The organism is Peribacillus sp. SRI_006 (genome assembly GCF_057586375.1).
On the sequence record NZ_JBYCZT010000008.1, the window covers coordinates 1 to 230686 of the forward strand.

At 40.8% G+C, this 230686-nt stretch carries 221 protein-coding genes, 6 pseudogenes and 4 riboswitches (1 of these 231 cut by a window edge); of the genes and pseudogenes, 79 read left to right on the top strand and 148 right to left on the bottom strand.

Annotated features, from left to right (window positions below; translation table 11 throughout):
- Positions 1-404, top strand: a 404-nt coding sequence (locus AC2YHV_RS12700) for a peptidylprolyl isomerase (RefSeq protein ID WP_487373336.1), incomplete at its 5' end; no start/stop codon positions are given.
- A 55-nt stretch (positions 405-459) separates the two neighbouring features.
- Here AC2YHV_RS12700 and AC2YHV_RS12705 read toward each other — a convergent pair.
- The 8 genes from AC2YHV_RS12705 to cysK form a co-directional block, all read right to left on the bottom strand.
- Complete coding sequence (locus tag AC2YHV_RS12705) at positions 460-642, bottom strand: sporulation YhaL family protein (RefSeq protein ID WP_057275795.1); 183 nt, start codon at positions 640-642, stop codon at positions 460-462.
- 99 nt (positions 643-741) lie between these two features.
- Positions 742-1680: a 3'-5' exoribonuclease YhaM gene (yhaM, locus tag AC2YHV_RS12710; protein WP_034314712.1), complete on the bottom strand. Its 939-nt coding sequence runs from the start codon at positions 1678-1680 to the stop codon at positions 742-744.
- Positions 1681-1858: 178 nt separating this feature from the next.
- On the bottom strand, positions 1859-2557 hold the full coding sequence (locus tag AC2YHV_RS12715) for a (2Fe-2S)-binding protein (RefSeq protein ID WP_063577114.1): 699 nt from the start codon (positions 2555-2557) through the stop codon (positions 1859-1861).
- Positions 2550-3374, bottom strand: a complete 825-nt coding sequence (locus AC2YHV_RS12720) for an ABC transporter ATP-binding protein (RefSeq protein WP_063577115.1) — start codon at positions 3372-3374, stop codon at positions 2550-2552. Before AC2YHV_RS12720 ends, AC2YHV_RS12715 begins: the two co-directional genes overlap by 8 nt.
- A 314-nt stretch (positions 3375-3688) precedes the next feature.
- Positions 3689-4102, bottom strand: a complete 414-nt coding sequence (locus tag AC2YHV_RS12725) for a hypothetical protein (RefSeq protein WP_034314717.1) — start codon at positions 4100-4102, stop codon at positions 3689-3691.
- A 35-nt stretch (positions 4103-4137) separates the two neighbouring features.
- Entirely contained in the window at positions 4138-7158 is a 3021-nt protein-coding gene (locus AC2YHV_RS12730) for an ATP-binding protein (protein ID WP_487373337.1), read from the bottom strand.
- Between the two features lie 21 nt (positions 7159-7179).
- The gene (locus AC2YHV_RS12735) at positions 7180-8382 is read right to left on the bottom strand and encodes a metallophosphoesterase family protein (RefSeq protein ID WP_487373437.1); all 1203 of its coding nucleotides are present in this window, start codon (positions 8380-8382) and stop codon (positions 7180-7182) included.
- A 178-nt stretch (positions 8383-8560) separates the two neighbouring features.
- Positions 8561-9484: a cysteine synthase A gene (cysK, locus tag AC2YHV_RS12740; protein WP_034314721.1), complete on the bottom strand. Its 924-nt coding sequence runs from the start codon at positions 9482-9484 to the stop codon at positions 8561-8563.
- A 310-nt stretch (positions 9485-9794) separates the two neighbouring features.
- On the opposite strand from cysK, the gene AC2YHV_RS12745 reads away from it, so the two are divergent.
- Positions 9795-9983 (top strand): YhzD family protein, encoded by a 189-nt coding sequence (locus tag AC2YHV_RS12745; protein WP_048677954.1) that lies wholly within the window; start codon positions 9795-9797, stop codon positions 9981-9983.
- A 99-nt stretch (positions 9984-10082) separates the two neighbouring features.
- On the opposite strand, the gene AC2YHV_RS12750 is transcribed toward AC2YHV_RS12745, so the two are convergent.
- Positions 10083-10880, bottom strand: coding sequence for an enoyl-CoA hydratase (locus AC2YHV_RS12750; RefSeq protein WP_034314728.1), 798 nt, complete (start codon positions 10878-10880; stop codon positions 10083-10085).
- Positions 10881-10973: 93 nt separating this feature from the next.
- Positions 10974-12590 (bottom strand): long-chain fatty acid--CoA ligase, encoded by a 1617-nt coding sequence (locus tag AC2YHV_RS12755; RefSeq protein WP_487373338.1) that lies wholly within the window; start codon positions 12588-12590, stop codon positions 10974-10976.
- A 751-nt stretch (positions 12591-13341) separates the two neighbouring features.
- On the opposite strand from AC2YHV_RS12755, the gene AC2YHV_RS12760 reads away from it, so the two are divergent.
- Positions 13342-14220 carry a dimethylarginine dimethylaminohydrolase family protein gene (locus AC2YHV_RS12760; protein WP_487373339.1) on the top strand — a complete coding sequence of 293 codons (879 nt, stop codon included), beginning with the start codon at positions 13342-13344 and terminating at the stop codon, positions 14218-14220.
- 198 nt (positions 14221-14418) lie between these two features.
- Here AC2YHV_RS12760 and AC2YHV_RS12765 read toward each other — a convergent pair whose 3' ends face one another.
- The 9 genes from AC2YHV_RS12765 to AC2YHV_RS12805 form a co-directional block, all read right to left on the bottom strand.
- Positions 14419-14814, bottom strand: a complete 396-nt coding sequence (locus tag AC2YHV_RS12765; RefSeq protein WP_323597920.1) for a hypothetical protein — start codon at positions 14812-14814, stop codon at positions 14419-14421.
- A 172-nt stretch (positions 14815-14986) separates the two neighbouring features.
- Entirely contained in the window at positions 14987-15631 is a 645-nt protein-coding gene (locus AC2YHV_RS12770) for a HoxN/HupN/NixA family nickel/cobalt transporter (RefSeq protein WP_063577120.1), read from the bottom strand.
- A 21-nt stretch (positions 15632-15652) separates the two neighbouring features.
- On the bottom strand, positions 15653-16468 hold the full coding sequence (locus AC2YHV_RS12775) for an urease accessory protein UreD (RefSeq protein WP_487373340.1): 816 nt from the start codon (positions 16466-16468) through the stop codon (positions 15653-15655).
- Positions 16465-17082, bottom strand: a complete 618-nt coding sequence (ureG, locus tag AC2YHV_RS12780) for an urease accessory protein UreG (protein WP_487373341.1) — start codon at positions 17080-17082, stop codon at positions 16465-16467. Before ureG ends, AC2YHV_RS12775 begins: the two co-directional genes overlap by 4 nt.
- Positions 17083-17130: 48 nt before the next feature.
- A complete protein-coding gene (locus AC2YHV_RS12785) occupies positions 17131-17817 on the bottom strand; it encodes an urease accessory protein UreF (protein ID WP_487373342.1) in 687 nt (228 codons plus the stop codon).
- Positions 17810-18256, bottom strand: coding sequence for an urease accessory protein UreE (gene ureE / locus AC2YHV_RS12790; RefSeq protein ID WP_487373343.1), 447 nt, complete (start codon positions 18254-18256; stop codon positions 17810-17812). The genes AC2YHV_RS12785 and ureE overlap by 8 nt, the downstream gene beginning before the upstream one ends.
- Positions 18257-18265: 9 nt before the next feature.
- The gene (gene ureC / locus AC2YHV_RS12795; RefSeq protein ID WP_487373344.1) at positions 18266-19975 is read right to left on the bottom strand and encodes an urease subunit alpha; all 1710 of its coding nucleotides are present in this window, start codon (positions 19973-19975) and stop codon (positions 18266-18268) included.
- Between the two features lie 4 nt (positions 19976-19979).
- On the bottom strand, positions 19980-20294 hold the full coding sequence (locus AC2YHV_RS12800; protein ID WP_063577125.1) for an urease subunit beta: 315 nt from the start codon (positions 20292-20294) through the stop codon (positions 19980-19982).
- Between the two features lie 13 nt (positions 20295-20307).
- Positions 20308-20610 (bottom strand): urease subunit gamma, encoded by a 303-nt coding sequence (locus AC2YHV_RS12805; RefSeq protein WP_048687392.1) that lies wholly within the window; start codon positions 20608-20610, stop codon positions 20308-20310.
- A gap of 342 nt (positions 20611-20952) precedes the next feature.
- Between AC2YHV_RS12805 and AC2YHV_RS12810 the strand changes: the two genes are divergently transcribed.
- Positions 20953-21405: a DinB family protein gene (locus AC2YHV_RS12810; RefSeq protein WP_034314737.1), complete on the top strand. Its 453-nt coding sequence runs from the start codon at positions 20953-20955 to the stop codon at positions 21403-21405.
- Between the two features lie 193 nt (positions 21406-21598).
- Positions 21599-21775, top strand: a complete 177-nt coding sequence (locus tag AC2YHV_RS12815; RefSeq protein WP_487373345.1) for a hypothetical protein — start codon at positions 21599-21601, stop codon at positions 21773-21775.
- Between the two features lie 111 nt (positions 21776-21886).
- On the opposite strand, the gene AC2YHV_RS12820 is transcribed toward AC2YHV_RS12815, so the two are convergent.
- The 6 genes and pseudogenes from AC2YHV_RS12820 to AC2YHV_RS12845 form a co-directional block, all read right to left on the bottom strand.
- The gene (locus tag AC2YHV_RS12820; RefSeq protein WP_222620128.1) at positions 21887-22159 is read right to left on the bottom strand and encodes a transcriptional regulator SplA domain-containing protein; all 273 of its coding nucleotides are present in this window, start codon (positions 22157-22159) and stop codon (positions 21887-21889) included.
- 114 nt (positions 22160-22273) lie between these two features.
- On the bottom strand, positions 22274-23140 hold the full coding sequence (locus tag AC2YHV_RS12825; RefSeq protein WP_187050591.1) for a Cof-type HAD-IIB family hydrolase: 867 nt from the start codon (positions 23138-23140) through the stop codon (positions 22274-22276).
- 147 nt (positions 23141-23287) lie between these two features.
- Positions 23288-23644: a YlbF/YmcA family competence regulator gene (locus AC2YHV_RS12830; RefSeq protein ID WP_034314741.1), complete on the bottom strand. Its 357-nt coding sequence runs from the start codon at positions 23642-23644 to the stop codon at positions 23288-23290.
- A gap of 73 nt (positions 23645-23717) precedes the next feature.
- Positions 23718-23945 (bottom strand): DUF445 family protein, encoded by a 228-nt coding sequence (locus AC2YHV_RS12835; protein WP_487373346.1) that lies wholly within the window; start codon positions 23943-23945, stop codon positions 23718-23720.
- 73 nt (positions 23946-24018) lie between these two features.
- Positions 24019-24429 (bottom strand): annotated as a pseudogene (locus AC2YHV_RS12840) (hypothetical protein); the annotation flags it as partial.
- A 25-nt stretch (positions 24430-24454) separates the two neighbouring features.
- On the bottom strand, positions 24455-24709 hold the full coding sequence (locus AC2YHV_RS12845) for a DUF445 domain-containing protein (protein ID WP_082854706.1): 255 nt from the start codon (positions 24707-24709) through the stop codon (positions 24455-24457).
- 271 nt (positions 24710-24980) lie between these two features.
- Here AC2YHV_RS12845 and AC2YHV_RS12850 point away from each other — a divergent pair, with 271 nt between their 5' ends.
- The 6 genes from AC2YHV_RS12850 (at position 24981) to AC2YHV_RS12875 (ending at position 30535) form a co-directional block, all read left to right on the top strand.
- Positions 24981-26342: a YheC/YheD family endospore coat-associated protein gene (locus AC2YHV_RS12850; protein WP_487373347.1), complete on the top strand. Its 1362-nt coding sequence runs from the start codon at positions 24981-24983 to the stop codon at positions 26340-26342.
- 16 nt (positions 26343-26358) lie between these two features.
- Positions 26359-27429 (top strand): YheC/YheD family endospore coat-associated protein, encoded by a 1071-nt coding sequence (locus AC2YHV_RS12855; RefSeq protein ID WP_487373348.1) that lies wholly within the window; start codon positions 26359-26361, stop codon positions 27427-27429.
- Positions 27430-27432: 3 nt separating this feature from the next.
- On the top strand, positions 27433-28800 hold the full coding sequence (locus AC2YHV_RS12860; RefSeq protein WP_487373349.1) for a YheC/YheD family endospore coat-associated protein: 1368 nt from the start codon (positions 27433-27435) through the stop codon (positions 28798-28800).
- Positions 28797-29993 (top strand): YheC/YheD family endospore coat-associated protein, encoded by a 1197-nt coding sequence (locus AC2YHV_RS12865; protein ID WP_145504908.1) that lies wholly within the window; start codon positions 28797-28799, stop codon positions 29991-29993. Before AC2YHV_RS12860 ends, AC2YHV_RS12865 begins: the two co-directional genes overlap by 4 nt.
- Positions 29994-30056: 63 nt before the next feature.
- Positions 30057-30260, top strand: coding sequence for a YheE family protein (locus AC2YHV_RS12870; protein WP_057275779.1), 204 nt, complete (start codon positions 30057-30059; stop codon positions 30258-30260).
- Between the two features lie 86 nt (positions 30261-30346).
- Positions 30347-30535 carry a hypothetical protein gene (locus AC2YHV_RS12875; RefSeq protein WP_034314753.1) on the top strand — a complete coding sequence of 63 codons (189 nt, stop codon included), beginning with the start codon at positions 30347-30349 and terminating at the stop codon, positions 30533-30535.
- A gap of 64 nt (positions 30536-30599) precedes the next feature.
- Here AC2YHV_RS12875 and AC2YHV_RS12880 read toward each other — a convergent pair whose 3' ends face one another.
- Positions 30600-31424 (bottom strand): MBL fold metallo-hydrolase, encoded by an 825-nt coding sequence (locus tag AC2YHV_RS12880; protein WP_098865893.1) that lies wholly within the window; start codon positions 31422-31424, stop codon positions 30600-30602.
- Positions 31425-31707: 283 nt separating this feature from the next.
- Positions 31708-31812, top strand: a riboswitch (SAM riboswitch).
- A gap of 69 nt (positions 31813-31881) precedes the next feature.
- Here AC2YHV_RS12880 and AC2YHV_RS12885 point away from each other — a divergent pair.
- The 4 genes from AC2YHV_RS12885 to AC2YHV_RS12900 all read left to right on the top strand — a co-directional run bounded on the left by AC2YHV_RS12885 (position 31882) and on the right by AC2YHV_RS12900 (position 35594).
- Positions 31882-32898: a methionine ABC transporter ATP-binding protein gene (locus tag AC2YHV_RS12885; protein ID WP_098865894.1), complete on the top strand. Its 1017-nt coding sequence runs from the start codon at positions 31882-31884 to the stop codon at positions 32896-32898.
- The gene (locus AC2YHV_RS12890) at positions 32885-33553 is read left to right on the top strand and encodes a methionine ABC transporter permease (protein WP_487373350.1); all 669 of its coding nucleotides are present in this window, start codon (positions 32885-32887) and stop codon (positions 33551-33553) included. The genes AC2YHV_RS12885 and AC2YHV_RS12890 overlap by 14 nt, the downstream gene beginning before the upstream one ends.
- A 56-nt stretch (positions 33554-33609) precedes the next feature.
- Positions 33610-34431: a MetQ/NlpA family ABC transporter substrate-binding protein gene (locus tag AC2YHV_RS12895; RefSeq protein WP_057275775.1), complete on the top strand. Its 822-nt coding sequence runs from the start codon at positions 33610-33612 to the stop codon at positions 34429-34431.
- A gap of 62 nt (positions 34432-34493) precedes the next feature.
- Positions 34494-35594 carry an iron-containing alcohol dehydrogenase family protein gene (locus AC2YHV_RS12900; protein WP_487373351.1) on the top strand — a complete coding sequence of 367 codons (1101 nt, stop codon included), beginning with the start codon at positions 34494-34496 and terminating at the stop codon, positions 35592-35594.
- A 116-nt stretch (positions 35595-35710) separates the two neighbouring features.
- Here the strand turns inward: AC2YHV_RS12900 and AC2YHV_RS12905 are convergent, their stop codons facing one another.
- Entirely contained in the window at positions 35711-36586 is an 876-nt protein-coding gene (locus AC2YHV_RS12905; RefSeq protein ID WP_487373352.1) for a Rossmann-fold NAD(P)-binding domain-containing protein, read from the bottom strand.
- A gap of 341 nt (positions 36587-36927) precedes the next feature.
- Here AC2YHV_RS12905 and AC2YHV_RS12910 point away from each other — a divergent pair, with 341 nt between their 5' ends.
- Complete coding sequence (locus AC2YHV_RS12910) at positions 36928-37812, top strand: PucR family transcriptional regulator (protein ID WP_057275772.1); 885 nt, start codon at positions 36928-36930, stop codon at positions 37810-37812.
- Positions 37813-37925: 113 nt separating this feature from the next.
- Complete coding sequence (locus tag AC2YHV_RS12915) at positions 37926-39071, top strand: ABC transporter ATP-binding protein (RefSeq protein ID WP_098185206.1); 1146 nt, start codon at positions 37926-37928, stop codon at positions 39069-39071.
- A gap of 57 nt (positions 39072-39128) precedes the next feature.
- On the opposite strand, the gene AC2YHV_RS12920 is transcribed toward AC2YHV_RS12915, so the two are convergent.
- Together AC2YHV_RS12920 and fumC are read right to left on the bottom strand one after the other, a co-directional pair.
- Positions 39129-39371 carry a hypothetical protein gene (locus AC2YHV_RS12920; RefSeq protein ID WP_034314767.1) on the bottom strand — a complete coding sequence of 81 codons (243 nt, stop codon included), beginning with the start codon at positions 39369-39371 and terminating at the stop codon, positions 39129-39131.
- Between the two features lie 109 nt (positions 39372-39480).
- Positions 39481-40863, bottom strand: coding sequence for a class II fumarate hydratase (fumC, locus tag AC2YHV_RS12925; RefSeq protein ID WP_487373353.1), 1383 nt, complete (start codon positions 40861-40863; stop codon positions 39481-39483).
- Between the two features lie 326 nt (positions 40864-41189).
- A riboswitch (SAM riboswitch) is annotated at positions 41190-41303 on the top strand.
- A gap of 86 nt (positions 41304-41389) precedes the next feature.
- Between fumC and AC2YHV_RS12930 the strand changes: the two genes are divergently transcribed.
- The gene (locus AC2YHV_RS12930; protein ID WP_145504906.1) at positions 41390-42502 is read left to right on the top strand and encodes a methionine biosynthesis PLP-dependent protein; all 1113 of its coding nucleotides are present in this window, start codon (positions 41390-41392) and stop codon (positions 42500-42502) included.
- Complete coding sequence (gene metC, locus AC2YHV_RS12935) at positions 42499-43680, top strand: cystathionine beta-lyase (protein ID WP_057275770.1); 1182 nt, start codon at positions 42499-42501, stop codon at positions 43678-43680. The genes AC2YHV_RS12930 and metC overlap by 4 nt, the downstream gene beginning before the upstream one ends.
- Positions 43681-43767: 87 nt before the next feature.
- Here the strand turns inward: metC and AC2YHV_RS12940 are convergent, their stop codons facing one another.
- From AC2YHV_RS12940 to AC2YHV_RS12950, 3 genes are all read right to left on the bottom strand, one after another.
- The gene (locus tag AC2YHV_RS12940; RefSeq protein WP_034314776.1) at positions 43768-44016 is read right to left on the bottom strand and encodes a type B 50S ribosomal protein L31; all 249 of its coding nucleotides are present in this window, start codon (positions 44014-44016) and stop codon (positions 43768-43770) included.
- Positions 44017-44152: 136 nt separating this feature from the next.
- Positions 44153-46171 carry an ABC transporter ATP-binding protein gene (locus AC2YHV_RS12945; RefSeq protein WP_487373354.1) on the bottom strand — a complete coding sequence of 673 codons (2019 nt, stop codon included), beginning with the start codon at positions 46169-46171 and terminating at the stop codon, positions 44153-44155.
- On the bottom strand, positions 46168-47919 hold the full coding sequence (locus AC2YHV_RS12950; RefSeq protein ID WP_063577139.1) for an ABC transporter ATP-binding protein: 1752 nt from the start codon (positions 47917-47919) through the stop codon (positions 46168-46170). Before AC2YHV_RS12950 ends, AC2YHV_RS12945 begins: the two co-directional genes overlap by 4 nt.
- 509 nt (positions 47920-48428) lie before the next feature.
- Between AC2YHV_RS12950 and AC2YHV_RS12955 the strand changes: the two genes are divergently transcribed.
- From AC2YHV_RS12955 to AC2YHV_RS12970, 4 genes are all read left to right on the top strand, one after another.
- Complete coding sequence (locus AC2YHV_RS12955; protein WP_156404298.1) at positions 48429-48596, top strand: hypothetical protein; 168 nt, start codon at positions 48429-48431, stop codon at positions 48594-48596.
- Positions 48597-48617: 21 nt separating this feature from the next.
- On the top strand, positions 48618-49799 hold the full coding sequence (locus AC2YHV_RS12960; RefSeq protein WP_487373355.1) for a DUF2515 family protein: 1182 nt from the start codon (positions 48618-48620) through the stop codon (positions 49797-49799).
- Positions 49800-49873: 74 nt separating this feature from the next.
- Entirely contained in the window at positions 49874-50227 is a 354-nt protein-coding gene (locus AC2YHV_RS12965) for a hypothetical protein (RefSeq protein WP_487373356.1), read from the top strand.
- A gap of 343 nt (positions 50228-50570) precedes the next feature.
- Positions 50571-52685, top strand: a complete 2115-nt coding sequence (locus AC2YHV_RS12970; protein ID WP_487373357.1) for a peptidoglycan D,D-transpeptidase FtsI family protein — start codon at positions 50571-50573, stop codon at positions 52683-52685.
- A 53-nt stretch (positions 52686-52738) separates the two neighbouring features.
- On the opposite strand, the gene AC2YHV_RS12975 is transcribed toward AC2YHV_RS12970, so the two are convergent.
- Positions 52739-53206: a CBS domain-containing protein gene (locus AC2YHV_RS12975; RefSeq protein ID WP_053534045.1), complete on the bottom strand. Its 468-nt coding sequence runs from the start codon at positions 53204-53206 to the stop codon at positions 52739-52741.
- Between the two features lie 67 nt (positions 53207-53273).
- Entirely contained in the window at positions 53274-54764 is a 1491-nt protein-coding gene (gene glpK, locus AC2YHV_RS12980; RefSeq protein WP_487373358.1) for a glycerol kinase GlpK, read from the bottom strand.
- A gap of 190 nt (positions 54765-54954) precedes the next feature.
- Between glpK and AC2YHV_RS12985 the strand changes: the two genes are divergently transcribed.
- Together AC2YHV_RS12985 and AC2YHV_RS12990 are read left to right on the top strand one after the other, a co-directional pair.
- Positions 54955-55746: a TIGR00266 family protein gene (locus AC2YHV_RS12985; RefSeq protein ID WP_057275762.1), complete on the top strand. Its 792-nt coding sequence runs from the start codon at positions 54955-54957 to the stop codon at positions 55744-55746.
- A gap of 64 nt (positions 55747-55810) precedes the next feature.
- Positions 55811-56041, top strand: coding sequence for a hypothetical protein (locus AC2YHV_RS12990; protein WP_054397303.1), 231 nt, complete (start codon positions 55811-55813; stop codon positions 56039-56041).
- Position 56042: 1 nt separating this feature from the next.
- Here AC2YHV_RS12990 and AC2YHV_RS12995 read toward each other — a convergent pair whose 3' ends face one another.
- The gene (locus AC2YHV_RS12995; RefSeq protein WP_487373438.1) at positions 56043-56792 is read right to left on the bottom strand and encodes a glucose 1-dehydrogenase; all 750 of its coding nucleotides are present in this window, start codon (positions 56790-56792) and stop codon (positions 56043-56045) included.
- A 240-nt stretch (positions 56793-57032) separates the two neighbouring features.
- Here AC2YHV_RS12995 and AC2YHV_RS13000 point away from each other — a divergent pair, with 240 nt between their 5' ends.
- Positions 57033-57335 (top strand): phasin family protein, encoded by a 303-nt coding sequence (locus tag AC2YHV_RS13000; protein WP_098187558.1) that lies wholly within the window; start codon positions 57033-57035, stop codon positions 57333-57335.
- A 14-nt stretch (positions 57336-57349) separates the two neighbouring features.
- On the top strand, positions 57350-59020 hold the full coding sequence (locus AC2YHV_RS13005) for an ABC1 kinase family protein (protein ID WP_411739622.1): 1671 nt from the start codon (positions 57350-57352) through the stop codon (positions 59018-59020).
- Positions 59021-59059: 39 nt separating this feature from the next.
- On the opposite strand, the pseudogene AC2YHV_RS13010 reads toward AC2YHV_RS13005, so the two are convergent.
- The 3 genes and pseudogenes from AC2YHV_RS13010 to AC2YHV_RS13020 form a co-directional block, all read right to left on the bottom strand.
- Positions 59060-59179 (bottom strand): annotated as a pseudogene (locus AC2YHV_RS13010) (transposase); the annotation flags it as partial.
- Positions 59180-59276: 97 nt separating this feature from the next.
- Positions 59277-60209, bottom strand: coding sequence for a catalase family peroxidase (locus AC2YHV_RS13015; protein WP_487373359.1), 933 nt, complete (start codon positions 60207-60209; stop codon positions 59277-59279).
- 224 nt (positions 60210-60433) lie between these two features.
- Entirely contained in the window at positions 60434-60862 is a 429-nt protein-coding gene (locus AC2YHV_RS13020) for an Lrp/AsnC family transcriptional regulator (RefSeq protein WP_098187564.1), read from the bottom strand.
- A 118-nt stretch (positions 60863-60980) separates the two neighbouring features.
- Between AC2YHV_RS13020 and AC2YHV_RS13025 the strand changes: the two genes are divergently transcribed.
- Positions 60981-61379 (top strand): carboxymuconolactone decarboxylase family protein, encoded by a 399-nt coding sequence (locus AC2YHV_RS13025; protein ID WP_487373360.1) that lies wholly within the window; start codon positions 60981-60983, stop codon positions 61377-61379.
- 114 nt (positions 61380-61493) lie between these two features.
- Here AC2YHV_RS13025 and AC2YHV_RS13030 read toward each other — a convergent pair whose 3' ends face one another.
- Entirely contained in the window at positions 61494-61961 is a 468-nt protein-coding gene (locus AC2YHV_RS13030; protein WP_034314805.1) for an Lrp/AsnC family transcriptional regulator, read from the bottom strand.
- 174 nt (positions 61962-62135) lie between these two features.
- On the opposite strand from AC2YHV_RS13030, the gene hisC reads away from it, so the two are divergent.
- Complete coding sequence (hisC, locus tag AC2YHV_RS13035) at positions 62136-63260, top strand: histidinol-phosphate transaminase (RefSeq protein WP_106026670.1); 1125 nt, start codon at positions 62136-62138, stop codon at positions 63258-63260.
- Positions 63261-63336: 76 nt separating this feature from the next.
- Here hisC and AC2YHV_RS13040 read toward each other — a convergent pair whose 3' ends face one another.
- The 6 genes from AC2YHV_RS13040 to iadA form a co-directional block, all read right to left on the bottom strand.
- Complete coding sequence (locus tag AC2YHV_RS13040; RefSeq protein WP_063577147.1) at positions 63337-64716, bottom strand: amino acid permease; 1380 nt, start codon at positions 64714-64716, stop codon at positions 63337-63339.
- Positions 64717-65065: 349 nt separating this feature from the next.
- On the bottom strand, positions 65066-66490 hold the full coding sequence (gene lpdA / locus AC2YHV_RS13045) for a dihydrolipoyl dehydrogenase (protein ID WP_487373361.1): 1425 nt from the start codon (positions 66488-66490) through the stop codon (positions 65066-65068).
- Positions 66491-67771, bottom strand: coding sequence for a dihydrolipoamide acetyltransferase family protein (locus AC2YHV_RS13050; protein ID WP_487373362.1), 1281 nt, complete (start codon positions 67769-67771; stop codon positions 66491-66493).
- Positions 67772-67804: 33 nt separating this feature from the next.
- On the bottom strand, positions 67805-68788 hold the full coding sequence (locus tag AC2YHV_RS13055) for an alpha-ketoacid dehydrogenase subunit beta (protein WP_057275753.1): 984 nt from the start codon (positions 68786-68788) through the stop codon (positions 67805-67807).
- Positions 68788-69900: a pyruvate dehydrogenase (acetyl-transferring) E1 component subunit alpha gene (gene pdhA, locus AC2YHV_RS13060; protein WP_487373363.1), complete on the bottom strand. Its 1113-nt coding sequence runs from the start codon at positions 69898-69900 to the stop codon at positions 68788-68790. Before pdhA ends, AC2YHV_RS13055 begins: the two co-directional genes overlap by 1 nt.
- A 1278-nt stretch (positions 69901-71178) precedes the next feature.
- Positions 71179-72354: a beta-aspartyl-peptidase gene (iadA, locus tag AC2YHV_RS13065; protein ID WP_487373364.1), complete on the bottom strand. Its 1176-nt coding sequence runs from the start codon at positions 72352-72354 to the stop codon at positions 71179-71181.
- 194 nt (positions 72355-72548) lie between these two features.
- Here iadA and AC2YHV_RS13070 point away from each other — a divergent pair, with 194 nt between their 5' ends.
- Positions 72549-72857, top strand: coding sequence for a hypothetical protein (locus AC2YHV_RS13070; RefSeq protein ID WP_034314818.1), 309 nt, complete (start codon positions 72549-72551; stop codon positions 72855-72857).
- Between the two features lie 188 nt (positions 72858-73045).
- Here AC2YHV_RS13070 and AC2YHV_RS13075 read toward each other — a convergent pair whose 3' ends face one another.
- A complete protein-coding gene (locus AC2YHV_RS13075; RefSeq protein ID WP_487373365.1) occupies positions 73046-75043 on the bottom strand; it encodes a transglycosylase domain-containing protein in 1998 nt (665 codons plus the stop codon).
- Between the two features lie 320 nt (positions 75044-75363).
- On the opposite strand from AC2YHV_RS13075, the gene AC2YHV_RS13080 reads away from it, so the two are divergent.
- From AC2YHV_RS13080 to AC2YHV_RS13095, 4 genes are all read left to right on the top strand, one after another.
- A complete protein-coding gene (locus AC2YHV_RS13080) occupies positions 75364-75888 on the top strand; it encodes a universal stress protein (RefSeq protein WP_487373366.1) in 525 nt (174 codons plus the stop codon).
- A gap of 486 nt (positions 75889-76374) precedes the next feature.
- Positions 76375-77262 carry a cation diffusion facilitator family transporter gene (locus AC2YHV_RS13085; protein WP_487373367.1) on the top strand — a complete coding sequence of 296 codons (888 nt, stop codon included), beginning with the start codon at positions 76375-76377 and terminating at the stop codon, positions 77260-77262.
- 236 nt (positions 77263-77498) lie between these two features.
- On the top strand, positions 77499-78608 hold the full coding sequence (locus AC2YHV_RS13090; RefSeq protein WP_487373368.1) for a histidine kinase N-terminal domain-containing protein: 1110 nt from the start codon (positions 77499-77501) through the stop codon (positions 78606-78608).
- Between the two features lie 274 nt (positions 78609-78882).
- Positions 78883-80208, top strand: coding sequence for a hemolysin family protein (locus AC2YHV_RS13095; protein ID WP_098865916.1), 1326 nt, complete (start codon positions 78883-78885; stop codon positions 80206-80208).
- 57 nt (positions 80209-80265) lie between these two features.
- Here AC2YHV_RS13095 and uptA read toward each other — a convergent pair whose 3' ends face one another.
- The 4 genes from uptA to AC2YHV_RS13115 form a co-directional block, all read right to left on the bottom strand.
- The gene (gene uptA / locus AC2YHV_RS13100; protein ID WP_063592651.1) at positions 80266-80895 is read right to left on the bottom strand and encodes an undecaprenyl phosphate transporter UptA; all 630 of its coding nucleotides are present in this window, start codon (positions 80893-80895) and stop codon (positions 80266-80268) included.
- Positions 80896-81057: 162 nt separating this feature from the next.
- The gene (locus tag AC2YHV_RS13105) at positions 81058-81222 is read right to left on the bottom strand and encodes a hypothetical protein (protein WP_153246081.1); all 165 of its coding nucleotides are present in this window, start codon (positions 81220-81222) and stop codon (positions 81058-81060) included.
- 92 nt (positions 81223-81314) lie between these two features.
- The gene (locus AC2YHV_RS13110; protein WP_487373369.1) at positions 81315-82028 is read right to left on the bottom strand and encodes a FixH family protein; all 714 of its coding nucleotides are present in this window, start codon (positions 82026-82028) and stop codon (positions 81315-81317) included.
- 94 nt (positions 82029-82122) lie between these two features.
- Complete coding sequence (locus AC2YHV_RS13115) at positions 82123-82695, bottom strand: YitT family protein (protein WP_487373370.1); 573 nt, start codon at positions 82693-82695, stop codon at positions 82123-82125.
- Positions 82696-83302: 607 nt separating this feature from the next.
- Here AC2YHV_RS13115 and AC2YHV_RS13120 point away from each other — a divergent pair.
- Positions 83303-84655: a hemolysin family protein gene (locus AC2YHV_RS13120; RefSeq protein WP_187050562.1), complete on the top strand. Its 1353-nt coding sequence runs from the start codon at positions 83303-83305 to the stop codon at positions 84653-84655.
- Positions 84656-85000: 345 nt separating this feature from the next.
- Here the strand turns inward: AC2YHV_RS13120 and ytvI are convergent, their stop codons facing one another.
- Positions 85001-86044 carry a sporulation integral membrane protein YtvI gene (ytvI, locus tag AC2YHV_RS13125; protein WP_082854712.1) on the bottom strand — a complete coding sequence of 348 codons (1044 nt, stop codon included), beginning with the start codon at positions 86042-86044 and terminating at the stop codon, positions 85001-85003.
- Positions 86045-86172: 128 nt separating this feature from the next.
- Between ytvI and AC2YHV_RS13130 the strand changes: the two genes are divergently transcribed.
- Both AC2YHV_RS13130 and AC2YHV_RS13135 read left to right on the top strand, forming a co-directional pair.
- Positions 86173-86376 (top strand): hypothetical protein, encoded by a 204-nt coding sequence (locus AC2YHV_RS13130; protein ID WP_057275739.1) that lies wholly within the window; start codon positions 86173-86175, stop codon positions 86374-86376.
- A 669-nt stretch (positions 86377-87045) separates the two neighbouring features.
- Positions 87046-87465, top strand: coding sequence for a MarR family winged helix-turn-helix transcriptional regulator (locus tag AC2YHV_RS13135; RefSeq protein ID WP_034314851.1), 420 nt, complete (start codon positions 87046-87048; stop codon positions 87463-87465).
- Between the two features lie 65 nt (positions 87466-87530).
- Here AC2YHV_RS13135 and pdxR read toward each other — a convergent pair whose 3' ends face one another.
- Positions 87531-88922 (bottom strand): MocR-like pyridoxine biosynthesis transcription factor PdxR, encoded by a 1392-nt coding sequence (pdxR, locus tag AC2YHV_RS13140; protein ID WP_487373371.1) that lies wholly within the window; start codon positions 88920-88922, stop codon positions 87531-87533.
- A 103-nt stretch (positions 88923-89025) separates the two neighbouring features.
- Here pdxR and AC2YHV_RS13145 point away from each other — a divergent pair, with 103 nt between their 5' ends.
- Positions 89026-89604, top strand: coding sequence for a GNAT family N-acetyltransferase (locus AC2YHV_RS13145; RefSeq protein WP_034314856.1), 579 nt, complete (start codon positions 89026-89028; stop codon positions 89602-89604).
- Positions 89605-89650: 46 nt separating this feature from the next.
- On the opposite strand, the gene AC2YHV_RS13150 is transcribed toward AC2YHV_RS13145, so the two are convergent.
- The 3 genes from AC2YHV_RS13150 to AC2YHV_RS13160 form a co-directional block, all read right to left on the bottom strand.
- The gene (locus AC2YHV_RS13150; protein ID WP_156500373.1) at positions 89651-89794 is read right to left on the bottom strand and encodes a hypothetical protein; all 144 of its coding nucleotides are present in this window, start codon (positions 89792-89794) and stop codon (positions 89651-89653) included.
- A 74-nt stretch (positions 89795-89868) separates the two neighbouring features.
- The gene (locus AC2YHV_RS13155) at positions 89869-90324 is read right to left on the bottom strand and encodes a GNAT family N-acetyltransferase (protein WP_063577832.1); all 456 of its coding nucleotides are present in this window, start codon (positions 90322-90324) and stop codon (positions 89869-89871) included.
- A gap of 17 nt (positions 90325-90341) precedes the next feature.
- A complete protein-coding gene (locus AC2YHV_RS13160) occupies positions 90342-91355 on the bottom strand; it encodes a nitronate monooxygenase (protein WP_400450728.1) in 1014 nt (337 codons plus the stop codon).
- 144 nt (positions 91356-91499) lie between these two features.
- Here AC2YHV_RS13160 and trhO point away from each other — a divergent pair, with 144 nt between their 5' ends.
- On the top strand, positions 91500-92465 hold the full coding sequence (gene trhO / locus AC2YHV_RS13165; RefSeq protein WP_487373372.1) for an oxygen-dependent tRNA uridine(34) hydroxylase TrhO: 966 nt from the start codon (positions 91500-91502) through the stop codon (positions 92463-92465).
- A 303-nt stretch (positions 92466-92768) separates the two neighbouring features.
- Here trhO and AC2YHV_RS13170 read toward each other — a convergent pair whose 3' ends face one another.
- Together AC2YHV_RS13170 and AC2YHV_RS13175 are read right to left on the bottom strand one after the other, a co-directional pair.
- Positions 92769-93401, bottom strand: a complete 633-nt coding sequence (locus AC2YHV_RS13170) for a superoxide dismutase family protein (protein ID WP_057275736.1) — start codon at positions 93399-93401, stop codon at positions 92769-92771.
- A 172-nt stretch (positions 93402-93573) separates the two neighbouring features.
- Positions 93574-94881: a CitMHS family transporter gene (locus AC2YHV_RS13175; protein ID WP_057275735.1), complete on the bottom strand. Its 1308-nt coding sequence runs from the start codon at positions 94879-94881 to the stop codon at positions 93574-93576.
- Positions 94882-95081: 200 nt separating this feature from the next.
- Here AC2YHV_RS13175 and AC2YHV_RS13180 point away from each other — a divergent pair, with 200 nt between their 5' ends.
- The 3 genes from AC2YHV_RS13180 to AC2YHV_RS13190 all read left to right on the top strand — a co-directional run bounded on the left by AC2YHV_RS13180 (position 95082) and on the right by AC2YHV_RS13190 (position 99266).
- Positions 95082-96293: an MFS transporter gene (locus tag AC2YHV_RS13180; RefSeq protein ID WP_053534017.1), complete on the top strand. Its 1212-nt coding sequence runs from the start codon at positions 95082-95084 to the stop codon at positions 96291-96293.
- Between the two features lie 248 nt (positions 96294-96541).
- Positions 96542-96632: riboswitch (cyclic di-GMP riboswitch) on the top strand.
- Positions 96633-97576: 944 nt separating this feature from the next.
- On the top strand, positions 97577-99034 hold the full coding sequence (locus AC2YHV_RS13185) for a SulP family inorganic anion transporter (protein WP_487373373.1): 1458 nt from the start codon (positions 97577-97579) through the stop codon (positions 99032-99034).
- 85 nt (positions 99035-99119) lie between these two features.
- The gene (locus tag AC2YHV_RS13190) at positions 99120-99266 is read left to right on the top strand and encodes a hypothetical protein (protein ID WP_153246080.1); all 147 of its coding nucleotides are present in this window, start codon (positions 99120-99122) and stop codon (positions 99264-99266) included.
- Between the two features lie 97 nt (positions 99267-99363).
- On the opposite strand, the gene AC2YHV_RS13195 is transcribed toward AC2YHV_RS13190, so the two are convergent.
- Entirely contained in the window at positions 99364-100293 is a 930-nt protein-coding gene (locus AC2YHV_RS13195) for a manganese-dependent inorganic pyrophosphatase (protein ID WP_034314865.1), read from the bottom strand.
- A 292-nt stretch (positions 100294-100585) separates the two neighbouring features.
- Positions 100586-100766, top strand: a riboswitch (cobalamin riboswitch).
- Between the two features lie 138 nt (positions 100767-100904).
- On the opposite strand from AC2YHV_RS13195, the gene AC2YHV_RS13200 reads away from it, so the two are divergent.
- The 4 genes from AC2YHV_RS13200 (at position 100905) to AC2YHV_RS13215 (ending at position 104996) form a co-directional block, all read left to right on the top strand.
- A complete protein-coding gene (locus tag AC2YHV_RS13200) occupies positions 100905-103202 on the top strand; it encodes a ribonucleoside-diphosphate reductase subunit alpha (protein WP_082609198.1) in 2298 nt (765 codons plus the stop codon).
- Between the two features lie 45 nt (positions 103203-103247).
- The gene (locus AC2YHV_RS13205) at positions 103248-104300 is read left to right on the top strand and encodes a ribonucleotide-diphosphate reductase subunit beta (RefSeq protein ID WP_034314867.1); all 1053 of its coding nucleotides are present in this window, start codon (positions 103248-103250) and stop codon (positions 104298-104300) included.
- Entirely contained in the window at positions 104272-104709 is a 438-nt protein-coding gene (locus AC2YHV_RS13210) for a flavodoxin domain-containing protein (RefSeq protein ID WP_057275730.1), read from the top strand. The genes AC2YHV_RS13205 and AC2YHV_RS13210 overlap by 29 nt, the downstream gene beginning before the upstream one ends.
- Positions 104710-104828: 119 nt before the next feature.
- Positions 104829-104996: a hypothetical protein gene (locus tag AC2YHV_RS13215; RefSeq protein WP_487373374.1), complete on the top strand. Its 168-nt coding sequence runs from the start codon at positions 104829-104831 to the stop codon at positions 104994-104996.
- A gap of 40 nt (positions 104997-105036) precedes the next feature.
- On the opposite strand, the gene AC2YHV_RS13220 is transcribed toward AC2YHV_RS13215, so the two are convergent.
- Both AC2YHV_RS13220 and AC2YHV_RS13225 read right to left on the bottom strand, forming a co-directional pair.
- Positions 105037-105234: a cold-shock protein gene (locus AC2YHV_RS13220; protein ID WP_028393295.1), complete on the bottom strand. Its 198-nt coding sequence runs from the start codon at positions 105232-105234 to the stop codon at positions 105037-105039.
- A 197-nt stretch (positions 105235-105431) separates the two neighbouring features.
- A complete protein-coding gene (locus AC2YHV_RS13225) occupies positions 105432-105923 on the bottom strand; it encodes a hypothetical protein (protein WP_034314870.1) in 492 nt (163 codons plus the stop codon).
- A gap of 116 nt (positions 105924-106039) precedes the next feature.
- Between AC2YHV_RS13225 and AC2YHV_RS13230 the strand changes: the two genes are divergently transcribed.
- Positions 106040-106519 (top strand): GNAT family N-acetyltransferase, encoded by a 480-nt coding sequence (locus AC2YHV_RS13230; protein WP_487373439.1) that lies wholly within the window; start codon positions 106040-106042, stop codon positions 106517-106519.
- On the opposite strand, the gene modB is transcribed toward AC2YHV_RS13230, so the two are convergent.
- Positions 106481-107134, bottom strand: a complete 654-nt coding sequence (modB, locus tag AC2YHV_RS13235; RefSeq protein WP_048678036.1) for a molybdate ABC transporter permease subunit — start codon at positions 107132-107134, stop codon at positions 106481-106483. The genes AC2YHV_RS13230 and modB overlap by 39 nt on opposite strands.
- 247 nt (positions 107135-107381) lie before the next feature.
- Here modB and spx point away from each other — a divergent pair, with 247 nt between their 5' ends.
- Positions 107382-107777 (top strand): transcriptional regulator Spx, encoded by a 396-nt coding sequence (spx, locus tag AC2YHV_RS13240; RefSeq protein ID WP_034314875.1) that lies wholly within the window; start codon positions 107382-107384, stop codon positions 107775-107777.
- 54 nt (positions 107778-107831) lie between these two features.
- On the opposite strand, the gene AC2YHV_RS13245 is transcribed toward spx, so the two are convergent.
- From AC2YHV_RS13245 to AC2YHV_RS13265, 5 genes are all read right to left on the bottom strand, one after another.
- Positions 107832-109262, bottom strand: a complete 1431-nt coding sequence (locus AC2YHV_RS13245) for a HAMP domain-containing sensor histidine kinase (RefSeq protein WP_223255832.1) — start codon at positions 109260-109262, stop codon at positions 107832-107834.
- Positions 109252-109941: a response regulator transcription factor gene (locus AC2YHV_RS13250; RefSeq protein ID WP_057275726.1), complete on the bottom strand. Its 690-nt coding sequence runs from the start codon at positions 109939-109941 to the stop codon at positions 109252-109254. Before AC2YHV_RS13250 ends, AC2YHV_RS13245 begins: the two co-directional genes overlap by 11 nt.
- A gap of 259 nt (positions 109942-110200) precedes the next feature.
- Positions 110201-111124: a cation diffusion facilitator family transporter gene (locus AC2YHV_RS13255; RefSeq protein ID WP_057275725.1), complete on the bottom strand. Its 924-nt coding sequence runs from the start codon at positions 111122-111124 to the stop codon at positions 110201-110203.
- Between the two features lie 207 nt (positions 111125-111331).
- Positions 111332-111460 (bottom strand): hypothetical protein, encoded by a 129-nt coding sequence (locus AC2YHV_RS13260; protein ID WP_255256801.1) that lies wholly within the window; start codon positions 111458-111460, stop codon positions 111332-111334.
- Between the two features lie 98 nt (positions 111461-111558).
- Complete coding sequence (locus AC2YHV_RS13265) at positions 111559-112302, bottom strand: metallophosphoesterase family protein (RefSeq protein WP_098865927.1); 744 nt, start codon at positions 112300-112302, stop codon at positions 111559-111561.
- Positions 112303-112517: 215 nt separating this feature from the next.
- Here AC2YHV_RS13265 and AC2YHV_RS13270 point away from each other — a divergent pair, with 215 nt between their 5' ends.
- Positions 112518-112652: a YjcZ family sporulation protein gene (locus tag AC2YHV_RS13270; protein ID WP_063577172.1), complete on the top strand. Its 135-nt coding sequence runs from the start codon at positions 112518-112520 to the stop codon at positions 112650-112652.
- Between the two features lie 45 nt (positions 112653-112697).
- Here the strand turns inward: AC2YHV_RS13270 and AC2YHV_RS13275 are convergent, their stop codons facing one another.
- Positions 112698-113309 carry a DedA family protein gene (locus AC2YHV_RS13275; protein ID WP_063577173.1) on the bottom strand — a complete coding sequence of 204 codons (612 nt, stop codon included), beginning with the start codon at positions 113307-113309 and terminating at the stop codon, positions 112698-112700.
- Positions 113310-113664: 355 nt separating this feature from the next.
- Complete coding sequence (locus AC2YHV_RS13280) at positions 113665-114630, bottom strand: NAD(P)H-dependent flavin oxidoreductase (RefSeq protein WP_487373375.1); 966 nt, start codon at positions 114628-114630, stop codon at positions 113665-113667.
- An 82-nt stretch (positions 114631-114712) separates the two neighbouring features.
- Here AC2YHV_RS13280 and AC2YHV_RS13285 point away from each other — a divergent pair, with 82 nt between their 5' ends.
- Positions 114713-115225 (top strand): gamma carbonic anhydrase family protein, encoded by a 513-nt coding sequence (locus AC2YHV_RS13285; RefSeq protein ID WP_487373376.1) that lies wholly within the window; start codon positions 114713-114715, stop codon positions 115223-115225.
- Between the two features lie 63 nt (positions 115226-115288).
- Here the strand turns inward: AC2YHV_RS13285 and paaX are convergent, their stop codons facing one another.
- From paaX to AC2YHV_RS13360, 15 genes are all read right to left on the bottom strand, one after another.
- Positions 115289-116170: a phenylacetic acid degradation operon negative regulatory protein PaaX gene (gene paaX / locus AC2YHV_RS13290; protein ID WP_095391064.1), complete on the bottom strand. Its 882-nt coding sequence runs from the start codon at positions 116168-116170 to the stop codon at positions 115289-115291.
- A gap of 85 nt (positions 116171-116255) precedes the next feature.
- A complete protein-coding gene (locus AC2YHV_RS13295; RefSeq protein WP_487373377.1) occupies positions 116256-117032 on the bottom strand; it encodes an enoyl-CoA hydratase-related protein in 777 nt (258 codons plus the stop codon).
- A 67-nt stretch (positions 117033-117099) separates the two neighbouring features.
- Positions 117100-118308, bottom strand: a complete 1209-nt coding sequence (locus AC2YHV_RS13300) for an acetyl-CoA C-acyltransferase (RefSeq protein WP_034314894.1) — start codon at positions 118306-118308, stop codon at positions 117100-117102.
- Positions 118305-119177, bottom strand: coding sequence for a 3-hydroxyacyl-CoA dehydrogenase (locus AC2YHV_RS13305; RefSeq protein WP_487373378.1), 873 nt, complete (start codon positions 119175-119177; stop codon positions 118305-118307). Before AC2YHV_RS13305 ends, AC2YHV_RS13300 begins: the two co-directional genes overlap by 4 nt.
- 118 nt (positions 119178-119295) lie before the next feature.
- The gene (locus AC2YHV_RS13310; RefSeq protein ID WP_048678761.1) at positions 119296-120816 is read right to left on the bottom strand and encodes an aldehyde dehydrogenase family protein; all 1521 of its coding nucleotides are present in this window, start codon (positions 120814-120816) and stop codon (positions 119296-119298) included.
- Positions 120817-120839: 23 nt separating this feature from the next.
- Entirely contained in the window at positions 120840-121613 is a 774-nt protein-coding gene (locus tag AC2YHV_RS13315) for an enoyl-CoA hydratase-related protein (protein WP_487373379.1), read from the bottom strand.
- 10 nt (positions 121614-121623) lie between these two features.
- Positions 121624-122400: an enoyl-CoA hydratase/isomerase family protein gene (locus tag AC2YHV_RS13320; RefSeq protein WP_278089099.1), complete on the bottom strand. Its 777-nt coding sequence runs from the start codon at positions 122398-122400 to the stop codon at positions 121624-121626.
- Entirely contained in the window at positions 122397-122702 is a 306-nt protein-coding gene (locus tag AC2YHV_RS13325; protein WP_034314904.1) for an EthD family reductase, read from the bottom strand. Before AC2YHV_RS13325 ends, AC2YHV_RS13320 begins: the two co-directional genes overlap by 4 nt.
- Positions 122703-122719: 17 nt before the next feature.
- Positions 122720-123220 (bottom strand): 1,2-phenylacetyl-CoA epoxidase subunit PaaD, encoded by a 501-nt coding sequence (gene paaD, locus AC2YHV_RS13330; RefSeq protein ID WP_487373380.1) that lies wholly within the window; start codon positions 123218-123220, stop codon positions 122720-122722.
- Between the two features lie 24 nt (positions 123221-123244).
- The gene (paaC, locus tag AC2YHV_RS13335; protein WP_063577180.1) at positions 123245-124045 is read right to left on the bottom strand and encodes a 1,2-phenylacetyl-CoA epoxidase subunit PaaC; all 801 of its coding nucleotides are present in this window, start codon (positions 124043-124045) and stop codon (positions 123245-123247) included.
- The gene (gene paaB / locus AC2YHV_RS13340; RefSeq protein WP_034314912.1) at positions 124035-124394 is read right to left on the bottom strand and encodes a 1,2-phenylacetyl-CoA epoxidase subunit PaaB; all 360 of its coding nucleotides are present in this window, start codon (positions 124392-124394) and stop codon (positions 124035-124037) included. The genes paaC and paaB overlap by 11 nt, the downstream gene beginning before the upstream one ends.
- Before the next feature lie 17 nt (positions 124395-124411).
- Positions 124412-125368 carry a 1,2-phenylacetyl-CoA epoxidase subunit PaaA gene (gene paaA, locus AC2YHV_RS13345; protein ID WP_063577181.1) on the bottom strand — a complete coding sequence of 319 codons (957 nt, stop codon included), beginning with the start codon at positions 125366-125368 and terminating at the stop codon, positions 124412-124414.
- A gap of 126 nt (positions 125369-125494) precedes the next feature.
- A complete protein-coding gene (locus AC2YHV_RS13350) occupies positions 125495-125725 on the bottom strand; it encodes a ferredoxin (RefSeq protein WP_487373381.1) in 231 nt (76 codons plus the stop codon).
- Positions 125726-125774: 49 nt separating this feature from the next.
- A complete protein-coding gene (locus AC2YHV_RS13355; protein ID WP_156404294.1) occupies positions 125775-125915 on the bottom strand; it encodes a hypothetical protein in 141 nt (46 codons plus the stop codon).
- 21 nt (positions 125916-125936) lie between these two features.
- Positions 125937-127265: a phenylacetate--CoA ligase family protein gene (locus AC2YHV_RS13360; RefSeq protein WP_106026698.1), complete on the bottom strand. Its 1329-nt coding sequence runs from the start codon at positions 127263-127265 to the stop codon at positions 125937-125939.
- Between the two features lie 376 nt (positions 127266-127641).
- On the opposite strand from AC2YHV_RS13360, the pseudogene AC2YHV_RS13365 reads away from it, so the two are divergent.
- The 3 genes and pseudogenes from AC2YHV_RS13365 to AC2YHV_RS13375 form a co-directional block, all read left to right on the top strand.
- Positions 127642-127863, top strand: a pseudogene (locus tag AC2YHV_RS13365) (DUF485 domain-containing protein); the annotation flags it as partial.
- A pseudogene (locus tag AC2YHV_RS13370) lies at positions 127860-129409 on the top strand (solute symporter family protein). The pseudogenes AC2YHV_RS13365 and AC2YHV_RS13370, both read left to right, overlap by 4 nt.
- A 14-nt stretch (positions 129410-129423) precedes the next feature.
- Entirely contained in the window at positions 129424-129870 is a 447-nt protein-coding gene (locus AC2YHV_RS13375; protein WP_487373382.1) for a PaaI family thioesterase, read from the top strand.
- Positions 129871-130151: 281 nt separating this feature from the next.
- On the opposite strand, the gene AC2YHV_RS13380 is transcribed toward AC2YHV_RS13375, so the two are convergent.
- The 7 genes from AC2YHV_RS13380 to AC2YHV_RS13410 all read right to left on the bottom strand — a co-directional run bounded on the left by AC2YHV_RS13380 (position 130152) and on the right by AC2YHV_RS13410 (position 139826).
- Positions 130152-131414, bottom strand: a complete 1263-nt coding sequence (locus AC2YHV_RS13380) for a pyridoxal-phosphate-dependent aminotransferase family protein (RefSeq protein ID WP_487373383.1) — start codon at positions 131412-131414, stop codon at positions 130152-130154.
- 14 nt (positions 131415-131428) lie between these two features.
- Positions 131429-131695, bottom strand: a complete 267-nt coding sequence (locus AC2YHV_RS13385) for a hypothetical protein (protein ID WP_487373384.1) — start codon at positions 131693-131695, stop codon at positions 131429-131431.
- Positions 131696-132968: 1273 nt separating this feature from the next.
- Positions 132969-135143, bottom strand: a complete 2175-nt coding sequence (locus AC2YHV_RS13390) for a malate synthase G (RefSeq protein WP_487373385.1) — start codon at positions 135141-135143, stop codon at positions 132969-132971.
- A gap of 290 nt (positions 135144-135433) precedes the next feature.
- On the bottom strand, positions 135434-136738 hold the full coding sequence (locus AC2YHV_RS13395) for a uracil/xanthine transporter (RefSeq protein ID WP_098865941.1): 1305 nt from the start codon (positions 136736-136738) through the stop codon (positions 135434-135436).
- A gap of 204 nt (positions 136739-136942) precedes the next feature.
- Positions 136943-137326, bottom strand: coding sequence for a cupin domain-containing protein (locus tag AC2YHV_RS13400; protein ID WP_194719361.1), 384 nt, complete (start codon positions 137324-137326; stop codon positions 136943-136945).
- 128 nt (positions 137327-137454) lie between these two features.
- The gene (gene allE, locus AC2YHV_RS13405) at positions 137455-138219 is read right to left on the bottom strand and encodes a (S)-ureidoglycine aminohydrolase (RefSeq protein ID WP_487373386.1); all 765 of its coding nucleotides are present in this window, start codon (positions 138217-138219) and stop codon (positions 137455-137457) included.
- Between the two features lie 254 nt (positions 138220-138473).
- Positions 138474-139826 carry an allantoinase gene (locus tag AC2YHV_RS13410; RefSeq protein ID WP_034314938.1) on the bottom strand — a complete coding sequence of 451 codons (1353 nt, stop codon included), beginning with the start codon at positions 139824-139826 and terminating at the stop codon, positions 138474-138476.
- A 978-nt stretch (positions 139827-140804) separates the two neighbouring features.
- On the opposite strand from AC2YHV_RS13410, the gene AC2YHV_RS13415 reads away from it, so the two are divergent.
- Positions 140805-142457: a PucR family transcriptional regulator gene (locus AC2YHV_RS13415; RefSeq protein WP_413002225.1), complete on the top strand. Its 1653-nt coding sequence runs from the start codon at positions 140805-140807 to the stop codon at positions 142455-142457.
- Positions 142458-142794: 337 nt separating this feature from the next.
- Here the strand turns inward: AC2YHV_RS13415 and AC2YHV_RS13420 are convergent, their stop codons facing one another.
- The 30 genes and pseudogenes from AC2YHV_RS13420 to AC2YHV_RS13565 form a co-directional block, all read right to left on the bottom strand.
- Positions 142795-144045, bottom strand: a complete 1251-nt coding sequence (locus AC2YHV_RS13420; RefSeq protein WP_440439841.1) for an allantoate amidohydrolase — start codon at positions 144043-144045, stop codon at positions 142795-142797.
- 203 nt (positions 144046-144248) lie between these two features.
- Complete coding sequence (locus AC2YHV_RS13425; protein WP_057275700.1) at positions 144249-145187, bottom strand: sugar phosphate isomerase/epimerase family protein; 939 nt, start codon at positions 145185-145187, stop codon at positions 144249-144251.
- A gap of 143 nt (positions 145188-145330) precedes the next feature.
- The gene (locus AC2YHV_RS13430; RefSeq protein ID WP_057275699.1) at positions 145331-147088 is read right to left on the bottom strand and encodes a thiamine pyrophosphate-binding protein; all 1758 of its coding nucleotides are present in this window, start codon (positions 147086-147088) and stop codon (positions 145331-145333) included.
- The gene (locus AC2YHV_RS13435) at positions 147089-148543 is read right to left on the bottom strand and encodes a four-carbon acid sugar kinase family protein (RefSeq protein WP_487373387.1); all 1455 of its coding nucleotides are present in this window, start codon (positions 148541-148543) and stop codon (positions 147089-147091) included. It abuts the gene before it with no gap.
- A gap of 33 nt (positions 148544-148576) precedes the next feature.
- On the bottom strand, positions 148577-149524 hold the full coding sequence (locus AC2YHV_RS13440) for a transketolase family protein (RefSeq protein WP_034314953.1): 948 nt from the start codon (positions 149522-149524) through the stop codon (positions 148577-148579).
- A 1-nt stretch (position 149525) separates the two neighbouring features.
- A complete protein-coding gene (locus tag AC2YHV_RS13445; protein ID WP_034314956.1) occupies positions 149526-150350 on the bottom strand; it encodes a transketolase in 825 nt (274 codons plus the stop codon).
- A gap of 782 nt (positions 150351-151132) precedes the next feature.
- A complete protein-coding gene (locus tag AC2YHV_RS13450) occupies positions 151133-151888 on the bottom strand; it encodes an IclR family transcriptional regulator (protein ID WP_034314964.1) in 756 nt (251 codons plus the stop codon).
- 167 nt (positions 151889-152055) lie between these two features.
- The gene (allB, locus tag AC2YHV_RS13455) at positions 152056-153438 is read right to left on the bottom strand and encodes an allantoinase AllB (RefSeq protein ID WP_487373388.1); all 1383 of its coding nucleotides are present in this window, start codon (positions 153436-153438) and stop codon (positions 152056-152058) included.
- A 132-nt stretch (positions 153439-153570) separates the two neighbouring features.
- On the bottom strand, positions 153571-154968 hold the full coding sequence (locus AC2YHV_RS13460; protein WP_487373389.1) for an NCS1 family transporter: 1398 nt from the start codon (positions 154966-154968) through the stop codon (positions 153571-153573).
- A gap of 341 nt (positions 154969-155309) precedes the next feature.
- Positions 155310-155975, bottom strand: coding sequence for a GntR family transcriptional regulator (locus tag AC2YHV_RS13465; RefSeq protein WP_230134720.1), 666 nt, complete (start codon positions 155973-155975; stop codon positions 155310-155312).
- Positions 155976-156532: 557 nt separating this feature from the next.
- Positions 156533-157063 (bottom strand): thiol peroxidase, encoded by a 531-nt coding sequence (gene tpx / locus AC2YHV_RS13470; RefSeq protein ID WP_487373390.1) that lies wholly within the window; start codon positions 157061-157063, stop codon positions 156533-156535.
- Between the two features lie 148 nt (positions 157064-157211).
- Complete coding sequence (locus AC2YHV_RS13475) at positions 157212-158129, bottom strand: class II fructose-bisphosphate aldolase (protein WP_411739600.1); 918 nt, start codon at positions 158127-158129, stop codon at positions 157212-157214.
- A gap of 295 nt (positions 158130-158424) precedes the next feature.
- Positions 158425-159729 carry an MFS transporter gene (locus AC2YHV_RS13480; protein ID WP_487373391.1) on the bottom strand — a complete coding sequence of 435 codons (1305 nt, stop codon included), beginning with the start codon at positions 159727-159729 and terminating at the stop codon, positions 158425-158427.
- Positions 159730-160786: 1057 nt separating this feature from the next.
- The gene (locus tag AC2YHV_RS13485) at positions 160787-160927 is read right to left on the bottom strand and encodes a hypothetical protein (RefSeq protein ID WP_153246179.1); all 141 of its coding nucleotides are present in this window, start codon (positions 160925-160927) and stop codon (positions 160787-160789) included.
- Between the two features lie 543 nt (positions 160928-161470).
- Complete coding sequence (locus AC2YHV_RS13490) at positions 161471-162370, bottom strand: carbon-nitrogen hydrolase (RefSeq protein WP_052137514.1); 900 nt, start codon at positions 162368-162370, stop codon at positions 161471-161473.
- 33 nt (positions 162371-162403) lie between these two features.
- The gene (locus AC2YHV_RS13495) at positions 162404-164029 is read right to left on the bottom strand and encodes an amidohydrolase (protein ID WP_487373392.1); all 1626 of its coding nucleotides are present in this window, start codon (positions 164027-164029) and stop codon (positions 162404-162406) included.
- A gap of 27 nt (positions 164030-164056) precedes the next feature.
- Complete coding sequence (locus AC2YHV_RS13500; protein WP_264640423.1) at positions 164057-165412, bottom strand: APC family permease; 1356 nt, start codon at positions 165410-165412, stop codon at positions 164057-164059.
- Between the two features lie 473 nt (positions 165413-165885).
- Positions 165886-166032 (bottom strand): annotated as a pseudogene (locus AC2YHV_RS13505) (FIMAH domain-containing protein); the annotation flags it as partial.
- A gap of 75 nt (positions 166033-166107) precedes the next feature.
- Positions 166108-167838 (bottom strand): amidohydrolase, encoded by a 1731-nt coding sequence (locus tag AC2YHV_RS13510; protein WP_328119294.1) that lies wholly within the window; start codon positions 167836-167838, stop codon positions 166108-166110.
- Between the two features lie 101 nt (positions 167839-167939).
- Entirely contained in the window at positions 167940-169223 is a 1284-nt protein-coding gene (locus AC2YHV_RS13515; RefSeq protein ID WP_187050540.1) for an MFS transporter, read from the bottom strand.
- A 267-nt stretch (positions 169224-169490) separates the two neighbouring features.
- Positions 169491-170804 carry an MFS transporter gene (locus AC2YHV_RS13520; RefSeq protein WP_268564657.1) on the bottom strand — a complete coding sequence of 438 codons (1314 nt, stop codon included), beginning with the start codon at positions 170802-170804 and terminating at the stop codon, positions 169491-169493.
- 322 nt (positions 170805-171126) lie between these two features.
- On the bottom strand, positions 171127-171900 hold the full coding sequence (locus tag AC2YHV_RS13525) for an IclR family transcriptional regulator (RefSeq protein ID WP_487373393.1): 774 nt from the start codon (positions 171898-171900) through the stop codon (positions 171127-171129).
- 91 nt (positions 171901-171991) lie between these two features.
- The gene (locus AC2YHV_RS13530) at positions 171992-172453 is read right to left on the bottom strand and encodes a flavin reductase family protein (RefSeq protein ID WP_268936670.1); all 462 of its coding nucleotides are present in this window, start codon (positions 172451-172453) and stop codon (positions 171992-171994) included.
- Complete coding sequence (locus AC2YHV_RS13535) at positions 172453-173274, bottom strand: FAD synthetase family protein (protein ID WP_106026720.1); 822 nt, start codon at positions 173272-173274, stop codon at positions 172453-172455. The genes AC2YHV_RS13530 and AC2YHV_RS13535 overlap by 1 nt, the downstream gene beginning before the upstream one ends.
- 500 nt (positions 173275-173774) lie before the next feature.
- Positions 173775-174491 (bottom strand): cupin domain-containing protein, encoded by a 717-nt coding sequence (locus tag AC2YHV_RS13540; protein ID WP_105718789.1) that lies wholly within the window; start codon positions 174489-174491, stop codon positions 173775-173777.
- 1 nt (position 174492) lies between these two features.
- Complete coding sequence (locus AC2YHV_RS13545; RefSeq protein WP_194719360.1) at positions 174493-175170, bottom strand: DUF2848 family protein; 678 nt, start codon at positions 175168-175170, stop codon at positions 174493-174495.
- Complete coding sequence (locus AC2YHV_RS13550) at positions 175167-175958, bottom strand: carbon-nitrogen family hydrolase (protein WP_053533966.1); 792 nt, start codon at positions 175956-175958, stop codon at positions 175167-175169. The genes AC2YHV_RS13545 and AC2YHV_RS13550 overlap by 4 nt, the downstream gene beginning before the upstream one ends.
- A 28-nt stretch (positions 175959-175986) precedes the next feature.
- Positions 175987-177453: a 4-hydroxyphenylacetate 3-hydroxylase family protein gene (locus AC2YHV_RS13555; protein ID WP_487373394.1), complete on the bottom strand. Its 1467-nt coding sequence runs from the start codon at positions 177451-177453 to the stop codon at positions 175987-175989.
- A 469-nt stretch (positions 177454-177922) separates the two neighbouring features.
- Positions 177923-178594 (bottom strand): GntR family transcriptional regulator, encoded by a 672-nt coding sequence (locus AC2YHV_RS13560; protein WP_057275683.1) that lies wholly within the window; start codon positions 178592-178594, stop codon positions 177923-177925.
- A gap of 281 nt (positions 178595-178875) precedes the next feature.
- Positions 178876-179238, bottom strand: a complete 363-nt coding sequence (locus AC2YHV_RS13565; protein WP_191929007.1) for a group I truncated hemoglobin — start codon at positions 179236-179238, stop codon at positions 178876-178878.
- A gap of 665 nt (positions 179239-179903) precedes the next feature.
- Here AC2YHV_RS13565 and AC2YHV_RS13570 point away from each other — a divergent pair.
- The 4 genes from AC2YHV_RS13570 to chrA all read left to right on the top strand — a co-directional run bounded on the left by AC2YHV_RS13570 (position 179904) and on the right by chrA (position 183135).
- Complete coding sequence (locus AC2YHV_RS13570; protein WP_057275681.1) at positions 179904-180113, top strand: hypothetical protein; 210 nt, start codon at positions 179904-179906, stop codon at positions 180111-180113.
- Positions 180114-180699: 586 nt separating this feature from the next.
- A complete protein-coding gene (locus tag AC2YHV_RS13575; protein ID WP_487373395.1) occupies positions 180700-181572 on the top strand; it encodes a DMT family transporter in 873 nt (290 codons plus the stop codon).
- A 424-nt stretch (positions 181573-181996) separates the two neighbouring features.
- Positions 181997-182584 carry a chromate efflux transporter ChrB gene (chrB, locus tag AC2YHV_RS13580; RefSeq protein WP_034315014.1) on the top strand — a complete coding sequence of 196 codons (588 nt, stop codon included), beginning with the start codon at positions 181997-181999 and terminating at the stop codon, positions 182582-182584.
- Entirely contained in the window at positions 182584-183135 is a 552-nt protein-coding gene (gene chrA, locus AC2YHV_RS13585; protein ID WP_057275678.1) for a chromate efflux transporter ChrA, read from the top strand. The genes chrB and chrA overlap by 1 nt, the downstream gene beginning before the upstream one ends.
- A 34-nt stretch (positions 183136-183169) precedes the next feature.
- Here chrA and chrS read toward each other — a convergent pair whose 3' ends face one another.
- The 3 genes from chrS to AC2YHV_RS13600 are packed head-to-tail and all read right to left on the bottom strand — an operon-like array spanning position 183170 to position 184144.
- Positions 183170-183646 carry a chromate efflux transcriptional regulator ChrS gene (chrS, locus tag AC2YHV_RS13590; RefSeq protein WP_063577209.1) on the bottom strand — a complete coding sequence of 159 codons (477 nt, stop codon included), beginning with the start codon at positions 183644-183646 and terminating at the stop codon, positions 183170-183172.
- A gap of 25 nt (positions 183647-183671) precedes the next feature.
- Positions 183672-184010: a hypothetical protein gene (locus tag AC2YHV_RS13595; RefSeq protein ID WP_487373396.1), complete on the bottom strand. Its 339-nt coding sequence runs from the start codon at positions 184008-184010 to the stop codon at positions 183672-183674.
- Positions 184011-184021: 11 nt separating this feature from the next.
- A complete protein-coding gene (locus tag AC2YHV_RS13600) occupies positions 184022-184144 on the bottom strand; it encodes a hypothetical protein (RefSeq protein WP_487373397.1) in 123 nt (40 codons plus the stop codon).
- A 506-nt stretch (positions 184145-184650) separates the two neighbouring features.
- On the opposite strand from AC2YHV_RS13600, the gene AC2YHV_RS13605 reads away from it, so the two are divergent.
- The 3 genes from AC2YHV_RS13605 to AC2YHV_RS13615 are packed head-to-tail and all read left to right on the top strand — an operon-like array spanning position 184651 to position 187187.
- The gene (locus AC2YHV_RS13605) at positions 184651-185976 is read left to right on the top strand and encodes a HAMP domain-containing sensor histidine kinase (RefSeq protein WP_487373398.1); all 1326 of its coding nucleotides are present in this window, start codon (positions 184651-184653) and stop codon (positions 185974-185976) included.
- Positions 185954-186631, top strand: a complete 678-nt coding sequence (locus tag AC2YHV_RS13610; RefSeq protein ID WP_487373399.1) for a response regulator transcription factor — start codon at positions 185954-185956, stop codon at positions 186629-186631. The genes AC2YHV_RS13605 and AC2YHV_RS13610 overlap by 23 nt, the downstream gene beginning before the upstream one ends.
- A 1-nt stretch (position 186632) precedes the next feature.
- A complete protein-coding gene (locus tag AC2YHV_RS13615) occupies positions 186633-187187 on the top strand; it encodes a TVP38/TMEM64 family protein (protein WP_487373400.1) in 555 nt (184 codons plus the stop codon).
- An 83-nt stretch (positions 187188-187270) separates the two neighbouring features.
- Here the strand turns inward: AC2YHV_RS13615 and AC2YHV_RS13620 are convergent.
- Positions 187271-187690, bottom strand: a pseudogene (locus tag AC2YHV_RS13620) (HD-GYP domain-containing protein).
- Positions 187691-188384: 694 nt separating this feature from the next.
- Here AC2YHV_RS13620 and AC2YHV_RS13625 point away from each other — a divergent pair.
- Positions 188385-189161, top strand: coding sequence for a SurA N-terminal domain-containing protein (locus AC2YHV_RS13625; RefSeq protein ID WP_487373401.1), 777 nt, complete (start codon positions 188385-188387; stop codon positions 189159-189161).
- Between the two features lie 82 nt (positions 189162-189243).
- On the opposite strand, the gene arsC is transcribed toward AC2YHV_RS13625, so the two are convergent.
- The 3 genes from arsC to AC2YHV_RS13640 are packed head-to-tail and all read right to left on the bottom strand — an operon-like array spanning position 189244 to position 191359.
- Positions 189244-189663: an arsenate reductase (thioredoxin) gene (gene arsC, locus AC2YHV_RS13630; RefSeq protein WP_063596739.1), complete on the bottom strand. Its 420-nt coding sequence runs from the start codon at positions 189661-189663 to the stop codon at positions 189244-189246.
- Between the two features lie 32 nt (positions 189664-189695).
- Positions 189696-190994 carry an arsenic transporter gene (locus AC2YHV_RS13635; RefSeq protein WP_487373402.1) on the bottom strand — a complete coding sequence of 433 codons (1299 nt, stop codon included), beginning with the start codon at positions 190992-190994 and terminating at the stop codon, positions 189696-189698.
- 17 nt (positions 190995-191011) lie between these two features.
- Entirely contained in the window at positions 191012-191359 is a 348-nt protein-coding gene (locus tag AC2YHV_RS13640; RefSeq protein ID WP_487373403.1) for an ArsR/SmtB family transcription factor, read from the bottom strand.
- 683 nt (positions 191360-192042) lie between these two features.
- Here AC2YHV_RS13640 and AC2YHV_RS13645 point away from each other — a divergent pair.
- The 3 genes from AC2YHV_RS13645 (at position 192043) to AC2YHV_RS13655 (ending at position 194357) form a co-directional block, all read left to right on the top strand.
- Positions 192043-192309, top strand: coding sequence for a hypothetical protein (locus tag AC2YHV_RS13645; RefSeq protein ID WP_487373404.1), 267 nt, complete (start codon positions 192043-192045; stop codon positions 192307-192309).
- Between the two features lie 245 nt (positions 192310-192554).
- Positions 192555-193373: a cupin domain-containing protein gene (locus AC2YHV_RS13650; RefSeq protein ID WP_487373405.1), complete on the top strand. Its 819-nt coding sequence runs from the start codon at positions 192555-192557 to the stop codon at positions 193371-193373.
- 273 nt (positions 193374-193646) lie between these two features.
- Positions 193647-194357, top strand: coding sequence for a DUF421 domain-containing protein (locus AC2YHV_RS13655; protein WP_487373406.1), 711 nt, complete (start codon positions 193647-193649; stop codon positions 194355-194357).
- A gap of 239 nt (positions 194358-194596) precedes the next feature.
- On the opposite strand, the gene AC2YHV_RS13660 is transcribed toward AC2YHV_RS13655, so the two are convergent.
- The 13 genes from AC2YHV_RS13660 to AC2YHV_RS13720 form a co-directional block, all read right to left on the bottom strand.
- Positions 194597-195970 carry an NAD(P)-binding domain-containing protein gene (locus tag AC2YHV_RS13660; RefSeq protein WP_487373407.1) on the bottom strand — a complete coding sequence of 458 codons (1374 nt, stop codon included), beginning with the start codon at positions 195968-195970 and terminating at the stop codon, positions 194597-194599.
- 62 nt (positions 195971-196032) lie between these two features.
- Positions 196033-196488 (bottom strand): MarR family winged helix-turn-helix transcriptional regulator, encoded by a 456-nt coding sequence (locus tag AC2YHV_RS13665; RefSeq protein ID WP_328138433.1) that lies wholly within the window; start codon positions 196486-196488, stop codon positions 196033-196035.
- Between the two features lie 71 nt (positions 196489-196559).
- Positions 196560-196757, bottom strand: a complete 198-nt coding sequence (locus tag AC2YHV_RS13670; protein ID WP_487373408.1) for a hypothetical protein — start codon at positions 196755-196757, stop codon at positions 196560-196562.
- 22 nt (positions 196758-196779) lie between these two features.
- The gene (locus AC2YHV_RS13675) at positions 196780-197265 is read right to left on the bottom strand and encodes an arsinothricin resistance N-acetyltransferase ArsN1 family A (RefSeq protein ID WP_487373409.1); all 486 of its coding nucleotides are present in this window, start codon (positions 197263-197265) and stop codon (positions 196780-196782) included.
- A 176-nt stretch (positions 197266-197441) separates the two neighbouring features.
- Positions 197442-198857 (bottom strand): SpoVR family protein, encoded by a 1416-nt coding sequence (locus AC2YHV_RS13680; RefSeq protein WP_063577218.1) that lies wholly within the window; start codon positions 198855-198857, stop codon positions 197442-197444.
- 163 nt (positions 198858-199020) lie between these two features.
- Positions 199021-200100 carry a YkvI family membrane protein gene (locus AC2YHV_RS13685; protein ID WP_487373410.1) on the bottom strand — a complete coding sequence of 360 codons (1080 nt, stop codon included), beginning with the start codon at positions 200098-200100 and terminating at the stop codon, positions 199021-199023.
- Between the two features lie 130 nt (positions 200101-200230).
- Complete coding sequence (menC, locus tag AC2YHV_RS13690) at positions 200231-201343, bottom strand: o-succinylbenzoate synthase (RefSeq protein WP_487373411.1); 1113 nt, start codon at positions 201341-201343, stop codon at positions 200231-200233.
- Between the two features lie 13 nt (positions 201344-201356).
- On the bottom strand, positions 201357-202151 hold the full coding sequence (locus tag AC2YHV_RS13695) for a GNAT family N-acetyltransferase (protein ID WP_487373412.1): 795 nt from the start codon (positions 202149-202151) through the stop codon (positions 201357-201359).
- Positions 202144-203292 (bottom strand): M20 peptidase aminoacylase family protein, encoded by a 1149-nt coding sequence (locus AC2YHV_RS13700; protein ID WP_057275880.1) that lies wholly within the window; start codon positions 203290-203292, stop codon positions 202144-202146. Before AC2YHV_RS13700 ends, AC2YHV_RS13695 begins: the two co-directional genes overlap by 8 nt.
- A 64-nt stretch (positions 203293-203356) precedes the next feature.
- A complete protein-coding gene (locus AC2YHV_RS13705) occupies positions 203357-204199 on the bottom strand; it encodes a MurR/RpiR family transcriptional regulator (RefSeq protein WP_487373413.1) in 843 nt (280 codons plus the stop codon).
- 1004 nt (positions 204200-205203) lie between these two features.
- Positions 205204-206085 (bottom strand): radical SAM/SPASM domain-containing protein, encoded by an 882-nt coding sequence (locus tag AC2YHV_RS13710; RefSeq protein WP_034315057.1) that lies wholly within the window; start codon positions 206083-206085, stop codon positions 205204-205206.
- Between the two features lie 231 nt (positions 206086-206316).
- Positions 206317-206637 carry a DUF3889 domain-containing protein gene (locus AC2YHV_RS13715; protein ID WP_034315058.1) on the bottom strand — a complete coding sequence of 107 codons (321 nt, stop codon included), beginning with the start codon at positions 206635-206637 and terminating at the stop codon, positions 206317-206319.
- Between the two features lie 49 nt (positions 206638-206686).
- A complete protein-coding gene (locus AC2YHV_RS13720; RefSeq protein ID WP_487373414.1) occupies positions 206687-207655 on the bottom strand; it encodes a M14 family zinc carboxypeptidase in 969 nt (322 codons plus the stop codon).
- A 132-nt stretch (positions 207656-207787) separates the two neighbouring features.
- Between AC2YHV_RS13720 and AC2YHV_RS13725 the strand changes: the two genes are divergently transcribed.
- Positions 207788-208030: a YhdB family protein gene (locus AC2YHV_RS13725; RefSeq protein ID WP_048689737.1), complete on the top strand. Its 243-nt coding sequence runs from the start codon at positions 207788-207790 to the stop codon at positions 208028-208030.
- 130 nt (positions 208031-208160) lie between these two features.
- Here AC2YHV_RS13725 and AC2YHV_RS13730 read toward each other — a convergent pair whose 3' ends face one another.
- From AC2YHV_RS13730 to AC2YHV_RS13740, 3 genes are all read right to left on the bottom strand, one after another.
- Positions 208161-208688 carry an NADPH-dependent FMN reductase gene (locus tag AC2YHV_RS13730; protein WP_057275653.1) on the bottom strand — a complete coding sequence of 176 codons (528 nt, stop codon included), beginning with the start codon at positions 208686-208688 and terminating at the stop codon, positions 208161-208163.
- A 156-nt stretch (positions 208689-208844) separates the two neighbouring features.
- Positions 208845-210575 carry a phospho-sugar mutase gene (locus tag AC2YHV_RS13735; protein ID WP_400450908.1) on the bottom strand — a complete coding sequence of 577 codons (1731 nt, stop codon included), beginning with the start codon at positions 210573-210575 and terminating at the stop codon, positions 208845-208847.
- Positions 210576-210730: 155 nt separating this feature from the next.
- Positions 210731-212278, bottom strand: coding sequence for a carbon-nitrogen hydrolase family protein (locus tag AC2YHV_RS13740; RefSeq protein WP_063577224.1), 1548 nt, complete (start codon positions 212276-212278; stop codon positions 210731-210733).
- A 190-nt stretch (positions 212279-212468) separates the two neighbouring features.
- On the opposite strand from AC2YHV_RS13740, the gene AC2YHV_RS13745 reads away from it, so the two are divergent.
- Both AC2YHV_RS13745 and AC2YHV_RS13750 read left to right on the top strand, forming a co-directional pair.
- The gene (locus tag AC2YHV_RS13745; RefSeq protein ID WP_222620111.1) at positions 212469-212768 is read left to right on the top strand and encodes a disulfide oxidoreductase; all 300 of its coding nucleotides are present in this window, start codon (positions 212469-212471) and stop codon (positions 212766-212768) included.
- A gap of 124 nt (positions 212769-212892) precedes the next feature.
- Entirely contained in the window at positions 212893-213363 is a 471-nt protein-coding gene (locus AC2YHV_RS13750; RefSeq protein ID WP_057275651.1) for a thioredoxin family protein, read from the top strand.
- Positions 213364-213430: 67 nt separating this feature from the next.
- On the opposite strand, the gene AC2YHV_RS13755 is transcribed toward AC2YHV_RS13750, so the two are convergent.
- A complete protein-coding gene (locus AC2YHV_RS13755) occupies positions 213431-213838 on the bottom strand; it encodes a DUF5365 family protein (protein ID WP_268564683.1) in 408 nt (135 codons plus the stop codon).
- A gap of 232 nt (positions 213839-214070) precedes the next feature.
- Between AC2YHV_RS13755 and AC2YHV_RS13760 the strand changes: the two genes are divergently transcribed.
- From AC2YHV_RS13760 to AC2YHV_RS13775, 4 genes are all read left to right on the top strand, one after another.
- Complete coding sequence (locus tag AC2YHV_RS13760; RefSeq protein WP_487373415.1) at positions 214071-214982, top strand: RluA family pseudouridine synthase; 912 nt, start codon at positions 214071-214073, stop codon at positions 214980-214982.
- A 1029-nt stretch (positions 214983-216011) separates the two neighbouring features.
- Positions 216012-217220 carry a M20 family metallopeptidase gene (locus AC2YHV_RS13765; protein WP_063591978.1) on the top strand — a complete coding sequence of 403 codons (1209 nt, stop codon included), beginning with the start codon at positions 216012-216014 and terminating at the stop codon, positions 217218-217220.
- A gap of 68 nt (positions 217221-217288) precedes the next feature.
- Positions 217289-218101, top strand: coding sequence for a DUF3100 domain-containing protein (locus AC2YHV_RS13770; protein WP_400450905.1), 813 nt, complete (start codon positions 217289-217291; stop codon positions 218099-218101).
- Between the two features lie 3 nt (positions 218102-218104).
- Positions 218105-218557 (top strand): hypothetical protein, encoded by a 453-nt coding sequence (locus AC2YHV_RS13775; RefSeq protein ID WP_063577227.1) that lies wholly within the window; start codon positions 218105-218107, stop codon positions 218555-218557.
- A gap of 272 nt (positions 218558-218829) precedes the next feature.
- Here AC2YHV_RS13775 and AC2YHV_RS13780 read toward each other — a convergent pair whose 3' ends face one another.
- Both AC2YHV_RS13780 and AC2YHV_RS13785 read right to left on the bottom strand, forming a co-directional pair.
- On the bottom strand, positions 218830-219084 hold the full coding sequence (locus AC2YHV_RS13780) for a GlsB/YeaQ/YmgE family stress response membrane protein (RefSeq protein ID WP_170946860.1): 255 nt from the start codon (positions 219082-219084) through the stop codon (positions 218830-218832).
- Positions 219085-219558: 474 nt separating this feature from the next.
- A complete protein-coding gene (locus AC2YHV_RS13785; protein ID WP_487373416.1) occupies positions 219559-220389 on the bottom strand; it encodes an aldo/keto reductase in 831 nt (276 codons plus the stop codon).
- Positions 220390-220784: 395 nt separating this feature from the next.
- Between AC2YHV_RS13785 and AC2YHV_RS13790 the strand changes: the two genes are divergently transcribed.
- From AC2YHV_RS13790 to ald, 6 genes are all read left to right on the top strand, one after another.
- Positions 220785-221783, top strand: a complete 999-nt coding sequence (locus AC2YHV_RS13790) for an inorganic phosphate transporter (protein ID WP_034315084.1) — start codon at positions 220785-220787, stop codon at positions 221781-221783.
- Between the two features lie 238 nt (positions 221784-222021).
- On the top strand, positions 222022-222642 hold the full coding sequence (locus tag AC2YHV_RS13795) for a DUF47 domain-containing protein (protein ID WP_034315087.1): 621 nt from the start codon (positions 222022-222024) through the stop codon (positions 222640-222642).
- A gap of 15 nt (positions 222643-222657) precedes the next feature.
- Positions 222658-223656 (top strand): anion permease, encoded by a 999-nt coding sequence (locus tag AC2YHV_RS13800; RefSeq protein WP_487373417.1) that lies wholly within the window; start codon positions 222658-222660, stop codon positions 223654-223656.
- A gap of 128 nt (positions 223657-223784) precedes the next feature.
- Positions 223785-225041, top strand: coding sequence for a PucR family transcriptional regulator (locus tag AC2YHV_RS13805; RefSeq protein WP_057275647.1), 1257 nt, complete (start codon positions 223785-223787; stop codon positions 225039-225041).
- Between the two features lie 52 nt (positions 225042-225093).
- Complete coding sequence (locus tag AC2YHV_RS13810) at positions 225094-225915, top strand: EcsC family protein (protein ID WP_487373418.1); 822 nt, start codon at positions 225094-225096, stop codon at positions 225913-225915.
- Between the two features lie 171 nt (positions 225916-226086).
- On the top strand, positions 226087-227220 hold the full coding sequence (gene ald / locus AC2YHV_RS13815; RefSeq protein WP_063577231.1) for an alanine dehydrogenase: 1134 nt from the start codon (positions 226087-226089) through the stop codon (positions 227218-227220).
- A gap of 255 nt (positions 227221-227475) precedes the next feature.
- Here ald and AC2YHV_RS13820 read toward each other — a convergent pair whose 3' ends face one another.
- Both AC2YHV_RS13820 and proC read right to left on the bottom strand, forming a co-directional pair.
- Positions 227476-228843 (bottom strand): FAD-binding oxidoreductase, encoded by a 1368-nt coding sequence (locus AC2YHV_RS13820; RefSeq protein ID WP_487373419.1) that lies wholly within the window; start codon positions 228841-228843, stop codon positions 227476-227478.
- Between the two features lie 82 nt (positions 228844-228925).
- Entirely contained in the window at positions 228926-229732 is an 807-nt protein-coding gene (gene proC, locus AC2YHV_RS13825) for a pyrroline-5-carboxylate reductase (protein ID WP_063577233.1), read from the bottom strand.
- 285 nt (positions 229733-230017) lie between these two features.
- On the opposite strand from proC, the gene AC2YHV_RS13830 reads away from it, so the two are divergent.
- Positions 230018-230686, top strand: the 5' end (the start) of a protein-coding gene (locus AC2YHV_RS13830) for an MDR family MFS transporter (RefSeq protein ID WP_487373420.1). The gene runs 897 nt beyond the window's last position; the window shows 669 of its 1566 coding nt (coding positions 1-669); its start codon is at positions 230018-230020; its stop codon lies beyond the right edge, outside the window.

Below are 230686 nucleotides of genomic sequence, written 5' to 3' on the forward strand. Positions count from 1 at the left end.
TTAAAGCTAAATTGGACAAAGGTGAAGACTTCGCCAAACTTGCCAAAGAATATTCAACGGACACAGGCACAGCTGAAAAAGGCGGGGAGCTAGGCTGGTTCGGACAAGGTGAAATGGTTCCTGCATTTGAAGAGCAAGCTTACAAAATGAAGAAAGATGAAATCAGCAAGCCGATTAAATCCGATTATGGCTACCACATCATCCAACTTCTTGATACAAAAGAAAAAGAATCATACAAAGATATGAAAAAAGATCTTGAATATGATTTGAAAGTCGCTCAAATTGACCAAACTAAAGTTCAGGACATTCTGAATTCAGAAGTCAAAAAAGCGGACGTGAAGATTAAAGATAAAGATTTAAAAGATGCCATCACTTCTGGTGACGCAGCCAAAGCTGAAAAATAATTGAATAGTAAAAAGCGACAGGACTTTACCTGTCGCTTTTTTTTCATCATTCGGGCTATGCTCCCTGATTTATATCCTTTTTACGCCTCTCACGCTCTTCTTCCATGCGGTCAATGTATTTCTGGCCTTCCTTTTCAATCCAAGCATCATCTATGAGGCGTTCCTGCCTAGCTGTCCAAATTGACATGATTGCACTGACAATTATTCCAATAAACACGAACCAAATCCAAATTGGCATGTCCTTTCCCTCCCAAAAAATCTACTATTCATTTACTAGAGAATATGCTCGAAAAAAAAAAATATGCTTCTTTCTCCATCGAGAAAGAAGCATATTTCATTAAAATGTCGGTTTATAGAATGAACGATTATCGAGCGCGAAGACTCTTTCCGTAAATTCACCCGGCTTCACTTTTTCCAAGGCGCGGTCCATCATATTTATCTTGGCATCCATATTATCAATATAATGCAGCACTTCCGCTTCCCTAACCATCGGCGGCTTGGGACTGCCCCACTCAGCTTTACCATGGTGGCTTAATATCAAGTGCTTGAGAATCATGATTTCTTCCGCTTCAATGCCCAATTCCTCTGCAGCTTTACCGACTTCATTCACCATGATGGTGATATGCCCCAACAAGTTCCCTTCCACTGTATAAACAGTCGAAACAGGTCCAGATAGCTCATGCACCTTTCCAAGGTCATGCAGAATGACCCCAGCATACAAAAGATCCTTATTGAGGGAAGGATATAGGGTTGAAATGGCCTTAGCCAGCCCTAGCATCGATACAACGTGATAGGCCAGTCCCGACATATACTCATGATGGTTCTTGGTGGCAGCAGGGAACGTCAGGAATTCATTCTGATATTTTTTTATGAGATGCCTAGTCACCCTTTGGATATTCGGATTCCTCATTTCAAAAATAAATTGAGTGATGGTTTCCATCATTTCTTCCTGACTTAAAGGAGCCGTTTGAATTAAATCGGCTTTCGTGACCCCGTCAGTATCTGAAGTAATTCTAATATTACGGATTTTCAATTGGCTGCGTCCTCGATAATTCTGGACTTCCCCTTGAACTTTCACTGTTGCTTCCGCACAATATGTTTTCTCATCAGCCTCGGAAACATCCCATAGCTTTGCCTCTATCTCGCCGGTTTTATCGCACAAAATCAATGTTAAAAAAGGCTTTCCATTACTTGCCACCGCTTTTGTACTCGTTTTAATGTACATATATATATCTACTACTTCACCAATTCCGTAGTGTATGATCCCATTTCCCATGCGACTGCCTCCGTTCAATTAAATATCAACATTATAACATACCAATCTCGTTAGTGCGTTTAGTTTTCGTTAATAAGTGATAGACATTGGACAGGAAAAACTAAAGCTTTGCCGTCTCTTATCACTCCACAAGAAAACCAGGCTTGACCCCAAGCCTGGCTCTCCAATCAAATCTATTTCAACAGTTTTTGTTCGGACAATACGCGCACTTCTCCTGGCCATCAATTCGGTAATATAAACAGCATGTCACCCGTTTATAAGGGTTCATTGACTCCGGAACACTTTTTTCCCCAATGAATCGTTTAAAGGGGGAACGCGTTTCAATATTCAGCCATACCTCATCTTCAAGAAGGATTTCAATGTCCTTTTCAACTCGCGTCTTTATATCAGTTTGCTTCAATAACTCACTATACATCCATACCGTATAGCTCCAAATATTTTCCCAGAGAACTAGTTTCGATATTTTAGCAGTTCCGGAAAAGAAGCGAATGGCATCAGCACCAAATCTGTTCAGTATGGAATGGAGGGCAGAAGGGCTTTCCTTTTCCGTGACATGGCTCCACCTGTTGGTTTTCAGCAAAAAATTCGGGAGCCAATGCTCATCTTCCGGATCATCCAAAACACCAAAGTCCTGAAGTGTGCCTTCCCAGATAAGCCGATGTTTGCTTAACATGTACAATTGTGCCGTGACAAAAAAAGCATAGCGTCTGAACCACATTGAAATGGCTATCCTTGACGTTTCCGCCCCAGTCCGGGCTTGTGCATACTGAATAAGCTCATCAGCATGATTGAAGGTCTTGGAAACTTGGGCTACATCTCGAAAGGATATCCGGTAACCCTGAAGTTCTTTTTCAATGGCTGGTGTGAGGTTATGCATTGGCCAGCGCTTTTATCTGAGTTTGTGCGTAGCGCCCTTTACCAAACGGGACGCACATGGGACTGCCGAAAATTGGATCAAAGGATATTTGACATTCCATGCTGAATACATGCTGTACCAATTCAGGCGTGATGATATCCTCCGGCCGGCCTTGAGCATGTATCGCCCCATTTTTAAGTGCCACCAGATTATCCGCATAACGGCAAGCTAAATTCAAATCATGAAGCACCATAACGATCGTTCGGTTCTCAAACTCATTCAAGTCGAACAATAAGTCCAAAATCTCGATTTGATGGGTCATATCAAGATATGTAGTCGGTTCATCCAACAAAATGACATCAGTATCCTGAGCAAGCGTCATGGCTATCCATGCCCGTTGCTTCTGCCCTCCCGATAATTCATCGACTGCCTGATCCTTTAAATCGGTCAGATTCGTTGCTTCAATCGCCTTTTGAACTTTATCTTCATCCACGGAACTCCACTGTTTCAACCAACTTTGATAAGGATATCTTCCTTGTTTAACAAGTTGATAGACGGTAAGCCCTTCAGGAGCAACCGGGGATTGCGGAAGAATCGCCATCTTTCTCGCTACATCCTTCGATGGCATGGTTGAGATCGCTTTGCCCTCGAGCAAGACCGAGCCGGATTGAGGTTTTAACAATCGGGCTACAGACCTTAGAAGTGTTGATTTTCCACATCCATTAGCACCGATGAATACGGTGATCTCCCCTTTGGGTATTTCTATATTCATATCATTTATTATTAATTTATCACCATAACCGAGCGATAAAGACTGAGTGTTAATAGCTGGTCGCATTAAAATACTCCCCTTTTAGTCTAATAATACCATTTTAATGAAAATGATTCTCACTGTCAATCTCAAAAAGGAATATAAACCATAAACTCCATGTCCCATTCCTCTTAAATGATTCATTAAAGTGAATGCTCCTTTAAAGATATGAAGCTTCCTTTGGAAACATTAATCTAAAAAAAACAGCACATTATACTTTCATTCATCACTGCCTGTAGCTTCCGAACGATAGTCCATTCTCCCCCCTCTGCGAATCACTATCGGAATTTCCAAACTCCATTTAGCGGAAAATAAAAAAAGCCCTCCATATGGAGAGCCTTTTAACCGACAAGCAGGCGATTTGTACAATGTTCCAGGGATTCATCCCTAATGAAGGTAAATAAATCGTGATCGATAAAAGGAATGATTCCTTCTGCAATATTCCATGCATTGACCTCTATTTGATAAAGGATTTCTGATTTTCCTGTACGGTGCAGCTCCTCACTAAGCACAGCAAGATCGGGGTCTAATGCGTGCCCCATCTCATGTGTGAGAATCACCCATGTATACTCCTCAAGCCTTGCAAGCGAGCCTAGGGAGCGTTCACACTGAATTTCAATATCTCTCTCATATAAAGTGATGCGATGACCTATGGCAGAATATTTTCCCCCAACACATCGTTTACCAGGAAACTCCTTTTCGATGATTAACTCCAAAGAAGAATCATGGCGGCTTACAAACTCATTCCTATTCAATGACTTCACTCTCTTTATTTATAGTTTAAGACCCATTATATTTCGGGGATGATCAAATCATTCATATTTTGGCGCAATACGGGGCTGGATAGACGAATCACTTGATTTTCACTAAAGTGCTCCATTATATATCGGTGGCATGTAAAAAATAAGATTTGCCGCTTTTCCGAAACTTTTTTCAATAACTCAAGCATCCTTTTTGTCCTTTCCGCATCAAAATTGACGAAACTATCATCAATGATGAGAGGGAATGAATCATTTTCAAAAGTATGATCAGCAAGTGCGAGCCTTAAGGAAACATAAATTTGCTCAGCTGTCCCGCGGCTGACCTCTTCAACCCTGAAACTCAAACCATCACTGCGCTGTACCAAAATCCCTTCTCCCGACTGATCAAGGATGATTTTCCGATAGTTTCCATTCGTTAAAAAGGAAAAATGCCGCTCGGCATCAGCGATCACCTTCGGCAGGCGCTCCCTTTTATATCGGTCCAATGTTTTATTCAATAAGCTTTTGGCTATTGCCAATTTCGCCCATTCCTTCGCCTCTTCGTTAAAAGCAGCTTTTTCTTCATGAAAACGATGAAGTAAATCATCATAAATCCCAGAAACTTCAAGCTGTTTTATCTTATGCTTCGCATCCGCCCGCTTCTCTAACAAAAGGGATTTCACCTTTACAGAATCCTTCCGTTTCTGTTCTGAATTCTCAAATGTATAAGTATTGATCCCCTGTTTTAAATAAGATTGGATTTGATCAGGCAGCATTCTGGATTGCCCAATTTGAGTGGTAATCAAATCAAGCTGCTTTTGTAAGGTGATTTTCTTTTCGGACAATGCAGCGACATGCCTGAATTCTTCCTCGTCCTTGACCTTCGCTAACTTAAAAAGCATTTCCATTTCTGCATCAAGATAGCCATTTTCCATCGTCAGCTGCTCGATTTCGTTCGTCAAACGACTTCTTTCCTGCATCCATTGCGTTAACTGAACGGAGAATTCAACCGCTTTATTCAACTCCCGTTTCAATTGGCCAATCGCTTCCCTCCATGTGGATGTTTCAAAATCAAGGCTATTTGCAAAATGAAATAAAGCCTTTGATTTACCCTCAAATTCTGCCTGGAGAAAATCATGCCTCTTGATTGTTTCATATTTCCTATCAACGGCTTCCTTCCATTTCTCAAGAAGTTCAAATACAGATTCAAGATTAATTTCCATTCCAGGATAAGACAGACCCCAACCGCTTAAGATCTTCCTCAATTCTTTATCCAACCGGTCCCTGCTAGCTTCCCAACCGGCATACTCCTGAATCGTCGATTCAAACGCTTCCTCCCTTTCTTCATATTTGAAACTTTCACTTTCAAAGCGCCTTTGGAGACGTTGGTCCAGTTCAAGCAGCCTCCCCATCGACTCTCCTTCACTCCCTTTATTGGTTTCACTCCCAATTGCAGCCCTTTTCCTTTTCATCTCATCCAATTGCCTGATATACCCGGACGATATATCATCACCTTTAAAGAGATACCTGGAAACCGCAAACAGAACAGCTACGGCTAGAAGTATCACCCCCAACAAAATCTGTTCACTGAAATAACTTCCGATTGCACCTAAACATAGTAGCACTATTAAACTGCCATTCATGATATGTGAACGTTTGTGATTATCCGCTTCCTTCTTCCTCTGTAATCCCAATTGCTTTTCAAGTTCAAGTATTTGTTCATCAAGAATAAGGGATTGTGCTGCTTCAAATTCGATGTTATTCTGCTTGTTGTATAAGGACTCCAGCTCGATTCTTTTTTCATCTGGCAGTAACTGGGCCTTAATCTCCTTCAAATGGGCTTCTGTCGTTTCCAGACTTCCCTTTTGCAGTTCATATTTCTCATCGAGCTGTTTTTTATCATTTTGGAGCCGATGCTTTTCCCTTTCGGCCCTTTTCACCTTTTCCTTCATGAATGTACTGATATCCAGTTTTCTTATTTCCTCATCAGAAACATCCAAAAATAATTCCTGCTTCACCTTTTCGATATTCTTTTCTTCCAACAGCCTTTCGTGTTCCGCTTTTCTAATATCCAACTCGAGCTTCTCCAACAATGTTCCTTGATCGATTGCATGTTCAATTTGCTCTTTATGCTCCTTGATGAATGGATTGATTTTGATTTCCGTGAGTTTCCCCTCAAGTTTGTTCATTTTCTCAGTCAATGCAGCAAGTTGGGCTTTCATGGGGATACCAACTGCCTGTAGCTGTTCAAGTCTTTTTAAACCATCAACAGGAAAATTCACATCCGGAATTTTACTTATTTCAGCCTCTAGTTCCCCCTGTTCTTCAACCAAGGGTTTAATTCGCAAAAAAGCACTTACGTTAACAAGATTTTCTTCAATCTCTTGAATATCCACCGTGACTTTAGAGAGCTCCGCCTTAAGTTTTGCTTCTTCCTGAAGTAATGCCGTATATGACTGCTGCTCTTCTTCAGATGCTTTCACCTTTTTCTGCAATTCCTTAAGTTCTTTCATTTTCACATTCAGTAAAGGTTTTTGGCCTGATGGCTTGAACCTTGAATCGAGCTCTTTTTGCAATTTCGTTTCGGCTTCAAGAAGTTTATCATTCCCGATCAGCCCGGCTGAAAGCAGATATTTACTCATCGTACCTTCACTTAGTGTATGTAATCCCTGCAGACCTTGAAGGTCGAAAGAAAAAATGGCTTGGTAATAGTTTTTATCAACGCCATGAAGAATCTCATTCAATTCTTCCTCGCCGCCGACCCTTCCATCCTCGAAGGTCAATTTCACATCACCAGTAGCTTTTCCCTTCACACGTTCAATAACGATTTCCCCGTCTTTTTTTGTTATGAGGCTGAGCCTTCCCCCATATTTGGCATGCATTTTGGGCTCGTAACGCGGTTCGATTTGAACCTTTGTCGGAAAACCAAACAGCATACTATGAATGAAAGACATGAGGGTTGACTTGCCCGATTCATTTTCCCCAAAGAAAATCTGCAGCTGTCCCAATTCAGGAAAACGCTGATTTTCCAGTTTGCCGTAACCATAAACATGGAGGTCTTTAATAATCAATTCCGTTGCTCCTCCCTACACTCATTTATTCGCTTCAAAAACGTGCAAAAGCCATCTTTCCGCTTCATCCAACAGTTCCCTCTGCTCATCCGGCTCTATTGAATCAAGAAACCTTCTTGCTCCCTGATGAATGTATAGCGGGGCAAGAGCAGCCTCCGTATCATCAAATTCAGAAGCAAGCCTGGATACCTCAGCCAGAAATGGCGATATACTTTCATTTGACCTATTCATAGGAATGGACTGGATGAGTTTGATTTTATACACCCAGACAAATGATTCCCCTTGGTCCCCTTCCTGCAAAATCCGGGTCAATTCTTCAAGATATTCCCCGGAAGCTCCTGCTGCATCACCTGCATCCAGCTTCAACTCCAAAAGAAAGCTTCTCCCATCGAAACCCTTCCGTTCAATTACTTCCTTGCATTGCTTGAACAGGGGATCAAATCCACCTTCTGCAGATAATTCAATTGTTTCGCTTTCCCATATCACCTCAGAGGTTTCAATAAAAGAATGGCGCTTCATGTCCCCATCGAATTCTATAAGCATGCACCCTTTGACGCCTGACTCCTTTCTGTTCCTGCCTTGAATATTTCCTGGATATATCACAAGCGGATCTTCCGAAACAACCTGATGTTTATGAATATGGCCTAATGCCCAGTAATCGAAATCTTTGGCAGCAAGTTCCTTCAATGAAAAAGGGGCGTACGGGCTATGTTCGGAATTGCCTTCCAAATTCCCATGAAGCAGACCTATATGATAATCGGCCCCTTCAGCTTTTATGTAGGTTTCGATCATTCTCTCCCTTACTTGACGGCGCGGATAACTGAATCCATAAAGGTGGACAGTCGTCCCATCGATTTTTTCAAATCGTTTCATTTCGGTTTGCCCTGAAAATACGTGGACATTATCCGGCAGCCCCACAGTAATCCATGAGCCGCTAAGGTGATCATGGTTACCATGAATGATATAGGCAGGGATTTGATGTTGCTGGAGTTTTTCCATCTCGGTCCGAAAGCGGACCTGTGTTCGGAGACTCCGATTTTCCCCATCAAATAGATCCCCCGATAACACGATAAAGTCAACCTGACGGGTAATTGCCTCATTAATGATAGTTTGAAAAGCTTTAAACGGGCTTTCTCTTAATTCCTTTAATATAGATGACGGCATATCCTTCAACCCTGAAAAGGGACTATCCAGATGGAGATCTGCCGCATGAATGAACTTCACACCGCTCAAAAGTGTCACCTCGATTTCTTTCAATATTTCATATTCAATTTTAACATGAGCAGAACATACTTTCCCATACATTATTATTTTAATACGTCATCATGCAGTATGGGCAAATTCAACAGGAAAAAGACCGAATGGCGAACATTGTTTCATTCACGGCATTCGGTCTTTTTCATCAATTAAAGATATCCATACTTAAATAGCGTTCACCATTATCCGGTGCAATGCATAATACTCGTTTTCCGCTTCCAAGACGACGGGCTTCCTGCAGGGCAGTCCAGACAGAGGCACCTCCTGAAGGCCCAATCAATATCCCTTCCTTCGAAGCCATATCCTTCATGGTAGAAATCGCATCTTCATCAGCCGCTTGAACGATTTCATCAAATACCTCTGTATTTAAGATGCTAGGGATAAAACCAGGGCTCGTACCCACTAACTTGTGGGGACCAGGCTTTCCTCCGGAAAGAACTGGGGAACCCTTAGGCTCGACAACGACAACCCTTAAATCCGGCAGATGTTCTTTCAAGGCTTCACCTGTACCGGTTATCGTTCCTCCCGTTCCGGCAGTAGCGACAAAAACATCCAGGTCTCCATCCATCTGATCCAGAATCTCGACTGCTGTCGTCACTCTGTGAATATCAGGATTGGCTTGGTTTTCGAATTGCTGCGGAATAAAGCTATTAGGAATCTCTGCTGCGAGCTCCTCAGCTTTACGAATGGCTCCCGGCATCCGCTCTGATGCAGGGGTGAGGACAACTTCCGCTCCGTATGCCTTTAATATATTGATTCTTTCTTTCGACATATTATCCGGCATGACCATAATCGCCCGATATCCCTTAGCCGCGGCATTCATGGCAAGCCCAATACCTGTATTCCCTGATGTTGGTTCTATGATCGTAGCCCCGGCTTGAATGATACCATCCAATTCTGCCTGCCTAATTAAATTGAAGGCAGCCCGATCTTTTACACTGCGGCTCGGATTGAAATACTCAAGTTTCACGAATACCTCAGCGTCATCCTCCGCTGTTAAATGATTAATCCTAACAACAGGTGTATCTCCTATCAATTCAGTGATATTATTAACGATTTTTACCGTCATTCAAAAAAACCCCCTTCGATCCATACACTTCCAACATGCACTTTTACTCAAGTTTATTATATCATTTATGATTTTTCATTTTAAAGAGAGAATTCCTCTAGTATAAATAGGTTTTGTTTTCATTCTTTCCAAGCTTAAAGGAAAAAAAATGAGAAGTTAGTTCGATATAGTTACTTTTTCAAGATATTCAGCTATGTATCAATATTCCTTGTCTTAATAGATTCACTCACATAACAATAGTCAAAATTGACAGAAAATGATAAAATTTTTATAACAGTTGATAACATTTTTGATAAGGGAGTTTTTGAAAATGAGCAGAATATACAAATTAACCGTTTTTGAACCGTCAGGGGAAAAACTATTAGATGAATCATTTACAGCCGAGAATGATGAACAAGCAAAAGAATTGGGACAAAATCTATTGAAGGAAAAAAACTATCAAGATCAAACACATCGCTGTACATCGCCTTCAGGCGCTTTATTGCTTTTTCATCGCTGATTGAAAATGGAAGCGCAATCACGAAAAAATATGATCAAGTTTTCCATACTTTCCTTATATAAAAAAAGGCCGTCACTGGAAAGTGACGGCCTTTCTTATTCATTTTCCAATGAAGTTCGGTTTCCTTTTTTCCACGAACGCTTTTATTCCCTCTTGGTGATCCGCTGTTTGGCGCATTTTCATCTGAGCAGCTTTTTCAATCTCAAGCATCTTAATTAATAGCGGGCGATTTTTTTCACTAAGGATCTTTTTCGTTTTAATCATGGCCTGCACCGGACTTTGCAGCCAAGATTGCACTTTTTTCTCTACCGCATGTTCCAAGGTTCCGTCTGCCACTTCATGAATGAGGCCCTTTTCTTTGGCTTCAAGCGCTGTAAGCACTTTACCTTCCCAGATCAATTCTTTCGCACCCACTTCACCAAGACGGCGTTCAAGGAAGAAGTGTCCACCGCCATCAGGGATTAATCCAATCCCGATGAAATTCATCGCAACCTTACTTTCCGAATCGGCAATAAGATGATCCGTTGCAAGAGCTATACTCAACCCTAGCCCTGCAGCTGCACCATGAATGGCACTGATGGTCAATTTAGGCATGAAGTATAGGGTGGTCACCAATTCACTGATTCCATCCATCAGCTCATCGAAAGCGTTTTCTTTTCCAGGCGAGAGCATCATCTTAATGTCACCACCAGCGGAAAACGCTTTCCCATTCCCTTTTAAAATGACGACGTCCACTTCATCATTCTCGCTCACCTCCTTCAGGGCATTAATGAAATCATGCAGCATTTTCGGATTTAGAGAATTCATTGCCTCTGGACGGTTCATTGCAACAGTGGCCGTCCTGTCCGAATATGTGACTAAAACCGTGCCTGCAGGTGATGTCGATTCAATACTCAATTTATTTCCTCCTCTTTCGTTCTATGAATCTATTATATATTCATCAACCATTTTCAGAATAGGGTGAAAAGTAATAATTAAACAAATATACCATTATTTATTGATATATTTATCCTGAAGCTGATCACGCAATGCCCTTTTCAAAAACTTCCCAACGCCGGTTTTTGGGATTTCATCCAAAAAGACCACTTCATCCGGCAGCCACCATTTTGCAAACTGCGGTTTTAAAAATTCGATGATGTCTTCCTGGGACACTTGTCCCTTGTATGCCTCCTTCAAGACAACACAGGCGATCGGCCGTTCCTGCCACTTTTCGTGAGGCACTGCAATTACCGCCGCCTCAAAGATTCCTTCATGGGCCATTAAGGCATTCTCTATATCAACGGAAGATATCCATTCACCGCCGCTTTTAATCAAATCTTTAGTCCGGTCAACGATTTTCACGAATCCTTCTCCATCAAGCGTGACTACATCTCCTGTATAAAGCCAGCCATCTTTAAACGTATCCCCTGACCTCTCATCCTTAAAATACTCATTGGCAATCCAAGGACCCCTGATCAGCAATTCTCCCATTTCTTTTCCATCAGGCTTCACTTCGCCATCCTTACCGATCACTTTAATTTCTATCATTGGCGAAACAAGGCCCTGCTTGGCCTTCAACTCATAAAGTTCTTCTTCAGGGAGGTCTTCCTGATAGCTTTTGGGTTTCGATATAAATACGAGCGGGCTTGTTTCAGTCATTCCATATGCATGCAGGAATGGTATCCCATACTTTTGTTCAAAGGTTTTAATCATGCTTTTCGGAGCAGCCGACCCTCCGCATAAAACGGCACGAATACTGCTCGTATCATGGCTGCCTTCTTCCAGCTCCTTCAATAAGCCCAGCCATATCGTCGGAACCCCTGCTGCGATAGTAACCTTCTCCGTCTCTATAAGCTCCGCCAAAATCTTTGGGGTGAAATAGGGCCCTGGCAAAACCATCTTCGTTCCAAACCAAACACTGGCAAAAGGCATGCCCCAGGCATTCACGTGAAACATCGGCACGACAGGAAGGGCCACATCACGCTCGCTTATTGCTGTAGAATCGGCAAGCCCCAGTGCAATCGCATGCAGTAAAATTCCGCGATGCGAATAAACCACACCTTTTGGGTTCCCGGTCGTGGCGGACGTATAACATATGCCGGCAGGTGCATTTTCATCCAAGGTTTGGATGAATGGCTGTTTCGGATTTCCTTCGGCTAATAATTTTTCATAATGATAAATAGGTGAAAGGGTCGTTTCAGGCAGCTCATCTTTATCCGTCATAATGATATACCCTTCCACTGTCGTTAACTCATCTTTAATTGCTTCCAAAAGGGGGATGACATCCGGATCTATCAATAATAATCGATCCTCAGCACTATTGACGATATAAGAAACATGTTGAGGGGACAAACGCATATTGATTGTATGTAAGACAGCACCATGACAAGGAATCGCAAAATAAGCTTCTAAATGCCGATGATGATTCCAGGCAAGCGTTCCAATACGGTCACCTGTTTGAATACCGAATTTTTCAAGATTACTGGTCAGCCTTCTTGTACGCTCAGCAATCTCAGCATATGTAAATGTGTGAATGCCACCATCCGTACGCGAAACTACCTCTTTCTTCGGAAAATATTTTTCAGCTCTCTCAATGATTTGAGTCATGATCAATGGAGTATCCATCATTACAATCTCCCCCTTATATTAAAAGCATGCTCATTATATATTCGACCAGAAAAAAAATAATCCTTTTTCCCTAGGTACCTTTTATATTATTTTGAATCTGTCTTTATTTTGATGATATTTTCATATCAGTTTGACGGCAAAAAGCAGATTCAGAAAGGAAGCGGATTTTTGAAATCAACTGGAATGTAATTCAAGAAAAAACGTAGGCTGGACTCATTCCGAAAAAATTTTAGATTAGGTTATTCTTCATATTTTTTTCTGTAATCCTTAATGGATGGAAGAAATTTGCGACACTCCTGCCGAATTACTGGCTGGCCGAGACCCCACAGGCGTTTGCGTCAAGGAGGCTTGGCAGACAGTCAGCGGAAAGGGAGCGGATTTCTGAAATCAACTGGAATGTAATTCAAGAAAAAACGTAGGCTGGACTCATTCCGAAAAAATTTTAGATTAGGTTATTCTTCATATTTTTTTCTGTAATCCTTAATGGATGGAAGAAATTTGCGGCACTCCTGCCGAATTACTGGCTGGCCGAGACCCCACAGGCGATTGCGTCGAGGAGGCTTGGCAGGCAGTCAGCGGAAAGGGAGCGGATTTCAGAAATCAAGCAGAAACATTTATTAAGAGCGGAATCTGAAAAGTTTTTATAAACCATCTAAATCTAGTGGTGCAGTTCCATGACAATTTTTTATGTTTCTTTCTAGAAAAAAGAGGAAATAGTAAAGATACAATTATATTTAGAGGGAGCTCATTTATGGTAAATAAAATAAACGAAGAACTAGAAGCTTATTGTGCGAGTGAATATTCAAAGCTATCACGGGTAATTGTTTGTGAACCTCATTATATGGAGATCAGAGAGATCATTAACGAAACACAAAAAGAGTTTCAAGAAGAAAATATCGATCAAGCACTCGCCTTGGAGCAGCACACACAATTTACAAAGGCTCTAGAACATGAAGGGATTGAAGTCATAAAACTTCCGCCTCAATTTACATATCCGGAACAAGTCTTTACGAGAGATATCGGTTTCACTCTTGGCGAAACCGTTTACGTAGCTGAGTTGGCAACAGGTATCAGGCAGGGTGAAGAACAAATATTGAAATCCTGGCTCGAAAAGAATGGTATTTCATATTTCAACCTCCTCAAAAATCATATTGAGGGTGGGGATGTCCTTATTGACGGAAAAACCATTTATATTGGAATCAGTGAAAGAACGGATGAAACATCCGTCAAGCATCTTCAATCCTTATTACCGGAATACGAGGTCATAGCGGTTCCTTTCATTGAAACATTCCTTCATTTAGACTGTGTTTTCAATATCATATCACCGACAGAGGCGCTTATTTTTCCAGAGTCCTTTACAAAAAAAGAGATGGATTTATTAGCTTCACGTTATGACATGATTGAAGTGACGAAAGAAGAACAATTCACTTTAGGTACCAACGTGCTTTCGATTGGGAATAAAAAATTATTCAGTCTACCCTGTAATAAACAGGTAAATAGTCAGCTTCGTGAACGCGGATATGAAGTCATTGAAGTCGATATAAGCGAAATCATCAAGTCCGGTGGCTCGTTCCGTTGTTGCACCATGCCACTATTGAGGACAACAAAAAAGAGGACTGATTCAGCCTGAGCAGAATGGAAGAAACCGGACTTTTATGGAAGTCCGGTTTCTTTCACCTTATTGTTGTCAAACATTAATTTTCAATGGAATTTGCGACCACCCCTTAAAAAGGCTGGCTGCATATATAACTCTGATGATAGTCGGGCACATGAGAGTTCAAAAAATGCTTGTCCGGAAGTTTTTGAAAGCAAGGATCTCCTCTATACATCAATTAAGCAGTCTTAATATAATTTCAGAATCCTTTCTATTTAACTGTACATACTGGCTATGTTCGTCCTTCGTCAATTCTACAATATTTTCATCCGTATTAACCCAGGCATAATATACGGAAATTTCACCTTCGTTTTTCTGATCATTAAAATAAAAGATGAAGTCCGCCTTAGGATGATCCTTCTCCAGCGCGAATTCTTCCCAATCGGCATTCTTTATTATTTCTTTGGTTTTTTCTGTTTTCCCCAATTCTATCTTTTCTTTATATGCTTCGAATTTGTAGTGTTTACCTTCATATTTTTGAACGGAAATATGTTCTTGCTTTGTTGTGCAACCTGAAGCCAACGTTATTGATAATAAGCAAAGGCCAACAAGGAGCGGTTTCCTTTTCATTACATGTCATCTCCTCATACCCAAATGGATTAATTATCCAATAACTATCATTATACTAGTCCTCGCAAAAGAGTAATAGGATTGTTTGTCTATTTAGTAACAGTAAAAAAACCTCAAGTTTATAACTTGAGGGGTTTTTTTAACCTTTATCCCTTGGGCATATGTCTTGCATTCAACCAAACCATACAGAAAATAGTTCCTCGTTGATGCCAAGATTGTACATATAATAGATTCCGAAAAGCGTGCTTATCACACCTGTCAATCGGATGAGTGAGTGATTGACTTTTTTGGAGGAAGAGCTTGTGACAAAGGGGATGCTTAAAATCGTAGTGAACAGAAGCATGCCCATACAAGTACCTACACCAAATATAATAATGTAGATTGCCCCCTGCCACGCTGCATCTATCGTACTTAAAGTAAGAAGGACCATTGCAGCACTGCCTGCAAGTCCGTGGACAATTCCCACTAACATCGATTTCAGATATGTAGCCCGGCCTGTATGGTCATGCCGCTTCGTTTGCTTCCAAGAAAAAATCGTCGTGATACCTAAATATACCAGCATGATTCCCACAAGAAATTCCAATGACATTGCCCAAGCTTCCGGAATTTCGTTTTTCAAAAGGATTAGGATGACACCGAACACCAAAAGAGTAAGTGTATGACCGATTCCCCAAAATACGCCTGCAAGTGAAGATTTCCATATTTTCTTGCTTTGGCTCGCAATCGTAGAAACGGCAATGATATGATCGGGTTCCAGAGCATGCTTGATGCCTAATACAAATCCAATCGCTAAAACAAGCAATAAACTCATTTCCATAAAACACCGCCTTTCCCTTTACTAATATTTACGATAAAAAACCGGATCCTCCCGAAGGATCCTCCTTCGGAAGAGATCCTCACAAACTGAAAATACCTTTTCTATATGTTGAGTTTGATTTGCCAATACCCGCAGCATCAGACCACGTATTGGCAGCCGGGAAAAACCTATTCTAACTTTGCTTCCTAACGGGGAAAGCATTTCATCGAGTTCGGTAATGAATGCCCCATCCACCTCATGATATATCAATAATAGCGAGCCAAGATGACTATATCCTTCCAATAATAGTACAGAGTCCATCTCGTCTGAAGGATTCAGAAACAAGTGGTCCATTAACAGCCTTTTACCATCTTGAAACACGTTCGTTTTGGAGCGGATCCAATCATATGTGAATGCCCCCTTACTCTTTGACCATCCTGGTGTAAATATATCAGTCATGAACAATCCCGCTCCGCTTTCCATATGTATCGTCGTATCCTGGATATATCGAGCAGATTCATAGGCAATTACGGGGTCCTGCACATAGGTAAGGAAACTTTCCTTTTTCAGTACTAACTCGGTTTTCTGCACTGCCGGCTCATCCATCGTCTTGTATATCTTTGTCGCAGACTGCGTCGTCAATGTTATTGTTGCCCCTTCTTCCAAACAAAAAAGCTGATGGTACTTGTCACCACCTACATAGCCTCCTCCAACATGAATGAGAAAATAGGTAGGTGAAAGTTCATCAAAAAACACAGGACGGGACAATTTGAATGCCCCGTCATAATAAGTATCACTCACTATCGTTCGAGCATTTTTCAGTTCCGCCTTTAAGCGAATGCTGCCTGTCCAACTCACTGCTCAAGACCCACTAGAAACGCCTCTGACTTTATCCAGTTCACGACATCAGTCAAACCCTTTTCTTCTTTTAAGTTAGTAAAAAAGAAAGGTTTATCCCCTCGGGTCGTTAATGTATCCCTCTCCATCACTTCCAGGCTTGCTCCTACATACGGGGCCAAGTCCGTTTTATTAATGATGAATAAATCCGATTTAATCATTCCCTGGCCACCTTTCCGGGGGATTTTCTCCCCTTGCGCGACATCAATGATATAGATTGAAAAGTCAACGAGTTCAGGGCTGAAGGTCGCCGCTAAATTATCACCGCCGCTCTCCACAAAAATCAAATCCAGTTCCGGATGGAGTTCCATCAACTCATCAATGGCTGCAAAATTCATCGAGGCGTCCTCACGTATCGCTGTATGTGGACAGCCGCCAGTTTCCACACCCATGATCCGATTTTCAGGAAGTACGCCATTTTTCATTAAAAACAGCGCATCTTCTTTGGTATATATATCATTCGTTACAACTGCCATGCTGAAGTCATTTTCCATTACCCGTGTCAACTTCTCGACAAGCATTGTTTTTCCGGCACCAACTGGGCCGCCTACTCCTATTTTGACTACTTGTTTCATCTATTATCGATTTACCTCTTTAAGGCAAACCTTTCACCTCTTTTCTGGTTAACTCATAAATAGTCTTACATGTAAATTCTCATGCCTCATTTGGGCGATTTCCAATCCCGGCAGTGTCCGTCCGAGTTCATCCTCCGGAAGTCCTTTAATGAATGCTACGGCTGTCTGGATGACCTCATGTGACCATAATAACAAGGATTGTCCAGCTGTCTGACCCAAAGGGATTCCTCTTACTGCATTTTGGATAAGCGAGGACACAGCTGCATACAAACAGGCATGAATGGCCATTTCTACGGTAAGGTTCAGTTTGGTACACACAAGTGCAAATACAATGGCCGGATGTCCATAGCATTGTTTTCCTTGGATTTTCTTCAAGTATGCCAATAACTCTTCGGATGGATATAAGTTCGAGCATAGTTTAGCCATCTGCTGTCCAATTCTTTTCGAGGCTTCCCTGGATTCCCGGGCGGAACATGCGGCATAAAGCAACTCATCCAGATCCCATATTTCCCCAACCCTTTGACTACTTACGAATTCATATGCAAGCCGGCACCCCAGTCCATCTGTATAGGTTAAAGATTTAGAAATGTATACCTTCAAAAACGCCTTTAAAGAAGTTGCATCATGTACCTTCCCTTCTTGAATGTAAGTCTCCATCCCGAATGAATGGGAGAACGAACCAGAAGGAAAATTGGAATCACAAAGCTGGATCAACGGAAACAAACGTTCAATCATGTGAATGTCCGATATGACGGAATGCCTGCTTCACCTTCCTCTTTTCACGACGAAACGGTATATCAAGTTCCATTAAAAGCTCTTCCACCAGGTAATCATATTGAACAAGCATTTCATCCCCATCAAACTGGGCAGGTAAGTGGCGATTTCCCAATTGATGCGCAATATCGCCCATCTGCCCTAGAGTTGTAGGCAAGATCGTCAAAATATCGTCATCTATCGTATGGATCACGATCATATTATTCTCATCCATATAAAGGATGTCGCCATCCATCAAATCCTTGTTTTCTTTAAGGCGTATCCCAATTTCATTTCCATGATCCGTTTTAACCCTTAGTATCCGTTTTCTTAATGCATCGCTTTCCAGATAAACCTTTTCCATATGTTTCGCTTTTTTTTCAATAAACTCTATATTTCCCAATACTTCTTTAACTATCATGTCATCACCTCAGAATAAAAAGTATCGTTGCGCCATCGGCAGGATTTCCGCTGGCTCGCACGTAATTAAATCACCATCCACCGTCACTTCATATGTTTGCGGATCAACTTCTATGACGGGGGTCTCCCCGTTTAACTTCATATCTTTTTTTGTAAGATTGCGAATATTCGAGACAGTCTTCACTATTTTTTTCAAACCCAGGTCATCATGAATTCCTGCTTCATATGACGCTTTTGATAGGAACGTAATCGACGTACTCTCAACGGCCTTTCCAAAACTTGCAAACATCGGGCGGTATAACACCGGTTGAGGAGTTGGAATCGAAGCATTCGGATCGCCCATCATACTGTGCGCGATCATGCCTCCTTTTAGAATCATGTCCGGTTTAACCCCGAAAAAGGCAGGATCCCATAGCACCAAGTCAGCGAATTTCCCTTCTTCCACAGATCCGACGACATCAGAAATCCCATGTGTAATTGCAGGATTTATCGTATATTTGGCAATATAACGCTTAACGCGAAAATTGTCCCCTGCCCCTGTATCCTCCAGCATTTTGCCACGCTGCTTTTTCATCTTATCAGCCGTCTGCCATGTTCGCAGAATAACTTCTCCTACACGCCCCATCGCTTGGGAATCGGAGCTGATCATGCTAAAGACGCCCAGGTCATGAAGAATGTCTTCAGCTGCAATGGTCTCTTTTCTTATTCGGGAATCAGCAAAAGCGATATCTTCCGGAACGGATGGATCCAAATGATGGCATACCATCAGCATATCCAAATGCTCTTCCAACGTATTGATGGTGTATGGACGGGTAGGGTTCGTCGAGGACGGGAGAATATTCGGATAACTAGCCGCCTTGATGATATCAGGGGCATGCCCCCCGCCCGCTCCTTCGGTATGATATGTATGAATGACACGGCCGTCTATCGCTCTGATCGTATCCTCGACGAAACCACCTTCATTAAGCGTGTCGGAATGAATCGCCACTTGAACATCGTATTCGTCAGCCACCATTAAACTAGTATCGATGGCTGCAGCTGTCGTACCCCAATCTTCATGTAACTTCAGCCCGATGGCACCAGCCTCTATTTGCTCAGCAAGCGGTTCTTTGGCAGAGGAATTGCCTTTACCCAAAAAACCGAGATTCATGGGGAAATGATCTGCTGCTTCGAGCATTTTATGTATATTCCAAGCTCCCGGAGTACACGTCGTGGCGTTCGTTCCCGTTGCAGGTCCGGTTCCCCCACCGATCATTGTCGTGATCCCGCTTGACAGTGCAGTCTCTATTTGCTGCGGGGCAATGAAATGGATGTGAGCATCAATACCACCAGCTGTAACGATCTTTCCTTCAGCTGCAATTATTTCAGTAGCTGCTCCTATCACCATTGTCACCCCATCCATCAATAGGGGATTTCCCGCTTTTCCTATTGCTCCAATATTTCCATCCTTCACGCCAACGTCCGCTTTATAAATGCCTGTATAATCGATGATGATCGCGTTGGTTAAAACAAGATCCATCACCTCATCTCTTGAAGCGGTTGGGTGTTGCCCCATACCATCACGGATCACTTTACCACCGCCAAATTTCACTTCATCCCCATACTTTGTAAAATCCTTTTCCACTTCTATGAAAAGCTCGGTATCTGCCAATCTAATTAAATCCCCTGTTGTGGGACCAAACATGTCGGCATATTGCTTACGTGACATTTCATGACTCATATTTTCACTCCTTATCAAGCGGACCATTCGTTTTATTACTTAATCCATAAACTTCCCTCTTGCCGCTGAATGGGACCAGTTCGATTTCCTTCGCATCGCCCGGCTCAAAACGGACAGCTGTACCAGCAGGAATGTTAAGTCTTTTCCCAAAAGCATTCTCACGAATGAACTCCAGTCCAAGATTCACTTCATAAAAGTGAAAGTGTGAGCCAATCTGTATCGGACGGTCTCCTCTGTTGATGACCGTTATGACCGTTGAGATCTTTCCCTCGTTACATACGACCGGTTCTTTTTTCAAGATATATTCACCTGGTATCATGGCCTCCTCCTCCTTACTGAATCGGATTATGAACAGTCACAAGCTTTGTACCGTCCGGAAACGTTGCCTCAACTTGAATATCATGAATAATCTCAGGAATTCCATCCATAACATCTTCACTTGAAAGAATAGTCCTGCCAAATTGCATCAGTTCCGATACTGATTTCCCATCTCTGGCCCCTTCGACTATTTCATAGGTAATCAAGGCAATGGATTCCGGATAGTTCAATTTCAAGCCGCGATCTTTTCTCCTTCTTGCCAAATCTGCCGCCACTACAACCATTAACTTTTCCTGTTCCCTTGCTGTTAAACGCATACCCTCTCTCCTTTTGCCAAACTATCCCGCCAATCAATTCCAAGTATCCCCATTAAATCGGGTGCACTCTTGCCTCGCTATAAATGCATATACTTACTTTATTCACCGACATCTTGTTTCTCTTTCCGTACTTAACTTTACATTTTAGTGTAAGATTACCTAACATTATTTTAATTATATTAAACTATCTGACAATTACAACCCTTAAAATGAAATAAATTGTAAATTGATAAGCCTTCCCCTTTTGAAAAGACTTATCTAAAATTTGATAATATTGAAATATACTTGCTATAATTTTCATGAGTAGCGGTAAGTAATACAAGATTGAAAGGGGAATGTAAAATGAATTATGTTAAAAATCAACTGACAGCCATGCGCAGCAATCTTTTAAAGGAAATTGAGGGAATCAATCCAGAGTTCATGGATGTACAGCCTGAAGGTTTTAATAATACAATCCATTGGCACATTGGACATGTACTTTCTGCAGCGGAAAAATTTTTATTGAACTCCAGCAGCAATTTGCCAGAGAATTACGGGCAGCTATTCGGATATGGTTCAAAACCTGCCGACTGGACCGGAGATGTACCTACCGTTGAAGTATTGAAGCAACAGTTGCATGAACAACTTGATCGACTTCTTGAAATTCCGGAAGAACGATTGACCGAAAAAACAGCACAGCCTTTCAACGGAATGGAAACAGTGGGAGAATTCATTAATTTTGTAGTCTTGCACGAAACCAATCATATAGGCCAAATTCACGCAATGAAATTATTCATAGAATCCAATAATAACTAAGAGTAAGTAACTGTCACCCTGTTTTTCTTGAAATGGGAGTGCCAGTTCTTTTATTTAGGACGAAAAATTACAGTTTTGGTGCGTTTGCACGTACGTTTGGAGCATATGCTCGTGAGTTTTTAGCTTTTACTCATAAAATTCTAGCGTTACTCGGTAATTCGGAGCTTTAATTCGTGAATTCGGAGCATTACTCGTGAGTTTAGTGCAAATACTCGTGAATTTTATGCTTTTACTCGTGAGTTTGCAGCAAATACTCGTGAATTCGAGCGTTACTCGTGAATTTCGATCTTTTACTCGTGAGTTTAGTGCAAATACTCGTGAATTTTACGCTTTTACTCGTGAGTTTGCAGCAAATACTCGTGAATTTTAAGCTTTTACCCGTGAATTTGGTGCAAATACTCGTGAATAAAATTAAAAAAAGCCCCCGCTTTTTATAGCGTGGGCTTTCGTCTGTTCACCCGTAAAGCTGAGTAAACGCCTCTCAAGTCATCTGGTCCTGGTTATCCATATAATCACTGTATGCTTTTTCCGCTGAGGCTTCCGAAGTGAACAAAGCATCATCATCCTCGATCGTATGAAATGTATCATTCAGAAACAAGGCAACTGCATTGGGATCTTTGGGGTGCGGAACAATTTCCGCTGCCCTGATATTCGAAACTGTAGGGACATGGGGATTATTATAAATCACAAAAACCTCGTCACCGACCTGCACTTCTTTTGCATTGATTACACCCATTGAATTCTTCCTTTCCATTACTGATTTTCCTTTAGTTTATGGAAAGAAACTTATAATTATTTATGATAGATGACAGACCTCGCAAGCGGCGTTATCTGAATGGGGCCCCTTCAACAGAAGGAACCCCGCCATTCACTTAAGCATATTCATTTTTTGTAAAAATTCGATCGGATGCTGTTTCCGGAAAAACTCCCTAAGCATATAGGCAACACCATCTTGATCATTGGAGCGCGTCACCCATTTTGCCACTTTCCGTACTTCCTCATCCGCATTGCCCATGGCAACTCCCAGACCAGAACCGGCAATCATCTCCATATCATCCAATCCATCGCCAATCGAGACGATCTCCGTTCTTTTCACCTTTAAATGGTCCGCTAAATACAATACACCACTCCATTTAGATACACCCTTCGGAACGATTGTCAGTTTATTTCCTGGGTGTAAGACTGCATCTACCTCAGGGAACATTTCCTTTATCAATTTCAACATATCATTTCGAGCATTTTTTTCTGGAAATATAATGTCCATCTTCGTCGGGGCCATCGGCTGATCAATAAGCTCTTCACTGATATCATCCACATAATTTTGAGCATAAATATTTTGGTCATTCAAATACATAACCGATTTACCAAGCAAATTCTCCGGGAGGTTCACCCGATTGCCCAGCGAGTATTTTTCATGAATGAGCAATATTTGGCACGTGGTCTTTTCAAGCATTTGCACGAGCTCTGCAGTCAGTTCTTCTGATATTCTTTTTACCATTATCGGCTTTTCCATGGAAGCTCCGACAAAGGCTCCTTGCTGAGCAACGATCATCGGATTTATTTTGAGGGCTTTGGCCACTTTTTTTGCTGAGTGATAGTTTCTTGACGTCACAAGTGCAACATGGACACCTTTTTGGTGAACATAATCTATTGCTTCTTTAGTCGATTTATTTAAACGGCCATTCGACTGGAGCAATGTCCCGTCGATATTGACCGCAAGTAGTCGATATACCATGCTGATCTCTCCCATCTGTTGTATCCTCTTTCAAAATTTATGACTAAAATTTCGAGAATAGAACAAATAGTGGTTCCCGACCCTTGTACTTGTGTTTTCAGGGAACAAAAAAACCCCCAACCATTAAAGTAGGGAGTCTCCAACTGCTTATTGCTGTTGCTCAGGCAAGCCATATAAATCTTCAAGCGGCTTCATGATAATTTTATTGAGGTCTGCGATGACCATGCTCATCCGTTGTTCTGCTTCCATCAATTGTGAAATGGTTGGGTTTTGTTGGACAAGCTGTACCGTCTTTTGTGCTTGCTCAACCTCTTCCGGTGCAATCTCCTGTCCCATCATTTGCTTTTGCTGCAATGACATTTGCAGATTACGGAAGTTTTCAAACATTCCTTTTGTAGCTTCATCAGAATTCACAAGATCATATAAGCGTTGCAAATCGGCATATTCATTACTTGCCCTAATCGCCTTTTCCATTTCATACGCTGCATCATATACGTTACTCATTTATTTCCCCTCCCGGTAATCATTGTATTCCTACACCTTTTCCACTATAACAAATCCGATTGAGAATTACACGTCATCCTATTAAAACAGTTACGAAACCTTGAAATAAACCGATGATTCCACCAAGCAAAGCCCCAATGCATGTGATCATCGACAATTCCTTCTTAGTGATGGAAACGACCATTTCCTCTAGACAAGACACCGAAAAGGACGAAACCTGTTCTTCCACGATATCGTTCAAATGCAGTTTTTGGAATAGCGGCTGGAAATGATTGATTACGTACTCGGCACCTTTTTCCACTAAAATCGGAACGCCTTTCCACGATGATGTCCGAGAAATCGGCAGTCAATTCTCGAACCGGCTTATTCATGATCGAAGCGACAGGCAGCATTTCAGCCGTTTTTTCGGTAATCCATTGTTTTATCGTTTCTCTCCCGATCATTCCCTCGATTTTCTCTATATCCCATTTCTCGAGATTTCCCCACTCTTTCACCAACATCACTGACAATATATCAATCGTTCTCGATTGTTCAAAAAATTTAATGATTTCCGGCTGAATCTTATCAATTAACTTTTCGTTTCCAATGAACAGCTGAATTAAATTGATCAGCTTGCCCCGTTCCTTGAAAAAATCATCCAACATGTCTTCAAGATGGCGTTTGCCTTCCGCATTATAAAAATATTCTTTTCCCTTTTTCACGATGAAATGTGACAAAGCAGGAATCGATTCGAGGGCTTTTTGCTGAAGGTGCGTGGGGACGATATCTTTCAAGCTCTTGCTCATGTTCTCTTCCGACCATATTTCATATTTACCGAGAATGAATGTTTGTAACCGCTGTTCTAGCGTTAAATGAAGAATTCTTCATTCCCAATTGATCAAGCAATTGAGCAGTACTTTTTTGTGTGGACAATGCTTTCTTTACTTCTGCCTGGACGAAAATTTTCATATTCTGTATAGAGGCATCATTGATGACTTTACTTTGAATGCTCCCTGGTGTGATTAAATGATCGACCACCAATTTGCCTAATTGTTTAGCTAACTCATCCTGCCGCTTCGGAATCAACCCTGTTGCTTCCCAAAAATATGGATTGGCTTATACGGTCTGAATAGCATTCTGATAGCCAATAAATTAGTGAAGCCACCTATTACTGCAACAACGACGACCATAAACAGTATGTTTTACTCAAAACTCACCCATGAAATTACTTCTTTTATTGCTTGAAATAAAGGCTTGATGACACCTTCTAATTAAAAAATCATAGAATGTGTTATCCACATTTGCCCATCATTTAATTATTAAAGGATATCAAACTTAGTGCAAACGGGGAATTATTATGAACCTTGACCATCAGAAAGTTTACATTACGGTAAATCCCGCAGAGACTAGAAAGAAGGCGCTATTGTTTATCGAAGAAAAATTATTTGAGGAATGGGACCTTCAATTTGGAGAACCCGTAACGATAATGGCTGGATGCCGTTCCGTCCCGGTACTTGTCCAGCCATTCCCGTCATCCCAGCCTACATTGAAACTTTCATATGATATGAACCAAATTTTATCCTTACCCGTTTTTTCCGATCCAATCTCCGTCTCATACCATGCGGATGAAAGGTCAATTAAAATAGGCCCATTCTTCGCTTCACTCATGAACCAGACTCCCTTGCAAGACGGGACATTCGGCGAGATGGAAAAATTTTATCAGGAAATGAAATCATATTGTAATCAGCAAGGCATCCCCTTCTATTTAGTTAAACTGCAGTCTCTTCAAGATGGGGTTGTGGAAGGCTACCTGCCAGGGCAAGGTGGCTGGAAAGCCTTGCCCCTCCCCATCCCTGATGTATTTTATAACCGGATACATTCGCGCAAACTTGAGCAATCGCCTTCTTTCAAGCTGTTTAAAACTGAACTGGAGGAACGGTCGATTCCGATGTTCAACGGAAGGTTCCTCTCCAAACATGATGTACACGAACTACTGATCTTAGAGGATGAGCTATTGCCAAATTTGCCAGAGACGATATTGTTTAACGAAAAAGAACCTTTCTTGACATTTATAGAAAAGCATTCGGTAATCTACTTTAAACCCGCATCGGGCAGCCAAGGCAGGAATATTTGCAGATTAACGCAAGTAGCTGGAAAATGGAAAATCGAGCAATCCGGACATCTCCAGAATGTACATTTTGCTGATACGGATGAAAAGTTGTTTGAAACCTTAAAAAATTTTTCCAGAAAACGATCCTTCATTCTTCAAAAAGGGATTTCCCTATTCGAAACCGATCAGAGAAAGGTTGATTTCCGCATACTGCTTCATCGGAACGAACAGCTTGAATGGAAAGTTACATCAATGGTTGCCCGGATTGGGGATCCTGGTACTATTGTTTCCAATCTTGCACAAGGCGGAGTGATGAAAAATGGGCCGGATTTTCTAAAAGAAGCATTTGAACTTCAGGACGCCAGCCGCATATATCAAAAGCTCGTCCGGCTGGCTAAAAACACTGCGGAGACCTTAGTCGAGAACCTTGACGATTCATTCGGTGAGCTAGGGATCGATTTAGCACTGGATACCGATACCCATCCATGGATCATCGAAGTGAATTCAAAACCTTCGAAAAAATTTCAAGGCAACTATGAAACCTTTCGTCCATCAGTAAAATCAATCATAGATTTCATGCTTGCCCTTAACCGCGAAAACCATCCATAAAAGGAGTTGCTAGCACGTGTTAATAGGATTAATGGCCGCGTCGGATACTCATGAAAACAACTACTTCACCGAAATAGCCAAAACCGCTAAATCATTTAATATGAAAGTTTGCAAATTCTCACCGGAAAATATTGATATCGATCTGAAAAAAGTGAGGGGCGAGCGTTTTGATGCCGAGAACGAAACTTGGATCGCCACATCTTTTGATTTACCTGATTTTGTATATGATCGCTGTTTTCACGGTTTAGTCCGTGAGTCAACGGAAACGCGACACAAAATCGAGTGGTTAAAAGATAACTCGAATTTCTTAGGACTGGGCCTTCCTGGTAAGTGGGAAGTGTACCAAATCCTAAAAAACCATCCACACCTACAGGCATTTTTTCCAGAAACCGTACAAGTGACGACACCTGAAGATATTATAGGGCATTTGGAACGCCTGGATAAAATCATCATCAAACCTGAATTCGGTGCAGGCGGTACAGGAATCTATCTCCTTTCAAAAACAGAAGACGGGACTCTGGTTTCCATGACGAAAAAGGGCACCAAATATGACCGCCCATTCTCCTCCAAATCTCAGCTTAACAAATGGCTGCAGCATTTATTAAATCGATACCGTTATCTTTGCCAGCCATATTTAGAACTTTGCACCCAAAATAATGAGCCATTCGATTTACGGATTTTACTTCAAAAAAACGAGAAGAATCAATGGATGGAACGGGGCCGCGGAATTCGTACGGGACAAAAAGACGGAATTACTTCAAATCTTGCCACAGGCGGGGAAGCCATTTCATTGGATACCTTCAACAAAAGAAACCCGGAAACGATTTCGATTGCTGTCGAACAAAAGATTCATCATATCCTTCGCACCCTGCCCGTTGAAACCGAAGCTGTCTTTGAAAGATTATTCGAGTTGGGAATTGATCTAGGCATCGATAAAAAAGGCCAAATATGGATAATGGACATTAACTCGAAGCCTGGAAGGAAAATCATTCAGGCACTACAGCCGGAGACCATGAAAGATATTCATCGAGCACCGTTTCAGTATAGCCAGTATTTAGCCGAACAGCTTCAGAAAGCAGGTGAATAGGAAGTGAGAAAGACTTATCCTGCCGAAATTGCCGCTATCCCTGGCAATGTTCTCTACTACCCTTCAGAGCTTGGAGATTTGGCAGAGATTGAATTAATTTATTTCGGACGGCATTCATGTCCTGCCATCGTCAAACAAAACCCGGCCGTCAATCAAACAATCGTGCTATCGAAAAGTCTCGCGGAAGCTCTACTATTCGATCATACCGATATTCCCCTTCATTTATTCATATACGGCAAGAGCATCCATATCGGACCGCTTGTCGGAATCTTTTCCTCAGGCTTCACGGGCCTTTCAAACAAACCTTTAGGGGAGAGATCTGAATTTTTCGCAAAGCTCCTTTCGCTTAGCAAGACCACAGGCTGTATTCCCTTTGTTTTTGGAGAGAATGTAATCAATTGGGATGAGGAGACAATCAAAGGCTATGTATTTGATAAAGATGACTGGAACATTTATGAATTTCCTTTTCCTAATGTCATCTATGACCGGCTACCAAATCGGTTGACGGAAAACCGTGAAGGACCTAAAGAAGTGAAGCAGAAATTCCAAAAAATATATACCACACCATGGTATAACCCCGGATTTTTCAATAAATGGGATGTAAATGAAAGGTTATGTGCAGATGAGCGGGCACTGCCTTATTTGCCGGAAACGTATCCATTTCAATCCATATCCGTGGTGGAAACCCTTCTTTCCCATTACCGGCAAGTTTATATAAAGCCCATTCACGGCAGCCTCGGTCTAGGGATTCACCAAATTCTTTATGATAAGCATGAGAATGTTTATTATTGCCGCTATACAAACGAAGCAAAAGAAAATAAACTGCAACGGTTTTCAACATTGGAATCCATCGTTAAACACATTTTTCACGACCGCCCGCTCGAGAATCTGATCGTGCAGCAGGGCATCCCATTAATTCGATCTGAAAAACGTCCAGTGGATTTTCGGGTCCATACGAACAAGGACAGTAATGGAAAATGGCAGGTGACCGCGATTGCCGCAAAAATCGCCGGCGCCGGCAGCGTCACGACCCATATTAAAAGCGGGGGTGTCATCAAAACGGTTGCCGAACTGTTTGGAGATGACGATGAGGCGACAGAAGTCGAACGAAAGCTTTCGGAAGCCGCACTGATTTTAAGTGACAGTATAGAAAAGAACTTGGACGGCATCATCGCAGAAATAGGATTCGATTTTGGATTGGATAAAAAAGGGCAGGTTTGGATGTTTGAAGCCAATTCCAAGCCTGGACGTTCCATCTTCTCCCATCCAAAACTCAAGGATTTCGAATTGCTGACTAGAAAGCTAAGCCTTGATTATGCCATTTATCTTACGGAACAGACGATTACAAAATCAATCAGAGTGCCGCAATGAACATTTTTTATGATATCCCCACTGAAAATTGGCACCACACTCATGAGAATGCGGAACTTTTCGCCGGCTCTGCCGAAGAAGAAATCAGCTATAAAAAGAACCATTCGAATCAACCTCTAATTCCAATCACAATATTTCCGGGTAACCGGATGCTTACCGTCGGAATTTTAACTGTTTCCAATCCCAAAAAGGAATCAGGTTTGGGTGGAAACCTGACCCTTTTTCGGGACTTATCATTATATTTATTGAAACATGGAATATTGGCGTATGTATTCACAGGAAATGCCCTTCATTCCGAGTCGATGAAAGGGTATCTTTTTTCCTCCATTTCAAACAAGTGGATTGAATGTAAAGTGCCCTTCCCTGACATCGTCTATAACCGTATCCCCTGGAGGAGCTATGAGGCGTCAGAGGAATTCCAACATCTTATCACACATTTTAAAGATTACCGAATGACTCTATTCAACCCCTGTTTTATAGATAAATATGTGATGTTCGAAGCATTAACTGAAGATGGATCCCTCACCAACCACCTTCCGCCCACCATGGTCTTACGAAACAGCGGTTGCCTTGATTCTTTCCTGGAGACATACAGGCATATATACCTTAAGCCATGCAAAGGAAGCCAAGGGAAGGGCATTTATACCATTATCAAAAATGATGATGATACCCTATTGTTCAATAGCTTAAAGCATAGTGAATCCTTCCCTGATTTTGCTTCCTTCTGGGATACAAAAAAAAGGGATTTATTAAAAAGGAGCTATCTTGCTCAACAGGCGATCATACCAAAAAAACTCTTTGGGCATCGTTATGATTACCGGATTCTCGTCCATTATGAAAAAGGTTTTTATAAAGTGACCGGCAAAGCGGTAAGGATGTCGCAAACCCAGGAAATCACCACCCACACTCCCCAAGGCGGAAAGCTTTTTCCTTATCAGGACCTTAAATCAAAAAACCTGGATCTGAAATTAGCGAATATCGCCCAAAAATGCGGAGAGATACTTTCAAAAAAGATCGGGTTTCTCGGAGAGTTTTCCATTGATATAGGGGAAGACGAATCGGGCTCGCTTTTCATATACGAAGTGAACTCAAAGCCGATGCAATTCGATGAAGAAGAAATTGAAACAAACAGGCTTTTGCATTTAAAAAATCTTTTCATTGAATTAACTTTTCCCAACCTGAAAAGAAAATAACACCTCCAGCTGCCGTTTTCCATTATAATCGAATGAGAAACAGTATATATGGAGGTAATACATATGATCACTCATTTTCAATGGGAACCATTGCATAAGAATCTGCCAGGATGGAAAATTTCCTTTTATTTCAACAAGCAGGCAGTCAAAGCCTTATATCACAAAGATGGATCCATCGAGTGGACAGCCAATCCGCCTTCCGAAACAGATGAAACCCAACTCAAAAGCATGATACATGATTTAATGATCTTCCATGTTTATGAATGAAACCCCTTTACATTCATGAAATCGCTAAACAGAATAAAAAAAACTCCTTTGCCTAAAACTAAAGAAAAGGCTAGGAGGGATTTCTTTTGGATAAAGAAAAAATGACATTTTTGAAGGATACCGAATATGATGGCAAGGACTCCGTTTACCTGGATATCGACCGTATCATCAATGAAGGAATGGCGGGCGGAAATGTGTATGAAGTCGCTAACCTTCAGAACATCGAAGAAGCACATGATTTTTATGATGAAACAGATCCCAATGTCAATAAATGAATAATGTGGGCTCTCTTATGGAGAGCTCTCTTTTATATCAGTCAGACCGTTAAACGGATAGCAATCAAATAGTCCCATTCTCCCTCGCACTTAAAATATTTTCGTTTAAAATCGATGTAATGATATGCTCTGAATCCCATTCATGCCCAGATATCTCGATAAGGGGATAGCGATTCGGCAAAACGACCTGCTGGATTTCATGAACGGTCAGCCCTTGAGAATGCAAGCGTAAAATTTCCCCTTGGAGGTTTTCCAGATAATCCAGTTTTTTTCGAAACATCTCCTTCCCATCAGGGACGTGCCCAGCATGACAGCAAAACACTTCCCCGAAGTCATAATGCAGCAATCTTTTTATGGAATCGATGATCATCGGGACGGACTCTTCCCGTAAGACAAGTTTTGTTTTTGGGGTTACGAAAAGGTCTCCTGAAAAGAGCACGCCATTATTGTGATTCAAATACACCATATGGTCCTTTGCATGACCTGGGGTAAAAATCGGCTCCCACGTTTGGGTACGGGAATGAATGGCCTTCCCTAGCGGCTCAGCTTTAAAGGCGTCTCTCTTTCCCCAGAAAATTTTGCGATATTCAGGATATTCAGCATCCTTTGCACAAACCTCAACCGACATCGGGTGAATGAAAAGAGGGACCTTTTTATGTTCCTGTATCCAGGCAGCACCCCCCGTATGGTCTTCATGATAGTGAGTCAGGGCCACTGAGTCGAAGTCTGCGGATTCATAGAATGGAATAAGCTCTTCCAATAAAATCTGTGCGCCAGTATCTATCAATAGGCCATCCGTTAAAAAGACATACACACTCATCCCCGCCTTGTTCCCGCCAGGAGTCCCATGCACGCAAACCACATCATTTATCGTCTTGATCTCTATCATTCGGTTTCCTCCCCATCATTGTATAAATATAGTTTCATCTTCCTTTTTTTAACTTTACTATAATAACTGTAGTACCACTTTACCTTTTTGACAAGGAAATATTGGAATGAATAGCCTCGATGAAAATGCTGGATTATTGCATAATAGCCCATTTTCCATGAATCGTTTTAACGGACTGTACCAGATTTAATGACAAAAAAATAAAAGAAACGATTGACAATGCCGGATTTTACAAATAATATAGATTATATTATAAAACTTGAAATATTCTAAAATAATAATTTACTTATCAAGAGTGACGGAGGGATCAGGCCCTGTGATGTCCGGCAACCGCCCTTAGGGAACGGTGCCAATTCCTGCAGAATGATTGCATTCTGAAAGATAAGCCGAGATATGATTTCGCTGCCTCTTTCTGAATGATAGAGGCAGCTTTTTTAATGTTTAAGGGGGAAATCTCATGATTGAAATCCGTTCAGTCCGAAAGGAATACGTCTCGAAGAAAAACCGAGTTATCGGAGTGGATAACGTAACTTTAACCATTCAAACTGGTGAAATATATGGAATTGTCGGCTACAGCGGAGCTGGAAAAAGCTCATTGCTCCGCTGCTTGAATTTGCTTGAACGTCCGACAGGTGGAAATATCATTATCGACGGCATTGATTTAACCTCTTTATCTAGCAAAGAGCTTCGTAAACAACGGCAAAAAATCGGAATGATATTCCAGCACTTTTCCCTGGTCAGTTCAAAAACCGTTTATGAAAATGTCGCTTTCGCCTTAAGGGCCGCGCATCGATCGAAGGACGCGACTAAGTTACGTGTATTGGAATTGTTGGAAATAGTGGGGCTCAGCGATAAGAAAGATGTCTATCCTGCACAGCTTAGCGGTGGACAGAAGCAACGGGTCGGCATAGCTCGCGCGTTAGCAAATGAACCCACTGTACTATTATGTGATGAAGCGACTTCAGCCCTTGATCCAACAACTACAAAAGCGATTTTACAGTTATTGAAAAAGATAAGCAGTGAGCTTGGTATCACCATCGTGTTGATTACACATGAAATGGAAGTGGTCAAAGAACTATGCCACCGAGTCGCCGTGATGCAGGATGGCCGGGTAATTGAAGAAGGACCCGTTTATGAAATATTTTCACAGCCCAAACAGGAGTTAACGAAGCAATTCATTAGCAGTGTACTGGATTTCGAACTCCCTTCGCACTTGATTGAAGAAAGTGAAGGTACGATTATTAAGATCCAATTCGAAGGGCAAACCGCCGGTGAATCGATTCTTTCGGATACTCTCCAATCCCATGCAGTAAAGGGAAATATTTTACACGGTAAAATTGAGTATATCCAGGATGTTCCTTTAGGCTTTTTAATCATCGAGTTAATTGGCGATGCCGTCCAAATTCATTCGGCATTGGAATATATAAAAAATCGTTCCAGTTCTGTGGAGGTGTTAAAACATGTCACTGCTTAATCCCATCGTAAATATTTTACCTGATCTTAATAAAGCCTTTCTTGAAACGATTTATATGGTCGGCGTTTCTCTTGCAGTAGCCCTGCTGATCGGTTTACCGCTTGGAGTATTGCTATTTACAACAACAAGGAATTTATTTTTTGAAAATGGCATCGTGAATCGATCTCTCGGTTTCGCAGTCAATATTGTCCGTTCAATCCCGTTCATCATTCTTTTGGTCGCCCTCCTTCCTTTTACGGACCTACTTACAGGATCGACGATAGGGCCAAGAGCAGCTTCTGTTTCCCTGTCCGTATCCGCAATCCCTTTTTTTGCAAGGATTGTTGAAACTGCATTACGTGAAATAGACAGAGGAGTGATTGAAGCTGCAATTGCCGTAGGTGCCACTCCATGGATGATCATTAAGGATGTACTTCTTCCAGAGGCAAAACCGGGAATCATTCAAGGACTGACATTAACGACCATTTCGCTTATCGGTTACTCAGCAATGGCTGGGACAATCGGCGGTGGCGGAATTGGCGACCTGGCCATCCGGTACGGATATTACCGATATGACAACACAGTCATGATCACGACGATCGTCGTGCTGATCTGCCTTGTGCAACTCATTCAAATGGTTGGTGACAAAGTTTCATACATAGTTAACAAGCGATAGGTTTAATCACTTTTTTTAATGACTCAATACATTTCATTACTCAGGAGGAATTTCAAATGAAGAAAATAGCTTCGTTATTATCAGTCTGTGCACTTGCACTCGGCTTGGCAGCTTGCGGGAGCGATGATGCATCCCCAAATACAGAAGACAAAAAAGAATTGAAGATCGGGGCGACTACCGGGCCGTACGCCGATATGGTTAAGGAGGCCATCAAACCAGGTCTGGAAGATCTCGGATACAAAATAGAGATCGTCGAATTCACCGACTATATCCAGCCGAATAAGTCGCTTGGCAACAACTCGATCGACGCCAACCTTTTCCAGCATAAAGTGTACATGGATAACTTCGCTAAAGAAAATGATTTAAAGCTTTCCGACCTTATCATAGTTCCAACAGCGCCAATGGGCATATATTCTAATAAGTATAATTCATTGAAAGAAGTGAAAGACGGTACATCCCTTGCAGTGCCCAATGATCCGGTTAACCTGGCACGTGCACTAAAAGTGCTGGTGGATGAAGGGTTGATTGAAGTCGATCCAAATGTCGACCCTTTAAAAGTATCTGAAAAGGATGTAACGAAAAATCCAAAAAACATCCAGCTAAAACTATTGGAATCCGCTCAGTTGCCCCGCGCAACAGACAGCGTCGACCTATCGGCGGTCCCTGGCAACTTTGCTCTTGCAGCGAAAATGGACCTCAAGGATGCCCTAGTTTTAGAAAACATGCCGGATATGTATCGAAACGTTGTTGCAGTGAATACAAAAGATGTAGACGCTCAATTTGCCAAGGATATTAAATCTGTAGTGGAATCCGACCAGTTTGAAAAAGTGATCGATGACAAATTTGCCGGATTCGGAAAACCAGACTGGATGAATTGATCAAATAATCAAGGCCTGCTTCCCCTTTACCGGGAACAGGCCTTTCATTAAGGAGAGCAAATATGAGTACCTTACTGGAGGTCCGCAGCGGCCCCGCCTATTACGCCTGTAAAGCAAATGTCCTTGAAAACCTGGAAGTGAAACTGAGTATAGGGAACATTCGTAAAGTGCTCGTTATTCATGGACAAAAGTCCTGGGAAGTTACTGAACCCTTCTTTCCTTCCTTAGAAAATATTGAGACGATCTTTTTCACATACGGCGGGGAATGCAGTGACCCGGAAATTGAACGCGTCAAGAAGGCAGCTCTTGAACATGGTGCAGATGCCTTAATTGGCATTGGCGGCGGTAAGTTGCTCGACCTCGCCAAATCGGCCGGAAACTCGCTTCAAAAGGAAATCATCCTCATTCCAACCTTGGCTTCCACCTGCGCTGCCTGGACACCGTTGAGTGTCATTTATGATGATAATGGTTCATATGTCCGTTATGATATTCATGAAAAAAGCACTTGGATGTTATTGATCGAACCAGGAATTCTTCTTAATTCGCCGATTAACTATTTACGTGCCGGAATCGGCGATACATTGGCGAAATGGTACGAGGGCAATGCACTGGCCGAAAAGCTCGCCACCAAGTCCGTTTGTATTGAATTGGCCCATCTGGCCGCAAGGCAATGCCAGGAAGTTTTATTGACATTTGGCGAGGAAGCCTTAGCTGATTTGGAAAAAGGGAAATGGACAGATGCGCTGCAGCGTGTAATTGAAACGAACATCATCACCAGTGGTCTTGTTGGTGGATTTGGCGGCCAGTACTTGCGCGTTGCCGGTGCCCACTCCATTCATAATGGCATGACTTCCATCACCCAAGCGCATCATTTACTTCACGGGGAAAAAGTGGCATATGGCATTTTAGTCCAGCTTGTGCTAGAAGGGAAATTCTCGGAAATCAAACAATTGCTGCCCATCTACCGGGTGCTTAAATTGCCGATGACATTGCTTGATATTGGCCTGACTGTTGAACATAAGGCGGAACTTCAACAGATTGCAGCCCACTCTGTCAAAGAAGGTGAAGACATCCATCTTCTTTTCCCTGATATCAACAAGGAAAAAGTGACAGCCGCCATGGAAAACCTTGAAATCCTTACAAACCATGCAAGTCCTTCCTAAAAAAGCGATGGGGTTTTGTCCCCATCGTTTTTTTTGATTCCTCATTGTATAAAATCATCCTTTCCACCAAGCATACATAATGTTCCATTAATACTTCAGTATAATAAAAGAAGGTCTCAACCTATTGTCTGTTTCCATAATCCAAGAAGATCACTTTCATGTTGTCTGTGCATGCCTGCTTTTCTATCGGCGGATTCCGGACGGCCCTTTTCCCAATTCCATATATCTTCGAGAGTTTCTGATAGGGGACGGAATATCAGTCCATTTTTGATTGCTTTATCGTTGTCGACAGCCAAAAACCCATTCAAAGGTTCCTTACCTCCTGGTAAAGGGAATTCTTCCGGTATCCATAAAGGCATTTCTCCCCACGGCTCTACTTTATTGTCATTTAAAAATTTTTCAGAGACCCATGTAAAGGCAGCATTACTTCTTGTTACCTTTTTGCAGTCTTCTAGTATTTGCCCCATAGTCAGTGTGTATTCTGGCCCAACGGCATTATAAGTACCTGTCACGCCATTTTCCATCATTTGGATGATCCATTGAGCCAAGTCCCTTGCATCGATAATTTGGATTGGACGTCCAGGGCGTCCAGGCGCAAAAACTTCTCCCCCTTCCGCTATTCTTTTAAGCCAGTACGGCAATCGGTCAGTGTAATCATATGGACCTACTATTTGCCCGGCACGAATTGACAAGACTTTCCCCGGCAGTTCTTTTTCAGCTGCTTTTTCGCTTAATGATTTTAACGGTCCATAATATTCACCGTATATCGGTCCAGCCGTTCCGCGGGTTATTTCTTCTGCTTTATCTTCATTTAGTGCATGAACCTCTCCACTTTCATCAATACCTGGTTCGGTTGGATCACTATAAACTGAGATGCTTGAAATATATGTATAATGTTTAACTTGATTAAGCAACCTGCAAGATTTTGATACAGTTCGAGGGATAAAGCCTGATGTATCAATGACTGCATCCCATTGTCTTCCTTTCAGCATTTCAAGATCACCGCCGCGATCCCCTTTTAATTGTTCTATTTCGGGGAAAACATAAGGGTCATTTCCACGATTAAAAAGTGTGACATCATGCCCCTTCTCTATTGCAGCTTTTGCTATATATCGGCCTAAAAACCGTGTACCCCCAATATTAAAATGTTCATGGATCTCCTCCTCTTAACCGATATTCCATAAAGCATACGCAATACCCTCTCCTGAAATTAATAATACTTGCAACTTTTCTTTGGTTTTCCCTTCTCGGAAAAACTAAAGATATCCTAATCTTTTGAATTTTATTCTTTTTCGCTATAATGATATGGAAAGGGAGAAAGAAGGTGGAACCGATGCTTGAAAATCTTAAACAAAAATTCCCGAACGCTCTTACCAATAAAAAGGATACTGATGATATTTCTAATTATGTTTGGTTCGAAGACTTCAGAAGTATACTTGGTATTCCCCGTTCAGAAATCACAGCAGAAGAAATCCGTTTATTGGAACTGCTTTTTGTTCCTTCCATAAACCCAAATAACCTCAATGCACATCCAGGCTCATCATGGAAAAATTTTTTATCCGAACCGAATGCACCATTGCCTTTAACGAGCTGGGAGAATGTTCGATTCCTTCATTTCAAGTTGACTCATGCTGATTTTTCCAACTCCGATTTTGAAGGGGCCTTCCTCGCTTTCGTTCCATCTGACGCAGCTATTATTTGGGAAAATGAAACGGCAGGCGTCTTAATTGAACCGGACAAGGATGAACCATTATCAAATAAAGAACTGATCGCCATTACTTCCACACTTGAAAGTGACTTTTATGTAAAGACCCGTATGTTCACCGGGCGATTTCACCCTGTAGATCAAGACCTTCGCCATCACTGGACTCAGGAGAAAAAGTGTTTTGAAGTGGCACAGGTGCATCTGCCGGATATAAAAGTGACTGATTTGGCAGACATCATCCCATACTCATTAATAAATGATCCATCCTTTAAGAATGCAAATTGGTTTATCAATGAAATTCTTGGCAAGACCAAGCAGGATACTGAGCTTATCAAAACGGTTAAAACATATATCGAATGTAACTCCAATGCCACATATGCCGCCAAACAGCTTTATATACATCGGAACAGCTTACAATACCGAATCGATAGATTCTCTGAAAAAACTGGTCTCGATATTAGAAACTTCCGTCATGCCCTTACTGCATACTTGATACTTTTACTGAATGATTAATTTCCAATGTAAACACTTTTTTGTGCAATATGCCCATACTTTTTTCAAAACCTATAGCTTAGACTATAGCTAATTGGTACAAGTAATCTAAGAGTTTAAAAGGGGGATTTTTCATGGCAGAGTTAGTGTTAGATCATATATTCAAGATTTATGATAAAAAGGTGACGGCTGTTAAAGACTTCAACCTTCGTGTTGCCGATAAGGAATTCATCGTTTTTGTGGGACCTTCAGGTTGCGGTAAATCAACGACATTAAGGATGATTGCCGGACTGGAAGACATTTCCCAAGGGGATTTATACATAGACGGCAAGCGAGTCAATGATGTCCCCCCTAAAGATCGCGATATTGCGATGGTTTTCCAGAACTATGCCTTATATCCTCATATGTCTGTATTTGACAATATGGCATTCGGATTAAAGCTCAGGAAAACGCCAAAAGCTGAAATCAAGCAAAGAGTAAATGAAGCGGCAAGGATTCTCGGACTTGAAGAGCTTCTAAACAGGAAACCTAAAGCGCTTTCAGGTGGTCAGCGCCAGCGTGTTGCACTTGGTCGTGCAATTGTAAGGGACGCAAAAGTTTTCTTGATGGATGAGCCATTATCCAATCTCGACGCAAAACTGCGGGTTCAAATGCGCGCGGAAATAGCTAAACTCCATAAACGGCTCGACACCACAACGATATATGTCACACATGACCAAACAGAGGCAATGACCATGGCGACACGTCTTGTTGTAATGAAAGATGGTATCATCCAACAGGTCGGTGCTCCAAAGGATGTTTATGAGAAACCAATAAACGTGTTTGTCGGCGGCTTTATCGGATCGCCTGCCATGAACTTCTTTACCGGAACATTAAAAGAAGGCACAATCAAAATAGGCGAACAAACGCTTGAAATACCTGAATTTAAGATGAAAATGCTACGTGATCAAGGATATGTCGGAAAAGATGTAATCCTTGGAATCCGTCCGGAAGATTTCCATAATGAAGGAGCTTATTTCACGGAGTCCCCTAACACTACATTCACGACCCAAATTGATGTAGCCGAACTCATGGGCGCGGAGATCATGCTCTACTCCACTTTAGAGGGGCAGGACTTCGTTGCAAGGGTCGATGCCAATAACATTATCCAGGCAGGCGAAAAGATCGAACTTGCCCTCGACATGAATAAAGCGCACTTTTTTGATAAAGGGACCGAACATCGCATTTTAGTTGAAGAAGATGAACAGATGCAGGAAAGCATGAAGTTATCTGCCAATTAAACATGAAAAGACCCATTCATTATGGGTCTTTTTACGTTTATTAAAATAAAGGGCGATTCATTCCTGGACCAATACCACTTCATCATGTCCGCATTCAGGGCATTTCATGAGATGGGGGCATTGCCCTTTTTGAAGGGATTGAGGGTATCCGTCGTTTTCTTTAAGTATGTCGATATCCATATAAGCACTGTAATCATCAGCATAATCCATGAATTTCCCTTTATCCTCAAGTTCACTGCCGCATTCCGGGCAATCCACATGAATTTTTCTTAGACCGTTGCAAAGCGGGCATATAGACATTGTTTTTCCTCCTGTTCCAGATACTTATGATTTCAGTATTTGTCGATTCCAGTATTTTAACACATGGAAACACCCTCCCTAATGTTAGAGGGAGGGTGCTTCCATCCAATTATTTATTAACCATGTTAGCAGGATCGACCCATGCTTTGAATTCATCTTCCGTCAGGAACTCCAGTTTCAATGCCGCTTCTTTTAACGTGGAGTTGTCCTTGAAGGCGGTTTTGGCGATCTTGGCTGCTTTTTCATAACCGATATGCGGGTTCAATGCTGTTACCAGCATAAGGGAACGCTCTACATTTTCTTTGATCTTATCTTCATTTGCAGTGATGCCAACCGCACAATTATCGTTGAAGGAATGAATGCCTTCCGTCAATAATTTGACCGTTTGCAGGAAGTTATAGATGATGACTGGTTTGAATACATTCAATTCAAAGTTACCTTGGCTTGCTGCAAAGCCAATTGTAGCATCGTTACCCACGATTTGTGTCGCAATCATGGTAAGCGCTTCACTTTGGGTCGGATTGACTTTACCTGGCATGATGGAGCTGCCCGGCTCGTTTTCCGGAATGGCAATTTCTCCGATTCCGCTTCTCGGTCCACTTGCAAGCCATCTGACATCGTTCGCAATTTTCATTAAATCTGCCGCCAATGCTTTCAAAGCACCGTGTGCGTAGACGATTTCGTTATGGCTAGTCAATGCATGGAACTTATTATCAGATGTGACAAAAGGATATCCTGTATCCGCTGCAATTTGTTTGGCAGAAAGTCCCGGGAATTCTTTCTTTGTATTGATTCCGGTTCCTACAGCCGTTCCGCCTAGAGCAAGGTTCAATAGTTTTTGGCTGCTTTCCTCAATCATCGCCAAATCTTTATCGAGCATCGCTTTCCAACCGGAAATTTCTTGTCCTAATGTTAAGGGTGTAGCATCTTGAAGATGTGTCCGGCCGATTTTCACGACATCCCAAAATTCTTTTTCTTTTGTATCGAATGTATCACGAAGTGCTTTGATGGCAGGAACCAATTTTTCAGCGACTTCCATAAAGGCTGCAATATGCATGGCAGTCGGGAAAGTATCATTTGAGCTTTGTGCCTTGTTAACATCATCATTCGGGTGAAGGATTTCCGATTCACCATTTTCTTTTAACCATTCATTCCCTTTGTTAGCGACCACTTCATTCACATTCATATTACTTTGCGTACCGCTTCCCGTTTGCCAAACTACAAGCGGGAAATGTTCATCAAGCGTACCTTCAAGGATTTCGCGGCAAATCTTGACGATGGCGTTCTTTTTAACTTCGGAAAGATCGCCAAGATCATAGTTCACCTTTGCAGCAGCTTGTTTAACGTATGCAAATGCACGAACCAATTCTATCGGCATTTTTTCGTTACCGATTTTGAAATTGTTACGGCTTCTCTCAGTTTGTGCTCCCCAATATTTATCAGCAGGAACTTTCACTTCACCCATCGTATCACGTTCGATTCTGTATTCCATGTGTTCTCCTCCTAAGTTTGCACTATTCATTGAAGAATTTTTGCATATGAAATGAATAATGTCGGATTATTCTTTCTCTCCATACATTGTACAAACTTTATTATTTTAAAGCAAAAATATCCCGCTGACCCTTTCCATATTTCTGAAAAATCCTAGGCCATTCATATTTAGATGAAAATTTGGATATTCTTTTTTGACACATAAAGTGTAGGCACCGCTAGGCTTCAATTGACCTGGCCATGAACACCAACACATCATCATCCCCAAATTGCCCTTGACAGTGTTTTGTATATATAGTAAATTCAAAAGAAATTGAATAATCTAAACTCTTATCGAGAGAGGTAGAGGGAATGGCCCGATGACACCTCAGCAACCTTCATTTGTTTCAAACCAATGAAAAGGTGCTAATTCCACAAGTTTATGAACTTGGAAGATAAGAAGAATGACTCGTCCCTACTTAATCAAAGTCTTCTTCTTAAAGAAGACTTTTTTTTATTTTATTTAACTCAAAGGAGCAGTGAAAACCATGTATAAACCTGAAACATATCTTGCTCAATTAGGAAATCGCAGTGAAACGGCGACAGGAACAGTCAATCCGCCGGTATACTTTTCAACAGCTTTTCGCCACGAAGGAATCGGTCAATCGACGGGATTCGACTACACAAGGACAGGTAACCCTACCCGCCAGCTATTGGAGCGATCCATCGCCGATCTGGAAAAAGGAGACCAAGGCTATGCCTGCAGTTCAGGAATGGCCGCCATCTCCACTATACTCGCCCTTTTTAAATCCGGGGATGCGTGGATTGTCAGTGAAGATCTTTATGGCGGTACATATCGGCTGTTAGAACAAGGTTTTAAAAAATGGGGATTGCAGTGTGACTATGTAAACACTTGTTGTTTGGAGGATATCGAAAAAGCCATCACTCCTCACACGAAAGCCATCTTCATCGAAACTCCCACTAACCCTCTTATGCAGCAAACGGATATTAGCGCCGTTGCCGCATTGGCTAAACGATATAATTTATTGCTAATCGTTGATAACACTTTTTACACGCCTCTTATTCAACAACCAATCTTGCTTGGAGCTGATATTGTGATCCACAGTGCAACCAAGTATCTCGGTGGTCATAATGATGTGCTCGCCGGACTGATCGTTGCTAGCGGCGCTGAATTATGTGATGCACTTGCCTTCCATCATAATGGCACTGGAGCTGTCTTGAGCCCATTTGATTCTTGGCTGTTGATGCGCGGAATGAAAACCCTGGCATTGCGGATGGAGCGTCATGAAAAGAATGCCAAGATACTTGTAGAATACTTATCGGAGCATGATTGTGTTACGGACGTATTGTATCCGGGCCGAGGCGGCATGATTTCTTTTCGCATCATTGATGAAGCGGCGGTCAACCCATTTTTACAATCGCTCTCATTAATTTCCTTTGCAGAAAGCCTGGGAGGGGTTGAAAGCTTCATCACCTATCCTGCCACACAAACACATGCCGATATACCGCTTGAGGTCAGAACGGCAAACGGTGTTTGTAATCGACTGCTCCGCTTCTCCGTTGGCATCGAGGATAGCGACGATTTGATTGGTGACTTGCAGCAAGCATTCGCACATGTAAAAAGGGAGGCACTACGATGACAGATCATGATTTTAGCTTTGAAACAAAATTACTTCATAATCAACATAAATTCGATCCGGCAACGGGCGGTGTGAGCGTCCCCATTCAGCATGCATCGACTTTCCATCAATCCGATATCGATCAATTCGGCAAATATGACTACAGCAGAAGCGGGAACCCAACCCGCGAGGCACTTGAAGACATCATTGCCGAACTTGAGGAAGGCACTCACGGCTTTGCCTTTTCATCAGGTATGGCTGCCATTTCAACAGCCTTCCTGCTATTGTCTGCCGGGGATCATATCGTCATTTCCGAAGATGTGTATGGCGGAACGTTCAGGATGGTCACAAGCGTTTTGAACCGTTTCAATATTGAGCATACCTTCGTTGACATGACGGACCTTGAAAGTGTCAAAGCGGCGGTTCAGCCAAATACCAGGGCCATATACATTGAAACGCCTTCAAATCCTTTACTTAAAGTGACCGATATTCAAGCTGTATGTGATATCGCAAAAAAAGCCGGTGCCTTAAGTTTTGTTGATAATACATTCTTGACGCCCGCATTGCAAAAACCGCTGAATCTGGGCGCTGATGTTGTCCTTCATAGCGCGACGAAGTTTTTATCCGGACATAGTGATGTGGTAGCTGGGCTTGCGGTCGTGAAAGATCCGGAATTGGCGGCAAGACTCGGTTCGCTTCAAAACTCCTTTGGAGCGGTCCTTGGTGTTCAGGATGCCTGGCTCGTAATGAGAGGCTTGAAAACCTTGTCAGTTAGAATGGAACATTCACAAAAAGGGGCCGAAAAGATTGCAGCCTACTTAAAGGAGCAGCCCTTGGTGAAAAAGGTATATTATCCCGGCCTAGCCGATCATCCACAGCACGCCATCCAGAAAGGCCAGTCACTCGGAGCAGGGGCGGTCCTTTCATTTGAATTGGAAAGTGAGGAAATCTTCCGTTCCTTCGTGAACACTGTCGAGCTCCCTGTTTTTGCCGTAAGCCTGGGAGCGGTAGAATCCATATTATCCTACCCGGCCAAAATGTCCCATGCGGCCATGCCTGCTGATGAAAGGGAAAAGCGAGGCATTACGAATAGCTTGCTCCGCCTCTCTGTCGGACTGGAAAATCCGGACGATTTAATCAAGGACTTCGAAGCTGCCCTCGTCAATATTGCCAAAGGGGAAGCAATTGCTGCAAAATGATTAAAGTAATGGGTGCCTCATATTTTATGGGCACCTTTTTTATTCCATCAATAAAAGAAGACCATCGATATCCCGATGGCCTAACTCTCATTTCTTCATATTATATTTATCCAGGAAACGATCCACCCGTCCGCCTTTTTCAGCAAACTTCTGCTTTCCTGTATAATAAGGGTGCGTATCCGAGCTGATTTCCACTTTTAATAAAGGATATGTTTGGCCGTCTTCCCAAACGATTGTTTCATTGGACGTCTTAGTGGAGCCTGTCAAAAATTTATACCCACTGTTGGTATCCATGAATACCACTTGTTGATAATCGGGATGAATTTCTTGTTTCACTATTATCACCTCATCGTCAGTATAGGTATATCTTAAACGTAATGATTACTATTATCAACCATTATGCTTGAAGGTACCAAAAGTCGGTACCTTCATTATAGTTTAATCTAGATGATCTACCCTTATTCCTTTGTGTTCAGCCAGCCATGCCTTTATGCGGACCTGCCTGCAGTTCATACATTTGATAGTACTTCCCTTTCAGTTCCATTAATTCTTCATGTGTACCAAGCTCTGCAATCCGCCCTTTTTCCAGTACAAGAATTTGGTCGGCATTTTTTATCGTGGAAAGCCTATGTGCAATGATGAAGGTCGTTCTCCCTTTTTTCAGCACTTCCATACCCTCCTGGATAATTGCCTCGGTTTCGGTGTCGATGCTTGCTGTCGCTTCATCCAAGATCAATATGGCCGGATTGAATGCAAGGGCACGGGCAAAAGAGATTAGCTGACGCTGTCCGGAAGACAGCGTTCCGCCTTTTTCGATCACGGGCTCGTCAAGCCCTAAAGGAAGATGCTTCAGCACTTTGTCCCCCCCGACATCTCTTAATGCTTTTTCAACCATTTCCCTTGTGATGCCTTTATGATTGAGACTGATATTGGAGGCGATGGTGCCAGTAAATAAATAGGGGTCCTGAAGGACGATCCCCATATGCTCCCTAAGCGTCTGATGGGGGATATCCAATATATTTCTGCCATCGATTTTGATTTGACCTTCACTGCTGTCATAAAAGCGGAATAATAAATTCATTATGGAGCTTTTTCCTGAACCGGTGTGGCCAACTAAAGCAACCGTTTCCCCCTGTTTAGCGGAGAAGGAAATGTCCCTTAACACATATTTTTTATCCTTATAACCAAAAGAAACATTTTCGAATTGTACGTTTCCTTTGTATCTGGATATGTTTTCATCGCTGACTGCCAATCCCTCCTCATCCAATAAGCTGAACGTCCTCTCCCCTGCAACAAGCGCCTGTTCAAGATTAGCGAACTGATTGACGATTCCGTGAAGCGGATGTAGCAGGCGGCTGATCAAATCAACAATTGCATACATCATCCCTAAGGAAATGGCCGAACCCGCTGTAAGGGAAATCCCGCCGAAATACCAGACGAAGGCCATCAGCGCCAAAAGCTTAATGACGCCAATCAAGTTTCCACCCGTCAACGAATTCAAATGGAGCATTTTATTTTGATAGGAAAAATGCTCCCGGTTCAGATTTTCAAAAGATTGCTTCGTCTCCTTTTCACGTCCAAATGCCTGAATGATGCTCATACCAGAAATGGATTCATTAATCATTCCATTAATATCGCTGACCCGTTCCCGAATGATGTGATTATATTTCGAGGCGAATTTACGGTATACCATCGTCCAGATAACGATGATCGGAATAAGTAGAAGGCCAATGGTACCGACTCGTGGATCCAGAATAAATAAAGCAATTAGAACGCCGAAAATATTAATGGTACTCGAGAAGAAGTTGGCGAGCACGGTTACATATAATTCCCGGATCGCTTCCGTATCATTAGTGACCCTGGCTACAATTTTACCCGCTGGCATATTATCAAAATAACGTATCGGCAGACGGGAAATATGCCTAAAAATATCATTTCGCATCTTCTGTATGATTCGGTTCGCCGCTTTCTGTAAATAAAAACTCTGGCCATATTGAAAAATGGAGGAAAGGATGACAAGGCTAAAATAAAAAGCCACAAGCTTAATGATCCGCGGGATTTCCGGTTGATAAAATCCCATCACTTCCTGACTCGTCAATTTCACTGCTTGCGCACGTTGCTCTTTCCCGTCTTTCTTGATGATCAATGATTGGTTCTCCAAGGTTCTGCGCCCATCGATAGGGACAGCTTCATCTACGAAGACAAATTGATTGCCAACCTGCAGAACATGGACTTCCCTGCCTTTCTTCTCACCTTTTGAATAGTAATCAGCCCGTTTATACCAATTTCCATCATACTTAACTGCATCTTTTCCTTTACCTGCTTCATGCCAGGAAGATTCGATGCCAAGTATATGTGAATCGATGATTTTCTTGGCAACGAAAGGACCCGTTAAATCGGCCGCTACCGAAAGAGCAAGCATGATCAGGGCGCCAATGATCAATTTTTTATAAAGGGCAGCATAATTAAAAAGTTTCTTTACGACCTTCATGCCTTCACCTCCGTTCCTTCGTCAACCTGCTGTCGTTCATATTGCTCCCTATACCAGCCATCATTCAGCAGTAAATCCGCATGAGTCCCCTCTTCGATGATCTTTCCGCTGTCCAATACGATAATCCTGTCCGCGTGCTGAACGGCTGATAAGCGGTGGGTTGTGATGATGGTCGTTTTCCCTGCCCGTTCATTTTGGATATTTTCGATGATCGTCGTTTCCGTTTTTGCATCGACAGCGGATAAGGAATCATCCAATATAAGGATTTCCGGATTTTTGATCAATGCCCTGGCAATCGAGATCCTCTGCTTTTGTCCACCGGACAGAGCGACACCCTTCTCACCGACGAGTGTCTCTAATCGGTTTGGCAGCATCATTAAATCCTTCTCAAAATCCGCAAGCCGGATGGCTTCAGCCAGTTCACCTTCCGTTGCATCCATTTTACCGAATAAGATATTTTCCCTAACAGTCTTCGAGAATAAAAAATGGTCCTGTGGAACATATCCGATCCATTTACGGATATCTTCAAGGTGCAGTTGCTCCAGCGGCATGCCTGCAAAAGCGATTTCACCTGTTCCTAAAGGATATTCCCGCAGCAATTGCTTCACGAATGTCGTTTTTCCACTACCTGTTTTCCCCACTATCCCCAATGTTTGACCGCGCTCAAGCTGAACGGAAATATCGGATAGATTCACAACCGTTGAGGACGGGTATGTAAAATGCACTGAATTGAATTGGATATTCCCCGGGTTCGTAATACTCTCCATCCCCATTGAATTCTTCACATCCGCTTCATACGAAAGAGTATCCTGAACACGGTCTAGCGAAGCATTTCCCCTTTGCATGACATTGATCAGCTCACCCACCGCGATCATCGGCCAGATTAACATGCCTAGGTACACATTGAACGAAACAAGCCCGCCAAGCGTTATGGCCTGTTGAAACACAAGATAAGCCCCATAGCCCAACCCGATTAAATAGCTGATGCCGATGATAATGCTGATTGTCGGATCAAAGAGGGCGTCGATCCTTGCCACGGCTAGGTTTTTGCCATATACATCCTCGGTCATTTCCTCAAATCGCTTTTCATCTTCCCGTTCCTGGACATAGGCCCGGATAACACGGACACCGGAAATGGATTCCAGGACCTTGTCATTTAAAGTGCCAAAGGCTGCTTGTGCATCCGTAAAACGTTTGTAAATTTTCTTCACGTAAATTTGCATCAGCACTGCCATGATCGGAAGCGGCAGCACCGCCGCAATCGTCAACTGCCAGCTGATCGTGGCTCCCATCATGACCACTACCGTGATGGTGAACAGCACCGCGTCTACGAGGGTCAATATCCCGAAACCAGCTGTGAGGGATATTGCCTTTAAATCATTGGTTGCCCTTGCCATTAAATCTCCTGTACGGTTTTTTTCATAAAAACTTGGCGTCATTTTCAGCAAATGGCCCATAAACCCTGACCTTAGTTTCCGTTCGACCAAGTTTCCGCCGCCGAATAACAGATAACTCCATAAGTAACCAAATAGGTAACTGCCGATCAGTACCATGAGCAAATAAATAACGTATTTCATGACCCCTTCCTGCGTCATGCTGCCATTGTTCATATCATCGATGGCATTCCCGACAAGCTTTGGCGGGATAACCTCCAAGATATTCACTAGACATAGAAATAAAATCGCCAAAGTGTAACGCTGCCACTGTTCTTTAAAGAACCAGGACAGCTTTTTAAAAATCGCAAACATGAATTCCCCTCCCTTTTGGTCAAACCTTTCACTCGCTAACCGCTTTCTGGATCTCCCGGCTGCAATAAGATTTCTAATGTCTTTTGTCTCATTTATAGTTCCTCCTATCCTTTATATGGAAAGGGTGCTAATGCACCTGGATCCAAAATGCCAAAAAGCCCCCGCCGATTAGCGGAAGCTTTTTTAGATGCGTAATAACACATATAAAAGCGCAGGCCGCGAAAATTCCACAACCTGCGCTTTAAAATCATGAATGGAAGCGAGGAATCCTATGTCTGGAAAGACAAGGTATCAGGGCAGGCGGACGTATGATATTCAATTGTGACATCACTGTGCTTAACTGATTTAGTCATGACGTTCGCCTCCTTTTCCATTGATTAATGGTAATTTTTAACTTATTTTTAAAGATTACTACGTTTGCATATTTTTGTCAATTATGACTTTTCTAGATTATTGATGGATAATCCTTTATTCTAATAAGAATGACGCAACCTAAGGAGGTTCAGCATATGCAATGGAGAAAATATATACTCCTGGCGGTTCCCTTTTTATTATCAGCCATTTTCATCTTATTTGCCGTACCGGTCCAATATAGATTTTTATCCTTCACTCCTGTGTTTCTTTTCTGGATAGTTTATTATATTTTATTGTACCGGGAAAAGAAGAAAAAAAGATGACATCACCTTGGGGGGTTGCAAATGCAACGCCCCTTTCTTGATGGCTATGCATATAATGATCGAAAAACATTTGTGGTGAAATGTATGCTTTCCCAATATTTGCAAAAGCTGTTGGGTAAACACCCTGCCAAAACAAAACCGATCATCGATGCTGAAAGATTTGACACGCTAAAATCCCGTTTACAAAAAGAGCTCTTTCAGCCTGTTGATGAGTCAAAAGCTTTTTTCCCCGAGGAAGCCGCCCTGATAAAAAGCATTCGAACCGAAACGGCTGCCTTGAACCGGAACAATATCACAAGAACTCAAGCCTATCTTGCCTTTTACAATCGCAATCCAGAGGTTCACTGGGCCTTTTTAGCACATATGGTTTCGAGGAATGGAGGATACCATATGACTGACTTGAAAAGTTCAAACATGACCCATCTACTTGACAGAGCGGAACGGCAGAAATTTTTCCATTTCCTTGAGCGTGCCAATTCAGCCATATTTGCAGATGCCTTCCCCCAGCTTCTTTTATATGAACATTCTAAACAAAAAGAACTTCCGCTAAGAAGGTATTTACCAGTATTCCGCATTTCAAGATTCATGGCCCCGATTTGGGAATCTTTCATCGAAGAGCCCCATTCACCCCTTTTGACAACGGCCCTTATCATTAATGAACAAAGAATGCTTCAGGAAAGGATATTAAAACGCACCCGTCATGGTGAAATCCTCCGCAGGCTTGATTTTCAGCTTCAGGAATACTTAGGCTTCATGAAAGTGATCTTTCCTTATGCAAACAAGCAAAAAGGACTTCATTCCTTGACAGGACTTACCGTCGAACGCTTTGCCGACCCGAAACAGCGCATTGAAACGGGGAAATTATTATATGGGCTTCTATTTCAGCATCCGGTGGTTTTTCGCGGAGTCGGCCATTTTACAAAAGAGATTCCCCACACGGGTTCCAGAGAGGATTACTGGGCAAGCATATATACCTCTGATGGATCCACGTCAAAAGATGATAAAATCTACAGCCCCACTCTTCATTATGCATGGAAAGATCGACCATTCTTTCCTCCCCATTCCTTTGATTGGTTCACGAATGAAAGCTACATGGAAGATTTACGAAGTTTACCGATCATTAAAAAGGAGGACCTGACCAACGAGGTGCTCGAAAATGTCAAGCAGCTCAAAACCCTTAACGAAATGAAAGCCATTTTCTAGCATGATGCCTCTTACTTTGAATATCCCATCCCCCATTTGGCAAGAATGGTTAGCAAAAAGAATGGGTGAATCAAATGAGGGGCATTGTACTATTGAATCCAAATTACAAAATCGGGGATTTACATACGGAGGAAAGCTTTGCAATCCAAAAGATCGTGACGGACAAGTATTTGGAAGAGAATAATATTTCCCCGGTCATACTCAATCCGTATCAAATCCACCCTTATTACACCATCCCGCATGAGCTTCTATCCAATTTACAAAGTAAAAAAACGGGGCAAATCGATTGCCTTGTGCTTCACTCCCTGGAAACCATTGAACGTTTCAACTATATTTATCCTGAAAAATGGCTTGAGCTATGCGGATACTTCAATGGGATTATCACTGTCACGACTCAAACTCCCGTTAGGAAACATGAAGCAAAATAAAATCATGGTACTTAAGTCTCTGTAGTGAATTAGGGTTATAGTCATTAATCGTTCATGTAAAAGAGTTCTTTCCAAGTACCTTGGTTTATGTTCCCCTTTTTTTATGGAGCCCCCCAACCACGCATCCCTACTAATGATTGCCGCTGTACCGCTTCTTCCTCTATTTATCTATTATATCAATTTTCCTAATTATAAGATTACTAGGAATTATATAACTCCAAAACATTCTTTTGGAAATATAGATAAATTTACGGATAAAGCATAGAAAAATAAGTTAATTTTATATATCATTGGAGATAGGAATTTTCTTATTTTTTACTTTTACTAGAAAGGAATGTTAATGATGGCCAAAGAAAAAAAGAAAAAAACCCCAATTCCTTTCCGACTGAACTTTATGTTCTTTTTAATATTCATTTTATTTTCAAGCTTAATAATCCGGCTTGGCATCGTCCAAATCGTGTATGGGGACGATTACCTCCGCGAAGTCGACAGAACGGAAAACGATGTGGCCAATACCCCCGTTCCCCGGGGCAAGATGTATGACCGCAACTTGAATCCGGTCGTTGATAATGAGCCGCGTAATGCCATCACCTATACGAAATACCCGAATACGAAAACGGCCGATATGGTGAAGACGGCAGAGGTCCTTGCCACCTTGATAGAAAAAGATACCAAAAAGGTAACCCTGCCGGATAAAAAGGATTTTTGGATTTTAAAGCATCCGAAAGAAGCCGAAGCCTTGATCACCAAGGCCGAGAAGAAGAAAGTCATCGAAAAGAAACTGGAGCAAAAAGATTTATACAAACTTCAAATGGAGCGGGTAACCGATGAGAATATCAAGGAATTCTCCAAAGATGAATTGGAAGTGATCGCCATCTTCCGGGAATTCAATAGCGGCTATGCCCTCGCCCCGTCGATCGTAAAGAATAAAGATGTCACCACTAAGGAATTCGCCAGGGTCAGTGAACATTTGGGTGAAATGCCAGGTGTGGATGTAACGACGGATTGGGAAAGGACTTATAAGTATGATGAGACCCTCCGCTCGGTTCTTGGCAAGGTCTCTTCTTCCGAAGAAGGCATTCCTAATGAAAATATTGACTATTATCTGGCACGCGACTATACCAGGAATGACCGGGTCGGAAAAAGTTATATCGAAAAACAATATGAAGATGTCCTGCGCGGTCAAAAGACGCGAATTGAAAATGTGCTGAGCAAAGGGGAAGTCATCAAAACGAATACCCTCACTGAAGGGCAAAGCGGAAAAGACTTGGTCCTTACAATTGATATGGAGCTGCAGCAGCAGGTTGAAAAAATCATCGAGAACGAATTGCGCAAAACCAAGGCTAAGGGAAATACCTACTTATTGGATCGTGCCTTCGTCGTTTTAATGGACCCCAATACAGGCGAGGTGCTTACGATGGCAGGCAGGCAATACGGCCGCAACAGTAAAACCGGGTTGACCGAAATGAACGATTTTGCCCTTGGAAACATTACGACCTCGTATACGATGGGATCATCTGTTAAAGGAGCCACTGTCTATACAGGCTTTCAGACAGGAGCCATCGCACCAGGGTCAGCTTTCTTTGACAGAAAACTCCTTTTAGCAGGGGCTAATCCCAAAGGATCTTATAGTGATTTGGGTTATGTAACCGATGTCTCTGCGTTAAAGAAATCGTCGAATGTCTATATGTTCATGACGGCAATCAAAATTGCCGGCGGTCATTATATCCCTCACCGCCCGTTAGGAATCAACCGGGAAGCTTATTCAATCATGCGGAATCATTATGCCCAATTCGGATTGGGTGTCCGCACAGGCATCGACCTGCCAAATGAATCCGTAGGGTTTAAAGGAGTCGATATGTCAACAGACGGATTGCTGCTGGATTTATCGATTGGCCAGTATGATACATATACCCCCATGCAATTGGCACAGTATGTATCGACGATTGCAAATGGCGGAAAAAGGCTTGAGCCCCATATGGTCAGGGAAATCAGGAATCCATCCAACGAACACAATGAATTGGGCAGCGTCTTTAAAACGATGAGTCCTAAAGTGTTAAACGACTTAGGCGGAAAAGACGTTTGGATGCAGCGTGTCCAGGAAGGATTCAGGCAGGTCGCCCAGGAGCCAGGCGGGACGGCATATAAATATTTCGGCGGGAAGTCTTACCGTGCGGCAGCAAAAACGGGTACTGCCGAGGCCTTTTATGACGGACCGCGGAGGAATCAATATAGCGCGCCAGTCCCGACTATCAATTTGACGCTTGTAGGTTATGCACCTCACAATAATCCGGAAGTGGCATTTTCTGTCGTCGTGCCATGGGTGTATCAAGGCAAGCCCTCTGATGATATTAACAAACGGATCGGGCGGGACGTAATGGACGCCTACTTTAAATTGAAGGAAAAAAGAGCAAAAGGTGACTCTGATGCAGACAAAGCAGTAGAAAGCACTCAATGATGAATACAAAAAAGGCCTGCTCGTAATCGAGCAGGCCTTTTTATGATGCCCATTTATTCCAGCTTTTGAACGAATTCCTTATAAAGGGCCCTAAGGGCATCTCCCCTGCTGATGATGCCGACGACTTTATCATTTTTGTCCACGACGGGGATTTTCTTGAAATGATGCTTGGAAAGGACCTTTATCAATTCATCTAGCGGATCTTCGGGAGATAGCTTTGTAATCCTTTTATTTTTAATGATTTGTGAGACTTTATCATTCATTTTGGATGTAACCTTTTCATCCAACTCTTCACCGGGAAGAACCGTAATGTAGGTGAAATACCCCATGATGGCTTCCTCTGCAGGTGTCAAGTAACGAAGGATATCCCCGTCCGTCACCATTCCCAATAGCTTATCCTGTTCATCCACAACGGGGACCCCGCCCACTTTATTTTCGATCAAGATCCGCAGAATTTCCTTTAATGTAAAATCAGGACGGGCTACAAAGACTTCCCTTATCATGAAATCCTTAACTAACATAATACCACCCCTTTTTTAAGTTTGTACGTTCTGTATTCATCTCTTTCTATTAATACCCTTACTTACTCTATTTAAAAACCCTTGCCGCCTGAACTGCCTTTTTCCAGCCATTATATAAATCCTTCCGTTCCTGTTCTTCCATCTCGGGTTCGAATTTCTTATCGACTGCCCATAGCTTTGAAATCTCTTCCTGACTTTCCCAATATCCGACAGCAAGCCCCGCCAAATACGCCGCTCCTAACGCTGTCGTTTCACTAATAACGGGTCTTTCGACTGGTACATTCAGGAGGCAGCTTTGGAATTCCATCAAGAAGTTGTTTTTGACAACCCCGCCATCGACCCTTAATGCCTTTAGGTTAATCCCTGAATCAATCTCCATGGCGCTAAGGACATCTTTTGTCTGGTAGGCCAATGCTTCCAATGTTGCCCGGACGAAATGCTCCTTCGATGTCCCCCTTGTCAGTCCGAATACAGCTCCCCTGACATCACTATCCCAATAAGGGGTGCCTAATCCTACAAATGCGGGAACTACATAGACACCATCGGCTGAAGTGACCCGCAAAGCATACTTTTCACTGTCTTTCGGATCATGCAAGAGTTTCAGTCCATCCCTTAACCATTGTATGGCCGAACCTGCGACAAAAATACTTCCTTCCAAGGCATATTCGACTTTTCCATTCAGCCCCCATGCAATCGTGGTCAACAGGCCATGCTCTGATTTCACTGCCTTTTCTCCTGTGTTCATCAGCATGAAGCATCCGGTGCCATACGTATTCTTAGCCATTCCTTTTTCAAAGCATTCTTGGCCGAACAATGCGGCCTGTTGATCTCCCGCCGCTCCGGCAATCGGGATTTCATGCCCAAAGAAATGATGTGGCGCTGTTTTCCCGTATATCTCCGATGAAGAACGAACGTCAGGGAGCATCGATTGCGGCACTTGCAGGATTTCCAGCAGCTCTTCGTCCCACTTCAGGTCATGAATGTTATACATCAGCGTCCTTGAAGCATTCGAATAGTCGGTTACATGTGATTTACCACCCGAAAGTTTCCATATCAGCCACGTATCGATCGTACCAAACAATAAGTCTCCGTTTTCAGCCTTTTCCCGTGCCCCATCTACATGGTCGAGAATCCATTTCACCTTTGTACCGGAAAAATATGCATCAATCAACAATCCGGTTTTCTGCAAGAATAAGCCATCGAGGCCTTCATCCTTCAATTGCGTACAAATTTCGCTTGTCTGCCGGGATTGCCAGACGATGGCATGATGAATCGGCTGACCTGTTTCCTTGTCCCATACCACGGTCGTCTCCCGTTGATTCGTTATGCCAATTCCAGCGATCTGTTCAGGCCTTACATTCATTTCCGATAGACAGGAAGCGATTACCGATAGGATGGAGCCCCAAATTTCATTGGCGTTATGCTCCACCCATCCTGGATTCGGGAAGTATTGGGTGAATTCCTTTTGGGCAATATGCATAACTTTCCCGCTTTTATTAAATAAAATGGCCCGGGAACTTGTCGTTCCCTGGTCCAATGATAGTATGTAAGTCTCCACGGCTGTCTCCTCCTGCACTTAAGAAAAGGTTCATTTCAGCTTAAGTGTCATGCTGTTTTTTCTTTCTACATTTTACTAGATATACCCGTGAAAACAAAAAATATATAAACTACAGCAGAAAACTGAATAATATTGGCAGGTTAAGAGTTTATCTTTTACAATGAAAATAAGCGGATAGGAGGAATGGAAATTGAATAATCATGAAATAGATTTTAAGGTATATGGAGATGACATGCAGTTTGTTGAAGTGGAATTGGACCCTCAGGAAACGGTGATTGCCGAGGCTGGAAGCTTAATGATGATGGAAGATCAAATCAAGATGGAAACCATCTTTGGTGATGGGTCTTCAAATGGTGACAGCGGAATGATGGGTAAGCTATTCGGGGCCGGGAAACGGCTACTTACTGGTGAGAGTCTTTTCATGACGGCTTTTACGAATGAAGGACGAGATAAAAAACACGTTTCATTCGCATCGCCATATCCAGGTAAAATCATCCCGATGGATTTAAGCGAGCTGGGCGGGAAAATCATATGTCAAAAAGACGCATTCCTGGCGGCCGCAAAAGGCGTTTCGGTCGGAATTGAGTTTCAGAGAAAAATAGGGGCAGGCTTCTTTGGCGGTGAAGGCTTCATCATGCAAAAACTAGAAGGAGATGGAATGACCTTCGTTCATGCCGGTGGCACGATCCATAAAAAGGAATTGGCAGCAGGGGAGATTTTACGCGTCGATACAGGGTGTTTAGTGGCAATGACTAGCGGGGTAGATTATAATATTGAAACTGTAAAGGGTGTGAAAACCGCTTTGTTCGGCGGCGAAGGTTTATTCTTTGCAACATTAAAAGGACCCGGAACAGTCTGGGTGCAATCTTTGCCATTCAGCCGGCTTGCCAGCCGTGTATTTGCTGCAGCGCCGCAAAATGGAGGATCATCCGAAGAAGGCAGCGTAGCTAGAGGCTTATTCAATTTATTCAACGATAAATAAGAACCGGACCAATGGCTGCCATCCTGGCAGTCATTGATCTCTTTTGAAAAGGATGGGTAGCTACATGCAGCTTGTTAAGTGGTCCTACATGAGACGCTATAATATCAGGGCAATTTTTGATCAATTCCCGAATTCGCCTGTTATTTTCCGAAAAATAAGAGATTACTATTTTGTTTATACCGTTCACTGGACAGCTGCCGATGCCCCTATCGGCATAAAAGAGCTTGAAGAAATGGAACAGCTGCTTAACCGTGAGCTCGGGACTGAACTACAATATCTCTACCGAAAAAAATGAGTTACTCCTCGTACATCATTTTTCTTGTCATGCCTCCATCGACGATAAGATCCTCACCCGTAACGAAATTATTTTCCGTTGCCGTCAAATAAAGACAGGCACTTGCAATATCGTCCGGTTTGCCAACCCGATTGGAAAAATGCTGCAGGTGATCTTCATCCCTCAGCGATTCATAATCTCCCGTTTCAATCCACCCCGGTGAAATCGAATTGACCGTAATTTTCTCTTTGCCCAAAGAAGCGGCAAGTGCATGTGTCAGTGCTTTGATCCCTCCTTTGGTTGCTGCATAGGATTCCGAATCAGGCTCAGACATCATTGCTCTGGTTGAGGCTATATTGATGATCGCACCTCCCATTTCATTTTTCCGTATCGATTCTGCCGCGGCCCGGGAACAAAGGAAAACACTGCGCAAATTCGTATTCACCATATCGTCCCATTCCTCTATCGTCAGATCATAAAGCGATTTGAATAATGCCTTTCCTGCATTATTGATTAATATATCAATGGTCTTATATGTTTTTAGAGTTACATCCATCAATTGTTGAATGTCAGCTTCCTTGCGTACATCCGTTTTAACGAACATGGCTTCATGACCCTTACTTTTGAGCTCTTCCACACACAGAAGTCCTTCCCGCTCGTCCAAATCTGCGAGAACGACTGAAGCGCCGCTTTCTGCATACCCCTTTGCCACGCCTCTCCCTATCCCATTCGAAGCACCTGTTACAATCACCGTTTTATTTTTGAAACCCATTATTCCAACCTCACTTTCACAGTCGCTTTTCCCTATCATAATATCCAATCCGCTCCACTTCAAACAACTTTGACCTCCGAAAAATCCTTTTTCTTCTTTTCTAATCGCAGGACCCTTATATTTTTGTAGCTGCCCTAAAGTGATGTATGATAGATGGTAACAACAAGAATGAACCAGAGTGAAAGGCATCCGCTATTATCTTTCTTACAGTGTAAAAATTTATATTGGAGGAATGTAAAAATGGACTTATTAAAAAATGTGTTTTCTTTAGGATTAGGTGCAGCCGCTGCTACAAAAGAGCAAATTGAAAAAGCGGTGGACTCTCTTGTCAAAAAAGGCGATATCAGCAAAGAAGATTCCAAGATCCTTATTAAGCAATGGGTCGAAAAAGGGGAGCAAGCCCAAAAGCAGCTGGACGATTCCGTCAAGGCCAAAGTCAATCAAGCGCTCAATGGCCTAAACTTGGCAACTAAAGAAGAAGTCGAGGAATTGGAGCGCCGCATCGTAATTTTGGAGAAACAGAACCAAAACTTACAACCGTGACAGGAGGTACTTGAATGTTTCGCAAGCGACTGAAACACGCACATCGTTACCAAGAAATCATTAATGCCTTTTTGAAAAATGGGTTTGGTTACTTCATCTATCGCCTGGGATTATCCGAGAGTAAAGCGGGATCGAAACTCCAAACCGATGAAAACCTGAACCTCCGCTCAATCGGAGAGCGGCTGCATACGATATTACAAAGCTTGGGACCTACATTCATTAAACTTGGGCAGATTGCAAGTACGAGGCGTGATTTCGTTCCTGAAGAAATCGTCCGCGAGCTTGAAAAGTTACAGGACCAGGTCACCCCCTTTCCATTTGATAGGGTCCGTAAAATTGTCGAGGCCGAATTGGGTGATTCTTTGGAAAACATTTTCCTTGAATTTAATGAAACCCCACTGGCAACCGCTTCGATTGGACAGGTCCATACAGCTCGGCTTCCATCACTGGAAGTCGTAGCAATCAAAGTGCAGCGGCCAGATATTCTTCCGACTGTGGAAACGGATTTGGAAATTCTCGATGATTTGGCAAGACTTATGGAAGCACGCATATCTTGGGCAAGACGCTACCAAATCAGAAAAATGATCGATGAATTCGCTAAATCACTCCGCGCAGAACTTGATTATAACTCCGAGGGTCGAAACGGGGAAAGAATAGCCAAGCAATTCATCGATGATCAAGGGTTTAAGGTACCAAGGATTCATTGGGAGTTTTCCACAAAAAGGGTCCTGACAATGGATTTCATTCAGGGAATTAAGATCAATCATTATAAACAGCTTGATGATGAAGGTTATGATCGCCGGCAAATCGCGGAAAGATTAGCGAACTCCATGCTTCATCAAATATTGATCGATGGCTTTTACCACGGTGATCCCCACCCAGGCAATATCATCATATTGCCTGGGAATGTCGTTGCACTCATGGATTTTGGAATGGTGGGACGTCTTGAGGAAGAAACGAAATATCAGTTCGCCTCGCTTGTCATCAATCTGAAACGCGGAAGCACCAATGGATTGATCAAGACGCTTTCAGATATGGGTCTCTTGACGGACGAAATCGATATGGCTCCATTAAGGGAGGATATTGATGAACTGCGAAATAAATATTATGATATCCCATTGAGCCAAATCAGCTTAGGCGGAGCAGTCAATGACCTGTTCACGGTTGCCAATCGTCACCAGGTCCAAATCCCACCCGAATTCACGATGCTCGGCAAGGCTCTGCTTACCATGGAGGCAATTGTCGAAGGATTAGATCCGAATTTCAGCATCATGAAGGCAGCTGAACCTTTTGGGGAAAGGCTTTTTAAAGAACGCTACAACCCAAAAAACATTGCGAAGAACGCCTGGAATCAATTCATCGAGTCTGCTGAAGCCATTGCCGAACTGCCCAAGGATATCAGGGAAGTGACAGGTATCATTAAAAAAGGGAAATTGCGGCTCGATATCAACATCCCCGAACTTCAAGTTTTTTTACATAAGCTTGATCAAATCTCGAACCGACTGTCGTTCAGTATCATCCTGCTTGCATTCAGCATAATCATGGTCGGTCTCATTATCGGTTCTGCAATAGGCGGGGAAACCTTGATCCTTTGGAAGATACCGGTTATCGAAATTGGTTTTGTCGTTGCAACCCTGATGTTCTTACTCATGCTCTACACTATTTTCAGATCCGGAAAAATGTAACACACTTAAAACGGGATTCTGATTGGTCTCATCCCGAACGTGGAGTAGGAGGCACTGGAAACCATAGCCTAAGAACCAACGGTAAGCCATATTTGTTTCAACATCTTCTATTGTTTTATGCATTGAACGAATTCCGAAGCCATAGTGAATGAAAGTCAAAGTACAAGCAAAAAAAATGTAGACAAACCCGATTTTCATCGAGTTTGTCTACATTCAAGGGAACCCCTTTGGAATAGGGGGTTTTTCTTGATTTGATTCATTGGTTATTTATCCGACGTTCATATGAAACGGCATACGCACTATGGCGAAAATGCAAGATCCGGTCTTCCGAGCATTCGATTCCTTCAGGAATATTGGTTGGATCAAACAATAATGTATCTTTACACACTTCCGATTTTTTGGAGATCATTAAATGCCCTATCGTGATTACCTGTTTATCTTCCGACCAAGCTGTAGTCGGATCGTCAGTCGGGTCATTTTCCCTACCTATTTGGATGTTCAATTTAAAGCCCACCGGTCCTTCTTTAAGCCTCTTTTCCATTTCTTCATCCAGATACTCCGGCGAATGCTCGGCAACCTCTCCTTTTTCTAACATACTAAGGCCGGCATCTGGCACCCACTCATACTTGATTGCCTGCCGCCTTCCTTCCTTGTTAATGAAATAGAATGCGTGAATGGAGTAATATTGGCACGTTGAAAAACTGGCTGGAGAACGCATTTCTTTAAGCATTTGCAGGCTTGCCTTGCTTTCAGGATATTTCCACAGGATTTTTGCAAGCTCTTTCAGATTGGGGAAACCTTCCTTTGCAGATTGGAAAAAGCCAGCAATATCAACAAACGCTTGCGGTGTTTTCGCAAAGAATAACGGAATGGTCACAGTAATAAGATCTGACACCTTTCCATTCGGCAAATGAAACTTGACTGCCATGCCCTTTACAGGGGAAATGGCATCAGGATGGCTTGGAATCGGTGAGCTATTTGAAAACCGAATGATCACCGGCACGGCTTCATCCTGTAGATGCGAAGCCACCGTTAATGGGGACGCTTTTCCGTTTGGGGTAAAAACCCCCTCATAAACATATCCCCTTGCATGCACACGCCGATAACCAGGATGTGTTCCTGCTACATTTTCAATCACATTTACTGCTTCCCTGGCCAGTTCAGGTTTGTAGTCGTCGGTTCCTTCCATGATACTCACCCCACCTTTTCAGATTATTATCCATTATTACATGTACCCCATATTCCATTAGCCTATTCTTTCTTGAATCACCGAAAGCATTGATTGCAAAAAAACACCTGGCGCTGCAAACATATGTCATATCTTTATGGACACGTGATTTTATCCTTTAAATTCTAGAAACATTCAAAATGATCGGCATATATAGATCTCTTTTACTTCCACTATAAAAATACTCATTCCTGTTCCGGCTCCACCTGCGAAAGGATCACATGGGTAACCGTTGCTGCAAAAGGAATGGTCCGATTGATGAATTCCTCCACTTCTTCAAGGCTCCGAGTGTGGATTTTCAGCATAAAGCAAGCCTGCCCGGCAATGCGATAACAAAAGTCAACATTCGGCACCTTGGAGATATACTTTTTGAATTTCTCATATTCCCCATTTTTTATCGTAGCTTCCACGATACACTCAATTGGAAAACCGATCTTTTTATGATCAATCTCGGCAACATACCCTTTAATGATCCCGAACGACTCCATTTGCCGAACCCGATCGGCAACGGTGGGGGCCGAGAGGTTTACTTTCTTTGCCAATTCCCTCATGGAGATTCGGCTATTCAACGTTAATTCGGCAAGGATGCTCTGGTCTTTCTCATCTATTTTCATTTTTAAATTATTCCCCTTTTCCCCTTTACATTCGTTCATTATTAAACCACATTTCTTTACAAATGGAATTAAAATTCCTGGATTTTTATATTAGGATTATCTCAAAGGAGAGATGTTCATGACAAGAATAAAAAAATCATCACAGGGCTCCAGTCCATTTCAAAGATTATTTCATTCTGAAGAGATTTCGCATAAATGGTCGGACCTCTCAGATTGCATATCTGCAGATGGGAAACTTTCGGAGAAATTGAAGGAAAACGTCAGAATGGTGCTGGCATACGGTAATGGCTGCTCATACTGCCAGGCAAAAGGGACTCCGCTAAAGCCGGAAGATATGAAAGAAAGCTATGCAATTGCCTTTGCGGAAGTATTTCTCTTGCAACGTGAAAAAACGGAGGAAAAGTTTTTCCAAGTATTGAAGGAAGTGTTCAGTGATGAAGAAATTTCTGAACTATTGGCATTCATTTGTTTTACAACCGCCCAGCAATATTTCGGGGCTTTGATGGATTTAAAATAACACAAAAAAAGGAACAGGCCTTCCGCCTCGTTCCTTTCTGTAAAAAACCTGCATTCTACCTTCATTAGTTTGAACGATGCCGAACCCCTTTACCAGCATCAGTTGAATGACCGCCTAGGATTTCGCACCATGATCCTCCATTTCATTGATCCTTGGAAGAATGGAGCGGGAAGGTACCGGGGATGTCAAAACCACAGATGTATTCAGATGTCCATAGGGTATTAATCGATCTATCAGTAATCTCATGCTGTCCATATCAGCTAAAGCCGCTTTCAAAAAATATCCAACTGTTCCTGTTACACGGTGGCACTCGATAATGTCTAAATCATTTTTCACTAATTGCTCAAAATCGGAAACAGGAACCTTAAGTTCACTCACCTGAATGAACACAAGTACACCCCTTCCTATCGCCAAAGGGGAAACCCTTGCGCTGAACCCCTCAATGATCCCCTTTTCTTGAAGTCGGTACATTCGTTCAGAGATGCTAGGTCGACTGAGAGCCAATTTCTTCGATAGTTCACTAATCGTAATGCGTCCATCTTTTTGTAAAAGTTCCAGTAAACTGACATCTATTTCATCCATGAAGCAACCGCCTTTCATAATGAAGGAATATAAGCATATATTTCTTTAAAATGTTGTATGGATAGCGAAAAATACGTTCTTTTTTGTATGTAATTTTAACAGTTAATATTCTATCATTAAAATAATCAAATAGAAAAAGAAAATTCAGAACTTTACCAAAGGGAGGAACTTGCATTGACCTTTACGAAAATCCCGGTTCGACAAAACATCGAAAGCATTAGCCCATATGTTTCCGGCAAACCAATTGAAGAAGTGCAACGTGAACTTGGTCTTGAAACGATCGTTAAATTGGCATCCAATGAGAACCCATTCGGTTACTCACCTCTAGCAAAAGAAGCCATGCTTAACGAAATGGAGCAAACCTCCTTTTACCCTGAAGGCATGGCGCCTGCATTAGCTGAAAAACTGGCAAGAAACTTGAATATCAATAAAGATCATATCATTTTGGGCAATGGATCTGATGAAGTGATACGTTTGTTGACACGAACCTATATCCAACAAAATGATGAAGTCATCATGGCTGATGTGACATTTCCACGCTATGAAACGAATGTATTGATTGACGGCGGCACACCTGTAAAGATTCCTCTTACCAATGGTGTACATGACCTTCAGGGTATGTATGAAGCCATAACAGAAAAAACGAGAATGATATTCGTCTGTAATCCCAATAATCCGACAGGAACGATCGTTCAAAAAGAAAAGTTACGCTCCTTCATCGAGAAGGTGCCGAAGCATATTTTACTGATCGTTGATGAAGCATACTATGAATATGTCGATGATGCAGAATATTTAGAAACCTTACCGCTTCTCAATATGCATTCAAATCTGGTTATCTTACGCACTTTTTCAAAGATTTATGGACTGGCTGCTTTAAGGATCGGATACGGTTTAATGGATGCTTCCATCATACAAGAGCTAGTTAAAGTGAAGGAACCCTTCAATACCAATCGTTTGGCACAGGCTGCGGCATTCGCTTCCCTCGACGACCATCCATTTGTTGAGAATTGTGTTCGTAAGAATGAGGAAGGAAGAAGATATTTAGAAAATGAACTAAGCAAGATGGGTTTGACATTCTTCCCTTCACATGCCAACTTCTTGATGGTTAAATTGAACCAGCCTGGCAAGGACATTTTTGAGAAGTTATTAATTCAGGGTGTCATCATCCGTTCAGGTCATTTGCTAGGCTATGAAAATACCATCCGCGTGACAATCGGCACTCCGCTTGAGAACGAGAGATTCATAGCATCCTTACAACAAATAATCAAGAAAACATCTGGAGATGACCAATCGAAATGAAGTTGCAGAATATCAGTGATCAGTAATGAAAGATACGACATGGACGCCTTTGCCATGTCGTATCTTTCATGCGGATTTATTTAGCGATATTTTTTTCTATTATAGGTGTTTCCTGTTTGTCCACTCTTTTAAATTTAAAAATTGAAATCAAGATTAAGGCAGCCAACACAATCAGGCAAGTAATGATACTGATTCGATTCTGATCACTGAATACGAACGTGACACAAATGATGCTTAACGTGATTACGGTAAACAAGGTTATATATGGAAATCCCCACAATTTAAAACTGGGAGCTTTGGGATATGAATTGCGAAGTTTAAGCTGCGCTAAACAGATGCTGATCCATACAAGTGATACTACAAAACCCGGAAACGCCATTAATAGAGTAAATGCCTTGTCCTGTGCAACGAAAGTAATCATGGAACCGACGACCAATACACCTGCACTTAATAGCAAACTGTACAAGGGAACGCCATTTTTTGATACATAAGAGAACGACTTGGGAGCTTCCCCTTCTGCAGCTAAAGAATGCAGCATTCGGGTACACCCATATATTCCAGAGTTAGCGGCAGATAAGACGGCCGTAATCAAAATGAAATTCATGATATGTGCAGATCCCTGAAAACCTGACATTGACAAAACCTGTACAAACGGACTTGCCTGGTCGCCAATTTCATTCCACGGAATCAAACCGCAGATTACAAGTATCGGTAAGGTGAAGAATAATACAACTCTCCAAATATAGTTTTTAATGACCTTAGGTAAAATGCGTTCTGCATCCTTTGCTTCCGTTACCGTCACCCCTATTAACTCGGAACCGCCATAGGAGAACATGACGATCAGTAATGCCGAAAAGATGGACATCCACCCATTCGGGAAAAATCCTCCATGCCCTGTGAAGTTTTGCAGATAATTAGATCCGCCGCTTGGGATCACACCAAATAAAATACAGGCTCCCAATATGATGAATAAGATGATCATTGTAATTTTAATGCCGGCAAACCAAAATTCGAATTCACCATAATTTTTGACATTCATCATGTTAATCCCAATGATGAAGGCCGCACACCCTAAACTTAATATCCATAGCGGGATTGCCGGGAGCCAATACTGCAAAAAGCTTCCTGCCACCACTACCTCAATGACACAAACGGACAGCCACATAAAACAATACATCCAGCCTACGATGAAGGAAAGGCGCTTACCGAATGCTTTCTGAACGAAGCCTTTCATATTCGTATTTGGATAGACAATTGCCATTTCCGCTATGGCACCCATGACTACTAGCAATAACAATCCTGCAAAAATATAAGTGAATATGACTCCTGGCCCTGCTAACGATATGGTTTCGGCACTTCCTTTAAAAATCCCAGTACCTATTGCCCCTCCCATTGCCATCATGCTAATATGCCTCGGCAATAATTTCTTTTGCAATGACCCACCATTTGACTCCATTACATTTGCCTCCTTCATTCCATAATTTTCTCGTATAAATTAAACCCATTTAATCGTTGAATGGCGAATAGATTTGTTATCTCATCAACCGTTATGGTTTAGGAGTGGAAGGATCCAAAGCTTATTGAAAACTCTATACTTCCCAAAGTAAAAATGATATCAATATGCCGATGGTTTTACAAGAGGGAATCATTGCAGGCCAATACGGCCCCTGTTTGGTCAAACGCCGGGACATAATTCCAAATGGAGTGAATTTACTGATAGCCTTGCCTTTCGGGTCTTTGACTCCATTAAGATAAAACATTCTAATCGGGGACTACATTGGTAATCCCCATGAATTTACCTTTTCCTATTTATTTACGATGTGAATTGCATGTCCCAAAACTGCTTCAGCCGCTTCCAGCCACCCCTCGGTCAAGGTCGGATGAGGATGCATGCTGAGGGCTATATCTTCGACCCGAGCCGCCAGCTCAAGGGCAAGGACCCCTTCACCTATAAGGTTGGAAGCATCAGCACCTACCATATGCATTCCAAGCAATATATGACTATTGGCATCCACGATGACTTCTGCAAACCCCTCCGTTTCATTCGTTGCAAGCGCCCTTCCGTTGGCACTGAACGGAAATTTGCCAACCTTTACGCTGTATCCCTGTTGTTCAGCTTCTTTACGGCTTAAACCAACACCAGCTATTTGTGGTTCCGAGAAGATTACATAGGGAATATAAGGCGAGTCAACGGCACTTGGCAGCCCCGCTATCACTTCAGCTGCCACGATTCCCTGTTTGGACGCTCGATGGGCAAGTGCCGGACCAGGCGTAGTATCACCGATGGCAAAGATGTGCGGCACATTTGTACGGCATTCCATATCCACTGCTATATGGCCTTTCTCACCAACCGTCACTCCAGCCCGATTCAGGCCAATTTCTTCCGTGTTAGGAATCCTTCCAATTGTAACCAGGGTCTTTTCGCTCACGACCGCTTCCGCACCCTGTTCTTCCGAGGAAACAAGAAGGTGCACTTGACCATCCACTACACTCGCTTTCTCTACCCTCGAGGATGTTTTGATATTGATCCCGAGCTTCTTGGCATTCCGGGTGACGTCCTTTACCAGGTTTTCAGCAACTTGAGGGAGTATGCGATTGGCCATCTCAATGATGGTCACTTTAGTCCCTAACTTTGCAAATGCCATACCCAGCTCGATTCCAATATATCCTCCGCCAATGATCGACAAGCTCGCTGGAACTTCATTCAGCTGCAAAGATGATGTTGAATCCAATATATATTCTCCATCGACTTTTATGAAGGATGGAATGAAAGGCCTGGACCCTGTCGCAATAATTGCCTGTTCAAACTTGTAGGTTTCAAAATCGCCACCGGTTTCAACTCCAATGCGGTCATCAGATAAAAAAGTTGCTTGGCCTTTAACCACCGTCACTCCGTTTTCCTTACACAAATGGGCAATACCATGCCCCAACTGGGATATGATGCCCCCTTTCCAATCCTGCCAAACCCCCAAGTCCATAGTGGTTCTTTCCTGAGACAGCCGGATTCCCATTTTCCCTAAATCGTTAAGCCCATGGTATTGATCAGCTGCGTGAATCAATGCTTTTGAAGGTATACAGCCCCGATTAAGGCAGACCCCGCCCAACTTATCCTTTTCAACCAGCACGACAGATTTACCTAACTGGCCGAGACGGATAGCCGCAGCATATCCTCCCGGACCTCCTCCCATGATGACAACATCCGTCTCAACAGCAACTTCCCCTACTACCATTTATCTCATCTCCACAACTAAACGAATTGGATTTTCCAGCAATTCCTTGATTTTATTGGTAAAGTGCACCGCTGTTACCCCATCAATCAAACGATGATCGAAAGAAAGAGACATATTCATCATTAAACGGATAACACCTTCCAAATCGCGAACGACCATGCGATGTTCCATTTTATGCAAAGCTAATATGGCAGCTTCCGGATAGTTAATGATCGGGGTAGCGTGCATCCCTCCGATCGGTCCTACATTGCTGATGGTAAATGTACTGCCTGTGATTTGGTTTATACTCAACTTCCCTTCACGGGCTTGGGTTGCCAATTGCCTGATTTCATCAGCCAGTTGGAAAATGGTTTTTTGATCGGCATGTTTGATCACAGGAACAATGAGACCCTCTTTTGTATTCGTCGCAATTCCAATATGATAATAATTTTTCAGGATGATTTCATTGGTTCTTTCATCAATTGAAGCATTTAATGTTTTGAACTCCTTTAAAGCGATGACAATGGCTTTAACGAAAAACGGCAAAAAAGTCAATTTTATATCCTTTTCATCTGAGTACTCCTTTAATTGACTTTTAAATTCCTTCAATCGGTCCATTTCCAATTCATCTACATGCGTTACATGAGGAATGGTCGAAACGGACTTTACCATATGTTCAGCGATTTTTTTACGAATGCCTTTAAGCGGAATCCGCTCTTCCCGCTCATTTTCCAAACCATTTGCCAGTACGGCATCCTTCATCGGCGCCATCTCTTGACCAGTCTTGTCATCATGCTGTTTGGCATCTTCCCGTGTAATCGAATCATTTTCTTTAAACTGCTTCAGGTCACTTTCGGTAATTCGCCCAGCCGGACCGGAACCTTTAACCTTCTCGATATCAATCTTCATTTCCCTGGCCATTTGACGCACGAATGGGGTTGCCAACGCACGCACTGCCTGATGGTGCTGTTTAGTCGTAATATGCTCCGCATTTACTTTTACATCACCGGATTGCCCGACTTGGTTTTCTTCTTCACTAATGTTCGTATCCGGAACTGGCACATCGTTCTCTTCCTGAATTGTGAATATAGTGGTTCCCACTTCCACGATATCCCCAACGGAAAAAAATATTTTCTTGACCACTCCCGCTGCCGGGGCTGTCAATTCCGCATTGACTTTATCCGTTTGCACCTCAACAATGGGTTGGTCCTGTTTTACCGCATCCCCTTCTTTGATGAGCCATTGGATAATTTCCCCTTCATGCATCCCTTCCCCTACATCAGGAAGTTTAAATTCCATCATGCGTCATCCTCCTTCTCTTTCTCCCTAAATCAATTAAAATGATAACGTTTCGACAATTCCTTGTTTTACACGGTCAACAGTCGGTAAATAATGATCTTCTATTGTAAACGGCGGAACCGGTACATCAAATCCTGTTACACGCTTAATCGGCGCTTTCAGGTAAATAAGAGCTTCATCATTAATGATGGAGATAATTTCCGCACCTAATCCGGCCGTCTTATGGGCTTCATGGACGATCAATGCACGACCTGTCTTTTTAATGGATTGCACGATCGCATCCCTATCTAAAGGGTATAAAGTTCTAAGATCGACCACTTCACACTTCCAGCCTTTTTCTGCTTCAATCTTTTTCGCGGCATTCAATGCCTCCCTTAACATGGCCCCCCATGCAAAAATGGTCAGGTCGCTTCCCTCCTGGACCACTTTTGCCTGACCGATTGGTATTCGGTACATTTCATCGGGAACTTCTTCCTTGAAGGCCCGATACAATTTAGTCGGTTCCAAAAAAATCACTGGATCTGGATCTTCGAGCGCTGAAATGAGCAGCCCTTTTGCGTCATATGGATTACTGGGTGCAACCACCTTTAAACCCGGAGTATGGGCAAAGAAGGTTTCGACACTTTCGGAATGAAGTTCAGGACCCCTGATTCCGGCACCATATGGCGTACGGATTACGAGGGGCACCCCAAATTGCCCACGAGTACGATACCTCATACGGGCAGCATGGGAAATGAGCTGCTCGAACCCCGGATAAATAAAGGCGAGAAACTGGATCTCCACTATAGGCAGCATTCCGTTAAGAGCCAAACCAATGGCAGAGCCGATGATTCCGGATTCAGCTAATGGCGTATCCACAACTCGATCTTTTCCATACTTCTCATAAAGTCCTTCCGTCGCTCGAAAAACCCCGCCATTCACACCAATATCCTCACCCAAGATCATCACGCGATCATCATGATCCAGCATTTGGTCCAGCGCTTCCGTAATAGCCTGGAGCATCGTTAAATTTTTGCCCATCATTTCCTCCCGCCTTTCCTTAAGATTTGGTTCAATTCCTGCTTCTGTTCCTTAAGATGCCATGTCTCCTCAGCATATACATGGTTAAACATTTCGAGCGGGTCGGATTTCGGATACGCTTCGGCCCTTTTAAGGTGAGCATCGATCAGTTCGTTGAATTGCTTTAACACCAATTCTTCCTGCTCTTCATTCCAATGACCCTCTTTATTCAAATACTTTCTAAGGCGTGTAATAGGATCGCGGTTTTCCCTCCAGAACGTTGAAATTTCGTCCTGATCGCGATATATGTTCGGATTGTCTGCAGTAGTATGGGCGCCATAGCGAAAGGTAATGGCTTCAATTAATGTAGGCCCTTCCCCTTTAAGCGCTCTTTCGACAGCTTCCTTTACAGTCATCCATACGGCAAAAATATCATTTCCATCCACCCGCACCCCATGGATGTCATAAGCAGCAGCACGCTGGGATATTGTTTTTGATGCCGATTGCTTTTCAAAAGGGACACTGATTGCGTAGCCATTATTTTGGCAGAAAAAGATTGTCGGGGTTTTATAAACGCCGGCAAAATTCAGTGCTTCATGAAAGTCCCCTTCAGAAGTCGCACCATCGCCAAAATAGGCGATGCTAACATTCTTTTCGCCTTTAAGCTTACTTGCCCAAGCCGTTCCAACTGCATGAACCATTTGAGTGGCAATTGGAACACTTGGAGGCAAGATCCTTTTTCCTTTTGGACAAATCGAACCATCAAAATGCGCCATCCAGTATAGGAAAACACGGTATAATTCCTGTCCATGAATGATTGCCGCTCCATGATCACGGTATGTGGGAAACATCCAATCCCCTGCCGACAATGCTAAAGCGCTTCCTGCTTGGGACGCTTCCTGCCCTTCGAAAGGTGCATAAGTCCCAATCCTGCCTTGGCGCTGGAGATTTATTGATTTTCGGTCAAATGTTCTGAGCAGGAGCATGCTCTCATACATCTTTAACATAAGTGATTTATCGATTTTTCCATCAATCGCTTCAATTATTTCCCCATCAGGAGTCAATACACGAAACATTTCCGGCTCAACTCCGCTTGAATGCGCTTTCATTATTGGGTTTCCCGTCTTTTCCATTTCATTTCTCCCCTTAAGATAGATTTGTTTCGCAAACTTACCTAGGTTTTGAACAGTCATGAAATAACAGCCCAAAATGTTTTTATTGGTCTTTCTGTCTGTGATTAAATGCTGTTTCATAAACTACATTTCCTTATATAAAAGGATAATACATCCATGTTTTTAATAATATGTTAAATAGAATGAATTTTTTACATATTACCTTTATTTAGAAGATGTTTTCTGATACTTCGCCTTCATTTTGAAAATGGGAACCTTTAATGGGAAATTTCATAATGATTCCTTTCAAAATGTGATATGCTCCCGACAGATTTAGAACCTTCATCAAAAAAAAAAATCCAGCACAAAAAAGACCCATTATATTAATATATGGGTCTTAGCCTGTATAAAAACTCCAAGAAATCAGTTGCCTACGTTTTTTAAACAGACAGTTGATTTCAGAAATCCGCATCCCTTTGCGCCGACTGTCTGCCAAGCCTCCTCGACGCAAGAGCCCGCGGGGTCTCGGCTAGCCAGTTTTTCGGCAGGAGTGTCGCATATTTCTTCCATCCATTAAGGAGTTCAAGAAAAAACATGAAGGATAAACTAGTCTAAAATAGGGTTCGGAATAAGACGAACCTGCAGTTTTTTCTTTTAAAAATTCCAGTTGATTTCAGAAATCCGCTCCCTTTCCGAAATCCGCATCCCTTTGCGCCGACTGTCTGCCAAGCCTCCTCGACGCAAGAGCCCGCGGGGTCTCGGCTAGCCAGTTTTTCGGCAGGAGTGTCGCATATTTCTTCCATCCATTAACGGGTACAGGTGAAAAACTTAAAGGATAAACTAGTCTAAAACTTGGTTCGGAATAGACCAGCCTGCAGTTTTTTCAATAACACATAGTTGATTGGAACGAAAGGCGCGAGACTCCTGCGGGAAAAGCGTGGCATGGGAGACCCCGCAGGCGCGCCGAGGAGGCTTCGCCCGCCCGCGGAAAGCGAGTGCCTGGAGTGGAAATCAACGTTCCCATTTTACAAACCCACAAAAAAGCTGTCGGCAAACAATTATTATCTAGTTTGTAAACAAAAGGGCTCTATCTACAAAGGTGATTGGAACGGAAGGTAAGAGACTCCTGCCTGCGGGAAAAGCGCGTCAAGGGAGACCCTGCGGAAAGCGAGTGCATGAAGTTGAAATCATTACACATACCCTCTTTCAGAAATCCGAAATTAGATCAATGTTACCCTTTTTGCATTTCAGGATGGGGTAGGACCCGCAACGGGAATTGCACCCAAAGGTAGAAAAGGTCTATTTTTCAAATGTTCCTTTAACGACAGCATGGCCATCTTTGACCATCATCTGCCCCATTGCGATAACACTATTTATTTCTAAAGTTCGTTGATTCATCATGATGATATCGGCGTCCTTACCTACCGAAAGCTTTCCCTTTGCAGAAAGCTTTAAAATGTTTGCCGGGTTTTCCGTCACAACTCGTAGGGCATCGGCAATTGCCACTCCATCCTCGAGGACCGCATCGACAACACAATCATATAACGACATGCATGTACCAATGTTCAAACCGCGCAGGTTACCGCTTCCATCGAAGTCAGGCAGGCTGGCTTGCCCATCTGAAGTTATGGTGATCTGCCCGATTTCAACGCCTTCTTCTAGTGCCATTTTAATTGCTGTACTTGCTTTGACCTCGCCTTCTTCAAGGAATTTCTGGATTGTACTTGTCGTAAAATCTATATACCCCCCTTTTTTTGCATATTCCACCCCTGCATTGAATAAATGCGGATTTCGGTTTATATGTGTAGGGTAGAACTGAGTGATCGGAATTTCCGTTGTCTCGACAACTTCTTCAATTACATGCAAATGATCTAGACTGTCGCCGACATGAATATTGACGATACCGCTTTTCCCGGATAACAAACCTCCATTACGTGCCTGCGAGGCCAGTTTAGCGAGTTCGGCTGCAGTCGGCTGCGAAGAACGATGATCGGCAATGGCTATTTCGCCAACACCGATAATTTTATCCACAAGAATCAAATCATCCTCGATCTTGCCGGTTAACGTCTTGACTGGAACTTGATACGAACCAGTCTGAACGAAGCAGCTAATTCCTTCTTCTTCAAGCGCTTTCGCTTTAGCGAGCAGTGCAGGCATCGTCCTTGTCGTACCATCTGTGCCGATGACCCCTACCAAAGTCGTTATACCGGCTAAAGTGGCATCTGTTAATTGGATTTCAGGTGTCCTCGTTTTAAAACCCCCTTCCCCGCCTCCGCCGATAATATGTACGTGGGCATCTATAAAACCCGGAGCCACAATTTGACCACTTGCATCAATCACTTTCATTTCAACGAAATTGGCAGGTACATCAATCTTGTCCTCAATGAAGCCAATTTGCTTCCCAACCAAGAGGATATCTTTTTGGCCCATATATTCCGGTCCATAAAGCTCCCCATTTTTAATAAGTGTGAGCATTGTTCATTCCCCCTCCAAAAATTGAAATTTTCAAATAGGTTTCAAAATCTTTCACGCGGGTAAATATACAACATGACCCGCTAACAATTACATAAAAAAGTCCAAAACATACTTGTTCATTTTTAAACGTTGTAGCTGAATTGACATCTTGATTATGCTTTTCCAAAAGTATAAAAACAAAAGGAGTAAACGACATGAATAAAGTGATTTCTTCTGACATTCAAACAAATAAAAGATTATCCATGCGACAAATCATGAACCTATATCAAGTTACAAAAGAATTTAAAGGGAATATATATTTTATCTGCAACCATAAATTGGTCGATGCCAAGAAACTTTCAACTTTCGTATCCTTCGTGCTCATTCTTCAAGAGTGCGCAACGATGAAAGTCATACTTGAAGGCGAGAATGTACACGCCATGCTTGAAAAAGTACAGGCTATTTGTAAAGAAAATGATGAAAGTGCATTTCGTTTCCAATCGAACCAAACCGTAAATATTTAAATGATTCCAACTACGTTGAAGAGGGTGTAATTATATGAGAACCATTTTAATGGTGATAGGCGCAATCGTCGTAATCGGCATAATAGCAAATCTCATTTTTTAAGAATGATGAAAGACTGTCAATGATTGACAGTCTTTTTTTGTTGATTTGATTTAGAAAGGCTTGATCATGCTCCCGGACCTGGGAATCACCACGGAACCTCCCAGTCCCTCCATTTATTCAAGCCTTCTCGTATTTCATTTCCTTTGTCAATCCAATATTGTCTCCTCTTCTCCTCTTCTTCCTTCTCCTGTTGCTCAGCTATAAGTGCCTGTTGTTCTGCTATAAGCGGACCGATATCTTGAGCTTTAAAAGATTGAGCAGCTTGATTCTGTAAGGCTTTCGACATTATTTTTTGAAAGATGATTGCACTTCCCTGACTGCTGTGTGTCGTTAGATAATGTTTTGCGTCCGTCTTATCATATCCCGCCCAAACAGCACCGACCAGCGAAGGTGAATAACCGATGAACCATTGATCTTTAACCCCTGATACTCCTTCGATGGGAACTTGTGTAGATCCTGTTTTACCTGCTATTTCATAACCGGAAACAGCCGCGTTTTTCGCTGTGCCATATTCCACTGTTCCAAGCAGCATGGCATTCATTTTGTCGACGGCGCCTACAGAGGTCACTTTGGTACTTTTCTCTTTCCAGGCGGCAACCTCTTTTCCATCGGCATTTTCTATCCTTACAATGGCGTGGGTTTCCATCCGTTCCCCTTCGTTGGCGAAAGCAGAAAAGGCTCCTGCCATCTGCAGCGGGGACACACCTTTTTTCATCCCTCCTAAAGCGATAGACAGGTTTCGATCATCCTTGTCATATGGAATCCCAAACCGCTTAAGTGAATCAAGCCCCCTATCGATCCCAATCTCATTCAATAGCCAAACCGTCGGTACATTCAAGGAATTCATCACCGCTTCATACATGGGGACTTCTCCTTTATATTGACCACTCAGGTTTGTTGGCTCATATTCACCGAAGCTCATTTTTTCATCCTTTAAAGGGTCAGTGATATCATATCCCTCTTCAACAGCCGGCGTGTAAACGACAAGCGGTTTAATGGATGAACCAGGAGACCTTGTCAATTGGGTTGCCCGGTTATATCCCATGAATTGGTGTTCACCCCTCCCGCCGACAAGTGCTTTTATGCCGCCTGTTTCAGGATCAAGAAGGACAGACCCGCTTTGAACCAGTTCCTCTGTACTCGTTCCAACCGGAAAATTGGCTGAATTCTCATACACGCTTTCTGTAGCCTGCTGCATGGACTGGTCCAGGGTCGTGTAAATTTTATACCCCTTTGAAAGCAGCTCCTCAAGCTTAATTCCATATTTACTCGATGCTTCCGATAAAACATGATCGACATAATAAGGATACTTACCTCTTAATGGATCGGTTTCCTTCTCCCCCATAAGCAGTGTCACCGAATCTTTTTTTGCGGCCGCTTCTTCATCTTTCGTCAAATAACCATGTTCCGCCATTCGCGAAAGAACCAAATTACGCCGCTTCACTGCACCGTCCAAATTCTTGTATGGATCAAGTTTGGATGGCAAGTTAATGACTCCCGCCAGCAAAGCTGCCTCGGCAACGGTCAATTCAGAGACCTCTTTGGAAAAATAAATATTTGCAGCCTTTTTGATTCCCCATGCCCCATGGCCAAAATAAACTTGATTCAAATACATTTCCAGGATTTCATCTTTTGTATATTTATTTTCAACTTCCTGGGCTAGAAAAAACTCTTCTATCTTCCTCTTCAATGTTCGTTCCGATTCCAGCATCGTGATTTTCACAAGCTGCTGGGTGAGCGTGCTCCCGCCTTCAACAACACTTCCAGCCTTCGCATTTTTAACCAAAGCCCGCATGATCCCTTGATAATCTATGCCGTGATGTTCATAAAAACGGTGATCCTCAATGGAAACCACCGCTTGTTTCATATGTTCCGGTATTTCATCTATCGCCACGCCCTCGGATTTATTTGCCGTGATCGTACTGGCTAGATTCCCATCCAGATCATAGATCCCTGTCGGTTGCTGAAGACTATTTTCAAGATGACTTATATCAGCACCCTGCCTGAAATACAATAGTGAACCGGCGCCTACAACTGCAATCGCCAATATTATAATTAGACCTAATTTCACTAACCCTCTCATTTGTACCCCCAATTTCCCATCTGCGACATGTTTCATTAAAAATATTTTACCCTTTTTGTTAAAGAAAACTCGTCGATTGAATAAAAGGCGCTCTTTTCTTGTAGCACTTTACACGTGAATCGGCATCCTTACCGATGATATCCCTTCATCGTCTGTGCCTGCCAATTAACTGAAGGACCAATTTTCATCCTACCATTTTAACTATGCTCATATCTATCCTTTACCCGTAAAAGGCAATCTATATACCGATTAAAGGCGTGAAGCCATTTAAAAGCGGGTATAACACTATTAAGGTCTTATACAGGGGAGAGATGATAGTAATGAAAGACTTAAAACATATTGTCGTCGCTTTTGATGGAAATGAAGAAAGTAAACGGGCCGTCGAATATGGAGCAACATTGAAAAAGGCATTTCCAAAAGCTGAGTTGACCGTCGTTCATGTCCTAAATGATAAGGTTGAACAGCGTATCATGGGTAACGCCTCCGCGCCGGGGTTCGTGCCCTCTGCCGGATTTTATGTGGATCCAGTCCAGACACATCCTGTTGTTGAGGTTGACCAGCCAAGAAATCAAAAGGTAAATGACACCCCCTCCGCCCTCGAGAATAGTATTCAGAACGCAGAAAGTAATACGTTGAGATTGTTAAGTGAATGTCAAGTGACGGGGAAATTCGAACTATTGGAAGGATATGCGCCAGATAGCGTATGTGACTTTGCAGCGAGAAATTCAGCTGATCTTATCATTGTCGGCAATAGCGATAAAAGCGGTTTGGAAAAATTCTTCCTTGGCAGTACAAGTAGTTCCATTGCGAAAAACGCACCATGTTCGGTATTCATTGCAAAATGAAAAATGAACGGTTTCTACCTGAGTGGTTCGAGTCATACATTCTCCGAAAAAGGCCGGATTCATATAGAATCCTGCCTTTTTGTTAATAGGATTTTTTCAGTATTACATTCGGAGCAGCCGAAAAACACCGGGTTGCTAATTGCTGCCCAAAACCACATCCAGCATCAGTGCTGACTATCAGGTTCAAAATGGCTGAACCAGAACCGTTCACTCCCAGCCTTTAGGCTCCCTTGTGGAAGTATTTAATTTTCGATCATCGGTTAGAATATCTATTAGTTTCTTTAAATGCCAATTAAAGAAAAACTGTACATGTCATCGAAACTCACCTTTTTACCATTTCATGTAAATATCATTTCGTTTATCCAACTTCTTTACAGACTTTCAATACACCTGCCGATAACCAAGTTAGAATACGACAATTTTTCTATAGACTCACTAAGGTTTGCTTTCATTAAAAGCCTAATTTACATTGGGGAGGGAATGGACATGGATAAACATTCGATATCAGCTGAAAAAGGCGCCTACATAAGCATTGCCGCTTACATATTCTTGTCTGCTCTTAAATTGTCATTTGGTTATTTCGGTGATTCTAAAGGGCTTTGGGCTGATGGTTTAAATAATACGACCGACATCATCGCTTCCATAGCCGTTTTGATTGGTTTGAAAATTTCAAAGAGACCTCCTGATGATAATCATTCATATGGTCATTTACGGGCGGAAACCGTAGCGTCATTGGTAGCTGCCTTCATCATGATCACTGTGGGCCTTCAGGTTGTTTACAGTGCCATTGAATCCTTCTTTCACCAAGATTCAAAAACCGTACCCAGTATGCTGACCGGTTATGTCGCTCTATTCTCTGCAATCTTCATGTACGGAATCTACCGTTATAACCTTACATTAAGTAAAAAAATCAACAGCTCTTCCATCTATGCCGTTGCCCAGGATAATCGTTCCGATGCCCTTGTCAGTGTTGGTGCTTTCATTGGAATCATCGGTACTAAGTTGGGAATCCCTTGGCTGGATGCGATAGCTGCAGCAGTCGTTGGGGTCATCATATGCAAAACGGCCTGGGATATCTTTCGTGATGCGTCCATCTCTTTAACCGATGGTTTCGACGAGCAGCTCCTGCAAAAGATCGGACAAACGATTATATTGACAGAGGGTGTTAAAGACATGAGTGAAATTAAAGCACGGATGCACGGAAGTGAAATCCTGCTCGAAACTACCGTTCATGTCAACCCTCTTTTGACCGTCATTCAAGGTCATGATATTACAGTTAGAATCGAAGAAAATCTTTTGAAGGAATATAATATCCAGCATGTGATCGTACACATCGAACCATATGCATTTCATAAAAAAGGTAACCGTCATTAACTTTACGGATACCTTTTTTTGTTATTTATTCCTGTAATTTCTGTAATAAAACTGTGTCAAAAAAAGGTATTTATTGATTGATTGCCGAATATTTATCCAATTGACACATGTTAAAGGAACAGTAATCTGTTATCATGAAAACAAGTTGTAATTATTTTGATATTTTGTAATTTTATTCAAATAGAGCACTTTCTGGGTCAAAAGTAAATTCATTTTCCTACAGTATGGAGGGCAAAATGGTATCTAATCGAGAAATGACCATTCACTTTTTATCTTCTCAAAAAAACAGTATCATTTCCAAATGGAAAGATGAGTTGCTGCATTTACCGGACGGATATCTGGGGTATTTCAAAGGAGAAGTCGAAAATATTTTTAATTTGCTAATGGAGCAGGTTGGAAAATCGGATACTGACATAGACGATGTACTGAAGGTCGTAGGGGAAAAAATTGCGGCTGATCGCGTTACTAAGCAATTGGATATGGAAAATTTCTTTTCCACTGCAACCATCGGGAGATCCGTCATCATAGAGCACATTTTGAATTCCGGAGCACACAAAGAGGAAATATCGGCTCTAATAAAACGGGTAAACATTTACTTCGATAAACTCATTCATTTTGCATTATCCCATTATACCGAATTGAAAACGATGGAACTTGAAGAACGCTATCAATTCATAAGCCCAAACCATAAAGACCGTTTGACGCTCCTTGGCCAAATGACCTCAAGCTTTGTCCATGAATTCAGAAATCCACTGACTTCCATCATGGGATTCATACAATTATTACAGGCAGAACAACCTGAGATAAAGTACCTTGATATCATTTCAAAGGAATTGGATCAGCTCAATTACCGGATCACGCAATTTCTTAATATTTCCAAAAAGGAGACTTCAACAACACAACCTGATCTATTTTCCATTGCTCAGCTTGTGAATGAGGTGATCGAATTTTTATATCCCAGCATTTTGGAAGTTAATGCTTCCATTACATGCAATATTGCCGAGGATGCCGTAATTTCGGGTTCTAAAGAAGAATTCCGTCAAGTTTTACTAAATATTATATTAAATGCTCTTGATGTGGTTGCAGGGATGCCTTCCCCATCCATTTACATTTCAGGCTCTGAATCGCCACCCGGCATTCTTACTTTAAATATATCGAATAATGGGCCGAAGATACCTGACGACGTCCTGCCGAATATTTTTGAGCCATTCATCACCACAAAAAAAAGAGGAACGGGATTGGGATTATTCGTCTGTAAAGAAATCGTTTTAAAGCATCAAGGAACATTATCCTGTCACTCTACCGATTTCCTAACGACCTTTTCCATACAATTAAAAACTAAATAATGGATAAATATCCTTTTTTCCTTAGGGTTTTAGTGTGAAATTTTTGACTGATTGACGTCCAGTTACTTATACTAATAGGAAGGTTCCACTACTGATCGAGGTGAATGATCCTATAGATTGAAAATAAAAACCAGATTTCATACAAGATAGCGAATTATTTTTCCATCTAACATTTTATATACTAATATCATTTCATTCATTATTGGTTTTGGGAGGTGACTGGGATAATTAAATCGTTCGGCACATCTGGCGATTCAATAAAGTCCCACACTAATTGGACATATTAAGTTTTTTATTTGTCATTATTTTAATTGCTTTAACAGCCTTTTTTGTAGCTTCGGAATTTTCGATCATAAGGGTTCGCAGCTCCAGGATCGATCAACTGATTGAAGAAGGAAACAAAAAAGCCATTTCGGTAAAGAAGGTTACATCCGATCTTGATGAATACCTATCCGCTACACAGCTAGGAATTACCGTTACTGCCCTTGGACTGGGGTGGCTAGGACAACCGACCGTCCTTAAATTGGTTGGGCCCTTATTCAATGCCTTGAATATCCCACAAGAAGTTACAAGCATTCTGACATTTGTCATTTCATTTTCCCTGATTACGTTCCTGAATGTGGTTGTAGGTGAATTGGCTCCAAAGACGGTTGCCATCCAAAAGGCTGAGCAAGTGACCTTGGCAATTGCCGGTCCGCTGATTTTTTTCCATAAGATAGCCTTTCCCTTCATCTGGGCCTTGAATCATTCTTCCCGATTCGTTGTCGGATTATTTGGCTTTAAGCCAGCATCCGAAAGCGAAATAGCCCATACTGAAGAAGAATTGCGTTTCATCCTGTCAGATAGCTATAAAAGCGGGGAGATTAACCAGTCGGAATTTAAATATGTAAATAACATCTTTGAATTCGATGATCGAGTTGCCAAGGAAATCATGGTTCCACGGACAGAAATCATGACCATATCCAAGGATGAAACGGTACAGGAATTCGTCGATGTGGCCAAATTGGAAAAATACACTAGATATCCTGTTGTCGAAGGTGATAAAGACCATGTCATCGGCCTAGTGAACTTAAAGGAAGTTTTCTCGGATCTTATCAAGAACCGGGAAATCCATATCAAAGCGATTGAAAATTACGCTCGTCCGATCATTCGGGTAATGGAAAATATACCAATTCACGATTTGCTGTTAAAAATGCAAAAAGAACGCATTCATATGGCTATTTTGATGGATGAATACGGCGGAACTTCCGGACTTGTCACAGTCGAGGATATCCTCGAGGAAATCGTTGGGGAAATTCGTGATGAATTCGATATCGATGAAGTTGCCTCAATCAGGAAAATTAAAGAAGGACATTATATTTTGGACTCTAAACTTCTTGTAAAGGAAGTGAATGATCTTCTTGGCATTCACTTGGAAGAAGATGATGTCGATACTATAGGCGGATGGGTCCTTACTGAAAACTATGATGTGAAGGTAGGGGATATCATGGAAAAAGACGGATTCTGCTTTAAAGTGATTGAAATGGAGGATCACGCCATCCGTTCCATCGAGGTCACAAAAAAGGTCGTACATCTTCCTCTTGAAGGTACCCAAGGTTAATGATCAAAAACAGCCACGTAAAAGGTTATTTTACGTGGCTGTTTTTTAACGATTTGTTCATTTATCGGGAAACCGTCCCATTTTTTTGACCGTTACGATTGGAGGTGTGCTCTTTTTTTTCCATAAGATATACAGCATGATGAGGATAAAGGAAAAACCAGCAGCAGGTATTAGATAAGGTTCAGTTATTTCCCGGATTTGCTGCCAATTCTCACCGAGGATCCTTCCTAAGGTCAGGAACAATATGGTCCAAGGTATGACAGCCGCAACCGTATAAAATATAAACTTCCATACTGACATCCTCGCAATTCCGGCAGGGATGGAAATGGCATGGCGAACAACCGGAATGAATCGAGCCGTAAAAACCACGCCCACGCCATACCGCTTAAACCACTCTTCAGCATGTACAATATGATTTTCTTTAATTAAAATATATTTCCCATATTTCAAGAGAAAGGGCCTTCCTCCATAATACCCCGCCCAATAGAGAAATAATTGTGCCATCGTCCCGCCTGCCACACCGGCAAGAACAGCTCCCCAAAAATTCATTTTCCCCAGGCCTACCACATAACCACCGTATCCAAGAACAAGCTCACTCGGTATGATTTCAACCATCAGCCCCAATAAAATCCCCATATAGCCCATTTCCGCAAACCAATTCAATATCGTCATAATAAGCTGTGATATCATGCTATCGGACTCCCCTTACCGCTAATTTCAAATTGTTTGTCCTTCTATCCTATTCAGCTCATAACGTTCTATTCGATTTTTCATATCCAGTTTCACAATGCACCACATTCAGGATTGCACAAAAAAAGACCAGCTGCTATGTACTCCGGTCTCTTTACATCAATATTCTTTTAGCTCCCCTTTTTGGGAAATTTGAGAAAAAACAGCGGCAGTGAGTAAGGATGAATCATTTTGTGAAACATTAGTGAAAATCTCCTGCCGTGATTTCGTTTTTTCAATATGAATCCCGAGATCTTTATACTTGTTGATTATTTGATTATTCATGCTTACCCTCCTTTTCTGCTGTACCGTTATCCTTTAACTTCCCATTTAACGAAGTAATAAAACCTGTTTAAACGATTCGATCCAAAAAACAATCAATTGACATGAATAGTTTGCAGTTGGTGTTCATGCACTTCGTCTTTTTCAACATGGACCTGGACCTTATAGGTTCCCGCTTCTTCGAAAGATACCTTATTTAGATATGTTCCATTCCCATCTTCTTCAGCCTTGGTGAAATGACTCTCTTCGCTGCCTTCCTTCCACACCTCGAAATTCACATCTGCATTTGTCAGCGGCTTCCCATTCAATTCAACCGTCGCTTCAAAGTTCGAACTCTTTCCTGCCTTTACAGGGTTACTTTGAAACCCGATAGATACATCCGTACTAGGGTGAACCGATGCATCTTCACTTTCATGTCCTGGAACGACAACTTCCTTTTCAGGCATTACATGAAGGCCTTTAGCCGTTACATGGGACACTACAATATATTTGCCTTGTTCCTCAAAAGTATGCATCACTTGATACATGCCACTTCCAGTATTCTTTGCTTCAAGCATTTCCCGTTTATCCTGTCCGGACTTTCTCACTTCAAACAGCACCTCATCAGCTTCATTCACCAATTGGCTTCCCTGTTTCACTGCCGTTTCAAGAATGACTTCTTTTCCAGGCTCCACTTTCCCTTTAATGACAATTGATGCATCCATCGATACTGGAACAGCACTGTTCACTTCCTTATCCTCTGGCATTTCAGACTCTTGACACCCTGCCAGCATAACTAACAACGCAGTACACATATAAATTTTTTTCATATGAACTTCCCTTTACTATTTATTAGACTAAAAATCTGTCCTCTTCATATTGCCCATCCTTTCCTTTTTTCAGATTTTTATACATAATTTCACATCAAATGGTTCGCATTACGGTGACTGAAGTCAGCATGCCTACCGCGATGATCGTTAAAAATGAATATAAAAAGATTGAAGTCCCCACAACGCTCAATCCGCAAAGCAGTACACACCCATCAATGAAAAAAATCAGCAGACCTACATTGAGTCCACTTTTCCTGGAAAGGATTTGTGCCAACATATCGGTTCCGCCTGTAGAGGTCCCATACCGAAGCATTAAACCGATTCCAAGTCCAATCAACCCTCCCCCGATTACCGCACTTACATAAATGGGGAGGTTCCATCCTGTGACAGCGTCGGAAAAAATATCGATGCATAAAGAGGAAAAAAGCAAGCCATGCAAGCTGTTCAGGAATAATTTTTTTTCAAAGTACCAAGCATATATATATAATGGAATGCTGCTCAAAATCACACCCAGTCCTGTCGGAAGTCCTATATAGTAATGAAAAATCAGCCCAATCCCTATCATGCCGCCATCCAATAAATGATAAGGTATCAGAAAAAAATTGATTCCCACACCTACAAGCATGCTGCCGGCAATGATCGCTGCCATCCGTTCCATGATTTTCATGGCTGCCACCCCCTTTAATTCTTGCATTTAAAACTTGTCTTGGTTTCTATAGAATATGTTTGTACCATCAAAAAAATAATGAAACTGAGCAATTTTTTATGAAACGGCCCTCATTTTTCTGAATATTCTATAATATGTTACAATAAAGTAGAGAAAACAGTCAAAAACAGCTATTTATTAGCTCAAACTGATCCTTTACAAGCAATTTACCGGATTTAAGGTGCCGTAAGCTGTTTGACTGAATGATTAACTCTTTCTATAATGAAAGTATTTAAATTAATTAGATTGAGGTGATTTGATGGGGCATTAAAGAATGTTCGTTGTGACGGACAGGCGCTGCTTTGCGTAACGGATATGTGTCCTTTTGGAAAATGGCTGCACTCCTTCAGACAGAAATTCTTCTATTTCCCGTCTACGCATCGCTAATCGGCATATACTATTATTCTCTTCATCACTAAAAGAAATGGGAGTTCAAGCGGCTGCACATCTATGGCCACAGAAGCAATCCCGAAAATATTCAGCACGGCAAAAAAAATATACTTGTATATTTTAAAAATGTAGGAGGTGTACTCCTTATTCGTCTCGAAGGCGAGTTAAGGGAGACTATTTGGACATAATAAACTTGGTTCTTATTGCCATTTTAATTGCTTTAACAGCATTTTTTGTAGCTACGGAGTTTGCGATTGTTAAAGTGAGAAGCACGAGGGTCGATCAATTAATTGAAGAAGGAACGAGGAATGCCATTTCAGCAAAGAAGGTCATCTCCAACCTGGATGAATACCTCTCAACTTGTCAGCTCGGAATTACCGTTACAGCCCTAGGGCTTGGATTCCTTGGGGAACCGACAGTTGAAAGCATTTTGCACCCACTCTTTAATCAATTGAATCTTCCAAATTCAGCTTCACATGCACTCTCGGTTGCAATTGCCTTTTCTTTCATTACGTTCATACATGTCGTTGTTGGAGAATTGGCACCGAAAACATTGGCGATTCAAAAAGCGGAGCAAGTAACATTATTGGTTTCGAAACCTTTAATTGCCTTTAACAAAGTCATGTATCCATTCATCTGGGTACTGAATGGCTCTGCAAGGACGCTTACAAGAATGCTAGGATTAAAAGCGGTTTCCGAACATGATTTGGCTCATACAGAAGAAGAGCTTCGAATCATTGTTTCCGAAAGCTACAAAAGTGGCGAAATTAACCAATCAGAGTTTAAATATGTGAATAAGATTTTTGAATTCGATGATCGGATCGCAAAAGAAATCATGGTTCCACGTACAGAAATTGCAACGGTATCCAAAGATGATACGATCCAGCAGTTTTTCACCGTAATGGCGGAAGAGAATTTTACGCGATATCCTGTCATTGATGGTGATAAGGATCATGTTATCGGAATGGTCAATATCAAAGAGCTATTCACTGAAATGATAGACAGAAACAATCAGGCAGCGTCAACGATCGACCGATATGTCCGTCCGATCATCCGTGTCATTGACAGTATTCCGATTCACGATTTACTTTTAAAAATGCAAAAGGAACGGATCCACATGGCCATCCTCATGGATGAATACGGCGGTACCTCAGGTTTGGTTACCGTTGAAGATATCCTTGAAGAAATCGTTGGCGATATCCGCGATGAATTCGACCTGGATGAAGTTCCCGATGTCCGCAAATTAAAAGAAGATCACTACATCATCGATGCCAAGGTATTAGTAAGTGAAGTGAATGATTTACTCGGATTGGATATCAATGATGAAGATATTGATACGATGGGCGGATGGATCCTTACAGAGGATTATGAGGCCAAACAAGGTGATATCCTGACTTATGGTCCCTATAACTTCAGGATAAAGGAAATGGAAGATCACCATATTCGTTATATTGAAATATATAAACAGGCAAAAGTCGTAAGCGAAGTGAAAGAATTCCCGATCATATCACAAACCGAAATCGTTTCATGATAATAACCCCCGTTCCTAATACAATAGGAGCGGGGGTTATTTTTTTTTCAACTGGTACATGAAATAAAATAAATACATATTATATAAAACCTGCTTCATTTAACATTGGATGATTACATGAAGTATAGTTCTACCTTTATTGTTTCATACTGTTAAAAAAGCGATACTTTTTGAAGGAGTGAAGAATCATGAAACTCATAACCATTTGCCAGCACTGCAAAGGGAAAGGGAAAACCCGTTATCTTCAATTCTTTTCCCGGGACTGCAATCATTGCAACGGTCAAGGTAAAGCGGTAAAAGATATGTCAAATTTAAGAAATCAGGCCAAAAACATCTAATAATCTTTCATATTTTGAAGTTGGTTTTAATGACACCTGCCCTCTTTAGCGTATCATAAACAATCAGTATCGAAGGTCCAAGGAAAAGCCCAAGGAAACCAAGCATCTTAAACCCTAAATAAAGACTGACCAACGATGCCAATGGGCTCAACCCCATATTTGCTGAATAGATTTTTGGTTCGATGGTCCTTCTTATGATGGTAATGACCAGGAATAGAATGATGAGGCCAACACCAAGATGATGATTTCCTTGAGCCCAAACGATCGCTGCCCAAGGAACCAGCACAGATCCCGTCCCCAAGATAGGAAGAATATCCACCACCACTATTAACAGTGCCAATGGAATCATATACTTCACATTTAACAACCATAGTCCTCCATAAGCCATGATGAACGTTATTAAACTCAACAGGATTTGTGCCTTTATGAAGCCTACGGCTGCCATACTTAAATCTTGATAAACTAGCGAAATTTTTTGATAGGTGGATGTCTTTAAATAAAGGACTGCCTTTTTTCTTAATTTAGGCAATTCAAGACTGAATAAGAATAAAGCGATTAAGTAAATTAAAAAGTCAATGAAAAGTCCAGGAATGAGTGTCACGAACTGGACCATATCCTGAACAAAGCCCTCTGTGAACCCCTCCAGAGCCATGACTCCCTTTTCCATCGTCTGTTCTACCGATTGAATGAGATTTGTCGGCAAAGTTTGCGAATACCGTTCCCATTGCCTAATGACTGGCAATATAGCCGTCAAATACACTTCACGTATGAAACCGGGAAATTCTTCCGAATAGACAATGACCTTCTTGATTAATACCGAAAAAGAATAATAAGTGATGCTCATAAGCCCGCCTACATATAAAACAAATGAAATTAACACTGCCCAAAAACGATGCAGCCTTGCCGTTTCACCAATCATGCGGACCAATCCATCCAAAAGAATGGCGGTGAGCAGCGCTAAAATCAACGCCCATGAATACGGAATGACGATTAATATGACTAGAAGGAGTATTCCCCTCCAAAACCAGCGAAAAAAGACGGCGACATTCACTGAACAAACCCTCCTTGCACCTTCCTGTTCTCCTTATATTTATGAAACGGGGACACATATATTTCGCTTATACGTTTTATTTTCTCAATAAGGGGAAAAAGAGATACAAAGAGATGGAGGGATTCACATTGGATAATAAAGATAAAGAAAAGTATCTTGAGGAGCGTAATGATAAATCCAAGGCCTTCAAGAAAAATCAGGAGAAACAGCTGGAACGTGATCAAGTGGTCATGCCCATTGATGATTTACCAATTGATGAAATTAAATATGAACATCAAGAAGAACGAAATAAAAAAGAAACAAAACACCGCTCCACCAGCGAAAAGTTTTAAACAAAAACCAGCCACTTTTTAGAGGCTGGTTTTTGTTTGCAGGATATACTGCATTCAGCGCGTTTTATACTTTTACCAATTTCGTCGGCACTTATGGACCATTTCAAAGAGTAATATATTCTTCCCATCATATATTACAAGCAGTAGACTAAAAGGGATCCGGAAAGTGTATCTATCTTTAATTGATGTACCGGCAGCACCTTCAACCTCTCAGGTATGGTTTCTAACTAAATCTTATAACAAAGTTGATTGGAGCGGGTGTTCGACTCCTGCGGGAAAAGCGCCTCCAAGGGAGACCCTGCAGGTGCAAGCCGAGGAGGCTCCCCGGACCGCCCGCGGAAAGCGAGTGCCTGGAACGGAAATAAACGCCCAAATGGACAAACCACAAAAAAACTGTAGGTAAACATGAATTCTCGACTTTGTCTCCAGGCTGAAATATATTCCATCATGATTGATGCTCTTCTTGTGATTGTGCAGATGCTTCCCCCTTTGTTGTTTGAGATTTGGGAAGACTGAGCTTTCCCTCAATTCATTCATATTGCCAGAATTTTACCCTTCCCCGCTTTGCTTCCAAAAATAAACATTGACTGAAATAAATGATTCTTTACAATAGACTTTTAAGAATTAAAGAATATAATGGACTGGTCGACCATTATAAAGGAGAATCATATGACGAACCCTACTCAATTATTTCATCAATATTTACAAGTATCGAGATCATTAGTCAGCAAAATGAATGAACAAATTACAGCCCTTGAAATTTACCATAATCAGTGGACAATCCTGAATTACTTAAAGAACTGTGGCTATTCCACAATCCCCGATATTTGCAGTTACCTGGATGTAGACAGTGTGATCATCACACGTTCGGTCAACAGCATGGAACAGAATAATATGATTAAACAAGTTCCTGGTAAAGATGAACAGGAAAAACGAATCGAACTGACCCCCCGGGGCAAAGAGGTACATACAAAATGTCTTAAGATTGCAGAAAAAATCGAAGGAAAGGCCTTGGAAGGCATTACTGAAGAAGAACAGGAAGTATTTTTCCAGACGGTCCTTAAAATCCTCAATAATATAAGAAACTAAAATGGGTAGCTTGTATCATTTTAGAATAAGTGTGAAGCAAGGAGTTTCCTTACTTTCACACCAAGCTATAGCCATGCCTTTTTTAAAAGCCGGATTCCAGCTTCGATTTCCCTTTCGGTTAAACCACCGTACCCAATCAAAATAGTCGGATCTTTCACTTTCTTTGAATGATAAACCGATGTTGGGTGGACTTTAACCCCTACACTGGCAGCCCTTTGGATGAGCTCTGCCTCACTGCTGCCGTTTTTTACGTTTAAAAGAACGTGCAATCCTGACTTTTCACCGATTATGGTTACACGATCATGGAAGCTCGCTTCCATTGCGTTCAGCAGCACCTTATTCTTTTTACGATAAATCGTTCGCATTTTATTCAGATGGCGTTCCCAATGTCCATTTTTCATAAAAAGACAGAGCGTTTCCTGAATCAGTCTGGAAACGGTCTGTTTATATCCGATTAACTTCTGCTGAAATCGGCAAGACAACTCCATGGGTAACACCATAAATCCCACCCTGATCGATGGGATGAACGACTTTGAAAACGTGCCTAGGTAGACGACCCTTCCATTTGTGTCCAACCCCTGCAACGACGGAATCGGTTTGCCTGCATGTCGGAATTCCCCGTCATAATCATCCTCAATAATATAACCTTTTTTTTCCACCGCCCAATTCAATAATTCCACCCGTCTAGTTATCGGCATGATCATACCGGAAGGAAATTGATGGGAAGGTGTGACATAGGCTACATCCGCTGTACTCTCTTTCAATGAGTCCAAACTCATTCCACTTTCATCCAAAGGTATGAATTCCGTCACCGCCCCCTCCAGCCTCAGTACCTCCCTTACCCGATGAAAGCCAGGATCTTCTAACCCAAATACCCGCTCATTTCCAAGTAGTAACCGCAGAAGATGGATGAAATACTGGGTACCTGCCCCAATGATGATTTGATCAGCCCCGCAGCGAACTCCTCTTGATTGGAATAGATAGGATGAAATCTCAGCCCTAAGCCCCCATTCCCCTTGTGGATCACCGCTCATGAACATTTCCCTTTCCTGTAGATACAACGTATTATTCAAGCACTTTTTCCATACGGCATGCGGGAAAGAATCCACGTCCACCCGGCCATGATTGTAATCTATCTCATTTCTTTCATTCAGAGGGTCCATTATCCCTTCTGTTACAGGCAATGGCTCATTCAAAGCTGAAATCGGTTCTAAATCGGCTACGTAGTACCCTTTCCTTAATTGACTTTCCACATATCCTTCTGCCATCAACTGCTGATAAGCCGTATCAACTGTATTCAGGCCTATCCCTAAATGCAAGGCCAGTTTTCGTTTAGAAGGCAGTTTCATTCCGGCCTTTATTTGTCCATTCTGGATTTCCTTTATAAAGTATTTATACAATTGCACATATAAAGCTTCTTTGTTCGTTTTATCTAGGGTTAAAGTGATTTCAAACATTTGGTCCTCCTTCAAACTGGTTCCATAAATTATATCAGCATTGGTCCTTATTGCAGAACCAGAATATTTTTATAATGAAGATATCAATCAAGAGGAGGAAACTATGGAGCATTTCGAATTATACGGTAAACACGTGATACTCACCCCGATGATGGAACATCATATCGAACCGCTTTACGCCGCTTCCCTGCCATCTGAAATATGGAAATGGAGTGCAACAAAGATTTTGTCATATGAAGAGGCGATCTCCTATGTAAAGGAAGGCATTCGGGCAAGGGAACAGGAACTTCATCATCCATTTGTCGTTATCGATCGGACAGATGATTCGGTAGTTGGCAGCACGAGCTTAAGAAATATTCACTTTCATAATCAATCGCTGGAAATCGGCGCGACTTGGTATCATCCCGACAAATGGCGAACAGCCATTAACACTGAATGTAAGTACTTGTTATTGCAGCATGCTTTTGAAAAGTGGCAAATGAAACGGGTTGAATTCAGGACGGACGAATGCAACAAAAGATCACGTGCCGCAATAACCAGGCTCGGCGCCCTTGAAGAAGGGATTTTGAGGATGGAGAAAAAGCTGCAAGATGGGAGGATCAGGAATACGGTGGTCTATAGTATTCTCGAGCATGAATGGCCCAGTGTGAAAAGGAATTTGGAAGCTTTTTTAGAAAGGTGAAAATGAAAAAAAGAGTGCCATTGTTTTGCACTCTTTTCTCTTGCTGCTATTTTTCATGTGAGTCTTTACGAATTTCCGATAAAGAATCCTTTTGCCTTTTCGTTGATCGAATGAATATGAAAACACCTATCGCAAATAAAAATGGCATTAGTAAAGCAAAAAGAAGATAAATCATATCACCAAAGAACAAGTTCATACCCCCTAAGCAATTCGACGCACACTTTTGTCTGTAAAGCTTTTCCGTCAGACTTGAATGATCCCTGCTTAGTCCAAGCTTTGTGACAAGCGAATCATATCCTGGCACTGAATCCCATTTTCATAAATGGCCTCGGAATAGTTTCTAGTAAAAAAATCCCGATCGACCCCAGTTATTCTAAAACCGCATTTTTGGTAAAGGGCAAGCTGCCCTATCCCCGAATTGCCCGTTCCGATTTCAATCATTTTATATCCCTGTTCCCTTGCATGGCCTATCGCATGTTCAATCAATTGCCTGCCGATTCCTCTTCCATGATACTGTTCATCGACCGCGATGTTCATTATCTCTATCAGTTCCGGGGCTTTTTGCAGTAAAACACAAACGCCGATCATCCGGTTATCACCCATGGCAACAAAGCACGTTCCGCTTCCCAAATATTCCTCGACCAATTTCCTTGAAGGATCTGCCAAAAGCAATAAATGCATCGGGGGTGGCTCATCCAAGAATAATTCCCTTATCTCCATCAGCATCCAAACCCTCCTCAGTTTAATTCATCCACAAGCAGTTCAACCAATTCCGATGCAGGAAGTTCCCTGCTCAACTTATAACCCTGTCCTGCCCACAAAGCCATCAATTCAGGATTGTTCTTTTGTCCGGCTGCTTTTCGCATTTGTTTGGTCATGTGATGGACATAAGGATAGGCGACCGGTGCAACGCTATCATATTCCGTTAAAAAGTGATTCACCAACCCACGTGCCCTTCGGCCGCTGAAGGCTCGGGTAACAGCAGTCTTAGTAAATCGGGGATTTCCCAGCGCCGCCTTATGGACCGGACTAGCCCCGCTTTCGGGACAGCGAAGGAAAGCGGTACCCAATTGCGCCGCTGTTGCTCCCGCTTCGAGCACGGCTGCGATATCCTTTCCATGCATCAGTCCGCCCGCGGCAATGATCGGTAAGTCCAGCTCAGCCCCTATCATCCGAATCAATACTAAAAGGCCGTAATCATCTTCTGTGCGATTATCAAAGCTGGCCCGGTGCCCCCCTGCTTCAAACCCCTGTACACATAGAACGTCCGCGCCTGCCCCCGCCGCCTTTTTTGCTTCCTGAAGGTTGGTTACTGTCACTGCTATAAGGGAACCGACATCTTGGAGCTCCCTTATTACACCTTCCGTTGGACATCCAAACGTAAAACTGACGACCGCGACCCCAGCCTCCTTCAATACATCTAGTTTATTTCCCCAATCATCGTCATCACTATCGGCTTTTCCAATCTCAACCCCGACGCTCTCGGCCTCTTTTTCGATCTTTTCACGATAGCCAGATAATATATTTTCATCCGCCGGCTCGTTGCCTGGCACAAATACATTCACGCCAAAAGGGCGTTCAGTCAACTGACGGGTCTGCCCTATCTCGTCCTTCATCTCTTCCGCAGTCTTATAGCCAGCTGCGAGAAAGCCCAATCCTCCTGCATTGGATACTGAAGCCGCAAGCTTTGGAGTGGAAGCTCCTCCTGCCATCGGTGCCTGAATGATTGGATATCTCATTAACTCTTTCAACATTCGATACAACTCCTCTTGATTTTTCTTCATGCCCTTATCATTTTTACGTTTTCTTGGTATAATGATTATCTGTAAGAGAAAAGTGTCTAAATGATCACCCTTTATATCTTGCAAATATAAAACATAGGTGGTAAATAAAAAATGGAAACAAAACCATATAGAGTATTACTTTATTATTTGTATGTACCTATCGAGAATCACGAAGTATTCGCAGCCGAGCATCTTGCGGCATGTAAAGCCCTTGAATTGAAAGGCCGTATCTTGGTGGCTTCAGAAGGTATCAACGGAACGGTTTCAGGTACGATCGAACAAACCGACAAATATATGGACATGATGAAAAGCGATCCCCGCTTTGCCGATATCGTGTTTAAAATAGATGAAGCTGAAGGCCATGCTTTCAAAAAAATGCATGTTCGTCCACGCAATGAACTTGTAACGCTTCGCTTGGAAGACGACATCAACCCGAACAAGACGACAGGCAAATACTTGAGCCCGAAGGAATTCTTCGAGCAAATGCAAGATGAAAACACCATCGTCCTTGATGCCAGAAATGACTATGAATTTGATTTAGGACATTTCAGGGGTGCAATCAAGCCAGAAATCACGAATTTCCGTGAACTTCCGGAATGGGTACGGGAAAATAAAGAAATGTTCGAAGGCAAAAAAATCCTAACGTATTGCACTGGCGGTATCCGCTGTGAGAAATTCTCCGGCTGGCTTGTCGAAGAAGGCTTTGAAGATGTAAGCCAGCTGCACGGCGGCATCGCAACATACGGGAAGGATCCCGAGGTCCAAGGTGAGCTATGGGATGGCCAAATGTATGTTTTCGATGAAAGGATTGCCGTACCTATCAATCAAAAGGAACATGTAATCGTCGGACGCGATATTTATTCCGGCGAACCTTGTGAACGCTATGTCAATTGCGCTAATCCTGAATGCAACAAGAAAATCCTTTGCAGCGAAGAGAATGAACACAAACATATGCGCAGCTGTACCCATGAATGCCGAGTGCATCCGCGTAATCGCTATGTAGTCGAGCATAACCTTTCTGAAGAAGAAGTGGCTGAGAGATTACAGCTAATCGAAGATTCCATTACGGCAAAATGATTTTAGCAAACCCGAATCAGTGGACATGATCCCTGTTCGGGTTTTTTTATCGATTAAACCAAATCTTATTTTTCTATATTAAACTTATGCCTTGGACTTCATTCCACTGTAAGAATTAACTTTGATCTTTAATGCCATCTGCTTTTATTGCAATATTACTTCCATTCTTACTTCTATATTACAATAGAAAAAACCTTCTTAATACGTAAAAAGAATGGTTTCTGCTTTTAGATTTTAGCGGTCATCAGTCTTACCTGCATGAAAAGAGCGATTCCTTTTTAGGGGAATCGCTCTTCATTCATGTTATTTTGCATCTGCACTTACAACAATCCCGCAAGCTTGTCTATCGCCTGCATCACCAGTTTTCAAAGTATCTGCATCCGGTCCTTTTTCTCCATTGGCTTCATAGCGGTCAGGAATATTGGCAAAGTTGTCTGGGTTAGCATGAACGATTACAGCCAGCTCTTCTTTCTTCAGTTGGTCTATTGTCATGTTATCCAATGTTGCCGTATATTTTGCTGTCCCATCTTCTTTTACATATAAAGGGGGCATATCACCTGCGTGTTTAGAATGCGTTTCATCAGTTGGGTTGAAGTGTCCTCCCGCTGTAGTGAAAGGGCCATCCTTGGCATCCGGCTCACATGCTGCGTTCTCGTGCACATGGAATCCATGGTAGCCTGGCTCAAGACCTTCCAAAGCGGTCTCGATCACTACAGAATTCTCTTCAGCGGTAAAGTTCACCGTTCCAAGTGTTTTACCTTCTACATCTTTAACTTCCGCTTTCACCTGCGGATCAACCTCTGTATCTGTTCCTTGTCCCGCTGTAGTCATGTCCTCGGCATTATTATCGGCCTGATTTGAATCATCCGCTGAATTGCATCCATACAGTAAAAAGGCAGCACACATAGGCAGTATAAGCTTTTGTTTATAGTTCATGATAACTTCCCTCCACTCTCTTATATGTATCTTCCTCTTATTACTTTCCACTATTATGGAAGAATAAACAGATAGCGGCATAAATAGGAAAATAGATTACACCAATGAGAGTGAACACCTTACTAAATTCACAGACAAGGATATTACACTATAGCTTAATGGGCTCACATTTTTACAAAGTGATGACCCCGAAAGTAATGGCTGCGATCGTCATGATGATGGTTGTCCCAAACGCCCATTTAAACAGGAATTTTTGATGATCCCCAAAATCCACGCCTACAAGGCCAATCAATATGAATGTTGCAGGCACCAATGGCGATAAGGGGAACCCTGCGGTCGAATGACCTAATAATGCCGCCCTTCCGATTTCTACAGGGGCAATGCCGAAGTTCGATGCCGTTTCACTTATAATTGGCAGAATGCCAAAATAATAGGCATCAGGTGAGAAAATGAACCCCATCGGTATGCTCGTCAGCGCTACCACCAGTGGCAAATGTGCCCCGAGCCACTCCGGAATGACAGTTACGATTGAAGCAGCCATCGAGTCCATCATCTTTGTTTCCGTGAATACACCCGTAAAAATCCCAGCTGCGAAAATGAGTGTACAAATCATCACGAAACTATTGGCATGACTTAAAATCCTTTCCTGCTGTTCTTTTGGGTTCGGAAAGTTAACGAATAGTGCAATCGCAAAAGCGGAGGCAAATAAGATTTGGATCGGCAGCACTTCCATCACCAGCAATACCATCAGTAAAATCGTCAAGAACCAATTAAACCAAAAAAGCCTGGATGTTCCTTGAGGTGCGGTTTCAACAGCTGCAGCCTGTTCGCCCATACCAGGTTGGATGTTCGTCTCCAAGGAGCCGACTCCCAATCTCTCCCTTTCCTTTTTGCCAAGTACATATGCCGAAAAAAGCGTCCATAAAAGACCGCAAACCATGACCGGAATAAGAGGAATGAATAACTCCGAAACTTCAACCTGAAGGCTCGCGGCCGCCCTGACCAAAGGACCGCCCCATGGAATCATGTTCATGACGCCAGCGGCCAAACCAACGACACAGGCCAATACGAGCCTGTTCATCCCTAATTTGATATAAAGCGGCAGCATGGCCGAAACAGTGATCATGAATGTAGAAGAACCGTCTCCGTCCAAACCTACCAATATGGTTATAATGGCGGTTGCCATGACAACCTTTAGCGGATCTCCTTTTACAAAACTCAGTATTTTAGCGATCATGGGCTCGAATAAACCAACGTCAATCATTAAACCAAAATACAGAATAGCAAAAACGATCATGACTGCTGTCGGTGTCACCTTTAAAATACCCGCAACCATCATATCTCCCATTTCCGAGGCAAACCCACCAATCAGACCAAAAGCTATTGCCGTGAAGATAAAAGCGACAACCACTGATAACCGCTTCGTGATGACCAAGACCAGAAACGTTAAAATCATACAAAACCCTAAAATCGTCAACATGTTTAAAACTCCTTTAATTGGAAAATTGAATACCTTTTGTTTATTTAATTTTTCTGAAAAATCAGTATTTTCACATTATACCATTTGCCCATTCATTAAAAAACCTGTTAAACAAATTCGTTTAATAAATTAATTAATTTCTGTATACTATTATTTAGGAACCCGAAGTTTTTTTGGAGGAAAGAAGTGTTGTATGTAAAATGAACGCTCATAAAATAGCTAAACGGAACCTTTTCATCATGTGGTTCGCCAATTTCTTCATAGGCGGGAGCATGACGATGGTTCTCCCATTCATATCCTTATACATTGGTACATTCGGAGATTATTCGACTCAATATATCCAGCATTGGTCCGGATGGACTTTTGGAATCACTTTCGTGACAGCCTTTTTATTTTCCCCCATTTGGGGACGGATTGGTGACCGGTATGGCAGAAAGAAAATCTTGATTGCCTGCGCGTTTGGGATGGGCCTGTCCATCTTCCTGATGGGATTCGTCGAAAATGTTTGGCAGCTATTCGTCCTAAGGATGTTCACAGGAATATTCACTGGCTTCATTTCCATGTCCCAGGCCTTCATATCAACGCAAACACCAAAAGAAATTGCCGGACGTGTACTGGGAACCTTACAAACGGGAAATATAACCGGTTCCCTTTTCGGACCATTGCTTGGCGGCGTCCTTGCAGACACACTCGGCTATTCAACCGCCTTTAAATTCACCTCCATCACCATTTTTATCTCTGGTCTTCTTGTTTTTGCAACCAAGGAGTACCGAATGGAGCGGCAGAAGGGAACGAAGTCGAGCTATACAAGCAGGGAGGTTCTCTCACATATCTTAAGGAATCCCATCCTGGTGAATGTCATGCTCATCTCCACGCTTGTCCAAGTTGCCCACTTCAGCATCCAGCCCATTCTTTCATTATACGTTGGTGAGCTGCATGGAACTTCCAATCTTGGTTTTTATTCAGGAATCGCCTTTTCTGCAGCAGGCCTGGGGAATTTATTGATGGCGCGTCACTGGGGCAAGATAGGTGATCGGCATGGACATGTGAAGATACTTGTGCTGCTTCTTTTTCTGACAGCTCTTGTCTACTTGCCCGGTGCCTTCATCAATCATTTTTGGCAGCTTGTCTTTGTACGTTTCATACTAGGCATGGCAATAGGCGGCATCATCCCTGTAAGGATTGCCTACATTCGCCAAGAAGCGCCTGTCGCAATGCAGGGGGAAGTGCTTGGGTACAATACTAGCCTGCGCTTTTTAGGCAATATCATCGGACCCGCAATGGGCGGAATGGTTGCTGGTTTCTACGGATTCTCTGCCGTCTTCATCACGACCAGCACGTTACTCCTCATAGCCGGACTTGTCCTCTATTTCGCGATGCACCGCAATCCGGAGTTGGCCAGATCACATTAATCACATTTTTGGCAAGGAAGCCTGCTTCCATCTTTAAGCAGGCTTTTCCTGTTTAATGCTCATACAGCTGTAGTGCTCGATACTTCTGGAGCTTTTTTATATGGGGAATGATCGAAGAGAAATCAAGGAAAAGAGATTTGAAGGGGTCAAGTTCATGCCTATCCGTATAGTCCACCAACCCTTATGACACACCCACAAACTGGTAAGTATTTTTCCAGCACTTCATAACACATCGAACTTTATGTTAAGATTAATTCAGGCAAATTTTATGAAAGTAAAAGACGCAAAGCCACGGGCCTAAACCAACAACTTAGTTGTCACGGCAGCCGGGTTGCCAAGATTTTTCTTGAATGGATCACTTTATAATTAATTTTCTTGCCCCTTTTTAATTTGCCTAAAATTAAAACAAGGAGGGTTATATATGTTCTTTCCAACCATTTATTCAGCTACTACGGATGAGAGACACATAGTTAAAGATAAAAATACTTGTGCATGCGGCACAAGATATAATGCATTCGCAATGTTATCCAGAAGCGACCTTCGAAAGATCAGGTTCAAGCATTATAAAGAAGTAACATGTCCTTTATGTAAATCCAGTATCATTGATGAGGAATAGCCTCTTAACACAAGGACGGTTCATACTCCCAAACTTTGATAGAGCTGGCTTTTCATCCTCACCACTTCCATATATGGTAAAACGGGAAAATATCATTCCGGTAAAAAAACTCTCTTACTTCCTGCCCACATATTGACACAGTTAGAGCACGATCTTTTTTTCATTATATGAATGGTAAAGGTACGGTCACCCTATAGGGCTCGATAAGATATAAATCAAGTAAGCGTAGAATGTCATGAATCGGTTCCAATCGGTGGCGTAAAGCTAGCAGGAAAGGGATATCCATGTTTTTGATTTTTAATTATGAAATAGATCTCTACCGTTTTACTCCACTCCCCCTTAGCGGGAATTTCACAAAATCCTATAGGGGCCCCTTACGTCAAAAATGGCCAAGCCATTAACGGAAATCCCATTCGACTGACTTTATTACAAGCTTTACCTGTATGCATTCGCCTACCTCGATATAATTGACTTCCCTCACATGATAGCTCAATCACCTTTTATACCAATTATTCTCTCTTAAAGCATTTTCCTTCGTAAGATAAGAAATGAATAGCCCTCGATTTGTCGTTTATATTATCCATATAGATAGAATAAAGGACTCATGCTATAATTTAGTGCGTTAAAAAAGAAATGAACACACATATATAAAAGAAGGAGTGTTTCTTTGAATACATCTGCTTACAAAAAGGAATGGTTCGGCAACGTTAGAGAAGATGTTCTTTCGGGTATTGTCGTTGCCTTGGCATTGATTCCAGAGGCGATTGCCTTTTCGGTCATTGCTGGCGTTGACCCAATGGTTGGTCTATATGCCTCATTCTGCATTGCCATCGTCATCTCCTTTGTCGGCGGAAGGCCGGGAATGATATCGGCTGCCACTGGCGCAATGGCACTCGTCATGGTCGACCTTGTTAAAGATCATGGCTTGAACTATTTACTTGCTGCAACCATATTGACTGGTTTGCTGCAAATTTTACTAGGGGTTTTAAAAATCGGGAAATTAATGAAGTTCATTCCGAAGCCAGTCATGACTGGTTTTGTGAATTCTTTAGCCATCTTGATTTTCACGGCACAGCTCACCCATTTCGTGGGCGAAACATGGATCATGTATGTCATGACAGCCGTTTCATTAGCTATCATTTATCTTTTTCCGCTGATCACGAAAGTCATACCTTCACCACTTGTCGCCATCATATTCATGACGATCGTTGCAGTTACCACGGGGGCTACGGTGCGGACGGTTGGGGATATGGGGCAATTGACCGAAGCGCTTCCGATGTTCATGCTTCCAGACATCCCTTTGACCTTCGAAACTTTGGCGATCATTTTCCCTTATTCCATTGCCCTTGCGTTTGTTGGACTGCTTGAATCGTTATTGACGGCTCAAATTGTCGATGAGATGACTGACACGGACAGTAATAAGAATAAGGAAGCCAAAGGCCAGGGGATTGCGAATATCGTCGCCGGATGTTTTGGCGGCATGGCAGGATGTGCGATGATCGGCCAATCCGGTATCAACATTAAATCTGGTGGAAGGGGCCGGCTCTCGACATTTGTAGCGGGCGCATTCCTTATGGTATTAATCGTGGTATTGAATGATGTCCTTATCAAAATACCGATGGCTGCACTTGTCGCAGTCATGATCATGGTTTCAATCGGGACATTTGACTGGTCTTCCCTAAAGAGGCTCACTAGAGCTCCTAAGTCGGATGCAACCGTGATGATCGTGACGGTCCTCATTGTCCTTTATACACATGACTTATCAAAAGGCGTATTTGCCGGAGTGCTTTTGAGCATGATTTTCTTCTCGGCTAAAATTTCTAAAGTGGCAGTAGAGAAAACGGCAGACATCCAGGCTAAGAAAATCACTTATCGTATCAGCGGACAAATATTTTTCGCTTCTGTCCAGGACTTTGTTTCAAAGTTCGACTTCAAGGAAAAAGCCGATGCAATCGTCATCGACTTCTCCCATTCCAAGATCTGGGATGCTTCAGCAGTCGGTGCTGTCGATACGGTTATTCTTAAATATCAGCTCTTGGGAATACCTGTCCAAGTCCAAGGACTCGATGAAGAAAGTTCGACATTGCTTGAAAAACTCGCCACCTCAGAAAGTAAAATATCTTAAAGAAGTAAAATTCTGCTGAATAGAAACTTTTCAAACCGACAAAATAGATAACATGAATCATTTCCTTTTGAAAGGAGCGAAAAGCATGACACCCGAGCAGGATTATACGGCAGCAAATCTGTCACCGGATTTATTGAATGAACTGAAAAGCTTTGAAAGCAAACTTGGCGAGGAAGCCAATAAAGAATTGATTGTCATCGCCTATGAAAAAGAAAAGGAATCTTTAAATTAAGAAAAAAGACTCAAACACCCTTAATGGATGGTTGAGTCTTTTTTTGAATGTACAAAAAAAGGCTGCCCAAGTTTTAATGAGCAACCCTTTTCCTGAATTATTTGCTGAATACGTCGGTTAAGACCGGAACGATTTGTTTTTTACGCGATACAACGCCTTCCAAGACGGCGATGTTATTGTTTAATGAAACGTCATATGCCTTTTCAACCGCATATGCCGCTTTACCAAGGGCCAAGGCAACGGAATCATTAGTCAGGATATCCGTAACGACGAATAGGAACAAGTCCAATTCCTTCACTGCGATGACCGCTTCAATCGCTGCTTCCAATTCTGCTTGCTTAGCAAGGACTTCGTTCGGATCAACGGCATTGACCTGTGCTATTTCCACTTTAGCCATTCCCATGGAGAATTCCTTGGCATCAAGAGTGATGAGCTGGGCAATCGTTTTGTCGCTTAAGTCAGCTCCCGCTTTCAACATTTCCAAGCCATATTTTTCAGCGTCGACTCCAGCAATGGCAGCGAGTTCCATTGCTGCTGCAACGTCCTGCTCCGTGCAAGTCGGCGATTTGAACAATAAAGAATCGGAAATGATGGCAGACAGCATAAGACCTGCGATTGCTTTAGGGACTTCAATGCCGTTTTCTTTATAAATTTTATTTAAGATGGTTGCCGTACAGCCAACTGGTTCTGCACGGTAATATAATGGATCGCTTGTTTCAAAGTTAGCGATACGGTGATGGTCGATAACTTCCAACACACGGACTTGGTCAATATCTTCAGCACTTTGCTGGCGTTCGTTATGATCGACCAGGATTACGCCATCAGCTTCCCCTGCAACTTTTTCCACAAGACGGGGAGCATCGAATTTGAATTGGTCCAATGCATATTGAGTTTCACCATTCACTTCACCCAGACGAACTGGTTCAGCGTTGATACCTAGCTGTTTTTTAAGATCTGCATAAGCGATTGCTGAACAGATTGTGTCTGTATCCGGGTTTTTATGTCCAAAAACTAATACTTTTTCCAAGATTTTATCCCCTTTTTCATAAATATTTTTCCGCGAATCCCCTCAGTGCAATAACGGAGAGCCACCTTTACTAGACACTTTATTTTAACACAAAATCCCGTAAAATCAGCGCTTGATTTATCCATTCCCCCATAAAATCTTTCATTCCCCCACCCTCTTCCATCACTTTGTCAATAGATAAGGGTTGGTTTTTTTCAAATATATTAGTTGAATTATCATCGTATATGGCTTACGATAATATAAGCAGAAATACTAGATATTGATTACATAAACAATTCCAATAACTATATATAGAATTTTTATAATCCAAGGTGCCAGTGATGGCTGAAAAGGGAATCCGGTGTAAACCCGGAACTGTCCCCGCAACTGTAAATGTGACGAAATGAGAAAACCACTGTATAGCTCTCTATACGGGAAGGACTCAAAGTAGGATGATCATGAGTCAGGAGACCTGCCTTGAATTTTTCACGTTTCTTATTCTTCGGGGATTGAGATGATGAAACGATAGTATAACGGCTATTTTTTCATGCCTCTTTTATTCTATCGTTTGATCCGCTCAATTCTTTGGGCGGTTTTTTTATTTTAGCGGAAGTTAACAAGGAGGATTATTAATGACTCAAACATATAACTCTACCATAAGTGAAAATGACACAGAAGCGAAATCCATCCAGCTTGAGATGTTATCGAAGGAATTCGAAGGCCGTCTCGATATGGAAAAGTTCAAAAAGCGTTTTACAAAATGGCTTGATCGCAAAAGTGACTCAACCGAAGAACAGGCTTCAAAAAAACTGATTCAGCTCGCTCTTGAAGGCGTGGATATCGATGCCCCGGATTGGACTTTCGTTGCTGCAGCAGAACTGTTGAATACAATGTATAGGGATGCACAAGCCAATCGAGGTTATGAAGGCAAGAGTTATGGCCCATTCTATGAGCTGATCACAGAACTCTCCCAGCTATCGGAAGGTCAGCGTTATCCCATTTATAAACCAGAACTGCTATCTTCATATACAAAAGCGGAAATTGAGGAATTGGGATCGGTGATCGACCCGGAAAAAGATAAATTATTCTCTTACATAGGCATCTACTTATTGAATGACCGTTATCTGGCCCGCCCAAAAAAGGACAAGGTCTTCGAACTGCCGCAAGAACGTTTCATGATCATCGCGATGGAAATCATGCGAATGGAAAAAACGGAGCACCGCCTGCAACTGATAAAAGAAGCATACTGGGCCATGTCCAACCTTTATATGACCGTTGCGACTCCTACACTCTCCAATGCAGGTAAAACCCATGGACAGTTAAGCTCCTGCTTTATCGACGCAATTGAAGATTCTATCGACGGAATTTACCTATCAAACTACGATGCGGCAAAAGTATCTAAATTCGGCGGCGGTGTTGGTCTTTACGTCGGTAAGGTTCGCTCGCTTGGTTCCGATATCCGCGGTTTCTCTGGAAACAGTTCCGGCACGACGCCCTGGATTCGACTATTCAACCAGACAGCTGTAAGTGTCGATCAATTGGGGCAACGTAAAGGTGCCATCGCGATTTACTTGGATGCCTGGCATAAAGATATCATGAGCTTCCTCGATTTGAAGACTCAAAACGGGGATGACCGATTAAAAGCACATGATATTTTTACAGGTGTATGCATACCGGATTTATTCATGGAGGCTGTACGCGACAGAAAAGAATGGTATCTTTTCGATCCGCATACCGTTAAGCAAACCCTTGGATTTTCACTTGAAGATCTTTATGACGAAAAGAAAGGCGAAGGAAGCTTCAGGAATCATTATGCACTTGCTGTCGAGGCCGCAGAAAATGGCACGCTTCCAAACTATAGCTTTGAAAAAATCAATGCGATGGACATCATGAAAAGCATCATGATTTCTCAATTAGAAGAAGGCGTACCGTATATGTTCTACCGCGATGAAGTGAATCGGAAGAATCCGAATAAACATAAAGGTATGATTTATTGTTCTAACCTTTGCACGGAGATTGCCCAAAACCTAAGCCCTTCGACGATCACGGATGAATATGAAACAGAAGATGGAGATGTTGTTGTGGTTCGTAAAAGCGGCGATTTCGTTGTCTGCAACCTTTCATCCATTAACTTGCCCCGAGCGGTGGGCAGCGATGTTCTGGAAAGATTGATTCCCATTCAGATCCGTATGCTGGACAATGTCATTGATGTGAATAATCTTCCTGTCAAACAAGCATCCATCTCGAACAAACGGTACCGGGCAATTGGTTTAGGAACGTTTGGATGGCATCATTTACTTGCCACACAGAATATTTATTGGGAATCCGATGAGGCTGTTCGCTATGCAGATGCTTTATACGAAAAGATCGCTTACTTAACTATCAAGGCATCCAACGAACTGGCCAAGGAAAAAGGATCTTACCCATACTTTGAAGGTTCTGATTGGCATACAGGGGACTATTTCGAACTGCGTGACTATACAGATCAAAAATGGCTGGATTTAAAAGCAGACGTGCAGGAGCACGGAACCCGTAATGGCTATTTAATGGCGATTGCCCCCAATTCATCGACAGCCAAAATCGGTAATTCCACGGATGGAATCGATCCTTTGTATGAAATTGAATTTTACGAAGAAAAGAAAAACTTCAAATTCAAGGTGACCGCACCAGGCTTGACGCCAAATACGTATGAATATTATAAAAAGACGCGATTCAATTTGGATCAACTGGAAAGCATCAGGCAAAATGCAGCCCGCCAACGCCATATTGACCAAGCAATCAGCTTTAATCTGTATGTACACAATACAATCAAAGCGAAGGTCCTTTTGGACATCCATTTAACGGCATGGGAAAGCGGGTTGAAATCAACGTATTATGTTCGTTCGACGTCTTCCGAATATGACAATGCCTGCGAAAGCTGTTCAAGTTAACGTCAATCATGACCCAGTAATCTATTCTTAAAGGAGTTTTCACGAATGACCAATCATATAAAAAAAATTCGGATGCTCGAACCGACGCATCCAACAAAGGCAACCGGTGTTTTCAAAGGAGAAGCTTCAGGCTTCCTCCTTTGGAACGATATACAGTATGAAAAATTCTATGATACCTATACACAGCTCATCAATAACTTTTGGAAGCCTTCGAGCGTGAACATGATTCAGGATAAAAAGCAGTGGGGCGAATTGGATGAAGATATCCAGGACGCTTTTCTCGATATCCTTACGATGATTGCTGGAATGGACAGTCTTCAAACGCCCACTTTAGTAGAGATCCTTCGGTACATAAAAGATCCGGCGGCAAAAGCTATTCTGGCCAACATGGCCCAGCAGGAATCGATCCATAATGAGTCTTATTCCTATATCCTTGCTTCCTTGATTCCGGTAGGCAAGCAAAAACAGCTTTTCGACCGCATCAAAGAACATCCTGAAGTGATTAAGCGTAACCAACCGATCGTTGATGCTTATCAAACGTTCGTGGACGATCCCAGCCCTCAGCATTTATTCGAGGCACTGATCCATTCAACGAACCTTGAAGGGATTTATTTCTATTTGGCTTTCGCCTTTTATTATAATCTAGGGCGCCAAAATCTAATGACCGGTTCAGCTACGATGATATCCTATATTCATCGCGATGAAATGGTCCATTTCGATTTCATTGGCATGCTCGTTCAAATCTTGATGTATGAATATCCTGAGTTAAATAATGAAGAAAACACGAAGTTCATCTATACAACGATTGAAAAAGCAGTCGAACTCGAAAAGGAATGGTCTGAATATATGCTCGAAGATATCCAAACGAAAGCCGATCTCGATTTGGAAGAATTCAATGAGTACATCGAATATATCGCCAACAAACGGTTACGTATGCTAGGCCTTGAAAATTTGTATAAAGAGTATGGCGAGAACCCGATGCCATGGATCAAAACGTTCGATGATGAATCCATCGGCCTTACCAAAACCGATTTCTTCGAACAGAAGTCAAGGACTTACAGTCAAGTAAATGCCAGCAATGGGTTCGATGAGCTGTAAAATCGCCATTGTCTATCATTCTGCCGGCGGCAATACAAAAGCGCTTGCTGAAGCCCTCGCTGCCCTTTTACCTGAGGCTTTCCTATATCGAATGAATGAATTCGATTTACGTACATTGCCGGATTACGATGCCTTGATCGTCGGCACCTATACATGGGGCAATGGGGAGCTTCCCGCTAAATCAGCTGCCTTTTATAAAGAATTGGAACAGTTGCCTATTGCTCGCCTGAAAACGGGAGTCTTCGGCACTGGCGAAACCAACTATAATCATTTTTGTGGGGCGGTCGATCATTTCCGGGATATGTTATTTGCGAAGAGCCAGTTATTGGTGACATTGAAGATAGAACAGATGTATCAAGAATCAGACCTGCACAGACTTCAAAAGTTCGCTTCGCTATTCCAGAACTGACTGAAAGGGGATTGCGTTTTCGCATATCCTCTTTCAGTGTTTTTTTTTAAAACTTGGCTCCCTCAAGCATAGCAACGGTAAGCATGAAGTATAATGGAGAAAAAAGGAGATGATATCCAATGACTGAGAATATAACCCAGTTCCTTCCTATCCTTTTTATGCTAGTGCTTGTCGCATTCGTTATATGCATCGTGTTTTTCCTGTCAGGGCATTTTAATCGTACTAAACGGATCGAAGAAAAATTGGACAAAGCATTAAAGGAAATCGCCGAAAAAAAGGAAAAATAAAAAGACTCCAAAATCGGAGTCTTTTTTTATATGCGTTCAATTATTTTTGAACGTTAGCAGCTTGTGGTCCACGAGCGCCTTGCTCGATTTCGAAAGAAACTTCTTGGCCTTCTTCAAGCGTTTTGAAGCCTTCACCTTGGATAGCTGAGAAATGTACGAATACATCGTCTTGGCCTTCAACTTCGATGAAACCGAAACCTTTTTCTGCGTTAAACCATTTTACTTTACCTTGTACCATGATAGTTCCTCCTGTGTTTGGAAAAATCCATTTTATTACTATTTTTGGTTCTGGATAATGTTTCAAGAGGAATCCTATTACAGTAAATCCTTCTATCAAACTTTTCCGAACAAAAATAATTACTCATATTATATCATGGAAAATCCTAAAAAAACAAGATTATCGCCGTAAATCAACCGACAAATTATCCTAAAATTCTACATATTCCTCTTCTTGCTTTGTCGGAAGCCTTCGTCCAATAAGTAGCGCTCCGCCTCAACCGGACTTTCGAAACATTCCTCAAGATTCGACCCTGAATAAACATTCCAAAGCAGGTCTTCCTTTTGAAGTGTAAGCTCTTGCTTTTCAGGGCCAATCCATGCCCCTTCCAACCTAGCGAACTCGTTTTCCTCTTCTTCAATTTCAGCCGGAGGTTCAGATAGGTAATCCACGCTTCTTTGGATCAATTCTTTTAATTCGGCTTCATTATAGTCACGTATATTGATAAACCCTTTACGGTCAGTGTCTTTTTTTCTCATATGCCCTGCGTAAACGAACCCATTTCCATTGGGATGCAAGTGCTGAACGACAATCTTTTTCTCCTGGACGCTATCTGGATAATGGAAGTTCACACGTCCCAATGAAACGTCTTTTCGCTGTAATTCCGGAAAAGTTTCAATGATGCTCAATTTTTCTTCAAATGTTAACAAATTTCTTCCTCATTTCATTAGTTCATATTGTTTGTCGATTATAACACAGACTGATTAGAAACAATAATCCCCCTCTTCCATTATAATGTAATGAAAAGGAGTGATAGGATTTGATCATGAGAATTCGGGACCTGGAATCAGACTATGGCCAGCAGCTATTTAAACTGCAGAAAGAATCCTATAAGGTGGAAGCGGAAATGACCGGTTTTGCCGATATACCTCCTCTATTGGAAACATATGACCAATTCATACATTGCCATGAAACGTTTTTATGCTATTTAAAGGGTGATGCCTTAGCTGGTGCCATATCTTATACAAAAGAGAATGGCCAATTGCTGATTTGCCGAATGGTCGTCCATCCTGATTATTTTCGGCAGGGTATTGCGGACGCATTGTTGCATGCTCTCCAATTACACGTCGACTGGGAAAAGATATCCGTTTCGACCGGTAAAATGAACCTTCCCGCACGAAATCTTTACGAAAAAAACGGATTCACCCATAAAGAGGACGTAGAAGCCGCACCTCGCTTATTCATAAGCATATACGAAAAACAGCATTCATTTTATGTATGTCACGATAAAAAGCATAATGAATGAAATGACAATGATTACGGCAACCCATAACCAGGCCAATGTCATATTCCCGGAGTCCATGGCGATATAAATCGCGGTCGGTATGGTTTGTGTCTGTCCGGGAATGTTTCCGGCAAACATGAGTGTGGCCCCGAATTCCCCCAACGCACGCGCTGAACTTAGGATGGCACCTGTGACGATCGATTTGACCGCCAATGGGAGGGTTACAAACAGGAATAACCTCCACTCCCCGGCCCCGTCAACCCTTGCTGCATTTTCAATTTCTTCATCTATACCTTCAAAGCCCGTTTTAGCGGATTGGTACATTAGCGGAAAAGCTACCACGGTAGATGCAATGACCGCAGCCCACCACGTGAACATCAAGGGCTGGTCAAAAACCCTTTCAATGAATTGTCCCGGCAGTCCATTCTTGCCAAAAATCACGATCAATAAAAAACCAACGACGGACGGCGGCAAAACAAGCGGCAATAAAAACGCTGTTTCCAACAGGACTCTTCCCCTGAATTGCTTTTTAGCCATCATTCGCGCAAGGAAAATTCCTAAAATGAAAACAAGGATACCCGCCAGTCCCGCTACTTGTATCGATAGCCTGACTGGTGACCAAAAATCCCCTGTCATGATACTTCTCTCACATCACTATTAAATATCGGCATATGCAGGTCCTTATTCGGTTTCATTACCCAAACCGTTTCTTTTTCATTAAAGGCAGATTTCATTTCATTTTCTCCCTTTCCTTTTAAAATAACAATTAAGTTTATTTTTCTTGACATCTTGCTGACACAAAGAAACGTTAAAGTAAGAGTATCACAAATATAAAAATAATTTCATTCCAATAAACTTGAAAACTTTGAAGGAGTCGATTTTAATGGTAACAATTTATACTACTCCAAGCAGTTTAGCCTGTCGTAAAGCAAAAGCTTGGCTTAAGAAGAACGAAATTTCCTTTAATGAACGTAACCTATATTCCCAGCCTCTTTCTATAGAAGAAATAAAAGAGATTTTACGTAAAACGGAAGGCGGGACAGATGAAATCATCTCTACCCGTTCCAAAAAATTCAAAAGCCTGAATATCGATATAAATAATACACCGCTTAATGATCTTTGCAAGCTTATTCAAGATAACCCGGATTTACTTCGCCGGCCAATCATTTTCGATCATAAGAACTTGCATGCAGGATATAATGAAGAGGAAATGGGACGCTTCCTTCCAAGGAAGGTCCGTCATGTACAATTATGGCGGGCAATCAGCCAATTAGCTTAATTAGTTAGCATTCTGCATAATAAGAGGGTTGTCCATTACCAGGACAACCCTTTTTTATATTTGATCCGCTTTTTCTATGACAATCGTGAAGATGGTGCCTTGTTCATTGCTATCCTTAAGCACAAGATCTCCCTTTTGCGCTTTTGCGAGCATCTTACTGAATGGCAGTCCCAAACCTAAACCGCGTACCTTCAACTTTTTGTTTTCGCCTCGATAAAATGGTTCGAACACATATTGCTGTTCATGCTTTGGAATCCCCCGCCCGCTGTCCAGAACATCAATACAGATTCGTTCTTCATCCTTTTCATAAAGATGAATCGCTATTTTGCCTTTGCCGTCAAGTGCATGTCTGGCATTATTCAAAAGGTTAATGACGATTTGCTGCATCCGCAAAGAATCAATTTGACCAAAGACCGGTTCATCAGGAACGCTTATCTCCAAAGCGAACGCTTGATCATCATCTTGGGTCACCTGCCAGCGATAAGCGATTTCCTTGATGAATATATTGATATTCTCTTTTTGCACCCGGATTTTAAAAGCGCCTGCCGATATGGCATTATAATTGAGTAAATCCTCTATCATACCTTGTAAACGCTGAGTTTCCTTTAATGAAATATCGAGGAATTCCTTACTTTGCTCTCCCTTGACGACATCATCTTTCACTGCTTGTATCAGTCCGCTAATGGAAGTGACTGGCGTTTTCAAATCATGGGTTACGCCCGCGAGCAATTCCGCCCGCAACTTCTCCATGACCTTCAATCGATTGGTCATTTCCTTAAATGATTCTATCAGTTCATAGATTTCTTCTTCCTTGATTTCCTCTTCCTCTTTGAAATGGATATCATAGTTGCCTTCACGAACCTGGACCGCGGCGTTAGCTACGTCTTGGATGGGGCGCGAAATCTGCCTGGAAAGAAAATAAATGACGCCCGTTCCGAGAATCAGAAGTCCTCCAATCATTATCGCCAACAAACCATGATCTTGGTTGATTTCCTTCAATGCCCCTTCTTCCTGGGCAATGACCACCCAGCCTCTCGTCTCATCATTGAACGTAATGGGGGATTTGACGACATATACTTTGTTGTCGGAAATCTTGACTTTCTGGACCAACTCCGTATTTTTCATGATGACGTCCGGCAGTTTATTTTCATCCGGATCGATATACAACTGCGGCATTGTATATATGATGGTGGCATCGGGATCGACGATATAGATGATTGGCTGTTGATTCAGATGGAGGATTTTCTCCCGTTCCTCAACAATTTCCGAAAGGATCGGGCCAACGACAATCTGGCCATTTTCCTTTATCGCCCGATCGGATGTTTCATCCGCTAAGTACTTTAGAAGGCTGAGCCTATATTCCAAAGCCGTTTTTTCCATCCACCATAAGGAAAAAACAGATAATAATATCAAACCGGAAATCAAGGTCAATACGTATCTCTTTGTCCAATAGCGTTGTAAAGTGGTTCTTTTTTTAGTTTTCATAGACACTCAATTGATACCCCAATCCACGCAATGTTTTTATTTCCCCCTCTGTTACCGGCCATGCATCTATCGCCTTCCTGATACGTTTGATCGCCAGGTCCACCGCACGGTCACTGCCGTCATAATCCATGCCCCACACCTGGTCAAGCAGCTGTTCCCTCGTGAAAATTTGATTAGGGTGCTTAGCGAAAAAAACGAGAAGAGACAAATCACGCGGCGTCAAGTTTATCTCTTCCCCATTCAAATGCACCATATATGACAGATCATCGATGATTAAACTCCCAAACTCGTGTACATGACCATCTTCCGTAACAACCGATGATGATCTTCTTAAAACGGCATGCACCCGGGCCACGACTTCTTCAGCAACGAAGGGTTTGGAGATGTAATCATCCGCACCTGACTTAAATCCCGATAATCTGTAATCGACATCTGTCAGTGCAGTCAACATGATAACCGGACATGTATCGCCCTCCCGAATTTCCTTCAATATATCCCAGCCTTCCTTACCCGGCAGCATGACATCCAATAGGACAAGATCTGGCTTCGTTTCTTCAAACACCGGAATGGCCTTTAGCCCATCGTAAACTTGGACTACATCAAAACCTTCCCGCTCCAAATATGCTTTCAATACCATCGATATGGCAATTTCATCTTCTACTACAAGAATTTTTTTCATATATGGATTCCTCCTTCCTGAATTATAGTGGAATTATTTTGTATATGCTAACTATAAAAAAACACCAAGCCTTTTCCCTCAATTTTACCCTTTTTATGTGTCAGGATTATGTTCTCAGTAAAATTAACCGGTATTTTCACTTCGTAACTTTGTGTAAGTGATCTCGATTCATTTTAACAGGAATGCCGCTATGTGATCGTAAAAATCATGAGCTCCTCATTACACTCTAAAGAGGCTGGCTCTAAACTGAGCCAGCCTTTCAATTACATGTCTCGTGTGGATTGGGACAGCCCGCTTCCTGCCTTTCCACTTGGATCGTACTATGTTCAATTCCAAACTGATCATGAAGTAGTTTTTGCGCTTCTGCTAAAACTGAATCGTGATTACCGTTCTCATCTATGACAACATGGCAGCTCATTGTCAAAAAACCAGAAGTGATCGTCCAGATATGGAGATCATGAACATCGGATACACCGTCCAATTTTACCAAGGATGCTTTCACTTCATCCATATCGACTTGATCTGGTGTGCCCTCCATCAAGATATGGAAAGAATCCCTCATTACCCTAAAACCGCTGATAATAATTAAAATCGCGACTATGACGCTCGCAATCGGATCTGCAATTCCCCAATCGAAAAAATAAATCAAAAGTGCGGCCGCAATGGCACCCACAGATCCAAGCATATCACCAATGACATGTAAAAAAGCACTTCGCACATTCAGATTGTCTTCCTTATCTCCGCTCATTAAAATCCAGGCGGCAATGACATTAACAAGTAAGCCAATGATTGAAATCATTAGCATTCCCATGCTTTGAACCTCAGGAGGATCCAGGAACCTCTTAATTGCCTCAAAGAAAATGAATACGGATATGACGATCAATGTCAATCCATTCAAGCAAGCAGCAATGATCTCAAACCGTTTATACCCAAACGATTTGGACGATGTCGCTTTCCTTTCCCCCAACCTTATCGCTGTATAACTAAGCCCTAATGCTGCCGCATCGCTAAGCATGTGACCTGCATCCGACAGTAAAGCCAGACTATTTGTCAAGAATCCCCCAATGACCTCTACTATCATAAATGTGGAGATTAATAAGAAAGATGCCAACAATGCTTTTTTATTGTTAGAATGGTGGTGTCCGTGCCCATGATCATGGGAGTGACCATGATGATGTCCCATGCCATCCCTCCTCTCGATTTGAAACTTATATATAGTATGGGATAAATCCAGAATGGTTTCAAATGATTCACTTCAGGGATTTCACTGGCTGCAAAAAGAGCGATCAAACGGGCAGGAAGTGATTTTTTACTAAAAATAAAAATCGGACTTCAACCAATTCAAAGTAAAAATAAACGCTACAGACATTTCCTGCAGCGTCTTCCCCGTTTATTTTTCCTCTTGCATCGTATCATCGACAATGGCATACAGATCCTTATTAAACAATTCATCATTACAGACAAGACTATGCCGTTCCATCTCTTCCTGCTCTTGAATTACCTGTTCATTTTCCTTCATGACCTACCTCCAGCTTCATATTGTTTGCCTATTAGCGTATCCGCAGGCATGTACCTTTATGCTCAACATTTCCCCAACCTTCATCTTTTATAAACGTCTTAGGCCTGCTGCCCGCCATGGAAGGCACGTATAATGAATTCATGCTCTGGAACTTGTAAGCTTTGGTACGATGACAGGAACGATGTATTATCATAGGCCACTTTTTCAAGCTTTACCTGAATACCCGCATTTTCAATTGAAACAATGGCATAAGGAGCAACTGGTTCACCATTACAGCCAAGAGAACCAGGGTTCAGGAATATCGTTCGGTCATTTTTATAAAGGTGGATAGGATGATGGTGTCCGAATCCTATTAAATCGTGATGCTGATCTTTGAAAAGCATTTCCAAGTTATTTAAACTCGGTTCAACGATTTTACTATATGGATTTTGGCTTATGTGCTCATCCAATTTCTTCGGTTCCATGTGATAATGGGTGAAGTAAACGGAGTGATCATTAATGATATGATGTATGGTTCGAGGCAATTTTTCCAATTCATTTATGAATTTCCGCTGCATCCTTTCAGCTATCCATTCATGATGCTCCTTAACATGAATATGTCCGTCCGGATGCGGCTCCCCGTTAATGATGGCCAGGACAGCTTCATCATGATTTCCAGTTATCATCGATAAATCATTTCTTGAAAATAAAAGTTCAAGGACTTCATTTGTATCCGGGCCAATCCCAACCATATCTCCCAAACAATAGAGACGATCTATTTCTTCCCTTTGATCAATATCCCTAAGGACGGCTTTTAACGCTGAAGCATTACCATGCACATCCGTTATAATGGCAACTTTCATGACTTAATTCAGCTCCCTTCCTCCACAATCCACATGGTATATTATAACATTCAAAACGAAATCAAAAAAATATTCGGGCTTAATCCCTTGGTTTGCCCACGCCCATTTTTTATGAATAAGCAAACACTTCGGCCTAGAATACATAGTATGAAGTATTCCCGGTAAAGATGTTTTGCTAGGTATGTAATTCATAATATATATGAGGAGGAAATCAAATGGGTGGAAATGGTAATGAATGTTGTGGCGGCGGTTTCGATAACGGATTCGCTTTGCTGATCGTATTATTCATCTTGCTGATCATCATTGGATGCAGTTGGGGATTCGGCGGCGGCTTCGGCGGATGCTGCTAATAATGACATAAATCAAAAAGGCGCCTGTTCATGGCGCCTTTTTTGTTATGGATTGACTTTTATTTTTTCTCTTTGCTTTTGTTTTCGAGTCTTCATAATGAACCAAATGACTATAAGTGCAATGGGGATAAGCAAGAAATTCGCATATTGTGAAAAGATGGCTCCCGCCTGCTCCCATCTAGGTCCTAACTTAAACCCTAAATAAACATAAACGCTTGTAACAGGAAGCATCGCCATATAGGTATATAAGATGAATTTCCAAATATTCATTTTCAATATTCCACATGGCAGCGACACGGCGGTACGAATACCTGGTACAAACCGTCCAAAGAAGGCAATTCCCCCACCATACCTTTCAAAGAAGCGGTCAGCTTTGTTCAACTGCTCATCTTTGATTAAAAAGTATTTTCCAAACTTTAATACAAGCGGCCTCCCGCCATACTTGCCTAAGGCATAAAGCGTCAATGGTCCCGTTACCCCACCAAGCGAACCGGCAAGGATAGTCAAGTATAAATTCAAATCACCTTGATAAACCCAGTATCCTGCCAGTGGCAAAACTATTTCAGCAGGAATGAATTCAAAAGTCAAAGCTAGTAAAACACCGAAATAAGATAAAGATTTAAACGCTTCAATCATATCCATTATTAAAGTTTCCATTGAGGTTTCCCCTTTTCTAACTTTTATTACATATAAAAAGGAGTGCACCAAAATGAATCCGGGCACCCATGATGTCAAAAAGGACATTTTACATTGTATCACAAGTTAACCCGCAATTTTTCCGTAATGTTATCCTAAAACAATGTTCTTATGGAGTCCATGTTTTGTTATCGGGCTATTTACTACAGAACTATGCTTGTATGAAGAACGATAATAGAATATCAGATGGCCCCGAAACGAAAAAAACTTGAGGACGAATTGACCTCAAGCATTCGATATAGTTAACCAAGTGAATAGCCCCTAAATAGGTAGATAGGTAGATATGTACACATAACAAGATCGGTACCCTTAGTTCTCAAATCATAAAAGGGGCAGAGAGCCTGCTCAATCCATCCTCCATTTGTTTTTTCGCATCTTTCATCATGCCATCAAGTAATTCCTTTACCGTGGGTATATCGTCAATCAATCCGGCAACCTGGCCGCTGTTCATAAAACCATTGGTAACATCCCCATTCATCGCTCCATTAATATGATGGACTTCAGAGGTCATTTCACGATAATTCACAGGAGACAGACCCTGCTTCTCCAGATCCAGCACTTTCTCGGTATATGGGTCCTTCAATACCCTTCTGACCTGTCCAAATGATCTGCCCAAAATTACTGTATCATTGCCCATCGCTTCGATTAGTTTCTGCTTATATGACGGATGGAACGGTGCTTCTTGTGTAGCAATCAGCCTGGTTCCCAATTGGACGCCTGAAGCTCCCAGCATCAATGCAGCTGCCAACCCCTGCCCATTGCCTATTCCTCCAGCGGCCAGAACGGGAAGCTTCACATGCTTGCTGATTTGCGGAATGAGTGTAAACGTCGTCATTTCCAGGTTCGAGTTGATGCCGGCGGCTTCAAACCCTTCTGCCACCAGCACATCTGCCCCTGCTTCTTGCGCTTTTTGTGCGTGCTTGACCGACGCAACGATGGCAATCACTTTTATATTCTTTTTTTGCAATAGTGGAATGAAAGGGGCAGGATTCCCTGCAGATAAGGAAACTACAGGTATATCATGCTTCAGGACAAGATTCACTAATTCATCTGTATATGGACTAACGTTTATTGGAATGTTCAACGCAAAATTGTTATTGGTTTTATCTTTGGTTTCGAGAATGATGGCTTCTACCTGTTCAGGAGTCATGGTACCGCACCCTATTGTTCCCAGGCCCCCTGCATTGGATACTGCAGCCGCAAGACTTGCATTGCTTATATTCCCCATGCCGCCTTGAATAATTGGATATTTTATCTCAAAAAGTCCACAAATATATTTCACTTTCATCCCTCCCAGTCAATTTAATGTTATACTATATTCATTAGAAAAACAATTCTGACTTTTTAAAAAAAGGAGCGAGACTATGATTATTCCGTACAATAATAAAAAACCATCCATTGATGATACCGTTTTCGTGGCACCCGGCGCTCATTTAATCGGTGATGTTTCGATTGGGAAAGACTCGACCATTTGGTTTAATTCCGTACTGCGCGGTGATGAAGATTCAATTACAATAGGAGAAAAATGCAGTATTCAGGATAATTCCACCATTCATTTATTTGAAGGATGCCCGGTTGTCATTGAAGATGAAGTGACGGTCGGTCACAATGTCATCCTGCATGGCTGTAAAATAGGCAAACGCTCCATTATTGGTATGGGTTCAACGATATTGGATAATGTAGAGATCGGCGAAGAATGCATCGTCGGAGCGAACACATTGATTTCCTCTGGCAAAATCATACCTCCACGTTCATTGGTCATTGGTTCCCCGGGAAAAGTGGTTCGCCGTTTGAATGATAAAGATCTTGAATTGATCCAACTTTCCATCGATACATATGTTCAAAAAGGGAAAGACTTCAAAGAGATACTCGATTAATTATTGCAAGGAATTTGAAAAGAGCTCCGGCCAGTCGTCGTTATGGCTGGCTGAAGCTCTTTTTCACTTAATGATGAGTGGATGGTCCTTGGCATCATAGGTTTCATCTTTCCGACATAAATCATTGTTTTCCTGAAAAACGCTTTCAAAGAAACGGCTTGCTGGTTCAGCCAAGACTTGATAATATTGGCTAAATAAAAGAGCAGCATGATTCCCATTCCACTTAGAAGGCAGAAGTTCCTTTGGCAGGCCCGGATCGATGAATAAAAATTTACGGTATTCATGCACCAAGTTCGTTCGTTCCACAAAACAATCTGCATCGGACATTTCGCCCCTGCTAATGATGCTTTGATGAACGATGAATTGTTTACTGTATTTCTCGATGAATTCTTCATATTTATTTTCAATCTCTTCTAATTGCCAGCTCTTCTCTACAAGCGATTGGTTTTCTTTTGGACCTTTGTACTCCGAGATGAAAAAATCAACATATTCATCTATGTCATATTTCTCGATCAAGCGATTGATTTGCTTTTCCAAATCATTGGGGGAAATCCAGCAACCACTTGAAAAACTGCCAAACCCGCTCCATAATAATTCTTTGCGGAGATCATCCCGTAATTGCCGCTTATCTTCAGGGATCGTGTACATTAAGATGCGCCATTTACCATCCCATTCATTCGGTTTCATCTTATATATGCGATTGGCCGCTTCATCCATTCTCTGCACACCGCGATCAGTCAAAAAATAATAGCTTTTATTTCCCTGCTTCTCTGACTGAATCCACCCTTGCTTGACCATTCGTGAAACGGCTACACGAACGCCCTGCTCATTATGGCCGAATTCCTTTAACAAACGAATTAAACTGCCTATCCAGATTTTACTTCCATAGTTACGGATATAATCGCCGTATATCGTAAAAATCATGGATTGTGTATTAGTACCTATCTTTCTCACCTCGTCCTAACATTGTTACTATTTTCACACGGAAGACATAATAATTATTATATCTTTTTAAAATGAAAGCGCAATATTATTCACCAGTAAATCGCGCTTTTCTCCGTTCACTAAATGCCAGGAGCGCTTCCGATCTATCTTGAGTCGGAATGGTCAATTCATAGGCTTTTCCTTCTATGGCCATTCCCGTTTGCAAGTCCGTATTCATTCCTTGGTCAATCGCATATTTGGCTTGTTTGACTGCAATCGGCCCATTCTTCATGATAGTGGCTGCCAATTCCTCACAGGCTGACATTAGACGATCCCTTGGTACGACCTTCAAAAGGATCCCTAATTGACATGCTTCTTCCGCAGTCAATTTTTTAGCGGTGAAGATCAATTCCTTGGCCTTCATTTCCCCAATCAACCTCGGCAGCCGCTGTGTACCGCCTGCTCCCGGAATAATGGCCCAGCTAGTTTCAGTGAGCCCCAAAGAAACACCTTCCGCAGCAATTGCAAAGTCACATGAAAGCAGCCATTCAAATCCTCCCCCCAATGCATATCCATTGACGGCAGCCATTGTCGGCTGCGGAAGCCCTGCGATACTATTAAAAACATCGCGAATCGCTTTAACGTTCCTTCTTACTTCGGCATCATTCAAAGACTTCCTTTCTTTCAAATCCGCTCCCGCGCTGAATGCTTTTTCCCCTGCACCGGTGAAAATGACGACACGGATATCGCCGTCATAATAAACGGCATCGACGACTTGCTGCAGTTCACAAAGTGTCTCATAGTCGAAGCAGTTCAATACGTCGGGCCGATTCACTGTTATATAGCCGATTTGATTTATCACTTTATAAATAACCTTGGACATGAGTCTCCTCCCCTTTTTGAAAAAATGACCCTTATGCAGATAAAATTAATAAGGGCCATACGCTTAATCATTCTTTATCGATATTTTCTATAATGGCGGATATGCCTTGGCCGACGCCTACACACATCGTCGCAAGGCCATAGCGTACTTTCCGCTTTTTCATTTCGTGGACGAGTGTTGTTAAAATACGCGCCCCGCTTGCACCGAGCGGATGGCCAAAAGCTATTGCCCCGCCGTTGACATTCACTTTCTCCTGATCCAATTTCAATTGGCGGATGCACTCCAAGGATTGGGAAGCGAATGCTTCATTCAATTCCACCAGCCCGATGTCTTCAATCGTCAAACTTGCCCTCTCCAATGCTTTTTTAGTGGCATGAATCGGGCCAAGGCCCATAATGGACGGTTCCAAGCCCGCTACCGCCCCTACAACATATTTGGCCAGAGGCTTCAATCCAAGCTCCCGTGCTTTTTCTGCACTCATCAAAAGCAGTGCCGAGGCTCCATCATTTACACCTGAAGCATTACCGGCGGTTACAGTGCCGCCTTTAAAGATCGGTTTGAGTTTTTCCAGCTTTTCGATGGTCGTGTCAGGACGAGGGTGTTCATCCTTCTCGATAATGACCTCATTCCCTTTTCGATCCGTATATCGAACAGGTACGATTTCATTAATGAAACGCTCATTTTCCACTGCGTTTTTCGCCCTTTGCTGGCTTTGATAAGCGAATTGATCTTGGTCCTCCCTTGAAACAGAAAAACGCAGGGCGACGTTTTCAGCCGTTTGAGGCATGGAATCCGCACCATACATTTCTTTAAGTTTCTCATTCGTGAAACGCCATCCGATCGTTGTATCCTGAAGCTCCATTGACCCCCGCGGAAATTCACTTTCAGGTTTGGCCATGACGTACGGCGCCCTTGTCATGCTTTCAGTACCCCCTGCGATATAAATATCGCCTTCACCGACTGCAATGGAGCGTGCAGCATACATGACGGCATCCAATCCGGATCCACATAAACGATTTATTGTCGTTCCAGCTACATTTACCGGAAGACCAGCTAAGAGGGCGGACATCCGGGCCACGTCGCGATTATCCTCTCCCGCTTGATTTGCATTCCCGAAGATGACATCCTCAATTTGATCAGGCGGCAGCTCTGGATTGCGATCTATCAGCGCCTTGATTACAATTGCGCCGAGGTCATCCGGGCGAACGCTTTTCAATGCGCCTTTATATCTTCCGATTGGTGTTCTCACAGCATCAATGATCACAACATCCTTCATTTCCTCACCAGCTCGCCGTCTTTTGTATAATCGTACACACCTTTACCAGACTTACGGCCGAGCCTGCCAGCTTTAACATACTGTTCAAGGAGGGGAGCCGGGCGGTATTTCTCACCCAGTTTACTATGTAAATATTTTAAATTATTCAAGCGGGCATCCAATCCCACCAAATCACCTAGCTCAAATGGTCCCATTGGGTAATTCAGCCCTAACTTTATTGCCTTATCGATTTCTTCTGGTGTTCCTAAGCCTTCTTGAAGCATAAAGAACGCTTCATTACCTACCAAACAGCTGATCCTGCTTGTAACAAACCCAGGGAATTCATTTATGACCACGGTCTCTTTCCCCATTTTTTCGGCTACCTCTTTTATTATGGCTGCCGTTTCATCGCTTGTTTCAAGACCACGTACAATTTCAACGAGCGGCATTTTTTGTACAGGATTGAAAAAATGCATGGCAATCGTTTTTTTGGGACGCTTTCCATAAGAACCAATTTCCGTCGGACTCATCGTAGAAGTATTGGTTGCAAAGTAACAATCTACTTTTGCATGGATTTCAATCGTTTCGAAGACTGCCCTCTTGATTTCCGCCTTTTCCGGAACTGCCTCTATGATCAAGTCGGCATATGCTGCTGATTCTTTCAGATTGGCAGAATAGGTAAATCTGCTTTTTGCAGCTGCCGCTTCTTCCTCGGTAATCTTTTGGTAGCGCAAACCCTTTTCAAAAATGGAATCGATTTCGTTTCTAGCACTTTCCAAAGCATCCTGATTCACATCCACCAATATTACATTAAAGCCCCCTATTGCTCCTACATATGCTATTCCCCTGCCCATGACACCAGATCCGACGACCACTAGATTACTAATCATTCGTTCATTCCTCCTTCAAAAATAAATAGGGCTGGCTGTGGGTGAATCAGATAAGCATTCAACCATACCTGAATTACTTTTCCGACATACCGTTCAGCCAGCCGTCTATTTTATTGTTTTATTGAATTCCAAATGGATTTAACGGACGGCTTCCATGATAGGAAATGATGCTTTTCGTTTCTGTATAAAGATCAAGTGTCTCAATGCAAAGTTCCCGGCCGAATCCTGACTGTTTATACCCTCCGAAAGGTGTTCCAGGAAATGCGGAGAATGGGCAATTCACCATGACGATTCCCGCTTCTATTTGATTGGCCACTCTAGTCGCACGCCCGCCATCTTTTGTCCAAAGGGCTGAACCCAAACCGAATTCCGTATCATTCGCGAGCCTCACAGCTTCTTTTTCATCTTTGAATTTCATTATGACAACGACCGGCCCGAATATTTCCTCTTTCACTACATCCATTTCATGATTGACATTCGCTATGACCGTCGGCTCATACCAATAACCGTTTTCGAAACCTTCAATGACCGCTGGCTTTCCTCCCGTCAGGATCTTCGCTCCATCAGTAATGGCAGATTGGACATAATTGTCGATGACATCCAATTGCCCTTGATCTATGACTGCACCGATGTGTGTTTCTTTGTCGAGCGGATTGCCCAATTTCAATTTTTTCGTCTTTTCTACGAATCTGGCAACGAACTCATCGTATATGTCTTCGTGAACGTATAAACGGGATCTAGCTTCGCAAGACTGCCCAGTATTATAGAAAATTCCATATAATGATCCATCGATGGCTGCTTCAAGGTCTGCATCTTCAAAAACAATATTAGGGGACTTGCCGCCAAGCTCCAATGTGACCCTTTTTAATGTCTGTGAAGCCTTGCCCATAAGATCTCTGCCGATTGGCGTAGAACCCGTGAAGGCCACCTTATTCACTTTCGGATGCTGAACAAGGTAATTCCCTACGTCCGATCCAGGACCTGGAATGATATTGACCACGCCTGAAGGAACACCTGCTTCTAAACAGATTTCCCCTAAAACAATGGCCGTCAGCGGCGTTAACGAGGCTGGCTTAACGATCACTGAACAGCCAACCGCGATTGCAGGTGCAATTTTCCACGCAGCCATCATCATAGGGTAATTCCATGGGATGATTTGGGCACAAACGCCTACTGGCTCTTTTTCCGTATAGTTATGGAATTGACCAGGCACATTATTCACAGATCCGCGGTGTGCAACTAACGCTCCTGCATAAAACTCGAAATCTTCAATTGCCTGCATGACTTGGCCTTGCGCTGCAGAAATGGATTTGCCGCTGTTCAGGACTTCCAATTCAACCAATTCATTAAAGCGTGAACGCATGATCGCTGCAATTTTGTTCAAAACACGAGACCGTTTGTTAATCGGAGTCCTCTTCCATTTCCCGTTATCAAATGCTTCACGTGCAGCTTGAACAGCCTTTTCTGCATCTTCCTTGGTCGCCTTTGCAACCTTGGCAATGATTTCACCAGTCGCAGGATTGTACGCATCAATCGTGGAACCATCCGAGCTTTCCACTCTTTCTCCATTAATGATCAGATGATAATAATCACGCTTCATTTCCGCTTTTTCAAATGCCGCCTCTTGTACTCTAACCATGTAATCCCACTCCCTTTTCTATATTACTTGCCTATGAATTGAGCTTTCCTTTTTTCAGTGAATGCTGTCACACCTTCTGCATAATCCTTCGTTAAGCCAGCAATGCGCTGACCCTCCGCTTCTTCTTTTAAGTATTCTTCCAATGAAAGATGATAGGACGCCTCTAAGTATCTTTTGATTAATCCGATTGCCTTCGTTGGTTTGTTTGCGATATTCTCTGCAAAGGCTTTCAATTGCTCGTTCCACTCATCCACACCGATCACTTTTGTAGCGAGCCCGATATTTTTCGCCTCGCCAGCCGTAACCTTTTCGCCCAATAAAGATAATTCCAGGGCCTTTGCATGACCAACGATTCGAGAAAGGTAATACAGATTCCCCGAATCAGGAATCAATCCAATATTGAGAAAAGCATTTAAAAAACTGGCTTTTTCAGAAACAAGCCGAAAATCGCATGCCAGCGCCAGGCTGAAGCCAGCACCTGCAGCCACCCCATTGACTCCTGCAATGATCGGTTTTTCACAGTTTGCTATTTGCTCCATCATCGGACCGTAATCCTCACGCAGCTTCTGGCCTAAATTCATGCCCTCATCAACATCCGATAAATCCTGCCCCGAACAAAATGCCCTGCCTTCCCCAGTAATGATAATGGCCCGGACTTCATCTGCCTCCGCGGATATTTTGATCGCTTTCTGTATTTCCTTATTCATTTGGGACGTAAAGGCATTTAGTTTATCAGGACGGTTCAAAGTAAGCCAAGCAACTCCATTTTCAACCCTATATTTGATCGTTTCGTACATAGAGCACCCCTTATCCGCCTGTGAATTTTGGCTCCCTTTTTTCAACAAATGCTTTCATTCCTTCTTTTTGGTCCTCTGATGCGAAAAGGATATAGAAATTCTTCCGTTCAAATTGCATGCCCTCATTTAAGGGATAATCAACGGCCTTATTGATGGATTCTTTGATCAGCCTTACAGCTAACGGGGGTTGATTTGCTATCTTTCTAGCAAAGTCAACCGATTCTTCCATTAACAATTCAGGTGCGACGATCTTATTAATGAAACCATATTGCAGGGCTGTCTTTGCCTTTATCCTTTCAGCCGTCAATATCCATTCAAGTGCCTTCGTCTTGCCTACCAATTTCGTCAACCTTTGGGTCCCTCCTGCACCAGGCATGACCCCCAGTGTCACTTCAGGAAAGGAAAACTGGGTATCACTGGCGGCAATCAGGAAATCACAGGATAAAGCAAGTTCAAAACCGCCGCCGAATACAAAACTTTTCACCGCACCAATCACAGGCTTCTTGACTAGGCTTATTCGGTCCCAATCGGCAAATTGGTTCGTTAACTCCATACTGATTGGATCATCGTTCACCATCTCGTCAATATCAGCTCCAGCGGAAAATGCTTTTCCATTGCCCGATAGCAAAATCACCTTCACTTGCGGGTCCCGGTCGAATTCTTCCATGGTTGAAACTATTTCCCTAACCATTATCCTGTTAAGGGCATTAAGTTGCTTAGGCCGATTTAAAGAGATATAACCAATTCCATCCGAGATTGACGTTTCGATGAATTGAAGCGCATTCATTTTATTTCTTCACCGATCATCATCGTTACAAGTTTCCCGGCAAAGCCCATTAGGTCTTTCCCTGATGCTTTTCCTTCCGGGGAACGCATTCCTTGTTGCAATGCATCATGGTCTTCATAATACATTTCACAAAGAATGTAGTACTCAGAGTCTTTGCCCATTGGGGTCCCTACAATTTTAGTGACCTCCATTTTTTGAAGACCAGGAATTTTTTCCGTTATCGGACCATGTACATTGAAGTAGTGCTCATCGAATTCTTCCTTGTTTTCAGGTTGTTTATAAAGGGCGATTAGTTTTACCATTTTAGAAAACCTCCATTTTATAAGATTATTTTTATCATCGGTTTCATCGCTTCGAACGGATTTTTGCATGCCTTACAATATAAAATGCTGCGGCAGGCCGTTGGACCGAAGATATTTTCCATCGTGACATATGTCGATTCACAATATGGGCAATCCACATGCCATGATCCATCACTTTTCATTTGTCGAGGAGGAGGGGAGATTCCGAAAACCTTCAATCCAGCTTTCCCCTTTTCCGTAATTCGATCGGATGTCCAGGAAGGGGAACGTAAAAATTCCACACTTACATTTTTTACGGCAGGCAGCTGTTTAAGGGCTGTTTCCACATTTTTTTGAATGATCGACAATGCCGGGCACCCAAGAAAAGTTGGCAGCATTTTTACCGAAACGTCCTGGCCCGAAACCGTCACGTCTTGGACCATCCCTAAATCCAGAATACTTACTGTATCGATTTCGGGATCTTTAACGTCTTCCAGGAGCCTATATATTTCTTCTGTGTTTAACTGTACGGTCGCCATGGTACCCCTCCCCTTTCTATTGATTCACCATGAAGCTGCTTTATCGCTTGCGTATACTTCGCTTAACGTTTCTAGCGCCTTTTCCAAATCTTCCGTATGCTGGCCATTGCGGCCATCACCTCTTGCCATCCCTATTTGAATCGTTTCTGCCAAGCCGACACTTTCAAAAATTGGTGTGATGGCCTCGATCCATTTTTTTTGTAAAACAGCTTCGCCCTCTATCAAGCCGAGCTCCACCATTTCCTCCCCATATTGTCCAAGTGAAAATACGCCAGCAAAATCGTGCATTGTTTTACCGATCGCCGCTTTCATTCTCGAAACCGCTTCCAAGTGACCAGATCCCAGCAATTGGACGAACCAGGTTTTCCAGTGCATCAAATGATAGTAAAGTTCCATCTGTACCTTTTGTGCCACTTCAGCAAGCGGTTCATATGAACATGAATGAAGGGATTGAACCTTAATTGCTTTGGCTTGGGTATAAAAATAATTCCGCACTACCGCAAACGCCCAATCATAATCCGGGTCTTTCATATAGTGACCAGGACCATTGACCAATTCGAGAATGATCGCATTGCGCCGTTCCTTGGCGGGACGGTCATGAGCCAGCTTATCCGCATCCCCTTCACCGAGTTCATCAAGTAACTTATAATAAATGGCTGCATGCCCCATCGTGTCTTGGGATATCGAGGCGGATGCAACATCTTCTTCGATATGCGGTGCGAGTCCCAACCATTCTGCACCACGGTATGAATGGATGAAGTCATCGTCTGCCAGTTGAAGCAGCAATTCCTTGATTGCGATGTCCTTCAATGATTCATTCCTCATTTTTCACACCTCCAGCCCAAGACATTATCTCTTTTTCATCGAGCATTCCCTGCTCATACTTCCGCCATTTTTTCTTTAAATACCCGTACCCTTTTGTGGTCCTGTAGTCTTTATTATCGATACGTTGAAGCGTTTTCTTTTCCTCGGCCGTCATTTTCCGTATATTCCGTCTTTTCACGACCCAGATATCATCAACCGCTTCACGTCTCATGAAGTTTTCTTGTGCCATCATGATGGCGATATCCTCATTCGGGGCGAGCAGGCTGAAGTGGTATTGAACGGGTGATGATTGCGTTTTACGGCTGAATACTTCAAATTCTTCAAAGTAATTTCCTTGTCTAGTTTCCATATCGTCCTCCCCCTCCCTTAAATGACCTTTGGCGCCAATGCCTCGCGTACCCATTTATTTTTTTCATAAGAATTTCTTCGAAGACTTAAGCGATCCTGCGAACGGGGACCTTCATTCCTTGCGAACACCTTCAATTTCCCCCAATCGGGTTGTTGGTAAATCCAGGTTTCAGACTCTTTGTCAAACCTAAGCGATTCATCTGGAATGCTGAAGCCAAGCGAAAGGATCCGCTTCACATATTTGGAAAAAAAAGCTTGTCGAAGTTCTTCATTCGTACTGGTTCTGATTTTGTACTTAATCGTTATATCCTGTTTGGATGTGCCCACTTCATTCTTACTGGGAGGTCCAAAGAAAAGTAATAAAGATTCCCACCAATAATTGATGGAGTCTTGAACCAATTTCCTTTGTTCTTCCGTCCCTTCAGCCAAAGCCATGATTATCGCTTCACCATGCTGCGCGTGAAAAACTTCTTCCGCGCAAATCCTCTGTAATGCCCGGGCATAAGGCCCGTATGAGGCACCAAGCATGTTAGTCTGTGAAATGATGGCTGCACCATCAACCAGCCAGCCAATCAATCCAGCATCGCCCCATGATTTGGCTTCCATATGGAAAACATTATGAAACTTTAAATCTCCTTTAAACAAATCTTGCATGAGGTCATCCCGTTTTTTACTGTAAGGCTTTAGCAAATCCTCGGCGACGCGAAGCAATAATTGCCCATGCCCCATTTCATCCTGCACTTTTGCCATGATTCCAAGTTTCCTATTTAAGGTCGGGGCTTTAGGTACCCATTCCTTTTCTGGAAGCGCCCCCATGATTTCACTGATTCCATGCATAGATATTAATTTGATTAAAGTGCCCCGGTATTCTTCCGGCATCCAATCATCCGCCTCTATCTTTTCTCCCGCTTCGATTCTGGCAATGAATTGATTTAGCTTTTCTTCCCCTGCCATATCATTTAAAAGAACGTTCATCCAAATCACCTCTTTTTTCAAATATAACGTTTATATAACGTTATTATATTTTACTGTTATACTTAATGCAAGACTATTCTGTCTTTTTTTAAATAAAAGGAAATTTTCTGGGTTTCTTTGAATCTTTTAATCCACTAAAACTTTAAAGGGCGAAGTTTCCACTTTGATGGAATCTGTCGGACAACCCTCCACCGCATCATCCAGATCATCAAAGAAACCTTCCGGGACCTCTGCAGTTCCTTCATTTTCATCCAGGATGACAAATGCCACTCCCTCATCATTGTAATCAAAGATTTCTGGTGCAGCGGCATCGCATGCAATGCAGGTTTCTTGATCCACAACTGTATATTTTGACAAGAGGCCCTCCTCCTTCTCCATTTCATGATTGGCTCCATCTTCTCTTCCATTAAGAGATAAACCCATATTTAAACACGATTGCATCCGCTTTATGTATGGCGTTTACTTGTTCGATTTCTTCAGCTCCACTTATTCCAATCGATACTTCAGCTGGAAAGAACTGAACGACAGAATCGTCCGGTTTCCACATCCATATTCATGAGCATGGAATTTACAAACGAATGACTTCATCCTTCCGCTTATCAACGACACGAATCGCTTTTCCTTCTGAACGGGGAATGCTTTTTGGGATGTTGACAACAATATCCATCGTGACAAGACATGCGGATTTCAAATGATGCTGAATCGTTTTCCTTAATATCTCTACATTCCCATGCGTTAAGTCTTCTTCAATCTCTTTGTAGAAACCGCTTTCAATTTCAATGTGCAGTTCAACACCATCCATATTTCCCTTCTTAACGAGATGAATCTGATAGTGCGGCACAATTCCCTCCATTTGGAATAACACACGCTCTATTTCAGATGGAAATACATTCACTCCCCTGACTATGATCATATCATCCGTTCTGCCCTTAACACGGGACATTCTAGTTGTCGTACGCCCGCATTTACACGGTTCATGTGTAATTGAGGCGATGTCCCCTGTACGGTAACGAATGATTGGGAGCGCTTCCTTTGTAAGGCTGGTGAATACAAGTTCCCCATCTTCGCCGTCCTCAACCGGTTCAAGCGTGTCCGGGTTAATGACCTCGACAAGAAAATGGTCTTCTGCGATATGCAGTCCATCCTGTGCTTCATGACATTCAATCGCCACTCCCGGCCCCATGATTTCACTCAATCCGTAAATATCGATGGCTTTCAATTTCAGTTTCCTCTCAAGTGTTGCCCTCATTGCCTCCGACCATGGCTCAGCTCCAAAAATTCCGTACTCAAGCCCATTATCAGCAGGATCAATTCCCATCTCTTCCATCTTTTCAGCGATATTCAAAATATAAGTAGGGGTTCCGCAAATGCCTCGCGGTTTAAAGTCATTGATGATCGTAATCTGCCTATCGGTATTCCCCCCTGAAATGGGTACTGTCGCAACCCCTAGCTTTTCTGCCCCGCAATGCAAGCCCAGGCCCCCTGTAAACAGACCATATCCATATGCGTTATGGAAAATATCTGACTTGCGGCCTCCTGCAGCTACAATTCCACGTGCGACGATTGTTGCCCAGATTTCCAAATCATTTTTCGTATACCCGACAATTGTAGGCTTTCCGCTCGTTCCGGATGAACCATGAATGCGTGTTACATCCTCCATCGGAACGGCAAATAAACCGAATGGATACTGATCACGAAGCGTCTGTTTTTTTGTAAAGGGAAGCTTTATCACATCGTTTAGAGTTTGAATATCTTCTGGTTCCAGGCCCATCTCCCTAAACTTTTCTCTGTAATAAGGTACATTTTCATAAACATGGCTAATCGTTTTTTTAAGGCGTGCCATTTGTAAACTTTCCATTTCAGCACGCGAAGCCGTTTCAACTTCCGGATTGTACATTTTTTCAGTCCCCCTCAATTTTACTATTGTCCCACCGACATTCATAACAGTAATAAAACGGAGAATAAATTATTGTTATGATTTAGTTCAAGATTAATACGTCATTTCTACGTTGTCAATCATGTTTTTATAATTCAGATAAAATGACTGAATAGACAAAATACCAATTTACTAAATTTTCAGACTATGTTAATTTTAACAACGATATATCATTTTATCAAACACTCGTTTTAAAAACGTACTATATTAAAAGGGGGGATTACTATGGAATCATAGGCTAAACTTGAGCATTCACCATCAGGACATGACAGAGGAAATAAGTATCGTCAATTAATTGAAACGGAAGAATTCAAGGAACTAATCCAAAGGAAAAAGCTTTCATGTACCTGTCACTCTCCTCTTTCTTGCTTTTTATTTTGTTCTGCCAATTTTAGCTGCTTATAGCGAAGTGCTGAAAGGCGAAGCCTTCTTCCATATTACTTGGGCTTGGGTATACGCACTCCTCCAATTTGCCGTCGTATGGATAAAAAAAGCAGCGAAGTACGACAAGATGGCAAAAAAAATCTTGAATAAATATGAGAAGGAGCTTGGCGAATGAGCCTTTTATCCCTCACGCTTTTTTTGGGCATCATCTTGTTAACGATTACTATAACCTATTACTCTTCTAAGAAGACGAAAAATGCCAGTGACTTTTATACGGCCGGCGGCGGATTGACAGCATGGTAGAATGGATTGGCCGTGGCAGGTGACTTTATGTCAGCCGCATCTTTCCTCGGAATTACGGGGGCAATCGCACTGATTGGTTTTGATGGCTTTTACAGGAGCATCGGAAACCTTGTTGCCTTTCTTGTCTTATTGTATCTAGTATCGGAACCACTACGCAATCTAGGTAAGTTTACGCTGGCAGATATGATTTCAGCACGCTTCAAATCAAAAAAAGTGCGAGGGATAGCTGCGGCTAACACACTTGTCATTTCAATCTTTTTCATGATTGCCCAACTTGTCGGTGCAGGAGGATTAATTAAACTCTTGCTCGGCATCGATTATTGGCTATCCGTTCTGCTTGTCGGTGTACTGATGACGATTTATGTGATTTTCGGAGGGATGACAGCGACAAGCTGGGTGCAGATCACCAAAGCAGTGCTCTTGCTAGGCGGTTCTAGCGTGTTGACGTTCATCGTATTTTCGCGTTTTAATTTCAACATTTCAGAAATGTTTCATCATGTCCAAACTGCAACACCGCTCGGAAAGGATTTTTTGGATCCAGGAAATAAATACACCGATGGACTCGACATGATTTCATTCAATATGTCGCTTGTCCTTGGAGCAGCCGGCCTTCCGCATTTACTCGTCCGCTTCTTTACAGTAAAGGACGCAGCTACTGCAAGGAAATCCGTCGTATATTCCACATGGTTTATAGGGGTATTTTTCATCATGACGATTTTCCTTGGTTTCGGGGCTGCATCTTTCGTCGGGTTTGAGCGGATCGTCGATGCAAACCCAGCTGGAAACATGGCCGCTCCATTACTTGCATTAACCATAGTCGGTGAATTTTTATTCGCATTCGTTTCTGCTGTAGCATTTGCCACGATTTTACTGGTTGTATCAGGCCTTGTTTTAACGTCGGCATCCGCTTTTGCACATGATATATATGGTGAAATCATCAAGGATGGAAATATTACGGGAGTACAGCAAGTACTCGTCGCCCGATTGGCTTCTGTCGGCGTAGCGGTCATTTCGATTCTACTTGCTTTATTCGCACAATCAATGAATGCGCTTTTCTTTCAGTCCTCGCGCTTGGGATTGCTGCCAGTGCCAATTTACCGATCATCCTTTGCACAATATATTGGAAACGCTTCAACTCTACCGGAGCGATCACAGGAATGTCATTCGGTTTACTCAGCTCCATCATACTGGTCATGCTTAGCCCCAATGTATGGAATCCGGAACCTGGAATGGGGATTTTCACGGGCGATCCCCTCTTCACGATGAGTAACCCGACCATTTTCACCGTGCCGCTCGGCTTTATTGGAGCTTATTTAGGCACAATCTTGTCAAAGGCAAAAGATGAGGAAAACAGGTTTGCTGAAGTACTGTTCAAATCAAACACCGGATATGGGATAAATTCAGCAAAAGACCATTAATAAGGGGGATTTCCATGACCGCACATTTAGATAAGGATATTCACGAATTGCATTACGATGAAATCAAACAAGTACTGGTCGACGAACCATATGCTTCTTTTCTAGGGATGAGATTGATGAAACTCGGTCCCGGCACAGCGGAAGCAGAATTGATTCCAAGTGACCACATGCTAAATAGCCACGGAACGGTTCATGGTGCCATTATCTTTTCACTTGCTGATTACGTTTTCGCAGCAGCCAGCAATTCATATGGCAAAGTAGCGGTTGGCGTTTCAAACAACATCAATTTCTTATCAGCTGGCAAACGGGGTGAAACTTTAACTGCCAGAGCGAAAGAGATCAAGAAAAACCATAAACTGGCCTGGTATAAAATAGACGTGTTAAATGAAAGGGAATTGATTGCAACCATGGAAGCGATGGTATTCAGGAAAAATCAATATTTCGTTGACCAAGTTGAATAAGTAACGTTTGAAAGCGGACATGCAATCCATAAGTCCGGTTTCCTCTCCCTTGATTTTCCAAGGATACGTAGAAAAAAAAAGGGGGATTCCCGATTGGAATCCCCCCTCCCCTATTTTATAACCCTTCTTCTAGTTATTGACCGTAATACTGTTACCTATCACGATTAACGACTCGCCGCACTCCCGTTCACTTATCCCATCCGTCTGATAAGCGATTTTCCCTCTTTGCCTTCCCGATGATCATGGCCAGATTTGCTGAAATCCACATGGACATCCATTATTCAAAGAGACCGTTGTGATGCTACCATTTTCTCCTTCTTTCCTACATATACATCAAGCGCAGCCTGCAAAGCCTCTCCCCGATTAACTTGAAACCCCTGGCGCAATAGGACAGCTTCCAAGGAGGCCAATACAAACAGGATATTTTCTTTCCTGCAACTGAATCCCATGGTCCCGATTCTCCAGATTTCCCCGTGAAGCGGACCAAATGAGGAAGCGATTTCGATGCCAAATTCATTCAACAGCATGTCTCTTACAGCTTCACCATCGATTCCTTTTGGAATTTCAATGCAAGTTACACACGGAAGTTTGTTTTTCCCATCCCCGAATAACATTAGTCCCATTGCCTTGATCCCTTCAACGAGAGCAGCTTCGTGGAGTTCATGACGGGCAAAGCGCGTTTCCAGACCTTCTTCGAGCACAAGGCGCAATCCTTCACGTAACGCATAAATCATGGAAGTTGCTTCTGTATGATGATTCAAACGACGCGGTCCCCAATAATCCTGCAGCATACTTAAATCGAAATAGTTACTGGCGATCGGACGGCTGAGCGAAACCTGTTGGTTGTCTTCATCTGTGGCAATACCACGTTCCACCTTTTTGCGGGACTGGATGATTTCTTCTATTCGCTCATTATACGTAATCGGTGCCATACCGGAAGGAACGGACAAGCATTTTTGTGTCCCTCCTATCAATCCATCAATACACCATTCATCCACCTTAACATCGGTGCCCCCGATGGAGGCAACCGCATCCACAACAAGCAGGACACCCAATTCACGGCAGGCCCGACCGATTTCCTTCAAAGGCTGCATACAACCAGTGGAGGTTTCCCCATGCACGATTGCTGTTATTTTTGGGGAGACTTTCTTGATTTCCGCAATGACTGCTTGCGGTTCGAACACTTCTCCCCAAGGACATTCCATCGTATGGACTTCAGCTCCGTATCGCTCACAGATTTCCACCAATAAATGACCGAACCTGCCGAATATAGGAACCAGGACCTTATCCCCCGGCTCAATGATGCTGCATAGAATCGCTTCATTACCGGATCTTGAGGTGCCATCTATCGGGAACGCCCATTTATTTTTCGTTTGAAAAACCAAACGCAGCATTTCCATCACTTCATTCATGATAGTGGTGAATGCAGGATCGAATTGCCCTAATATCGGTGTGCTCATCGCCCTTAAAACACGCGGGTCAACTTCGACCGGTCCTGGTGTCATGATCGTTCTCATCGGTGCATTCAATTCTGTATATGCCATTTTTACCAACTCCTTCAATAGGCTATTTTATAAAGTATTTCATTCAAAAATCCGATTCCCTTATCCATATCCATCGCAACAGGTTTGACATCCATCGATTGTGAAACCCCAGTTTCATTTCCGCTTTCTTTGCCAGGGAATCGAGAGTCGAAAATGTCCTTACAAAACCTTTCAAAAACCTCTTCCTCACCGATGCCATTCGGAACATTGAATTCCGAAGCCAGACGACAGCATCCTTCCTTTATGAATGGGAGTGGTACCCGCATGATCACTCTTACCAATGATTTTCACCGTATAAAGGCGGTGACGCCCCATCCTTGTCCGTTTCCATATGGGAACTGGTCAGATTGATTCCACCGGAGGGACGCCCTAAAGCATACACTATCAAAATATGTAGTAAGTTTTTTCCCATCCTCAGCTTTCATTGCCTGCTGAGTGCTCATCCTTTCCTTGGAATATAATATCCGGGTCACTCCATTACTCTCTGTTGCCCCGAAAAATGCTAACCATTCTATCCTCGAACGTAACATCATCCTTTTCATCTATTAATTTTTCGTTTTGATTGCCCATCATATCGCTTCCCTTCGCAATAGCCTTTGATGTCATGATCATTCACAACATTTATGTCATCTATTATTTTACTTGCTTTCGCATTTAACTTCATTGACAATTCTGTTAGTATTTCGATGCTTTTTTGTGCAAAATAACCAACTGAAAGACAACCAATAATGTGTATATATATACAGATTTCCATGATCAAAAGAACTTTTGTTATAGTCAGCGCCTTATCATATTTCACTGGTATTTTTTGATAAATTAAGATACTAGTTCTACATATGCCGGCCAAATTAACTTTTGATGGACTGCGAACCTAAAAAGATGATGTCTAATCTTTGTTACATCTAATTCACATATGTTTTATTTGCTTTTTCTTTTTGGCTGTTTTCGCATACTTTGTTGTTATTTACGAAGTAGTGCAGTGTGGTCGATTTCCCCTCCAGGTGCTCGCTTTCCGCGGGGCGGGCGGTGAGCCTCCTCGGCGTAAACGCCTGTGGGGTCTCACCTGTCCCGCTGCTCCCGCAGGAGTCTCGCACTTCCGCTCCAATCAACCTAAAATAGTTTCGTTTTATTTGCTTTTTTTATGGCTGTTTTCACATACTTTGTTGCTATTTACCAGGTAGTGAGTTGTGGTTGATTTCCCCTCCAGATGCTCGCTTTCCTTGGTGCGGGCGGTGAGCCTCCTCGGCGTAAACGCTTGTGGGGTCTCACCTGTCCCGCTGCTCCCGCAGGAGTCTCGCACTTCCGCTCCATTCAACCTTAAATAGTTTCGTTTAAAAACAACAATCTTTACGAAAAGAGCCTTTTTTATAAAGAATTAGACCAAAATGGGGAACAAGTAATCGTGATCACTTGTTCCCCATTTTATCTATTAATCACTTATTTTAATCCGAAGCTCCGTATGAATTACTGGTGGAAGTTAAGATATGACACTATGCTAAGCCTCGTGAATTTAATAACATTGCATCCTGGTTGGTCCGATGCCCCAGAAATCACTTAATGTTTACACTTATTTTTCTTCGCTTCAATGCGTCGTCGATGCAGGATAGGCTCAGTATACCCACTTGGTTGGTTATAGCCTTGAAACACTAGGTCGCATGCCGCTTGAAACGCCACTGAGCTGTCGTAATTATCCGCGATACATTGATAGGCTGAATCTCCACGGTTTTGTTCATCCACTACTTTAGCCATTCGTTGTAAAGTCTCCAAAACCTGTCCTTTTGTACAAATTCCGTGATGAAGCCAGTTAGCGATATGCTGACTCGAAATTCTTAGTGTGGCACGGTCTTCCATCAACCCTACATTGTTGATATCTGGTACTTTGGAACAACCAATTCCTTGATCTACCCAACGTACAACATAACCGAGGATACCTTGGGCATTGTTATCCAGCTCTTGCTGAATTTCTTCCGGACTCCATTCGGGGTTTTGAGCCACCGGGATTTCCAAAATATCATCACGTAAATTTACTGGATTCTTTTTCAACTCATCTTGCACCTTTTTTACATACACTTGATGATAATGAAGAGCATGCAATGTCGCTGCAGTCGGTGAAGGCACCCATGCTGTATTCGCCCCCGCTTTCAGATGGCCAATCTTTTGCGTTAGCATTTCCGCCATCATGTCAGGTATTGCCCACATTCCCTTACCAATTTGAGCTCGACCTTGAAAACCGGTTGCCAGACCTACATTGACATTCGATTTTTCATAACCTTGTAGCCATTTTGATCCTTTCATGTTATTTTTGAAGATCATAGGTCCAGCTTCCATAGAAGTATGAATTTCGTCTCCCGTTCGATCTAAGAACCCTGTATTAATAAATGCCACCCTTTCTTTAACTTGGCGGATACAAGCTTTCAAGTTCAATGAAGTTCGACGTTCTTCGTCCATAACACCAATTTTCAGTGTATTTCGCTGTAGACCAAGCATGTCTTCCACACGATCAAAGAGCTCATTGGCAAAAGCCACCTCTTCGGATCCATGCATTTTTGGCTTAACGATATAAACTGATCCTTTAGATGAATTTTGATATTTACCATTCCCCAACAAGGAATGTTTGGCAAGTAAACTAGTCATGACTGTATCCATAATCCCTTCAGGAATCTCCTCACCATTTGTATCCAGGACTGCGTTTGTCGTCATTAAATGTCCCACGTTACGGACAAACATAAGTGAACGGCCAGGTAAAGAGAATTCTTCTCCATTTGGTGCCCTGTATAAACGATCCGGGTTCATTGTACGTGTCATCATTTTATTATCCTTTTTGAAAGTTACAGCCAGATCCCCCCTCATAAGACCTAACCAATTTCGATAGACCAGGACTTTATCATCAGCATCCACTGCCGCAACAGAATCCTCACAATCCATAATTGTCGTAAGAGTAGATTCCATTAGAATGTCCTTAACGCCTGCTTTATCTTTTTTACCGATCGGGTGACTTCTATCAATCTGAATTTCAAAATGCAACCCATTATTTTTTAATAATATCGCAGATGGATTTCCGTATTCACCTTGATTGCCAACTAGCTTAGATTCCTCTACTAAACTCGTAATTTCTCCATTTCTGAGTGTAACAGCTAATTTTCCATCTACTACTGTATATTTCACGGCGTCTTTATGTGAATGATCCTTTAAAGGAGTTACTTGATCAAGAAAATCCTTTGCAAATGAAATGACTTCTCCACCGCGTACTTCATTGTAGCTCCCTTCTCGGTAGGCTCCTTCTTTTTCGCTAATAACATCTGTACCATATAGGGCATTATAAAGGCTTCCCCACCTTGCATTTGAAGCGTTAATAGCATAACGAGCATTATCAACCGGAACAACTAGCTGCGGACCGGCTTGGAAGGCAATTTCATCATCTACCCCTTCTGTGGTAATATGAAAGTCTTCTCCTTCAGGTTCGAGATAGCCAATTTCTTGTAAAAATGTTTTATATTCAGCAAAGTCCATCTCTTTATTTTCCCTGTGCCATGTATTGATATTGGTTTGAATTTCATCACGACGAGCTAATAATTTTTTGTTTTTTGGAGACATGTCATGTACCAATTTTTCAAAATCAACCCAAAATTGTTCCTGATTCAGTCCGCTTCCAGGCAGCCCATCTTTATTGATAAATTCAAAAAGTACCGAAGCCACTTGAAGATTACCTACTTTCACATATTCTCCCATGATGTATTCCTCCTCTAAAAATTAGTTTGACTCCCGGCATACGCCGAGATAATTTTCTTAAACCAGGTGATCTCTCCTCCCTTTGAACGGGTTCAATACTTAGTTTGTTTTCGATTTCAAGTTCTCAAATTTATTGTTTTGTTTTCTTATAATCAATTTCAAGTTTATCGTTAGAGATGTCAAATACAGTCAGTATGGTATGAACACCTTTTTTTCTTCACTCGCAAAATGAAAGCCCATTTTTTAAAAAATAATCACTTTGTGTTTCCATTTTCAGGTAGATAGATCGGTTACTGCCCGACCTCCAACTTATTCATTAATTTATTCCAATTAATGAATTTCTCCAAAAAGATCGATATAATGACACCCATAATGAGACCATTTGTAATGAAAGGCTGCAAGAGGACAGGTATACTGCCGAATAATGATGGCGGGATGTTCATAATGCTAACTCCAACTAGGACCGGCCCTGCTAAACGGAGTATCGTTTCAGAGTTGAATAACGTTCCTTTCAGACTGTTTAATGCGGTCCCGAACAATTGAAGGTATGCGACAAATAAAACAGCGTTACCTATTGTTAATGGTATTGTTCCTAAGAATCTCCCTAATGGAGGAATAACTCCAAGGAGAGTAAACAAAAATCCGCTTATAATGAATGGCTTTCGTTTGAATAACTTGGTACTTTGTAAAAAACCAATCGTAGATGTAAATGGTGTAAAAGGGACCAAGCCAAAAATCGAAGTGATAAACGCAAAAATACCTGTTACAAAAATAGATCTCCTGTATTGACTATGTTCCACCTTTTCCTTGTAAACATCTGCAACAGCTTGAATAGAAGCGAAAGAATTCGTTAAATTCAGAAGGACAGCAAAAAAGGAAACAAAAATAATACCAATATTCAAGTTTGGAGTTCCAAGGGGAAAGAAAGTGAATGCCATACCTGAAGAGCTAGCCGTCGGAAGATCTGAAGGGAAAATAATTCGATATAATGACCACCCTACGATAATTCCGATCAGGATTGAGAAATTGCCTAGTATTTTCCCTCCTTTAATCCTTAAAAAGCCGACGAAGATGACAATCAAGATTGAAAACAAACTGACAGGAAGATCAATTGTTCCACTTTCGGTTATTTTAAACATACCTTTGAAGAAAATAAAGATGAGCTGAAAGGTCAGTAAAAATATATAAACACTTATCACCATCGGCTTAATTACTTTTTGTATGATATAAATCAGGTTAAATGCCGCAAGCAGTACGGTTACAGCTCCAGCCAGCAAAATACCTGTTGCAATACCTCCCCCTACGGTTTCAAAATCCAATCCGAGTGCAGATGCAGAGATGCCCATATTTATCATCAGACCCCACATTAGCCCTGAATGGCTGTCCAATAATGGATAACGATGCCCAACCCATGCCTGCAGAATACAGGATATTCCGGTAAAGATAAAGGAGCACCTTATCGTCATTTCAATTGTTTCTGTAGGAAGCTGGAATGCTGCTCCTACAGAAATTGGTACGACAACCGTATTGGCAAAAATAAAAAAAAGCCACTGTAAAGAGGAGAATAATGTTACAGTAACTCCTTGCTGTTTCATCTTAATCATCACCATTTCCGATTTCTGGATTTTTATAAAATCTGTTTGCTAGTTTTTAAGGAAGCCAATCGTAGAAATTACAAAACAATAAAAATATAAGCGAAGCGCTGTCTTCACTACAATCGCTTCGCCTTAATCACTTTTTTGTTTTTTAAAAGAAGAAACTTAAATTATTTTGTAATGTTTAATAAACTTAGCATTTTTTTAATATCTTGTTATATCCATAGGCAATGCCCCTGCAGCAAAGCCTACAAACATGAATCGGCTGTTTCCTGTATTTCGCATTCCATGAATTTGATTAGGCTTGGCCAATACTACCATTCCTTTCCTGATCGTGATCTCATTCTCTAGGTCAGGGAAGTATGTTCCTTCCCCCTCAATGCAGACCCAAATATCATCAACATTCGAATGGGAATGTAAATATACTTCCTGCTCAGGTTCAAGACACCAAACTGCCCCAACAGTTTTATCCGTTTCATAGAAATAATTTTTTTGTGGTGCATTAGAATCGAATTTTGCTATTTTATCGATTTCAAAAACTCTTTCCTCTATTATCGACTTTTTGTTCAAAATTACATTCTGGTCCATACCTCAGCACCTCTTTTATATTTAATGGTTTTGAATTACACTTACCGGATCTCCCTAAAATACAATTCTGCCCGCATTAAATCTCTTGAAGTTATCATCTACTCATTTCTTCTATATGATGTGACCTTTTACAAGGTTGCATCACGATTACAATCTTTAGAGTAAACATATGTTAAATTTTCTCTGCCTACCGCATAGGCTGCTTGATGTACATATGGACCCATAAAAATGTAATCTCCTTTCTTTACAGGAACCCACTGATTATCCAGATTATACATCCCTTCTCCCGAGAGTAAGTAGGCTCCATGTTCTTGCACATGTGTTTCGATGAATGGATGAGATGCAGCAGGATCAAAGGAAAGAATATGAAAATTCATATCAAAATCTATATCAGCAGGCAAAAGATCCTTAAGATGGACATTATGCATATCATCATAAATCCTGAATTCGATGTTGTTCGCATGGTTTGAATGAACCCATGGCCTCCGTCCTTCTAGCGGACGATACTTTTGCTTATATAGGAAAAGTTTAGAATCTCCATCCGATTGGTTTTCTAAATACATCTTTGTTCCGGGCGGACAATATAAATAACCGCTTTCATCGAGGACAAACTCTTGTTCACCTGCAGCAGCTTTTATTTTCCCTTCAATAACATAGACAAATGTCTCAACATCTTCTTGTCCACCAAACCCCTCGCTGTTCTTTCCATCCTTTTGCATTGTCACAATGTAATCGACAAAGCTTGCTCCAAGCTTTGGAGAACCCAAAATGGAAATGATACAATTCTCAAATCCCGGAATAACATTATTAACCAATCCTTCAGGTGCAATTAACGCATATTTACCGTGCTCAATTATTGATCTGCTTGCTAATAAATCTTTAGGATAACCCATCTTTTAAACTCTCCTTTTAATCGTATTTTATTTGAAATATGTGACTCATGGTGTGCCCATTTCCCGCTATAAATCAACTTATAATTGTAGCTTCTTTTCATATATTATTAGCTTGTGTTAGAAACAATTAATTCCCTTATATAAATATTAACCGCTTTCATTTAATTAGTCTTTATGCCTAATTGATAAAAACGTTTTTTATTTTTGTGCATTATAGATAAAAAGATTTTCTCCAGTCCTTTATGCTTAACAATCTAGATTTTAATTTTTTCCACAGTGGTAATGCTTCCATTTTCAAAAACAATATCCCCATTGACGATCGTTGTTGTTACTTGCCCTTTGAATGTCCTGCCAACATAAGGCGACTGCTGATGGCGGTAGAACAAATCTTCCTTTTTCAGCTCGAAGCTTTTGTTCAGATTAACTATCGCCAGATCAGCGTCGCTATCAACGGCTATTATCCCTTTATGGGGATAAAGGCCAAATAACTTAGCTGGATTCGTTGATGTTAATTCAACAATTTTCCCCAGAGGAAGATTACGGTTGAAATGCCCCTCTGTCAACATAATATTGAGCGTAGATTGGGCACCGGAAATCCCGCCCCAGGCACTGAAAAAGTCATCATTTATTACTTCTTTCATAGAGGCAGGTGCTGGTGAATGGTCGGATGCTATTACGTCAATTTCACCGTTTGCTACAGCTTCCCATAATTGTTCTACTTCTTCATCATCACGCAGTGGAGGGCAGCATTTTGCCAATCCGCCTTTTTCCTCTAAGTCTTTTAATGTCAAAGATAAATAATGAGGACATGTTTCTACCGTAATATCCAGGCCTCTTTGTTTTGCCTGATTGATGACTTCCACTACTTTGCGGCTGCTCGCATGAACAATATGCAGTTTACACCCTGTAGCTTCTGCATATGAAATTATTCTTCTTACCGCTTCAATTTCGGAAATTATCGGTCTTGATTCGACGAAGTCCTTTGCAGTCGTCTTTTTTTGTCTTTGTTTTTCTTGTGCAAGCTGATCACAAATCACTGTACTTTCAGCATGAACGGCTAAAAGTGAACCAACAGAGGCAATTTCTCTCATCCCTTTAAAAATCGTACTATCATCGACATGATTGAAATCGACAATTCCGCTCGGTGACATAAAAGCTTTAAATCCAATTACTCCATTTTCATCAAGTTCCTTAATATTCTCAATATTTTCCGGTATAAGTCCACCCCAAAAGCGGCAATTGACTACCGACTTTTCTTCGGAGCAAGCTCTCTTTAATGCCAAATATTCTTTATTGATTGTTGGTGGTGTACTGTTCAATGGCATATCAAAATAGGTTGTCACCCCACCTGCCGCTAAACTTCTGCTACCAGTTTGAACACCTTCCCACTCAGTTCTGCCTGGCTCGTTGAAATGAACATGAGTATCAATTAATCCTGGGAGGATGTGCTGCCCCTCAGCATTAATTTCTCTTGTTGCTAAAGCATCAATATTTTTTCCGATAGTCACTTCTTTAATTTTCCCTTCCTTAATTGCAATATCTCCTTGAACAATCGAATCAAACATTACAAGATTTCCATTTCTAATGAGTAAATCATATGTAGCCATAGGTTCATTCCTTTCTGTGGGAAATCAAATTTTATAAAAACTTTTAAGGAGAATCCTCTTTTACAAGTTGCATAATGAAGAGACGAACATCTTGCTTTCTACAACTGAAATCGTATATATTCCGAATTAAATACAACTATTACTTTCTGAACATCGTTTTGAGATTTAGTAGATTCCGCTAAAACTTCTATCAAGCAATTTTGGAATGAAACTTACAATCCATTTCCCCAACTTAATCACATCCACCTTTATGAAGACAGGAAGCGAGATGCGCAGCCTTGGCTGTTATCTTGTTTTGTACGGCACCCTCACCAAGGCCGTCAACACCGATCCATTTTTTTAATATTCGGACTCTTTTCCTGACTATTTCACGTTTCCATCAATTAAGCCCCTTTAACCACATCCTCTCGTTTCTGTTGCGCTTTTTAAACAAGGTTCTTTCGTAAAGATTGTTGTTTTTAAAACGAAACTATTTTAGGTTGATTGGAGCGGAAGTGCGAGACTCCTGCGGGAGCAGCGGGACAGGTGAGACCCCACAGGCGTTTACGCCGAGGAGGCTCACCGCCCGCACCAAGGAAAGCGAGCACCTGGAGGGGAAATCAACCACACTGCACTACTTCGTAAATAGCAACAAAGTATGCGGCGAACAGCCTTAAACAAAAACAATATAGATGAACGAATGCGAGCATCGTACCTGAGAAAAATGATAGAGAACTGGCGGATTGTATACGCTTCAAAATATAAATATAGTTTCTAAATATAATAAAAACTTGGGATTTATGGAATGTAAAAAAAATTTTGAAAACAGTTTCATTAACCTTCAATCCTCTATACAATTGATTATAAGCGGATTCATTCACAAAATCATTATGCGATGTAAACAATTTCCATTTAAATTTTTGTCCAAATTTAACAAGATTCGTTTGCTTCCCTTTCTAGTAATAAAAACTGACAAAATGTAGAATTAGAAGGTGTATGATGAAAAAGGTAGAAGATTTATTTATCGTTGATGTGTTTCAAGAAGCCAAAATTATTGCTGGACATGCCGGACTTAAAAGGAAAGTAGAATCAATTGAGATTTCAGAAACACCAGATGCCATCAATTTTTTAGCTAAGAACTCCCTATTATTGACAACAGGATACGCTTTTAAAAACGACCCCCATGCATTATGCAATCTCATTTCCCAAATTAATGAACTTCCATGTGCAGGGATTGCCATTAAACTTAAAAGATTCATTGATGAGATCCCGCAGGATGTAATCGAATTGGCCGATTCATTAGAATTTCCAATTATTCAAATTCCAGAGACATTAACATTAGGTGCGGTTGCTCATCAATTATTAAGCTTTATATGGGATAACCAAATTGAAGAGTTATTCTATGCGATGCATATTCACAAGGAATTTACCAATATGATGATAAAAGGCTACAGTCTGAATTCTTTAATTGAAAATCTTGGCTCCCTATTAAAATGTCCTGTTCTCCTACTTGATCCTATTGGTGATGTGACATCCTTTTCTCATCATTTTCGTACAGGAAGTATGAAAATCGTTATGAAAAATGTTCAAGAACAAATTAAACGTGATATAGAAACATACCTAGAGAAAAACCAGCTTACTATCGACATCCAAAATACGGACATTTCTATAAAAATGTTTCGGGTGAAAACAATGCGTCCCTATCCTTATTTTCTATTAATTCTTTACCCTGAGAAGCTTTCATACCCATCTTCACAATTAGCTATAGAACAAGCATCAACAGTCATTTCATTCACGCTGCTTAAAAACGAGGCTATTAGAGAAAACAGTCGTTTGTTAGAAAATAACTTTTTTGCTTCCCTTGTTGATGGAAAGATTTCTAACAAACAAGAAATTATTCATAGGGGAAAACAGCATGGCTTAATCGACAATATGAAATATGTATGCATTGTATGTAAGATTGATGATGATAAACAAAACGCTTTACAAAAAAGTGCAGACATAATGAATAGATTATACGACTATTTATATAAATTTTTACATAAATCATTTTTAAAAATAGATACTAACAACATCGTTTTTATGAAAGATGGATATTTTGTTATTTTGATGCAAGCTCCTCTGAATATTAATGATTCGATTAAAAGTATAATAGAAGAAAGGCTGAAGGAGTTCCAGAATGAGGCTTATTCAAATCTAAAAATTTCGTTGTCGTTTGGAGTTGGTAACTTTTCTAATGACCTTACCTATATCCACCTTACATACGAAGAGGCAGTGGAAGCATGGACAAATGGGGCCGAACTGTTTCAAAATAAATTTATCAACTTTTACGAGACCAAGCAATTAATCGAACTGATTCGGTTAATTCCCGAAAAAGATTTAAAAAAATTTTATGAAAATACTTTACGTTCTTTATCATACCCGAAAAATAAAGATGAAAAAGACTTAGTTAATACCTTATTGGTATATTTGGATAATAATTGTGAACTTGCTATTACATCCAGGAAACTGTTTGTTCACCGTAATACCGTTAAATACCGAATTGCCAAATGTGAGGACATGTTGAATTATTCCGTTCATGATGCAAAAAACTCACTTCATTTACGGATAGCTTTACTCATGAGTTCAATTTTCAGGGGTAATAGTGATTAATAAGTTATTGTAATCACTACTAAAGCAGATATTGACTGAAGGTAAACTGCTCCACGCAGACAGAGATCAATATAAAGAGTAAATCTCGACCTTTTTTTCTGGAAGTGTCTTGGATTATGGAGGAATCCAGGAATTTCAGTGGCTTTTTTATGAACATACAGAACTCCTTTTATTACATTGGATCATTGTCGATACGCATGACTGTTTCATCGAATGAAGGATCTTTGTCCTATAATTGAAATGTATTCATTTTGAAAAAACTCGTGTTCCGATACAGTCGGATCACGAGTTTTTTTGTAAGTTCTCTTTTAGTTGATAGCTAAAACTTATAAGTTCCTCAATATTGTTTTGTGGCTATCTTAATCACTGTAGAGTAAAGGACTCTAGCTCCTGCACCCATATCTTCTACAGTCACGAATTCATCTGGGTGATGACTGAGACCATCTTTACAACGAACGAAAATCATTGCAATATTCGTTACCTCCGCCATAGCCATTGCATCGTGACCAGCACCGCTTACAAGACTGATAGGACTGCCATCCAATTCGCTAATGGACTCCTCGATTACTTTAATCAATTGTTCATCACAGTATACAGGATCAGCTTCCATGACCTGTTCAAAATGAATTTGGAGTCCTCTAGCTTTTGCTACTCTTTCACTTTCAGTTAATATGGCATCAATGGCTTTTTTCTTACGATCCACATTTAAATCACGGATATCCAGCGTTCCTGTTACAAGGCCAGGTATTACATTACTAGCACCCGGACTTACAGTAAGTTTTCCGATGGTCGCCACTAATGGTTCATTTTGGATAGCGATGTTCTCAATGTAGGAAATGAGATCACTAGCTCCTAAAAGCGCATCTTGTCTAAGGGCAACAGGAACTGTCCCTGCATGTCCAGGTTTCCCGATAATTTCAAAATAAAATCTTGTAGCACCAGCAATCCCACGAACTATGCCGACAGGTTCATTCTCCTTCTCAAGCACAGGCCCCTGTTCGATATGAAGTTCCAAATAAGCGAGAAGTTCTTCTGGAGTACGACTAGCGTCTTTATAAGCATATGGGTCAGCAATACCAATTCCTTTTAACGCTTCAGCAATTGTTATTCCTTGTTCATCTGCTCTTTCTAAATCTTCAGCAGTAAAAGTTCCTGCAATCGCTTTACTACCAAGGAAAGTTGAGTGAAACCTTACTCCTTCCTCATCACAAAAACCTACCACTTCGATTGGATTGTATAATATAATGCCATTATCCTTAAGAGTTTGAACAACTTCTATTCCAGTTATAACTCCTAGAATCCCATCATATTTACCTGCTTCAATCACGCTATCTAAATGTGAACCAATCATTAAGACTGGAGCTGTTGGATCTTTCCCTTCATAACGTCCGATTATATTATTAAGAGCATCTTTTCTTACCGTCATCCCAGCTGCTTTCATCCACTCTTCAACTAGACTTTCTGCTTTTAAACTTTCCACTGTGAAAGGTAGTCTAGTGACACCAACAGTTGTGGATGAACAAGCAGCAAGTTCTTCGGTTCTAGTGTTGATTCTTATAGCATCAACATCCTTCTGGAGTTTAACCAAACGATCACTTCCCTGCCAATTTAATCTCTAAGTAAAATTTTTGTTATTTAAATCCAGTTACTTAATATGCAAAGTCATATTAACACTTTATTTAGTCTTTGCTCAATAGGAATTCTGCATGATAAGCTAATTAAAAGTTAGATTAAACGGTGACAAGCAAAAGCACTTGTCACCGTTTAATACATATCATACATATATATAGGCTAACTAACTAAACGCCCTTTTTTTGAATGTAATAATGACCATGCATCAACGAGAGTACGTTTTGACTGTGCAATTACAATATCAGATGATTCTGTACCGACAGGTTTTACTTCAAAAGCGACTATATTCTTTATACCTTCACCGATGTAACCAATTTCTAATAGAGATCGTAAATACTCCGCTAATTCAGGAACATCAACTTCACTTCCTGGATATCCGAAACGCGGATGCTGATCGCCGTAAGCAGGATCAGAAGTATCTTTAATATAGCAATTTCCGATATGGGCATGGTTAATATAATCACGAGCTAACGTTAATGCATCATGAGACGTTTCACGCTGCATTGGTAAATGACTTAAATCAAGCATTAAACCGAAAGTGGGATCTACTTTACGAACTTCTTTTGCAACTTCAACAGCAAGTTTATTCGAACCGATTAAACATTTCTTATCAGTCTCATCATCAAATGTTTCAAGTGAGAGTACTAAATCACCTTTAGATTTTGCATAATCGCATAATTCTTTGATAGAATTCGTTAGTAATTGTAAGGCAACATCTTGTTGAGTATCTGGTTTAGCCCCACTTAAGAAACCAAGTTTAGCAGCATTTACTTCGTAAGCCTGGTCAATTCCGCCTTTTACTAAATCGATAGCCCTTCTACGCTCAGCTTCATCAAAAGAATTAAGGTTACCTTTGTTTCTTAATAGAATCGGTTGTGCACCAAATCCTACATTCATTCCACCGGATTGTAAAATTTGAGCAGCCTCTTTACGTTCTTCAGGATTGTTAATAGATGTAATTTCAATTCCAGAGAAAAAATCATCTTGTACAATTTTCTTAATTGTTTCAACAGCTGGGCCATCTCCACCCATTGTTTCCGGATAAGCCATGAAGTGAACAATTCCGACTTTCATAGAATTATGAAGATTTGCTGACATTGTTTCGCCGATTTTTCGGCTTCCCTCCTTTAATGAACCCATTATTTAAGTACAGTCAAGACTGCTTTTCATTACTAATATGTTTTTTGAAGCAATAGGTTATATCCCATTGCTTCAAAAAACACTTCCATCAAGAGTGATGATTATTTAGAATAATCAATTTTTTCTGAGTATTTGAAGCCGTTAAGTGCACCGTTATTAGAGAATTCGCATGCGTTCTTAGGATCTGGATCAACTATAACTTCGATTAAATATGGTTTACCTGAGTCAACTGCACGTTGCAGAGCTGGTTTGATATCATCATAATGTGTAACAAGCTCACCACGAACACCCATACCTTCAGCCGTTTTAACAAAGTCGATTCCGCGCTCTTCATTATCACATAATTCATTTTTGTAAATTAAGTCCGTAGAAATTTGACGTCCATTGTAGAACCAGTTTTGTTGTTGACGAATTAAACCCATTAATGAGTTATTCATACAGAAAATAATGACCGGAATATCATGCTTTGCAGCTGTAGCAATATCTTGTAATGACATCCCCAAGCTTCCATCACCAAGGATGTTTACACTTTGTCTTTCAGGAAATGCAAGTTTCGCTGCCATTGCTGCACCAAGGCCCCAACCCATTGTCCCCGCACCGCCAGTTAATAAGTAAGTTCTTGGTACATACGTTTCAAATAATTGAGAAGACCAGATTTGGCTGATACCGCAGTCATGTGATACGAAGGCATCTCGATCTAAGAATTCACGAAGTTCTCGCAATGCACGCTCTTGTCTGATTGGAAGTGTTGTGTAATCCGTTTTTCGTGCCCATTTCTTACGCTCTTCAGTTAAGTTGACTCTAGTACCTACTTCGGCAGTTGCAGCTACTTGAGCACCAAGTGCTTTATGGGCTTCTGCAAGTTTAACCATAAATGTTTTAACATCAGAAACGATACCTAAAATCGTTGGTACAACTTTACCAATTTCCTTATTATCAAGATTTACGTGGATAATTTTCTTACCGTTTTGTGTGAATACAGAAACATTACCAGTTGAACGATCAGCGAAACGTCCGGCAAGGTTGATTACTAAGTCAGCTTCAACAATTGTTTTGTTACCGAATGGAGTATCAAGCATCGTTCCCATACGTCCAGCGAATAAAGGGTGATCGTTAGGGAAGGTATCCATCCCCATGCCAGAAGTTACTACAGGGATTTGCAGTTCTTCAGCTAACGCTTTCAATTCAATGGTAGCGTTTGCAATGTTGACCCCTCCACCAGATAGTAAGACCGGTCTTTTAGCATCTTTTAATAATTCCAATGTTTTCTCTATATCAGCGTCAGAAGCTTGTGGTAAGTTATCGACTGGAGTAGAACCGATAAGTACATCTAAGTCGACTTCTATTTCAACTTTTTGTTGATCAACTGGTAAATCAAGAAGAACTGGACCCTTTCTGCCAGTAGTAGCTGTTACCCATGCTTCATGGATAAATTCAGCAGCTTTCGAACCGTCAGTTAAACGGTATGCAGCTTTCGTTACAGGCTTTGCCATTTCAACGATAGGCGCTTCTTGGAATTGCATGGTTCCAATTAAACTATTTTTTTGTTGACCGGTAATGGCTATCATTGGAATGGAATCCATCCATGCACCGTACAGGCCAGTTAAGAAGTTAGTTCCGCCAGGACCTGATGTGGCAGCACATACGCCTACTTCACCAGTTGCTCTTGAATAACCATCAGCCATGAAAGCACCCGTTTGTTCGTGACGAACAATATATGATTCAATTTTAGTTAATTCTTTTACTGCATCATAGAATGGTAAAATCGCAGCTCCCGGTACACCATAAACATGTTTCACCCCTCTTTTTTCTAAATACAAGGCAATTAACTCAGCAGCTGTCATTTTTTGTTTAGCCATTTATATCTCTCCCTTTTGATCCTTTTTTATATTTTCAAAGATTTGAGCAATTGAATCTTTATCCCCAACGTTGCCCGGAAATACGATATAAGGTGTATCTTTGAACTTAGCTTCACTTCCGGTTAACCATACTGGAACACCGGCGATCGCTTGCCCTAAAATTTTTGCATATTTAATATCTAAGCCGTCAGTTGCCACATCACTCGAAGTTATACCACCTTTTGCGATGATGAATTTCGGCTTTACTTTTAGTGAGCGAATAACTTTAACTAAAGAACTTGAAACAGTTTGACTAATCTTTAAGTTTTCTTCCTTATCTTCCGCACTAATCAAATCTCTACTCGTATATACAAGCGTATCGCGATTAGAAGAAATATTTTGATCTACTAATTGACATACTCGTGTTAGCTCTTCAATTCTTGTTTCTTCATTTAGAACTTTCACAACACTCATTTCGATTTGTTCAATCGGGTATTTACTCATTAGTTCCTTAATTTGTTCCGTAGTTTTATTCGTGTGAGAACCTACTATAATAAAGCCACCATTGTTTTGGCTTTCATCATTTGAAACAATCTCATTAGCTGATAAATATGGACGATCCTGAATTCCCGCAATCGATTTTACAATAGATGCTGCAGTTCTAAACAAGAATTGCTTGCCAGAATCAATTGCTTTAAGGACAGCTAATGATACGATGTCCAAATCATAATAAGATTTAGCATTTACTATAATAGGAGCATTATTGTTAGCAGATAGTAATATCTCATAAACTCTATCAATGCCGCCATTGTGAATATCTTTCAGTGAAATGATCAATGCTGATTCTGAAGCTACGCTTCCATCTGTCTTTTCTTCAATCCATTTTGGCAAATTAGCGGTTTTGAAACCGAATACGGAATCATTCGCAAATTCTGTTTCATTTACTGGGACAAGCTGGCCGTCCACACCTAAATAATGAATATTATCTATGGTGTAACGATGTGCTTCAAAAAAAGCCGGAATGATTAAATGACCTGAAATTTGTACATCAGCAGTTTTTAATAATTCATCTTGGAGCACATTAATTTCAAGTGGATAATGCCCTCTTAATGTTGAGTCACTTCTACTGATAATTGAATAATTGATTCCCATTTCCTTAGTAACGTCAACAATGTTTTGGACAATCTCCCTATTGATGTTTTCCGTCTTTTCTGCATTATAACTTCTTGTGTTTGTTAAAATATAAAGTACACTTCTCTCATCAGATAATCCTTTTTTAATCCAGTCTTTTCCCCAGTCCGTGATGACAAAAATATCATGTACCGTTTGGACACCGGTTGGATCATCATCTAAAACGATAAACTTATGTTTTGTTTGATTTAAATGAGCTTTGATTTCAGCACGAAGGCTGTCATCCGATTTAGAGAAGAGGTCTAAAGTATCCTTTAAACTTAGATATTGGGTTGCGTTTGACAAAAACCCTCCCCCTTTCATTATCTAAAAATGTGATTAGCTAGTTACTCTATGCCCTAATAATTCATTTGCAGTAGAAATAATTCGGTGTGCTCTTAATTCAAATAAATCAAGTAATTCATCCATTTTTCCAGAAACCCCAAAACGGTCATTTGTACCGATTCTTCTTAATTTAGCTGGTTGGTTTTCCGATAATACTTCAGCAACAGCACTACCTAATCCACCTATAATTGAATGCTCTTCAACTGTGATGACATGTTTTGTTTTCGCAGCAGATGCAATAATGGCTTCTTTATCAATAGGTTTAATTGTATGGATGTGTAAAAGTTCGGCGCTTACACCTTGCTTTTCCAATTCACCTGCTGCTTTTAGTGATTCATCAAGCATTATCCCAGTACTGATGATAGTTATATCTGATCCTTCACGATATTTAATTGCTTTACCTATTTTGAATGGTTCTTCTTTTTTGGTAACGATCGGTACTGGTAATTTGCCAACACGGAGGTAAATTGGTCCTTCATGGTAATAAGCAGCTTCTACTGCTTTTTCCATTTCAACCGCATCAGCTGGAACAATTACCGTCATACGTGGAAGTGAGCGCATTAAAGAAATATCTTCAAGCGGTAAATGTGTTGCACCTTCTTGTGCAGCTGATGTACCAGCGTTATGACCGACAATTTTCACATTGTTATTTGAATAACAGACTGAAATTCTCATTTGATCAAATGCGCGCCCAGTAAGGAAGTTTGCATAAGCATTGGCAAATGGTACTTTACCCGCCACTGCCATACCGGCTGCGGTACCTACTAAATCACATTCAGAAATACCGATGTTAAAAAAGCGTTCTGGAAATCTATTTTTATATAGATTTGTCATATTCGATTTTGCGCAGTCCGCGTCAAGTACCACTAAATTGTCATGTTTTTCTCCAAGTCTAATTAGTGCATCAGCAAAACCTTTACGTGGTGCTTCTTGATTTGCCATCTTAAGCCAACTCCTTTAAAGCGATTTCTAATTGCTCATCATTCGGAGCCATTCCATGCCAATCATGGGTATCTTCCATAAATGAAACTCCCTTGCCTTTAACCGTATGAGCTAGAATTGCAGTAGGTCTGCCTTTAGTGCGTTTAGCTTCTTTATACGCTTCATTAACTGCATGAATATCATGACCATCAATTTCAACAACGTGCCAACCGAAAGCTCTAAATTTATCACCAAGATTTTTTACACCTTTTACATTTTCAACAAAATCATCAAGTTGAATTTTGTTCCAGTCGATAATCGCACAAACGTTATCAAGATTGTAATGTGCAGTTGTCATTGCCGCTTCCCAAACTTGACCTTCTTGTAATTCTCCATCACCTATCATGCAATAGGATCTTCTATTGCTGCCATCCAGTTTTGCAATTAATCCAACACCATTAGCTACTGACAATCCTTGACCAAGTGATCCTGAAGATATGTCTACACCTGGAATATGCTCTCCACATGGATGTCCATGTAACCTACCGTCAACATCCCTGAATGTCATTAATTCTTCAACCGGGAAGAAACCTTTTTCAGCTAATACTGAATAAAATACAGGTGTACAATGCCCCTTAGATAAGAAGAAACAATCTCGGTCTTGCCAATCTGGGTTGTCAGGATCAACATTCATGTGTTCAAAAAATAGGACGGACATTAATTCAGTTGCCGATAAAGAACCACCAGGATGACCACTTCCAGCATGGTTCGTCATTTTAACTATGTGCCGGCGAATCGTTTTCGTTAGATTATTATAAAATTCGCCTTTCTCTTTAGAAAAATCCACTATTTACTCCTCCTTTTAGTCGCACAATAAGCAACGTCGTTTCATTAAATGGTTAAAAAAATAAAAATAAGTAACTTGTTGCTTATTAACTAACCTTGTTTCTTATTTTGATATTATCATCGTTTTTTGAATATTTCAAGTATTTTACCATTAAATTTTTTATAAAAATTTTCGTAGGCCAAAACACCAAAGTTCCTATTCAAAGATAAACTTGATTCAATAAATTTCCACAAAAAAAGAAGTGGTCTTATACATTCTTTCAGACTGTAGACAATTTGAACGTTCTCCTCTCCGGGCACTCGCTTTCCGCGGGCGGTCGGCCCTCGGCTTTCGCCTGCGGGGTCTCCCCCTAGACGCGCTTTTCTAAGCAGGAGTCTCGAACACCCGCTCCAATCAACTTTGTCTTACCTTTTAGATAGAACACTTTTGCCTAGAGTCATATTTGTTTTAAAATAGAAGTATTAATACTTGAGGTGATGAGGATGCTTTCGAAACATGATTCCATTCAGCGAGATCAACTTGAAATGATTATTTAGATCAACTGGTGCCACCGAACCATTAGTCTTAAAATGGAGGCTGCCATTGATTTCACTTTCATTTATGACTTGGTGAAAGGTTTGTATTAAGAGGTAGGATGCCTTCAAATGAATTAAATCAAGGATTGGACAAACCATGGAAAGAAGCCTTTTCCACCTGATAAATTTGATAAGGAAGGAAAAATCCCGAACCCCTTTTGTTCACAAAAAAAGAATTGGCATTATACCAATTCTTTTTCACATTATTTAATTATCCGTGTAACCAAGCCTCTTGGAAATCTTTTTACCAATATCCATTATAATTGGTTTAATTTCAGTTAATCTTTCTTCAGTCATTCGGATGCTTGGTCCTGATATACTAACAGCAGCTGTTATTTTCTTACGATTATCAAAAATTGGCGCTGCAATACAGGTGATTCCTTGTTCATTTTCTTCAATTTCCCTACCAATACCTTCATTCCTTATTTTTCCCAATTCTTTAAAAAAGGATTCTTTATCGGTAATCGTTTGTTCAGTATGTTTTGGTAAACCATGCTTGTCAATTATATCTACGATCTCATTTAATGGCAGATGGGCCAAGATTACCTTCCCAACTGCCGTACAATGCATTGGGGCACGTCTCCCTACTTGTGAATGTGTTCTAAGGGTTTCACTTCCCTCAAGTTTTTCAATATAGACTACCTCTCCTTGATCATATACGGTCAAGTGGATCACTTCATTAATATGTGATTCTAACTCTTCCAGAAATGGTTTAGCTTGAGTTCTCAAGTCAATAGATTCAAGCAGCATCGAACTTAATTCTAAATATTTATAGCCTAATCTATATTTTTTAGTTTCAGGATTTTGTTCGATGAATCCATGATCTACAAGAGTACTTAATAGTCTGAATATAGAGCTTTTATTTAAATCTAGGTTGGAGGCCAGCTCAGTAACCCCAATCCCTTCTTTACGCTTGCTCACTAATGAAATAATTGTTAATGCCCTATCTACTGACTTAACCATTTATATTAACCTCCGATTAAATCCTATATTACTGATCCTGTTTCTTTATCTTACCACAAGAGCAATCCACAGACATAATACCAGTCAAAAAATAAACCAAAAAAGAAGGTATGACGCCATTAAGGGCAACTAAAGTGCCCTTTTGGGTCAACCTTCTTTACATAACTTTATGTTTGTACGAAACTACTTTTTGCCGAAATGAACTTCCCAATTGGATGACTTACAATCCCTTTCTCAAAATCAAATACTAGTTGTCCTCTTACAAACGTTTTCGTCACTCGACAGTTAATCTTTCTTCCAACATAAGGGCTTTGTTGATGACGGTAATACAAATCTTCTGGCTGAATGGTGTATGATTTATTTGGATCAAGAAGAATGATATCAGCGTCATAGGAAACTTTAATGCTTCCTTTATTTCTTAAGTTAAATATTTCTGCAGGTTTAGTCGCAATCATCTTTGAAAAATCACTTACAGAAACCCCACGTTTCTTAACAGCCTCGTCAAACATTAAATCAACATTATTTTGGCAGCCACTAATCCCTCCCCACACATCAAACATATTATTGGTGTTGCTCTGCTTCATTTCTGGAGGACATGGGGAATGGTCTGAGGCCAGGATATCAATTTTCCCTTCCTTAAGAGCTTCCCATAATTTATCTTGTTCTGCTTTAGTACGAAGCGGCGGGGCGCATTTCGCAACAGGTCCTATCCTTTCAAAGGTTTCCATATCCAACGTGAAATAGTGAGGACACGATTCTATCGTAACCTCTTGGCCTAGTTTACGTGCTTTAAGGATTTCTTCAACAGCCTCTTCACTGCTAATATGAACAAAATGCAATTTGCATCCAGTCTCTTTCCCCAATAACAAAGCACGTTTTACAGCATCAACCTCAGTAAAAATGGGGCGGGACTCTACATAATCCCTTGCTGTTGTCTTCCCTTGTTTTTTCTTTTCAATTGCCAGTTTATCAGTAAGCTCTGCATTCTCAGCATGTATAGATAAAATATGCCCCAATTCCGATAGTTTTTTCATACCTTGATATAAAGTAAAATCATCAACATTTTTAAAATCTCCAATTTCCTCACTGCCACATGTTGCCATAAAACATTTGAAAGCCACAACGCCTTCGTTAGAAAGGTCCTCTAAATCTTGGAGATTATCAGGAACTAATCCACCATACAAAGCATAATCAACATACGCCTTATTTTCAGCAGATCTTAATTTTAAATGCAGTGAACTCTTTGTAGTCGTTGCCGGCAAAGCGTTTAATGGCATATCTACAAATGATGTTGTTCCTCCTGCAGCCAGTGCTTGAGTTCCTGTTACAAACCCTTCCCACTCCGTTCTGCCTGGCTCGCAAATATGGACATGGGCATCTATCATCCCAGGCATGACATATTGATGAGCAGCATCTATGATTTCAGCAGATTCTCCGGTTATTTCTTTTGAAATTTCTGCAATCTTACCATGAAGTATACCGATATCTAGTTGTTCCACTGTATTTTCAATTACTACATTTCCGTTCTTTATAACTAAATCAAACTTCATTCTCCCAACCCCTTTTTGCAATTTTCAGTATATTGACATTGTTCAATTGCCTTGTTCATTTCCTCCTCAGATTGCATCAATCCATTATAAATAGACAGAGAGAATAGCCCCCGGAAACATAGAAATACAAGTCTACTTTTCAAAAATTGTACCCCTTTTGAATTTTGAATCTTTAAATGCAAATTTCATCAAAAGCAAATATGCACTGCCTCCCACAACAACGCCGATGATCCATGCCAGCTCCACTTTTAAACAGGCTGCACCGGCGCCGATTAGCAATGCAAGCACCGCTGCTGGATTATACCCGGCAAATGGACCGTCTTCCTTATACAAATCTGCAACATTCACCTTCTGCTTTCTTAATATATAATATTCGACTAATAATATAGAAACAATCGGTCCTAAAAATGCCGAATATATAAGAATGAAGATTCCAAGACCCTTTGCCGAAGAATCCTGCACAAGAACCCAAGGGAATGAACAAAATGCAAGCAGTCCGGTTATGGTAACTGCAGGTTTATATTTCATTTTTGTAAGCAATGTAATAACATAGGTCGGCGGAATGATATTGGCAACCATGTTTACTGCCACCGCACCCAAAACAATAAATGCGGATACAAAGAGGGTAATATACGAGTTATCCACCACGACCGCAAATGCTTTTACAGGATTGTTGATGCCGGTTGCGGAAGCAAGCATTCCACCGATTGTAAGTGTCAAGCCGTATGCTGTTAAAATAGGAAGAAAGTACAAAAACCCGCGCTTTTTGTCGCTAATACCGGTTTTTAGCTCTCTTGAATAGTCCGCTGCACTTAAAAAGATAGCCGCATAATTCCCCATAAACATCATGATCAATGCAAAGAAAGGTAAGCCCCATGATCCTTCTGCATGAACCCATTTTTCTGCAATAACATCGCTATAGGAGGTTAGTAGAACGCCAAATACATAGAGAAGCGCAAGTACAATAACAATAGACGCAAGCGTTTCCACCCATTTAATGGCATGGAATCCATACAGCGAAAGTCCAATTTGCACTAACTGCAGCACGACAAAGCAAATGGCAACATTATCAAAGGCTCCACCCGTCATAATCTTCGCAATTTCATTCAAGGCAGTACCGCCAATCCAACTTTGAAAACCGTACCAAACGATGGCGGGAATACCGCGCATCAGTGATGATATTACGGAACCTTTCAGGCCAAAGGACATTCTAAGCTGTACAACATATGGGATACCCGTTCTGTATCCGAGCCTATCATTTAAAGCAAAAACAGTTGAAATGATACCAATTGCCATGATAGCTGCGGCAAATGTCTGAAAGATGTTTAACGTAGCGATTCCCGCTACAATCATACTGGCTCCAAGCGTCATATTACCTAGATTAACACCGTCACCAACCCACATGAAAATATAGTCTACCGGACTTACCGTCCTACCTTCCTCGGATTTCGGATTAAGTGATTCATCCACACCCGTATCATGTTGGATCTGCGTTTCTTGTGGAACGTAACTTTCTAAATTTGTAGACATGATACATCCAACCCCTTTTTTATTGTTTGCCGCATTTTAATGCATTGGTTAACAAGTTAGGTCTTAGATGTTTGCCAAGGCTATGATATGTTACAAACTTCCTTCTAAGTGGTCTTTTCCGTCATCATTCACAGGAATTAAAATACGAATTTGTTTTGTTAAAAGTACTATTTTCCATCACTCGATGTATTGTCGCGTATTAGGCAACGTCGTTTCTTTGAATTTGCAAAAAAAAAACCACATGACAACACTTTAAATCTGAAAATGCTTTCAAAGGGCTGTATCACCTCCTTAAAAACTTTAATGGTAAGCGCTTTCATTAACTGTATATCAAATTACAATTAAAGAAATATATCTGACAAGGAAGAAGAAATCTGTAATTCCTCATTAAAATGAAGATTCGACTCAATTTCACTAAGATGAATGAGAGATAAGCGTTCTGCAAGATCACCGTCCCTTTGCTTAATGGCATTAAAAATTTGCAAATGATCGTGAGAACCACATGTTTCCATTTTACCTCTTCCATAGATTGCTATAATCACATAAGTTAGGGAAATCAAGTCTTCCAGATATTGATAAAAATACGAATTCCCTGCGATTTCAGCTATTTTCAAATGAAAATCCCCAGAGACTTTTAAAGATTCATAAAAATCCAGACTACCATAAATATGTCGTTCTTCTTCTACCAGAGTCTCTAGTTCTTTTAATTGTTCCTCATTATAGAGTCTGCATGCTCTTCGCACTGCTTCCCCTTCTAAGATTCTCCTCATTTCAAATACTTCTTTTGCTTCTTCAATTGTTGAACAGGAGACAAAGGTACCTTTATGCTCTTTAATTTTCACTAATTTTTCATATTCCAATCTGCGCAGAACATTTCGAACAGGGGTACGGCTTACGCCAAACGATTCAGCAAGATCCTTTTCTATGAGTTGCATATTTGGCCGAAGCTTTTGCTGGATAATAGCTTGCTTGATTTTTTTATAGATATCCATTTCTAAACTATTCAACACTTTATACCTCCCCTCAATGAAGAATTCAAAATTGAATGCAGTATTGTATACAATACTGGGTAAAAAAATTTGAACTGGATTCTTGTACTAAATTTTATATGATTGATCATTTAAATTAAGTTGTTTAAGTTGCTTCAATCTGTCTGTTTTCAAAGAACATTGCCAAATCTCAAAAGATCTAGCCGCCCTTCCTGTCCCTCAATAAGCAACATCGTTTCAATAAGTGAGTAAAATATAACATTTTATTCTATATTTCACATTTTTTATACTATCACCACTAATTTAGTTTTTCAACAAAAATTTCAAAATTCAGAATATTTTTATCTCCTTATTTACATAAAATAAATACTATTATAGCAGGATGCAATTTTTCTACTTAAGACTATTCCTTTAAGGTAATAACAACTTTTGCACCTCACCACCCCATTATTAATAGCCATATAGGAGAAAGGCTGACCTTTTGAAAGGCAGCCTATCTACTGAGAAAAAAAGATTTTAATGCAGTAACATTTTACTTCTTAGGATCTTTAAACATGGTATATTCCTTACTTATATCACTTTTTAACTTTTATAAATGATTTAATTGCTTTTATAGCAGCTTCATAGTTCGGATGTTCCGTAATTTCCGGAACGTATTCAACATACTGTACGATATCATTTTCATCTACAACGAATACTGCACGGCATTCTATACGATGTTCCTTTATATATGTGCCATAAGCTGTTCCAAATGACATCTTAAAATGATCTGAAAGGGTTTGGGCTTCTTCTATTCCTGCTGCTCCACACCATCTTTTTTGTGCAAATGGAAGATCTACACTAATTGTTAACACTTCTACATCATTTCCTAGATTGCTAGCTGATTGGTTAAATTGCCGTGTTTGTGCGTCACATACTCCTGTATCAAGAGAGGGAACACATGAGATAAGGCGGACTTTCCCTTTTGAATCTTCAAGTGTAACTTTTGAGAGATCGTTTGCTAACACTTCAAAATTTGGCGCTTTATCCCCAACACGAATTTCACTCCCAATCAACGTAACTGGATTTCCAGCAAATGTTACTATATTTGATCTTTCTATAGACATATTATTTTTCCTCCTATTCCCTTAGCAATTCTTCTAAAAAAAGTTATCTTCAACGATAAGTAGTATAGCCATAAATTATGTGGTTAAAGGGTTTATGCATGTATCTAATATATGGGGTACTGTTCAAAGGTTCGTATCATATTACTCCTTAATCATAGTAAGAAGCACTATCACTACTTATTAAAAAGTTTTCAATTTTTTCTTTTACTACGTTCTGAACTGCGTTTTGGACTAAAGTCAATGTTTCAGTCGGTAGTTCCGACCACTCTTTTTCTGTAACATGAATTTCTCGATTAAGAGTTTTTATCATCATATGTTCTAAATCTGTTGCAATATTCACTTTACTAATTCCACCATTAGGAATTTGAATTGCATTCTTTATCATCTCTGAAGGAGTGCCTGAACCGCCATGTAACACTAAAGGTACAGATGTTAATGCACGAATTTCCATTAAACGATCAATATCAATTTTTGGATCTTTAACGAGATAAACCCCATGTGAAGTTCCGATAGAAATCGCTAATGCATCAATACAGGTCTCTTCAACAAACTGTTTTGCTTCTTCAGGCTCTGTAAATAGCTCTTCATCAACGTCGGTTTCAATAAAGTCGGTTGTCCCTATCTTGCCTAATTCAGCTTCTACAGTTACGCCTTTTGAATGTGCATACTCAACAACCTTTTTTGTTATCTCAATATTTTTATTGAATGGTTGCTCTGATGCATCAATCATAACGGATGTAAAACCAACTTCGATGGCTTCTGCAATTACATTGAAATCCTTCGTATGGTCTAAATGTAACACAGCAGGGATCGTAATATTCTCCTCTTGGATCACACGATAAAACTCTCGGCTAAATTCCGCTAAATTAATTCCATATCGTTCCTGCTCCCTCTCAGAAGTTTGAACAATAACCGCAGATTTCTTTTCTTGGGCCGCTCTAAGTATAGGAGCTACCATCTTTGTAGCTCTAGGGGTAAACGAACCGACAGCAAATTGATTTTGCGTAGCTACTGCAAGTACCTTTGTTAATGAACTAACATTGTTTGGTTTTATATTTACTTTCATTCATTCAAACTCCCTTAAAGATGATTTAACTTATTTCGTTCATTCACGCCCTTCAAGTTACCTAATAAGCAACAGTGTTCCCTTTTAATTTTAAATACTTTTCTGAAAATCCAACATTTCCCCCTCTTTCTTACCCACTATCTGAAAAAAAGCGTCTGTATTTCAATGTACAGGATTCGGCATCTGACAGCCTCTTTTCAACAAGGGTTTTCTAAATATAATGCTATTACCACGTAAAAAAACATTCTCAACAAAGATAAATGAATCCATTTACTTACTAAATTAGCAATTCAAATTAGGCTTCCACTATTGTTCCTGACTTTAATGAATTTTCTTTTTCGGTATTATTGCCAATCGTAAGGGCAATAATAGCTGCTACAATGATGGCTGCAATCATTAATATGAAAGTTGAATTGTAAGAACCACCACTGCTTTCAATCATATAACCCATTAATAACGGGGAGATAAATCCTGCAATCGATCCGAAACAGTTAACAGTAGATGAACCTGCAGCCATTATTTTCGCAGGAAGCGTGTCAACAACCAGTCCCCAGAATGCTCCTTGAGCTAAGAACATGAAGAATGCAGCAACACATTGATACGTAATGACCACTGCAGTGGAAGTAGATTGAAGCATTAATAATAATGCCAGCCCACTAATTACAGCATTAGGAATAAACACCCATTTCCTCTTTCCTTTTACTTTATCTGACAAGTACCCACCAAGAATAATGGAGACTGTACCTACTAAATACGGTAAGGCACTGAAAATGCCAGTATCCATTAAAGAAAGCCCCCTAACATTTATCAGATAAGATGGAAGCCAAGAAGTGAAGCCCCAGAAAGTAATATCAAAGAAGAACCAAATGAACGCCATTTGCCATAAAATCGGTTTTTTAAATAGTTCCTTAAAGGAAACTCCTGTGTTTTTTTCTTCATTCGATTTTTCATTCTCAATGTCTTCCTCTAATTCTGCAAGCTCTTCTTTCGTCATTTTAGGATGATCTTTCGGATTATCTTTGAATTTAAACCAGATATACAGACCAAGTATAATGCCCGGAATACCCATTACGATAAAAACGGTACGCCATCCAAATGCCCCAATAATTGCTGCAGCAGCAATAGCAGCAATAGCCGGTCCTAAAGTATTAACTGTTGACTGAATTCCAGTAGCTGTTCCTCGTTGTTTACTGGGAAAGTAGTTAGCTATTCCTTTATAAGCAGCACCTGGTAAACATGCCTCACCTAAACCGAAAACGAATCGAATAAGTAACATAAGTGGATAAGAAAAAATAAAACCAGTCAATGATGTGAAAATTGACCACCAAACAATCGCAATGCTCATCACACGACGAAAGCCAAATTTATCTGATAACATCCCGCCTGGAATTTGGAACAGTGCATACCCCGCAAAGAAAATACTTAACAGTAACCCTTGAGCTGTTGCCGTAAGATTAAGATCTTCACCAATATATGGCAATGCAATAGTGATTACCATTCGGTCCAGGAAAGAAAACAGCCAACATAACCATAATACGAATAAGACAGTATAACGAACTTTCCATTTAGATTTCTTTTTCAGCTGCAGTTGTTTGTTCATTAAACAAAAACCTCCTGAATGATTTCATTTCCATCATGTAAAGTTGTGCCTTTTCTAAACTAGTTACGGTGTTACAGTAAAAACACGGTACATTACCAACTGACAACCTTTATACAAGCGCTTACATTTCTTCCATTCCACAAAATAAATCATTAACATACATCGCCATAACTTTTACCGGTGCTGTAAACTAATTTTATTACCTATTATTTCCCGTCCAATGAAGCACTTCAAATCATCTTTCTCCCCCCCCTTATAAATAGATTTGAAGAATATTAAAACTGAAGATGTTTAATCAACACTTCCAGTTTCCTAATAAGCAACGCTGTTCCTTTCTATAACCAAAAAATTTTGTATAAAAAGAATGATTAGTTATGTCGAACGGTATCACAATCATTGTACTGATTTTTTGTTTTAAAGTACTAGGCAAGAAGGCGTCGCCATAGACTTTATTTCCTAGATAGATTCTTTAGTCCCTTCATTATCGGTTTTCGTTGCTTATTAGGAAACGTAGTTTCAACAAAAAGTCAAAATCATCTTATTTATAATATTCTTACCTGAAATGAATTCTAACATGTGCACGAACCACTTTCAAGAAAATTCTGAATTTTACATCATTCCCCCTTAAAGTTTATGACACAGCCTTTCTCTTTTACTAGTAATGTAATAGTAAATGATATTTTATTGCTTTGATTTTATAAGATCAGATGAACTAATAAAACACCAGCAATTACAATCATACTGGCTTTACCCTATACACGTCCTCGAACAATAGAAGGTTCTTTCGCAAACATGACCATGAATACGATGAACATATTGATAGTTACCTTTGTCATCGGGCGAGCTATTAAAGTGCTCAACAACAAATAAAGAGGGCCATCGTTGGTATAAATCGCCAACAATATCTGTGCAACATGCCGAGTTATCCTATTAAAAATAAGCTCTTAAAACATATGACAAAACCCCACCTGTTTCCCATAGCAACTGGTGGGGTTTCTAACTGGCTTCTACATCTACATCAACCGGGAGGTCCATCTTTGCAATCACGTCCTTTCGTTTAAACGGCTAATTTACTGTATTCATCCAACTGATCTTTAGTTAAATTTTTGATGAAATGGTCAATGTTTATCGACTCGATTTCATACCTTTCACAAATCTTTAAATAACTTTCATAAGCTTTGTCATAAATGTTCATCATCTAGATTCCTCCTCCTGTTATATAACAATAAATTTAACTTATTAATAATATATAACAACCTTGATTTCCCGTCAATGTATTTTTCTGAAAATTCGGTAAGATTTTCGTTTCTCTTAGTATTTCCCATATTGTTCTTAGCTAACCGTCTTATAAAGAAAAAGCCGCCTTAGCGACAGCTCCGATCATAAAGCAAGAAATAAAATGCCTGTTACATTAACGGCCAATGAATAACGTAAAAAACCAACTCTCCATATAGGAAAATTGGTTTTTATCATTTCAACGATAGATTATCCAAGCAATGCAGTCAGTCATTAGTTGTAACTGCTGCAAGCACACCAGTGTATTTAGTTCTGCCACAAATAGCTTCGCCTAAAATTTAGCCTCTCCAAGGGAGACTCCACAGGCGCCGTGCCTAGAAGGCTCCCGGACCGCCCGCGGAAAACGAGTGTCTAGAGTGGAAAATGAATTGATTTCGGCAAACTCGATCATTATCAGGTTTGCCTACAGTCTGAGCAGGTACTCCGGCCTGCTATTTCTTACATATCAACTAAACAGCGCTTTGTTTGTTCCCTTTTTTGAAGGGGATGGGGTCGGGAGTATTTCTTTTTGTAATATAGGACCGTATGTATCGACACGACGGTCTCTAAAGAATTGCAGAATTTTTCTGGTCTCTTCTATTTCTTTTAAATCAATTTCTTGGACAATAATTCCTTCTTCCTCATCAAGTGAAGCTAAAATATTCCCGAATGTATCGCTAATGAATGAACCGCCGTAAAAATTCATGTCCTTTTCCTGGCCCACTCGATTTGTCGCAGCAACGAATACACCATTAGAAATGCCATGAGCGGAAATTGCCTTTTCCCAGGATGATCTTGTTGATATCTCGGGATGATCTGGCTCTGAACCAATAGCAGAAGGATAGAATAATATTTCTGCACCTTGTAAGCTCAAAATTCGGGCAACTTCTGGATACCACTCATCCCAGCAAATCCCGACACCTATTTTTCCATAAGCCGTTTCATAGACAGGATATCCAGTATTGCCTGGAACGAAATAATATTTTTCATGATACTGGGGACCATCCGGAATATGATTTTTTCTTGTAATCCCTAAACATTCCCCATCAGCATCAAATACAGCTGCACTATTAAAATAAATACCAGCACCTGCTCTTTCGTAAAAAGGGACAATCAAGACAATGGCCAATTCCTTAGCCAATTCACCCATTGCGGCCAATGTACCGCTATCTACATCTTCTGCTAAATCATAATTTTTCACACTAACCGTTTGCGGAAAATATTGCGAAGAAAATAATTCCTGCAAGCAAACGATTTGTGCGCCTTTATTTACTGTTTCTTTTATTTTCCCTATCGTTTTTTGAATATTTTCCGCTATGAATTCCCCGCAATGAATTTGAATAAGCCCAACTTTCACTTTTGACATTTTCTCTCTACCTACCTTTTATCATTTTTTATCTTATACGGTTGTGACGACCTGGTTTTCATATACGATCTTTCCATCCATGATCGTCATCTTTACTTCTGTTTCAAGAATTTCCTCTGTTGATATGCTAAATAAATTTTTATTTAATACTGCGATATCCGCTATCTTCCCTGCTTCCAATGTGCCTAATTCCTTATCTCTGAAAGACCCGAATGCCGGTGTAGCCGTGTAATACTTTAACGCTTCTGCTAATGTTACTCCTTCCGACTCTTGCCATGCCTTCCCAGTTAAATCTTTTCTCGTGATTGCCTGATAAATGCCCATCATGGGATTTAAGGGCACTACAGGAAAATCTGTACCAAAGGCAATTTTTGCACCAGTCTCCATGAGTGTTTTGATAGGATAATAGAGTGGTTGTTGTTTTTCACTGATTCTGGCCGTATATGCCTCACTTTCCATTAATTCAATATGTTTAGGTTGAAATGAGGCGATTACATTTAATTCCTTAAAGCGATGAACATCGTCTGGATGCAATACCTCCACATGTTCAATGACATGTCTGGCGTCTCTTTCCCCATTTACGTTTCTCGCTTCTTCAAATGCATCCAATGCTAAGCGGACAGCACCGTTACCAATAGCATGGAAACGAATTTGAAATTTTTCCTTATCTGCCTTTTTTACTAATTGTTTAATTGTTTCAGCTGGAAAAGTGGTCCCGCCTTTTGTTTCAGGACGGTCTTTGTAATGATCCAGTAAAAAAGCAGTATGACTAGTCACGACACCATCTATAAATTGTTTTAATCCAGAAAAGGTAAGCTTGTCTGACTGATAATTTTTTTGTAATTCCTTGGCGGCAGCTACATCCATTTTTAACTCCGGCGAAAAGTGAATTCTGGTTGTTAGTAACCCTTCTCTCTCAAATTCCTTAAAAATTTCAAGGTCGTCTAATGGATTCGGAGCAATTTTAGCTCCGTATAAATCATTTACGGATGTGATTCCCAACCTTTTTGTTTCATTAAGAAAATCTTGGAATAGGTTTATACGTTTTTCTTTCGGTAATTTGTATGCATGTTCTGATGCATACCCAATTGCCTGTTCAAATAGAAGGCCTGTCAGTTCCCCATTTTCATCTTTTCCAATTTCCCCATATTCCGGATTTGGGGTATCCTTCGTTAATTGGATCATTTCCATCGCTTTACTATTGATCCATGCGTAATGCACTTCCGCATTGAATAATAAAACGGGACGATCACAAATATATTTATCCAGTGTCGTTCTATGCGGCAGCACTTTATTCTTCCAATTGGTATGATCCCAGCCAACACCGAATATCCACTCATCATTTGGTCTCGTTTCTGCAAATTCGGCTACTATTTTGGCTGCATCTTCTTCTGAAGCTGCATCAAATAATTTGGCACTATCCTTCTGTAAAATGCTTCCCATCATAATGTGCATATGAAAATCATGAAATCCCGGAATGATCAGCCCTTCTTCGAAGTCATATACCTTTGTTTGATCTCCAAGGAATGACATTATATCTTCTTTAGAACCGATTTTAATCATTTTATTATCTTTAATAGCGATAGCTGCCTGTATAGGCTCATCTTGTAATCCAGTAAAAACATGTTGACCAGAAAGAATGATATCTGCATTTACCATTATTATCCTCCTTGATGCATAAAGCTTTTATGCTTGAATTTCTTTTTCAATCGCACTATCAATAGAAAGCTCTGGCGGCCGCTTACTAAACATTTTCGTATTTGAAAGCAGCATGATGACACCAATTCCGAACCATCCTAGTCCGAGTAAAAGTGCCTTTGAATCAAGACTGGTCCATAACCAAATTGTGAAACTCGTACCAATCATTGGAAGTATTAGATATTTAAGTGCATTAATTCCTTTTCGCTGTTTTTCTCTAATAAAATAATGGGAGATAACCGAAAGATTGACAAAAGTAAATGCAACAAGCGCCCCAAAGTTAATAAAGGATGAGGCTGTCACTAAATCAACAAATAAAGCAGATAAAGCAAAAATACCCACCAAGATGATGTTGTATGTCGGAGTTTGAAATTTCGGATGAATATGACCAAATATTTTCTTTGGAAGAACTCCATCTCTCCCCATCGCATACAAAAGCCGCGAAACACTTGCATGAGCTGATAAACCGGAAGCCAGCCCCCCGGTAATGTATCCTGCTAGAAAAATAGATTGAAATAAATGACCCCCGATGTACATGGCAATTTCCAAGGAAGCGGAATCTGGATCTTTAAAGGCTTGGAAATTCGGGTAAACAAGGTGACTGATGTATGAGATGGCGACAAACAGACCTCCTCCTATTAATGCGACGAGGAAAATGGCCTTTGGTATCATTTTTTTCGGATTAATGGTCTCCTCCGAAAATGTGGTTACAGCGTCAAATCCTAAAAAAGATAAACATAAAATGGAGGATCCTGCCAATACTAAAGATAGCGGTATATCGCCATTCACGAATGGAGAACTCATGAATAATGTTCCTGAACCCATTCCGTTCAGTACCCCTTTAATCGAGAGGAATGTAAATATAACGATTATTAAGAATTGAAAGGCAACTAATAATAGATTTATTTTTGTTGCTATTTTCACTCCAATTATATTTACAGCGGTGATTAAAAGGACAAAGGCAATTAACCAGACGGAAAAGGGAACGGATGGAAAATACGCGTTTAAGTAAATGGCGATCAATAATCCATTGATCATTGGCAAAAATAAATAGTCCAATAGGATGACCCATCCCACTAAGAATCCAAGGTGAGGATTAAGGGCCTTTTGAGTAAATGTATAAGCAGAACCGGCAACAGGGTAGGCCTTGACCATTTGACCATAACTATAGGCTGTAAACAACATACCTACCAAAGCTATGATATAAGCAGCCGGCACCATCCCTTTCGTTATTTCCGCAACAACTCCATAAGTTGAAAAAACTGTTGTAGGTGCCATATAAGCCAATCCAAATAGCACTAAGGGAAATACTGTTAACGAACGTCTTAATTTTGCATTCTCCATGTATCACTCCACCCTTATTCGTGATTAATTAATTTATATGCAAATACCATACCAAGCGGAGATTGATTATTTAACGGTTGAATTATCCGTATATTCCCAATAACTAAAATATACTGACTACTTAATGGATTACTAGTTTTATGCAATATTGCATCAATTAATTATGATTGCATAATAGTCATTAGCTACGAAGATGTCTCACCGTGTATTCTGGTTCATACGAATGAGGTTCGAAATAAGCTACGTGCCGTAATGGCGTCATCGTTAAATTGTATCTGGTATGACACGTAAATCCCGCGATTGTTTAAGATGCGATTAATGCTTATTACTACTGTGTCATATAGAAAAAGCCCTCAAAACTTATTTATTTATGAGTATAAGAAAAGGGACCACGAACATCCCTCCCCTTGAAACTACATTATTCGACATCAACTTGGTAACCCAGGTCTTTCTTGCAATCTTTTTGCCACTTCTTAATTAAAGGTATACGCATCCTTGGATATCAACCCATCTTTTTTATGCTTACCAAGTAACTTGTTAAACCTTTTAATGTGCTTGACAATCCTTTTGTCTGCTTCCAGTTTTTCAAAACGGACCACGGTATCCAAATGTGTCTGTAGTGAACGGGCAACACATGGTTGACAATTTCCCTATCTTCTTCGAATTGCTCAACAAGTGTCTTTATATAGAATGCATTAATAATTAGGATGACGGAATACTTCCTTCCCCTCGAAAAAAGTCATCAAGACCTTCGCTTCACCAATTGACGTTACTGGAATCTGAAAGAGATTTTTGTCTAAAACGATCAAGTCCGCTTTCTTGCCCGCCTCTATAGAACCTCTTTCATCCTCTTGGAAAATCAAATGAGCTCCGTTGATTGTATAGCTAGTAATCATATCTTCGAGAGAAGCTTTTTCCTTAGGCCACACTACTTTATTTAGATCGTCTTCTGTGGTTTTGTCTGGATCCAATCTCGTTATCCCTACTTCTAATCCTGTAAGGGGATACATATCTCTTTTAAAAGTATCTGTTGAAGGAAAATCACTCGATGAAGCAACCGGTATTCCGGCTTCAAAATAGCTACCCATATGATTAAGTTCCTTCAACCCCTCACCTCTTACATTGGTATACCAATCCTTACCAAACCAGGAAGGTTGAGGGGTAGGTATTACTCCTAAGTCCTTAAACCGGGCAACATCATCTTCCTTTACCCAGTCTAAATGGGTGATTACATGACGCGAATCCCTTTTTCCATTTAATTTAGCCGCATATTCAAAAGCGTCTAAGGCATTATGAGATGGGTAAAACCCCTGATTGCCAATTGCATGGATATAGACGCGAAAACCTTCTTTATCCAAAGCTGCCACGGTCTTCTCTAATACATTTTGATCCCAAACTAGTTTATTTTCTCCGACACCATCAGCAAATATTTTAATTGTATCTATCTTGTACGACTTTCCTTGATATTTGTCACGGAGTTCTTTTAATCTCCCGATTTGCTTTGTCCCTTTGTTTTCATCAGCCCATAACCCTAAATCGTATCTCACGGTCAATTTACCCGCATTATCAAGCTCTTCAAATGCTTTAAGCAAACTTTCCGTTGGGTAGTGAACAGGCACGAATACTGAGGTAACTCCATCCTCTGCAGCTGTTTTCTGCCAAGTTAAAAGCGTCTTTTTATACTGCTTTACCGTAAAGTCCGGTTGAGGAAGAACGTTAATTACAAGGTTTTCGGCGGAAAATTCGTTTAAAATTCCTGTCGGCTCTCCTGTCTTAGGATCACGTTCAATAGTCCCACCTTGCGGATCAGGGGTGTTTTTGTCTATCCCTGCAATCTCAAGAGCCTTTGAGTTGACTAATATACTGTGATGGCCGTTTGAGATAAAGACAGCAGGTATATCAGGGACAACTTGGTCAAGCAATTCTTTAGGAGCCAGCCCTCTGGATTTACTATCTCGTTTGATGTCATCCCAGCCTACTCCACGTAATTGCTTTATATTGGGATGCTCTTTTAAGTAATCCTTGATAGCCTGTTGGCGTTTTTCCACTGTGGAATAAGGATTGAGACTTAGCCAAAAAAGGCTTTCTGCCATTAGGTACGCATGGTTATGACTGTCGGTAAACCCAGGCATGACCATTTTCCCCTTTAGATCAATCACTCTGGTATCGTTCCCTTTGAAGGCTGCAGCTCCCTTGTTATCACCAACGTAGAGAATCTTGCCATTCTTAACCGCAACTGCTTTCTCCCAACTTCGATCTTTATCAACTGTGTAGACTTCACCGTTTTTAAAAATCAAATCAGCCGTTTGATTCGAAGTTACCTTCCCAGTCACCTTATTCGAACTTTTCTTTTCCAACGAACACCCGGTAAATACCGAACTAAAAAGCAAAGCTATAAAAAAAAGTAAGAAGTATTTTTTCTTCATCGTAATCAAACCCCTATCGATTGATTTTTTCACCTTAGTAATCAAATTACTATAGGAACTAAAAAAAATTTGACATTGAACTATTTAATCCAGTTGAAATACTAAAAATTCATTGGTAATGGCTCAGTTGTATTCAGTAAAGAGGTATCTGGTTTCACAAACACCCACAATATAGCTGCAATAAACACAGGGATTACCGTTACTCCTAAAGTGATATTCCAACCAAAGTTTTCTGCTGACCATCCACATAATAACGGTGATACAAATGCTCCTAAATTCCCCCATAAGTTCATCCAACCTGAAACTGATCCAGAAAAGTTTCTCCCTAAGTCTGTAGCTGCGGCCCAAGAACACACTACTGTGAATCCGAGTGAGCCCAAGCATAATGATAACCACAAAACATTCATATATGGTGATACTGTCATAACAGCCAGGTACATTGAAATAATAAATACTAATAAGCCTGTTATTGCTAAAGAGGATCTAGATATTTGTTTTGAAAATCCTTTATGCACTAAGTAGTCGGAAAGAATTCCACCAGACATTACAGTTATCAGAATTGCCAACCATGGTAGGCTTGCAGCAAATCCCATTTTACTTAAGGAGAATCCCCTATCTTCCAATAGATAAGTAGGTAACCAAACTAAAAAGAAAGTAATAATATATAAAACAACAAAATACTGCACTCCTAACGCCCAAAATTGAGAGTTTTTCAGAAAATTACTCCAAGGTGCCCTTACTTTAGCAGTTTCAACAATTTCTCTGTTTTCAAGTATATATTCTTTTTCTTGTTCATTAACTAATTTGTGAATTTCAGGATAGTCCCTGGCAATAACGCACCATACAGCTGCAATCATTATTCCTAAAATACCAAAAATGTAAAATACAGCTTGCCAGCCAAAGTATTGATAGATATAAACCGTAACGATAGGGGCTATAACTGGTCCAAAATATGAACCTGCCAATAGGGCACTAGAAGCTCTAGCTTTTTCATCTTTTCTAAACCAGTTTGTATTAAATACGGCGTTAGATGGAAACATTGGTCCTTCACCTATTCCAAATAAGAATCTCACTACATACAAAAGACTGTGAGATTTCACTAAACCTGTAAGACCTGTAAATACTGACCACCAAATAAGAGAAAATGCAATCATTTTCCTTGGCCCAAATTTTTCCGCCAAAAGTCCAGCTGGAATTTGAACTAACGCGTAACCTAATGAGAATAATGATGCAAGCATACCAAACTGAACTTTATCCAATCCTAAATCATCCATCATAGGCTTTGCTATTATAGAAATATTTGACCTATCCATGTAAGCGATTACACCTATGATAAAGAAAAACAGTGCAAGTCCCCATCTAACCTTTGTTGGTTTCTTTTTCAAAATATCCCTCCCCTTAATGGATAATGGAATCATGATATTTAATTTTTTCTGCTTAACTTCAGATTTCAATCACTCAAAGTTTTCACCAACGTAAAGCATCTCTTCATCCCTAACAGCAACCGTTACCGCCCAACTTTAATCTTCATCGACTGTGAAAACGTTACTATTATTAAAGATTAAATCAAACATTTGATTCGATTTTTCTTCACCAACGATCTCCCAGTAGAAAACAAACCATTACCCACCTATTGGATTTTCTGAATCCTTTTAGTCGATTGTTCTACTTTCAGAGAGAGGAATACTGTTACTTTGACTATTTCGGACAAATAATACTGAAATAAGAGAGGCGATACAAAGAAATACTAAAAATAATGCCAGAGGAATCCAAGAATTATTGTAAGCGCCGACTAATATAGTCGCAATCATTGGAGCAGTTCCACCAAATAATGCAGAGCCTGTTTGATAACCAAGTGTTATTCCTGTATAGCCAACATTCGTATTAAACATTTCAGTAAACATTGTACCAATAGTCGCCGCAATTGGAGGCCATAGAATTCCCAATCCTACTATTGAAATAACATATAACCAAGGAGTAGATTGTAAGGAAAACAAATAAAAGTATGGAAAGGCAAAAAGAGTTATCCCGATTGTCCCAATAAGAAAGACTCGTTTACGGCCAATTTTATCAGACAACATTCCCATAAATGGCATGCAAATTGCTGTAACGATTGTTGCCACCGTAACTACATTTAAAGCTGTAGTCCTTGAAAAACCCTGTGTTTCCGTAGCATAGGAGATGAAAAATGTGGAAAATAAATAGAATGGGCCCACTTCAACACATTTTGCACCTAAAGAAATCAATACCGCTCTCCAATGAAATCGCAGTGTCTCAAAGAGTGGAATTTTTACGACGTTTCCTTTTTCTTTCTCTTCTTTGAATGCCGAGGTTTCCTCAATCCCTTTTCGTATCCAAATACCAATAACAACCAAAATTGCACTTAGGACAAATGGCACTCTCCATCCCCATGATAGAAATTGTGATTCTGGAAGTAAACTCATTAATGAAATGGAAAATGTCCCAAGTAACATCCCAAGAGGGATACCCATTGCAGGAAAGCTTCCAAAAAAGCCACGTCTTTCTTTAGGCGCAGATTCAACCGCTAGGAGTATTGCTCCTCCCCATTCTCCGCCAAGCCCGATACCTTGAACGAGACGAAAGAAAACGAGGAGGATTGGTGCCCAAAGCCCTATCATGCTATATGTTGGAAGGAGTCCAATACAGACGGTAGAAACTCCCATTAATAAAAGTGAAAGCACGAGAGTATTTTTCCTGCCAAACTTGTCTCCCAAATGACTAAATACAAGCCCTCCAAGAGGTCGTATAAAAAAAGTAATGCCAAATGATGCATAAGCAAGCAATAAACTTACAAATGGATCATCATTAGGAAAATACAGTTTATTAAACACAAGTGCAGCAACGGTTCCATAAAGAAAGAAATCATAAAATTCAATGGTACTGCCAAGTAAACTCGCAAATAATATCTTTTTTGATTTCTTGTCCAGTTTCTTTTTCCCACTCAATTTAACACACCTCCGAATTAGTTATATTTCTGGATGTGGTTTCTTAGGTGTTGAAGAATTATCAAGATGGCCTTCCGATAATTCTTCCACATTTTCTTTAATAGAAGGTAGAGAGCCTGACTCTTACCTCTCGTATTGCTTTCCCATCCGTAATCATCTTGAACATGAGTTAATGAGCTTTTAATTCAATATGTATTATGTATAATGTATTGTGTATACACAGTACATTATAGAAATACAGTCAATAAAGATAAAAGTCGTTCTGGTGAAAAAAGTTTAAAGACAATCGCCATTTGTTCTCAACCGTGGACATATTGATATATCAACCTAAGCAAAGATGTTTATCGGTATATCCAAATTTCCGTGAAATCTCGAGTGCTGCACACTTAACCTTATTAACCAATGGAGGCAACAACTCCTTTTCGTAGTTCACCTCAAGACCTGCAACACTAATGCCCGCTATGATATAACCTTCATGATCAAAAATAGGAGCGGCTACCGCAGATATATAATTTTCAAGTTCCGAGTGACTGACCGTAAATCCCTTTTTTCGAGTCTCTTCTAGAAGAATACGAAGTCTCTCTTTACCTGTAATCGTTCCAGATGCGATCGACTTCAGTTCGGTTTGCTCTAAATATTGTTCCTGTTCATACTTCGGCTGAAAAGCGAGAATAACACGTGAACACGCTCCGGCATATAGCGGCATTCTCCGGCCAATTGCCGTATTAAGCCTTACCCGCTGTTTTGTATCCAGTTTTTCGATGCAGATTGCCTCATTGCCATCAAGTACGATGAGATTAACGGCTTCCCCTACCTTATCATGAAGTTTTTGCATAAACGGCAGTGCTACTTCTTGAATATCGGACCGTTCAGCTACTAAATGGCCAAACTGAAGAAATAACAGCCCAAGTGAGTATTTTCCACCTCTATCTTTATCGAGAAGACCCATCTCTTCAAGTGACATCACCATTCGAAAAACAGATGTTTTCGGTATCCCTGAAAACTGTACGATTTCATTAAGACTTAGCTTTGAATGCGTTAAGAAAAGAGTAAGGATATCCATTGATTTGACGACTGTCTTATTTTTGCTTTGCATGAGTTTCCCCTCCTTAACCACAACAAAAGCCCTTTGTAGAAAGCTCACACAACTTTAACTATTAAACTTAAACAATAATCCTGCCATAAGTTTAGCTGAGTATTTTGCCGTATTTCCCTTCATAGAAGGTTAGTGGTGCCCCTTCGCTAATGTCGAGATCAGTTACTTCTCCAATAAAGAGTGTATGGTCCCCAGCTATTTGTTTACTATGGACCTTACAGACGATGTTTGCTAAAGCATTTTTTATTACTGGAAGTTCATTTATCCAGCCAAATTCAATCTGGCGATTATCTTTAATCTGCCCTGCAAAATGCATGGATAACTCTTTTTGGGCATCTGACAATATATTTACAGCAAATTTTCCAGATTCATTAATTTTATCTAGCATTTTAGCATTTTCGCCTATGGATATGATAACCAACCTTGGGTTAAGGGAAACTGACATAAATGCATTCGCCGTCATACCGTGTGCTTCATTTTCTAAAAGTGTCGTGATCACTGTTACTCCTGTAGCAAATTTCCCCATCGCATTTCTAAAATTTCTATCATCCATCATTTTATAACCTCCTTAAAATTTGTACTGCACTGAGACTTTGACTCAAAAGGTATCTGTTTTAAAAATTTAACCGTCACTTCTTCCGCAACACCTCCCTTCAGCATTTCTATAACTTGACCGCTAATTTCATCATTTTTCCTGCTGGACCCATATCTTATAAATAACCCCTGACAAGTTTTGTTCCAGGTTTTGATTTCTACATGATATACACCTGGCGCTGGCAGGATATACTTATTTTCGGTATGGAACTCCATATTTTTCTTTTTATCGTGTTTATGTCTATTTGAACCATAAACGACCCCTTTAACTTCAAAATGATGTCCCATATAGTAAGGAACAAGGTGGACATCTCCGGCCCTTACTATTTTCCTGATTATGGTTGAACTTATTTTTTCGCCATTATGTACCTGTTTTGAAATCACGGTTACATCAAAAGGGTTATTTTTACTCATTTTTTGCAAATAATCAGCAGTCCCCTGAGCTTTTTTACCAAAGGTAAAGTCAAATCCCACAACTAAGTGTTTAGCTTGAAGACCTAAAACATATTGTTTAATAAAATCAGATGGCAAAAGGGAAGCAAATGATAAATTAAACTTTATGACAAAAAGTTTATCCACTCCAATGGCAGCCATTCTTTCAATCTTTAAAGCCAGGGGAGTTATATATCTCCAATCTTTCTCCAATTTGATTACTTCATTTGGATGTGGATCGAAGGTCATCGCCGTGAATTTAAGATTGTTCTTTTCAGCTATTTTCTTGGTTTGCATTAACAGAGATTGATGACCTAAATGAACACCGTCAAAAAAACCTAATGCCATTACATGAGGCTCCCTTGGATATAGGGATCCCTTTAGTGGATGTGTTAAATGGTAAACTTCCAACTTGCTTCACCTTCTCCGTCATTAAGTTAATAAAATTTTGTCAAAGGGGAAAAATGGTGTTGTCGATTTTATTTAATGGAATACTGGACTTCAAAAACCTTGCATCCGTTTGCTAACCAAGGACCAAGTTTCGTGCCCGGTGGACGGGAATTACCCATACATGCGGAATCAACAACTTTCCAATAATCTTGTATGTGCACTCGTTTTTTAACGATTAAAGGTTTCTGTGTAATGAATTCTGTATACATAATACATCACACAGAACATTCACATACCTGCTTCCTGTGATACCCAATTATCAATTTGAGCATTCAGCACTTGGTCCCTGTGGAAGAATATATCAGAGATAAAAGGCTCCTCGTTGTTTGATGTCACGAGAAGCCATTTGATGGATTGCCATATTGCTATAGGAATGCAGAATCCCGGTACATGCCTCTTTATTGTTCCGTGGAGTAATAGCGGACCTCGAAAATCTTACAGCCATCAGGTGATTTCCACGGTCCATGTTCCATACCTGGAGGGCGGCATGCAACCATTCCTGCTGTAAATTCCTCATTTAGACGCAAATCGATTAAAGATCCTTCAATAATATATAATTCTTCCCAAAAATCATGGACTTGCACGCCATTAGGAGATGTATCTGTCCCTGGACCGTTATGAAGAATTCTTGTAGCGACCCCTGTAGTAGGGTCAGAAGCAATGATTCTTTCAGAAAGGCTCTTAACTTTACTAAAAGGCTGCGCTTCAAAAGTGGTATGATCGACAAATTCATGTTCTTCTTTTTTCTGATCTGCATAATAGCGAACTTCGAAAATCCTGCAGCCATTAGGTGATTTCCATGGACCATGCTCCATCCCTGGAGGACGGCATGCAACCATTCCTGCTGTAAATTCCTCATTTAGACGTAAATCGATTAAGGATCCTTCAATAATATATAATTCCTCCCAAAAGTCATGGACTTGCACGCCATCAGGCGATGTATCAGTACCTGCTTCCAGTTCAAGGATACGAGTTGCTACATTAGTATCTGGAATCTGCGCAATAATTCGTTGAGATGCACCTTCTACAGTTTTTGAAGGAACGGCCTCAAAGGTTTTATACTCAACAAATTCCAACTCTGGTTTTCTATCAATTTTCATTTTTGATTTTTCCATTTCAAACTACCTCCGCATCCACTAAAATATGAACCTGATAATTCAATTGAATTTTGTTATCTGTTAAACGATCATATAATTCTGCTGAAAATGCTTCCCCATAAATGAATTCGCCATTTATAATCGGTAATGTTCCGCAAAACACAATCATATCCTCACTATCATAGCCACGTTCTTCGATAATTTTGAGCAATTCTTCAGGATGCAAGAATTCTCCTAGCTTGCCTGCTTGGTACTCGTTTTTCACCCCATCGACGATCATCCAGCTTCTCATTTCAATGTCATCCCATCGATCTTTTACGTCATCCAAGGCCCAAAATTGTGTTGAAATAGGTTTGCTGCATACTTGTTTGGATTTCTGAATAGACACTTTTTCAAGCCCGCGGTCCGTGTGGTCACTGCCTAGTCCTAAATACCATTTCCCTTCAATTTTCATGATGACCACTTCTGCTTCTCCGCTGCTGCTTTCTTGGATAACTGAAATTGAGTTATTTGTCGTAATGAGATTTGTTGAAAGATCGTAAATCATCGGAACTTGTGGAGGAGCCGGAACGCCGATCTCCTTCAATTCATCAATATGTTTTTTTACAGATTCCTGGTCTTTTCCCGTATAGCCGGCAATAAGTAATCGTTTAGGGTCTGCGACAATATTTCTTCCACAAACATTAATATTTATCAACTGAATTCCTCCTGCCTATCTAATACCCGGTGCTTCAAATTAGGGAATACATCACGTATTTTAGCAACCTGAGCCGGATCAATCTCTGTTTTAATAATAGTTTCTTCATCTCCTCCAGCAGCCACAACAATCCCCCATGGGTCAACCACTTGACTATGACCAGCTAAAAGGACGTCATTAGTATTTCCAACACAATTACTCGAAATCAAGAAACACTGGTTTTCCAATGCCCGAACTGAATTGAATAATTTCCAATGCTCCAGTCTTCTATGCGGCCAAGCTGATGTAACAAGAAGTAACTCTGCTCCTAAATCCACTTCTGCACGGTACAATTCAGGAAATCGCAAATCATAACAAGTTGATAAGCCAACTTTCCCGAATTCTGTATCGACTACAGTTGTTTCATTTCCTCTCGTCAATATTTGACCTTCTTTTGAACCATAACGAAATAAATGCATTTTTCGATAGGTTCCTATTAGTGTCCCATCCGGAGAAAATAGAACACTTGTGTTGTAGTATTTTCCATTATTTTTTTCTATAAAACTACCTGCAAATATATATGACTTAACTTCTTTGGCCTTTGCGGAGAAACGTTGGACAAAATCGCCATTCAATTCTTCTGATTCGTCTATATAGCGATCAAAAGAAAAGTACCCCGTTGCCCACGTTTCTGGTAAAACTATTAAATCTTGTCCTTTTAATCCATCAATCATTGACTCCACACGATCTATGCGAGCAGATTTAGACTCACTATCTTTAATCTCCAATTGTATCGATGCTATTTTCATTACTGCACCACCCTTTCATTTATATTTTTTATATTAGTTCTTCCACTTGAGTGGGAAGTGAATAGCTTCCTAAAAATTCATCCACCATTTGAACCGGCTCATCATAGCCGTAATTTCTAAATGAAAAGCCTTTCGTGACGAAAGGTGCACCATTATAGAACATTTCATACTGTTGATGCCTGCCGCCGAATTCTGAACCAATGATATCCCATACTAACTTAAATAGTTTAATTTTCTCCTCAGCCCCAACTCCCGTAGAACGTATATATTGATACATATCATCTTTCGTTTCAGGATTGATGAGCTCTTTATATGAGGATGGTAATTGTAAAACGCCTCCACCGCATAACTCCCGTAAAATTTTAATAGTGGAAGCATAGATGGTTTCCTGTTGACCGACTACACCATAAAGGAAACGTGGATTTGGTCGTGCCACACCGTTTTTGTCGATGATACAATTATATTCCGAAGCTAAAAGATTACCTTCTACTGAAGCCGCAATTGAAGCGAGTTCCCCTAACTTCTCTTGGACTGAAGGGATTTTATCGATTCCATTCATCGCAGAAACTTTTCGGGCAGCACCAATCAAAAATTTTAATTTAGTACTAAATCTTATTTGCGCTTGATTATTGCCTAATACGTGAGCTGGTGTTTCATGGAACTGAGCTCTCACGATGTCAATATTTTTGTAAACAAAAATATCTTGCCAAGGAATAAATACATCGTCAAAAACAACTAATGAATCACTTTCATCAAAACGGGAGGACAATGGGTAATCAAATGTGCTTGGTGATTTTTCAGCATAACCAGGCCTCGCATAAAATTTTAATCCTTTTGCATGAATCGGCAGGACAAAAGACAAAGCATAATCTTCATCACCAGGTCTGAGTGGTGTAAGGCAACTTACAAATAGGTAATCGGATACGGCTGATGCAGTACCGAGCATTTGAGAACCTCGAACAATAATTCCATCCTCCCTTTCTTCGTACACTCCAACTGGGAGAAATTTATCTTCCTGCTCATGAGCTGCTTTACTTCGATCAATTTGTGGCGGAATAATAACGTATGTTACATATAGATCTTGATCTCGCACATGTTTATAGAAATTCAAAACATTCTTTCCATAACCTTCTCCTCCACGATCAAACACTTCGGGTGAACTGGAAAAAGCAGCCAAAAAGCTGGCAACGTGATCAGGGCTTCTTCCGACAAATCCACAAGTTGCTTCAGACCATTTAGAAATCGCCAATCTTCTCTCTTTAAGTTCTTCCCGACTCCTTGGAATCATATAAATTTTATTTGCTAGCGTACCGTCCTCAGTTTTGTATGTCATATTCTGAGATTCATCCCATGCTAGGTCGTATAAGCCTGCAATGGTATGGGTAATTCCCGTAAAAGCTGGGTGGGTCGTCACATCCTTTACTCGTTCCCCATTTATGTAGATTGCCCTATCATCTTTCAATGTCTGTAAATATTCTTTACCTGTTCTAACCATACCTGATTCCTCCTATATGTTTGAATAAGTACATGTTTTAACGATTTAACAGCACAAAACGAACCTTAATTGTATTTTGTTTAATGTATTATGTATTGTGTATACATTAAAGACTTTGCCAATTCCTATCATGTAATTATGGTCGGTAAAGTCATATTGAATTTTAATGTTTATCCCTTAAATATTTTCACCTATGAACATTAACGACGGGTAAACGCTTTCATTTGCAATGAACTATAGACGTATCTTTCAAAACAATGGCTTACTATTTAAGCAAAAACCCAGGAAAAAGCATACGAAAGAATTTCTCCAAGGTTTTTGCTCTAAACGTGAGAATTGGTTTGACCTTGCTGTAAATCTTCCATTTCATAGGCAAGTTTATTCAAAACCATTATTTTTTGTCCCCTAGAAATATAGTAAACTATCTTTTACTTGGAGCAATCCCTTCCTTCAAGCATTTGATAGAAAATCAGGAATTATCAACAATAATCAATGTTTCTTTTGTTTTTTCCAAATGGTTTAAAATCGCCTGTGAAGCCAGTTCGGGATTTTTCTCCTCTAAAGCCTGGATAATCTGGGTATGTTCCATTAAAACATTTTTCATTCTCCCAAGTTTACTGACTGCTTTTAACCCCATTAGCTGAGTAAGGTTATGAAGATTGTTCAAAACTTGCTCTATTATGGTGAAGTTTGCCAGTCTTGTCAACGAGAGATGAAACTCATGGTCTAGCCTGATAAAACTAATAGCATCATCATTTTGCAATGCTTCTTCTTGCTGCTTCAGAATTAATTTAAGCAACCTCAGTTGTTCAGGTGATGTAATTTCTTTTGTTAGTTTTTTCACCGATTCAACTTCAATGGCACTTCTTAGTAAAAAGATTTCATCTTGTTCCTCTGGAGTAATCTTTCTTACAGTTAAACCCTTCCTCGGAATGGAAACAAGTAATCCTTCCTTCACCAAATCTTGAATAGCTGCTCTTACCGGAGTTCTTGAAGTATCTAACCTTTCCGCTAATTGAACTTCTGTAAATATTTCATCACTGGTAATACCACCAAATAAAATGGCTTTTTTTATTTGATTATAAACTTTATCTTGTGTTGTTCTTTCCTTTTCGATTGGTTTTAAATGAATTCCTGCCATATTAATCCGTCCTTTTTGGTAAGTCTTTACAATTCGAACAACTTGAATCTATATGATTGGCTAAATCCCATATGTGTTATGTATACATAATACATAATACTACAGACATAAGTCAATAATATATTTTCCATTTTTCTGAATTTTAAAAAACGGGCATTATCTTTGTAATTTTCTTAAAACGCAACTTCATATAAAAATCATTATTATGAAAGTCAAAAACATGTAACAAAAGGATAAAAAAATCCAAATAAAAAACCCCCAGATGGGGGATGGATCGATATTCATTTATTCAAAATATCATCTTTTAGTGAAGCAACTTTAGACAAAGCTGTATCTCTGTCAGCTTCATTCACCCCAAAGTGAGCAAGCGCATCATTAAGATGTTTGACAATGGCATTAAAATGGGCAGGTTGCAGATTCAATCCTTGGTGCGCCTTTGCCATGGATTGTCCAGAATATTGTTTTGGGCCGCCTAATGCAAAACTAATAAATTTTGTCTGATGACTCCGTTGCTTTTCCATATCCGTTTTTTCAAAAAAATGATTAACTGTCTCATCTTTAAGGACCAATTCGGAGTAAAAATAGTCCACAACTTTTGCTATCGCTTCTTCTCCGCCGACTTTTTCATAAAGTGTTTGTTCCATATCCACACTCCTAATTTGTAATTAATAGAAGTATTATTTGTAGAAAATTGGATTTTATTCCTTATCTTTCAATAATATCTCCTTCTGCTCTAGTACCCTTGCAACTAACCTGTCCCCTTAAGGCGTAAAATTACTGGAATTGGATTAGAAGATGGAATTTGGACTCTACTTGCAGCTAGGTATGAAAGAAGGCCAGATTACTCGAATGGTTTTCGTTGAAAATCTGCTCATGAATCGATAAAAGTTTACATGTAATATCATTATGCTAATTATTCCAAACTCCTGTCATTTGTACAATACATCACTCAAGAATATGGCTCAATTAAAGTAACTATAGAGAAGGAATGCGATAATGACACCCTGCCCCCTTTTAGGGATTGTACAATTCGAACGTTGCCTCCAGGCACCCGCTTTCCGCGGGGGGCAGCCATCCGTTCCAATCAACTTTTTTAACTTTTAGATAGAACCCTTTTGTCTAAAAACTGAGCGAAGCGTTCCTTTTGGGTGATGACCTCTCCTATTTTTCGAGTGTGCACTCAAACAGAAGGATACCCAAAAAAAACTGAATACATTAATTTTAAGATAAAAAATTTACCAGTTTGGCCAAAAAATAAGTATAAGAATGTAATAGATTGGATAAACTAATAAAAAAGGAGTGGGAGATTATGGAGACTAAATTTAAAGAAGGAACGAAAGAAATGTGGAGCGAAATTAATGAATGTATAACTCGGAAAATCAATGAAAAACATGATTTATCTTTTCAAAAGAAGAGCAATGATAATTATATGAATCTATATATTCAAACAGCCGTCTTACACACGTTATTTGAACTATCAGATGAGTTCAGGAAAATCGAAAGAAAATATAACGGATAGTGATGCTACCGGAAAGGACATACACTAAATTCACCTTAACGGTGGATTAGGATTAAACTCTTTAAGGGACTATTAATCCTAATCCACCTTTTCTTTCCAGATTATTATTTACATCATTACCGCTGCCGGCAATTTGATCAGCATAATTACTGTACCATTTGATTCCCTTCCCTAAAATTCCCTCTTTCTATTCCAACTAGAATCCATGAACCAAAAGAAACCCGACCAGTTTTTAAGGTTGGGGTTTTTCCAGTGTTTTAAGTTTTAGTATAATGCGAATGATCTTAATGGTACGCTAGGTTAAATACTATAATTTGTTGTTTTATTAATATAAAATCTTGTATATTTAAATGAGTATGGTAATAACTTACTGACGTTTGAAACGAATGATCGGTAGCAGCTCCGAATAGCTTTTTAATTAGCTAACATCATTGAAAATAAATATTTTTGGAAAGTGAGCTGAAAGCTGATGTTGTGGTCACCACTATTCGAAAATGATGTACCTGCAGTTTTTCTTCCTTAACGGCAGAAAAACTGCATCTCCGTTAAGGACTGGAAATGTTAAGTTAAAACGGAGGGTACAAAAATGAAAAACACGATAATAGGTTCTTTATATTTATCACTGGCTGCCAGCATTTGGGGCGGGATGTATGTTGTGGTAAAAGTTGTGGTAGACGTTGTTCCGCCGCTTGAATTAGTATTATTACGATATGTAATTGCGATTTTAGCATTGCTGACAATTGGTTTAATAACAAAACAATCTTGGCGGATCGACAAACGGGACTGGCTTTTGGTTTTCATTATAGGACTTGTTGGGAACACCATTTCCATCGTAACCCAGGAAGTTGGTACACTACTTTCTTCTGCGCAAATGGGAGCCATCATCACTTCAACAACACCTGCATTCATGGTGATATTTGCACGTATCGTTTTAAAAGAAAAGATCACTTTAAAAAAATCAATTTCTGTTATTTTAGCGACAATCGGTGTCGGTATCATTGTCGGAAATGCCCATATTGGCTCATCTCACCAACTTGGAGGCGTATCACTGCTTATTGCTGCGTTAACTTGGGCCCTTATGTCTGTTCTAATCAAACGTGTACCAGGACAATATTCACAAATTGTTATAACGACCTATGCCGTGCTTGTGGCAATTGTCCTTTTAACCCCTGTTACGATCAGTCGACTGGATGAGCTTGATTTTCAAGCCATCATGCATCCATCCATATGGGGCGGCCTTCTATACTTGGGCGTTATTTCAACAGCATGTGCCTTTTTACTGTGGAATCGCGGACTGCAAATGCTTACCGCTTCAAGTGGCGGACTATTTTTCTTTTTACAGCCTATAGTCGGTACTTTTTTAGGTTGGTTAATACTAGGTGAACAAATCGGCTTGTCCTTTTGGATCGGTACAATCTTAATTTTTACCGGTGTGCTATTAGTCATTCGGGAAGAATGACCCACATTAAATTTATTAGAATTATATATTAAAAAATGCACCTTATAGAGCAGTCACTCTGAAACAGGCTGCCCATAGGGTTCTTTTTTACGTTTAAAAAAGGGGGCTTGCAGAAAAATTGTTTTTTTGTTTATAATTTCTCCTTCTTATCCCCCTTTAATAAGGCGGAATCCAATACCCCATCGCACTAGAGTGAATAGCATTATACTAGCTTGTTTGTCTAATGCAATCCAAACTTCCTTCCTCAAGGCAAAAAGATACTTTCTTTTGTTTATTTCAACCCATTATATCGAAAATCCCCTAAAATACATTCATTACGTAATTATTATCATAATTTCATGTACATTTCGAAAGAATTTTTGTTATCATTAATTCATAATCTTGGAAATGAATGCTGAATTTTATAACAAAGGAGGAATCGTTTTTGAAAAATCCATATACGGAATTGACGATTGGAATGATGAGAACGGGGATATTAGGATTCGGCGGCGGGCCGTCTGTCATCCCGCTCATCCGCCACGAAGCAGTTTCCCGTTATCACTGGCTTGACGATGATGAATTCGGGGACACATTGGCGATTGCCAATACACTCCCTGGACCGATTGCCACGAAGATGGCAGCATATCTTGGTTATAAATTAAAAGGCTGGCCGGGAGCCATCGTAAGTGTGGCCGCTCACGTGTTACCTTCATGCATTGCAATGGTTTTCTTGATTGCGTTCATTAATGTTCTAAGTAATTCGGCAATGATCAGTAATATGATTGCTGCTGTCATGCCGGTTGTCGCTGTCATGCTTGGTCAAATGGCTTATGAGTTTGGCGAAAAGGCGGTAAAAGGGTTAGGAAAGGTGCTCGGAATCACCTTTTTTGCGATTTCCTTTTTGCTTCTGCAGGTCATTTCCCTGCATCCAGGTATCGTCATTATGATGTTTCTTTTATATGGAGCGTTTCATTATAAATTAAAGGATAGATTGAAAAATAAAAAGACTGATAGGAAGGAGGAATCCGCTTAATGGGTATTATCATCCCAATAGGAGTTACTGTTTTTCTAGCGTTTTTCATTGCCAATATTCTTGGTTACGGCGGAGGTCCGGCTTCGATTCCGCTTATGTATGATCAAATCGTCACCCGTTATGGCTGGCTAGATAATACCGAGTTCTCACAAATGCTCGCGTTAGGAAATTCACTCCCTGGACCCATCGCCACGAAAATAGCCGCATATGTCGGATATGATGTATATGGCTGGCCAGGATTTCTAGCTGCATTGGCAGGCACGATCATCCCTTCAGCCGTGGCTTTGATATATCTATTAAAAATCCTGCGAAAATACAAGCAATCGCCTATCGTAAAAGGCATGTCACTACTTGTACAGCCCGTGATCGCGATCATGATGTTATTGCTCACCTGGAATATGGCAGCGGACGCGGTCGGGTCCATCGGCTACATCCATTCAATCTTCATCGCTGGATTGGCCTTCTTGGCTTTAGGTAAATTCAAGATCCACCCTGCATTCGTAATCATTTTTGCCTTTGCGTATGGCGGCTTTATCATCCCGCTCACATAAATAAAAAATCCGCCTATTTAGGGGGATTTTTTTATTAAAGCTTCATGCCCATCCGGCTTTTATAACGTTTAATGAGAATTTGGCAATCAACGCTGACAACACCGACGACCGCATACAGTTTCTCATTAAGAAAGCGTTCCATCTCTTGATTATCAGTAAAGATTCCGTGCATATGGAGTTTACTCGGACCGGTCATATGATATAAACTCGTAACAGCCGGTTCACTTTCTAATTGCTGCGCGACCGATTCCAGATATTTTGGCTCAACCTCCACGTTAAAGAATGCCGAAACATGGATGCCGACCTTAGCTGGATTTATGACCGCAGTGAACCTCTCGATCACACCGTTTTCAACTAGATGATTAATTCTCATCTGAACCGCAACTCTGGAAAGCTCCACTTTCTTCGCTAATTCGGTATATGAAATTCGTGCATCCTCATGTAAAACCGATATGATTTTCTTATCGATCTCATCAACTTTCAAGCTGGGAATCTTAAAGTCCTCCGCCATCTTACGTAACTCCTTTTCAATTTCTTTACTCCATTATCGCAGAGAACACCATCGGATCACAACAATCTTCCTTTTCACATCGCATAACAACGCAAGAAATTTTTTCGTATCCCTTTTCAATGAACGCCCTCCTACTTGCCAAGAAATGTCCATCGTTTATGTAATTTTCAAACTTAAGGTGCATCAATTCAACCAGCTGGGTGCAGCCGCCAAAAAGATCGATAGACTTAGAACCGGGCAAATTGACAACATCGCCCACACTTCCTTGATATTCTAATAGTCTGCAGTCCCCCTCCTTTTCTAAGATTGAAAGGGGGGGTTTTACAGACCGTATACTGCAGGATAAAAGTTTATGAATATCCAAGGGACACTTCCTCAATCCTTTGATTGAAAGGTCTTTGCGATATTTTTATATTCCTCATCATTAAGAATGCCCATTTTTTTGAATAATGCGGAATATGCCATTATTTTTTTCTGCGTACGGTTTGTACAATTCATATGGATCAGCTCCTTTTTTACATAGTATTCATTGACGACAAAATGTTTCCTTAATACAAAATATTTTGTATAAACTAAATAAAGAAACGGTCCATTTCACGTTAGAGGTGTACTTAAAATAAGTTCTATATGAATAATTAGTAACAACTTCGAAAAGTGTTATGTTTAATGGTTTCGCGTGAAAATTATGTTTTTCCACGGTTGCCGCATAGCAATCCTACGTATATGTTTTGAGAGGAGTTGCTAAATACTACCTGATTCCCCCCTACACAGGACTTAAAAAAATGACAGTTTTGGCCCATTAACCTATTGCCTCTCTTGCAACAAGTCATCATTCGGATTATCGTTGTTTAATAGATGCGAAGAAATTGAAAAAATCTGCATACTTTCTTCATACTTTTTCGCTAAACTGACTTTATTCATAAAGAAGGTGAATAATCCTGAAAATCTCCTTTAAACTCGGACTATCTATATTTATTTGCATTTTTTTGATGGAAACCGTCTCCATGATTTACTTGCATAATAAAGTGATCCATTCCCGTATCAATCAAGAATTGGAATCACTGAAGGCCCGTGGCAATAGTCATCGTGATGTGTTGGAAATCACGTATTCCGACTCTACCCTTAAGCATATCGGCTTGATGGAATACCATACCGATACAGATGTCGTGATTACTAATACAAGAGGAGATATTCTGATATCTTCCGCAAAGGTAAATGGGGGAATGAACAAAATCTTGGCAAAAAACATCTCCCAAGTACCCCGAAAAGGTATGATCCTCCAATCAAGTTGGAAGGATGAAAGATATATAGCCACCGTCACTCCATTTATCAGTGATAAAGAAAAAAAAGGCTATGTTTATATGTTCAAAGATACTAGAGATGTTGAGGATTTAATCGCACAACTTAATAGGCATTTCCTTTTTGCGACTGCATTGCTCCTTTTATTCATGCTTATCACCATCTATTTTCTATCAAAAGCTTTGACTAGACCGCTTATTTCGATGAAGGAAGCGACAACCAAACTCAGCAAAGGGAATTTTTCAGTGGCTGTGCCGGTACGATCTAATGATGAACTCGGGGAGCTTGCTCAATCCATTCAAAGCTTGGCTAATGAATTGAACTATTTAAAGAAGGAACGCAATGAATTTTTGGCAAGTATCTCCCATGAACTGCGCACGCCGCTAACTTATATCAAGGGATACGCTGATATAACCCGCCGGAAAGATTTGGATGCATCCGAACGAACAAGATACTTAGAGATCATCCATGATGAATCCGAACGATTAAACAAATTATTGGACGAACTATTCAATATGGCTAGAATGGATGTAAATACATTCACCATATCAAAAGAAATCGTCCAGCTCTCTTCATTCCTGCAAAACATTCATGAAAAAGTGTTACCGGCTTTTGCAAATGAAAGAATTCAATTGAATCTGGAATGCAAGGATGATTTATTTATAGCTATAGATCCCTCACGGTTTGAGCAAGTCATTCTTAACCTGTTGGATAATGCGCTAAAGTACTCGAACGAATATACAGTCACTACCATCAAAGCCACTGAATGCAATGGCTGGATTTCCATCTCCATAATCGACCAAGGGGTTGGCATTCCACCTGAAGATGTCCCCCATATCTTTGATCGTTTATATCGTGTCGAGAAATCACGCGCCAGAGATACCGGCGGATTCGGATTGGGGCTATCCATCGTCAAGCAATTAGTGGAGATACAAGGTGGAACCATTTCGGTTAAAAGCAACATGGAGCAAGGAACGTGCTTCACTATCACATTTAAGGAGATAACAAATGAAGACAGTAGTTCTGGTTGATGATGAACAGAGAATGCTTGATCTATTAGAGCTATACATTAAACCTCACGGATATACATGCCTGAAGATGAAATCTGGACATGAAGCCTTACAGTTCTTAGCGCATGAACATGCGGACATAGTACTTCTTGATGTAATGATGCCTGAGATGGATGGGTGGGAAACGTGCGAAAGGATCCGTGCGTTCTCCAGCATTCCCATAATCATGCTCACCGCGCGGGATGCTGCACAAGATATGGTGAAAGGGTTGAAAAAGGGTGCAGATGATTATATTACGAAACCCTTTCATGAAGATGTTTTACTTGCCAGAATCGAAGCAGTGACGCGGCGGATGCATACTCAGGATGATTCTTTGACCTTTAGGGGGCTAAAATTAAATGAATCCGCTTATGAAGCACATTATGATACCAACACAATTCCATTTACACCGAAAGAGTTCTCACTGCTGTGCTTGTTTTTAAAATCCCCAGATCAAGTGTATTCCAGAGACCACCTGCTTTCGACCATATGGGGATTTAAAACGGATACCGAAGATCGGACAATCGATTCCCATATTCGAAATATTAGAGAGAAATTGCGTCATGCCGGTTTTCCAGCAGATCAACATTTGAAAACGGTCTGGGGCATCGGGTATAAATGGAGTACTGTGGTTTGATATGAATTTCATTTCAGAGGCATTACTATCCAGCGGCCCTTTCTCCATTGCTGTAAGTTTAGTATTCAATATATTGATCAGCGTGCTTGGTTTTATTCCAAGTGTATTCATCACGGCCGCCAATATCAGCGTATTTGGATTTGAAAAGGGATTGATCCTTTCTTACATAGGGGAAATTGCCGGTGCAGTGGTCAGCTTTTGGTTATATCGTAAAGGCTTTCAAACACTCAAACCCAAGTTCATGAAGAACCGGTGGGTCAAGAAGCTGCAAAAGTCGCAAGGGTTTCATGCATTTTGGATGATACTGATGCTTAGGCTCCTTCCTTTTATACCATCCGGCGCAATCAACCTTACAGCAGCATTAAGCAAGACGGGAATGATGATTTTCTTCCTCGCGACATCCATCGGAAAACTGCCCGCCCTCCTTGTCGAGGCATATTCGGTAACACAGGTATTGAAGGCATCGGACGATATAAGGATTGTTTTGATACTGTTGATTCTCGTAATCTCAGTCGTTTATCATTTTAATAGAAATAAGAAAAAAGAAAGGGAGTAAAGAGCTTCACTATTTTTTTGGTAAATTGAAGCGATTCATTTACCATTTTACAAACTCCTTATTTTTTTCAAATCGTTAACCCTTTATCTCCAAGGATTCAGAAGGCGACGAGTTCGCAATTTACTATATCCCTGTGCTGCGAATGGTATCCAGCCTTTTTTCTGCGCCGCCTTTTCATCAAAATGGCAAAAGAAAGACATCACGATGGATGGGTCGAAATGCTTTCCTTTTTGTTCGTTTATGAAAGATAATGCCCGCTCCACTGACCAGGAGTCTTTATACGGCCTTCTGCTGGTCAATGCATCAAACACATCCACAATGGCAACGATTCAAGCTTCCAATGGGATTTCCTCCCCTTTCAAACGGTGGGGATATCCCGTTCCATCCCATTTTTCATGATGATGGGGGATGATGGTTTCAGCCACTTCCAGGCTGCTGATCACATCATTGTTTATTTCCCTTGAAATCTTATTCAAAAAATCGGATCCCATTAACGGATGCATCTCGATGATTTTTCGTTCATATGGGGATAACGGGCCAGATTTTTATAAAATCCCCTCAGGAATCTCCGCTTTCCTGATATCATGCACAACACTTGAATGGACGATATGATTCATATAGCTTTTAGATAGTTCAGCTGGCAGCTTCGATTATGAACGATAACAAGCTGCTTGGTCAGGTTTTGGACTCTCAATAAATGCGCTTCACTTTGAACCCAATGATGCTGTTCCTGGAATACCCAGCCAATTCGCATGACAGCCTTGATTTCCCTTTCAAAATCTATACCTCCAATAATCTGCTGGATTTCAACTCTGTCTCTTAGTCACTTTTCTCATTGTCACGGCTCACTCCGTTCATGATTTGGAAGATAGGTTAAATGAACTACATCCGGACGAAAAGGTATATAATACCATACAAGTTTTATATACACTAGTTACTAAGCATCGTTTTGTGAGTAAGAGATGGATTAGTTTCTGACTGTAACAGGATCAGCCTTCGCATCCCTTTAAGCATATTGCATGACGTAGGGTAAATGGGTTCATTTCCGCGAATGTTACACTTATATAATGAGATGATGCCTATACTATCTTCCTGTTTTCTGGAAAAAAGAATGAATTTATTGTGTTTTAATGGGAAATTCCTTTATAATGCGCATTAGATGATTTTTTAGCATTGAATTCGAGAGGAGACTGAAATATGAAGAAACTATTGTACCCAATCATCATTGGATTATTGGCAGTTGTTCTAACGGCTTGTGGTTCGAACGATGAAGCTGATAAGAAAAATGACGAGAAAGAGACTAAAACAACTGAGAAAGAAACGGCTAAAGCAACTGAGGAACAGCAAAAACAGATGGAAGAAATGAAGAAGAAACTGGACAAGCAAAAGGTTGATGAAAAGAAAACGGTAGCCATCGTCAATGACGAAAAAATTTCAGGTGCGGAATATAATACCGTGTTGTCCACCACACAAATGCAGATGCAGCAATTCGGACAAGACCCAACATCCAAGGAGGGCGCCAAACAAATTAAAGAGCAAACGCTCAACTCTTTAGTGGGGCAAAAATTGCTGCTTCAAGCAGCTGATAAAAAGGGCTACACAGCTTCCAAGGCTGAAATTGAAAAGCAACTTGCCGAAATCAAGAAGCAATATGAGAGTGAAGATAAATTCAAGGCGGCATTGAAACAAGCAGGTCTGAATTCGGAAATGCTGAATGCCCAGATCGCAGAGAACATCCCATATACGAAGTACGTTGAAAAAGAGATTAAAGTAGAAGAAGCAACTGATGAAGAAATCCAAAAGTATTACGACCAGGTTGCGGAGCAAGCTAAAACAAGCGGACAGAAGGTACAGAAACTCGAAGAAATGAAGCCGCAAATCAAGGAACAACTAGAGCAGCAAAAGAAACAAGAAAAGCTTGTGAAGCATGTCGAAGAACTTCAGAAAAATGCTAAGGTCGATATTAAGATTTAATGATGAAAAGAGCTGCCGAATTTGGCAGCTCTTTCTTTATGGTCTTTGGTCCGCATGCTAACATCCACGCATTTTCAATTATTTATTCACCAGTTCTAGAGAAACGAGCAATTCTTTCACCTATTTCATCTCGAACACGTTGGAAGGTTGCCCATTTCTCTTCATCTGTTCCTTCCGCTTTTGCCGGGTCATCAAAGCCCCAATGTTCACGTTTGACATGCGGTGGTGTCATAGGACATTTGTCAGCCGCATCGCCACATAATGTAACGACAAAATCAGCATTATTCAATATATCTGGGTCAATGATATCCGATGTTTGATTGGAGATGTCCAATCCAACTTCATTCATTGCTTTTACTGCTTTGGGATTTAACCCATGGGCCTCGATTCCTGCACTAAGCACTTGCCATTCGTCACCTAAATATTTCTTCCCCCATGCTTCTGCCATTTGGCTTCTGCAAGAATTGCCAGTACATAAAAAGTATAGCGTTTTCTTAGCCATGCGGTTTCTCTCCTTTGTTTGTAAAGTAAGGTTTAATGAATAATTTGCAGCCATATATATAAGCCGGCCAATGTGATGAACAATGTTGGGATGGTTAAGATGATTCCTGTTTTAAAGTAAGTTCCCCATGAGATTTTCACGCCTTTTAATGAAAGGACATGCAGCCACAATAACGTAGCCAAAGAACCAATCGGTGTGATTTTCGGGCCCAAGTCCGAACCGATGACATTTGCATAAATAAGTGCCTCCCTGATTGCGCCTGTTGTATGGGTGTCGGAAATGGCAAGAGCATCTATCATGACCGTCGGCATGTTATTCATAAGCGATGAAAGAAAGGCTGCGATGAAGCCCATCCCGACAGTAGCAGCGAATAATCCTTGATCAGCTGTTACTTGTATAAGGTCAGCTAAAATGTTCGTCAATCCAACGTTTCTCAATCCATACACCACGACATACATTCCAATGGAGAAAAACACAATCGCCCATGGTGCGCCCTTTACAACGGTCTTGGTATTTACAGCTGGACTTCGTCTTGCCATAAACAAGAAGAATATGGCGATAACACCTGCAATGATGGATACAGGAATGTTCAAAAATTCACTGATAAAGTAGCCTACCAACAGAATGCCTAAAACAATCCCAGACAGGCGAAACATTTTCACATCCCGAATGGCATCGACTGGCTTCTTCAATTGGGCCATATCATAATTCTTCGGAATGCTCTTTCTGAAGTACAAATATAATACCAGGATGCTTGCTGCTAATGAAAATAGGTTGGGAACGATCATTCTAGATGCGAACTCAATAAATCCGATATCAAAAAAGTCAGCAGAAACAATGTTGACCAGATTACTTACCACAAGCGGTAAGGATGTAGTGTCCGCTATAAACCCACTCGCGATGATAAATGGAAAGATCATTCTCTCTTCCAACTTCAAGTTTCGAACCATCGCCAATACAATCGGAGTTAAAATGAGAGCGGCTCCGTCATTTGCAAAGAACGCAGCGACTAGAGCACCGAGAATGCTCACATACACAAACATCCTTACTCCATTTCCCTTAGCCGCTCTAGCCATATGCAGGGCTGCCCATTCAAAGAAACCAATTTCATCTAAAATCAAAGAAATAATGATAATAGCAATGAACGCCAACGTCGCGTTCCATACAATACTTGTAACAGTAATTACATCGTTGAAGTCAACAACCCCAAATAGTAAGGCAAGTACCGCCCCCCCGCATGCTGACCAGCCGATTGACAATCCCTTGGGTTGCCAGATGACGAATGTCAACGTCAGCAAAAAGATGATACTAGCTAATATAACTGTACCCACTGATGTTCTCCTCCTCGTTAGTCACAACAAATCCGTTTTCCTTGTGCTGTTAATTCTTCTAATTTAAAGTTTTGACTCGGCAAGTCCTTGATGACCGTTTGAATAAATGAGTAATACGAGGATGATTGGTTTAACGAGTAGAATATCCATTGTCCCCTTCTCGCTTCATTCACAATTCCGCTATCTTTCAACTTTCGTAAATGTTGGCTAATAGCAGGTTGGCTCATATCAAACAGGTCTACAAATTCACAGACACAACATTCATGTTCAGACATAATTTTTACCATCGTCAAACGTGTTTTATCACCTAAAAGTTTAAGAACATTTGCCGTAGCCTCTATATCCAACGCTTCATTCGTTTGCATGTTATTCCTCCTAGCCTAATCAAACATATAATCAAATGCTTATGTCCTTATTCAATACAATATCATTGTATAAGCATATTCTTATTTAATCAACGATTAAATATTCAACAAAATAAATTATAGTATGCTAAAAAGATGTTTCATAAAGGGTGTTATTGATTTTTTTGATGAACTAACGGGGCAGGATAGTTGCAGGCATACGTTAGAGTACTGCAAAGCTACTCTTAAAAAACTGTGTCATTTACCTATGTGGAACATAACTTAATGTAAGTAACCCTCCTTAAAACTTATAAGGAGTAATTGTATGTCTCGTGTTACTGGCGATTGTGGGGGATTTGATGAAGGTTCTGCCTAGTAATCGCTTATGCGGGTGTTTATGGTTATAGCGCTGGATTTGCCACAGCCTACGGAAATAGTGCATTTTAAAAAAACGAACTCATGTTGTAGCTGTTTTTTAAAGGAGTAGTTAGAGTGTTTTTTAGACACCAAGAGGGAATTGGTGCAGTGAATCTGTCAACTCCTTATCCTCCCTTCGGTACCGTTGACAGAGGCCATATTTAGCTCATTCTGAAATAAGAAGAGAACGAATAAAGTCTGATTGCAAGAAAATGTATTACCCAAAACCCTTGAACATAAGTTTTAATTTGAACTTTTCTAACATTGTTGAATGAGGGAGCAATTGTATGAATAACACCTATTCAAAATCAGAACAAAATGAACAATCGCCAATAAGTCCTAGTCTCAGACTTGGGCTAACAGCTGCTATTCTTACCACTATTGCAGACGGTCTGACAGCATTAGCAATTTTAACTGCTATGGATGAGGCAATCATTGATTCAGAAAAAGAAAAACAAGATCAAAAAGAATTAGATGAGAAGCTTGAAAAAATGCAACAGCAAATTGACAAATTAACAAATGTATTAACAAAAAGAGGCGTGAGAACAAAGTAAATTATCATTGTGTATATTCTTCTTCAAATGTAAAAATTACGACAGTTCAACACCGCCAAAATCCCTTAAGGAAGTAGGTTCAACTAAAGGGAAAGTTTATAGTTGAATAATAATGTTTGGTCTTTGTTCAACAATCGGGCTATTTAATAAAACAGTGGATTTTAGTTAATTTGACCTGAATGATAAGTACATTCCCTTACCAAGTGCATCGGGTAATTTTATAAACTGTGAAGGGATTGAGAAAAATGTACTATGTTCCCTATATGTATCCGTATCAATATCTTGATTATGTTAATGTACCAATGTATAACTATGGAAGACCGTCAGTTTACTGGAATTTTCCTAATGAGTTAGAGTATGCAAACAGATATGAGTCTTTTCGCTCTTCCAACAGTAGTGGAAGTGTTTTTTTAACAGATTATGGACCAAATCCATTTGTCGTTAATATCAATGAAGCAACGAAGCAAAACAATACCTATCGTACTGCTTTATGGACAGGAACACATTCACAAGTTACTTTGATGAGTCTGAACGTTGGCGAAGATATCGGTTTGGAAATCCATCCTAATGTTGACCAATTCTTACGCATTGAACAAGGCCAGGGCATTGTTCAAATGGGCACGAGTAAAGAAAATTTAAACTTTGAAAGAAATGTCTATGATGATTCTGCAATAATGATACCTGCTGGTACATGGCATAATCTAATCAATACAGGTAATATTCCTCTTAAACTTTACGCAATATATGCTCCTCCTAACCATCCATTTGGTACTGTTCATGTTACCAAAGCAGATGCATTTGCTGCGGAAGACGGAAATGGCAATGGAAAAACAGTTGGTATGACTCCAGATGAATGGATACAGTACACGGAATTTTTGGTAAAGGAAGGATTAGAGGATGTTAAAAGAGGAATAAATTCCACGCACATTCTTCAAGAATTTATTCTAATGGGAGTTCTTGTAGGGAAAGGATATTCTCCTGAAAGAGCATATGAAACAGTAGAAGAATGGGAACGTACAGGAGAATCCAAACTTCTTCAGCAAAGCAAAAATATGTATAAATAGAGTGAAAACTATCATGGTGCGAGCTGAGGACAGTTCCCTTAGCCCTTTTAAAGACCACGGGTAGAATCAGAATTATCATGGTGAACCGATCACAAATAGAAATTGTTATTAATAATGAATATATCGAAAAGTTAATATGAAATATACTAATATTGAGGACAGGGAAACCTGTCTTTTTCTTATATATCGAGAATGCGGTTAATACAATGTGAAATAAATAAAAAAAATCAAGGGTATAATATGACTAACAATAGATAAAATCGGGGTGGGAAAATGCCTGAACATATCGAGGTAATTTTGAGGTCAATTACTTCTTTCAGTTTATTACTAGTTGGAACAAAAATATTAGGTAAACAAACGATATCTCAAATGACAATGTTTGATTTTGTTGCAACAATTTCGCTAGGAGCTATTGCAGCGAATTTAGCCTTCAATACTTCTATTAAGGTACATCATACAATTATTGCATTTACTATATATATAGCAATTATTTTCCTGATGGCACTTATTTCATTAAAAAATAGTAAAGGAAGAAAATTTCTGGCTGGAGATCCCACAATTGTGATGCAAGATGGAAAAATTTTAGAAGGAAACATGAATAAAATGCGATATACATTGGATTATTTAAATCAACAACTAAGGGAAAGGGATATTTTTAACATTGAAGAGGTTCTATTTGCCATAGTTGAAACAAATGGAACGTTAACAGTACTAAAAAAGCCGCAATTTAGGAACGTTACAAAACAGGATTTGATGATTCCAGTAATGCCTGAACAGAAGTTACCTATTGAACTTATTATGGATGGAGAAATAATTAAAGAGAATTTAGAACAAAATAATATAACGTTTTCATGGTTAGAATCAGAGTTAATAAAACGTAATTTATTAAAACATGATGTTGTTTATGCAGTACTGGCTGCCAATGGTAATTTGTATGTTGATACATTTAGGGATCATATTCATTCCCCTATTGATAAAGAATAATTATTGATTGGAACACAAGAGTTTCGTTCACAACCATTCTTCATTTTGTAACTAAAAGTAAAAACTATACATAAAGAAATCCCCTTTCGTGGTTTGTTTTATTAACTCTATTCAGGAAATCCTAACATCCATAGGGCACGAAAAAAGCTCACAATAAGTTTTCTCTTCTATTTGTTCAAAAAAATGTTTAACAAGGCCTATAAAAAGACCAGCCTGATTCATCAGACTGGTCTTTTGGTTTATTCACAACATGAATTCTTTTTAATTTCTAACCTCGCTAGAACGGGGCTGCCATAGCAAGAACGATCGTTTGTTTCAGTTGCAGGAATATCAGAATCGCAGGAATTAGATGCAAGATTCACACTGCAAACTCCTGTTTCAGGCAGTTCCAAGTTTACTTCTTTTGCCCCCTCTACATCCCCTGTGAGATAAGCCACCACGGAACGGACTTGTTCGTAGCCTGTTGCCAGTAAGAATGTAGGTGCTCTTCCATAACTCTTCATCCCAACAATGTAGAAGTTCTTTTCAGGGTGCCGTAATTCCTGTTCACCATGCGGTCTCACCGTTCCACAGCTATGAATATTGGGATCAATTAGCGGAGCAAGCGTGTATATGCTTTCCACAGTTGAATCAAGGTTTATCCTTATTTCATTTAAAAAGCTTGTATCGGGCCTGAAACCCGTACTCACCACCATTTCATCGATGTCACCGATTGTGAATTCTTCTCCGTTTAGTTCTCCTACTACCGTGATTTTATCGTTTGTTGGATACACTCCATTAATATGAAAGGGTGTAAGAATATTGATTCGTCCAGACTCCACTAATTGCTGAATTCTTATGCCCAACTCTCCACGAGCCGCCAGCCCGTCGTTTTCTTGCCCACCGTACACTTCATGGATTTGTTTTTTACGAAGAACCCAGTAGATCTTGGTATCCGTAAATTTTTGCTGTAAGGTGGCCAAATCCAATAGAGCATTGATGGCAGAATGGCCGCTCCCGATCACCAAGGTGGTTTTATTTTGATATCTGTTTTCCAGTTGTACGACGTTAGGAATGCCATAGTGGATTTGATTGTGTAATTGTCTCTCCGCATTCGTCCATATTCCATTTGAAAGGATGGGGTTTGGATTGGTCCAAGTACCTGATGAATCAATGACCGCTTTCGCTTCAATGACTGTTGTGTCACCATTCACTTCTACATAGAGTTGAAAGGGAACCGTGTCCCGTTTTCCTGTTTTTAATTTATCGTGAGCCTTTTTGGCAACTCCGACTACTTTTGCCTGCAACATGATCTGTTCTTTTATTTCTGGAAGGTTACTTAAAGGCAGAAGGTACTTTTCAACCAGTTCGCGACCTGTCGGCAAAGCTTCTTCGTCAGGTGACGTCCAGCCAGCGTTCTCCAGTAATTTCTTTGCTGCTTGATCGATGTTATACTGCCACGGAGAAAACATGCGAACGTGTCCCCACTCCAGCATACTCGAACCAACCGATTCGCCCGCTTCCAATACGATAAACTTCTCCTCTTTTTTCAGTAAATGAGCGGCCGCTGCAAGCCCCACAGGACCTCCGCCTATAATTGCTACGGGTAATGCACTTTTATCAAATTGACCCATCATTATTCCCTCCTAAATCCCCTTAAAAAAGTTGTGATTTGCAAGTATTGTCAAAAAATATACTACCCCCAAGGAGTAGTACAACATACGGAAGACTTCAGCATTTTATCATTAAGCAATTTCAGGGAACGCACGACGGATTCCTTTTCAAACTCATTCATCGTCTTGAAGACCTCATTCAAGTAATCATTCATTTGCTGATCGATGGTTTGATTGACCTTCATTCCTTCTTCGGTCAAAGAAAGGATGGAAATTCTCCGATCTTCAGCATCTTGCTTTTTTGTGACCAAATTCAATTTGATCAGGGATTGGATTTGTCGGCTGAACGTCGTAATGTCCGTTCCTAGGGTTTCTGCAATTTGCTGGATGGAAGCTTTGTTTTGTCGATGTATTTCATACAGGATATGGCTTTGAACGAGTGAAATTTCAATTCCATCAGCGCTACAGCAATTTTTATTCAATAATCCAAACCGTCTTGTCAAGAGTTGGAAGAGACCTCTAAGGTTTTCATTTTCCATTACTTTCACCTCGCTTTATTTATACGCCAATTATTTGCATTTTGCAACTATTTGATTCAATTATTTTTTATTTATCCTTTTAGCTTGTTAAAAGCCGTCATGAAATTTCGGTGAGTTTCCTCGCCGTAATAGCACGCTTCTCCTTTGAAAAAGTTCTTTTCGATGTATTTCTTTGCATTATCCGCCACAGGTTCACGCGATGTTAAAACAAGCTTGAAATAGGCATCAAAATAACTGACAGACAATACGCTTGAATGGTTCACTGTCATAATACTCCTACCCCCTAATTGTTTACAGTAATTTCTCCATAGCCATCACATCGACAAATTCACCGTCTAATATTCCCTGGTTCTTAAACACTCCCACTTCTCTATACCCCCGTTTTCTGTACAATCCTTGCCCAATCTGGTTAAAGGGAAAAGTGAATAACACAATCTTATTGAAGTCATTTTCTTTTGCGTGCTTTTCGATAGATTGCAGCAATAAACCGCTAATCCCTTTTCCTCGATGATCTCTCGAGATATATACGGATAAATCGGCAACCCCTTTATAAGCAATACGGCTGTTATATTGGTTCAAGGAAGCCCAACCGACAATTTCCCCATCTTGCTCGGCGACAATCAGCTTATATCGCCCGATATGCTTGGCAAACCATTCCTCCATGTAGACTTGATCCTTCGTTTCCGTTTCCAACGTGGCAATTCTATCCTCAATCCCCTGATTGTATATATCTTTGACCGAGTCCAAGTCTGCTTCAATCGCTTCACGAATGATCATAACATACCATTCTCCTTTCGTTTGCCAAATGATTTTTTTAATATTCTTAGTCGATTTATAACATCCATAATTGCAAATTACAAGTATTTTGGTTTTTTATAGAAAGGATCAGGATCACTATACGAATAAAAGTGCTTGAAACAAGAAAACTGCCGAATGACCGGCAGTTTTCAGCTTTATAAATATTTACGGTGAATGCCTTTTCCATCATAGGAAAACAGGACTTCTTTTCCTTCTATGACTGATTCCATATGCACGGAGCGGCCCCAAAGCTGATGGATATATGGCATGACTTTTTCGAGATATTTCAGATCCAGCTCAATATCTTCATACCAATGTTTTAGATAAAGTTCCCCATTACGCATGAAGTCCCCATCGTTAACTGTGATATAAGGGAAACCTCCGTTAACCCTCATGCTCACGAGTTGATCACGAACATGTTCCCATGCCTTATCGACGATTTTATAATCCTTGCCCTGCTTTTGGAATAGGTACATATCCTCCCGCATGACCAGGTCCTTCGTCAAATAATTGCGGAGAAAGGAAATATCCGATTCGATTTCCCTGACCTCGAACATCTTTTCCCGGCCAGATCCTGGCTTGACGCCGAGCCTGATCATTTCTTCGGTCGGATTATCATAGCGTTCTTCAATATCTTCAAGCACTTTCAATCCAAGATAATAAGGATTGATGCTGGTCCGTGAAGGCTGCACGACACCTGCGTTCAGTTTCGCGAATTCAATGGCTTCCCCTGAGGATAGATCCAATTCACGGATAATGCGCTGATGCCAGTAGGATGCCCAGCCTTCGTTCATGATTTTCGTTTCCAGCTGCGGCCAGAAATACAGCATCTCTTCCCTGATCATCGTCATGATATCCCGCTGCCAATCGGTTAAATCCCTGCTGTACTGTTCTATGAAAAGCATAATATCCTTTTCTGGCCTTGGCGGGAATTTTTTTCTTTTTTTAATGTTGGATTTCTGCGGTTTATCCTTATTATCAAGATTCCATAAATCATCGTATTGTGTGGCTGTCGGTTTTATTTCCTCTTCTTCTTCCTCATCTTCCATCGTCCAGGCAAGCTTCGGTCTCATCAGCGACGGATCGATATGTTCTTCAATGGCTAAAAGTGCATCCAGGAAGGTTTCCACTTCCTTTTTGCCATGAAGGATTTCATATTCACGGATTCTTTCTGCCGTTGCCGACATACTTTCTACCATATCCCTCTTGGTATTATTGAAACGTACATTATTCTTAAAGAAGTCACAATGCGCCAAAACGTGGGCAACAATCAATTTATTTTGTACAAGTGAATTGGAGTCCAGCAGAAAAGCGTAACAAGGATCAGAGTTAATGACCAGTTCATAGATTTTACTTAATCCAAAGTCGTACTGCAGCTTCATTTTATGAAATTGCTTTCCAAAGCTCCAATGAGAAAAACGGGTCGGCATCCCGTAGGCACCAAATGTATAAATGATTTCTGAAGGGCAAATTTCATAGCGCATCGGGTAAAAATCCAACCCGAACCCCGTTGCTATTTCTGTAATTTCACTAATGGCATATTCCAGAGCCTTTTGCTCCGCTTCATTCATCCGATATCCCCCTTGTCTTCCGCCTTTAAACTAATGTATGAAAAAAAGGAGGAAAAATGCCGTGATCATGAGTAAAGGTCCTCGATAACAGAAAAAAAACACCTCCATGAAGAAGATGTCAGGCCAAATGTTTCATGCAGTTCTGCACTCAATCCCTTTGATATTAAAATTTTGCTAATTCCGGATTCACAGCCTCTTTTTTCATTTTTGAACGGATCCAGGAAATGATGAGCGCTGCAATGATGACAAAACCTAAGTATCCTGTGATTGGGTATACCGTCCCAACCAATTTAATAAAGCCAACGAAACTTGCAAGGAAGGCGAGAATCCCGACTATAATCACGGATAATTTAAATCGTTTCGTTTCCGCAGGCACCAGCCTGGCGGTGAATGCATACAGCATCCCGACAGCTGTATTATAAATCATTCCTAAAAGGATGATTGATAGGATATATCCCAACCATGGAGAAATCTGATTCGCTAAATGAAGGGTAGGCATACCAGAGCCTTCTATGCCCTTCAAGTCGGACATCATCCCCAAATTGATCAAAAATAACAGGATCCCCAATCCGATACCCCCCAGGATTCCTCCCATTCCAGCCTGTTTCTTATTCTTGAAGGTCCCGCCCATTACGGCCAGCATGGCAATTCCGGCAGTCATATTATATGAAACATAAAGTAATGAACCCATCAACCAATTTCCGGTAGCAGCCGTTCCTTTACTTGAAGATGAAATGATTTGATTGAAACTTAGATTGGATGTGAAAAATGAATAACCTGAAATAATGATCATGATAACGAATAAAAACGGTGTGATGGCACTAATGATGGACATTATTTTATTAACATTAAGTAAAAGCGTACCAATTGTAAGCACCGTCATGACGATTGCACCGACCATGCTTGGAATCCCGAATTGTTCCTCAAAAATCGTTCCGGAGCCGGCAATCATGATGACTGTAACGCCAAACAAGAAAAACGTGATGATAATATCGACCACCCTGCCTATAAAGCGGCCGCAAATATGATCGATGATGCTTTTATGGGAACGTGTCTGGAGAGTGCTCCCTAACTGGGTAACTTGCATGCCCAAAAACGCGAATAAAACTGTCGCCACCACAATACCCAATACACTGTAGATTCCAAAACTCGTGAAGAACTGTAACACTTCTTGTCCTGAAGCAAAACCTGCTCCAATGATGATTCCAATATATGCTCCCGCAAGATTTATACTGTTTTTCATATCAAATACCACCTTAATTATATGATTATTCTGACAATTTAAGTTATGAGAATATCTTTCCTTTCTTCATTATCCTTCCGGCTTCAGGGGCAATTGCCCCTGAAGCCGGAAGGTCCTTTAATTCCAACTCTTATTTATTTGTATATCTTTTACTATAGGAAGTGAATTCATCGACCGCTGTGTAATCGACTTCATAGCCAATGCCTGCCGCTTTTGGAACGGTTATGACCCCATCATTCACTGTAACCTCTGGTTGGATGATGTCTTTATGCCAATAATTCGCGGATGCTGCCGTATCACCAGGCATCGTGAAGTTATCAAGTGTTGTCAATGCGATATTATGGGCACGCCCCACACCAGATTCCAACATGCCACCGCACCAAACCGGTACATTCCTTTCTTTACATAATTCATGTATTTTCATTGCTTCCGTTAAACCGCCAACCCTGCCAATCTTAATATTAATGATTTTACAGCTTCCCAATTCAAGGGCTTTTCTAGCATCTTCGACGGAATGTATACTTTCATCCAAGCAAATCGGTGTTTTGATTTCCGCTTGTAATGTGGCATGATCGACAATATCATCCGATGACAAAGGCTGCTCGATCATCATTAAATCAAATTGATCAAGTTGTTTGAATAATTCAATGTCTTTCAGCCGGTAAGCGGAGTTTGCATCTGCCATGATCGGGATATCGGGATATCGATTGCGCACTTCCTTGATTACGTCTACATCCCAACCTGGTTGAATTTTCATTTTGATTCTTTTATATCCATCCTTCAATCCAGCTTCTATCTTTGCCAGTAATTCAGGTACCGTTTTTTGGATGCCGATACTGATCCCAACATCGATTTTTTCCAGCTCCCCGCCTAAAGCCATACTTAAAGGGATATTCTTTTCTTTTGCGTATAAATCCCAGATGGCCCCCTCGATAGCCGATTTTGCCATATTATTTTTACGGATATGCGAGAACATATCCGATACATCACGAGGATGCTCTATTTCTTTATCCAATACAAGCGGAATCAGGAAATCCTCCAGCATGGTCCAATTGGTTTTTATCGTTTCTTCGTTATACCAAGGTGCTGAAAATGCCACAGATTCAGCCCAGCCTGAAAGTCCCTCTCCATTTTTCACTTCCACAAGAATGAACTCCTTATCCAAAAACGTTCCAAAGCTTGTAGTAAAGGGAGCTACCAAATCCATATTTAAATGACGTAAACGCACTTCCGTTATTTTCATCCCGATTCCCCTCTCATTCTTGTTTTTTTAATAAATAGTTTTGAATGTTTTCACCTTTTTCCCGTTCAATCCCGGCTGCAACATATCCTCTGGCAAAAAGAGCTTTGAATAATTCACCGGTTTTTAACCGCCAATCAATCGCAAGGCGAAGATCAGATTTTTTGATTTGTTGAATATCCGTCGGAATGGGGATGGCGATCACCTCGGCATTGGTTTCGAAATGATAATCCTTGATGTAAGGAAAGCCTTGGTCATTCATTCCTGTCGTTACGATGTGTATGGCTTTATCAAGAAGCGGAGTCTCTTCCTTTGCTTCCTGCCGTATATTCCATTCCACCATGAATCGATCAGTGGAAAGTCCTTCATTGAGGGTATCCTTCATATTTCCATAACAATCTTCCATATATGTAGAGCAAACAGCTTTTAGCTTACCGATATTCAAGTTTGCATTCACACTTTCCAATGGATCATATGTCCATGTGATCAAGTCGTAGCCCTTTTTAAGTGCTTCTTCTTTTTGTGCAAGTTTAAGTAATCTGCCGTAGCCCTTCTTTTGATGGGCCGGATGGATGGCTAACATATGTGAACAAAGATATCCCCTTCCGTCCTTGAATCCCGGGAAACTGTATTGAAACCCGACTAACTGGCCATTGATATAGCCGCCTAATACAAGCCCGCCGTTTTTGACAGCCGTAATCGTCTGATGGATGGGAACGCAATCCATGCCCCATACAAGGGCTTCCAGCCGCTGCACTTCTTGTAGATCCTCTAGTCCGGATAGGGATTTTATGATAAATTCTTCAGTCATGTAAGTGGCCCTCCCCTCCATATTTCTCAAAAGTGAGTATGATGGCTTTGGCCAGGATTTCAATTCCCGATAACAAAGCTTCTTTATTGAATGTCATGTTCGGATGATGGAGCCCTGGTGCCAAATCACAGCCCAATCCAAGCATCGTCGCTTTGAGTTCAGGTCTTTTCAACGTATAAAAGTGAAAATCCTCTCCTCCTGTTGTAATGACAGGCGCTACCAAATTTTCTTCTCCAAGCGTATCGGCTATCGCTTCAGACATTATTTCCTGGGCTTGATCGTTCACGGTTGCTGCAGCAACACAGGTTCCCGGTTCGAGTTTCACTTCGACTCCATGGACAATGGCCAAAGATTCTGCAACCTTTTCCACCTTTTTGGTGAGCTCTTTCATCACTGCATTATCCTGTGCCCTTAAATCCAATGAAAAAGTGGCTCTCCCTGGGATGATATTGGAACTTTCGCCGCCAGCAAAAAACTGCGTCATTTTTACGGAATAAGGGATGGACGGATTGAGATGGATTCCATTTAACAAAGTGATGAATGCCGCTCCTATCTCGATGGCATTCTGCCCTTGATGCGGTCTTGCTCCATGCGCATCAGTTCCCGCTATTTCACCTTTAATGAACTGAGCGGCTCCATGCACAATGGCTGGCGCCGCTTGCCCATCTTTCACTTCCTCAACCGGTCTTAGGTGCACTCCATAAAGGAAATCGACATTATCCAATACTTTTTCTTCAATCATCTTCAAGGCGCCCGTACCTTTTTCTTCAGCAGGTTGGAAAATGAATTTCAGCTTGCCTCTTGGACGAAAGCCCATTTCCTTCAATACAAGGAATACTCCTAATGCCAAGGTCATATGACCATCGTGTCCACAGGAATGATTGGCTTGAAACGTCCCTTGCACCTCCTGCCAAAGTGCATCGATATCCGATCGTAATCCGACCGTGAAATCCCCATCCCCGATTTCGCCTACCACACCTGTACAGTCCTCGAATGTTTTTACCGTACACTGATTCCCCGTTAAAATACTTGAAATGAAAGCTGTCGTATTCACCTCATTCCAACTCGTTTCTGGATTTGCGTGTAAATGGTCAAAAATATCGAGTATACGCGGTCTTAATTTTTCGATAGTTTGTGTGATATCCATTTCTGTCTCCCCCTTACCGGTTTAATGGGCATGTTCACCAACTGATGGATGTTTTATCTCAAAAGAAATAATCGTCTTGATTGAACCCATCATATATAGCTTTTCTTTCTTTGAACCCTTGTTCATCCTTAATCGTTACACCAGCGACTAAACTATTCAATAAAGAGAATAACACTGGTGCCGTATCGATCGTGGAAGTCCTTGGTGTTGAAATGGGCAATAAAATGTCAGTGTATTCCGCAATCGGAGCCAGGTCGGAATCCGTAATCCCAATTACAAATGCACCCGCTTTTTTGGCCATTTCGGTTATTTTCACAGTCTCTTTAACATAGCGGTGAAATGAAATGGCTACAAAAACGGAATTTTCAGTCATTTTATTCAACATTAAAAATATATCATCAGTATCAGGCCGATATAAATGAACCTCTTCCCTAACAAGCCTAAGCGTAAAGGTTAACCAATGTGCTCCCGAAAATGATAAACGGTGTCCGGAAATCAAAACATTATCAGCTGCCGCCAATTTATCGACTGTTTTGGCGAAATCTTCGGTTGATAAATTTTTCATGGTCTTTTCGATGCTGATGATATCCTGCCCCATCACCTGAGCCATGAAGTTTGGCTGACTCGCGGCTTCAAGTTTTGAAGAATGATATTCATTCAAACTGCTGCTCTCGTATATCAACTGATTTCGAATAAGGTTTTGAAGCTCTGCATATCCGCTTAACCCCAATGAATAGCAAAAGCGGATGATGGTCGTTTCACTCACCCCAATGTCTATTCCGAGCTTTTGAGCTGAAGTGACTGCAAATGTATGTGAATGCACCAACAAGTATTTTGCTACCTTTTTTTGACCGGTAGATAAACCAGGGAATACTTCTTTAACTTTTTGCTGTAAATCCATAAAACATCCCCTCTGAAGCAAGATATGAATCCGATACTTTTTATATGACAATATGAAGTATAAACTTCATTAATAATAGTGAGTATTTTATCACGGGACTTTTAATAAAACAATAATATTCTGAATTTTTACAATAAGATGGTGGCAATGTCCTTCAAGCACAAAAAAACAGAGATGGACTCCATGGTTTCAGTTTGGCGAAATAAGATGGGGTTCGGAGTACGAGGATGGTTTTTCAGTCGGCGAAAAGGGATCTGAAAGAGGGTATGTGTAATGATTTCCACTCCAGGCACTCGCTTTCCGCGGGCGGTCCGGGAGCCACCTCAGCGCTCCTTGCGACTGTGGGGTCTCCCTCGACACGCTTTTCCCGCAGGAGTCTCGTACCTTCCGTTCCAATCAACTGGAACTTTTTTCAAAAGAATATTGTAGGAAAACTGGCTCTTCTCCAATTCTACAGTCTGGAGGTTCCATCAACTTTTCGACAAAAGGAGTTCGGATTGTCTCGCCCTGAATCAAAGCTTTAAAAATAAACTTGATTATCTTTCATGTTTTTTTACTGCAAAATCTCGTTGGATCGAAGAAATTTGCGACGCTCCTGCCGAATTTACAGGCTAGCCGAGACCCCACAGACGCTTGCTTTGATGCGGCTTGGCAGACAATCGGCGGAAAGGGAACGGGTTTCTGAATCTTTTAAATATAAAACTTCAGGCATGGAGATGGACTCCATGCCTGAGGTTTGGCGACAAAATGGGGTTCGAACCGAATAGTGAGGATGGTTTTTTACTGTAATTCTCATTGGATTGAAGAAATTTGCGACACTCCTGCCGAATTACTGGCTAGCCGAGACCCCACAAGCGCTTGCGCTGAGGAGGCTTGGCAGACAGTCGGCGGAAAGGGAGCGGATTTCTGAAATCAACTGCACTTTTAAATAAAACAACTGCAGGCAAACTGATTTTTCATCAAGTTTGTCTACAGTCTGAAACCACGAAATGAACTCCGTAATTTTATTTTTTATGACGCTTTGCGTAGCCACATCGTTTACATAATTCTTCAACTGCACATCTTCTTGAGAAACCATCATACATATTTTTAGCCCGTTCACCATTTAAAATGTCTTCAAGTGATGTTTCGAATATATTTCCAAGCGGTATTTTCCCTTCACTATCCAAACAACAAGGTACGACTGTACCATCCACCAAGATACCTAACTGATCTCTAAGAGCATAGCAGAAAATATTTTCATCGATAATGTCACGGTCCAATTCCGGCCACTCGAATTTTTCGGCCATGTTTATATAAACCCGGTCCCTTAACTTAATATTATTCTTTTGCTGAAGAGCTTCACTTAAGCGAATGTCCAATGAAAGCTTCTCCTCCAACATGCTTAGAATATCATCGTTCAGGCCATTACTCGCTTTTAATTCAGCCGTATCCATATTCCATAAACGAATGGCACAGATCACTTCACTTTTTTCATTTGCTTCATTTATAAAATCGGCAATATTACTGACATAAGAGTCAAGACTATTGGTCGTATCGTTTGCCTCAAAGCTATGAAGTGAAATATTCACCTGCCGGAGGGCTTTTTTGGAGAGCAGCTTGTCTTTGACCTTTTGAATCAAAGTACCGTTCGTTGTAATATTAACCTTCAGGTCATTTTCAGCACTGATATCCAGGAATGTACCCAAATTTTTATTTAAAAACGGTTCACCCATCAGATGAAAATAAATATGATCGGTGTGTGGTTTGATTTTCTTGATAACATCCGTAAACCCTTCGGGATCCATGAATTTAAGGGTCCTTTGCAAGCTGGAACTTGGGCAAAAATTACACTTCAAATTACATATATTCGTAATTTCCACATAAACTTTCTTAAACTTTCTCATTTTCTAATACCCCTACAATCAAGCTTATTGTTTCAATCTGATACTAACTATACTGGTTAGCTGCCCATAAATGCAATGAAAACTTCATGGCAGCTGACCGTATTGGAATAACAACGAATCCGATATCCCCCTTTTCCGGACTACTTTTAAAAGAAATCAGAAAAAAACATCTTCTCGAGGTGAAGATGTTCGGTAAGATGCCTACCTGGAATTTCGGTTTTTGTCCTGATCTCACTTTCCTTTTTGCTCCGTAACCTTCAAACTAAGTAATTTTTCATTTTTCAAATCATGTTGTACGGTCACGATGACATTGAAGTCCTGACCTTTATCTTCGACCAAAAATCTGAAATCGTCTTCGACGAGATTTTTCGCTACAGTTTTTCTGCCTTTATATTCGTAGTCAGTAATCTCCACTTCAGGATAATCTGCCTGCACTACCGTAATCGCAATCTTTCCGTATTTTTCGTAATCGGGTTTTTGGGCCTGTGCTGAAATGGATCCTGCTTGTATGATCAAAAAAATCCCCATTAGCATCACAATGACTTTTTTCAAAATCTTTTCCTCCTCATACTTTCCGCTTAGTATTATTATGTAAAAATGTTCAGTTGTTATGCAGCTGCTCCGCTTCTTTTACAAGCATGATGCCAACTAATCGATTCCTCTTCCATTCCTCAGGAAACACAGTCAACGGCGGATTGGTTTCATCCACTAAATAACTAAGTTCGATCGTCATTCCCGGGCGGCTGAATTCAGTTATGAACCAATCAGTAAATCCGCTTCCTACCGCTTCTTTCTCCGGAAATGTCAGTTCATACCCCGTCATTTCGGCAGTCTTTTTGGCAATCCCATAATCCCTCACCATATTTTTCCGTTTATTTTTGTAATGCCAAAAGATTTCCCTTCCTGAAGTATGATAGGAAACAGCAATAAGGGGATCGACCTCCTTCGTGAAATCCGTAAGCGCTTTTACTTCGGCTGCTTCCAGTGGTTGTCGGCCTTTATAAAATTGATACGTCGGTTTTGTTTCACGATTCATTACTTCTTTCCATCCAGCCGGATATTGCCTATTCAAATCAATGCCTTTAGCGTTGGCTTTCCACCTGGACCAATTCCTGCTATATCGGTTCATTTTCCATACTGCAGCCTTTTCAAGAACATTTAAATTGGATAAATCTCCTTGCTGGATGCTCACGCCATCTGGATTAAGCATCGGGATGAACCAGATGCTCACTTCATCCAATGATTCCGACGAAAAATCTCCAATAGGTTTGCCCGCTCGATAGGCGGCTGCATACTCTTCAAGCATACGCATTAAAAGTATGGAACTGAGCCATTCCCGTCCATGATGTGATCCCACCAGCAAAATCGATTTTTTTCCTTTCCCTAACTTGACTGCCTTTATATTTTTCCCCTTTTCAGTTTGTCCGATTATTCGAACGTCCAATTCATACTGCTTTTGGATTCCTTGCAAATCCATTTCCATCTGTTCAGGGGAATACACTTCTGCTGCCAGCGATGGTTCAGGGAAAAAAAGAAGCACCAATATTCCAATTACCATTATTTTTCTCATGTACTCACCTTTTATTTTTATTCAGGTAAAAAGCAACAACCGCGGTCCAAATACATCGCCACTTATTGTAAGGAAATGTTCTGTCAGATCTGAACAAAATACAAATAGCTCCTTATTAAGGGGGAGAAGAACATGAGGATTGCGGATTATGATCAGGCATTGTTTCACACACACCGTTCTGATTGGGACAGCTTGTTAGTATTGATGGTTCGGACGAAAGATCACTTTCTTTCGAAAAAAATAGAACATTTCTTGCACGCTTACAGGTTTGAGCATGATTATCAAATCGTTCAATCCCAGCTGTATGCACTGCTTCGTTATCTGGATCATGCGGCAGAAAAAACAAGTGATTATTTAAGTGAACTTCCAAGCTAAAATCAACTATAGTTTTTGCAAATCGGGAAAATTTATACAAGAGGATTAATTATCGGGGATATAACTTTGGCTGGTGAAACCCTATAAAAACAAGGAAGGGTCAGGTATTGAATACCTGACCCTCATTTCATCATTTTTTCATTGTAGCATATGCAGTTGAATACATTTTAAGCTCTTCAATCATACCTTCAACAAGTACCGCAGACTCTTCAAATAAACCATCATTTTCGTAATCGAAGCAATGCGGATCCAGAACCAATTGTTTGGCGATCACATTTGCATAAAGGCTTCGACCCACTGTCCTCATGGAATTCAAGGCATTGATCCCGCCTTTTCCTCCCCCGGAGACAGCCAATAGGGCGACAGGTTTATGCGTGAATTGTTCACTGCTTAAAAAATCCAAGGCATTTTTCAAGGCTCCGCTCATGGAACCATGATATTCCGGGGTGGTCAGAATTACACCATCAGCTTCCTCGATGCTTTTCCTGAGCCCTTGAATCACTTCCAATTGATATTGCTCACCTTCACCTGAATATAAAGGGATTTCGCTATTGCTTAAATCAATAAGTTCCGCTCCGTATTTCTTGGATATGTAGCGTGAGGCAATCCCTGTACGCCCTTGTTTACGTGGTGAACCATTAATGATTACTAATTTCATGAATTAAACCTCCATTATTCCCGATGTTTCCGAGTTCAGTCGCCAATACAGTATACCAAAACCGAAACGGAATTTCCTAGAATTTTGATTTTTCATTCAACTAAAAATCAAAAAAAACGAAAGACCGAAGAAGTCTTTCGTTTAGCTTTCATACATTTAAACCAATGCTTCAATCTTGCTCATGAAATCTTCCATGACTCCCGATAACTTGGACTCAGCTTCTTGCATTGATTTACCTTGGACACCGAAATAGAATTTAATTTTCGGTTCGGTGCCTGAAGGACGCAGGCAAACCCATGTACCATCCTCAAGGAAATACTTTAATACATTTGATTTCGGAAGCTCGATCAATTCTTCATCATTTGAAAGTAATGTCCGCTTCTTGCTGCTTTGGTAATCTTCTTCAATGACTACCGGAATGCCAGCTATTCGGGAAGGAGGATTTTGACGGAATTGATTCAATATTCCTTGAATCTGTTTCGCTCCCTCAATGCCCTTTAAAGTCAATGAACGCAAACCTTCCAAGTAAAAGCCGTACTTTTCAAACACATTCAGCAACCCTTCATATAGTGTCAATCCCTGCTTTTTATAATGGGCACAGACCTCGACAGCAAGCACTGCAGCTTGAATGGCATCCTTGTCACGTGCAAAGTCTTTAATCAGATAACCGTAGCTTTCTTCATATCCGAACAAGAAGCTACTTTCCCCGCTTTCATGATACTGATTTATTTTCTCGGCGATGAACTTAAACCCGGTAAGTACATCAACTGTCTTCAAGCCATATGACTCGGCAATCGTCCGACCGATTTCCGAAGTGACGATGGTTTTTAAGACGACTCCATTTTGGGGAATCTTTCCTTTCTCTTTTTTCTGGGACAGTAAATAGTCCAGGAAAAGTGCACCTGTTTGATTTCCAGTCAGGACAACATATTGACCCATCTCATTTTTAACGGCAATTCCAAGCCGATCGGCATCTGGGTCCGTTGCTATCAATAAGTCTGCCTCCACCTTGTTTCCAAGCTCAATGGCCATTTCAAATGCAGCTGGTTCCTCTGGATTCGGAGACTGAACTGTCGAAAAATCCGGATCCGGCAATTCCTGCTCCTTAACGATATGCAAATTTTGATACCCTAAGCTTTGCAGTGCCCGCCTGACGGATTTATTTGCCGTTCCATGAAGCGGCGTAAAGACGATTGACACATCTATTTCCTCGGCAAGCTGCGGGTTCTCGGGAACCGTCAGCAGCTCACGATTATAGGCAGCGTCCAATTCCTCCCCAATCATTTCGATGAGGCCCTGCCCTTTAAGGACTTCAGCTTCTTCAACCTGAATTTCAAGCTCACTTTCAATGGCATTCACATAGCCGATCACCTGATCCGCTGCTTCCGGCGGCAATTGTGCCCCATCTGACCCATAAACCTTGTAACCATTATATTCAGGCGGATTGTGGCTCGCCGTGATGACGATTCCAGCAAAAGCATTCAGCTCGCGAACCGCAAATGACAATTCTGGAGTTGGACGCAATTCATCGAATAAATAAGCCTTCACCCCAAATGTAGCCAAGGTCTTAGCCGCTTCGAGTGCAAATTCCGGGGACTTATGTCTCGAATCATAAGCAATCACAGCCCCTCTTCCTTTTGCTTCTTCCCCAAACGAAGAGATATATTGAGCCAACCCAACCGTTGCCTTCCTTACAGTATAAAGATTCATCCGGTTCGTTCCCGCTCCGATTTCCCCACGCATTCCGCCTGTGCCAAACTCTAAATTTTTATAAAAGGCATCTTCGAGTTGTGCTTCATCCTGCTGCATTTCCTCAAGGAGGACACGTAATTCCCCATTTAAATTCTGGTACCCTGCCCAAGTAGTGTATAAAGATTTCCAATCCATCTCCAACATCTCCTCCCAAACGCCTTATTTGTAATTATTATGTATCTGCCTTACATATACAAAATTATCATATTTATTCCAATAAATGAAGTAAAGGCTCGTAATGAAAAGAACCTAATCCAGTGTTCTTCACATCACGAGCTGTTTTTTCCTATTTATTTCCCGCCATCTTTGTAATGCAGATGGTAAATATCATGACGGCGATCTTTCAATTGCTTTACAGTACCGGACTGACGCTCCCGCCTTAAGATCTCCAAATCGACATCGCCAATCAGGACCATCTCAAGGTTCGGGCTGGTTTCCCCGACTATGCCGTCACGTGCAAATTCGAAATCCGAAGGAGAGAAGATTCCCGATTGGGCATATTGGATATCCATATTTTCCGTTTGCGGGAGATTTCCAACCGTTCCGGAAATGACGGTATAAATTTGGTTTTCCACGGCACGTGCCTGGGCACAATAGCGAACTCGCAGGTAGCCTTGCCTGTCTTCTGTACAAAATGGAGTGAATATGATTTTGGCTCCCATGTCGGTAGCAATCCGGGCGAGTTCCGGGAACTCAATATCATAACAAATTTGTATGGCGATCTTACCACAATCCGTATCAAAGACACGAACGCGGTCACCTGCGTTAATACCCCACCATTTTCTTTCATTCGGTGTAATATGAATTTTATATTGCTTTTCAATCGTTCCATCGCGACGGAATAAATAAGCGATATTATAGATATTATCATCATCTTCTTTAACGAAATGGGAACCGCCGATGATATTGACGTTATACCTTACAGCTAAAGTCGTAAACAATTCAATGTACTGCTCCGTGAAATCCGACAGTTTCCTGACAGCCAAGCTTGGTGATCTTTCATTCAAGAAAGACATCAGCTGGGTTGTGAACAATTCCGGGAACACGGCGAAATCCGCATTGGCATCCGAAGCAACGTCGGTGAAATACTCGACTTGGTTAGCGAAGTCATCGAATGAATCGATTTTACGCAGCATGTATTGCACGACGCAAATCCGTACCGGTTCCGATGTTTTATAATAACGTTTTGTTTTCGGCTGATAATCAACGTTATTCCACTCCATGAGCGTAGCATACTTATTGGATTGCAGATCGTCCGGCAAATAATTCGGATTGATCCTCATAAGCGTGAACCCATTTAAAAGCTGGAACGAAAGAACCGGATCATATATTTTGTGCAATTGAACTTCTTTTACATACTCCCTTGGTAAGAGTTCCTCCGCATGTTTATGGTAATTGGGAATCCTGCCCCCGATAATGATGCTTTTTAAATTCAAGTGGGCAACAAGTTCTTTCCTTGAATCATATAGTCTTTGACCAATTTTCATCCTGCGGAACTCAGGATGGACCATGACCTCGATTCCATATAAATTATAACCGTCAGGATTATGATTCGTGATGTACCCATTATCGGTTACATCATCCCATGTATGGCGGTCATCATATTCGTCAAAATTAATAATGAGGCTGGAACATGAACCAATCACTTTTCCATCATATTCAGCCACAAACTGCCCTTCTGGAAAAATTGCCAGATGGCTCTCAAGCTGATCTCGCTTCCAGGGAACCATTCCCGGAAAGCAACTCGACTGCAAAGCAATTATTTCATCTATGTCTCCTAGCCTCGTATTACGTATTTCCATTATTTTTTCATATTTATGCAGGTCCAAATTAGGCATTTTCCTCAGACTCCTTTAATCTCTTCCATAAGAATTATACCCCTTATTCAAAAATTAAAACAACCGAACCTACCCATTGATTTCAAATAATAACATTCTGAATGTCCGTTAAAAGAATATATATTTTACAGACGCGGTCCTTACATACTATACTTTTCATGAGAGTAAAAAGAGATGGGGAAGAGGAACCATGAACAATACAAAACGCAGTGTGGAAAACTTATTATTTGCAGCCTGGGCTGCTTCCATCATTGCGATGTTTGGAAGCTTATATTTTTCTGAAATTAAGCAATACGAACCTTGTGCACTCTGTTGGTATCAGCGGATCATCATGTATCCTTTTACGGTCATATCAGGAATTGCAATCATTCGAAAAGATTATTGGATCAGTTTTTATACCATGATATCGTCCGCTATCGGTGCATTCATTTCCACGTACCATTACTTGATAAAAAAGGATTCATTCTTTCCCGACCACACCCTTGCATGAGAAGGGTTCCAGGTACAGGATAATATATAAACGTATTGGTTTCATCACCATCACGTTCTAGCCTTGACTGCATTCGTCATTATTTTTACATCGTATGGACAAGATCCAAGGAGGTTGCAGCTTAATGAAGAAAATGGCTATATTTTTAGTGATAATCGTCGCCCTTTTTGTCCTGCTGGGCGTTTTTACAAACTTGAAAAAAGAAGAAAAATCAAAAGGAAATCCATACGGCAAGGATAAGCTTAAACCCGCTACTGTCGATCAGCTGGATGACCCCAATTATCAAAATTTGATTCTTCCTGTAGAGTTGGAGCAGGACCTCCAAGATAGTAAAGACGTGACCGTTTATTTCTATAGTCCTACGAACTCAATCAGTCAAAAAACCACACCAGTCGTGGCACCTTTGGCAGAGAAATTGGGTATTGATCTTGTTCAATTCAATCTTTTGGAGTTTGAACAAGGATGGAGCGACTATGGCATCAAAAAGACTCCTACCATCGTTCATTATAAAAATGGCAAAGAACAAGAACGAATCGTCGGATTTAAAGATGAAGTAACGTTCGAGAAATGGTTCGAGGACCACGATATTAATTAAGGATGAAAAAATGAGCCGGCCCTAACGGAAATGCTTCTCCCGTTATAGCCGGCTCATTTTTTTTGCCTTATACTAAATATTGATTCGCCACCTGGATGTCCATCATCTGCATTTCATTATTCGCTTCAAGGTTTATACTTGAAAAATGGTCATAATAAAAGGGGAAGAATATTCCGCATTCATTCAATAGTGTGATGTTATGTTGGAACAATTCTTCAGACTTAGGTTCCATCACCCTCTTTTGTTTGTCTAATATCGACATAAGGACTTGAAGACATGTCATTACTTGAAATGCGTCTCTTAATGTTGCCAAGTAAGTAAAAGAACTTTGATTGGGCTCTAAAACGCCAATCTCACGAAAATGAAGGATTTCACTTTCCGTAAAGTACTTTGGAAATACAGATTCGTAGAAACGAGACACGAGACTCGCTATTTCTTGCTCTTGTTCTTCCGTTGAAGAAAAGACCGTCTTCACTAAAAAAACCACCTTTTTTCAGATCCGTTAGACCTATCTATTATATGTATATTCTAGGACAAGGGATTTCTTTCCCCATAGAATAACATAAATATTGTAAAAAATATGTGGTAATTTCCACCACTGAAAATCTTAGCAATAGGCACAAGGTTACTTTTTTATACCATATCCATAATTATTATAGATTTTTTTCATTCAAGCACAACCAAACGAGTCGAAAGTAGGAGTTAAATTGGAAAATTTCAAAATAACTAACCAACATTTAATAATTGATGTTCTCCAAAGTTGGAATGGATTAACATTGGAAAAGCTTTTCAGGGAGCGTTGGAAGGCCCCGAAAAAATTAGTGCATGAATGGAGGATGAGTAAAGAAGTGTCAATGAACGGGAATTACGTCACCTGGTCAACTATCCTCAATGAAGGAGATACGATCAGCATCCCCTTATTGGATCACGCTGAAAATGAAACAGTTCAAGCCGCAGACTTAGGAATTACCATCTTATATGAAGATGATGTGTTGTTGATAGCCAATAAGCCGGCTGGAATGGAAACCCACCCTTCTCAACCGGGTGACGCACACTCCCTCCTCAATGGAGTCGCACACCATCTTCAAAAAACCAGCCAGACCTGTATGATCAAGCATATTCATAGGCTTGATAAAGATACCACCGGTGCGGTCCTTTTTGCCAAAAACCGCCTCATTGGGTCCATGCTGGATAGAATGTTGGAAGAAAGGGAAATCAAGCGGACTTACCTAGCTTTAGTCGAAGGAAACATTAAAAAGGATGAAGGAGAAATTAAAGAAAAAATTGGACGTGACCGCCACCATGCCACTAGACGAAGGGTTTCCCCTACTGGCCAGACGGCAGTCACCCATTATCGGGTGCTTAACCGTGATTCCAAGAAAAGCTTGACCCTCGTCAGCTGCACCCTGGAAAGCGGCCGAACCCACCAGATCAGGGTGCATTTCAGTCATTTGAACCATCCCTTGGCCGGAGATACATTGTATGGCGGAAAAAAGACATTTCCACGTCAAGCCCTGCATGCAAGGAAAATTGAATTCATCCATCCCATTTCAGAAGAAAAAATGATCGTTGAAGCTCCTTTCATTGATAGACCTGAAATATTCGATGTGCACATATAATCCCAAACAGAAAACACCGTTCCATTTCGGAACGGTGTTCATTCAATTTCATCATGAAAGCGAAATTGTTCCTCATATTTTTGTGCACCAGCAGACGGATTATATATCAATTTTAATTTTATTTTCGCATTTTTTTATTATTTATTTACGTAAAAAAGATTAGCAACCTTTAAAATTTAATGGCTGATAAGCTAAAGTTTATTTATTACTAATGAATGAAATCCGTCTGGTATTAGGTTATCAGAATTTCTCCTTAGGGAATTATCACAATGGAAATTCAATGTATCTTCTTCGTACAGCACAAGAAAAAATTATTCTCCCTGGTATGACTACTATAGAAAGGCTTTTTGGAAAACTCGTCAGCGAGTAAATCATTGACTTGTACTCTTTCCAAATGGCAAAAACAAAAGTTAGATATACTTATAGACCCTTTGTAGACAATAGAAAAACCCCTTAGCATGGCTGTGGGAACTTCCCGGCTACTCTTCACCAGTATTTCTATAATTTTATGCGCCCATATTTCCCCCATGATCATCCGTTATCTTTAATTGTTTAATGAATTAAAATATTTTTGTATACGCATTCAATATCACAATTAGTATTATGCAAAAAAATTCTAAGCGCTTTATTACTTTTAAAAAAGGCTGTTTTCGCATACTTTGTTGCTATTTACGAAGTAGTGCAGTGTGGTTGATTTCCCCTCCAGGTGCTCGCTTTCCTTGGTGCGGGCGGTGAGCCTCCTCGGCGTAAACGCCTGTGGGGTCTCACCTGTCCCGCAGCTCCCGCAGGAGTCTCGCACTTCCGTTCCAATCAACCTAAAATAGTTTCGTTTTAAAAACAACAATCTTTACGAAAAGAGCCTTAAAAAAAGAAAAACAAGCTATTTGTAGTTTCTTGAATTATGACAATATATTGAATTTTCAAAATACGAATGATACTATTATAATGGTTATACTCCGAGGTAAGGGTTAAAATTGCTATTCAACCATTTATTTGAAATAAAATACTACTAATTAAAGGAGTGGAATTATGGATCAATTATTTAAAGGATTAGATGATATTTATAACGAAATCGTCGATATTCGACGCCATCTCCATCAACATCCTGAGCTCTCTTTTGAAGAAGTGAATACGGCAAATTATATTGCAGCTTATCATGAAAAACTTGGGCATAGAGTTCGCAAAAGGGTTGGAGGAAATGGGGTCTTAGCTTATCTAGAAGGAGATAAACCCGGGCCGACGGTTGCTGTACGGGCAGATTTTGATGCACTTCCGATCCATGAACAAACGGAAGTTCCGTTTAAATCAGTTAATGAAGGTGTCATGCATGCATGTGGCCATGATGGGCATACTGCAACATTATTAGGCCTTGCAAAGGTTCTAAATGGCATGAAGTCGGAAATTGAAGGGACAGTTGTTTTTCTCCATCAACATGCCGAAGAACTTCCTCCAGGTGGAGCAATTGCTATGATAGAGGATGGATGCCTGGATGGGGTTGATGTAATTTTCGGAACGCATTTACAGGCACAGATGCCTTTAGGTGAAATTGGTTATCGGACAGGCCCTCTTCAAGCAGCACCTGATCGTTTTGATATAACAATTCAGGGTAAAGGCGGACATGGCGCTGCTCCTCATGAAACAAAGGATAGTATAGTAATTGGAGGACAGCTAATAGGTAATCTACAACAAATTGTTAGCCGGAAAGTAGATCCATTAGAATCTGCTGTTGTATCTGTTTGTGCTTTTGAAGCAAAAAATCCTTACAATGTTATTGCAGATACAGCTACTTTAACTGGTACAGTTAGAACATTTAAAGAAGAGATTCGTAATTTTATAGAAAAAGAAATTGAAAGAGTCGTTAAGGGAACATGTATTGTATCAGATGCAACATATGACTATAAGTATATGAGAGGATATCCGACGACAGTTAACCACAAGGAGGAGACTGAATTCGTTGCGAAATTGGCTCACTCAGTACCTGGGGTTGAATCTGTTAAAGAGACCCCACCTATTATGGGTGGTGAAGACTTTTCCTATTATTTAGAAAAGGTAAAAGGAACATTCTTTTTCACAGGAGCAAAAAACCCTGATTGGGAACAAGCCTATCCACATCATCACCCAAAGTTTGACATCGATGAACGCTCGTTATTAATCGCTGCGAAAACTCTTGGGGTAGCGACATTACAATACATGAAGAATAGTTCAAAAACTTTATCATCACAACAAGTAACCAAATAGGTGAAATTTAGGGGCCTATTTGTATTTGGCCCCTAATTCAAGACCAAAAATCAAAGGGGATGATAAAGATGACGATTGAAACACAAAAACTTTGGAAAGATTGGCGAGTACATGCCACCGTCTTTGCTATCGTATTACTGGCTGAAACGATTGGTACACACGAAATTCCGTTAGGACCAGGAGTTATTTTATTATTACCAATGCTTTATGCAGTTATAATTGGAATTTCTTTATTCTTCACACCACTTGTTAAAGAAAAGCAATCCAAAAGTGCTGAATCACTTGTTTTTATATCGGTTACATTACTTATTGCGAAGTTTGGGGTACAAGCAGGGCCAGCCTTGCCTCTGTTAATTGAAGCAGGACCTGCACTACTACTTCAAGAAATAGGAAATCTCGGCACCATTTTTCTGGCCCTTCCAGTCGCAGTTTTACTAGGATTGAAACGAGAATCTATCGGAATGACACACTCTATTGGACGTGAGCCCAATGTCGCTTTAATTACTGATAAATACGGTTTTTCCTCACCAGAAGGCCGTGGAGTTATGGCTGTATACATATTTGGTACCGTTTTTGGCGCTATATTTATGGGATTAATATCTGGATTGTTAGCAACTGTTACGCCCATTCATCCATTATCCTTTGCTATGGCAACAGGAATAGGAAGTGGAAGTATGGCAGCTGCTGCATTAGGTCCTCTAGTTACGGCGTTTCCAGAAATGAAAGATCAAATTATTGCTTTTTCAGGTGCAAGTAATCTTGCGACATCTGTAACAGGTTTATATGTGAGTATTTTTATTGCTTTGCCATTAACAGAAAAACTCTATGGATGGATGACAAGAAGAAAAAGTAAAAATATGAAATCGAATGTGGGGGTGTAACCAATGTTAAAGAACATCCAAGAATGGATATTAGTTTTAGGGATTATCGGAGTTGTGGTGTTAATTGGAAATTATATTGGCTATGATATACTCCCAATTACTGCTTTACCAGGAATGGTTATATTAATCCTTATTTCTTTAGCGGGCCTCGTTATCGGTAAACTAGTCCCACTCAAAATCCCAAGTATAGCTTACATTGGAATATTAGGTTTTATACTTACTGTTCCTAGCATGCCTGGGTCAGATCAAATTGTGAAGTGGACTGCAGATGTCAGTCTTTTAGCAATAGCTACACCCATTTTAGCCTATGCTGGGATAGGTATTGGCCGTTCATGGGCAGACTTTGCTAAACTAGGTTGGAAAACGATCGTTGTTGGAATGTGTGTATTACTTGGTACCTTTTTGGGTTCCGCAATTATTGCTGAAATTGTTCTGCGCTTTCAAGGAATTATTTGAAATCATATTATTATATCAATTTGTCATGGGAGATGGGGATAAATGTAATTCTCAGAAATCCCACACTTACAAAAACTTTTTTAATAAGATTCCTCTAGCCAAATTTATAAAAACTGATTTACAATTTCACTTACACTTTAATTATGATCGATTAGTTCAAAATTTTTTTCCCATTTTACGCAATTGGGACGGATTATCTGCATGTAGGAAGCAATCCGTTCATTTTGGCATAAAAAAATAGCTGGCCACTTGGGCCAGCTTTATTTTTGTATTTATGAAGCTTTTCTCATGCCTTTTAAGATAAGGCTTAAGATGAAGACAAATACGATTGCACCAATCAATGCTGGAATTATAGCGAAATCTGCCACTGAAGGTCCCCAGTTCCCAAGAATTAATGAACCTAACCATGCACCAACAAAACCAGCGATAATGTTACCGATAATTCCAAATGGTACGTCACGTCCAACAATCATACCTGCTAACCAACCGATGATACCTCCGATAATTAATGACCATAAAAATCCCATAATATATTTCCTCCTTCAAATTAGTTATTTTTTGATTTTCTGCAGCAGACTCCAAGAAATTAAATCACTTCCATATTGTCATGCTTTTTTTCAGTACTTTTAACCTTTACATTCAAATGGTATGATGCCGATTCGCACAATATCTAATGAATGTGAATGTTTAGTTATTGGGTAGTGTTAGCTAGCTATAGCCCTTGAGTAACTGATTGAACAATCCTCGTGTTAGTGAATTTTTTCTTTTTGTTTGCTGCTGTACTCATTATTTTCCCCGTTTAATTAATCTAAAACCTAATTTTTTTTAAAAATATTTGGCAATAAAAACAGGATTATCAGATATATTAAACGGGTATACCATAGGCTTAACTTTGTCACATAGTTAGTATAAGCAGCATTCGTCTCAATTATGTTCATAAAGCAAAAAGAAAAAGGATGCCCCATTTTCGGGACACCCTCCTATCATTTGCAGTATTCTTTTTAGAACAAAAGTTCATCGGGATTGCTGCCGAAACGTTCATTTTTGTTCAAGGCATCTATTTGATTCATTTCATTTAAACTCAATGAAAAATCAAATACCTCTGCATTTTCCTTGATACGGGATGGCGTAATCGATTTAGGTATTACAACTAGATCATGTTGCAAATGCCATCTAATCAACACTTGTGCTGGACTTTTCCCGTGCTTCTTTGCTATATGATTAATTGTCGGCTCTTCCAAAAGGTTCCCTCTGCCTAGCGGGCTCCAAGATTCTACCTTTATTTCATGTTTTGCACAGTAATCACGAATTTCGGCTTGAGTCAAAAGTGGATGCAATTCAATTTGATTGACGACCGGCTTCACTTCACTGTTTGCAAGTAAATTTTCCAAATGATGAATATGGAAATTACTTACACCGATTGATTTCACCTTTCCATCCTTATAAAGCTTCTCCAAGGCCCTCCAGGTTTCCAGATATTTATCTTTTCCCGGCCAGTGGATCAGGTATAAATCCAAATATTCCAATCCAAGTCGATTTAAACTATCTTCAAATGCCTTGAGCGTCGTATCATATCCTTGCTCGGTATTCCACACTTTGGAGGTTATGAACAATTCTTCACGTGGCACTCCGCATTCCCGAATCGCTTGGCCTACACCTTCTTCATTTTCATAAATGGCCGCTGTATCAATCGCACGATAACCGACTTCGACCGCTTTTTTGACGGACTCAACCGTTTCATTGCCGTTTTTCACTTTAAATACACCGAAACCCAACTGTGGCATTTTAACTCCATTATGTAAGGTGATCGTTTCCCCAATATTCGAAATCATTCCATCATTCCCCCTTACTTTTATTTACCAATTATACAACCCTCCACCTTCTATTTCTAACCATAAGCATCGGGATTTATAAAGTCCTTGAGCGCGAAAACAACACTTAAATACCATTTATATGTATTAAAGGATGCATTTTTACCTTTTAATCATTCATTAAGTTAAATATTTTGTATAAAAATGACGAAACATCTATCCTAATAGGTATGTAATTCGTTACAATAGTATAGTTCGACTTTAAACCATGTAAAAAAGAAGGTGCCATCTTTTAAGAATAATCAAAACTAAAACTCCCATGCTATATATTGAGGAGTGCAAGCTGTCCTGTGCCCATTCATCGGCCATAATCTAGATACACTTTACATACTTGAAATCAAGGGAGTCCTCCATGTATGAATAGCATTCTCATCTTAACCGCGCTAATTATTATTTTTGCTTTGGTCTTTGACTTTATCAATGGTTTCCACGATACGGCTAATGCCATCGCTACAGCCGTATCAACCAAGGCACTAAAACCACGTCATGCAATCATCATGGCTGCGGTCATGAATTTATTGGGAGCACTGACCTTTACCGGTGTAGCGCATACCATTACAAAGGATATCGTCGATCCTTTCACATTGAATAATGGTTCTTATGTTATCCTTGCTGCACTAATTTCGGCAATAATATGGAATTTAATCACTTGGTATTTTGGCATTCCAAGCAGTTCCTCCCATGCGATCATTGGTTCAATAGCTGGAGCGGCCATCGTGGCCAGTGGATTCGATGCTATTAAATGGAGTGGATTCACTAAAATTGTACAAGCATTGATCCTATCTCCCATCCTTGCCTTTACGCTTGGATTCATTGTTTACAGTATCTTCAAGGTAGTATTCAAAAATAATAATTTAGGAAAAACCAATACACGATTCAGGAGAATACAAATTGTCACGGCGGCCATCCAGTCTTATACACATGGGACGAATGATGCTCAAAAATCCATGGGTATCATCACGATGGCTTTGATCGCTAACGGATATGCCTCTACCTCTGAAGTTCCTTTCTGGGTACAATTATCTTGCGCAATAGCCATGGCGCTTGGTACATCGATCGGAGGTTGGAAGATCATCAAAACCGTTGGCGGTAAAATCATGAAAATCCGCCCGGTTAATGGTGTGGCTGCCGATATGACTGGAGCAGCGATCATTTTCGGTGCAACCTTCCTGCATATGCCGGTCAGCACGACTCATGTCATTTCCTCTTCAATACTTGGGGTCGGTTCTGCGCACCGCATCAAAGGGGTAAAATGGGGAACCGCAAAAAACATGTTGGTCACTTGGTTCATTACATTGCCAATTTCTGCTTCCTTAGCTGGAGTCATTTACTATTTGATTGCTTTATTTTTATAGAACCTTTTGCCTTTCCATATCGGAAAGGCTTTTTTTTTTACAAATACCCCCTTATAAATGCAGGTTTTTCCCTTTTTTTAATTTTCCTTGTTTTTTTATGTAAAGTTTTATTAAGATTTTGTAAATTTTCGTCGAAAAACCTTCCCGGATCCTACATGAATTCGTTACAATCAATTTGTTAATACTAAGCGTACGACTAAAGTGCGTAAATTTGCATGACTAATTGGGAGGCTTTAACATGGCTTTTAAATCAAAAAAAGACAAATTCGCTGTAATGCTTTTTAACATCGCTCAAAACCTTAAAGAAGGTGCTGACTATTTCGCGGATTATAAACTCAAAAATATCTCCGATCTAAAAGTATTTTCAGATACGATGAAAGACTATGAGCATAAAGGCGATTCAATGGTTCATAATGTGATCAAAGAGCTGAACAATGCTTTCATCACTCCTATCGAACGGGAGGATATCCTTGAATTAACCATGAGAATGGATGATGTCATAGACGGTTTGGAACACTGTGCGGCATTATTCGAAATGTACTCAATTGTAAATGCAGATGAGTATATGCTTAAGTTTGTGGATGCAATCAAGCAGTGTACTTATGAGATTGAAAATGCTGTCGATACACTATCCACTAAAAAATTGCCGTTGATACGTGAACATGCAATTAAAATTAAAGATCTTGAATCCGTTTGTGACGGAATCCAACGTCAATCAATCAAAAACTTGTTTACAGTTGAAAAAGATCCAATCAGGATCATTCAATATAAAGAAATTTACGAAAGCCTTGAAGAGATTGCCGATCACTGTCAAGCGGTGGCCAATACACTTGAAACAATCATAATGAAAAACGCCTAAGGAGTACCCCAATAAATGGATACTTTATTAATTATAACAATATTAATCGTTTTCTTTGCTTTAGCATTTGACTTCATTAATGGTTTTCATGATACAGCCAATGCAATAGCGACTGCCGTTTCAACAAAGGCCTTGAAGCCGAGGCATGCCATCATCATGGCAGCCGTCATGAATTTCGTCGGTGCCATGACATTTACTGGAGTGGCGAAGACCATAACGAAGGATATCGTGGATCCGTTCACGCTTCCGAATGGTTCATATGTAATTATGGCTGCCCTGCTTGCCGCTATCATATGGAACCTTCTAACCTGGTATTACGGAATACCAAGCAGTTCCTCCCATGCATTGATCGGTTCGATTGCTGGTGCAGCCATTGCTGCAGCGGGAATCGCTGGAATTAAATGGGAAGGTTTCATGAAAATTCTTCAAGCTTTGATCTTCTCCCCGTTAATTGCTTTTGTAATCGGGTTTATCGTATACAGCATCTTTAAAGTTGTCTTTAAAAACAATAACCTGACAAAAACAAACCAAAAATTCCGGACTATACAGATTGCTACTGCAGCACTTCAATCGTATACCCACGGAACGAACGACGCACAAAAAGCGATGGGTATCATCACGATGGCCCTTATTGCAAATGGTTATGCATCAAGTACCGATATCGCCTTATGGGTTCAGTTCTCCTGTGCTCTCGCAATGGGACTTGGAACTTCCGTCGGCGGATGGAAAATCATTAAAACCGTTGGCGGCAAAATCATGAAAATCCGCCCGGTCAATGGTGTTGCAGCCGATTTAACCGGAGCCTTTATCATTTTCGGTGCGACTGTAATACACATGCCAGTCAGTACAACCCATGTTATTTCGTCTTCAATCCTTGGTGTTGGGTCTGCGCATCGTGTCAAGGGCGTAAAATGGGGAACGGCAAAAAGAATGATCATCACTTGGTTCATTACCATTCCCATCTCGGCAACATTAGCTGGTTTGCTTTATCTTTTAATTAACTTCTTATTCTAAAATAAAATCCCTTCCGGTTTCCATCGGTAGGGATTTTCTGTTTTACAAGGATTTATCTATGCTTATCAATAGGAAATCGTTTAAAATTCAAGGAGAAGGAATTTTTTTTAGCGAGGGGCAAAATAAAAATGAAGGAATTCGAAAAAAATAGAGATATTTTTAAAGACCTTTATGGAGATATGATGGAGTTTGCCGATAGAATCAGTTCTGTTTTAGGTTGCCCCATTACAATCGAGGACGGTAACCACCGCTTACTTGCCTATAGCACTCACGATGATACGACGGATCAGGCCCGTATCATGACCATAATCGGAAGACGTGTCCCTGAAAAGGTCATCAACAGTTTATGGAAAGATGGCTTCATCCCTGCGTTATTGAAGGAAGATGCCCCCATTAAAATCGGGGCCATCAATGATGTCGGTCTCGGTAACAGGGTTGCGGTTTCCATCCGGAAAAATAATGAAGTGCTTGGATTCATTTGGGCATTGGAAGTAAATGAACCTTTCACCGAAGAAGATATGAAATTTCTGCAATTCGCTGCCAAGGAGGCAAAGAACCAGTTACAGCAATTGCAATTGAAAAAGAAAAGGAAAGAAGCAGGTCATCAAGAGTTCCTATGGCGCATGTTGACCGGGCACTACCAAGAAGAATCGGAAATAATTGAAAATTACAAGAAATTCTCAATCCATGTTCCAGTGGTTTTTTCCATATTGGTATTCGAATTTCCTAAAGAGATCAATCGCGAAGTGGAGCGCTACATTTCATACATGTTAACGACCACTCAAAAGATAAACAGTTCCTTATTTGCCATTGACCATAACAAGCTCATTCTTTTCGCGGGAGCCAACCAGGAAAACAGCCCTTCTTTCACTTCATCGATTTATGAGTTCATCCCTTTTTTCATTCTGGAGATGAAACGGCGTTTCGGTGTTGAGCATATCCTTGGAACGGCTGGAAATATGTATAAAAACTTAATGGATGTTAAATCAAGCTACGAAGAAGCTCTATACACCCTAAAAATGAAGAATATATTCCCTGATGACATGGCACTCATTTTACATTATGAAGAACTTGGCATGTTTCAAATGATTGAATCACTCGCAAGCAACAAACAGCGTCGTGTTCATCCTTCCATCCTTAAACTTAAAGCATACGATATGAAGAACCAGACGGAATTGCTGCAAACACTCACCGTCTATCTAGAGAAAGACTGCAACCCAAATGAAGCTTCAAAAAATCTTCATATTCATGTAAATACATTGAATTACCGATTAAAAAGAATCTCTGAAGTGGGAAATATTCGATTAAAAGATCCAATTCAAAAAATGTCCCTCTTTCTTAACATTAAACTTAATCAATATGATGAATTTTCCAAAAAAAATTAATGATATATTCCCAGATATGGAATACTAAAAGAAGTGTGGAAAGGTTGTTCATATGAAATTAGAAACAAAAGAAGAACTTGAAAAAGAATTAACAATCATTGAAAAATGGGAGAAAGATCAGAAAGGACTATGGTTTTGGGAACGGATTGGGCGCATCCCCTTCAAGCTATTGGATAAGTTGACACCAGATTTCATTCAAAAAAAATTGGGTGTCATGCTTGATGAAATCGGCAGCTACATTCAGAATGGCGGAAAATATTTAACGAAAGAAGCCCATATTCTTAGTCAGCTGCAAGCCAAGGTTCCCGAGTTGAATATTAATGACCTGGAAGAGGTTTCAAGCATCCCCCTCCATATCATGGATAGCGTGAGTCAGGATATTAAAACTTCAGGCAGCAAATTGGCAACGGTTCAAGGTGCCACTACCGGGATTGGCGGAATCTTCACCTTGGCCATCGACATCCCACTTCTTCTCGGGATGTCCATCAAAACCCTTCAGGATATCGCCATCACATATGGCTTCAATCCTAGAGACCGCCAAGAACGTATTTTCATCGTCAAATGTCTGCAATTTACAACATCGGATGTTGTCGGCAAAAAGGCTCTATTAAATGAATTGTCGAACATGAACCAGACGGATTCCCAATCAAAAAGGGAAATAGCATCCGAACTGCAAGGGTGGCGAGAAGTCGTTTATACATACCGCGATCAGTTTGGCTGGAAAAAGCTTTTGCAAATGGTTCCTGTTGCCGGAATAATATTTGGCGCCATTACAAATCGTTCGATGATTGCCGATATCGCCGATACGGGAATCATGCTTTACAAGAAAAGAAGGATTTTAGAGCGCATTCAAGAACCTATTGCAAAGAATTGATTTCAGCTTTACAAAGGTCTTGATCCTCGCAAGTCCATGGTTTTTGAAACTGCGTTTGTGGAATTCCACAAATACACCTTTTTCATTTTTCTGATTTCCACATACTAACTGTTTCTTTTTCCAACTATACTTGTGATACAAATAGTAAAACATATTATTGGAGGGATTAAGATGAGAATAGGAATTCCAAAAGAGATTAAAAACAATGAAAATCGTGTAGCTATCACTCCAGCTGGGGTCGTGGCATTAGTCAATGCAGGACATGAAGTATTAATCGAAATGAACGCAGGTCTAGGTAGCAGTTTCACAAATGAAGCATATCAAGAAGCTGGTGCTGTTATAGTCGAGGACGCTGCTAGCGTTTGGGCAAGTACAGAAATGATCATGAAAGTAAAAGAACCTATCTCATCTGAATATAAATATTTCAGAAAAGATTTAATCCTTTTCACATATTTACATCTTGCGGCAGAACCGGCACTAGCTCAGGCACTAAAAGAAAGCGGTGTCTTGGCCATTGCTTATGAAACGGTTGCAGTAAACCGCACACTTCCATTATTGACACCAATGAGTGAAGTTGCAGGCCGCATGGCTGCACAAATCGGTGCTCAGTTCCTTGAAAAAAATAACGGCGGTAAAGGAATACTCTTAAGCGGAGTTCCTGGAGTTAAACGCGGTAAAGTCGCTGTAATCGGCGGAGGAATGGTTGGAACGAATGCTGCTAAAATCGCTATTGGTTTAGGCGCAGATGTTACCATTCTTGACTTAAGCCCTGACCGCCTTCGTCAGCTTGATGATATTTTCGGAAATGAACTGACCACACTCATCTCCAACCCTTATAATATTGCAGAAGCAGTCAAAGATGCCGATTTAGTAATCGGTGCCGTATTGATTCCAGGTGCTAAAGCTCCTAAGCTCGTTACTGAAGATATGGTTAAAACAATGTCTCCAGGTTCAGTCATTGTCGATGTTGCAATCGACCAAGGCGGTATCTTTGAAACTGTCGACCACATAACAACACATGATAACCCTACTTATGTTAAGCATGGAGTAGTTCATTATGCAGTGGCGAATATGCCAGGGGCAGTGCCTCAAACTTCTACAGTAGCTTTAACTAACGTAACAGTCCCATTTGCACTTCAAATTGCAAATAAAGGTGCCATCAAAGCAATCCTTGAAAATGATGCTCTTGCAAAAGGCGTCAATGTGGCCAACGGTGAAATCACGTTCGAAGCAGTTGCCACAGACCTTGGCTACAATTACGTAAGTGTTGAAAACGCCTTAAACCCGAATAACATTAACGCTTAATATTAATAAGACTCCAGAATCTTGTCTGGAGTCTTATTTTTTTTGGTCGAGGGCCTCGATGAAGCTGAGCTTCTTCGTATGATATCTGGATCAGGCCGGGATATTCCGCACAAGGGTCGAATTATCCTCATATGGGTTGGATTATCTGCTCGGACGGGCGATTTTTCCGGAGATATAAGATATGCCACTTCTTGATCAAGTCTGCCCTTTCCCCGGTTGATGTCCTTACTAATCATACAAAATAGAATATTCCTCTTAATCTATAAAAATCTTTCCAGGGTTCATTATTCCTTTCGGATCCAAAGCCTGTTTGATCGTTTTCATCACTTCATAAGCAGCTCCGTGTTCCCTTCGCTGATACTTCGATTTTCCAAGTCCTACCCCATGTTCACCCGTACATGTACCGCCTTTTGTTAATGCATATTCGACGATTTCTTCATTTAACCTCTTCGCTTCTTTAACTTCTTCAGGATTTTTCAAATCAATCATGAACAATACGTGATAATTCCCGTCACCTACATGTCCTACAATTGCACCCTCCACTTTGGATTGTCCGACTTTCTTCCTTGTATCCAGTATGGCATTCGATAATGCATGTAGTGGCACACTTACGTCGGTCACCATCAGCTTTTTTCCGGGTGCACTATGAATGAAAGCGTACGCGAGATTATGGCGCGCTTCCCATAAGGCGTTCCGTGCTTTTGAATCGGTTTCAAACTGGATATCTCCACAGCCAAAATCACTTACGATTTCCTTGGCAAATTTGACGTCCTGTTCCAGTCCGGCAAAATTCCCATGAAACTCGAGGAATAGAGTTGGTTGGACATCATAGGATTTATCCATGAATTGATTAACTTTTTTTATGGACTCGGCATCCACCAATTCAATTCGTGCAATCGGGATTCCAGCAAGCATGATCCCATTAACCGCAGATACTGCCTGTTCGACGGTTGGAAATGAGGCTCTTCCGGCCATTGTGACTTCAGGGATGCCATATACCTTCAATGTCAGTTCAGTAAATACACCCAGCGTACCTTCAGAGCCGACAAACAAGCCATTCAAATGAATGCCTGAAGATGATTTTGTCGCTAAGCTTCCGGAATGAATCACTTCACCGTTTGCTAAAACCACCTCCAAATCCCTGACTTGATCGCGCATTATCCCATATTTGACCGAGGTCGTCCCACTTGCATTCGTAGCTGCCATCCCACCCAATGTAGCATCGGCGCCAGGATCGACGGAAAAGAACAAACCGTATTTTTTTAATTCTTTATTAAGTTGCGTCCTTGTCACACCCGGTTGGACCTTAACAAGGAAATCATTTTCCCTGATTTCCAATATTTGATTCATCAAGGACAAATCCAGGGAAATACCCCCTTTGACTGGAATGACATGCCCCTCCAAACTTGATCCTAACCCAAAAGGAATGACTGGTATTTCATGCTCATTCGCATAACACATGACTGCGCTTACTTCTGCAGTATCCCTTGGATATATGACCATATCCGGTAAATGCGGGCTGTGATATGATTCATCATGGCTGTGCTGTTCCAATAAAGTTTCATTCACCGTTACTTGTTCTTCCGAAAGTATCTTCCTTAATTCTTCTATATAACCTTTCATTATTACAGCCTCCTCTTTTCCCCGAACATTCTGAAAATGGTTCGCGGATGAGATTGCCCGCTAATAGGCAATCCATCTTTCTTTATTTACTGAAACCTTTCGTTTTATCCGTGCAGGCCTTCATTGCTTGCAGAATGCTGGATCTTAGCTGATTCTCTTCTAAAGCCGCTACCGCAGAAATCGTTGATCCGCCCGGCGTGCAGACATCATCCTTTAAAGCAGCAGGATGTCTTTCCGTTTCCAGTACCATTTTAGCAGCTCCCATTACAGCTTGTGCTGCCATTCGGTATGCTTGTTTTCGTGGAATGCCATCACGGACCCCTCCATCAGCCAGCGCCTCGATGAACATATAAACATAAGCAGGCGACGAACCGCTGATGGCCGGAACTGCGTCCATCAAATCTTCATGCAGGATTTCCGTTTTACCGAAACTATTCAGCAGTGCAGTCACATCCTCTATATCAGCATCGGTAATTTCATCATTGATGCACATGGCAGTCATGCCTTCACCGACAAGCGAAGGAGTGTTTGGCATCGTCCGGACAACCTTCACTCTTTTTTCGAAGCTGTTCTCAACTAGAGATACAGTGATCCCTGCTGCCATAGTAATGATAACGGCGTCTTCTTTAACATGATTCTTCACTTCTTCAAGCACTTGCTTATGCATGGCAGGTTGGATCCCCAGAAAGAGAAAATCGGCAAAACCGGCAACCTCTTTATTATCCAAAGTACCCCTAACGTTATATTTCGTGGTGATTTTAGTTTTGGTCTCCGCACTCGAAGTACTGACCATGATTCCTTCAGGTGAAATGACCTCTGCATGCAGCATGCCCTCAAGCATTGCCTCACCCATTTTGCCGCATCCAATAAACCCGATTTTTTTATTCATATCTTACACTTCCAATCATAAGTTCATCTATGTTCCCACTTTATTATATCGGATATGATAAATGGAAACACGTTGGAGATATTAAACAGGAAGGATTTGGTGGTTTCTGGTCGAATTACTTAAGGTGATATGGATGAATTTGTATATTCACCTTTACCCACTATAGTCAAGTAATTGAATTCTTTTGCAAAAAAAATGTTGACTAATTGGTCATTAGAGATTTATAATTTTGACCTATTAGTCACAAACGAATAAGAAATACAGTTATAGAAATGGAGAAATGCTATGCAAATGGAAAAAAAAGCGGTCAATACCAAGCTTGTCTTAACAGGATTGATCATAGGAATGTTTTTCAGTTCATTGGAACAGACGATCGTCGGTACGGCCATGCCGACAATTATCGGGGAATTAAATGGTTTCACCATCTTTGCATGGGTAACGACTGCCTATTTAATAGCCTCAACGACTGTTGTACCCATTGTTGGAAAGCTATCTGATTTATATGGCAGGCGTTCCCTTTATCTGCTTGGCACAATCATATTTACGATCGGTTCGTTTTTATGTGCCACAGCCACTTCGATGGAGCAATTGATCATCTACAGAGGTCTGCAGGGAATCGGCGGCGGAATGATCATGCCTTTATCCCAAACAATCATCGGCGATATATTCTCTGCGGAACAAAGAGCCAAATGGCAGGGTGTATTCGGAGCCCTTTTTGGATTAAGTTCTGTCATCGGCCCTTTTCTGGGCGGCCTGATCGTTGACCATATCAGCTGGCATTGGATTTTTTTGATCAATGTACCGACAGGCTTGCTATCGGCCATTTTGATTTATGTAGGATTGAAACATGAAGCGATAAGGGAAACTGAGAAAGTGAATATCGATTATCTAGGAATCTTCACTTTGATTCCTGGTATTGTCCTGTTATTGCTTGGCTTGACCTTCGGTGGTGAT

Excerpts from the sequence above, each read along its gene's own strand:
- AC2YHV_RS13210 (WP_057275730.1), top strand. The coding sequence starts at position 104,272 with ATGCCAGCAATGGGTTCGATGAGCTGTAAAATCGCCATTGTCTATCAT.
- AC2YHV_RS13770 (WP_400450905.1), top strand. The coding sequence starts at position 217,289 with ATGACGATTGAAACACAAAAACTTTGGAAAGATTGGCGAGTACATGCC.
- AC2YHV_RS13775 (WP_063577227.1), top strand. The coding sequence starts at position 218,105 with ATGTTAAAGAACATCCAAGAATGGATATTAGTTTTAGGGATTATCGGA.
- AC2YHV_RS13250 (WP_057275726.1), bottom strand. The coding sequence starts at position 109,941 with ATGAAAAAAATTCTTGTAGTAGAAGATGAAATTGCCATATCGATGGTA.
- AC2YHV_RS13695 (WP_487373412.1), bottom strand. The coding sequence starts at position 202,151 with ATGACTGAAGAATTTATCATAAAATCCCTATCCGGACTAGAGGATCTA.
- AC2YHV_RS13070 (WP_034314818.1), top strand. The coding sequence starts at position 72,549 with ATGAATAAAGTGATTTCTTCTGACATTCAAACAAATAAAAGATTATCC.
- AC2YHV_RS13720 (WP_487373414.1), bottom strand. The coding sequence starts at position 207,655 with ATGAGAAAAATAATGGTAATTGGAATATTGGTGCTTCTTTTTTTCCCT.
- AC2YHV_RS13415 (WP_413002225.1), top strand. The coding sequence starts at position 140,805 with ATGAAAAAGGTAGAAGATTTATTTATCGTTGATGTGTTTCAAGAAGCC.
- AC2YHV_RS12965 (WP_487373356.1), top strand. The coding sequence starts at position 49,874 with ATGAGGGGCATTGTACTATTGAATCCAAATTACAAAATCGGGGATTTA.
- iadA (WP_487373364.1), bottom strand. The coding sequence starts at position 72,354 with ATGCTCACACTTATTAAAAATGGGGAGCTTTATGGACCGGAATATATG.
- AC2YHV_RS13030 (WP_034314805.1), bottom strand. The coding sequence starts at position 61,961 with ATGGATGAAATAGATGTCAGTTTACTGGAACTTTTACAAAAAGATGGA.
- AC2YHV_RS12810 (WP_034314737.1), top strand. The coding sequence starts at position 20,953 with ATGAATTATGTTAAAAATCAACTGACAGCCATGCGCAGCAATCTTTTA.
- AC2YHV_RS13660 (WP_487373407.1), bottom strand. The coding sequence starts at position 195,970 with ATGGGTCAATTTGATAAAAGTGCATTACCCGTAGCAATTATAGGCGGA.
- AC2YHV_RS13215 (WP_487373374.1), top strand. The coding sequence starts at position 104,829 with ATGACTGAGAATATAACCCAGTTCCTTCCTATCCTTTTTATGCTAGTG.
- metC (WP_057275770.1), top strand. The coding sequence starts at position 42,499 with ATGACAGATCATGATTTTAGCTTTGAAACAAAATTACTTCATAATCAA.
- AC2YHV_RS13440 (WP_034314953.1), bottom strand. The coding sequence starts at position 149,524 with ATGGCAAATCAAGAAGCACCACGTAAAGGTTTTGCTGATGCACTAATT.
- AC2YHV_RS13795 (WP_034315087.1), top strand. The coding sequence starts at position 222,022 with ATGGCTTTTAAATCAAAAAAAGACAAATTCGCTGTAATGCTTTTTAAC.
- AC2YHV_RS13015 (WP_487373359.1), bottom strand. The coding sequence starts at position 60,209 with ATGGAAGGAACCGACGACTACAAACCTGAACTGGCCAGGGAAGCAGTA.
- AC2YHV_RS13135 (WP_034314851.1), top strand. The coding sequence starts at position 87,046 with ATGACGAACCCTACTCAATTATTTCATCAATATTTACAAGTATCGAGA.
- AC2YHV_RS13320 (WP_278089099.1), bottom strand. The coding sequence starts at position 122,400 with ATGAATGCGCTTCAATTCATCGAAACGTCAATCTCGGATGGAATTGGT.
- AC2YHV_RS12880 (WP_098865893.1), bottom strand. The coding sequence starts at position 31,424 with ATGATAGAGATCAAGACGATAAATGATGTGGTTTGCGTGCATGGGACT.
- AC2YHV_RS13810 (WP_487373418.1), top strand. The coding sequence starts at position 225,094 with ATGAAATTAGAAACAAAAGAAGAACTTGAAAAAGAATTAACAATCATT.
- AC2YHV_RS13375 (WP_487373382.1), top strand. The coding sequence starts at position 129,424 with ATGACCGCACATTTAGATAAGGATATTCACGAATTGCATTACGATGAA.
- AC2YHV_RS12910 (WP_057275772.1), top strand. The coding sequence starts at position 36,928 with ATGCTTGAAAATCTTAAACAAAAATTCCCGAACGCTCTTACCAATAAA.
- AC2YHV_RS13055 (WP_057275753.1), bottom strand. The coding sequence starts at position 68,788 with ATGGGCAAAAATTTAACGATGCTCCAGGCTATTACGGAAGCGCTGGAC.
- AC2YHV_RS13785 (WP_487373416.1), bottom strand. The coding sequence starts at position 220,389 with ATGATTTCGAATATTGGGGAAACGATCACCTTACATAATGGAGTTAAA.
- AC2YHV_RS13610 (WP_487373399.1), top strand. The coding sequence starts at position 185,954 with ATGAAGACAGTAGTTCTGGTTGATGATGAACAGAGAATGCTTGATCTA.
- AC2YHV_RS13605 (WP_487373398.1), top strand. The coding sequence starts at position 184,651 with ATGATTTACTTGCATAATAAAGTGATCCATTCCCGTATCAATCAAGAA.
- AC2YHV_RS12960 (WP_487373355.1), top strand. The coding sequence starts at position 48,618 with ATGCAACGCCCCTTTCTTGATGGCTATGCATATAATGATCGAAAAACA.
- AC2YHV_RS12920 (WP_034314767.1), bottom strand. The coding sequence starts at position 39,371 with ATGTCTATATGCCCGCTTTGCAACGGTCTAAGAAAAATTCATGTGGAT.
- AC2YHV_RS12820 (WP_222620128.1), bottom strand. The coding sequence starts at position 22,159 with ATGGAAAGGAAGAATTCAATGGGTGTAATCAATGCAAAAGAAGTGCAG.
- AC2YHV_RS13230 (WP_487373439.1), top strand. The coding sequence starts at position 106,040 with ATGAGAATTCGGGACCTGGAATCAGACTATGGCCAGCAGCTATTTAAA.
- AC2YHV_RS13180 (WP_053534017.1), top strand. The coding sequence starts at position 95,082 with ATGAACGCTCATAAAATAGCTAAACGGAACCTTTTCATCATGTGGTTC.
- AC2YHV_RS13085 (WP_487373367.1), top strand. The coding sequence starts at position 76,375 with ATGGATAAACATTCGATATCAGCTGAAAAAGGCGCCTACATAAGCATT.
- AC2YHV_RS13615 (WP_487373400.1), top strand. The coding sequence starts at position 186,633 with ATGAATTTCATTTCAGAGGCATTACTATCCAGCGGCCCTTTCTCCATT.
- AC2YHV_RS13005 (WP_411739622.1), top strand. The coding sequence starts at position 57,350 with ATGTTTCGCAAGCGACTGAAACACGCACATCGTTACCAAGAAATCATT.
- proC (WP_063577233.1), bottom strand. The coding sequence starts at position 229,732 with ATGAATAAAAAAATCGGGTTTATTGGATGCGGCAAAATGGGTGAGGCA.
- paaD (WP_487373380.1), bottom strand. The coding sequence starts at position 123,220 with ATGGCGACCGTACAGTTAAACACAGAAGAAATATATAGGCTCCTGGAA.
- AC2YHV_RS13705 (WP_487373413.1), bottom strand. The coding sequence starts at position 204,199 with ATGGATTTACAGCAAAAAGTTAAAGAAGTATTCCCTGGTTTATCTACC.
- AC2YHV_RS13220 (WP_028393295.1), bottom strand. The coding sequence starts at position 105,234 with ATGGTACAAGGTAAAGTAAAATGGTTTAACGCAGAAAAAGGTTTCGGT.
- AC2YHV_RS12890 (WP_487373350.1), top strand. The coding sequence starts at position 32,885 with ATGTCACTGCTTAATCCCATCGTAAATATTTTACCTGATCTTAATAAA.
- allE (WP_487373386.1), bottom strand. The coding sequence starts at position 138,219 with ATGGGTTATCCTAAAGATTTATTAGCAAGCAGATCAATAATTGAGCAC.
- AC2YHV_RS13510 (WP_328119294.1), bottom strand. The coding sequence starts at position 167,838 with ATGAAGAAAAAATACTTCTTACTTTTTTTTATAGCTTTGCTTTTTAGT.
- AC2YHV_RS13265 (WP_098865927.1), bottom strand. The coding sequence starts at position 112,302 with ATGAAAGTTGCCATTATAACGGATGTGCATGGTAATGCTTCAGCGTTA.
- AC2YHV_RS13800 (WP_487373417.1), top strand. The coding sequence starts at position 222,658 with ATGGATACTTTATTAATTATAACAATATTAATCGTTTTCTTTGCTTTA.
- AC2YHV_RS13425 (WP_057275700.1), bottom strand. The coding sequence starts at position 145,187 with ATGTCAGCAAATCTTCATAATTCTATGAAAGTCGGAATTGTTCACTTC.
- AC2YHV_RS12720 (WP_063577115.1), bottom strand. The coding sequence starts at position 3,374 with ATGCGACCAGCTATTAACACTCAGTCTTTATCGCTCGGTTATGGTGAT.
- AC2YHV_RS12990 (WP_054397303.1), top strand. The coding sequence starts at position 55,811 with ATGCAGCTTGTTAAGTGGTCCTACATGAGACGCTATAATATCAGGGCA.
- AC2YHV_RS12755 (WP_487373338.1), bottom strand. The coding sequence starts at position 12,590 with ATGATGGATACTCCATTGATCATGACTCAAATCATTGAGAGAGCTGAA.
- ald (WP_063577231.1), top strand. The coding sequence starts at position 226,087 with ATGAGAATAGGAATTCCAAAAGAGATTAAAAACAATGAAAATCGTGTA.
- AC2YHV_RS13725 (WP_048689737.1), top strand. The coding sequence starts at position 207,788 with ATGAGGATTGCGGATTATGATCAGGCATTGTTTCACACACACCGTTCT.
- pdxR (WP_487373371.1), bottom strand. The coding sequence starts at position 88,922 with ATGTTTGAAATCACTTTAACCCTAGATAAAACGAACAAAGAAGCTTTA.
- AC2YHV_RS13050 (WP_487373362.1), bottom strand. The coding sequence starts at position 67,771 with ATGATGGAATTTAAACTTCCTGATGTAGGGGAAGGGATGCATGAAGGG.
- AC2YHV_RS13640 (WP_487373403.1), bottom strand. The coding sequence starts at position 191,359 with ATGCAAACGAATGAAGCGTTGGATATAGAGGCTACGGCAAATGTTCTT.
- AC2YHV_RS13555 (WP_487373394.1), bottom strand. The coding sequence starts at position 177,453 with ATGGTTAGAACAGGTAAAGAATATTTACAGACATTGAAAGATGATAGG.
- AC2YHV_RS13670 (WP_487373408.1), bottom strand. The coding sequence starts at position 196,757 with ATGACAGTGAACCATTCAAGCGTATTGTCTGTCAGTTATTTTGATGCC.
- AC2YHV_RS12825 (WP_187050591.1), bottom strand. The coding sequence starts at position 23,140 with ATGGTATATCGACTACTTGCGGTCAATATCGACGGGACATTGCTCCAG.
- AC2YHV_RS13090 (WP_487373368.1), top strand. The coding sequence starts at position 77,499 with ATGGTATCTAATCGAGAAATGACCATTCACTTTTTATCTTCTCAAAAA.
- AC2YHV_RS13645 (WP_487373404.1), top strand. The coding sequence starts at position 192,043 with ATGAATAACACCTATTCAAAATCAGAACAAAATGAACAATCGCCAATA.
- paaC (WP_063577180.1), bottom strand. The coding sequence starts at position 124,045 with ATGAGGAATGAATCATTGAAGGACATCGCAATCAAGGAATTGCTGCTT.
- allB (WP_487373388.1), bottom strand. The coding sequence starts at position 153,438 with ATGAAGTTTGATTTAGTTATAAAGAACGGAAATGTAGTAATTGAAAAT.
- AC2YHV_RS12785 (WP_487373342.1), bottom strand. The coding sequence starts at position 17,817 with ATGATTGAACGTTTGTTTCCGTTGATCCAGCTTTGTGATTCCAATTTT.
- AC2YHV_RS13410 (WP_034314938.1), bottom strand. The coding sequence starts at position 139,826 with ATGGCTACATATGATTTACTCATTAGAAATGGAAATCTTGTAATGTTT.
- AC2YHV_RS13550 (WP_053533966.1), bottom strand. The coding sequence starts at position 175,958 with ATGAAAATAGCATCGATACAATTGGAGATTAAAGATAGTGAGTCTAAA.
- AC2YHV_RS13680 (WP_063577218.1), bottom strand. The coding sequence starts at position 198,857 with ATGAATGAAGCGGAGCAAAAGGCTCTGGAATATGCCATTAGTGAAATT.
- AC2YHV_RS13145 (WP_034314856.1), top strand. The coding sequence starts at position 89,026 with ATGGAGCATTTCGAATTATACGGTAAACACGTGATACTCACCCCGATG.
- AC2YHV_RS12950 (WP_063577139.1), bottom strand. The coding sequence starts at position 47,919 with ATGTTTGCGATTTTTAAAAAGCTGTCCTGGTTCTTTAAAGAACAGTGG.
- AC2YHV_RS13115 (WP_487373370.1), bottom strand. The coding sequence starts at position 82,695 with ATGAAAATCATGGAACGGATGGCAGCGATCATTGCCGGCAGCATGCTT.
- AC2YHV_RS12995 (WP_487373438.1), bottom strand. The coding sequence starts at position 56,792 with ATGGGTTTCAAAAATAAAACGGTGATTGTAACAGGTGCTTCGAATGGG.
- AC2YHV_RS12955 (WP_156404298.1), top strand. The coding sequence starts at position 48,429 with ATGCAATGGAGAAAATATATACTCCTGGCGGTTCCCTTTTTATTATCA.
- AC2YHV_RS12760 (WP_487373339.1), top strand. The coding sequence starts at position 13,342 with ATGGTAAATAAAATAAACGAAGAACTAGAAGCTTATTGTGCGAGTGAA.
- AC2YHV_RS13565 (WP_191929007.1), bottom strand. The coding sequence starts at position 179,238 with ATGGAACAAACACTTTATGAAAAAGTCGGCGGAGAAGAAGCGATAGCA.
- AC2YHV_RS13155 (WP_063577832.1), bottom strand. The coding sequence starts at position 90,324 with ATGGAGATAAGGGAATTATTCTTGGATGAGCCACCCCCGATGCATTTA.
- AC2YHV_RS12970 (WP_487373357.1), top strand. The coding sequence starts at position 50,571 with ATGGCCAAAGAAAAAAAGAAAAAAACCCCAATTCCTTTCCGACTGAAC.
- AC2YHV_RS12975 (WP_053534045.1), bottom strand. The coding sequence starts at position 53,206 with ATGTTAGTTAAGGATTTCATGATAAGGGAAGTCTTTGTAGCCCGTCCT.
- AC2YHV_RS13395 (WP_098865941.1), bottom strand. The coding sequence starts at position 136,738 with ATGAAACAGCAAGGAGTTACTGTAACATTATTCTCCTCTTTACAGTGG.
- AC2YHV_RS12805 (WP_048687392.1), bottom strand. The coding sequence starts at position 20,610 with ATGCGTTTAACAGCAAGGGAACAGGAAAAGTTAATGGTTGTAGTGGCG.
- AC2YHV_RS13475 (WP_411739600.1), bottom strand. The coding sequence starts at position 158,129 with ATGAAAGTAAATATAAAACCAAACAATGTTAGTTCATTAACAAAGGTA.
- AC2YHV_RS13325 (WP_034314904.1), bottom strand. The coding sequence starts at position 122,702 with ATGGTAAAACTAATCGCCCTTTATAAACAACCTGAAAACAAGGAAGAA.
- AC2YHV_RS13665 (WP_328138433.1), bottom strand. The coding sequence starts at position 196,488 with ATGGAAAATGAAAACCTTAGAGGTCTCTTCCAACTCTTGACAAGACGG.
- AC2YHV_RS13430 (WP_057275699.1), bottom strand. The coding sequence starts at position 147,088 with ATGGCTAAACAAAAAATGACAGCTGCTGAGTTAATTGCCTTGTATTTA.
- AC2YHV_RS12945 (WP_487373354.1), bottom strand. The coding sequence starts at position 46,171 with ATGAAGGTCGTAAAGAAACTTTTTAATTATGCTGCCCTTTATAAAAAA.
- AC2YHV_RS13360 (WP_106026698.1), bottom strand. The coding sequence starts at position 127,265 with ATGTACAATCCGGAAGTTGAAACGGCTTCGCGTGCTGAAATGGAAAGT.
- AC2YHV_RS13675 (WP_487373409.1), bottom strand. The coding sequence starts at position 197,265 with ATGATCATTCGTGAAGCGATTGAAGCAGACTTGGACTCGGTCAAAGAT.
- AC2YHV_RS13485 (WP_153246179.1), bottom strand. The coding sequence starts at position 160,927 with ATGATGAACATTTATGACAAAGCTTATGAAAGTTATTTAAAGATTTGT.
- AC2YHV_RS12830 (WP_034314741.1), bottom strand. The coding sequence starts at position 23,644 with ATGAGTAACGTATATGATGCAGCGTATGAAATGGAAAAGGCGATTAGG.
- trhO (WP_487373372.1), top strand. The coding sequence starts at position 91,500 with ATGGAAACAAAACCATATAGAGTATTACTTTATTATTTGTATGTACCT.
- AC2YHV_RS12715 (WP_063577114.1), bottom strand. The coding sequence starts at position 2,557 with ATGCATAACCTCACACCAGCCATTGAAAAAGAACTTCAGGGTTACCGG.
- AC2YHV_RS13245 (WP_223255832.1), bottom strand. The coding sequence starts at position 109,262 with ATGAAAACTAAAAAAAGAACCACTTTACAACGCTATTGGACAAAGAGA.
- AC2YHV_RS13270 (WP_063577172.1), top strand. The coding sequence starts at position 112,518 with ATGGGTGGAAATGGTAATGAATGTTGTGGCGGCGGTTTCGATAACGGA.
- paaA (WP_063577181.1), bottom strand. The coding sequence starts at position 125,368 with ATGAACGTTCTTTTAAATGATATGGCAGGGGAAGAAAAGCTAAATCAA.
- AC2YHV_RS12745 (WP_048677954.1), top strand. The coding sequence starts at position 9,795 with ATGAGCAGAATATACAAATTAACCGTTTTTGAACCGTCAGGGGAAAAA.
- lpdA (WP_487373361.1), bottom strand. The coding sequence starts at position 66,490 with ATGGTAGTAGGGGAAGTTGCTGTTGAGACGGATGTTGTCATCATGGGA.
- AC2YHV_RS12765 (WP_323597920.1), bottom strand. The coding sequence starts at position 14,814 with ATGAAAAGGAAACCGCTCCTTGTTGGCCTTTGCTTATTATCAATAACG.
- AC2YHV_RS12865 (WP_145504908.1), top strand. The coding sequence starts at position 28,797 with ATGAACATTTTTTATGATATCCCCACTGAAAATTGGCACCACACTCAT.
- AC2YHV_RS12915 (WP_098185206.1), top strand. The coding sequence starts at position 37,926 with ATGGCAGAGTTAGTGTTAGATCATATATTCAAGATTTATGATAAAAAG.
- AC2YHV_RS12770 (WP_063577120.1), bottom strand. The coding sequence starts at position 15,631 with ATGGAAATGAGTTTATTGCTTGTTTTAGCGATTGGATTTGTATTAGGC.
- modB (WP_048678036.1), bottom strand. The coding sequence starts at position 107,134 with ATGACAGGGGATTTTTGGTCACCAGTCAGGCTATCGATACAAGTAGCG.
- AC2YHV_RS13805 (WP_057275647.1), top strand. The coding sequence starts at position 223,785 with ATGAAGGAATTCGAAAAAAATAGAGATATTTTTAAAGACCTTTATGGA.
- AC2YHV_RS12900 (WP_487373351.1), top strand. The coding sequence starts at position 34,494 with ATGAGTACCTTACTGGAGGTCCGCAGCGGCCCCGCCTATTACGCCTGT.
- menC (WP_487373411.1), bottom strand. The coding sequence starts at position 201,343 with ATGAAAATAACGGAAGTGCGTTTACGTCATTTAAATATGGATTTGGTA.
- AC2YHV_RS12905 (WP_487373352.1), bottom strand. The coding sequence starts at position 36,586 with ATGCTGAAAGGAAGACAATGGGATGCAGTCATTGATACATCAGGCTTT.
- AC2YHV_RS12895 (WP_057275775.1), top strand. The coding sequence starts at position 33,610 with ATGAAGAAAATAGCTTCGTTATTATCAGTCTGTGCACTTGCACTCGGC.
- AC2YHV_RS13450 (WP_034314964.1), bottom strand. The coding sequence starts at position 151,888 with ATGGTTAAGTCAGTAGATAGGGCATTAACAATTATTTCATTAGTGAGC.
- chrA (WP_057275678.1), top strand. The coding sequence starts at position 182,584 with ATGGGTATTATCATCCCAATAGGAGTTACTGTTTTTCTAGCGTTTTTC.
- AC2YHV_RS13170 (WP_057275736.1), bottom strand. The coding sequence starts at position 93,401 with ATGAACTATAAACAAAAGCTTATACTGCCTATGTGTGCTGCCTTTTTA.
- AC2YHV_RS13765 (WP_063591978.1), top strand. The coding sequence starts at position 216,012 with ATGGATCAATTATTTAAAGGATTAGATGATATTTATAACGAAATCGTC.
- AC2YHV_RS13020 (WP_098187564.1), bottom strand. The coding sequence starts at position 60,862 with ATGAAAATAGATGAGAAAGACCAGAGCATCCTTGCCGAATTAACGTTG.
- AC2YHV_RS13730 (WP_057275653.1), bottom strand. The coding sequence starts at position 208,688 with ATGAAATTAGTAATCATTAATGGTTCACCACGTAAACAAGGGCGTACA.
- AC2YHV_RS13105 (WP_153246081.1), bottom strand. The coding sequence starts at position 81,222 with ATGAATAATCAAATAATCAACAAGTATAAAGATCTCGGGATTCATATT.
- AC2YHV_RS13560 (WP_057275683.1), bottom strand. The coding sequence starts at position 178,594 with ATGGCAGGAATTCATTTAAAACCAATCGAAAAGGAAAGAACAACACAA.
- AC2YHV_RS13285 (WP_487373376.1), top strand. The coding sequence starts at position 114,713 with ATGATTATTCCGTACAATAATAAAAAACCATCCATTGATGATACCGTT.
- AC2YHV_RS13780 (WP_170946860.1), bottom strand. The coding sequence starts at position 219,084 with ATGGGATTTTTATGGTCATTAATTATCGGAGGTATCATCGGTTGGTTA.
- pdhA (WP_487373363.1), bottom strand. The coding sequence starts at position 69,900 with ATGGAAAAGACGGGAAACCCAATAATGAAAGCGCATTCAAGCGGAGTT.
- AC2YHV_RS13530 (WP_268936670.1), bottom strand. The coding sequence starts at position 172,453 with ATGGATGATAGAAATTTTAGAAATGCGATGGGGAAATTTGCTACAGGA.
- AC2YHV_RS12885 (WP_098865894.1), top strand. The coding sequence starts at position 31,882 with ATGATTGAAATCCGTTCAGTCCGAAAGGAATACGTCTCGAAGAAAAAC.
- AC2YHV_RS13600 (WP_487373397.1), bottom strand. The coding sequence starts at position 184,144 with ATGAATTGTACAAACCGTACGCAGAAAAAAATAATGGCATATTCCGCA.
- AC2YHV_RS13500 (WP_264640423.1), bottom strand. The coding sequence starts at position 165,412 with ATGGAGAATGCAAAATTAAGACGTTCGTTAACAGTATTTCCCTTAGTG.
- AC2YHV_RS13400 (WP_194719361.1), bottom strand. The coding sequence starts at position 137,326 with ATGGACCAGAATGTAATTTTGAACAAAAAGTCGATAATAGAGGAAAGA.
- AC2YHV_RS13650 (WP_487373405.1), top strand. The coding sequence starts at position 192,555 with ATGTACTATGTTCCCTATATGTATCCGTATCAATATCTTGATTATGTT.
- AC2YHV_RS13655 (WP_487373406.1), top strand. The coding sequence starts at position 193,647 with ATGCCTGAACATATCGAGGTAATTTTGAGGTCAATTACTTCTTTCAGT.
- ureG (WP_487373341.1), bottom strand. The coding sequence starts at position 17,082 with ATGAAACAAGTAGTCAAAATAGGAGTAGGCGGCCCAGTTGGTGCCGGA.
- AC2YHV_RS13390 (WP_487373385.1), bottom strand. The coding sequence starts at position 135,143 with ATGGGAGAATATGTGAAAGTAGGTAATCTTCAAGTGGCTTCGGTACTT.
- AC2YHV_RS13490 (WP_052137514.1), bottom strand. The coding sequence starts at position 162,370 with ATGTCAAAAGTGAAAGTTGGGCTTATTCAAATTCATTGCGGGGAATTC.
- AC2YHV_RS13200 (WP_082609198.1), top strand. The coding sequence starts at position 100,905 with ATGACTCAAACATATAACTCTACCATAAGTGAAAATGACACAGAAGCG.
- paaB (WP_034314912.1), bottom strand. The coding sequence starts at position 124,394 with ATGGAAACTAGACAAGGAAATTACTTTGAAGAATTTGAAGTATTCAGC.
- AC2YHV_RS13255 (WP_057275725.1), bottom strand. The coding sequence starts at position 111,124 with ATGGGACATCATCATGGTCACTCCCATGATCATGGGCACGGACACCAC.
- AC2YHV_RS13460 (WP_487373389.1), bottom strand. The coding sequence starts at position 154,968 with ATGTCTACAAATTTAGAAAGTTACGTTCCACAAGAAACGCAGATCCAA.
- AC2YHV_RS13820 (WP_487373419.1), bottom strand. The coding sequence starts at position 228,843 with ATGAAAGGTTATATAGAAGAATTAAGGAAGATACTTTCGGAAGAACAA.
- tpx (WP_487373390.1), bottom strand. The coding sequence starts at position 157,063 with ATGTCTATAGAAAGATCAAATATAGTAACATTTGCTGGAAATCCAGTT.
- AC2YHV_RS13310 (WP_048678761.1), bottom strand. The coding sequence starts at position 120,816 with ATGGTTAGAGTACAAGAGGCGGCATTTGAAAAAGCGGAAATGAAGCGT.
- AC2YHV_RS13480 (WP_487373391.1), bottom strand. The coding sequence starts at position 159,729 with ATGAACAAACAACTGCAGCTGAAAAAGAAATCTAAATGGAAAGTTCGT.
- cysK (WP_034314721.1), bottom strand. The coding sequence starts at position 9,484 with ATGACGGTAAAAATCGTTAATAATATCACTGAATTGATAGGAGATACA.
- AC2YHV_RS13080 (WP_487373366.1), top strand. The coding sequence starts at position 75,364 with ATGAAAGACTTAAAACATATTGTCGTCGCTTTTGATGGAAATGAAGAA.
- AC2YHV_RS13110 (WP_487373369.1), bottom strand. The coding sequence starts at position 82,028 with ATGAAAAAAATTTATATGTGTACTGCGTTGTTAGTTATGCTGGCAGGG.
- AC2YHV_RS13000 (WP_098187558.1), top strand. The coding sequence starts at position 57,033 with ATGGACTTATTAAAAAATGTGTTTTCTTTAGGATTAGGTGCAGCCGCT.
- AC2YHV_RS13025 (WP_487373360.1), top strand. The coding sequence starts at position 60,981 with ATGACAAGAATAAAAAAATCATCACAGGGCTCCAGTCCATTTCAAAGA.
- AC2YHV_RS13295 (WP_487373377.1), bottom strand. The coding sequence starts at position 117,032 with ATGTCCAAGGTTATTTATAAAGTGATAAATCAAATCGGCTATATAACA.
- AC2YHV_RS13380 (WP_487373383.1), bottom strand. The coding sequence starts at position 131,414 with ATGGCATATACAGAATTGAATGCACCGATGAGAACGATCATGACACCA.
- AC2YHV_RS13300 (WP_034314894.1), bottom strand. The coding sequence starts at position 118,308 with ATGAAGGATGTTGTGATCATTGATGCTGTGAGAACACCAATCGGAAGA.
- ureC (WP_487373344.1), bottom strand. The coding sequence starts at position 19,975 with ATGAGTCATGAAATGTCACGTAAGCAATATGCCGACATGTTTGGTCCC.
- AC2YHV_RS12930 (WP_145504906.1), top strand. The coding sequence starts at position 41,390 with ATGTATAAACCTGAAACATATCTTGCTCAATTAGGAAATCGCAGTGAA.
- yhaM (WP_034314712.1), bottom strand. The coding sequence starts at position 1,680 with ATGGGAAATGGGATCATACACTACGGAATTGGTGAAGTAGTAGATATA.
- AC2YHV_RS12800 (WP_063577125.1), bottom strand. The coding sequence starts at position 20,294 with ATGATACCAGGTGAATATATCTTGAAAAAAGAACCGGTCGTATGTAAC.
- arsC (WP_063596739.1), bottom strand. The coding sequence starts at position 189,663 with ATGGCTAAGAAAACGCTATACTTTTTATGTACTGGCAATTCTTGCAGA.
- AC2YHV_RS13745 (WP_222620111.1), top strand. The coding sequence starts at position 212,469 with ATGAACAATACAAAACGCAGTGTGGAAAACTTATTATTTGCAGCCTGG.
- AC2YHV_RS13625 (WP_487373401.1), top strand. The coding sequence starts at position 188,385 with ATGAAGAAACTATTGTACCCAATCATCATTGGATTATTGGCAGTTGTT.
- spx (WP_034314875.1), top strand. The coding sequence starts at position 107,382 with ATGGTAACAATTTATACTACTCCAAGCAGTTTAGCCTGTCGTAAAGCA.
- AC2YHV_RS13305 (WP_487373378.1), bottom strand. The coding sequence starts at position 119,177 with ATGATTAGTAATCTAGTGGTCGTCGGATCTGGTGTCATGGGCAGGGGA.
- AC2YHV_RS13525 (WP_487373393.1), bottom strand. The coding sequence starts at position 171,900 with ATGCAAAGCAAAAATAAGACAGTCGTCAAATCAATGGATATCCTTACT.
- AC2YHV_RS13190 (WP_153246080.1), top strand. The coding sequence starts at position 99,120 with ATGACACCCGAGCAGGATTATACGGCAGCAAATCTGTCACCGGATTTA.
- AC2YHV_RS13540 (WP_105718789.1), bottom strand. The coding sequence starts at position 174,491 with ATGGAAAAATCAAAAATGAAAATTGATAGAAAACCAGAGTTGGAATTT.
- AC2YHV_RS13710 (WP_034315057.1), bottom strand. The coding sequence starts at position 206,085 with ATGAGAAAGTTTAAGAAAGTTTATGTGGAAATTACGAATATATGTAAT.
- AC2YHV_RS13685 (WP_487373410.1), bottom strand. The coding sequence starts at position 200,100 with ATGAAAAACAGTATAAATCTTGCGGGAGCATATATTGGAATCATCATT.
- AC2YHV_RS13575 (WP_487373395.1), top strand. The coding sequence starts at position 180,700 with ATGAAAAACACGATAATAGGTTCTTTATATTTATCACTGGCTGCCAGC.
- AC2YHV_RS12705 (WP_057275795.1), bottom strand. The coding sequence starts at position 642 with ATGCCAATTTGGATTTGGTTCGTGTTTATTGGAATAATTGTCAGTGCA.
- AC2YHV_RS13740 (WP_063577224.1), bottom strand. The coding sequence starts at position 212,278 with ATGCCTAATTTGGACCTGCATAAATATGAAAAAATAATGGAAATACGT.
- fumC (WP_487373353.1), bottom strand. The coding sequence starts at position 40,863 with ATGGAATACAGAATCGAACGTGATACGATGGGTGAAGTGAAAGTTCCT.
- AC2YHV_RS13275 (WP_063577173.1), bottom strand. The coding sequence starts at position 113,309 with ATGGAAACTTTAATAATGGATATGATTGAAGCGTTTAAATCTTTATCT.
- AC2YHV_RS13315 (WP_487373379.1), bottom strand. The coding sequence starts at position 121,613 with ATGTACGAAACGATCAAATATAGGGTTGAAAATGGAGTTGCTTGGCTT.
- AC2YHV_RS13735 (WP_400450908.1), bottom strand. The coding sequence starts at position 210,575 with ATGGATTGGAAATCTTTATACACTACTTGGGCAGGGTACCAGAATTTA.
- AC2YHV_RS13355 (WP_156404294.1), bottom strand. The coding sequence starts at position 125,915 with ATGTGGAAACCGGACGATTCTGTCGTTCAGTTCTTTCCAGCTGAAGTA.
- AC2YHV_RS13040 (WP_063577147.1), bottom strand. The coding sequence starts at position 64,716 with ATGGAGTCAAATGGTGGGTCATTGCAAAAGAAATTATTGCCGAGGCAT.
- AC2YHV_RS13075 (WP_487373365.1), bottom strand. The coding sequence starts at position 75,043 with ATGAGAGGGTTAGTGAAATTAGGTCTAATTATAATATTGGCGATTGCA.
- AC2YHV_RS13790 (WP_034315084.1), top strand. The coding sequence starts at position 220,785 with ATGAATAGCATTCTCATCTTAACCGCGCTAATTATTATTTTTGCTTTG.
- AC2YHV_RS13260 (WP_255256801.1), bottom strand. The coding sequence starts at position 111,460 with ATGAAGGAAAATGAACAGGTAATTCAAGAGCAGGAAGAGATGGAACGG.
- AC2YHV_RS13205 (WP_034314867.1), top strand. The coding sequence starts at position 103,248 with ATGACCAATCATATAAAAAAAATTCGGATGCTCGAACCGACGCATCCA.
- AC2YHV_RS13750 (WP_057275651.1), top strand. The coding sequence starts at position 212,893 with ATGAAGAAAATGGCTATATTTTTAGTGATAATCGTCGCCCTTTTTGTC.
- AC2YHV_RS13495 (WP_487373392.1), bottom strand. The coding sequence starts at position 164,029 with ATGGTAAATGCAGATATCATTCTTTCTGGTCAACATGTTTTTACTGGA.
- chrS (WP_063577209.1), bottom strand. The coding sequence starts at position 183,646 with ATGGCGGAGGACTTTAAGATTCCCAGCTTGAAAGTTGATGAGATCGAT.
- ureE (WP_487373343.1), bottom strand. The coding sequence starts at position 18,256 with ATGATAGTTAAAGAAGTATTGGGAAATATAGAGTTTATTGAAAAAAAA.
- AC2YHV_RS13570 (WP_057275681.1), top strand. The coding sequence starts at position 179,904 with ATGGAGACTAAATTTAAAGAAGGAACGAAAGAAATGTGGAGCGAAATT.
- AC2YHV_RS13175 (WP_057275735.1), bottom strand. The coding sequence starts at position 94,881 with ATGTTGACGATTTTAGGGTTTTGTATGATTTTAACGTTTCTGGTCTTG.
- AC2YHV_RS12850 (WP_487373347.1), top strand. The coding sequence starts at position 24,981 with ATGAACCTTGACCATCAGAAAGTTTACATTACGGTAAATCCCGCAGAG.
- AC2YHV_RS13535 (WP_106026720.1), bottom strand. The coding sequence starts at position 173,274 with ATGGCATTAGGTTTTTTTGACGGTGTTCATTTAGGTCATCAATCTCTG.
- AC2YHV_RS12870 (WP_057275779.1), top strand. The coding sequence starts at position 30,057 with ATGATCACTCATTTTCAATGGGAACCATTGCATAAGAATCTGCCAGGA.